This window comes from Mucilaginibacter kameinonensis, from assembly GCF_003675385.1.
Classification (GTDB): domain Bacteria; phylum Bacteroidota; class Bacteroidia; order Sphingobacteriales; family Sphingobacteriaceae; genus Mucilaginibacter; species Mucilaginibacter kameinonensis.
This window is the reverse complement of record NZ_RCWZ01000005.1, coordinates 1-230,686: the sequence shown is the minus strand read 5'-3', so window position 1 is coordinate 230,686 and position 230,686 is coordinate 1. Positions and strand designations below refer to the sequence as shown.

At 41.6% G+C, this 230,686-nt stretch carries 191 protein-coding genes, 1 tRNA gene, 1 other RNA gene and 1 riboswitch (1 of these 194 cut by a window edge); of the genes, 99 read left to right on the top strand and 94 right to left on the bottom strand.

Features of this window, described 5'->3' with window-relative positions; translation table 11 throughout:
- On the top strand, window positions 1–242 hold the 3' portion of the coding sequence (locus tag EAH55_RS24090) for a hypothetical protein (protein WP_112575528.1). The gene continues 235 nt to the left of window position 1, outside the view; only the last 242 of its 477 coding nucleotides appear in the window; its start codon lies off the left edge, out of view; it ends in the stop codon at window positions 240–242.
- Window positions 243–390: 148 nt separating this feature from the next.
- The gene (locus tag EAH55_RS24085) at window positions 391–2,598 is read left to right on the top strand and encodes a bifunctional alpha,alpha-trehalose-phosphate synthase (UDP-forming)/trehalose-phosphatase (protein WP_121811906.1); all 2,208 of its coding nucleotides are present in this window, start codon (window positions 391–393) and stop codon (window positions 2,596–2,598) included.
- Between the two features lie 314 nt (window positions 2,599–2,912).
- On the opposite strand, the gene EAH55_RS24080 is transcribed toward EAH55_RS24085, so the two are convergent.
- Complete coding sequence (locus EAH55_RS24080; protein WP_121811905.1) at window positions 2,913–4,697, bottom strand: glycoside hydrolase family 15 protein; 1,785 nt, start codon at window positions 4,695–4,697, stop codon at window positions 2,913–2,915.
- A gap of 148 nt (window positions 4,698–4,845) precedes the next feature.
- Between EAH55_RS24080 and EAH55_RS24075 the strand changes: the two genes are divergently transcribed.
- The 12 genes from EAH55_RS24075 (at window position 4,846) to EAH55_RS24020 (ending at window position 18,311) form a co-directional block, all read left to right on the top strand.
- On the top strand, window positions 4,846–5,481 hold the full coding sequence (locus tag EAH55_RS24075) for a peroxiredoxin (protein WP_114937865.1): 636 nt from the start codon (window positions 4,846–4,848) through the stop codon (window positions 5,479–5,481).
- A gap of 140 nt (window positions 5,482–5,621) precedes the next feature.
- The gene (locus EAH55_RS24070) at window positions 5,622–5,819 is read left to right on the top strand and encodes a cold-shock protein (protein ID WP_091207011.1); all 198 of its coding nucleotides are present in this window, start codon (window positions 5,622–5,624) and stop codon (window positions 5,817–5,819) included.
- A 126-nt stretch (window positions 5,820–5,945) separates the two neighbouring features.
- On the top strand, window positions 5,946–7,178 hold the full coding sequence (locus EAH55_RS24065; protein WP_121811904.1) for an MFS transporter: 1,233 nt from the start codon (window positions 5,946–5,948) through the stop codon (window positions 7,176–7,178).
- Between the two features lie 277 nt (window positions 7,179–7,455).
- Window positions 7,456–8,370 (top strand): oxygen-dependent coproporphyrinogen oxidase, encoded by a 915-nt coding sequence (gene hemF, locus EAH55_RS24060; RefSeq protein WP_121811903.1) that lies wholly within the window; start codon window positions 7,456–7,458, stop codon window positions 8,368–8,370.
- 30 nt (window positions 8,371–8,400) lie between these two features.
- Complete coding sequence (locus EAH55_RS24055) at window positions 8,401–8,799, top strand: hypothetical protein (RefSeq protein WP_114937869.1); 399 nt, start codon at window positions 8,401–8,403, stop codon at window positions 8,797–8,799.
- A gap of 162 nt (window positions 8,800–8,961) precedes the next feature.
- Window positions 8,962–11,553, top strand: coding sequence for a DNA gyrase subunit A (gene gyrA, locus EAH55_RS24050; protein WP_121811902.1), 2,592 nt, complete (start codon window positions 8,962–8,964; stop codon window positions 11,551–11,553).
- Between the two features lie 5 nt (window positions 11,554–11,558).
- Window positions 11,559–12,677, top strand: coding sequence for a tetratricopeptide repeat protein (locus EAH55_RS24045; RefSeq protein WP_112575520.1), 1,119 nt, complete (start codon window positions 11,559–11,561; stop codon window positions 12,675–12,677).
- A 5-nt stretch (window positions 12,678–12,682) separates the two neighbouring features.
- Window positions 12,683–13,945 (top strand): tetratricopeptide repeat protein, encoded by a 1,263-nt coding sequence (locus EAH55_RS24040; RefSeq protein ID WP_121811901.1) that lies wholly within the window; start codon window positions 12,683–12,685, stop codon window positions 13,943–13,945.
- Between the two features lie 501 nt (window positions 13,946–14,446).
- Window positions 14,447–15,307 (top strand): glycosyltransferase family 2 protein, encoded by an 861-nt coding sequence (locus EAH55_RS24035; protein ID WP_121811900.1) that lies wholly within the window; start codon window positions 14,447–14,449, stop codon window positions 15,305–15,307.
- A gap of 189 nt (window positions 15,308–15,496) precedes the next feature.
- Window positions 15,497–16,585 carry an Ntn hydrolase family protein gene (locus tag EAH55_RS24030; protein ID WP_208644924.1) on the top strand — a complete coding sequence of 363 codons (1,089 nt, stop codon included), beginning with the start codon at window positions 15,497–15,499 and terminating at the stop codon, window positions 16,583–16,585.
- Between the two features lie 7 nt (window positions 16,586–16,592).
- The gene (locus tag EAH55_RS24025) at window positions 16,593–17,396 is read left to right on the top strand and encodes a phytanoyl-CoA dioxygenase family protein (protein WP_121811899.1); all 804 of its coding nucleotides are present in this window, start codon (window positions 16,593–16,595) and stop codon (window positions 17,394–17,396) included.
- 120 nt (window positions 17,397–17,516) lie between these two features.
- Complete coding sequence (locus EAH55_RS24020; RefSeq protein ID WP_121811898.1) at window positions 17,517–18,311, top strand: SDR family NAD(P)-dependent oxidoreductase; 795 nt, start codon at window positions 17,517–17,519, stop codon at window positions 18,309–18,311.
- Window positions 18,312–18,387: 76 nt separating this feature from the next.
- Here the strand turns inward: EAH55_RS24020 and EAH55_RS31045 are convergent, their stop codons facing one another.
- Window positions 18,388–18,588, bottom strand: coding sequence for a hypothetical protein (locus EAH55_RS31045; RefSeq protein ID WP_146750144.1), 201 nt, complete (start codon window positions 18,586–18,588; stop codon window positions 18,388–18,390).
- Window positions 18,589–18,788: 200 nt separating this feature from the next.
- Here EAH55_RS31045 and EAH55_RS24015 point away from each other — a divergent pair, with 200 nt between their 5' ends.
- From EAH55_RS24015 to EAH55_RS24000, 4 genes are read left to right on the top strand one after another with little or no spacing between them, the layout of a single operon-like run.
- Window positions 18,789–19,232, top strand: coding sequence for a DUF4442 domain-containing protein (locus tag EAH55_RS24015; protein WP_244228340.1), 444 nt, complete (start codon window positions 18,789–18,791; stop codon window positions 19,230–19,232).
- An 8-nt stretch (window positions 19,233–19,240) separates the two neighbouring features.
- Entirely contained in the window at window positions 19,241–19,699 is a 459-nt protein-coding gene (locus EAH55_RS24010; RefSeq protein ID WP_208644923.1) for a GNAT family N-acetyltransferase, read from the top strand.
- 13 nt (window positions 19,700–19,712) lie between these two features.
- A complete protein-coding gene (locus EAH55_RS24005; RefSeq protein ID WP_114938518.1) occupies window positions 19,713–20,345 on the top strand; it encodes an AlbA family DNA-binding domain-containing protein in 633 nt (210 codons plus the stop codon).
- 52 nt (window positions 20,346–20,397) lie between these two features.
- Window positions 20,398–21,780 carry an MATE family efflux transporter gene (locus EAH55_RS24000; protein WP_121811896.1) on the top strand — a complete coding sequence of 461 codons (1,383 nt, stop codon included), beginning with the start codon at window positions 20,398–20,400 and terminating at the stop codon, window positions 21,778–21,780.
- Here the strand turns inward: EAH55_RS24000 and EAH55_RS23995 are convergent.
- The 6 genes from EAH55_RS23995 to EAH55_RS23970 are packed head-to-tail and all read right to left on the bottom strand — an operon-like array spanning window position 21,777 to window position 26,585.
- Window positions 21,777–22,679 (bottom strand): histone deacetylase family protein, encoded by a 903-nt coding sequence (locus EAH55_RS23995; RefSeq protein WP_121811895.1) that lies wholly within the window; start codon window positions 22,677–22,679, stop codon window positions 21,777–21,779. The genes EAH55_RS24000 and EAH55_RS23995 overlap by 4 nt on opposite strands.
- Window positions 22,680–22,684: 5 nt before the next feature.
- Complete coding sequence (locus tag EAH55_RS23990; protein WP_121811894.1) at window positions 22,685–23,539, bottom strand: bestrophin family protein; 855 nt, start codon at window positions 23,537–23,539, stop codon at window positions 22,685–22,687.
- Window positions 23,540–23,551: 12 nt separating this feature from the next.
- Window positions 23,552–24,835, bottom strand: coding sequence for a kynureninase (kynU, locus tag EAH55_RS23985; RefSeq protein ID WP_121811893.1), 1,284 nt, complete (start codon window positions 24,833–24,835; stop codon window positions 23,552–23,554).
- A gap of 24 nt (window positions 24,836–24,859) precedes the next feature.
- On the bottom strand, window positions 24,860–25,462 hold the full coding sequence (locus EAH55_RS23980; RefSeq protein WP_121811892.1) for a DNA-3-methyladenine glycosylase: 603 nt from the start codon (window positions 25,460–25,462) through the stop codon (window positions 24,860–24,862).
- Window positions 25,459–26,109 carry an alpha/beta hydrolase gene (locus EAH55_RS23975; RefSeq protein ID WP_121811891.1) on the bottom strand — a complete coding sequence of 217 codons (651 nt, stop codon included), beginning with the start codon at window positions 26,107–26,109 and terminating at the stop codon, window positions 25,459–25,461. Before EAH55_RS23975 ends, EAH55_RS23980 begins: the two co-directional genes overlap by 4 nt.
- Window positions 26,109–26,585 carry a GAF domain-containing protein gene (locus tag EAH55_RS23970; RefSeq protein ID WP_121811890.1) on the bottom strand — a complete coding sequence of 159 codons (477 nt, stop codon included), beginning with the start codon at window positions 26,583–26,585 and terminating at the stop codon, window positions 26,109–26,111. Before EAH55_RS23970 ends, EAH55_RS23975 begins: the two co-directional genes overlap by 1 nt.
- 17 nt (window positions 26,586–26,602) lie before the next feature.
- On the opposite strand from EAH55_RS23970, the gene EAH55_RS23965 reads away from it, so the two are divergent.
- Both EAH55_RS23965 and EAH55_RS23960 read left to right on the top strand, forming a co-directional pair.
- Window positions 26,603–27,361, top strand: a complete 759-nt coding sequence (locus EAH55_RS23965; RefSeq protein ID WP_244228338.1) for a DUF3291 domain-containing protein — start codon at window positions 26,603–26,605, stop codon at window positions 27,359–27,361.
- 7 nt (window positions 27,362–27,368) lie between these two features.
- Window positions 27,369–27,617 (top strand): hypothetical protein, encoded by a 249-nt coding sequence (locus EAH55_RS23960; RefSeq protein WP_121811888.1) that lies wholly within the window; start codon window positions 27,369–27,371, stop codon window positions 27,615–27,617.
- A gap of 225 nt (window positions 27,618–27,842) precedes the next feature.
- Here EAH55_RS23960 and EAH55_RS23955 read toward each other — a convergent pair whose 3' ends face one another.
- From EAH55_RS23955 to EAH55_RS23935, 5 genes are all read right to left on the bottom strand, one after another.
- A complete protein-coding gene (locus EAH55_RS23955; protein ID WP_244228336.1) occupies window positions 27,843–28,556 on the bottom strand; it encodes a Dph6-related ATP pyrophosphatase in 714 nt (237 codons plus the stop codon).
- A gap of 30 nt (window positions 28,557–28,586) precedes the next feature.
- The gene (locus tag EAH55_RS23950) at window positions 28,587–29,273 is read right to left on the bottom strand and encodes an SIR2 family NAD-dependent protein deacylase (protein ID WP_121811886.1); all 687 of its coding nucleotides are present in this window, start codon (window positions 29,271–29,273) and stop codon (window positions 28,587–28,589) included.
- A gap of 86 nt (window positions 29,274–29,359) precedes the next feature.
- Window positions 29,360–29,932, bottom strand: coding sequence for a DUF6580 family putative transport protein (locus EAH55_RS23945; protein WP_112575503.1), 573 nt, complete (start codon window positions 29,930–29,932; stop codon window positions 29,360–29,362).
- 55 nt (window positions 29,933–29,987) lie between these two features.
- Complete coding sequence (locus tag EAH55_RS23940; RefSeq protein WP_121811885.1) at window positions 29,988–31,055, bottom strand: YncE family protein; 1,068 nt, start codon at window positions 31,053–31,055, stop codon at window positions 29,988–29,990.
- 10 nt (window positions 31,056–31,065) lie between these two features.
- Window positions 31,066–33,099, bottom strand: coding sequence for a TonB-dependent receptor plug domain-containing protein (locus EAH55_RS23935; RefSeq protein WP_121811884.1), 2,034 nt, complete (start codon window positions 33,097–33,099; stop codon window positions 31,066–31,068).
- A 94-nt stretch (window positions 33,100–33,193) separates the two neighbouring features.
- Window positions 33,194–33,391, bottom strand: a riboswitch (cobalamin riboswitch).
- A 45-nt stretch (window positions 33,392–33,436) separates the two neighbouring features.
- Between EAH55_RS23935 and EAH55_RS23930 the strand changes: the two genes are divergently transcribed.
- From EAH55_RS23930 to EAH55_RS23920, 3 genes are all read left to right on the top strand, one after another.
- Window positions 33,437–34,693, top strand: a complete 1,257-nt coding sequence (locus EAH55_RS23930) for a serine hydrolase (protein WP_121811883.1) — start codon at window positions 33,437–33,439, stop codon at window positions 34,691–34,693.
- Between the two features lie 64 nt (window positions 34,694–34,757).
- Window positions 34,758–35,492, top strand: a complete 735-nt coding sequence (locus EAH55_RS23925; protein ID WP_112575499.1) for an SRPBCC family protein — start codon at window positions 34,758–34,760, stop codon at window positions 35,490–35,492.
- A 308-nt stretch (window positions 35,493–35,800) separates the two neighbouring features.
- Complete coding sequence (locus EAH55_RS23920; protein WP_121811882.1) at window positions 35,801–37,492, top strand: sensor histidine kinase; 1,692 nt, start codon at window positions 35,801–35,803, stop codon at window positions 37,490–37,492.
- Window positions 37,493–37,498: 6 nt separating this feature from the next.
- Here the strand turns inward: EAH55_RS23920 and EAH55_RS23915 are convergent, their stop codons facing one another.
- The 3 genes from EAH55_RS23915 to EAH55_RS23905 all read right to left on the bottom strand — a co-directional run bounded on the left by EAH55_RS23915 (window position 37,499) and on the right by EAH55_RS23905 (window position 41,789).
- Window positions 37,499–38,698: an MFS transporter gene (locus tag EAH55_RS23915; protein ID WP_121811881.1), complete on the bottom strand. Its 1,200-nt coding sequence runs from the start codon at window positions 38,696–38,698 to the stop codon at window positions 37,499–37,501.
- 84 nt (window positions 38,699–38,782) lie between these two features.
- Window positions 38,783–39,529, bottom strand: a complete 747-nt coding sequence (locus tag EAH55_RS23910; protein WP_121811880.1) for an HAD-IIB family hydrolase — start codon at window positions 39,527–39,529, stop codon at window positions 38,783–38,785.
- Between the two features lie 64 nt (window positions 39,530–39,593).
- Entirely contained in the window at window positions 39,594–41,789 is a 2,196-nt protein-coding gene (locus EAH55_RS23905) for a carbohydrate binding family 9 domain-containing protein (RefSeq protein ID WP_121811879.1), read from the bottom strand.
- Between the two features lie 513 nt (window positions 41,790–42,302).
- On the opposite strand from EAH55_RS23905, the gene EAH55_RS23900 reads away from it, so the two are divergent.
- From EAH55_RS23900 to EAH55_RS23875, 6 genes are all read left to right on the top strand, one after another.
- The gene (locus EAH55_RS23900) at window positions 42,303–45,443 is read left to right on the top strand and encodes a SusC/RagA family TonB-linked outer membrane protein (protein ID WP_121812434.1); all 3,141 of its coding nucleotides are present in this window, start codon (window positions 42,303–42,305) and stop codon (window positions 45,441–45,443) included.
- 12 nt (window positions 45,444–45,455) lie between these two features.
- On the top strand, window positions 45,456–47,270 hold the full coding sequence (locus tag EAH55_RS23895) for a RagB/SusD family nutrient uptake outer membrane protein (RefSeq protein WP_121811878.1): 1,815 nt from the start codon (window positions 45,456–45,458) through the stop codon (window positions 47,268–47,270).
- 19 nt (window positions 47,271–47,289) lie between these two features.
- Window positions 47,290–47,997 carry a DUF3823 domain-containing protein gene (locus EAH55_RS23890; RefSeq protein WP_162997014.1) on the top strand — a complete coding sequence of 236 codons (708 nt, stop codon included), beginning with the start codon at window positions 47,290–47,292 and terminating at the stop codon, window positions 47,995–47,997.
- Between the two features lie 18 nt (window positions 47,998–48,015).
- On the top strand, window positions 48,016–49,161 hold the full coding sequence (locus tag EAH55_RS23885) for a hypothetical protein (protein ID WP_121811876.1): 1,146 nt from the start codon (window positions 48,016–48,018) through the stop codon (window positions 49,159–49,161).
- Between the two features lie 76 nt (window positions 49,162–49,237).
- Window positions 49,238–50,245, top strand: a complete 1,008-nt coding sequence (locus EAH55_RS23880) for a family 43 glycosylhydrolase (RefSeq protein ID WP_121811875.1) — start codon at window positions 49,238–49,240, stop codon at window positions 50,243–50,245.
- A 31-nt stretch (window positions 50,246–50,276) separates the two neighbouring features.
- Window positions 50,277–51,563, top strand: a complete 1,287-nt coding sequence (locus EAH55_RS23875) for a glycoside hydrolase family 71/99-like protein (protein ID WP_208644922.1) — start codon at window positions 50,277–50,279, stop codon at window positions 51,561–51,563.
- Window positions 51,564–51,639: 76 nt separating this feature from the next.
- On the opposite strand, the gene EAH55_RS23870 is transcribed toward EAH55_RS23875, so the two are convergent.
- Both EAH55_RS23870 and EAH55_RS23865 read right to left on the bottom strand, forming a co-directional pair.
- A complete protein-coding gene (locus EAH55_RS23870; RefSeq protein WP_112575491.1) occupies window positions 51,640–52,704 on the bottom strand; it encodes a M20 family metallo-hydrolase in 1,065 nt (354 codons plus the stop codon).
- Between the two features lie 228 nt (window positions 52,705–52,932).
- Entirely contained in the window at window positions 52,933–54,237 is a 1,305-nt protein-coding gene (locus tag EAH55_RS23865; RefSeq protein ID WP_121811874.1) for an MFS transporter, read from the bottom strand.
- A 136-nt stretch (window positions 54,238–54,373) separates the two neighbouring features.
- On the opposite strand from EAH55_RS23865, the gene EAH55_RS23860 reads away from it, so the two are divergent.
- The gene (locus tag EAH55_RS23860; protein ID WP_121811873.1) at window positions 54,374–55,660 is read left to right on the top strand and encodes a DUF2851 family protein; all 1,287 of its coding nucleotides are present in this window, start codon (window positions 54,374–54,376) and stop codon (window positions 55,658–55,660) included.
- Between the two features lie 4 nt (window positions 55,661–55,664).
- Window positions 55,665–55,886, top strand: coding sequence for a PspC domain-containing protein (locus EAH55_RS23855; RefSeq protein ID WP_112575488.1), 222 nt, complete (start codon window positions 55,665–55,667; stop codon window positions 55,884–55,886).
- Window positions 55,887–55,900: 14 nt separating this feature from the next.
- On the opposite strand, the gene EAH55_RS23850 is transcribed toward EAH55_RS23855, so the two are convergent.
- A complete protein-coding gene (locus EAH55_RS23850; RefSeq protein WP_114937900.1) occupies window positions 55,901–56,260 on the bottom strand; it encodes a DUF1493 family protein in 360 nt (119 codons plus the stop codon).
- Between the two features lie 205 nt (window positions 56,261–56,465).
- Between EAH55_RS23850 and EAH55_RS23845 the strand changes: the two genes are divergently transcribed.
- A complete protein-coding gene (locus tag EAH55_RS23845; RefSeq protein WP_121811872.1) occupies window positions 56,466–57,188 on the top strand; it encodes an HAD family hydrolase in 723 nt (240 codons plus the stop codon).
- A gap of 71 nt (window positions 57,189–57,259) precedes the next feature.
- Here EAH55_RS23845 and EAH55_RS23840 read toward each other — a convergent pair whose 3' ends face one another.
- Together EAH55_RS23840 and EAH55_RS23835 are read right to left on the bottom strand one after the other, a co-directional pair.
- A complete protein-coding gene (locus tag EAH55_RS23840) occupies window positions 57,260–57,772 on the bottom strand; it encodes a GNAT family N-acetyltransferase (protein WP_121811871.1) in 513 nt (170 codons plus the stop codon).
- A 54-nt stretch (window positions 57,773–57,826) separates the two neighbouring features.
- Window positions 57,827–59,008: a GAF domain-containing sensor histidine kinase gene (locus tag EAH55_RS23835; protein WP_121811870.1), complete on the bottom strand. Its 1,182-nt coding sequence runs from the start codon at window positions 59,006–59,008 to the stop codon at window positions 57,827–57,829.
- Between the two features lie 291 nt (window positions 59,009–59,299).
- Between EAH55_RS23835 and EAH55_RS23830 the strand changes: the two genes are divergently transcribed.
- Together EAH55_RS23830 and EAH55_RS23825 are read left to right on the top strand one after the other, a co-directional pair.
- Window positions 59,300–60,229 (top strand): DnaJ C-terminal domain-containing protein, encoded by a 930-nt coding sequence (locus EAH55_RS23830; protein WP_121811869.1) that lies wholly within the window; start codon window positions 59,300–59,302, stop codon window positions 60,227–60,229.
- A gap of 12 nt (window positions 60,230–60,241) precedes the next feature.
- Window positions 60,242–60,529, top strand: coding sequence for a chaperone modulator CbpM (locus EAH55_RS23825; RefSeq protein ID WP_112575481.1), 288 nt, complete (start codon window positions 60,242–60,244; stop codon window positions 60,527–60,529).
- A 36-nt stretch (window positions 60,530–60,565) separates the two neighbouring features.
- On the opposite strand, the gene EAH55_RS23820 is transcribed toward EAH55_RS23825, so the two are convergent.
- Window positions 60,566–62,251 (bottom strand): MutS-related protein, encoded by a 1,686-nt coding sequence (locus EAH55_RS23820; protein ID WP_121811868.1) that lies wholly within the window; start codon window positions 62,249–62,251, stop codon window positions 60,566–60,568.
- Window positions 62,252–62,343: 92 nt separating this feature from the next.
- On the opposite strand from EAH55_RS23820, the gene EAH55_RS31040 reads away from it, so the two are divergent.
- Window positions 62,344–62,619 (top strand): hypothetical protein, encoded by a 276-nt coding sequence (locus EAH55_RS31040; protein WP_162997013.1) that lies wholly within the window; start codon window positions 62,344–62,346, stop codon window positions 62,617–62,619.
- Between the two features lie 46 nt (window positions 62,620–62,665).
- Here EAH55_RS31040 and EAH55_RS23815 read toward each other — a convergent pair whose 3' ends face one another.
- The 6 genes from EAH55_RS23815 to kaiC all read right to left on the bottom strand — a co-directional run bounded on the left by EAH55_RS23815 (window position 62,666) and on the right by kaiC (window position 69,694).
- The gene (locus EAH55_RS23815) at window positions 62,666–64,582 is read right to left on the bottom strand and encodes a PAS domain-containing protein (protein ID WP_162997012.1); all 1,917 of its coding nucleotides are present in this window, start codon (window positions 64,580–64,582) and stop codon (window positions 62,666–62,668) included.
- A gap of 204 nt (window positions 64,583–64,786) precedes the next feature.
- On the bottom strand, window positions 64,787–65,566 hold the full coding sequence (locus EAH55_RS23810; RefSeq protein WP_121811866.1) for an enoyl-CoA hydratase/isomerase family protein: 780 nt from the start codon (window positions 65,564–65,566) through the stop codon (window positions 64,787–64,789).
- Between the two features lie 75 nt (window positions 65,567–65,641).
- The gene (locus EAH55_RS23805) at window positions 65,642–67,309 is read right to left on the bottom strand and encodes a PAS domain-containing sensor histidine kinase (RefSeq protein ID WP_121811865.1); all 1,668 of its coding nucleotides are present in this window, start codon (window positions 67,307–67,309) and stop codon (window positions 65,642–65,644) included.
- 2 nt (window positions 67,310–67,311) lie between these two features.
- Entirely contained in the window at window positions 67,312–67,647 is a 336-nt protein-coding gene (locus EAH55_RS23800; protein ID WP_112575476.1) for a circadian clock KaiB family protein, read from the bottom strand.
- On the bottom strand, window positions 67,647–67,946 hold the full coding sequence (locus tag EAH55_RS23795; protein ID WP_121811864.1) for a circadian clock KaiB family protein: 300 nt from the start codon (window positions 67,944–67,946) through the stop codon (window positions 67,647–67,649). Before EAH55_RS23795 ends, EAH55_RS23800 begins: the two co-directional genes overlap by 1 nt.
- On the bottom strand, window positions 67,946–69,694 hold the full coding sequence (gene kaiC, locus EAH55_RS23790) for a circadian clock protein KaiC (RefSeq protein ID WP_121811863.1): 1,749 nt from the start codon (window positions 69,692–69,694) through the stop codon (window positions 67,946–67,948). The genes EAH55_RS23795 and kaiC overlap by 1 nt, the downstream gene beginning before the upstream one ends.
- Window positions 69,695–70,080: 386 nt before the next feature.
- Between kaiC and EAH55_RS23785 the strand changes: the two genes are divergently transcribed.
- The 4 genes from EAH55_RS23785 (at window position 70,081) to EAH55_RS23770 (ending at window position 74,632) form a co-directional block, all read left to right on the top strand.
- On the top strand, window positions 70,081–73,083 hold the full coding sequence (locus EAH55_RS23785) for a PAS domain-containing sensor histidine kinase (protein ID WP_121811862.1): 3,003 nt from the start codon (window positions 70,081–70,083) through the stop codon (window positions 73,081–73,083).
- Between the two features lie 80 nt (window positions 73,084–73,163).
- Entirely contained in the window at window positions 73,164–73,547 is a 384-nt protein-coding gene (locus EAH55_RS23780; RefSeq protein WP_121811861.1) for a response regulator, read from the top strand.
- Between the two features lie 309 nt (window positions 73,548–73,856).
- Window positions 73,857–74,327: a ferritin-like domain-containing protein gene (locus EAH55_RS23775; RefSeq protein ID WP_121811860.1), complete on the top strand. Its 471-nt coding sequence runs from the start codon at window positions 73,857–73,859 to the stop codon at window positions 74,325–74,327.
- A 26-nt stretch (window positions 74,328–74,353) separates the two neighbouring features.
- Window positions 74,354–74,632: a hypothetical protein gene (locus tag EAH55_RS23770; RefSeq protein WP_121811859.1), complete on the top strand. Its 279-nt coding sequence runs from the start codon at window positions 74,354–74,356 to the stop codon at window positions 74,630–74,632.
- Between the two features lie 19 nt (window positions 74,633–74,651).
- On the opposite strand, the gene EAH55_RS23765 is transcribed toward EAH55_RS23770, so the two are convergent.
- From EAH55_RS23765 to EAH55_RS23735, 7 genes are all read right to left on the bottom strand, one after another.
- Complete coding sequence (locus EAH55_RS23765) at window positions 74,652–75,041, bottom strand: hypothetical protein (RefSeq protein ID WP_121811858.1); 390 nt, start codon at window positions 75,039–75,041, stop codon at window positions 74,652–74,654.
- Between the two features lie 77 nt (window positions 75,042–75,118).
- On the bottom strand, window positions 75,119–75,913 hold the full coding sequence (locus tag EAH55_RS23760; protein WP_121811857.1) for a DUF6438 domain-containing protein: 795 nt from the start codon (window positions 75,911–75,913) through the stop codon (window positions 75,119–75,121).
- Between the two features lie 11 nt (window positions 75,914–75,924).
- Entirely contained in the window at window positions 75,925–76,557 is a 633-nt protein-coding gene (locus EAH55_RS23755; protein WP_112575468.1) for an HAD family hydrolase, read from the bottom strand.
- Window positions 76,558–76,823: 266 nt separating this feature from the next.
- Window positions 76,824–77,483: an MBL fold metallo-hydrolase gene (locus tag EAH55_RS23750; RefSeq protein WP_121811856.1), complete on the bottom strand. Its 660-nt coding sequence runs from the start codon at window positions 77,481–77,483 to the stop codon at window positions 76,824–76,826.
- Between the two features lie 193 nt (window positions 77,484–77,676).
- On the bottom strand, window positions 77,677–79,020 hold the full coding sequence (locus tag EAH55_RS23745; RefSeq protein ID WP_121811855.1) for a PhoH family protein: 1,344 nt from the start codon (window positions 79,018–79,020) through the stop codon (window positions 77,677–77,679).
- Window positions 79,021–79,674: 654 nt separating this feature from the next.
- A complete protein-coding gene (locus EAH55_RS23740) occupies window positions 79,675–80,433 on the bottom strand; it encodes a TIGR03915 family putative DNA repair protein (protein WP_121811854.1) in 759 nt (252 codons plus the stop codon).
- A 2-nt stretch (window positions 80,434–80,435) separates the two neighbouring features.
- Window positions 80,436–81,692 (bottom strand): putative DNA modification/repair radical SAM protein, encoded by a 1,257-nt coding sequence (locus tag EAH55_RS23735; protein WP_121811853.1) that lies wholly within the window; start codon window positions 81,690–81,692, stop codon window positions 80,436–80,438.
- Window positions 81,693–81,874: 182 nt separating this feature from the next.
- Here EAH55_RS23735 and EAH55_RS23730 point away from each other — a divergent pair, with 182 nt between their 5' ends.
- Window positions 81,875–82,288 (top strand): Ohr family peroxiredoxin, encoded by a 414-nt coding sequence (locus EAH55_RS23730; protein ID WP_121811852.1) that lies wholly within the window; start codon window positions 81,875–81,877, stop codon window positions 82,286–82,288.
- A gap of 77 nt (window positions 82,289–82,365) precedes the next feature.
- On the opposite strand, the gene EAH55_RS23725 is transcribed toward EAH55_RS23730, so the two are convergent.
- Window positions 82,366–82,806, bottom strand: coding sequence for an Hsp20/alpha crystallin family protein (locus tag EAH55_RS23725; protein ID WP_121811851.1), 441 nt, complete (start codon window positions 82,804–82,806; stop codon window positions 82,366–82,368).
- Between the two features lie 136 nt (window positions 82,807–82,942).
- Here EAH55_RS23725 and EAH55_RS23720 point away from each other — a divergent pair, with 136 nt between their 5' ends.
- Window positions 82,943–83,389 carry an acyl-CoA thioesterase gene (locus EAH55_RS23720; protein ID WP_112575461.1) on the top strand — a complete coding sequence of 149 codons (447 nt, stop codon included), beginning with the start codon at window positions 82,943–82,945 and terminating at the stop codon, window positions 83,387–83,389.
- 128 nt (window positions 83,390–83,517) lie between these two features.
- Here the strand turns inward: EAH55_RS23720 and EAH55_RS23715 are convergent, their stop codons facing one another.
- Both EAH55_RS23715 and folB read right to left on the bottom strand, forming a co-directional pair.
- Window positions 83,518–84,915, bottom strand: a complete 1,398-nt coding sequence (locus EAH55_RS23715; protein WP_121811850.1) for an FAD-binding oxidoreductase — start codon at window positions 84,913–84,915, stop codon at window positions 83,518–83,520.
- A 2-nt stretch (window positions 84,916–84,917) separates the two neighbouring features.
- Window positions 84,918–85,277, bottom strand: coding sequence for a dihydroneopterin aldolase (gene folB / locus EAH55_RS23710; protein WP_112575459.1), 360 nt, complete (start codon window positions 85,275–85,277; stop codon window positions 84,918–84,920).
- Between the two features lie 234 nt (window positions 85,278–85,511).
- Here folB and EAH55_RS23705 point away from each other — a divergent pair, with 234 nt between their 5' ends.
- The 3 genes from EAH55_RS23705 to EAH55_RS23695 all read left to right on the top strand — a co-directional run bounded on the left by EAH55_RS23705 (window position 85,512) and on the right by EAH55_RS23695 (window position 91,145).
- The gene (locus EAH55_RS23705) at window positions 85,512–86,693 is read left to right on the top strand and encodes an acyl-CoA dehydrogenase family protein (protein WP_112575458.1); all 1,182 of its coding nucleotides are present in this window, start codon (window positions 85,512–85,514) and stop codon (window positions 86,691–86,693) included.
- Between the two features lie 185 nt (window positions 86,694–86,878).
- Window positions 86,879–88,894: an ATP-binding protein gene (locus EAH55_RS23700; RefSeq protein WP_162997011.1), complete on the top strand. Its 2,016-nt coding sequence runs from the start codon at window positions 86,879–86,881 to the stop codon at window positions 88,892–88,894.
- Between the two features lie 169 nt (window positions 88,895–89,063).
- Window positions 89,064–91,145, top strand: coding sequence for a tetratricopeptide repeat-containing sensor histidine kinase (locus tag EAH55_RS23695; protein ID WP_121811848.1), 2,082 nt, complete (start codon window positions 89,064–89,066; stop codon window positions 91,143–91,145).
- 3 nt (window positions 91,146–91,148) lie between these two features.
- Here the strand turns inward: EAH55_RS23695 and EAH55_RS23690 are convergent, their stop codons facing one another.
- Window positions 91,149–92,507: a GH1 family beta-glucosidase gene (locus EAH55_RS23690; RefSeq protein WP_121811847.1), complete on the bottom strand. Its 1,359-nt coding sequence runs from the start codon at window positions 92,505–92,507 to the stop codon at window positions 91,149–91,151.
- A 296-nt stretch (window positions 92,508–92,803) separates the two neighbouring features.
- On the opposite strand from EAH55_RS23690, the gene EAH55_RS23685 reads away from it, so the two are divergent.
- The 8 genes from EAH55_RS23685 to EAH55_RS23650 all read left to right on the top strand — a co-directional run bounded on the left by EAH55_RS23685 (window position 92,804) and on the right by EAH55_RS23650 (window position 99,547).
- Entirely contained in the window at window positions 92,804–93,271 is a 468-nt protein-coding gene (locus EAH55_RS23685; RefSeq protein WP_162997010.1) for a DinB family protein, read from the top strand.
- A gap of 43 nt (window positions 93,272–93,314) precedes the next feature.
- Window positions 93,315–93,725, top strand: a complete 411-nt coding sequence (locus tag EAH55_RS23680; RefSeq protein WP_121811845.1) for a succinate dehydrogenase assembly factor 2 — start codon at window positions 93,315–93,317, stop codon at window positions 93,723–93,725.
- Window positions 93,725–94,372, top strand: a complete 648-nt coding sequence (locus EAH55_RS23675; protein WP_121811844.1) for an SCO family protein — start codon at window positions 93,725–93,727, stop codon at window positions 94,370–94,372. Before EAH55_RS23680 ends, EAH55_RS23675 begins: the two co-directional genes overlap by 1 nt.
- Complete coding sequence (locus EAH55_RS23670; RefSeq protein WP_121811843.1) at window positions 94,369–94,785, top strand: c-type cytochrome; 417 nt, start codon at window positions 94,369–94,371, stop codon at window positions 94,783–94,785. Before EAH55_RS23675 ends, EAH55_RS23670 begins: the two co-directional genes overlap by 4 nt.
- Window positions 94,786–94,952: 167 nt before the next feature.
- Window positions 94,953–95,340, top strand: an RNA gene (rnpB, locus tag EAH55_RS23665) — RNase P RNA component class A.
- Window positions 95,341–95,521: 181 nt separating this feature from the next.
- On the top strand, window positions 95,522–96,907 hold the full coding sequence (locus EAH55_RS23660; protein ID WP_121811842.1) for a sigma-54-dependent transcriptional regulator: 1,386 nt from the start codon (window positions 95,522–95,524) through the stop codon (window positions 96,905–96,907).
- Window positions 96,908–97,004: 97 nt separating this feature from the next.
- A complete protein-coding gene (locus EAH55_RS23655; protein ID WP_121812433.1) occupies window positions 97,005–97,472 on the top strand; it encodes a hypothetical protein in 468 nt (155 codons plus the stop codon).
- A 401-nt stretch (window positions 97,473–97,873) separates the two neighbouring features.
- Complete coding sequence (locus EAH55_RS23650; protein WP_121811841.1) at window positions 97,874–99,547, top strand: hypothetical protein; 1,674 nt, start codon at window positions 97,874–97,876, stop codon at window positions 99,545–99,547.
- Here the strand turns inward: EAH55_RS23650 and EAH55_RS23645 are convergent.
- The gene (locus EAH55_RS23645) at window positions 99,544–100,419 is read right to left on the bottom strand and encodes a fructosamine kinase family protein (protein ID WP_121811840.1); all 876 of its coding nucleotides are present in this window, start codon (window positions 100,417–100,419) and stop codon (window positions 99,544–99,546) included. The two genes, EAH55_RS23650 and EAH55_RS23645, sit on opposite strands and share 4 nt — an antisense overlap.
- Window positions 100,420–100,534: 115 nt before the next feature.
- Between EAH55_RS23645 and EAH55_RS23640 the strand changes: the two genes are divergently transcribed.
- From EAH55_RS23640 to EAH55_RS23620, 4 genes are all read left to right on the top strand, one after another.
- Entirely contained in the window at window positions 100,535–101,077 is a 543-nt protein-coding gene (locus EAH55_RS23640; RefSeq protein ID WP_121811839.1) for a zinc ribbon domain-containing protein, read from the top strand.
- 25 nt (window positions 101,078–101,102) lie between these two features.
- Entirely contained in the window at window positions 101,103–101,840 is a 738-nt protein-coding gene (locus EAH55_RS23635) for a CPBP family intramembrane glutamic endopeptidase (protein WP_121811838.1), read from the top strand.
- Window positions 101,841–101,914: 74 nt separating this feature from the next.
- A complete protein-coding gene (gene lepA / locus EAH55_RS23630; RefSeq protein WP_112575446.1) occupies window positions 101,915–103,702 on the top strand; it encodes a translation elongation factor 4 in 1,788 nt (595 codons plus the stop codon).
- Between the two features lie 387 nt (window positions 103,703–104,089).
- Window positions 104,090–104,971 carry a tetrahydrofolate dehydrogenase/cyclohydrolase catalytic domain-containing protein gene (locus EAH55_RS23620; protein ID WP_112575444.1) on the top strand — a complete coding sequence of 294 codons (882 nt, stop codon included), beginning with the start codon at window positions 104,090–104,092 and terminating at the stop codon, window positions 104,969–104,971.
- A gap of 61 nt (window positions 104,972–105,032) precedes the next feature.
- Here EAH55_RS23620 and EAH55_RS23615 read toward each other — a convergent pair whose 3' ends face one another.
- The 3 genes from EAH55_RS23615 to EAH55_RS23600 all read right to left on the bottom strand — a co-directional run bounded on the left by EAH55_RS23615 (window position 105,033) and on the right by EAH55_RS23600 (window position 106,929).
- The gene (locus EAH55_RS23615; RefSeq protein ID WP_121811836.1) at window positions 105,033–105,371 is read right to left on the bottom strand and encodes a Rieske (2Fe-2S) protein; all 339 of its coding nucleotides are present in this window, start codon (window positions 105,369–105,371) and stop codon (window positions 105,033–105,035) included.
- A 275-nt stretch (window positions 105,372–105,646) separates the two neighbouring features.
- Window positions 105,647–106,087, bottom strand: coding sequence for a hypothetical protein (locus EAH55_RS23605; RefSeq protein WP_121811834.1), 441 nt, complete (start codon window positions 106,085–106,087; stop codon window positions 105,647–105,649).
- 77 nt (window positions 106,088–106,164) lie between these two features.
- Entirely contained in the window at window positions 106,165–106,929 is a 765-nt protein-coding gene (locus EAH55_RS23600) for a hypothetical protein (RefSeq protein WP_121811833.1), read from the bottom strand.
- Window positions 106,930–107,198: 269 nt separating this feature from the next.
- Here EAH55_RS23600 and EAH55_RS23595 point away from each other — a divergent pair, with 269 nt between their 5' ends.
- Genes EAH55_RS23595 through EAH55_RS23585 form a run of 3 tightly spaced genes read left to right on the top strand, consistent with a single transcriptional unit; the run spans window position 107,199 to window position 110,458 of the window.
- Window positions 107,199–107,822, top strand: coding sequence for a 7-carboxy-7-deazaguanine synthase QueE (locus EAH55_RS23595; RefSeq protein ID WP_114937939.1), 624 nt, complete (start codon window positions 107,199–107,201; stop codon window positions 107,820–107,822).
- Between the two features lie 39 nt (window positions 107,823–107,861).
- The gene (locus tag EAH55_RS23590; RefSeq protein ID WP_121811832.1) at window positions 107,862–109,766 is read left to right on the top strand and encodes an OmpA family protein; all 1,905 of its coding nucleotides are present in this window, start codon (window positions 107,862–107,864) and stop codon (window positions 109,764–109,766) included.
- Between the two features lie 38 nt (window positions 109,767–109,804).
- Complete coding sequence (locus tag EAH55_RS23585) at window positions 109,805–110,458, top strand: carbohydrate-binding protein (protein ID WP_208644921.1); 654 nt, start codon at window positions 109,805–109,807, stop codon at window positions 110,456–110,458.
- A 54-nt stretch (window positions 110,459–110,512) separates the two neighbouring features.
- Here the strand turns inward: EAH55_RS23585 and recQ are convergent, their stop codons facing one another.
- Window positions 110,513–112,705, bottom strand: coding sequence for a DNA helicase RecQ (gene recQ, locus EAH55_RS23580; RefSeq protein WP_121812431.1), 2,193 nt, complete (start codon window positions 112,703–112,705; stop codon window positions 110,513–110,515).
- 261 nt (window positions 112,706–112,966) lie between these two features.
- Here recQ and EAH55_RS23575 point away from each other — a divergent pair, with 261 nt between their 5' ends.
- The gene (locus EAH55_RS23575; protein ID WP_121811831.1) at window positions 112,967–114,052 is read left to right on the top strand and encodes a mannose-1-phosphate guanylyltransferase; all 1,086 of its coding nucleotides are present in this window, start codon (window positions 112,967–112,969) and stop codon (window positions 114,050–114,052) included.
- 124 nt (window positions 114,053–114,176) lie between these two features.
- On the opposite strand, the gene rlmB is transcribed toward EAH55_RS23575, so the two are convergent.
- Window positions 114,177–114,938, bottom strand: a complete 762-nt coding sequence (gene rlmB / locus EAH55_RS23570) for a 23S rRNA (guanosine(2251)-2'-O)-methyltransferase RlmB (RefSeq protein ID WP_121811830.1) — start codon at window positions 114,936–114,938, stop codon at window positions 114,177–114,179.
- Window positions 114,939–115,243: 305 nt separating this feature from the next.
- Between rlmB and dnaB the strand changes: the two genes are divergently transcribed.
- On the top strand, window positions 115,244–116,809 hold the full coding sequence (gene dnaB / locus EAH55_RS23565) for a replicative DNA helicase (protein WP_121812430.1): 1,566 nt from the start codon (window positions 115,244–115,246) through the stop codon (window positions 116,807–116,809).
- A 71-nt stretch (window positions 116,810–116,880) separates the two neighbouring features.
- On the opposite strand, the gene chrA is transcribed toward dnaB, so the two are convergent.
- Window positions 116,881–118,080 (bottom strand): chromate efflux transporter, encoded by a 1,200-nt coding sequence (chrA, locus tag EAH55_RS23560; RefSeq protein ID WP_121811829.1) that lies wholly within the window; start codon window positions 118,078–118,080, stop codon window positions 116,881–116,883.
- Window positions 118,081–118,230: 150 nt separating this feature from the next.
- Window positions 118,231–118,572, bottom strand: a complete 342-nt coding sequence (locus EAH55_RS23555; RefSeq protein ID WP_112575436.1) for a tetratricopeptide repeat protein — start codon at window positions 118,570–118,572, stop codon at window positions 118,231–118,233.
- 45 nt (window positions 118,573–118,617) lie between these two features.
- On the opposite strand from EAH55_RS23555, the gene EAH55_RS23550 reads away from it, so the two are divergent.
- From EAH55_RS23550 to EAH55_RS23535, 4 genes are all read left to right on the top strand, one after another.
- Entirely contained in the window at window positions 118,618–119,355 is a 738-nt protein-coding gene (locus tag EAH55_RS23550; RefSeq protein WP_121811828.1) for an electron transfer flavoprotein subunit beta/FixA family protein, read from the top strand.
- A 29-nt stretch (window positions 119,356–119,384) separates the two neighbouring features.
- Complete coding sequence (locus EAH55_RS23545) at window positions 119,385–120,362, top strand: electron transfer flavoprotein subunit alpha/FixB family protein (protein ID WP_121811827.1); 978 nt, start codon at window positions 119,385–119,387, stop codon at window positions 120,360–120,362.
- A 22-nt stretch (window positions 120,363–120,384) separates the two neighbouring features.
- Complete coding sequence (locus EAH55_RS23540) at window positions 120,385–120,984, top strand: bifunctional nuclease family protein (protein WP_112575568.1); 600 nt, start codon at window positions 120,385–120,387, stop codon at window positions 120,982–120,984.
- 207 nt (window positions 120,985–121,191) lie between these two features.
- Complete coding sequence (locus EAH55_RS23535; RefSeq protein ID WP_121811826.1) at window positions 121,192–122,451, top strand: nucleoside permease; 1,260 nt, start codon at window positions 121,192–121,194, stop codon at window positions 122,449–122,451.
- A gap of 299 nt (window positions 122,452–122,750) precedes the next feature.
- Here the strand turns inward: EAH55_RS23535 and rplT are convergent, their stop codons facing one another.
- From rplT to EAH55_RS23510, 5 genes are all read right to left on the bottom strand, one after another.
- The gene (gene rplT / locus EAH55_RS23530) at window positions 122,751–123,095 is read right to left on the bottom strand and encodes a 50S ribosomal protein L20 (protein ID WP_022829871.1); all 345 of its coding nucleotides are present in this window, start codon (window positions 123,093–123,095) and stop codon (window positions 122,751–122,753) included.
- An 81-nt stretch (window positions 123,096–123,176) separates the two neighbouring features.
- Window positions 123,177–123,377, bottom strand: a complete 201-nt coding sequence (gene rpmI, locus EAH55_RS23525) for a 50S ribosomal protein L35 (protein ID WP_022829872.1) — start codon at window positions 123,375–123,377, stop codon at window positions 123,177–123,179.
- Window positions 123,378–123,462: 85 nt separating this feature from the next.
- Window positions 123,463–124,029 (bottom strand): translation initiation factor IF-3, encoded by a 567-nt coding sequence (gene infC / locus EAH55_RS23520; RefSeq protein ID WP_091207084.1) that lies wholly within the window; start codon window positions 124,027–124,029, stop codon window positions 123,463–123,465.
- A gap of 1 nt (window position 124,030) precedes the next feature.
- Window positions 124,031–125,956: a threonine--tRNA ligase gene (gene thrS / locus EAH55_RS23515; protein ID WP_121811825.1), complete on the bottom strand. Its 1,926-nt coding sequence runs from the start codon at window positions 125,954–125,956 to the stop codon at window positions 124,031–124,033.
- A gap of 208 nt (window positions 125,957–126,164) precedes the next feature.
- Window positions 126,165–128,768 carry a M1 family metallopeptidase gene (locus tag EAH55_RS23510; protein ID WP_162997009.1) on the bottom strand — a complete coding sequence of 868 codons (2,604 nt, stop codon included), beginning with the start codon at window positions 128,766–128,768 and terminating at the stop codon, window positions 126,165–126,167.
- Window positions 128,769–128,982: 214 nt separating this feature from the next.
- On the opposite strand from EAH55_RS23510, the gene EAH55_RS23505 reads away from it, so the two are divergent.
- From EAH55_RS23505 to rseP, 6 genes are all read left to right on the top strand, one after another.
- Complete coding sequence (locus tag EAH55_RS23505) at window positions 128,983–129,933, top strand: glycosyltransferase family 2 protein (RefSeq protein ID WP_112575431.1); 951 nt, start codon at window positions 128,983–128,985, stop codon at window positions 129,931–129,933.
- Between the two features lie 117 nt (window positions 129,934–130,050).
- On the top strand, window positions 130,051–131,019 hold the full coding sequence (locus EAH55_RS23500; protein WP_121811824.1) for a glycosyltransferase: 969 nt from the start codon (window positions 130,051–130,053) through the stop codon (window positions 131,017–131,019).
- Window positions 131,020–131,024: 5 nt separating this feature from the next.
- A complete protein-coding gene (locus EAH55_RS23495) occupies window positions 131,025–131,801 on the top strand; it encodes a glycerophosphoryl diester phosphodiesterase membrane domain-containing protein (RefSeq protein WP_112575429.1) in 777 nt (258 codons plus the stop codon).
- A 1-nt stretch (window position 131,802) separates the two neighbouring features.
- On the top strand, window positions 131,803–133,302 hold the full coding sequence (locus tag EAH55_RS23490; RefSeq protein ID WP_121812429.1) for a GH3 auxin-responsive promoter family protein: 1,500 nt from the start codon (window positions 131,803–131,805) through the stop codon (window positions 133,300–133,302).
- A gap of 6 nt (window positions 133,303–133,308) precedes the next feature.
- On the top strand, window positions 133,309–134,496 hold the full coding sequence (locus tag EAH55_RS23485; protein ID WP_244228333.1) for a 1-deoxy-D-xylulose-5-phosphate reductoisomerase: 1,188 nt from the start codon (window positions 133,309–133,311) through the stop codon (window positions 134,494–134,496).
- Between the two features lie 21 nt (window positions 134,497–134,517).
- A complete protein-coding gene (rseP, locus tag EAH55_RS23480) occupies window positions 134,518–135,852 on the top strand; it encodes an RIP metalloprotease RseP (protein WP_121811823.1) in 1,335 nt (444 codons plus the stop codon).
- Window positions 135,853–135,969: 117 nt separating this feature from the next.
- Here the strand turns inward: rseP and EAH55_RS23475 are convergent, their stop codons facing one another.
- The 5 genes from EAH55_RS23475 to EAH55_RS23455 all read right to left on the bottom strand — a co-directional run bounded on the left by EAH55_RS23475 (window position 135,970) and on the right by EAH55_RS23455 (window position 141,280).
- Window positions 135,970–136,536: a DUF4199 domain-containing protein gene (locus tag EAH55_RS23475; protein WP_121811822.1), complete on the bottom strand. Its 567-nt coding sequence runs from the start codon at window positions 136,534–136,536 to the stop codon at window positions 135,970–135,972.
- A 148-nt stretch (window positions 136,537–136,684) separates the two neighbouring features.
- On the bottom strand, window positions 136,685–137,263 hold the full coding sequence (locus tag EAH55_RS23470; protein ID WP_121811821.1) for a DUF4199 domain-containing protein: 579 nt from the start codon (window positions 137,261–137,263) through the stop codon (window positions 136,685–136,687).
- Window positions 137,264–137,272: 9 nt separating this feature from the next.
- Window positions 137,273–137,941 carry a hypothetical protein gene (locus EAH55_RS23465; protein WP_112569071.1) on the bottom strand — a complete coding sequence of 223 codons (669 nt, stop codon included), beginning with the start codon at window positions 137,939–137,941 and terminating at the stop codon, window positions 137,273–137,275.
- A gap of 7 nt (window positions 137,942–137,948) precedes the next feature.
- Window positions 137,949–139,199 carry a dihydroorotase gene (locus EAH55_RS23460; RefSeq protein ID WP_121811820.1) on the bottom strand — a complete coding sequence of 417 codons (1,251 nt, stop codon included), beginning with the start codon at window positions 139,197–139,199 and terminating at the stop codon, window positions 137,949–137,951.
- A 32-nt stretch (window positions 139,200–139,231) separates the two neighbouring features.
- Complete coding sequence (locus EAH55_RS23455; protein ID WP_121811819.1) at window positions 139,232–141,280, bottom strand: BatA domain-containing protein; 2,049 nt, start codon at window positions 141,278–141,280, stop codon at window positions 139,232–139,234.
- A gap of 205 nt (window positions 141,281–141,485) precedes the next feature.
- Here EAH55_RS23455 and EAH55_RS23450 point away from each other — a divergent pair, with 205 nt between their 5' ends.
- The 5 genes from EAH55_RS23450 (at window position 141,486) to EAH55_RS23425 (ending at window position 148,232) form a co-directional block, all read left to right on the top strand.
- Window positions 141,486–142,481 (top strand): aldo/keto reductase, encoded by a 996-nt coding sequence (locus tag EAH55_RS23450; RefSeq protein WP_121811818.1) that lies wholly within the window; start codon window positions 141,486–141,488, stop codon window positions 142,479–142,481.
- 27 nt (window positions 142,482–142,508) lie between these two features.
- Window positions 142,509–143,684: a dipeptidase gene (locus tag EAH55_RS23445; RefSeq protein WP_121811817.1), complete on the top strand. Its 1,176-nt coding sequence runs from the start codon at window positions 142,509–142,511 to the stop codon at window positions 143,682–143,684.
- Window positions 143,685–143,757: 73 nt separating this feature from the next.
- Window positions 143,758–144,714 (top strand): thioredoxin-disulfide reductase, encoded by a 957-nt coding sequence (gene trxB, locus EAH55_RS23440; RefSeq protein ID WP_090526227.1) that lies wholly within the window; start codon window positions 143,758–143,760, stop codon window positions 144,712–144,714.
- Between the two features lie 456 nt (window positions 144,715–145,170).
- Window positions 145,171–147,474: a family 20 glycosylhydrolase gene (locus EAH55_RS23430; RefSeq protein ID WP_121811815.1), complete on the top strand. Its 2,304-nt coding sequence runs from the start codon at window positions 145,171–145,173 to the stop codon at window positions 147,472–147,474.
- A 17-nt stretch (window positions 147,475–147,491) separates the two neighbouring features.
- A complete protein-coding gene (locus EAH55_RS23425; RefSeq protein ID WP_121811814.1) occupies window positions 147,492–148,232 on the top strand; it encodes a hypothetical protein in 741 nt (246 codons plus the stop codon).
- 89 nt (window positions 148,233–148,321) lie between these two features.
- Here the strand turns inward: EAH55_RS23425 and EAH55_RS23420 are convergent, their stop codons facing one another.
- The 6 genes from EAH55_RS23420 to EAH55_RS23395 all read right to left on the bottom strand — a co-directional run bounded on the left by EAH55_RS23420 (window position 148,322) and on the right by EAH55_RS23395 (window position 155,764).
- Window positions 148,322–149,950 (bottom strand): acyl-CoA carboxylase subunit beta, encoded by a 1,629-nt coding sequence (locus tag EAH55_RS23420; protein ID WP_121811813.1) that lies wholly within the window; start codon window positions 149,948–149,950, stop codon window positions 148,322–148,324.
- A gap of 93 nt (window positions 149,951–150,043) precedes the next feature.
- Window positions 150,044–150,628, bottom strand: coding sequence for an LOG family protein (locus EAH55_RS23415; protein ID WP_121811812.1), 585 nt, complete (start codon window positions 150,626–150,628; stop codon window positions 150,044–150,046).
- Between the two features lie 64 nt (window positions 150,629–150,692).
- The gene (locus EAH55_RS23410; RefSeq protein WP_121811811.1) at window positions 150,693–151,301 is read right to left on the bottom strand and encodes a hypothetical protein; all 609 of its coding nucleotides are present in this window, start codon (window positions 151,299–151,301) and stop codon (window positions 150,693–150,695) included.
- A 96-nt stretch (window positions 151,302–151,397) separates the two neighbouring features.
- Complete coding sequence (guaB, locus tag EAH55_RS23405; protein WP_121811810.1) at window positions 151,398–152,870, bottom strand: IMP dehydrogenase; 1,473 nt, start codon at window positions 152,868–152,870, stop codon at window positions 151,398–151,400.
- 269 nt (window positions 152,871–153,139) lie between these two features.
- On the bottom strand, window positions 153,140–154,417 hold the full coding sequence (locus EAH55_RS23400) for a M16 family metallopeptidase (protein WP_121811809.1): 1,278 nt from the start codon (window positions 154,415–154,417) through the stop codon (window positions 153,140–153,142).
- A 108-nt stretch (window positions 154,418–154,525) separates the two neighbouring features.
- Window positions 154,526–155,764: a M16 family metallopeptidase gene (locus tag EAH55_RS23395; protein ID WP_121811808.1), complete on the bottom strand. Its 1,239-nt coding sequence runs from the start codon at window positions 155,762–155,764 to the stop codon at window positions 154,526–154,528.
- Between the two features lie 123 nt (window positions 155,765–155,887).
- Here EAH55_RS23395 and EAH55_RS23390 point away from each other — a divergent pair, with 123 nt between their 5' ends.
- Entirely contained in the window at window positions 155,888–156,442 is a 555-nt protein-coding gene (locus EAH55_RS23390; protein WP_112569097.1) for a hypothetical protein, read from the top strand.
- An 88-nt stretch (window positions 156,443–156,530) separates the two neighbouring features.
- Here the strand turns inward: EAH55_RS23390 and EAH55_RS23385 are convergent, their stop codons facing one another.
- From EAH55_RS23385 to clpB, 3 genes are all read right to left on the bottom strand, one after another.
- Window positions 156,531–156,875, bottom strand: a complete 345-nt coding sequence (locus tag EAH55_RS23385; RefSeq protein WP_112569099.1) for a phosphoribosylpyrophosphate synthetase — start codon at window positions 156,873–156,875, stop codon at window positions 156,531–156,533.
- 174 nt (window positions 156,876–157,049) lie between these two features.
- Window positions 157,050–158,663 (bottom strand): hypothetical protein, encoded by a 1,614-nt coding sequence (locus EAH55_RS23380; RefSeq protein WP_208644920.1) that lies wholly within the window; start codon window positions 158,661–158,663, stop codon window positions 157,050–157,052.
- Between the two features lie 219 nt (window positions 158,664–158,882).
- A complete protein-coding gene (clpB, locus tag EAH55_RS23375; RefSeq protein ID WP_121811807.1) occupies window positions 158,883–161,498 on the bottom strand; it encodes an ATP-dependent chaperone ClpB in 2,616 nt (871 codons plus the stop codon).
- 150 nt (window positions 161,499–161,648) lie between these two features.
- On the opposite strand from clpB, the gene EAH55_RS23370 reads away from it, so the two are divergent.
- Window positions 161,649–162,989 (top strand): sensor histidine kinase, encoded by a 1,341-nt coding sequence (locus EAH55_RS23370; protein ID WP_121811806.1) that lies wholly within the window; start codon window positions 161,649–161,651, stop codon window positions 162,987–162,989.
- A gap of 12 nt (window positions 162,990–163,001) precedes the next feature.
- Here EAH55_RS23370 and EAH55_RS23365 read toward each other — a convergent pair whose 3' ends face one another.
- Window positions 163,002–164,423 (bottom strand): ATP-dependent DNA helicase, encoded by a 1,422-nt coding sequence (locus EAH55_RS23365; RefSeq protein WP_121811805.1) that lies wholly within the window; start codon window positions 164,421–164,423, stop codon window positions 163,002–163,004.
- 57 nt (window positions 164,424–164,480) lie between these two features.
- On the opposite strand from EAH55_RS23365, the gene EAH55_RS23360 reads away from it, so the two are divergent.
- Window positions 164,481–164,954 carry a hypothetical protein gene (locus EAH55_RS23360; protein ID WP_121811804.1) on the top strand — a complete coding sequence of 158 codons (474 nt, stop codon included), beginning with the start codon at window positions 164,481–164,483 and terminating at the stop codon, window positions 164,952–164,954.
- Window position 164,955: 1 nt separating this feature from the next.
- Here EAH55_RS23360 and EAH55_RS23355 read toward each other — a convergent pair whose 3' ends face one another.
- Both EAH55_RS23355 and EAH55_RS23350 read right to left on the bottom strand, forming a co-directional pair.
- Window positions 164,956–165,306: a hypothetical protein gene (locus tag EAH55_RS23355; protein WP_121811803.1), complete on the bottom strand. Its 351-nt coding sequence runs from the start codon at window positions 165,304–165,306 to the stop codon at window positions 164,956–164,958.
- The gene (locus tag EAH55_RS23350; RefSeq protein ID WP_121811802.1) at window positions 165,303–165,668 is read right to left on the bottom strand and encodes a hypothetical protein; all 366 of its coding nucleotides are present in this window, start codon (window positions 165,666–165,668) and stop codon (window positions 165,303–165,305) included. The genes EAH55_RS23355 and EAH55_RS23350 overlap by 4 nt, the downstream gene beginning before the upstream one ends.
- 207 nt (window positions 165,669–165,875) lie before the next feature.
- On the opposite strand from EAH55_RS23350, the gene EAH55_RS23345 reads away from it, so the two are divergent.
- From EAH55_RS23345 to EAH55_RS23335, 3 genes are read left to right on the top strand one after another with little or no spacing between them, the layout of a single operon-like run.
- The gene (locus tag EAH55_RS23345) at window positions 165,876–166,688 is read left to right on the top strand and encodes a DUF3822 family protein (protein WP_121811801.1); all 813 of its coding nucleotides are present in this window, start codon (window positions 165,876–165,878) and stop codon (window positions 166,686–166,688) included.
- Window positions 166,664–167,200, top strand: a complete 537-nt coding sequence (gene rsmD, locus EAH55_RS23340; protein WP_121811800.1) for a 16S rRNA (guanine(966)-N(2))-methyltransferase RsmD — start codon at window positions 166,664–166,666, stop codon at window positions 167,198–167,200. Before EAH55_RS23345 ends, rsmD begins: the two co-directional genes overlap by 25 nt.
- A gap of 14 nt (window positions 167,201–167,214) precedes the next feature.
- The gene (locus EAH55_RS23335; RefSeq protein WP_121811799.1) at window positions 167,215–168,222 is read left to right on the top strand and encodes a hypothetical protein; all 1,008 of its coding nucleotides are present in this window, start codon (window positions 167,215–167,217) and stop codon (window positions 168,220–168,222) included.
- Window positions 168,223–168,238: 16 nt separating this feature from the next.
- Here EAH55_RS23335 and EAH55_RS23330 read toward each other — a convergent pair whose 3' ends face one another.
- Window positions 168,239–168,991 carry a DeoR/GlpR family DNA-binding transcription regulator gene (locus EAH55_RS23330; protein WP_121812427.1) on the bottom strand — a complete coding sequence of 251 codons (753 nt, stop codon included), beginning with the start codon at window positions 168,989–168,991 and terminating at the stop codon, window positions 168,239–168,241.
- Between the two features lie 59 nt (window positions 168,992–169,050).
- Between EAH55_RS23330 and nudK the strand changes: the two genes are divergently transcribed.
- Window positions 169,051–169,626: a GDP-mannose pyrophosphatase NudK gene (nudK, locus tag EAH55_RS23325; protein ID WP_121811798.1), complete on the top strand. Its 576-nt coding sequence runs from the start codon at window positions 169,051–169,053 to the stop codon at window positions 169,624–169,626.
- A gap of 120 nt (window positions 169,627–169,746) precedes the next feature.
- Window positions 169,747–170,208: a pantetheine-phosphate adenylyltransferase gene (coaD, locus tag EAH55_RS23320; protein ID WP_121811797.1), complete on the top strand. Its 462-nt coding sequence runs from the start codon at window positions 169,747–169,749 to the stop codon at window positions 170,206–170,208.
- Here coaD and EAH55_RS23315 read toward each other — a convergent pair.
- Window positions 170,177–170,815 (bottom strand): NUDIX hydrolase, encoded by a 639-nt coding sequence (locus tag EAH55_RS23315; protein ID WP_121811796.1) that lies wholly within the window; start codon window positions 170,813–170,815, stop codon window positions 170,177–170,179. The genes coaD and EAH55_RS23315 overlap by 32 nt on opposite strands.
- Here EAH55_RS23315 and pyrE point away from each other — a divergent pair.
- The 3 genes from pyrE to EAH55_RS23300 all read left to right on the top strand — a co-directional run bounded on the left by pyrE (window position 170,814) and on the right by EAH55_RS23300 (window position 173,957).
- A complete protein-coding gene (pyrE, locus tag EAH55_RS23310) occupies window positions 170,814–171,473 on the top strand; it encodes an orotate phosphoribosyltransferase (RefSeq protein ID WP_121811795.1) in 660 nt (219 codons plus the stop codon). The genes EAH55_RS23315 and pyrE overlap by 2 nt on opposite strands.
- Window positions 171,474–171,556: 83 nt before the next feature.
- Window positions 171,557–171,952, top strand: coding sequence for an SRPBCC family protein (locus EAH55_RS23305; protein ID WP_112569129.1), 396 nt, complete (start codon window positions 171,557–171,559; stop codon window positions 171,950–171,952).
- Window positions 171,953–172,328: 376 nt separating this feature from the next.
- Window positions 172,329–173,957 carry an ABC-F family ATP-binding cassette domain-containing protein gene (locus EAH55_RS23300; RefSeq protein ID WP_121811794.1) on the top strand — a complete coding sequence of 543 codons (1,629 nt, stop codon included), beginning with the start codon at window positions 172,329–172,331 and terminating at the stop codon, window positions 173,955–173,957.
- A 67-nt stretch (window positions 173,958–174,024) separates the two neighbouring features.
- Here EAH55_RS23300 and EAH55_RS23295 read toward each other — a convergent pair whose 3' ends face one another.
- Window positions 174,025–174,201 carry a hypothetical protein gene (locus tag EAH55_RS23295; RefSeq protein WP_154402355.1) on the bottom strand — a complete coding sequence of 59 codons (177 nt, stop codon included), beginning with the start codon at window positions 174,199–174,201 and terminating at the stop codon, window positions 174,025–174,027.
- 254 nt (window positions 174,202–174,455) lie between these two features.
- Between EAH55_RS23295 and EAH55_RS23290 the strand changes: the two genes are divergently transcribed.
- Window positions 174,456–178,802: an IPT/TIG domain-containing protein gene (locus EAH55_RS23290; RefSeq protein ID WP_121811793.1), complete on the top strand. Its 4,347-nt coding sequence runs from the start codon at window positions 174,456–174,458 to the stop codon at window positions 178,800–178,802.
- Window positions 178,799–179,506, top strand: coding sequence for a hypothetical protein (locus tag EAH55_RS23285; protein WP_121811792.1), 708 nt, complete (start codon window positions 178,799–178,801; stop codon window positions 179,504–179,506). Before EAH55_RS23290 ends, EAH55_RS23285 begins: the two co-directional genes overlap by 4 nt.
- A gap of 212 nt (window positions 179,507–179,718) precedes the next feature.
- Here the strand turns inward: EAH55_RS23285 and EAH55_RS23280 are convergent, their stop codons facing one another.
- From EAH55_RS23280 to EAH55_RS23265, 4 genes are all read right to left on the bottom strand, one after another.
- Complete coding sequence (locus tag EAH55_RS23280) at window positions 179,719–180,810, bottom strand: acyltransferase family protein (protein WP_121811791.1); 1,092 nt, start codon at window positions 180,808–180,810, stop codon at window positions 179,719–179,721.
- Window positions 180,811–180,883: 73 nt separating this feature from the next.
- Window positions 180,884–181,636, bottom strand: a complete 753-nt coding sequence (locus EAH55_RS23275; protein WP_121811790.1) for an SGNH/GDSL hydrolase family protein — start codon at window positions 181,634–181,636, stop codon at window positions 180,884–180,886.
- Window positions 181,637–182,138: 502 nt separating this feature from the next.
- A tRNA-Lys gene (locus tag EAH55_RS23270) sits at window positions 182,139–182,211 on the bottom strand.
- A gap of 346 nt (window positions 182,212–182,557) precedes the next feature.
- Entirely contained in the window at window positions 182,558–184,117 is a 1,560-nt protein-coding gene (locus EAH55_RS23265) for a beta-N-acetylhexosaminidase (RefSeq protein WP_121811789.1), read from the bottom strand.
- A gap of 364 nt (window positions 184,118–184,481) precedes the next feature.
- On the opposite strand from EAH55_RS23265, the gene nagA reads away from it, so the two are divergent.
- The 5 genes from nagA (at window position 184,482) to EAH55_RS23240 (ending at window position 192,061) form a co-directional block, all read left to right on the top strand.
- Complete coding sequence (gene nagA / locus EAH55_RS23260; protein WP_244228331.1) at window positions 184,482–185,687, top strand: N-acetylglucosamine-6-phosphate deacetylase; 1,206 nt, start codon at window positions 184,482–184,484, stop codon at window positions 185,685–185,687.
- A 22-nt stretch (window positions 185,688–185,709) separates the two neighbouring features.
- Window positions 185,710–186,465 carry a 6-phosphogluconolactonase gene (locus EAH55_RS23255; protein ID WP_121811788.1) on the top strand — a complete coding sequence of 252 codons (756 nt, stop codon included), beginning with the start codon at window positions 185,710–185,712 and terminating at the stop codon, window positions 186,463–186,465.
- A gap of 35 nt (window positions 186,466–186,500) precedes the next feature.
- Window positions 186,501–187,112 (top strand): carbohydrate-binding family 9-like protein, encoded by a 612-nt coding sequence (locus EAH55_RS23250; RefSeq protein WP_121811787.1) that lies wholly within the window; start codon window positions 186,501–186,503, stop codon window positions 187,110–187,112.
- Window positions 187,113–187,400: 288 nt separating this feature from the next.
- Window positions 187,401–190,424, top strand: a complete 3,024-nt coding sequence (locus EAH55_RS23245; RefSeq protein WP_121811786.1) for a SusC/RagA family TonB-linked outer membrane protein — start codon at window positions 187,401–187,403, stop codon at window positions 190,422–190,424.
- 5 nt (window positions 190,425–190,429) lie between these two features.
- The gene (locus EAH55_RS23240) at window positions 190,430–192,061 is read left to right on the top strand and encodes a RagB/SusD family nutrient uptake outer membrane protein (RefSeq protein ID WP_121811785.1); all 1,632 of its coding nucleotides are present in this window, start codon (window positions 190,430–190,432) and stop codon (window positions 192,059–192,061) included.
- Between the two features lie 183 nt (window positions 192,062–192,244).
- Here the strand turns inward: EAH55_RS23240 and EAH55_RS23235 are convergent, their stop codons facing one another.
- Entirely contained in the window at window positions 192,245–193,306 is a 1,062-nt protein-coding gene (locus tag EAH55_RS23235) for a LacI family DNA-binding transcriptional regulator (protein ID WP_121811784.1), read from the bottom strand.
- Between the two features lie 187 nt (window positions 193,307–193,493).
- Between EAH55_RS23235 and EAH55_RS23230 the strand changes: the two genes are divergently transcribed.
- Window positions 193,494–194,606, top strand: coding sequence for an acyltransferase family protein (locus EAH55_RS23230; RefSeq protein WP_121811783.1), 1,113 nt, complete (start codon window positions 193,494–193,496; stop codon window positions 194,604–194,606).
- 19 nt (window positions 194,607–194,625) lie between these two features.
- On the opposite strand, the gene EAH55_RS23225 is transcribed toward EAH55_RS23230, so the two are convergent.
- Window positions 194,626–195,321: a hypothetical protein gene (locus EAH55_RS23225; RefSeq protein WP_121811782.1), complete on the bottom strand. Its 696-nt coding sequence runs from the start codon at window positions 195,319–195,321 to the stop codon at window positions 194,626–194,628.
- A 199-nt stretch (window positions 195,322–195,520) separates the two neighbouring features.
- Here EAH55_RS23225 and EAH55_RS23220 point away from each other — a divergent pair, with 199 nt between their 5' ends.
- The 3 genes from EAH55_RS23220 (at window position 195,521) to EAH55_RS23210 (ending at window position 199,253) form a co-directional block, all read left to right on the top strand.
- Entirely contained in the window at window positions 195,521–195,808 is a 288-nt protein-coding gene (locus tag EAH55_RS23220; protein WP_121811781.1) for a hypothetical protein, read from the top strand.
- A 173-nt stretch (window positions 195,809–195,981) separates the two neighbouring features.
- The gene (locus EAH55_RS23215; RefSeq protein ID WP_121811780.1) at window positions 195,982–197,640 is read left to right on the top strand and encodes a tetratricopeptide repeat protein; all 1,659 of its coding nucleotides are present in this window, start codon (window positions 195,982–195,984) and stop codon (window positions 197,638–197,640) included.
- Window positions 197,641–197,750: 110 nt separating this feature from the next.
- Window positions 197,751–199,253: a glycoside hydrolase family 43 protein gene (locus tag EAH55_RS23210; RefSeq protein ID WP_121811779.1), complete on the top strand. Its 1,503-nt coding sequence runs from the start codon at window positions 197,751–197,753 to the stop codon at window positions 199,251–199,253.
- A 100-nt stretch (window positions 199,254–199,353) separates the two neighbouring features.
- Here EAH55_RS23210 and EAH55_RS23205 read toward each other — a convergent pair whose 3' ends face one another.
- From EAH55_RS23205 to EAH55_RS23195, 3 genes are all read right to left on the bottom strand, one after another.
- Complete coding sequence (locus EAH55_RS23205; RefSeq protein WP_121811778.1) at window positions 199,354–200,256, bottom strand: helix-turn-helix domain-containing protein; 903 nt, start codon at window positions 200,254–200,256, stop codon at window positions 199,354–199,356.
- A 31-nt stretch (window positions 200,257–200,287) separates the two neighbouring features.
- Entirely contained in the window at window positions 200,288–201,103 is an 816-nt protein-coding gene (locus EAH55_RS23200) for an SDR family oxidoreductase (protein ID WP_121811777.1), read from the bottom strand.
- 91 nt (window positions 201,104–201,194) lie between these two features.
- A complete protein-coding gene (locus EAH55_RS23195) occupies window positions 201,195–203,696 on the bottom strand; it encodes a TonB-dependent receptor domain-containing protein (protein WP_121811776.1) in 2,502 nt (833 codons plus the stop codon).
- A 177-nt stretch (window positions 203,697–203,873) separates the two neighbouring features.
- On the opposite strand from EAH55_RS23195, the gene EAH55_RS23190 reads away from it, so the two are divergent.
- Window positions 203,874–204,851 (top strand): 3-keto-disaccharide hydrolase, encoded by a 978-nt coding sequence (locus tag EAH55_RS23190; RefSeq protein WP_121811775.1) that lies wholly within the window; start codon window positions 203,874–203,876, stop codon window positions 204,849–204,851.
- A gap of 88 nt (window positions 204,852–204,939) precedes the next feature.
- Here the strand turns inward: EAH55_RS23190 and EAH55_RS23185 are convergent, their stop codons facing one another.
- The 13 genes from EAH55_RS23185 to EAH55_RS23125 form a co-directional block, all read right to left on the bottom strand.
- Entirely contained in the window at window positions 204,940–205,779 is an 840-nt protein-coding gene (locus tag EAH55_RS23185; RefSeq protein ID WP_244228329.1) for an SMP-30/gluconolactonase/LRE family protein, read from the bottom strand.
- Window positions 205,780–205,929: 150 nt separating this feature from the next.
- On the bottom strand, window positions 205,930–206,178 hold the full coding sequence (locus EAH55_RS23180; protein ID WP_154402356.1) for a hypothetical protein: 249 nt from the start codon (window positions 206,176–206,178) through the stop codon (window positions 205,930–205,932).
- 4 nt (window positions 206,179–206,182) lie between these two features.
- Window positions 206,183–209,668 carry a hypothetical protein gene (locus EAH55_RS23175; RefSeq protein WP_121811773.1) on the bottom strand — a complete coding sequence of 1,162 codons (3,486 nt, stop codon included), beginning with the start codon at window positions 209,666–209,668 and terminating at the stop codon, window positions 206,183–206,185.
- 268 nt (window positions 209,669–209,936) lie between these two features.
- Window positions 209,937–210,524: a porin family protein gene (locus EAH55_RS23170; protein WP_114938532.1), complete on the bottom strand. Its 588-nt coding sequence runs from the start codon at window positions 210,522–210,524 to the stop codon at window positions 209,937–209,939.
- 180 nt (window positions 210,525–210,704) lie between these two features.
- The gene (locus EAH55_RS23165; protein WP_121811772.1) at window positions 210,705–212,030 is read right to left on the bottom strand and encodes a TolC family protein; all 1,326 of its coding nucleotides are present in this window, start codon (window positions 212,028–212,030) and stop codon (window positions 210,705–210,707) included.
- Between the two features lie 13 nt (window positions 212,031–212,043).
- A complete protein-coding gene (locus EAH55_RS23160; protein WP_112569202.1) occupies window positions 212,044–212,721 on the bottom strand; it encodes an ABC transporter ATP-binding protein in 678 nt (225 codons plus the stop codon).
- A 398-nt stretch (window positions 212,722–213,119) separates the two neighbouring features.
- Window positions 213,120–215,522, bottom strand: a complete 2,403-nt coding sequence (locus EAH55_RS23155; protein ID WP_121811771.1) for an ABC transporter permease — start codon at window positions 215,520–215,522, stop codon at window positions 213,120–213,122.
- Between the two features lie 126 nt (window positions 215,523–215,648).
- Window positions 215,649–218,045 carry an ABC transporter permease gene (locus EAH55_RS23150; protein ID WP_121811770.1) on the bottom strand — a complete coding sequence of 799 codons (2,397 nt, stop codon included), beginning with the start codon at window positions 218,043–218,045 and terminating at the stop codon, window positions 215,649–215,651.
- A gap of 92 nt (window positions 218,046–218,137) precedes the next feature.
- The gene (locus tag EAH55_RS23145; protein WP_121811769.1) at window positions 218,138–220,507 is read right to left on the bottom strand and encodes an ABC transporter permease; all 2,370 of its coding nucleotides are present in this window, start codon (window positions 220,505–220,507) and stop codon (window positions 218,138–218,140) included.
- 118 nt (window positions 220,508–220,625) lie between these two features.
- Window positions 220,626–223,004 carry an ABC transporter permease gene (locus EAH55_RS23140; RefSeq protein WP_121811768.1) on the bottom strand — a complete coding sequence of 793 codons (2,379 nt, stop codon included), beginning with the start codon at window positions 223,002–223,004 and terminating at the stop codon, window positions 220,626–220,628.
- A 79-nt stretch (window positions 223,005–223,083) separates the two neighbouring features.
- Complete coding sequence (locus tag EAH55_RS23135; protein ID WP_121811767.1) at window positions 223,084–225,471, bottom strand: ABC transporter permease; 2,388 nt, start codon at window positions 225,469–225,471, stop codon at window positions 223,084–223,086.
- An 87-nt stretch (window positions 225,472–225,558) separates the two neighbouring features.
- Window positions 225,559–227,919 (bottom strand): ABC transporter permease, encoded by a 2,361-nt coding sequence (locus EAH55_RS23130; RefSeq protein ID WP_121811766.1) that lies wholly within the window; start codon window positions 227,917–227,919, stop codon window positions 225,559–225,561.
- Between the two features lie 131 nt (window positions 227,920–228,050).
- A complete protein-coding gene (locus tag EAH55_RS23125; RefSeq protein ID WP_121811765.1) occupies window positions 228,051–230,468 on the bottom strand; it encodes an ABC transporter permease in 2,418 nt (805 codons plus the stop codon).
- Window positions 230,469–230,686: the final 218 nt, after the last annotated feature.

Sequence of the window (230,686 nt, the reverse complement as noted above, 5' to 3'; positions counted from 1 at the left end):
AATTTTTAGGTACAACTCAACGTGTTGACAACAAAGCTATCCCAGCTAAAGCCCTTAAACAAATCAACAACGAATACAAAGGTTACGAAGTAGGTGAAGTTATCGTTTACCAGGCTAACACTTCAATCAATGACGCTATCGAGCCAACTTCATACTTTGTTGACTTGAAAAACGACAAACACGAAGTTTTGGTAAGGATCACTCAACAAGCTAACATCGAGTTTTTCCAACAAGTGAAATAATTCCGAAAATTATAACAATTGAAAGCCGTCCTAAATATCAGGACGGCTTTTTTTATGTCAAAAAACCACATTTTTACATGCAAAAACGCCATTTTTTAAAACAAAAACGCTGTTTTCGACTTTTAAATATTAATTAATATTTATTAGTATGTCGAAAACAATAATTGTATCAAACCGCTTACCTGTTAAAATTTCCAAAACTGATGGTGCTTACCATTCATCACCAAGCGAGGGAGGCTTAGCAACCGGTTTAGGTTCAATATATAAACAAGGCGATAATGTGTGGATTGGCTGGCCCGGCGTAGAAATAGCCGACCAGGAAGATAAAGACCAGGTTACAAACGAATTAAAAGATTTAAGTTTAATTCCGGTTTTCTTAGACCAAGAAGAAATTAACCAATATTATGAAGGTTTTAGCAACGAGGTTTTGTGGCCCGTTTTTCACTATTACGCTTCAACTTATGCAGCTTACAAACAATCAAATTGGGAATATTACCAGGCTGTAAATAAAAAGTTCAGAGATGCGATCCTCAAGATTGCCGAGCCCGGCGATGTGATTTGGGTTCATGACTATCAGTTATTGCTGCTACCGCAGCTTGTACGACAGGAAATGCCGGACGTATCCATCGGTTTTTTCCTGCACATTCCTTTCCCGTCAAATGAAATGTTTAGGTTGATCCCATGGCGGGCGGAATTATTGGAAGGTATGCTTGGAGCCGATCTGATCGGGTTTCACACTTTTGATGATGTTCGCCACTTTTTAGGAGCAGCCACACGTTTGCTGCCGGTATCATCTAACTCTAACATTATAAGCAATGGAGAGCGCTCAATCGTTGTTGAATCATTCCCGATGGGCATCGACGAAAAAAAATATTCATCATTGCCTTTACAAGACGAGGTAAAGGAGCAAATTGATTTAATTAAAGAAAATTTTCAAAACAAGAAGCTGATTCTCTCCATAGACAGGCTTGACTACAGCAAGGGAATTTTGCAGCGCCTTGAAGCGTTTGAACTATTGCTTGAGCAATGCCCGGAATGTATTGAACACATTACACTTTACATGATCGTAGTTCCGTCGAGGGATACTGTGCCTCAGTACGCGCATCTTCGAGATGAGATTGATAAAAAAGTAGGCAAGATCAACGCCTTATACCGAACCATGGATTGGAGCCCGATCCATTATTACTATCGCTCGTTCCCGATTGAGACTCTATCGGCGCTCTATTATTCGGCCGATGTTTGCCTGGTTACCCCAATGCGCGATGGTATGAACCTGGTGAGTAAGGAGTATGTAGCCAGCAGAATAAACAATGATGGTGTATTGATTATGAGCGAGATGGCAGGATCATCTAAAGAGCTCATCGATGCCATAATTGTAAACCCTAATAATACCGGCGAGGTTTGTCGTGCCATTTTACAGGCCATCAATATGCCGCTTGAAGAGCAGCGCCGCCGCATGATCCCCATGAGGCAGCTTGTTGCTAAATTTAACACATCGCACTGGGTTAAGATTTTTATGGACAAGCTAAAAGAGGTAAAATTGATGCAGCGTTCCATGCAAGCCAGGCACGTAAGCAACACTACCGAACAAAGCATTATTAACCGCTATATCAAAACTAAAAAGCGCATCATCTTTTTAGATTATGATGGCACGCTGGTGAATTTCAAATCGAATATCGACCAGGCCAGTCCGGATAGGGAATTATATAACATCATTAATAAACTTTCGGAAGATCCTGCAAACCAATTAGTTTTGATTAGCGGCCGTAAGCACGAAAACCTCGACGATTGGTTTAAAAACAATGATATCTACCTCATTGCCGAGCATGGATCCTGGTTCAAACAACAAGGTACTTCATGGCATAAAATAGGGGGGCTTAGCGACCAGTGGAAGCATGATATTTATCCTATACTGGAAACCTATGTCGACCGTACACCAGGCTCATTTATTGAAGAGAAAACATATTCGTTGGTTTGGCATTACCGTAAGGCCCAGGCCGGATTGGGAGAGTTAAGAGCCAATGAGCTCATGAACAACTTAAAATACCTTGCAGCCGATAAAGGCTTACAGCTTTTAGCAGGGGATAAAGTACTGGAGGTTAAGAATATGGATATCAACAAAGGTAAGGCTGCTTTAACACTTACAGAAGGTAAGGATTACGATTTTGTGATCGCTTTTGGCGATGATTATACCGATGAAGATATCTTTAAAGCCCTGCCCGAAAGTGCAATTACCATTAAAGTAGGGAGCAATCTGTCGGCAGCAAAATTTTATCTGCGCAATCCAACTGAGGTAAGGAAACTGCTTACCAGCTTTGCAAAGTATACCCCAGTGGAAGAAGGAACACAGGTGTAAAACAGTGTCTTTTTAAAAGAAGCCCTATTGACTGTACAAGTCAATAGGGCTTCTTCATTTAGTAACCAGATAAGTTCTCGCTGTTATTGATGTTATCACCAAAAGTGTTCGGAAGAAGCAGATCAGTTGAAAATATTGATTTAATTTAAAAGCCATGTCATTGCGAGGAGGAACGACGAAGCAATCTCGTAGCAATACAAATCGGACATGTATTGGCTACGAGATTGCCACGCTGCGCTAGCATGACATGATTTGTTTTTTATATTCTGTCAGGTTTTCTCATATAGAATCCCAATCAGCCCCAAAACAACGCCTTACAAAAATATTGGCCTGTCCAGTTTCATTGCTATCCTGTAGGCAGCATTCATCAAACCTACATGGCTGTAAGCCTGCGGAAAATTACCCCATTGACTGCCATCTTCCTCGTCAACATCTTCGCTGAACAGTAGCAAATGATTGGAATATTGCAGCAAATTGCCAAACTCCCGCTGGGCATCATCTATCCGGCCAACTGTCGCCAAAGCTTCAACATACCAAAAAGCGCAGATCAGGAAAGTAGTTTTAGGCTTACCAAAATCATCGTCATATAAATACCTGTAAAACAAGCCATTAGGCGTCCTTAATTCTTTTTCTAATGCAGCTAAATGATCCTTAGCTTTTTGCGAAGCCGGGTCAAGATAATTCATCATGATCAGCTGCAATGTGCTGGCGTCAAGGTTACTACTCCCGACCGAGTTTGTATAAACCTTACGTACCGGATCGTAACAACTTTCGATATGGGCGGCCGCACGCTCCTTAAGGGAGATAGCCTTATCAATCAATTCCTGATTTTGGATGGTACGGGCCATCTTTTCTGCTGCAGACGCGCCTGCCCATTGAAACAGGTTGCTATAGCAGTGAATATTAGCCATGTTCCTGAACTCCCAGATGCCCGCATCTTTTTCATCAATAGTGTGTTCAATCTTGCTCAATAAAAACTCTATCCAATGCACCGAATCCTTCCGTTCTGAAAAAACAAAGCGATGATCGGTATACAAAGGGAGTAGGGAGATAAGTACCTGGCCATAAATGTCGTTTTGAATGTGTTCTGACGCCTGATTACCAACCCGCACCGGCTGATTGCCCATATACCCGTCTAATTCATCTAAAATAACCTCCACAAGGTCTTTCTTACCGGTTATGCCATAAAGTGGCTGGTAACGCTCCATTTCCGAAAAAGTGATATCGGTAACATAACTGAAATACTTTTCCATCTCTTCAAAATGGCCAATGTGGTTTAACGCGGTGATCACATAATAAGTATCGCGCAGCCAACAATAGCGATAATCCCAGTTACGGCCGCTTCCCGGCGATTCGGGCAAGCTGGTGGTACTTGCCGCAATGATAGCACCGGTATCTTCGTACTGGTGTATTTTAAGGGCCAAAGCCGAGCGAATAACAAATGGCTGAAAATAAGTAGCTATTGATGAGTGCTTGATCCAGGTTCGCCAATATTGCACTGTTTCAGCTAAGAAACGGTCAGATGTGCTGATGAGCGGGGCTTCAAGGGGTTCCCCGTAGGTCATGGCCAGATATTTGGTTTCGTTAAGCACAAACGCTTGTTCATCAAAAATGTAGCTTATCGGTATATTCGTAGTAAGACGAATATTTTCCTCGCCGCCCTGGTATTGAATATGATTGCTGCCGCGGTTTACACTGAGTTTAACCGCGCCATACTCGGATACAGGCTCGCATTTTACAATGATCCTTGGCGAACCTTCAAGGACTTCAATTTTCCTGATCAGCATTAAAGGTTTATAGTAACGTTGGTGCTGGTAAAAACGTGGGGCAAAATCGGTTATGCGGTATTTACCGCCGCTTGCGGGACTAATTTCAGTGATTAAAACGTTAGTATTCTCCAGGTAATGCTGTTCGGTAGTATATTCCCCTTCAGGGCGGATCGAAAACTCGCCGCCCTTTTTTTTGTCCAGAAGTCCCCCGAAAATAAAAGTGCTGTCAAAACGCGGCCAGCAAAGCCAATCAACATTGGTATTCTTATTAATATGGGCTAAAAAGGCGCAATTGCCGATTATGCCGGTATCATAGGTGTGTTTGCTCATGGATGTAGCTGTTATTTATTTCAAACTTCAACAACACAGCCTTTGTAATGTTGGCGTAAATAATGTGATTATTTAAAGTTTGTTTGCATTTGTTTAGGAATGTATAGTAACTTAGTAGTATTAATCTACAACAAAAATTCTATCAATTATGAGTTTAAGACTGGGCGATAAAGCGCCAAATTTCAAAGCAAAAACATCAGAAGGCGAAATTGATTTTTACGAATATTTAGGTGATAGCTGGGGCGTACTATTCTCGCATCCAGGCGACTATACACCTGTTTGTACTACGGAGCTTGGCAAAACCGCCGCTTTAAAAAATGAATTTGAAAAACGTAACGTTAAAGTTATCGCGCTAAGTGTTGACTCAGTTGAATCGCACCACGGCTGGATTAACGATATCAATGAAACTCAGGGCGTTGAAGTAAACTTCCCGATCATTGCCGATGAGGACCGTAAAATTTCTGAAGCTTATGATATGATCCACCCAAATGCTTCGGTAAATGCAACTGTACGTTCGTTATTTATCATTGGCCCGGATAAAGCAGTTAAACTAATCATTACTTATCCAGCGTCAACCGGCCGTAATTTCCAGGAAATTTTGAGGGTGATAGATTCGCTACAGTTAACCGCTAACTACAGCGTTGCAACACCGGCCGACTGGAAAGAAGGAGAGGACGTAGTTGTAGTACCTGCAATTAAAACGGAAGACATTCCCGCCAAATTTCCAAAGGGTTTTACCGCGGTTAAGCCTTATTTGCGCCTGACACCGCAACCAAATAAATAATTTTATTTGGTTTATTTAATAATTTTATATATTTGAGGGAAGCGGGATATCTATTCCTTCTGAACATATAAACCTATTTTATTTTTCAGTTTGGTTTTAGTTGATCTTAACACGAATTTTTTATTACGATTATTATAATTATGAAAACTGGAAAAGTAAAATGGTTTAACACACAGAAGGGTTATGGCTTTATTATTACCGAAGAAGGTAAAGATCTTTTTGTACACTTTAAAGACGTTCAGGGTGGCGTAAATGCCATTAAAGATAACGACAGCGTTACATACGATGTTGAAGAAGGCAGAAAAGGATTACAGGCAGTTAACGTGAAAAAGGTATAAAATATATAAAGCTATTGAACAACATTTACTCTCATAACCCCTGACCTCACAGGGGTTTTTTTATGCCGATTTTTTTGCTTTTGTTTATACAAATCTCCTACATTAGCCAACCAATTTTTACACTTTATGACCGATACTACCAATGCCAAAGCTACAAGGAATGCTGTTTTCTTGGTACTTGTTGCTTCACTTGGCTATTTTGTTGATATATATGATCTTTTGGTTTTTTCGATAGTCCGAATTCCCAGCCTTAAGGATATTGGCTTAAATGCCCAGGAAATAACCGATAAGGGGCAATTTATCATAAGTATCCAAATGTTTGGATTGTTGCTTGGCGGGATCATATGGGGCATTGTGGGTGATAAGTTGGGGCGTATTAAAGTACTATTTGGTTCTATATTGCTTTATTCCATCGCCAACTTTGCTAACGGACTTGTACATGACGTAAATACTTACGCCATTGTTAGGTTTATTGCTGGCCTGGGGCTTGCGGGCGAGCTTGGCGCAGGTATTACTTTAGTTAGTGAAACATTGAGTAAGGAAAACCGCGGCTACGGAACCATGATGGTTGCTGTTATAGGCTTGTTTGGAGCTACTGCCGCTTATGCGGTAGCCAAATTTGGCTGGCGCAATGCATACTTTGTAGGCGGTGGGTTAGGAATTTTATTGTTGCTGCTTCGTGTTGGTACTTTTGAATCGGGCATGTTCAAAAATGTTGAGAACAGCAACGTATCCAAAGGCAACATGCTCATGTTGTTTACCAATTGGGAACGGTTAAAAAAATACCTGTATTGTATCCTGATAGGCGCACCGCTTTGGTATGTGGTAGGTGTACTGATCAGTTTTTCGGATAAGTTTGGTGCTGCTTTAGGCGCCAAAACTATCATCAAACCAGGTGACGGTATATTTTACAGTTATATAGGTATTGCTATTGGTGATATTGTTGCAGGCCTGCTGGCCCAGGTTACCAAGTCGCGGAAATTAACCATGGCTGTGTTTCTAATACTTTCATTGGTAAGTGTGCATTTTTATCTCAGCGACAACGGTATTACACCCGAGCGCTTTGCCGTATTAAGTTTCTTTATGGGCTGTACAGTAGGCTACTGGGCAACTTTTGTAACCATCGCCTCAGAACAGTTTGGCACCAATATCAGATCGACGGTTACTACCACGGTACCCAATTTCGTGCGCGGTTCATTAATCCCAATAACTGTTGCCTTTAACGCGTTTAACGCTAAATATGGATATATTAAATCGGGATATATCATGATGGGCATACTTACAGTAGTGGCGCTGTTTTCATTAAGCCAGTTAAAGGAAACTTTTGGTAAGGACTTGAACTATGTGGAGATAAGCTAAATCAGCCAGGTGTTCAACTTTTGAAAAACGTGTGTTCCAAAATACTCCGTTTGTCATAAGGTAAAAATTAACGCATTGATCATCAACAAGTTGCATTTTGTGCGACAAAACCATGAACATATAAAACACTGATTATCAGATATCCATTTTTTACCAGGTGTTCATACATAAAAAAGTTGAACACTTTCTATTATCGTCTGTTGGATATAGAAGTGCGCATTCGCACTTAAAAAAGCCCATCCACGGCAATTCCCAAAATTCATTACTTTTACAGCCTATGATCAGCAAAGAACAAATAGCCGAAGATTATAAGCAAATACAGGACGAGATCTGTGCCGCGCTTGAAAAGTTAGATGGTGTAGCAAAATTTGAGGAGGAGATTTGGGAGCGTGAGGGTGGAGGTGGAGGCCGTACCCGGGTTATTCAGAATGGTAAGATCCTGGAAAAAGGAGGTGTTAATTTTTCGGCGGTTCACGGTCATTTACCCGATACCATGAAGCGTGCGCTTCAGGTTGAACAGGATGATTTTTTTGCTACCGGTGTTTCTATCGTGATCCATCCTAATCACCCGCTGGTGCCAATCATCCATATGAACATTCGTTATTTCGAAATGCCATCAACCATGGGCGATAGCCAAAAGCCTGTTCGCTGGTTTGGTGGTGGTATTGATTTAACCCCGCATTACGTATTTGAAGATGATGCCCGTTTTTTCCATAGCGGCTTAAAAACAGTTTGCGATCAGTACTACGAAGATTTTTATCCTCGTTTTAAAAAATGGGCCGATGATTACTTCTTTATCAAACACCGCAACGAAACCCGGGGCATAGGCGGCATATTTTATGACAGGCTCACCGCCAATGATGAGTTGAGCTGGGAAGATATCTTTGAGTTCTCTAAATCGGTTGGTCGCTCGTTTGCGCCGCTTTATGCCGAGCTCGTAAACCGCAATCGCGATAAATCATTTACTGAAGACCAGCAGCTGTTTCAATATCAACGCCGCAGCCGTTATGCAGAGTTCAACCTGGTTTATGATGCGGGTACCAAATTTGGCCTGGAAACCAATGGCAGGATCGAATCGATATTGATGAGTTTGCCGCCTACAGCTAAATGGCTTTATGACTACCATCCGGTTGGTGGCAGCGAAGAAGAAAAAACATTATCTTTACTAAAAAAAGGTATAAACTGGGCGTAGCAAAAACTTAGCCCGGTGCAAACATCATCTATGAAGAAGCTTTTTTTACCTGCAGGTATACTACTGCTATTATGCTCTTTTAATTTGGCCGATAGTCCGCTGAAAGGCAATTGGGAGTATCGGGGAGGAAAAATTAACGGCAAGCTTGACGCGGCACCTACAGCTTATAAATTACAACGGATTTATGACGATGAGCATTATAATGCTAAGGTGATAGAAGAGGGCGAAGAGACCGTGGTATATGAAAAAGGCGATTACCAACTCAAGGAAGATACCTGCTTTGAAACGCAAACCTATTGCATGCAGGAGTCAAAACTGCTTAACAAAACCATAAAATACAACTATACAATCAGTAACGACACCCTTAAACTGTTATCGGTTTTGCCCAACGGCAATAAGGTTGAAGATTATTGGGTAAAAGTTAAATAAACCCAGATTAAAGTAACAAAATTGTTTGATCTGCGACCATACATTAGCATGGTTTATTGCTACTAAGTTGGCGCAATCCCAAGTATTTTTTTAACTTCGCAGGTCGTTGAAAAATCAATTTTAACACGCAATTATAAGAGAAGGTTCTACAAATAATCAAAAATGGCTGAAGGAACAGAAAACGATAATTCACACGCAGAAGACAGGATAATTTCGATAAATATTGATGAGGAAATGCGATCGGCCTACATTGATTATTCAATGTCGGTGATTGTTTCCAGGGCGTTGCCCGATGTCCGCGATGGACTAAAACCGGTACACAGGCGTGTGCTTTACGGTATGCTTGACCTGGGTTTAACTAATAACAAGCCCTATAAAAAATCTGCCCGTATCGTGGGTGAGGTGATGGGTAAGTATCACCCGCACGGTGATAAATCGGTGTACGACACCATGGTACGTATGGCCCAGGAGTGGAGCTTACGCTACTTACTGGTTGAAGGCCAGGGTAACTACGGTTCTGTTGATGGTGACGAACCGGCGGCAATGCGTTATACAGAAGCGCGCTTACAAAAGCTTGCTGAAGAGATGCTTGCTGACATCAACAAAGACACTATTGATTTCCAGTTAAACTTTGACGACTCGCTGCAGGAACCAACCGTACTGCCATCTAAATTCCCAAACCTTTTGGTTAACGGAGCTTCGGGCATCGCGGTAGGTATGGCTACTAATATGGCTCCGCATAATCTTTCGGAAGTTATTGATGCTACTATGGCATTAATCGATAACCGTCAGATAGAGATTAGCGAGTTAATGAAATATGTAAAAGGTCCCGATTTCCCTACAGGTGGTATTATTTATGGTTACGATGGCCCGCGCGAAGCGCTGGAAACCGGTCGTGGCCGCGTAGTTATCCGTGCCCGTGCCGAGATAGAAACTTATAATGGCGAACGTGAGCGCATTATTGTAAGCGAAATACCTTACCAGGTAAATAAAGCTTTAATGATTGAGCGTACTGCCGAGTTGGTGAACGAAAAGAAACTGGAAGGCATATCAGCCATTCGCGATGAATCAAGTCGCGAAGGTATCCGTGTTGTTTATGAGATTAAACGTGACGCCAACGCAGCTATTGTATTAAACAACCTGTTTAAATATACTGCGCTTCAAACGTCATTCAGTGTAAACAACATCGCCCTGGTTAATGGCCGGCCAATGCTGCTTAACCTGAAGGACCTGATCCATCATTTTGTTGAGCACCGCCATGAGGTTGTTGTGCGCCGTACTAAATTTGAGCTTAACGAAGCCGAAAAACGTGCGCATATCCTTGAAGGTTTATTGATCGCATTAGACCACCTTGACGAGGTTATCCGCCTGATCCGTGCTTCGCAAACACCAGATGAAGCAAGGGAAGGCTTGATGAGCAGCTTTGGTTTAACTGATATCCAGGCACGTGCAATTCTTGATATGACCTTAAGGAGGTTAACAGGACTTGAACGTGATAAGATCAAAGACGAATACGCCGCTTTAATGAAACTTATTGAGCATTTAAAAAACATCCTGAGCGATGAAGGTTTAAGGATGCAGATCATTAAGGATGAGTTGCTTGAAGTCAAAGAAAAATATGGCGATGAGCGCCGCACCGAAATGGTTCACTCTTCTGCCGAAATGCAAACTGAAGACTTCATTGAGGACGAGGACGTAGTAATCACCATCTCACGTGAAGGTTATATCAAACGCACGCCACTTACAGAATACCGCAGACAAAGCAGGGGAGGAAAAGGCGCTATCGGCAGCAACAGCCGTGATGAGGATTTCATTGAGCATTTACTTATTGCCTCAAATCACAATTACATGTTGTTCTTTACCGAGTCGGGACAATGTTTCTGGCTCAGGGTATTTGAAATACCGGAAGGCACACGGACATCAAAAGGCCGTGCAATCCAGAATATCATTAATATCCCTAAAGAAGAGAACATCAAGGCATACATCAAACTGATCTCGCTTAAAGATCAAAATTACCTTGAAAACAACTTCATTATCATGTGTACCAAAAAAGGTACCATCAAGAAAACCTCACTTGAGGCTTATTCACGCCCGCGTTCAAATGGTATTAATGCAATCAACATCAATGAAGGCGATTCATTGCTTGAAGCAAGCTTAACCAGCGGAAGCAGCGAGATTGTGATGGCACTTAAATCAGGTCGCGCTATCCGTTTCAACGAATCAACCGTAAGGCCAATGGGACGTACAGCTACCGGTGTTCGTGGTATTACACTTGACGACGAAAACGACGAGGTAGTTGGCATGATAGCTATCGACGACGCGGAAACAACAGTATTGGTAGTATCAGAAAAAGGCTATGGTAAACGTACCGATATTGAAGACTATCGTGTTACCAACCGTGGCGGTAAAGGTGTAAAAACACTTAATATTACTGAAAAAACCGGAAACCTTGTTGCCATAAAAGGTGTTACAGATAAGGAAGACCTGATGATCATCAACAAATCGGGTATTATTATCCGTATAGCTGTAAGCGAATTAAGGGTGATGGGCCGTGCAACACAAGGTGTTAGGCTGATAACGCTTAAAAACAATGATGAGATAGCTTCAGTAGCCAAAATTGAGCACGACGAAGACGAGGAAGTAAAAGAAGGCGATGAAAATGCTGAAGGCTCTGATACCGAAGCCGAAAATACAGGCGACGGTGATACAGCTGAAAATGGTGCAGAATCATCAACTGACAATACAACAGAATAACAAATATGCACTACCGCAAGATCATTTTATCGGTTTTAATTACAAGTTTTACTACAACTTTTGCCTTCGCCCAAAAAGAAGCGCTTAAGGTTGTAGTAAATAACCTGGCTTTTTATAAACAGAAAAGCGACCTGAAGTATTTGGCAGCCGCCAAAAAATCTGCAGATAGTTTGATCATTACTAAGTCAGACACGGCTGATATTGAAAAGAACCTTTACAGGGCTATAGTTAATTCAAGTATCCTGTATATCGATTCGTTGAACAAACTTGGAATGCCGGCAGATATGCTTGATAAAACAACCAAACTGGTTGACAGGCTTTCGGGAATGAATAAAATTTTCAAATATCAATCAGAACTTGATTATACCAAGCGGTGCCTGGCAAATGTTTATATACGCAAAGGTTTTGAGGCGGTAAATAATTCGGATTTCCCAAATGCCAAAACTGCATTTGAAAATGCAAAGCGGTATGCTCCGGGGATGAACCAAATCAATACATACATAGCCTTTGCTAATAACAAAGCAGGTAATTTGCAGGATGCGGCTAAATATTATACGACAATGCTCCAGGTTGATAGTGCCCGCACCGAGTATATCGAAACAGCATCCAATATCTATAAGTCGTTAGGGGATACGACCAAAGCTTTGCAAATCCTTCAAAAGGGAAGAAAGATTTTACCCAATGACAGGTTCTTATTACTTGACGAAGCCAATATCTACAACAATAAGAAAAACTATAAAGCGTTAGAGCCCCTAATTGGCCCTTTACTTGATATTAATGCAAATAACGCCGATATTGCGTTCGTTGCAGCAAATTGCTACGATCATTTAGATAAATTTGATCAGGCAGAATCTCTTTACCTGCACGCGATTGAGTTAAGCGGAACATATTTTGATCCGGTATTTAATTTGGGCTTATTATATTTAAAACAAAGCGCAACCACAAAAGGGGAGAAGAGCATCCAGGACCTGGGCAGGGCGATACAATGGCTTGAAAAGGCTAATGAAATTTCGCCAAACAATGCAAACAGCTTGCAGGCTTTGCAATTGGCATACGCGAAAACTAATAACCAGGATCAGTTAGACAGAATAAACAATAAACTAAAACAGTTAACCAATCAATAATAATCATGAAAATCAAATTTTTGATGGCGGGCCTGTTAGGCTTGGTTTCAGCGACAGCCTTTGCACAAAAAGGTGAATTAAACACGGCAAAAGAAGAGTATGAAAAATATTCGGGCTTAAGGGGGCAAGCGGCAATGGCATCAATGGCAGGCAAAAGCCTTACTACTGCAAAAGAGTCAATTGACAAAGCATCAGCCAATGAAAAAACCGCCACATTGCCACTTACTTACGCTGTAAAAGGTTCAATTTATTCAGCGTTAGCTGTTCAGGACACTGTGCCAACTACCTCATTACCATTGTTTACCACTGCTGAAGAAGCTTTAAGAAAAGCTAAAGAAGTTGATACAAAAGGGGAGAATAAGAAAATGATTGATGAGGCGTATTTAAACCTGGCTCAATATCAATTAACTAAAGGAGTTAAAGAATACTCGGCGGGTAAATATGATCTTGCTTACAAATCATTTGACTTTTACCGCACTGTATTACCTGAAGATACCAATGCTATTTATTATACAGGCCTTGCTGCTGCAAACGGTAAAAATTATCCTGCTGCAATTTCAAACTACAGCAAACTGGTAACCACAAAATATTCAAAAAATGCAGGTGTTTACCTTGATCTTTCTTCATTATACCTTGCAAGCAAAGACACTGCAGGTGCGCTTAAAACCGTATCGGAAGGTGTAAGCAAATATCCTGCAAACAGCGAGCTTCGCAAACGCGAAATTGAAATCAGCCTTCAAACAGGAAAAGAGAAAGAAGTTACCGATAAGATCCAGGCAGCTTTAGCAAATGATCCTAAAAACAAAACTTTGTATTATTACGCTGGCTTAACTTACTCACAAACAGCTGACAACTACGCAAGAGAAGCTGCTGCTACCAAAGATGCTGCTGCAAAAGCAAAATTACAGGCGTCAAAAGCAGAAGCATATACTAAAGCTGGTGAAATGTATAAAAAAGCTTTAGAAATTGATCCAAACTATTTTGAAGCTAATTTAAATTACGGTTACGTGATACTTAACCCGGCTATTGATGCTTACAACGCTGCTAACAAATTACCAGCCAACAAACAAAAAGAATATGACGCTGCAATTGCTAAAGCTAAAGCTCAGTTTGAGCAAGCTAAACCATATTTAGCAAAAGCTGTAGAACTTCAGCCAAAATCACTTGATGCATTACAAAATTTGAGAACCTATTATTTAGGTGTTAAAGATGATGCTAACGCTTCAAAATTAAAGGCTCAAATTGATGCATTACCAGCCAATCAATAATAAAACAAATAAGAAATAAAAAGAGGGGCCTTGAAAAAGGCCTTTCTTTTAAAAACACTATTTAACATAATGTTAATTATATGAATTTTATTCAAGGTGAATTTATAAGACATTCCTGATCCGACGTTTCGCGAGGATTTCACGTGTTCACACGTAAAATTTACACGCATGCACACGTGTGTAAACTAAATGAAATGTAGTTTACAATTTCAGAATCAATCAGGCACGCGAGGCAATTAATGAATATCAATTAGATATATTTGATATAGCAAAATGCTGTATTAGCCGACTCGCAATTATTGATTTTGATCGAAGCTTAAGTGTAATTTGAAAGCTGTTTTGACATCGTAAGCTTTCCCGATTAAACAAATAATGTGAGTCTTATGGCGAAGCACTGTGCAGTTCTCAAAGCAATGCATAACTAATTATTGCATTTAACCGATAGCAACAACGGTAACAAGAAAACCAATTATATAAGCCTAAATTATTTTTATTCCCTTTATGATTACAAACCAGGATTTGATGGTTAGTGTTTGTTGTACTACATATAACCACAAAGATTTTATAGCCCAAACTATTGAAAGCTTCCTGATGCAGGAAACTAATTTTCGGTATGAAATTGTTATTGGCGATGATTGCTCAACAGATGGCACAACTGAAATAGTGAGATCGTACAAAGAAAAATATCCGGATAAAATCAAAATAATCTACCCAGAAAAAAACCGCGGCGCCCATCTGAATACCATTAATAGCTTAAACGCTTGCGAAGGCAAATACATTGCGCTTTGCGATGGTGACGACTATTGGACAAACCCTCAAAAACTGCAAAAACAAGTTGATTTTCTGGAAAACAATCCCGAATATGTCATTTGCTGTCATTATACAAGGGTGATTGATATCCATAACAACACGCTTAACGTGGAAGAAAATCCGGTTCCGCTTGAATACACTTATCATGATTTATTGGTTGGCAGACAGGCCGAAACTAAAACAGCAACACTTGTTTACCATAATATCCCTCAAGTGCACGAATTATTCCAGACAAATTGGTATTCGAGCTGTTACGCGGCAGATAAATTCTTCAAACTTTTCGCCACATTCAATACCGGTCGTAAAATATATGTGATGCCCGAGGTGATGAGTTGTTACCGGAATCATGTTGGAGGTGTTTGGAGCATGATCAAAAATGAAGCCCGAATGGAGATGGTTATCAGTGATTTCAATTTGATTATCAGGCGTTTTCATTACCGCGGGATGCAAAAGAAAATGCTTCTGCTGTTATATATTAAAAGATATATCCTGTTTGAATTGAGCCGATATCGCTTACGCAAAGCTTTTGATACCGTAAAATATCTGCTTTAAACTAATTTCTTAATTTCCATTTACTGTCACATTAAAACCTGCTTGCGCCCTATTCGGCGCCTGGCCTGGACAAACCTTTTCCTTTTTTTTAAGCACCCCCAGCAGTCATTCACCATGACTGATCAATATACCCCTGCCCTCCCCCGGGCTTGTAATTAATACCCATTACAGACAACTAAAAATCTACACATGAGCTACCAAAATCTCACTATACGCAATAGAAAAGACTGGGACGACTATATTAACCGTTCATATGCGCACGAGGGGTTTCATACCTGGTATTATCATTCACTAAATACCGAAGGCGAGCCGCTTTTATTTGTTTATGAAGAAAAAGAAATATTTATAGCGCTACCAGTGATTAAAAGAAAGATTGAGAATTCCGCATATTTCGATATGACTTGTGTGTATGGTTATGCCGGGCCGATATCCAATATTAAGCTTACAGATTTATCAAATATAACCACTACACAGTTTAAAGCTGCGTTTCAAAAATTCATGGACGATGAGTCGTCAGTTTGTATCTTTTCAAGACTGCATCCTTTTCTAAATCAACACTATCTCTTGGAAAATATTGGCGGCATCAAAGATAATGGGACAACATTATATGTAGACCTTGCCATGCCTGTAGAAGATCAGAGAAACGGATATGACAAAAGACTTGGCCGGCAAATAAGAAGCCTGCGAAAAATGGAATACATTATAAAAGAAGCAAATAGCCTTCAGGAAATTGAAGACTTTGCCGAAATGTATTATAAAAACATGGACCGCCTGAATGCTTCAGCCGTTTACTACTTTGATGTTCAACATTTCGTAAATCTTCTTAATGAGGAGTATATGAAAAATAAACTCGTATTAATATATGACGGCCCCAATCTTATGTGCGGCGCAATCATTTTAATATCCGATGAAATTGTCAGAAATCATCTTTCCGCAACGTCACCAAATTATCTGAATATCTCTCCAAGTAAATTATTAACAGATGAAATAAGCCTTATCGGTAGAAGATTAGGTAAAAAAATCTTTCACCTTGGCGGCGGGGTTGGCGGCAAAGAGGATTCTCTCTTCAATTTCAAAAAGCTTTTCTCTACGCTGCAGGTGAAAGACAGAATCTGGTGTTATGTTAATAACGAAGCTGTTTATAATGATCTGGTTGTAAAATCAGGTGTTGACCCTAATGATGAAATCAAATTCTTTCCACTATATCGTCATCCTAATAGAAAAACACAAGCAACTGTTACAGAGCCCGAAACCACCACAATTGAAAACCTTAATTAACTGAGAAATGAAAAATAAGTTTAATTATTCCGATGCTAACCTCGACGTATTTGATCAGGTAATGAATGAATACGGATGGATTATATATGAAGATGCCCTGGATGACGCCTTCGTTAATGAAATAACGGATTCGTTAGTGCCAGCGTACAACGTCAGGCGTAAAATTCAAATCGCAAATGGTATAGGCGACAATATGAACGGAACGCTGCACCACCTTGTTGAACGGGAAAGATTTTCGTTGAAGTTTCTTGAACGAAAATACTGTGCGGATCAGATACAACATTTTTTAAAGGGAAATTACATCATAAACTCTTTAGGAGCTGTCATTAACCTAAGAGACGAAAAACCCTATGTACAAAATATCCACAGGGATATCAGGAGTTTTACCGGAGATTTTAAAGTGATGATTCAGATGATGATAACTTTAGATGAGTTCACTCCCGAAAACGGATCAACCTATTTTTTAACAGGATCGCATAAAAGCGACGAAAAACCGGAGAGTGATTTCTTTTATGCCAATGCAGATCGCGCTAATACAAAAAGAGGCAGTATTATTTTATTCGACTCGAATTTGTGGCATGCTGCAGGTAAAAATTATACTGACTCAACACGGCGCACCTTAACCATGGCCTTTACTAAGCCCTTCTTCAAACAACAGCTTGATTACCCAAGATTTTTGGGTTATGATTTTGGTGAAGGACTTAGTGACGATCTCAGACAAATTCTGGGTTATAAATCGCGTGTACCGGAAAACTTAAATGAATATTATCAGCCTGTCGAAAAAAGAATGTACCAGCCGGGCCAGGGTTAAATTCAATCAAACTCTGCCAATAACTACGTCAATTGTCAATGTTGTTTAATCTTTTGATTTTAAAAACTGCTAAAGCTAACAACGGTATTACACTTGTGTTATCAAAGCAAAAATAAAATCATGAACCTTAAACTTAATGACAAAACAGCGCTGGTAAGCGGATCAACAGCCGGTATTGGTTATGCTATCGCAAAATCTTTAGCCAATGAAGGTGCTGCTGTATATGTAAATGGCCGTAATCAGGCTAAAGTAGATGAAGTTGTTAAAAAGCTAATTACTGAAACTGGCAACGATAAAATTAAAGGTATTGCTGCCGATTTTTCAGATGTCAAGCAAATCGATGCGCTGATAAGCAGCTTACTTGAAGTTGACATCCTTGTAAACAACGTTGGTATTTTTGAGCCTAAACCGTTCAATGAAATTCCAGATGCCGACTGGCTAAGATTTTTTGAAGTTAATGTTTTAAGCGGCATTCGTTTGTCACGCGCTTATTTTGATAAGATGCTTAGCAAAAACTGGGGCCGTATAATTTTTATCTCCAGCGAATCTGCATACCAGATCCCTGAAGAAATGATCCATTACGGAACAACCAAAACCGCCCAGATTGCAGTTGCCCGCGGTTTAGCCGAACTTACAAAGAATACAGGAGTTACTGTTAATACTGTTTTACCAGGGCCAACTTTATCTGAAGGTGTTGGCGACTTTGTAGAAGCTTTAGCAAAAGGCCAGGGATTGACTAATGCAGAAGTAGAAAAAGATTTCTTCATCAATGTACGCGGCACTTCCTTATTGAAACGCTTTATCACAACAGATGAAATAGCCAATTTGGTTGCTTATGTGGCAAGCCCGCTGTCTGCTGCAACCAATGGCGCTACTTTGCGGGCCGATGGCGGCGTAATAAAAACGGCTTTCTAAAATTTAAGGTCAGAAACAAGCATAAAAAATCCCGGTTGGTGAAATACCCAACCGGGATTTTTTATGCCTTACCAAATTACATTTTTTTGGTTGTGTCTTTCTTGGTTGTGTCGGTTTTTGTGGTGTCCGTAGCTGCCGGTGCCGGAGCGCTTTGACTTGTTGAATCCATTTTTGTGCTATCAGATCCATCGCCGGCTTTTTTTTCTGAGCTACAGCCGGTTGCAATTGCGCCGACCATTGCCGCGACAAGTGCGAAACTTAAAAATTGCTTTTTCATAGTTATTTGCTTTAGATTAATTTATTCTGAACCATACTATAAACCAAACTTTGGACGTATTGTTTACCACTTATTTTCTATTTTCTCATCTTTTTATTTATACACATAGGCCCATTTGATCCACAATTAAGGGGCTTTGATTAAATTTTTTCTGATATTTAAGCGCTATGGTAGTATCCGAAGGATTATTAAAATGGATAATGCGATTCTATCCCCCTCTCCTGTTCCAACGTATCTGGGTAGTTAAGTTTAGCGGTGGTTATCGTGGTGTCGAGGTAAGAATCAGGAAAAGCTTCCTTAACAATAACTACAATAATACAATTTTTGGAGGCACTCTTTTTTCAGCTGCCGATCCTTTTTATCCGCTGCTCTTTCATCAAATATTTAGTCGCAAAGGCTACAAACTCATGGTTTGGTCAAAATCGGCAACTATACGATACGCAAAACCAGCTGCAACAAATTTATCATTTAGTATTAACCTGACAGATAATGATATAGCACACGCAGAACATGTTTTAAATACCGAAGGCAAATTTATTCGCTCCTTCCCTATTGACATTTACAATAAAGATGGCGAAATATGCGTATCGCTCATGAACGAGATTTATGTGCGAAACTTAAACTTTATTGATACTACTATATAAATATACTGATGACTGTAATTATGAATGACGAAGCTTTTGAAAAAAAAGGCTTTATGATCTCAACCGATAAAAATCTGCTCAATGTTGATGTTATTTATGATTACCTGAATAATGAATCGTATTGGGCTAAAGGTATTCCGCGGCAAAAATTGGCCAGGGCCATTGAAAATTCCATGTGTTTTGGCATCTATCTTAACGGCGAACAGGCAGGCTTTGCGCGCGTAGTTAGTGATAATGCTACATTCGCCTATATCTGCGATGTGTTTGTGCTGCCTGCCCATCGTGGTAAAGGCCTTTCTAAATGGCTGGTGCAAACAATTGTTAAACACCCGGATTTAAAGGGCTTAAGAAGATGGTCGTTAGCTACCAAAGATGCCCACAACCTGTACAGTCAGTTTGGATTTTCACCAATATCCCGTCCGGAAACCTGGATGGAAATCTTCACACCATATATTAAGCCTCAATAACTAACAAATGGCTATGAACAAAACAAACGTTAAAAAGCTGATTTTTGATGGAGAAGGCGTAAGTGTCGACTTTAAAAAAACAATAACCAGCTGCGAAAAAATAGCCCGAACAATGGTATCCTTTGCTAATAACAAAGGTGGTAAACTGCTTATTGGCGTAACCGACGATGGCACAATAAAAGGTGTAAAATCTGACGACGAGGAACGGTACATGATTACAAAGGCGGCTCATTTTTTTTCCAGACCGGCACTTGAGCCAGTTTTTGAAGAGGTATATTTTGATGAAAAACTGGTACTTGTTGTGGAAATAGAAGCGAGCGACCTGAAACCTCACTACGCACTTGCCGAAGATGGAAAATGGTGGGCTTATGTCCGCGTAAAGGACAAGAGTGTACTGGCCAGTAAAATTGTGCTGGAGGTTTTAAAACGTTCGTCCAATGATCAGGGTGTTTTAATTGAATATTCTGACAGCGAGAGAACCTTGCTCGGCCATCTTGAAAAAGTTGGGCGCATTACGATAAAAGAGTGCAGTGAACTACTTAAGGTCGGTCGCCGTCGTGCTCAGAATGTACTTGTCGACCTGATATTATCCGGCCTGATCAAGATTAACACAACCGAGAAGGAAGAATTTTATACAGCCTGCTGACTTTTGTGTGTTTGTGAATAGTTACTTTTGGGCTCCTGTTGCCTGAGTAATTATGAGATCTGTTTACCAAAAATACAAGCCTTATTATCTTGAAAGCCTTAAACTGGCTATCCCCGTAATTATATCAAACGTTGGCCATACGGCCGTTCAAATGTCTGATACCATTATTGTGGGCCATTTTGCCGGCACTGTTTCACTCGCGGCGGTATCAATGGTAAACAGTCTGTTTATGGTTCCGCTGGTTATCGGCATGGGGGTCTCTTATGGTTTAACTCCACTTATAGCTCAAAACAACGGACGCAAAAATCATAAAGAATGTGGGTTGTTGCTTTCTAATAGCTTATTTCTGAATATGCTGAGCGGCGTCATTCTGTTCTGCGGTATTTACTTTGGCACCATGTTGCTTATTGGTCATCTCGACCAATCGCCTGAAGTTGTGAAGGAAGCTAAACCGTATTTATTTCTGCTTAGCTTGTCCCTCATACCCTTGCTTATCTTCAATACTTTTAAACAATTTGCCGAAGGTTTGGGCTTTACCAAGCAAGCCATGATGATATCCATCTGGGGGAACATCATTAATATTTTATTGGGGATAACCTTTGTCAAAGGCCTGTTCGGCATACAGCCGATGGGTATCAGAGGTGTTGGTTACAGCACACTTATCGACCGCTGTGTGATGGCCATTGTTATGGCTATTTATGTTTTCCGGTCAAAGAACTTCAAAACATATCTAACGGATTTTGCTGTAAAAAATATAGATAGGATCCGCGGCATTCAGATCATGAAAATTGGTGCGCCTGTTGCAATGCAGTATACCTTTGAGATCAGCGCATTTGGCGGGGCTGCTTTGTTAGTAGGCACCATTGGCGTTGTAGCCCAGGCGGCGCACCAGGTAACTATCACCATGGCCTCCATGACATATATGATGGCAAGCGGTATCGCGGCAGCAGCGGCCATTAAATCGGGGAACTATTTTGGCGTAAGCGATCATCGGAATTTAAGGCTGGCTGCTATTTCTAATTACCACATTGTATTGCTATTTATGAGCTTTACTGCTTTGATATTTGCATTAGCCAGAAACTTTTTACCATGGATAATTACATCCGATAAAGAGGTTATAGTCATTGCATCACAGTTACTTATCATAGCAGCTTTCTTTCAGTTATTTGACGGTGCACAGGTTGTTGGCCTGGGTGTATTAAGAGGCATGGGCGATGTAAATATTCCGACGGTAATTACCTTTCTGGCTTATTGGGTGCTTGGATTACCTATCGGCTACCTGCTCGGTATTAAATTTAATCTCGGGGTTTATGGTGTTTGGTACGGTCTTGTGCTTGGTTTAGCGGCAGCATCGATACTGTTGTTTATACGATTTAACCGGCTTAGCAAAAGCCAGAAAATAAAGCCTGCTGTGCCGATAATAGCAAAAGACTAAAAATAAAGATCGATGGCGGCTTTAAAGGTATTGCAGTGTGCGTTTACAATATCTCTTATTTGAGGCGAATAACCACCTCCCATGCTTACCTGTAGCGGGATGCTGTGTTTAATGCATTGTTCAAAAACAAACTGATCGCGGGCCTTGCATGCCTCTTTGCTCAAAGCCAGTTTTCCCAACTTATCGGTAGCCAAAACGTCCACTCCGGAAAGGTAAAAAATGAAGTCCGGCTTTTGTTGTTCAATTAACCGGGGCAAAGTATTTTTAAGAATCCCAAGAAATTCCTCATCGCTTACACCGTCCTGTAGCGGAATGTCCAGATCAGAGCGTTCCTTTCTGTAGGGGAAATTATTAGCCCCATGCATAGAGAATGTGAACACCCTTGGCTCCTTTTCAAAGATCTCGGCAGTGCCATTACCCTGATGAACATCTAAATCAATGATTAAGATAGATTTAGATAAACCACTATTTAATAAATAATTAGCAGCAATAGCCTGGTCGTTCAATAAACAAAACCCCTCGCCCCAGTTACTGCCTGCATGATGGGTACCACCGGCTACATTAAACGCGATACCGCTCTCAAAAGCATACCGACAGCCATCAATTGTACCCTTTGCAATCCTGATTTCACGCTCCACCAATCGTGCCGATAAAGGAAACCCGGTACGGCGCTGCTCTTTTGGCGGTAAGGTTAAATCACGCAATTGATGCCAGTAATCTTCGTCATGAGTACGAATGATAATATTCTCCTCAGGCATATCCGGTGAAAAGAGATTGTCTTTATTGATCACCCCTTCGTGCAGCAACTGTGCCGGGATCAGCTCGTATTTCAGCATCGGAAAACGATGCCCTTCTGGTAGTGGATGCGCGTAAATTTGGTCGTAGGCTATCTTGAGCATAACGCTTATCCTATCAACTCTCCTATATGCTTTTGAATATTGTCACAAATGCTATCCAAAGGTAAGTCATTAGCATCGCGACCAAAGGGATCTTCAATTTCTTCAGCCAATAACTCAATACTTGCGAAAACAAAAAGCACAAAAGCAATTACGGGGATAATAAAATACTTTAGGTCAAAGGCCCAGGTAAAGGGCAGGGTCATGATATAGGTGAAGATAAACTTCTTAATGAACACGTTATAAGAAAACGGAATAGGCGTTTTCTTGATACGCTCACAAGCACCACAAATATCTGTAAAAGAAGTAATTTCAGCAGTTATACTAAACAATTGCTCCGGATTTATAACACCTTCTTTGTTAAGCCTGTAAATGTTTTTGATCATCTCAGATGCTACCTGGTTAGGCACATGCTTTTTAGCGTCAATAGCAATGAATGACTGATCTTCGGGAACATATTCATCCCGTAAATGGTCGCGCAGCACCCTGGAATACAGAGGAATAGCGTAGTTAAAAAAGGCGAGATCATTTTCGCCTATCAGATGCTTTAACTTGATAGCAAGGTTACGGCTGTTATTAACCAGGCTTCCCCAGATCTTACGCCCTTCCCACCAGCGATCATAAGCCGAGTTGATCCGAAAAGCGAGCAGCAATGAAAACACAAAACCAATTGTCTGATGAATAAAGATCACTTTCCTGAGTATACTTGTTTCAGGCAGTTGCCAAAAATCAATAAGCAAATAAGTGACTACACCAGAATAAGCACCTACAGCAAGCATCAGCGGGAATAACTCGCGAAGCGTTTCGGCTTTGTTTATTTTAAAAATGAATGAAAACCATTCCTTGGGATTGTAATAGACCATATTTGCAGGATTTTAAACAGCTTTAAGTGCATCAGCCATCAATCTGGCTGCTTTGTAAACGTCTTCAAATGTATTATAAAGCGGTACAGGGCTCAGGCGGATCACGTCGGGTTCACGCCAATCGCCTATAACGCCATTTTGTGAAAGGTAATTAAAAACAGCCCTGGCGTTATGCTTGCAAACTACCGAAAGCTGACAACCACGGGCAGCTGGATCAGCAGGCGTAATGATACTGTAAACCTCCTCTTCCTGCTGTTTATTGATCTCATGAATCAAAAACTCCAAATAGGCTGTTAAACGAAGACTTTTTTCGCGCAGGATATCTAACCCACCGGCATCGTCAAAAACAGCCATAGAAGCCTTAAATAGCGCGAGAAGCAAAATCGGAGCAGTACTCACCTGCCAGCCAGCAGCGCCGGCTTCAGGATCGAAGCCCGGAGCCATTAAAAACTGCTTATCACGGCGATATCCCCACCAGCCGGCAAACCTGTTCAGCTCTTTACCGGTAAAATGTTTCTCGTGCACAAAAATACCGCTTATGCCACCAGGCCCCGAATTCATGTATTTGTACGAACACCAGCAAGCAAAATCAACTCCCCAGTCGTGGAGCTGAACAGGCACATTTCCCGCGGCATGCGCCAGATCAACACCTGCATAAGCTCCCGCTTCGTGAGCCGCGTCTGTTATGGCTTTCAGATCAAAGAACTGACCGGTGTAATAATTGATCCCACCAAACAGCACTAAAGCGAGCTCGTTTTTGTTTTGATCAATGACATTGACAATATCTTCAGTGCGTAAAGTAATCTCGCCCTCACGTGGAAAAATCTCGATTATAGCGTCTTTGGGATCATAGCCATGAAACCTCACCTGACTTTCCATAGCATACTGATCTGAAGGGAACGCCCCTCCTTCCATGACAATCTTAAAACGTTTATGATCTGGCTTATAAAAACTTACCATCAATAAATGAAGGTTTACTGTAAGTGAATTCATTACAGTAACTTCATTTTCCCGCGCCCCTACAATGCAGGCAATTGAACCTGTAAGAGATTTATGATAGTTGAGCCATGGATCGTCGCCCTGAAACCAACCTTCAACCGCGAGGTTTTTCCAGTTGGCTAACTGATCGGCCAGATACTGTTGCGCCGAGGCGGGTTGCAAACCAAGTGAATTACCACAAAGGTAAACCGCATCTTCGCCGTTGTGCTGAGGGATCAGGAAGCGGCTTCTGAAGTCCCTTAACGAATCCTGCTCATCCAGTTCCCGGGCAAATGCCAGATCATTTTGATAGTTCATTCGCCAATATTACAAAATTGAAGCTTATTTATTAGGCTTACTCACGTAAACATTGCCTTTTACAAAGAAGCGATACGGTAGCAATGCATCTTCTGCCGCATAAGCCACGCCAATACGCGGGCCAGCTTTTATTTGTTCGTCAAGAAAGTGCAAACCACGATCTTCAATCCATATTGTATCGCCTTGCAAACTAAAAGCATTAATGTTACGTGAAATTCCCAAGGCTTTAGCCACAGATCCGGGGCCAGCGGTAATATTTGGCTTCAACACCGGCATATTGCGCCGTACCTGCATAGCTTCTATTCCATCAGTTGGCTGAATGGCCCTGATAAGAATAGCCTGTGGGCGCCCTTCAACAGAAGTGACGATGTTGAACATTTCATGAATACCATAGCAGAGATAAACATAAGCTATCCCACCCTGCATAAACATGGTTTTTGTACGGGGAGTAAGGCGGTTGCCAAAAGCATGCGAAGCCTTATCTACAACACCATTATAAGCCTCTGTTTCAACAATATATCCGCCAGTAATTACACCATCGATACAGGTAAATAAATACTTGCCCAACAAATCTTTACTGATGCTCACAACATCATCCCCGAGGTAATAACTTTCAGGTAATTTCATTTTTTCAGGATTCCCTTCAATAAATTATTGATCTCTGTTGCTTTGTCGAAGATCATGATATGCGTGCCGCCTTTAACAATGGTAGCACCTTTTATTCTTTTATAATCAAACACAAGGTCTTTATCGCCGGTGATATGATACAGATTTGGCGGGATAACCTCGTTCTTCCAATGCAGAATGGCGTACATAGCCCACTTCATAAACACGGGTGATGATTTTCTGAGCATATCGCCAAATAGCCATGCATCCTCTTTACTCATGTGCCCAAACAATGGTTTTACCATACCTCCCATTGAATTGAATACCTTGCCGGGGATAAGTTTGTAAATGGGAAGCGTGCGGAAGAGCTTAAAATACCGTGGAGCTTCGTCATTTGTCTTGATACTGGAGATCAGAATAACCTTTTCAACCGGGATAAGCTTAGCAATTTCTACAGCAACAACTCCGCCCAGAGAGTTACCTGTCAGTACTGAATTTTCCTGTATATCATATTGATAAATAAGCTTTTGAGCATAGGTAATTAAAGTATCATTCAAATCAGGTTCTACCCAATCAACCACAATTACTTCGTGCTCATCACCAAGGCTTATATTATTGTAAACGCGCGTATCCGCACCAAGACCGGCAATAAGATAGATTAGGCTCATTAAAAATTGATAAGCTTTACAATTTGCTCAAGATACTGCGCGTCGGTTTCATTGAACTGATCGAGTAATTCGCTGTCTACATCAAGAACCGCAACAACAACGCCGTCTTTAAATACAGGCACCACAATCTCCGAACGTGAAAGCGAACTACAGGCGATATGCCCCGGGAATGCTTCAACATCGGGCACAACCAGCGTTTTTGCCTGTTGCCATGCCGATCCGCAAACACCTTTTCCTAAGCCAATGCGGGTACAGGCTACCGGACCCTGAAACGGCCCCAAAACCAGTTCATTTTCTTTAACCAGGTAAAACCCAACCCAGAACCATTTAAACTGCTCCTTTAAAGCTGCCGCAACGTTGGCCATGTTGGCCACCAGGTCAGGCTCGCCGTATAGTAAAGCCTCAATTTGAGGGATAAGCGTGGTATATTGTTCAACTTTATCAGTTGATGTGTTTATTGATAGATCCTCTGCCATGACGCAAACTTAACTATATGGGGTCGAAAGTAAATAAGGCAAATATCATATTTAATGTTTTATTTAGCAGGTGCATGGTTGTTAGTCTCACTATAATCCGCTACCGAAAGCTATTTATTCCCTTCGCCTTGCTGGCCATGGCCATTCACCGCTTGCCGTTGCTGATGCAAAAAGGATGTAGCTTTTACAAATTGCTGGGCTCGGGCAAAAACGGAACTTTTGACCTTGAACCCGACTGGCAGCAATGGGGCTTATTAGCATGCTGGGATGGCCGTGATGATTTTGACGCGTTTTACAAACAGTCATTTGTAGCATCCTGGTGGAAAATATTAGGCGCCGAAAGCTGGACACTTCTCTGCACTCCACTGCAAAGTCACGGAAGCTGGGATGACAAAGAGCCCTTCGGCAAGCCCGAAACGAACGACATTCATGGCCCGGTCGCGGTACTTACACGCGCTACTATCCGCTTTAGCAGATTAAAAAACTTTTGGGCTAACGTTGATACCGTTGCCAATATGATGACGTCAGCTCCTGGCTATGTAAATTCTTTCGGCATAGGTGAAGCTCCGGTATACAGACAGGCTACATTTTCCGTTTGGGAAAGCTTGGATCACGTAAAAAACTTTGCCTATAAAAGTCCCGAACATGCTGAAGTTATAAAAAAGACAAGAAGCGAAGGCTGGTATAGCGAAGAGCTTTTTGCCCGCTTTAAACCCATTGCCAGCTTTGGCACCATTAACGGAAAAGACCCGTTAAATGGCTTACTGAATAAATAAGAAAAACATGAGAATTATTGCAGAACTCCCCCATCCCGATTTTAAAATCTCTATCCTGAATATGAACAATAAGTTTATTGTAAAGGTAGAGCAGGGTTCGCTTGAGCAAAGTTACAAAATCCCCGAAATGGATTTGACTGACGGTGTAAACAGTGTTTTTGAATTGCTTGACGAAGAGTTTCTAAAAAAAATAGCAACCCGGTTTATTGATATGCGCAACGACTACAAGGATGCGTATTTCAGATATAATTACTAAGATAACCCGTACAAACACCTAACAATTAGATGTTTATAATTAAAATCAAACAAAAACAGAATTTAATTTGGCTAACAGAGAATCTAAGGTGCCTTTTTGCAGTTTATTTTTGGCTTATATAAATCAAAAGTAAAACTAAACCAATTCAATTGCCTGACAATTAACATAGTTATATAAGTAGACAAAATTTTATTCTGCGATATTTTTAGCAGAATAAATGAGAACTTAGTCCAACAAAAGGTCACAATACCAAAAACCGGAAGGTTTTGGATCAGTAACAGCAATACATGAATCACTGACATTTTTAGGAGCGGCGTACTCCTTGAAAACTTTCACACCCGTTTTATAATTTATCGGATTGGCAAATATTGGCCCCTTGTAAGTGAAGGTATGGAACTCGCCGTTCTCACCGCAAACATCAACATCATCGGGTAAAGCATCAATCAATTCGTGGCTTATTTCTTTCCCAACTATCCGCTCCAAACGTTGCTGTGTACAGGCTATGACGGTTCCAAAACCAAGGTCCAGAAATTCACTAATCAGTTCGGATGTATCCCTTTTCCACAAAGGGTAAATACCTTTAAGTCCGGCTTCATTCAACCGCGCGTCACGATAATCTTTCAGGTCCTGTAAAAATATATCTCCAAAAATGGAATGCGTTATACCCTCGTCTTTAAAACGAGTAAGGTGATATCTCATTACGTCATCATACTCTTTCATCCCCGGCATTTCGGGCAGGCGAATCTGGTATAATGGAATACCGATAGCTTCGGCTTGTTTTATCAGCAGCTCAGTTCTGACGCCGTGCATAGAAATCCTGTCGGCCGCATCATTGATGGTAGTAACAAGATAAGCGATTTCAAGATCCGGATTCTGCAGGCAATAGTATAACGCGAGGGCGCTGTCTTTACCGCCACTCCAATTGAAGATGCATTTCATGCTTATTATCTAATTAGTTAATCAGCGATTTTAATCTTTCAATAATTCATTCACCAATGCAGGTACACCAATGGTTGCCTTTTCCCGGATCTTAATCACTTCGCCCCTTACATTTACGGACGGGATATTCGGATCGATAAGATACTTCGGAACATCACGATCAACATAACCTATCAGTCCTGCTGCAGGGTAAACGGCCAGCGACGAACCAATAAGGATAAAAATATCAGCACTGGTACAAATCATGGCCGCATGTTCAATCATAGGCACAGGCTCACCAAACCAAACCACATGGGCCCGCAATTGCGAACCTAATTCGCACAGTTCACCCATTTTAATCTCCCAGCCATCAATAGGATAAGTCAGCTCAGGATTAATGCTTGATTGCGACCGGGTAATGATCCCATGCAAATGCACCACTGTAGATGATCCGGCCCTTTCATGCAGGTCATCGATATTTTGGGTAATGATAGTTACCTTATATTTTTCCTCAAGTGCGGCAAGCGCATAATGAGCAGCATTAGGTTTTGCCTCCAGTACAGTTTTGCGCCGCTCATTATAAAACTGCTGCACCATAACAGGGTTATGCTCCCAGGCTTCGGGCGTGGCTACATCTTGAATGTTATAACCCTCCCACAGGCCGTCGCTATCTCTGAATGTTTTTAAGCCGCTCTCCGCGCTGATACCCGCGCCGGTTAATATTACTATGTTTTTCATGTTGATTAAGTAGATGATAATTGCTTAGGTCACAAAAAAAGCGGACTGTTGTTCAACAATCCGCTTTAAATTTAAATGCTTTTATATTATAAAGCCAATTGCTTTTTATCCTGCAGAAAAGTGTACTTACTCTTGGCCAGCTCAAAACTACCGAAAAGTATACCGCTAAACACTAAAGTGCCTAATGCCATATTTTGCTCAAATGGAATGGCTTTTACCAGCGATTCGCCGTAACCAGCTAAGGTATGCGGGTAAAGCGTACCGTATAACCATGGCAAATCGGTAATTAACCAGTGAATTAAAACGGCTGCTATTGACGCTAAAAGCACATTGGCAACATTTACCTTCTCAAGCAAATTACCCACCAGTACCATTAACGCAAAGCATAAATACACCCATTCGGCGCCGCTATACCAAAACGTTAATTTTGAAGTATACAGGTAATTTATCACAATATCAGTCGAGAACAGGGCAAGCAGCACAGTTACATAGCCTTTCCATTTTGATTTAAAATAAGCACCACCAAATAATGCAATAGCACCTACCGGGTTAAAATTGCTCAATTCTTTATACTTAAATGCTAAAAGCCTGAATGCGGCAACAACCAGGATCATCAAAATCAGTATCAGGTTGCGGTTGGTGTTATCTTTTGCGCTCATCGTTTAATATATGGGGTAAAATTACTGATATTCTGTAAATAAAAACAGGGCTATATTACTTGTTTACGAAAACAACGCTTCCCGGGTTAATACCGGTAGTGAGGTTGTATTCTTTTTTACCATTTTTATCAAAGGCAAATACCAAACCGTTTGATTTATAATCTTTGGCATCGGTAACAAAAACTTCGCCTGTTTGCGTATCAGCTACTACGGCATAAGCGCTGGTAAAGGTTGTGCCATCGGTAACAAAATTTGACGACAGGGCTTTCAGATTTTTTACATCGTATGTTTTCACCGTTCCGTCTGAAGCTATATAATAAGCAACATCACCATTGATTGAAAACGGACCGCCTGCAAAGTCGGTTTTTGATTTAACAACATCTGTTTTGCTATCAATAATAGTCAGCTCAGGATTGGCCGGATATAAATTGTAAGAGTGAACAAAAACATCGCCATAGCTATCAACACTCACAGCATATGGGTTTACGCCAACCTCAAGGGTCTTGGTAACTGCTAAAGTTGTCAAATCGATAATAGATACAGTTTTATCTACGTCAGGATAGCTTAAGCCACCACCATTAACCACGTACAATTTACCGTTGCTAACAGCCAGCTGCTCCGGGTTGCGGCCAACCGGGATATATTTACTTACTGTAAGCGTCGCGGTATCTAAAACAGCAACATTGTTATCATACAGCGTAACGTACGCATTGCCTTTATAAAAAGCTATTGAGCGTGGCTCGCGCGATGATTTATCTGCGTTTTGAAAAAGTACCTGTTTAATTGATTTTGCTGTTTTAGGATTAACCACCTCAACAGTGCCTGATTTATCCACCACGATATACATTTTGGCACCGTATATTTTAAGGTCGTTAGCTGTATTGCCCAAACCTTTGCTATTAGCCGATTGGAAAATATCGGCAGTTAAACTTTTAGAGGTGTAATCATAATAAGTTAAAGCACTGTTTGGCGAACCAAGGTTACCCTGATCTAAAACGTACAAGCCGGCTCTTTCTGCGGTTGGTTTATCATCGGGTACAACCTTTTTATCCTTATGGCATGATGCCAGGGTAGTAGCAACAGCACAGGCTATAAATAAATGTTGGAGTTTAAGTGATTTCATGTGTTATGTATTAAATAGTAATTTGAAATGTGAGTCGATATGATCTGCCGGGCATTGGATAGCTGCTTATCACAGCATAGTTTTTATTAAACAGGTTGTTTACTTCAAAAGATGCTGTAACCGGCTTTAAGCCCGCCAGGAAACTATATACAAATGAGGCATCGCTTACCGAATACTTGGGCAGATAATATTCGGGGACATTATTGCTGTTCTGATATCTTGATGACGAAAAGATCTCGTTATAATATATCCCAAACTGCTTGTGCGTGAAGCCGGCATTTAACGCCAGTGTATGTTTTGGGGTATATGGGATCTGTTCCAGATAATACAGATCAGTCGGGTTGGTTACATCAAGCGCTTGCTGATAGGTGTAAGCTACACTCAACAAACCTTTCCAATTGTAAAATGGCTTAAATCCACTTTTTATTATAACGTCAAGTCCTTTAATATCTACTCTACCCAAGTTGACAACGGAAGGTGTTTCCGGCGATCTTGTCGGGATATAGGAAATCTTGTCTTTTACATGATTATAATATGCATCGGCGCTGATGTTGATATAATCAAAAATACCGACAAGGCTTTTGGTGTAAGCGGCGCCGACATTATACTGATCTGTGTATTCCGGCTTTAGAGATCGTGGTACAATGGCATAATAATATTGCTCGGCAAAAGTGGTGTTGCGGAAGGTGCTTTTGTAATAAGCCCTTAAAAGCAGGTTTTGACTTGTAAATGGCTTATAAGTAGCAATAACCGCAGGCGTAAATGCCGACCGTGACGCAGCCGCCGGCCCGCTTTTAACCTCGTCATGAATATATGTATTCAGCAAATTAGCCTGTAAACGCCATTTCCCTATATTCAAATCTGTGGCTATAACATTGAATAAACTTGTACGGGTTGGGAAAGCATATTTATAAATATCAGATTGCAGGTTGCTAATATCAGCATCTGAAGAATAAGAGATTTTCCAATCAGATGTTAGATTGTATGCTAATGCTCCCGACAAATAAAAATCGTTTTGGCGATAATGCTCGTCAATTAAGCCACTGTTATTGTAGACACCTGTATCAAGATACCGTACATAGCTATGCGCGTATTTTGCATTAATTAATAACTGCAAACCACTAACCGCCTTATGCAAATAACCCGACTGGATAAAAAAGTCTCGGTTTTGCAGCCTTTGGTTGGTAGGAGCTGCATAATAAACAACCGGCCCGGGTAATCCTCGCTTTGAATTATAAAAATTAAATTGAAGGTTGAATTTATCACTATCCGATTTTGCCCAATATAAGCCGCCGTCTGCCTGCTGAACGTGTACATCCCCATTTTTACGGGTTGCCAGGGTATCAGAACCATCGCCAGCCTCTCGATATTTATATCTTCCGTTGGCTTCCTGAACAGAACTGTTTATAACTAACGACCAATATTTGCTGAGCCTTTGCTGCCATTGCAAATAAGGGTTCACCAGTCCGAAAGAACCGCCTTTAATTCCGGCTATGATATTGTAAGGTTTCCGCTCATCTAATACCGGATGAATAGTTTTAATGGCAAGTACATTGGCCGAGGCATAAGCACGGGCCGTTTGCAAAATATCAGTTGGCTGAGCGTTGTATAAAACGATTTCTTCAACGTTGTTCAGGTTGAACTTGCTGAGATCAATTTGCCCGTTCTGCGCATCATTAAGCTGCACACCGTTGTACAAAACCGCCGTATTATCGGCGCCAAGACTGCGTACCGAAACAGTCTTCAAGCCGCCAATGCCACCGTAATCGGAAATATTAACGCCGGCAAAATTCCGGATGGCATCAGCCACGTTAAATGATGCGGTTCGTTTAAAATCAGCGGTAGATATCGATTGCGCGGGGGCCGAGCTTTGAATTTGAGGAATAGCCGACGATGATACTTTAACTTCATTAAGTTTCTTTGTGGTATCTGATTGGGCCAAAGCCTTGCTGCCTAACGCTACCTGTGTAAATACTAATAACAAACTACATCCTTTTATAGGTAAGCGTTGTTTGTAAAAAAATACAGGTAAGCGTTTTTTCATATCCGCGACAAAACTCAATTGTTGGAAGATTTTGAAATGAAAACACACCAAATGAAGAGCATTCACATTCAAGCTTCAATCCCCGAAAGCTGTGAATAAATATAACGCCTTGGCAGGTCTTCTGACTTACTCCCCATTTTGCCTGGTCTTCCCTCCTGTTTACAGAAAGTGACTTATAGATTGGCAACGGTTACGGAGCTTACAGCTGCGGGACAGTTACGGACTTACACCGTATTCCCTTTTAATTCATTAAAAAAATAGTTTAATGAAACCTAAAGCGCCGTAAAAGTACAATAAGTATCTGTTAACCTCAAACTACATAGTTATATTTAGCAGAATGAAACGTTTCTTCTTTTTATTACTGCTGATGCAGGCTTTCTGCAGCTTTGCCCAACAGCCTGATACCGTTTTTCTGAAGGGCCTGCTAAATAACCATCTTGATTTATTTTCCGGCGTATTAAATCATACTACGCAAAACGAAGTACAAATTATATATACCCGGATAGACAGGGACAAAAACAATACCCCACACTTTACAACGTATAGCTATCGCCTTAATCCTCATCACTATTTTTACCCCGCCAGCACCGTAAAACTACCTACTGCCATATTTGCGCTTGAAAAGTTAAACGGGTTAAAAGCAAAAGGTTTAAACCGCAGATCGGTAATGATTACCGATAGCTCATTTGCTGGTCAAACTAAAGTTAAGGTAGATACGTCGTCTTCAAGCGGTTTACCCAGTATCGAAAATTATATCAAAAAGATCTTGCTGGTAAGCGACAATGATGCTTATAACAGGCTTTATGAATTTATTGGCCGGGCAGAGATCAACCAAAAGCTCAAGAAATACGGGCTGAACAATACCCGCATTGTGGGCCGCCTGGCCATTGGCGACGCGGGTGAAAGTACAAGGCATAGCAACCCCATTGATTTTTACAATGGCGATAAACTGGTTTATCACAAGCCCGAGCTTTATGATGCTTTAAACTATCCTATGCATTTGGAAAATATGCTGCAGGGCAAAGCTTATTTAGATAGCAGTGACCGGCTGGTTAATAAACCACTTGACTTTTCCGAAAAGAACGTTTATTCCCTTGCCGATCAACAGATGGTTCTTAAACGACTGCTGTTTCCGGAAACTTTTCCAAAAGCACAACAATTTGATTTAACGGCGGATGATTATCGCTTCATTTATCGCTATATGAGCACCCTCCCCACCGAAAATATAAAACCTACTTATAACCGGCCCGAATACTTTCCGGCATTTTGTAAGTTTCTATTTTATGGAGGCGATAGTACGGCTGTAATAAATCCCGATATCAGGATCTTTAATAAAGTTGGTGACAGCTATGGTTATGATATTGACAACGCCTATATAGTCGACTTTAAAAATAAGGTGGAGTTTCTGCTTAGCGCGGTTGTTCAGTCAAACGAAGATGGTATATTGAATGATAATAAATATGAGTATACAACGGTTTGCCTGCCTTTCCTGAAAAACCTTGGACAAGTCATATATCAATATGAATTAAAACGTCCCAAAAAGCATTTACCCGATTTAACTAAATTTAAATTCAGCTATAGCAATAAGCAATAAAATTCACTTCAGGAAAACTTAGTAGCGTCAAAGGTGTTCTAAAAACGACAATTATTTAAAACCTATGGCAACTACGATAGTAAAATATACCGACAATTACCCCGTACTCTACGGCGACGACCGTATTAACCTGAACTGGCCGGAGCGTTTTACCTCCATAGCCGGCGGGATGAAACTTGGTTTTTCGGGCTTTAAAAACATTTTTAAAAATCCGCTTGCAAGCATCGTAAAGATTGGAGCCGGCGGGTACCTTTTAAACCGGGGCATTACCGGTCATTGCGAACTTTATAAACGTATTGGCAAACTATCAACCAATCCAATAAACGTCAATATCCGGTCGTCATTTACAGTTAATAAACCGAGGGAAAAAGTTTACCAATTTTGGCGTAAACTGGATAATTTACCGCTTTTCATGAAACACCTGGAAAGCGTAGAAGTAATCGATTCAAAGTATTCACATTGGACGCTGAAATTACCTAAAAATGTAGCTACTGTTAGCTGGCATGCCGAAATTGTGCATGATGAGCCTAACGAAATGATTGGATGGAGCTCGCTTTCCGATTCCACGATCAATAACGCAGGTAAAGTCCGCTTTCAGGATACCATAGATGGTCAGGGCACCATCGTCGATGTTGTCATCAGCTATCAGCCGCCAGCCGGTGGTGTGGGCGCGGGCATAGCTAAAATACTAAACCCTGTATTCAAAAATATGGTTGATAAGGATATTCAGAATTTTAAGCAGTATATGGATATCAACAATGATCCCGAAGAATTTGTAAATGTTATTATTGTTGAATAGCGCGTTTATTGCAGCTAATTTTCAGAAAAGCCCGATAATTAAAAAATTATCAGGCTTTTTATTTTATAACCTGTGGTTAAAGCAATCTTCTTTTTTTGATAATATCTGTGGTGTTTAACATTTACGAAAATCATTTCATAAATCGCCGGTTAAATATTAAGTAGGTACAAAAACTAACGGCATGCTATTGAGCTAACAACGGTTGATTGTATCATTTTTATCATTATCATTGTTCCTCAAAATATCAATGCCGGGCTTTATCAGGTTCTTCAATCAGTAATTTACGGCCTATTGATAACTATAACTATATGAACGTTTTATCAAGGAAGATACTGCTTGCTTTTTTAGCCTTCACCATAATCTTAGTTATTGCGGCTCTTTTTGTAAGGGACAAGATCGCCGAAAGACTGGCTCATACAGCCCAGGTATCGCACCTCATGGATCTTAATAATTCCAGACCGCAGCAGGCCCTTTTACTACTTCACCAGGCCGAGGATTTGTTTCAATCATCATTGGTAGATGGCGACCCGGCTAAAAGTAAAGCATATCAGGCCAAGCTTTCATTAGCTTTTGCCGAAATTGATACGCTGTTAAATATGCAGCATGATACTGCCAAACTAAATCCGGAGCAGCGTAAACAACTCCATGCATGGCATGATCAAAAAATAAAGCTTTCTGCTGATCTACTCTCCGCCCGGCATGACTTTGACTCACTGCTAACAACCTCTTCTGACCTTAATCTTGCAACTGCTCAAAATAAGCTTGCTGTAAAAAGCAGCCAAAAAGTTCAAAACAGCACGGATACTATCACCCAGCAAGGTAAACTAAAAAGAAAGGGTTTTTTTGCCAGGATAAAAGAAGCTATAAAAAACAAAAACGCCTATGCAAGCGGATCCGGGGGCGTTGTCATTAATCACCGTACGCGGATTTATGTTGACTCGGTTACCCAAAAGCTTCGTACTAAAGATAAATCAAACTACCTGAATAAGCTGAAGCAGTTACAACAAAGCAACTCTAAATTGCAGGAAACACAAAGGCAGCTTATTGCCCTTAACATGCGGATCACCCATAAAATGGAACAGTTGATCAGCACCATTAAGGATATCAACTATAGCTTAACCGACGCCTTTAAAGGCCTGGCTTTTAACAGCTACCTGGAAACAACAAGCTTACTGAACAAACTTTACCTGAGCGCGCTTTTGCTATTGCTGGCTTTTGCCGTATTGCTGATTGTATTTGTTGTTAAACTGGGCCAATCCGAAGATCTTTTATTGAAGGAAAACGAACGCGCTGTAATGATAGCGCGCCAAAAAATGGATCTCCTGCTGCACATGAGCCATGAAATCCGTAACCCGCTTACTTCCATAAATGGCTTCCTGTATATTTTCAGCAGAACTACGCTTACGCCAAAACAATCAGAAATGCTGGGTACTGTGCGGGCATCATCCGACTTGTTGCTGCAAACCCTTAATGATACGCTTGATGCCGCTAAAATGGAAAGTAGCGAACTGAAGATCCACAATGATCCTTTTTGCCCGGACAAAACGTTGAAGGAGGTAATTGAAAGTATGGCATTCAGCGCAGATAAGAAACAACTGCAATTAAGCTATGATTTCCAGGGCGACCCGGAAGCCGAAGTTTTAGGCGATAGTTTCAGACTTAAACAGATTATCGTGAACCTTGTAAGCAATGCCATTAAATATACCGAGACGGGTAACGTTAAAATTAATGCCACGCTAAAATTAGCTGGTGGTAGAGGTGGGTTAACTGTTAATATTGTTGATACAGGAGCAGGTATCAGCCAGGAACAGCAGGTTAACCTGTTTTCAAAATACTATCAAACTAACTCGGCAAAAGGTAATACCGGCACCGGCCTTGGTTTATATATCTGCAAGCAATTGATCGAACTGCAAAAAGGAAATATCAGCGTAAAAAGCGATGCAGGCAAAGGAAGTACATTCAGCTTTGAAATTCCTTATGAAAAGTATGAAATTGATTAACCGGTTTTAGGCCCGGAAGCTTTTTAACTTCCAGCCAATTACTAAACACAGCAAGAGGCCTAACAGCACCATCCCCATACTAAACGGAAAAATATAAAGCATCCCGAAGTGGCTTGCTACCCCGCCTACCAATGGCCCGGTTAGCCCAAGCGAAATATCCAGGAACAAACCATAGGCACCCAATGCAGCCCCTTTGTTTGAGCCTGGCACTAACTTTACTGCCTCCACTCCAAGCGCCGGAAAAACCAGCGAAAAGCCCAAGCCAGTTATGCCTGCGCCTATCAGCGCAACTTCAGGCATATTAGCCAGCCAAAGTACCATTAGCCCTACCGACTCCAGTGCTATACATGCTACGGATGTTTTTAAACCTCCGTAATTATCAATTGCTCCGGCAAATATTAAACGCCCCAGAATAAAGAAAACGCTGAATACCGAAAGACAAAGTACCGCGTTGGCCCAGTTGAGATAAGCGTAATAAAGGGTTATAAATGTAGAGATAGTCCCGAAACCCAAAGCAGCAAGGGTTAGACAGATGCCGTAGGGCGCAACCGTTTTAAGTACCGAAACGAATGATTTCCGTTGCTCGGAACTTTTGATCAATGCATCGGCCTTTCTTTTGGCCAATAAATAACCGCCAATTCCAAGTATAAAAACTACAATGCTGATACCGGCGATGCCGTAGTTATTATCAAGCAATATGCCTACGGGAGCACCTATTGCAAGCCCTCCGTAACTCGCAATACCATTATAAGATATCGCCTTTGCAGTATTTTGTTCACCAACTGTGTTGATACTCCAGTTTATCGGGCTTGAGCCTATTAACCCTTCTGCAAAGCCTGTCACAAGCCGTGTAAGTGCTATAAGCCCTAAACATAGTTCGCGATGATCTTTAAATAAAAAGGCGACAAACAAAAACAAGCCACTAATTGCAAAGCCCGCCGTCCCGGAAAGCACAGCCGTTTTTGGGCCCTTTTTATCAATGATATTCCCGGCGTAGCCCCTGAATAAAAAGGTGCTCAGGTATTGCAGACTGATAACCACACCAGCCATCATGGCATTATAGCCTAACTGATTGTGTATGAAAACGGGAAGAACTCCAAGACTTAGTCCAATCGTAAAATATCCGATAAACGTAAACTTAACAAACCCTGCAATTTCTAATGCGATTGATGACGTTCGGCTTTTTATACTCGATCCTGCTTCCATACCGCAAAGATAGGTAGTTTCGGCGCCCGATTAAGTGTAAATTATACGCTTTACTTTTAATTAACATTTCAGGCAGTAGTGCTACTACTTCAGGCACAGGATTATTCCCTCAATAACCCGCTTGGTTTCTTCCGGGTCGCGCACCTGAATACAATCCGCTCCGGTTGTACGGGCCGGGTGGTCATTACCTCCCTCAAACAAAGCATCGCCTATAAAAATCATTTGCTTGATGCTAATCTCCAATGTATGCTGCAACTTATGAATGCCATAAGCTTTATCAATTCCCGGCTTTGTTATATCAATAGAGGTAGCCCCTCCAATTTGCACCGAAAATCCAGAGAGCGTTTTATCCAATATGGCTTTAATCTTTTTACGTTTGGCGTATTTGGGGTCCCACTTTTTCTTTTCATCCAATGGCGCGTGCTGGCCCAATGCAGAAAATGTAATCTGACTGCCGCGATCTTCTATCTGATCGCCCCATGTTTTCCTGAATTTAATACCGGAGGCATCAATGGCTTCATTTAATTTACTGACAATCTCCTGCCTTTCTGTATCTGTAAAATCTTCTGAATAAAGTTTCTTCCAACTACCTTTTTTATACTGATAATATTTGGTGCCGCAGGTTGGTAAGATGGACAGGTTTTTAATTGATTTTTTGCCGAGCAGGTTTGATAGTACCTGTTTTTCAAACTGGGGCCAGTCGCCACCCGATATAATGGCCACTTTTGCAACTTTCATCAAATTGGTTAAAAGTGCGGCCATTTCCTGGTCAAGCGCGGCCTTACTTTCGGCAAGGGTGCCGTCCAAATCAAATATGATGAGTTTTTTCATTTCAGGTAGATATCAAACTAATATCCGAACAGCGATCGGCGGCACTTGTTTTATAACAATACTACTATAGATTACACCAGTAGGTCCACTTTAAAGTAAGCTGGCGGTTTTTTACCGTATAAGGAGATGGTGTGGTGTTGTCGCCATAAACAATAAATAAGTCCGATGCCGGTTTATAACGCCATTGCAGCCGGGTGTTGATATTGATATTATCTATCTGTTGGTTATATTGAACATAGGTGGTAAAATACAGCGTATTGGTGAAAGTAACATCAACCTTCGGCCCTACCAGCCAAAAGGTGTTATGTCCGAAAGGTTGCGGCAGCCTTAAGTCGTTGAATGAGGTATTGATAGCGATATTTACATAAGGCTGAAAGCGATAGCCTATTAAACTCGTAATGCTGTTACGGATTCCTTTATCATAATACCCCCCATGTGATGCCTCCAGCAAATAAGTAAATACATTTTGCGGCTTGGATACAAACTGAACATCGATAGTGTTCCAGTTATGTTCAGACCCTGTTGGCAACAGGCCTTTACCTATGTTAGTAGGATCATAAGGTTTTAACAACCTTACATAATCATTTATGCCCGATACGGATAACGTTGCCCGATTGCGGAAAGTGATAAGGTATGACAGAATACTTTCATTATCGGTACGATGAAACGACTCATCAAAAAAGTAGTTAGAAGTAAGCTGAACACCATGGCTCAGGATATTCCCCTGCTTAGGAAAAAAATTACGAAGCAGCAACGGGCTTAGTTTGATATAGCCAACGCGGGGCACATAACCAACTTCGGCGTTATAGTTTTTCCCAACGTATTCTTCCTGCATGTACACTGTCCAATATTTGCTCAGGTATTGAAAATGATCAGACACCACATAGTCATGACCACTTACCCCCGGCGTAAACGACTTTAAGGCCAATACCTTACCCGTCCAGATATTACTGCGCGATGCCAGGTTGAACTCCGCGCCGATATTCCGGTTATAAGCAGCCGACCCGGTATTGGTACCAGGGATATTTGCTGTAGCGTCTTTATTGATAAACAAAAAACCGATATTGGAACGATCAAGCACCCGCCTTTGCAGCGTGATAATACCATAATTTTCAGGAGCTTGAGGCACACTTCCCGAGCCGCCGGTTTGAATATCCATAGCGCCAATTCGCCAGTCTTTATCCAGTTTACCGGTAAGTCTTGCGCCAAAATCAATGGGTACATTCAATCCAATCCGCCGTGAAAAAAACGGGCGGATATCTGAATATCCAAAATTGGCGAACAGATCTCCATTCTCTAAAAAGAACTGCCGTTTTTCGGGGAAGAACAGTTCATACCTATTCAGGTTAATTACCTGCTGATCAACATCTACCTGCGAAAAATCAGGATTAACCGTTAAATCCAGGTTTAGCGATGGCGTAACCGAGATCTTAGCATCCCCACCTATTTCATGTTTGTATTCGGTTTTGGTATTATGCTGATAATCTTTAGACAGACCGGTAAGCGCATACGGGATTATAGATACGTTACTACTCGCCGTTGGCGGGGCCTCATCCCAAACCAAGGTACCGGTATACGCCAATGAAGCTGTGGGGAATTGCCTCGGGATTGGTGTCCAGCTCGATTTTTCGGCTGTCTTAAGGTCGTTACGACTAAAATTGATCCCCCACTCCTTGATCCCTTTTTTATAGCGGATGCTTTTAAAAGGAATAGACGCCTCCCAGATCCACTTATCAGGGTAATTTTTCACTGCCGAATACCAGCGGTTATCCCAGCTCAGGTCAACTTTGCCTCCCTCATACATGCTGCCATCCCATTGCCCTCCTGCCGCGTTTGCTCCAAAACTAAAACCATCGGTTCGGGCGTCAAAAGGATCCATGAAGATCAGGAAGTTATCATTCTTCACAAAGTTGAAATCACGCTTTAAGGACTCAACCATGTAAGGACCGGGTACGGAATTGTAATTGATGGCAATGATGTATAGGTTTTTATCATCATAAGTCATCCGCACTTCGGTTTTAACAGTAGCCTTGCTGGTGTCCATAGGCAATACCATAAAAAAGTCGCCGGCAGAATCAGCTTGCATCCAGGCCTGCTCATTCATCACCCCATCAACATTAATAGCTGAAGCAGCCCTGCGGATGTGATACTTATAGCCCGCGTTCTTTTTTTGTGCAGCTGCATAAAAACACGTAGTTAAGCAAAACACAACAATTAATAACGTTTTTGCGGCAAGCAGACAGGGGTATTTAAAGGGCATTAAGATAAGGGTGTATAAGTTTATTGGTTACGGATTTTAAAACTACATTTTTTCGCCAAGAATCAATGCCATGTATCACATTATTTACGGCCTGGTTTCGTTTCTTGGCGCCGATAATTATATACCTGCTAATCCGTATCACCTTTTGTTAAAAATGTATCAACCCATCTCCCCTATCATTAAAAATCAAATTATTCTTAAATAAAGCCATTTTTTTCGCAATCGATTGCAAAAAAGTTCATAAAACCGCGTTTTTGGGCGTTAATACGGCCTTTATTAATGTATTATTTATTTTTTATTAATGCCTGCCTGTTGTTTTGTACATGAAATTATAAACCAACAACAGTGCTTTTCATCGCATAACCGCAACAAGGCGCTGCTTTAACCAACTCTTTTAAACCATGTATTACTACGACCCCAACCCGCCGTAAGGCTTGCCGCTGCATGCGCTATTTATTACCCTACATGGGTAACGATCAATTTAACCTTAAACAATCATCAAAGAGAGACGATATGAAAAAATATAAATACTTACTTATACTTTTCTTCCTTTTCCCGCTTAGTTTGTTAGCCCAACAAACTACCATAAACGGAAAAGTAATAGACTTAACCGATGGGTCGACACTTCCGGGGGTAAGTGTAAAAATCAAAGGCACAAATACCGGTGCTATTACAGATGTAGCGGGAAAATTCCAGCTGCAGGTGCCCGGCCCGAACGCAATTCTGCAGGTATCATACATAGGTTATGTAACCCAGGAAATAGCTATTAAGGATATTAAAGATGGTACCATCGCCTTAAAAACAACCAATAAAAGCCTTGAGGAAGTTGTAGTTGTTGGTTATGGTACGCAAAAAAGGGCCACCATTACAGGTTCAATCGCTACGCTGCAAAGCAAGGAGATCACCACAACCAAAAACGAAAGCGTTATCAATATGCTTACCGGTAAAATACCCGGTGTGCGTATTGTTCAAACTACTGCTGAGCCGGGTTCATATGCAAACAACCTGAACATACGGGGGTATCAAAGCGCTCCACTGGTTGTTATCGACGGTATCATCGGCGGTGACCAGTCGACCATTGGCCGTATGGACCCGAATGAGATTGAAAGCATTTCGGTGTTAAAAGACGCGGCTGCCTCTATTTACGGTATGCGTGCGGCTGGCGGTGCCATCATTATTACCACCAAAAAAGGCGGCAAAAATGGTAAGATCAATATCAATTACTCGGTTAACGATGCGATACAAACATTTTTGGGTATGCCAGAAGGTGTTGGCGCTGTTGATTATATGTTGCTAACCAACGAAAAAGTAAAACGTGATTTCGCTAATAACTTTGTGCACAATGTTACTCCGCAATTCTCCTATGCCGACATTAAACCATGGCTTGACGGCACTTACAAATCAGCCGACTGGATTGGTATGGTTTTCAAGAAAACAGCCAACCAGATACAGCATAACCTGAATATTGATGGTGGTAATGATAAGATCAGCTACTTCTTCAACTTCGGTTATCAAAAGCAGGATGGCGTATTTAAAACCGGCAGTCTGAATTATAATAAATACAACTTCCGTTCAAACGTTACAGCAACCATCACTAAAGGTTTAAGGGCACAGGTATTAACATCGGCCTGGATGGACGAGAAAAACCTTCCTTATACCGATGAATGGACCATTTATAAATATACCTGGAACCAGATCCCAACCCACCAGATCTATGCTAATGACAATCCACTTTATCCGGCTGTAATTGATGATAACATGAACCCATCTATCATTACAGATGCCAATAAAGTAGGTTCAAAGCGTTTCCGGAACAAAAACATTACCAGTCAGTTAAATTTACAATATGATATTCCCGGCGTAACCGGATTAACTGCCAAAGCATTGTTCAACATTGATTATGGCACTGCAGATAACAATATCGTCAGAAGGTCATTCTCTCTGTATACTTACAAAGCCGATAATGATACATACATTCCAAGCTTAGTAAACTCGCCTGCCGGTATCACCCGCCAGTATTACACGCACTTAAATACCTTAAGCCAGTTAACATTAAATTACGCCCATACTTTTGCTAAAGATCATAACGTAACCGCCATGGCTACCTATGAGCAAAGTCATGAAACTGCCGATAACTTTAACGCTTACAGGGATATAGAAATCCCGGTTGATTACCTGTTTGGTGGTTTGCAAAACTCTAACATGGCAGGTGGTATGGATCCAAACGCACTGCAAGATCGCGCACACAGAAGTATCATAGGCCGTTTAAATTACGATTACAAAGGTAAATACCTGGCCGAATTCAGTTTCCGCCGTGATGGTAACAACCTTTATAAACCAGGATCCGACCAATGGGGCTTTTTCCCGGGTGGGTCTATCGGATGGGTTTTAACTAAAGAAAACTTCTTCCGCAGTCTGGTTTCCGAAAATATACTTACCAACTTAAAAATCAGAGCTTCTTATGGTCAAACCGGCGATGAAGCAAATGCCCCTGCATTTAACTATGTAAACGGTTATACCTATCCGGTAAACAGCTACATCTTCGGTTCAAGTGCCGTTAACGGCTCGGCCCCAAAATTGGGTAACGCCGGTTTAACCTGGTCTGTAAATACAATAAAAAACATCGCTGTTGACTTTGGCCTGTTTGGCGGTAAAGTAGACGGTACAATCGAGGTTTTCAGGAACGACAGAACCGGTTTGCCTGCCCAGCCTTCGGTAGCGTTACCAGGTACTGTAGGTGCGGCTGTACCACAAATCAACTATAATAGCGACAGAGTTCAGGGTCTGGACTTTAACCTTTCATACCGTAACACCTTTGGCCAGGTTGGCTTAAACGTATCTGGTAACATCGGTACAACACGCCTAAAAGCATTAAAAGTACTTCGTGGCCAATCGGGTAACGAATACCTGAACTGGAAAGAAAATCAAACCAACAGGTATCAAAACGTTTGGTGGGGTCCTGAATATGCAGGCCAGTTTACCTCATACAACCAGATTTACAACTATGGTGTAAATACAGGCGGTGGTAATAACAACACTATCCCCGGTGATTACTACTACAAGGACTGGAACAATGACGGTGTAATTGACGATAAAGACAGTCACCCTATTGCCACCACCGATATCCCGTTGTATAACTACGGCCTTACTATAGGTGTAAGCTACAAAGGCTTTGACCTCAACATGCTTTTGCAGGGAGCCGCAGGCGTTTATGTACAATACGGCGAGCAGTTTGCCGAGCCATTGATGTACAACAGAAGTGCCTTAACCCGCTTCCTGGATAGCTGGCACACGGTTGATCCTTCAGCAAACGTATTTGATCCGAACACGCAATGGGTACCCGGATATTATCCGGCTATGGGTTCTCCATCTGCACAGGGCACAAAGGCCATCCAAAATGCCAGTTACCTGCGTGTTAAAACACTTGAATTAGGTTATTCCCTGTCTCCTGCTGTATTGAAAGCCATTGGGGTTAAAAAATTCAGGGTTTATGTAAACAGCTACAACCTGCTAACATTCACCGGATTAAAGAATTACGATCCGGAACACCAGGGACCTAATCCGAGAGATAACAATGATTTCAGCAAAGCCCTTGGCGGTTACACCTACCCAATGAACAGGACCTTTAACCTGGGTGCTAACGTTTCATTTTAAATCATTTAACACATGAAAAAATTACATAAACTCATTATAGCAATTTCTGTCGGTGTAGGTACTTCGGTAACCTCCTGCCAAAAATTAGATATCCCGCCTACCAATATTTTTACGCCAAACATTATTTACGATAGCGAGGCTGGCGTTAAGTCATTTTTAGCAACCATTTATACCAATTTGCCCATCGAGGATTTCAAATATCGTCCGGATCAGGGCTTCAAAACAGGTGGTAACGACTGGGAAAACTTTTATAACTCGGCCTCTGTTACCGGCGAAGAGGTTGGTCCGTTTGGTGGCATGGATATAGGCGGAGGCTTTGGCTACTGGCCATACGGCGACATCAGGAATGTGAACACTCTCATTGCCGAGCTACCCAAACATACGGCAGCCTTAACTCAAAACACAGTAAACGCGCTACTTGGCGAAGCACACTTTTTAAGGGCTTACTATTACTTCGGATTGGCAAAACGTTATGGAGGTGTGCCAATCATTAAAGAACCTCAGGACCCGGCGGCCCCATTATCTGAATTACAGGTTCATCGCGATAAAGAGGAAGCCACCTGGGATTTCATCGGTGCAGAGCTTGACCTTGGTTACCAGATGATGCCTGAAACAAGCGATGCGGGCCGCGCAAACAAATATGCTGCCGCCGCTTTAAAATCAAGGGTAATGTTATATGCGGCATGTATCGCAAAATACGGTTCAACCAATTTTGTTGACGGTCCGGCACGCGCGCAAGGTCTTGTAGGTATTCCGGGAAGCAAGGCCAACACCTATTTTCAGGCCGCTTATGATGCTGCTAAACTGTTAGATGGCCATTATTCGCTTTACAATGCCAATTCGGATAAAGTACAAAACTATGTCGACCTGTTTTTAAAACCAAGTCCCGAAAACATCTTCATTAAGCAATATTCTATCGCTAACCATACAGCACACAGCTGGGACGATACCATGTCGCCGCGTTACTTTACGGCCAATGCGCTGTCTCGCTCATACCCTACGCTTGACCTGGTACAGCTTTGGGGCAACCTGAGTGTAACTAATGATGATGGCACTCCTAAACGTTTCAATAGCCGCGCCGAAATCATGCAGGGACTTGAGCCAAGATTACTGGCTACTATTTACTTCCCGGGCGCTATGTTAAGGGGACTGATGTTTGATATGCAACGCGGTATTTACCCTTCGTTCAGTGGTACTGCCGCTGCCGAAGTTGCCAAACAACCCAACTCACGCTCCTACATCCTTGCAGGCGATACTAAAACCCTTTACCAGGGCAAGCAGGTTATCGGCTTTACCGGTCCATGGACTGGCGGTGACGAGCTTACCCGTACAGGTTTCTATGTTCGCAAATATGTTGACTACAACAAGCCTCAGGCATCTGTTGACCTGAACCGCAGCGAACAACCATGGATTGACCTGCGTTATGGCGAGATTCTGCTGAACCGTGCCGAAGCCGCTGTAGAATTAGGCAATAACGGTGATGCGTTAACCTCTATTAACCTGCTCAGAAGCCGTGCCGGTGCAACGCCGTATGGTTCTATCGATTTGGATAAAGTACGCAAGGAACGCCGCATGGAGCTTGCTTTTGAGAACCAATACTATTGGGATTTAAAAAGATGGCGCATTGCCGATGTGGTACTTGACCGCGCACACTTTAAAGGTTTGATGCCATACTATGTATTAAACGAAAACAAATACATTTTCCTGGCCGAGCCCGAACTGTTTAACAGGGAATACACTTTCCAAAAGCAGTTTTATTATGAGCCTATCCCTGGTGGCGAAATTGGCAAAAACCCTAACCTGCTTCCTAACAACCCTAATTATTAAGAATTTAAAAGTTAAAGATATGAAAAATCTGATTGGTAGAATTTTGGTGGGCATAGCTATACTGGCAAGTTCTGCATGTACAAAAACAGATAACTATGATGGCCCTAATGCTTCGTTGCAAGGCAATATATTATCATCTGAGGGCGGCAATCTACTTACCTCGGGCGGCAGCACTACTATCAAACTACAACAAATAGGCTGGACAACGCCGCAAACCATTCCAAGCAAATTTGATGGTACTTATGAGGATAGTAAATTGTTTAAAGGCGGATATAAAATTGTGCCTACCGGTGGTGCATTCTGGCCCGTTACGGATACTGTGACAGTTAACATTGATAAAGGTACCAAGCATGACTTTACAGTTACGCCGTACATCGTGATCAAAAACTTCACCCATACATTAACCGGTACTACACTTACCCTCACATTTGATATTGATGCCCCTATTATTGCCGGTTTGCCAACCATCAAAGATGTGCAGCCATATGTAAATACCACTAAACTGGTAGGTACAGGCGCTTCTATCCGTGACTTTTCGGACCTGAACGCCAAAACCATCAACAAGGCATTTATTGATATGAGCGCTGCCGAAAAATCGATAACACTTACCGTACCCAATCTTATTCCGGGCCGCACGTTTTTTGTGCGGGTTGGCGTCCGTTTGAGCGATAGCTTCAACAGCTCAAATTTTTCGGAGATAGTACAGGTAGATATTCCTAAAAGTTAACCTAAAACCAAAAAGGAAATGAAATTCAATAAAACAATGATGGCTTGCTCCATCCTCATGATAGGCCTGATTGCTGCAGGCTGCAAAAAAGAAAAATATGTATCACGTGATACTTCATACCTGAAGCCGCCCCCACCGGATACTACTGCTCCGCCTACAGTAGATCCAACATTGATATCCTTTGACAACGCTGACAAAGCTGATGGTTGGCAAACTGTTGGTACGCCAAGTATAGCTACCAGTGGGCAAAAGGAAGGTGCCGGCTACTTAAAAAATACCATAGCCAACGGCAGCGATTTTATGCAGTTTATCAAGGACCTGTCTACCCCTCTTGATACTAAGCTAACCGGCAATAATGGCCAGTTTAAATTCTGGTGGTATGTATCGGATGTTTCATTGCTGAAAGCTGATGGTTCTATCGAGATCACCAGTTCAGGTAAATCTGATGTCAACGAATCTGCCTGGGATGTGGCCCCATTGATACCAACACTTAAAAATGGATGGAACGAAATTGCGCTAAATTTCAGCAAGGCCATTAAAACAAACGATGGCGGTGCCGATTATTCGGCCATCAATCACTTCAGGATCTTCTTTTTTACAACAAGTAAAGATCATGGTGATCTGGTAACTGGGGTCGACGACCTGGTGTTTAGGGCGGCTCCGGCCCCACCACCGGTGGTATTTGACAACGCTGACAAAGCTGATGGTTGGCAAACTGTTGGTACACCAACTATTGCAACCAGCGGGCAAAAAGAAGGTGCAGGCTATTTGAAAAACACCATTGCTAACGGAAGTGATTTTATGCAGTTCATTAAGGATGTTGATCCGCCAATTAATACATCTTTCGGATCCGCGGATGGCAGGTTCACTTTCTGGTGGTATGTTTCAGATGTTTCGTTACTTAAAGCCGATGGCTCTATCGAGATCACCAGTTCGGGCAAATCAGACGATCATGAATCGGCATGGGATGTAGCACCATTGATACCAACGCTCAAAAATGGATGGAACCAGATCACACTTGATTTTGATAAGTCCATTAAAACCGGCGATGGCGGAGCCGATTACACCAAGATCAACCATTTCAGGATCTTTTTCTTTACCCAAACCAAAGATCATACTGACCTAATAAGCGGTGTTGACGATCTGAAGTTCATCTCCAAATAATTATTCCCCAATCCTAACTAATAAAAGCCGGCTGTAGGTATAAACTTCGGCCGGCTTTAATAACAGTAATATCATAATGAATTTAACCACTTTATTCAAACCATTAACAATAAAAGCTTTGCCCGCCGCGCTTGCCATAGCACTTGTGCTTACCGGAGCCAGCTGCACCAAAGCACAGGAAAAAGCCGAACAAAAGGAAAAAGCTACGACCGATACCACCGGCAATCCATTTATCAGGAGTATGTATACCGCCGATCCATCTGCTCACGTTTGGGCTGATGGCCGTTTGTATGTTTATGCCTCACACGATATTTATCCTGCAAGAGGTTGTGATTTGATGGACCAATACCATGTTTTCTCTACCGATGATATGGTTCATTGGAAAGATCACGGTGAAATCCTTCGCGCAGCCCAGGTACCATGGGGGCGTAAAGAAGGTGGCTTTATGTGGGCTCCTGATTGTGCTTATAAAAACGGTACCTATTACTTTTATTTCCCGCATCCAAGCGATACCAAATGGAATGAGAGCTGGAAAATTGGCGTTGCAACCAGCAAAAGCCCGGCGAGCGGTTTTACTGTTCAGGGTTATATCAAAGGCCTTGAATCTATGATAGATCCATGCGTCTTTATTGACGATGATGGTCAGGCCTACTTTTATTATGGTGGCGGCGGTACCTGCAAAGGTGGCAAACTAAAAGATAATATGATGGAAATTGACGGCGAAATGAAAACCATGGAAGGCCTTAAAGATTTCCATGAAGCCAGCTGGGTACATAAACGCAATAGCATTTACTACCTTTCATACTCAGATAACCATGATGTAAACGGTAAACATAACCGGATGAATTACGCCACCAGTAAAAGCCCCCTTGGCCCCTGGACATATGGCGGCATTTACATGGATCCAACCGATAGTTATACCAATCATGGTTCTATTGTGCAGTACAAAGGTCAATGGTATTCATTCTATCATACCAGCGCGTTATCGCATGAGGATTGGTTAAGGTCTATCAGTGTAGATAAGCTTTACTACAATGCCGATGGTTCCATTAAAATGGTCGAACCTACATCTTTCAAAAAATAGCAAACTATATCATGTTATTAATCAATATGCTATGAAAAATATCATAAGTAAATATCCAACAAATCTTTGCCTTGTTGTAGTCGTGGCGCTGACGTTGAGCTGCTCAAAAAAAGGCGGCAGCGGAGGCGGCGATGTTACACCGGTAGATAAACCCAAAGATACGATAGACCTTACCCCATCGCCGGTTGGTGATGTGGTAGGAAAAGTAATTGTTGGATACCAGGGCTGGTTTGCGGCCATCGGCGACGGATCCCCTATTAACCGTTACTGGCATTGGGCCCAAACCTGGGAAGAGCAACCATCGCCAACCAACACGGCCATCAAATCATGGCCCGACGTACGTGACTACACAAACACCTTCCCTACCAAATATGCCAACCTGAATAACGGTCAACCAGCCAATGTATTTTCATCATTTTCTGATCAAACTATTGATGTACAGTTTAAGTGGATGAAACAATATGGAATTGACGGCGCGGCATTGCAACGTTTTAATCCAAGCGGCCTGGAAGGCCCCGTACGCGACGCGATGGCAGCGAAAACCAAAATAGCTGCAGAAGCAAATGGCGTTAAGTTTTACATTATGTACGATATAAGCGGATGGAAAAACATGCAGTCGGAGATAAAAACTGACTGGACCAGCAAAATGTCGGTTTACACTTCGTCTACAGCCTATGCCAAGCAAAATGGCAAACCTGTTGTATGTATCTGGGGTTTTGGCTTCAGCGATGAAAACCATCCCTTTACCGCCGCTCAATGCCTGGATGTGATTAACTGGTTTAAAAGCAAAGGTTGTTACGTTATCGGAGGCGTTCCTACACACTGGCGTACTGAAGACAGTGATTCGCGACCGGCCTTTTTAAGTGCTTATAGCGCACTTGATATGATCTCACCCTGGATGGTTGGGCGTATCGGTAATAAAAGCGAATCGGACAATTTTTACGGAACAGTTAACCGCCCGGATGTTGCTTATTGTAAGGCCCATGGCATGGATTATCAACCATGTATCCTGCCCGGCGACTTGCAGGAACATCAGCGTGTGCATGGTGATTTTATGTGGCGTCAGTTCTTTAACATGAAAAGCGTAGGTGCGCAAGGCCTTTATATTTCCATGTTTGACGAATATAACGAAGGAAACCAGATAGCCAAAACAGCCGAAAGCCAGGATTTTGTACCTGCAGGATCATCGTTTGTTACATTAGATGAAGACGGAACAGCCTGCTCATCTGATTATTACCTAAGGCTTACCGGCGACGGTGCCAAGATGTTCAAAGGGTTGATCCCCCTTACTCCGACGAGGCCGACGCCTGTTAAGTAGTTAATAGGAGCCATATAATATAAAAGGCGTCATTACTTGTTCCTTGTAATGACGCCTTTTTGATTTTTAAATCTTCTTAATTAATCTTCTCCAGCATTTTTATATAGAGCTCTATCCCTTCACGAATCTCATCTACATAAACAAACTCATCGGCAGTATGCGAGCGGGCAGAATCACCGGGGCCCACTTTTATTGATGGGATATCCAGCAATGATTGATCGGAGGTTGTTGGCGAACCGTAAGTGATACGGCCAAGTGATATGCCAGCCTGAACTATTGGATGCTCTTTAGGGATAGATGATGGCTTTAACCTGATAGAGCGTGGTTGTACATCACTTACAACGTGCTCGCGAATAATTTCCAATACTTCCTCATTACGGTAAGCGTCGGTAACACGCACGTCAACAGTGTAAACACAGCTTGCAGGCACAACGTTATGCTGAGAGCCGGCATTGATAATAGTAACCGACATTTTTATCGGCCCAAAAACTTCCGATTCCTTAGGGAACTTAAAGCTGCGGAACCATTCAATATCCGTTAAGGCTTTGTAAATAGCGTTCTCTCCTTCTTCACGCGCGGCATGCCCGGCACGACCGTGAGCAGTACAATCCAATACCATTAACCCACGCTCGGCGATGGCTAACTGCATCAGGGTTGGTTCGCCTACAATACCAAATGATAACTGGCCGAGTTCAGGAATGATCAACTCCAGGCCGTTTACGCCCGATATTTCCTCTTCAGCAGTTGTAGCTAAGCAGAAATTATATTTCAGGTTCTCCTTATCATGAAAATACAGGAAAACCGCTATAAGCGATACAAGGCACCCTCCGGCATCATTACTACCAAGGCCATAAAGTTTACCATCTTCAATTTTGGCATCGTATGGATCCCGGGTATAGCCCGAATTAGGCTTAACAGTATCATGATGCGAATTAAGCAGGATAGTTTCTTTAGCAGGGTCGAAATGTTTATTCCATGCCCAGATGTTATTAAGCTTGCGATGAGTTGTTACACCATGCGATTGCAAAAATTCGTTGATCAGGTCGGCAGTGCGGTCTTCCTCTTTGCTAAACGATGGAATAGATATCAGTTGTTGCAGTAATGTTACCGCCAGTTGAAATAAATTGCTTGTTTCAGTCATAAATTTAAGGGTTGTCCCTCGTGATGAACGGGCAAAATTAATACTTTTTATTAACAAGTGTCAGGATCAGAATTTACAGAACTCAAGAATTAGCAGAATTATTATCAGGAATTCTACCCTAAACAGTATATAAATATTTAATTAACAATGGGGTAATATTTAGTTTACTCACCCCCTGTCTCCTTTTTCATTTTGTCAATTCTAAAATTCTGTAAATTCTGATTCAGATTACTCATCCTCTATTTTCGAGTGCTTATGCGTATCATTCATGGTGATGTATAAAATCAACGACAACGCGATACAGATGGTTACATACCAGTAAAACCATTGCGCATGATGCTCATTTTTGAACCATAAGGCAATGTATTCGGCAGTGCCACCAAACAACGATACAGCTATAGCATACGGAAAACCTACGCCCAGCGCACGCACATTAGCCGGGAATAGTTCGGCTTTAACAACGGCATTGATGGACGTATATCCGCTTACAATGATCAGCGCGCAAAGAATTAGTATAAAAGCGCCCCATACGTCTTTGGTATGGCTTAACGTTGTCATAATAGGGATAGTGCAAAGTGTCCCCAAAATTCCAAAGCCAATAAGCAACGGCTTGCGACCAATTTTATCTGACAGTAAACCGAATAAGGGTTGTATCACCATAAATACCGCTAAGGTTAAGGTCGAGATCAAAGTAGCGTCGCTTTTGCTGAAGCCGGAGGTATTAACCAAAAACTTCTGCATGTAGGTAGTAAAAGTATAAAACGCCAGTGTACCGCCAATTGTTAATCCAATTACCGTAAATACAGCTTTAGGGTGTTGTGTTAAAGCTTTTATGGTGCCGTTCAGCGCATTCGGTTTAGTCCCCTCTTTTTCAAATGAGGATGATTCCTGTAAACTCCGCCTTAAATACATGGTGGTGACTGCCAGTATTGCACCGATACCAAAAGGAATGCGCCAACCCCAGTCGTGCAATTGTTTTTCAGATAAAAACGCCCGCTGCAATAAAACCAGCACACCTAAAGCGAGCAATTGTCCCATAATAAGCGTTACGTATTGAAAGCTTGAGTAAAAACCACGATGTTTTTTAGTGGCCATTTCGCTCAAATAAGTGGCGCTGGTTCCGTACTCTCCTCCTACGCTCAATCCCTGGATAATACGGGCTAATACCAATAATATGGGTGCAGCAACACCAATTGACTTGTAACCCGGCGTAATAGCTATTATTAATGAGCCAACACTCATGAGCAAAACAGAAAATGTAAGTGCTGTTTTACGCCCACGCTTGTCGGCAAATGTTCCCATCACCCAGCCACCAATTGGCCGCATCAAAAAGCCGATGGCAAAGATGCCCGCTGTGTTTAAAAGCTGTATCGTTTGATTGTCTGAAGGGAAAAAGGCATCCGAAAAATAAAGGGAAAAAGCGGTATAAGCATACCAATCATACCATTCAACCAAATTACCCAGCGAACCTCCAATGATAGATTTAATGCGCCCACCAGTTGTTTGAGGTAATGGTGATTTTATTTCATTCATAGGTTTGGCAGATATTGTTGGTTTCCGTAATATTAGGGATTTTAAAATAGAGCTGCAATACCGGTGTAATAACTATGATATTCAGCCTGGATTAAAAAGCAAATCATAATAATCTAACCCTGTCATTCACAACAGTATGCTGTTCACCGAGGATTTTTTGCATTACATCTGGAAGTTCAGGCTTTTTGAACGCGATGACCTAAAGACTACAGATGATGAGGAATTAGAGATTTTCTCTGCCGGATTGCATAATTCCGATTCGGGGCCCGATTTTCATAATGCAAGAATTCGTATTGGCGAAACAGTTTGGGCCGGTAACGTTGAAGTGCACCTCTCCGCATCGGACTGGCAAAAGCACGGTCATACTAATGATGGAGCTTATGAAAACGTCATATTGCATGTGGTGTATCGCAACGATGTGCCGCTGTTTTTACCAAACGGGCGCAAAGTGCCAACGCTTGAGTTGCAAAGTCGCATCAGTGAGGAGCTTTATAACAAATACCACAAACTTGTTTTCGGCAATCAAACCTTCATACCCTGCGAAGCCGGCATTGCTACAGTTGATGGCATCACCATGCAAAACTGGCTTACCCGTGTATTGGTTGAGCGAATGGAAAAACGATCTGCTAACGTTGCTAATGCCTTATTAATAAATAAGGGCGACTGGGAAGAAACTTTTTACCAGTTTATGGCTGCAAACTTCGGCTTTAAAGTTAACGCGCTACCGTTTGAATTGATGGCAAAATCACTCCCTCAGCTTACCCTCGCCAAAAACAAAAACAATGCTATGCAAATAGAGGCGCTGATATTTGGTCAGGCTGGTTTTTTGGAAGGGGAATTTAAAGATGAATATCCCTTGAAACTTCAAAAGGAATATGAATATCTCCGCAAAAAATATCATCTTAAACCGATAGAGAACCATCTGTGGAAATTTATGCGCTTGAGGCCTCAAAATTTTCCAACCATCAGGCTGGCGCAATTTGCGGCCTTAATTGTCAAATCGAACCATCTGCTCTCCAAAATATTGGAAATTAAAGAAGTTAAAGCTTTGCGCGGTTTATTTACCGAGATCAAAGTAAACGATTATTGGGAAGATCACTATCGGTTTGATGTGCAATCCAAGCCTTCATCAAAAAATATGGGCGATGGCTCTGTTGATATTTTATTGCTCAACACGGTGGCTTTGTTTCTGTTCAGTTACGGTAAACAGCACCAGCAGCAATATTATATTAGCCGTAGTCTTAAATTATTAGAAAATTTACCTGCCGAAAAAAACAATATTATCACTGATTTTGTTAACTTAGGAGTGAAAATAGATACTGCGTTTGAATCACAAGCATTACTTGAGTTAAAAAATAGTTACTGCAACTATAAGAAATGCCTGCAATGCAGCGTTGGTAATAAGATACTAAAACTGGCCTGACACCATGCTACAGCGAATACTTACTTTTTTTGAACGGTACTCTTTTGGTGTATGCACCTATCTTGGCGAACGCTTTAATATTTCGATATCCAAGATCAGGCTTTTCTTTATATACTCTTCATTTTTGGCTGTCGGTTTCCCGCTGGTATTTTACTTTTTTGCAGGCATAGTGCTTGACATCAGGAATTTTATCAAGCGAAAACATACCGGAGTGGCTGATTTATAACCTCATTTAGCCTATTAAACCAACTTGCCCGTTTTAACGGCATCCTGCAGGTTACGTACCTTAAACTTTGGCGTATAACAATATTGGGCCAATTGTTTAGCCCAGGTGGTTTTGTCGCCAAACATCAGCTTAATAACTTTTACCCGGGTTGAGCCTTTAGGATAGCCGTATTTATACCAGCTGAATTTAGATTGATCTACATTAAACTGTTCGGTAAAATCGGCAAGGAAAAGATCTATTTCAATATCAAAAATATCCAGATCAAGGTCGATACTGGTATCAAGACTAAGGCTGTGCGGGTCAACCTTGCGAATCTTATACCTGTTGCAATAATCAACTATAAATTCTTTTAAGGGTGGCAGTATCTCTTCCATTTAAACGAATATTAATTTGACCATTTAAGTTATGAGACGTAGCTTTTGGAATAAGGTTGCATACAAATTTACTTTATTTTCAAATCGCTTAAATTCAATTCGATAGTTAATAAATGTTAAATTTTTATTACTGCTAATGCAGGCTTTATGCCGTTAAAATGAACATGATGTGCTATAATTGCATCAGGTAAATAACATACTTCAAATGAACCTAAAAGTAATTGCCTTTGATGCCGATGATACCCTTTGGGTAAATGAACCTTACTTTCAAGCTACGGAGGAAAGATTTTGCAGCCTGCTCGAAAACTTTTCGCCCCAGCATACCATTTCCAAGGAGCTATTTAAGGTGGAGGTGGATAACCTGTCGCTTTACGGCTATGGGATAAAAGGCTACATCCTCAGCATGATAGAAGCAGCGCTGAGTATCTCTGAAAAAAAAATCAGTGTTGAAGTGGTTGAAACCATTTTGCAGTATGGTAAGGATATGCTTAATCAGCCGATAGAGATACTAAATGATGTTGAGCACGTGCTATCTTCTTTAAAAGACCATTATCGGCTGGTTGTTGCCACCAAAGGCGATCTGCTTGACCAGGAGCGCAAACTCAAAAAATCGGGCCTGGCGCACTACTTTCACCATATCGAGATCATGAGCGACAAGAAAGAGGATGACTACATTAAGCTGATCAAGCACCTTGATATTAATCCCGAAGAGTTTATGATGATTGGCAACTCCCTGAAATCTGACGTAATGCCCGTGATCAATATAGGCGGGCATGCGGTGCACGTGCCGTTTCATACCACATGGGCGCATGAACATGTAGAAACCGTTTTAACCCACGAAAACTTCAGGCAGGCTGATAAGATTAGCGAGGTGCTGGAATTTGTTTTAGAGTCAGGAAGTCCGAACGTCGGCAAGTCCGGAAGTTAATATTGCGTATGTAGCAATTTATGAGGCGTTGTCATCTTTCGGACATCCGACTTCCGGACTTCCCGACCTACTCAAATACGCTTCTCCATCACAATCAGCTCAATATGCTGTTTGGCGTCACCAAAGCGGCCATGTGCATGAAAAGGCTGAATTTCGCCGGTTGGTTTATAGCCGCGGCGCTCATACCAGCTTATCAGTTCAAAACGGGTGCTGATCACGGTCATGGTTAAAGTATCGCAATTATATTTCCGCGCGTAAATCTCGGCTTCTTCAATCAGGGCACGGCCTACACCTTTATTTTGCAATAGAGGCGACACACTAAACATACCAACGTACAATTTGGGATGCCTTACCTCAAGATATACGGTACCAGTTATGTATCCGTCTTCGTCGGTATGTTTCAGGATGATTATTTTTTCATCCTGCATATATTGGCTAAGCGTTTCCTCATCAATGCGGAGGCCACCAATCAAATCTGCTTCAGTTGTCCATCCCTGTTTCGAACTTTCGCCGCGGTAAGCACTGTTCACCAAAACATTTAGCTCGGGCACATCAACAAGGGTAGCCTGGGTAATAACGGGCATATTATAAAAATTAAGGACGCTAAAGGTAGTACTTGCTAGTTTAAATTAAAGAGTTTAAATCATAATTTTAAAGCTTGTACCTATCCCCAATTCGCTTTTTACCGTTACAGTGCCATTCAACCTGTCTATAAATTCCCTTACCAGTAATAAACCTAAGCCATTACCCTTCTCGTTGTTGGTACCAAGGGTTGAATTATGATCTTCCTTCGCGGCGCTCAAAAGCTTTCCGACTTTTTCGGCATTCATACCAATACCGGTATCTGTTACCTCAATTACCATGTGCTTGTCAACGTAGGTCATGTTCACCGTGATGGAACCATCTTGAGTATATTTATTAGCGTTGCTTACCAGGTTCCGCAAAACAAATTCAATAGCCTGCATATCTGAATTTACCAATGTATCTATAAAAACATTATTCACCAATGTATTATTCTTGGCATAAGCGTTTAATGATTCCAAGGCAAAAACGCTTTCTACAAGTTGATAAAGGTTAAAGTCAGTATAATTAAAGCGAGCAAACTTCATTTGCAGCTCCCCCCAGCGCACCACGTTATCAACCATACCAATGGTGTTATCCAGCTGGTCTGATACCATCTCGATCATTTCAGTCGCATCTTCGGTATCAATAATATCAGACTGCTTAAACCCGATTATAGATTTAATAGAAGCCAGGGGATTACGCACATCATGTGCTAAAATGGAAATAACAGTTTTTTGAGTTTCCGACAAATAATGTAACCGCTTATTCTTGATCCGAAGCTCTGCTATTTTGATAACATTATCCGCCAGCACTTTAAGGCCAAATTTCTGAACGTCAGTCAATACACGTGGCTCATTGTCAATTACACAAAGCGTCCCCAACCTGTTGCCGCTTACGGTTACCAGTGGCATTCCTGCGTAGTACCTTATAGCCGGAAAATCTGTAACCAAGGGGTTGTCAAAAAATCTGTTATCCTGTAAAGTATCTGGAATTTCAAAAAGCTGATCCTGTAATATGGCGTGACTGCAAAAGGAGATCTCCCGATCTGTTTGCGGCGCTTCCAAACCAATGCGGGCTTTAAACCACTGCCGGTCGGAGTCAACAAGACTTATAAGGGAAATTGGCATATCACACAGGACGGATGCGAATTTAACAATGTCATTAAACTCATCTTCCTGTGGCGAATCAAGTAATCCGGTACGGTACAGGTCCTGCAACCTGGCCTCCTCATTTTCGGGCAACCGCGCTTGTAACATCAGTTATATACGTTATATCAGCTAATAAATTAAAAGGCGGATGCTGAGTAAAGATGCAAAAAAAATTAAGCATATAAATAAAACCTACCCATTTTCAGGTAGATTTCTTATAATCCAATACTGTACTTTAAGTATTAATTAAGCGATGCACACTGGTGGAAATTAATTATCCTTAATTTATTCGTAAACACCGGCTACATAATCATCAAATGACATTAAAAAAGCCATGGTTTTAAAACCAAGCTGTATATTTAGTAGTTAATAACACATCTGTTTATATTATACTCCGCTATGGCTTTTATAGATTATTACAAAGTATTAGAGCTTGATAAAAACGCGTCTGAAAAAGATATAAAAAATGCTTACCGTAAACTGGCCCGCAAGTATCACCCCGATCTAAATCCGAATGATGAAGAGGCCAACAAAAAATTCCAGCAGTTAAACGAGGCCAACGAAGTATTAAGCGACCCGGAAAAGCGAAAGAAATACGATAAATATGGCGAGAACTGGCAGCATGGCGAAGCCTATGAACAACAGGCCCGTCAGCAAGCCGGTGCGCAGGGCGGTGGTTATAGTGGTTATAGTGGTTTCGGCGGAGCGGAAGGTTTTGGAAGTGCTGAAGGATTTGGAAGCGAGGATTTTTCGGACTTCTTTCAATCGATGTTTGGCGGTGCAGGCGGATCGCGTGGCGGCAGCAGACAGGCAAAATACCGCGGACAGGATTATAACGCTTCTTTAAACTTAGATCTTCGTGATGTTATTGAAACGCACAAACAAACGCTTACTGTTAATGGCAAAAATATCCGCATAACCATACCTGCCGGAGTAGAAAACGGGCAAACGATCAAAATAGCCGGCCATGGCTCCCCTGGCGTAAACGGCGGGCCTGCGGGCGATCTTTATATTCAGTTTAATGTTGCTCCCGATCCGGATTTTAAACGCGATGGCAATAATTTATACACTGTACAAAAGCTTGACCTGTACACCGCTGTATTAGGAGGAGAAGTAACCGCAGAAACTTTGACGGGTAAGGTAAAAATTAAAGTAAAGCCTGAAACGCAAAACGGCACCAGGGTAAAATTGAAGGGCAAAGGTATGCCCATATATAAAAAGGATAACGAGTTTGGCGATCTTTACCTTACTTATGATATCCAAACCCCAACCAATCTTACCGAAAAGCAAAAACAATTATTTGAAGAATTAGCTAAATCTTCAGCCTAAATTAAGAGCATTATGAAAACAGCAGAATTAATAGCAGCAAACGATTTTTGTGTATATCATAATGTTGAATACACTTTTATTACTTCATTACATGAAGCAGGATTGGTTGAGGTTACTATCATTAACGAAACAACCTTCATCCCTCAAACCGAATTGCAAAAGCTGGAAAAATTGATAACCCTGCATGAGCTGGATATCAATATAGCCGGCATCGAGGCTATCTCCCACCTGCTTGACCGGGTTGAAAAATTACAGCAGGATATGAGGTACCTAAAAAACAGGCTGAGTTTATACGAATAAGCAGTCTTCTATTTAGAAAACAAGCCTCGATGAAATTTACACCAGGTACTTATTCATCATTCGCTCGCTTATGATATTGGCTTCATCAATAACAGTTTCAGGGTATCCCATTGACTTAAGTATGGCGATACCATTGGTGCTTTTAAGCAGGCCACGCTTCAGAAGATAGTCAAACACAAGCACACGCCCATCTTTTGAGTCGGTGAACGAATATACTATAAAATCTTCGTCGAGCAGTTCGGCCAGTTCAAGATCATGGGTAGATACAAACACGAAATTCTGCTTAGCGGTGATATATGACAGTACCGATTTTGCGGCAGCTATACGCTCAATGGTATTGGTACCTCTGAAAATTTCATCGATAATAACCAGGCTTTTTATTTCTTCCTTTTGCGAACTGTTATCGATAATATTTAAAATTGCCGAAGCTTCCGCCTGGAAATAACTTTTTTGCTCGTCGATATTATCGCCGGTTTTAATACTGGTTTGTATTTTTAGTACAGGTGCTTTGTACACCTTTGCACAACTGGTAAATATCGTTTGTGACAGTAGTGTATTTAATGCCAGCGCTTTAATAAAAGTAGTTTTACCCGACATATTTGACCCGGTGATCAACGCTCCCCTATCTGCATCCGTTGTATAAAGGGAATTGGCCACACAGTTTTCTACCAGCGGATGAAAAAGTTCCGTAATTTCAATTTTACCATCAGCAACCGTAAACTCCGGTTTAGCGTATACCGGCAAGCCATCTCGTATTGATTGAATGGCTATCAGCGTATCAGCCCAACCAATAAACTTATATACTTCTTTAATATCGTCGTGGTATTTACTGATATGTTTTAATGATGAATTGTAAGTATTGGGCTCAATTATAAAAAGCAATTTAAATAGCTGAAAAGCTGCATACCCAATATCACTTGACTCACCAGCGAAGCTACTTTCTATATTCACAAATTTAAGCGCCCGTTTTAAACCGGTTAAGTTGGTAAGCGATTGTTTTACCCCCGGAACCTGGCCAAACTTTCCGCTTTTTACCAGCGTCACCGCAACTTTATACATGATCAGCGTTTGGGGCAATGATCTGGTATATGCAGAAATTGTTTTTTGACTGGTAAAGTGGATGGCGATATTGTAAGCAAACAACAACACTAAAAAGATAAAGCTGAAAATATTGGGGATTACTGCCAGTGATATTAAAGCAGCGATGATCAGGAAGGGAGACACCCTGATGTAAAAATTCATCACCGGGGCAAATACAGGCTTATGTTCTTTCAGAAAAAGATCGGCTATAAAGTAAGCATCCGGACTACTAAGTTTTGACAACTCAACTTCCAGCTTTTCTCTGCCCGGTATGTCTAAATTGAGATCCTCGACACTGTTATCAAGTTCATGCAAGGCATCAATATCGGTTGTTGGATGATGCAGCAAATTATAGAAGTATTGTTTACCTGGTTTACTGTTTGTGCGGTCGACATAATTAAAAACACTATTGAAGTCCAAATCGTTAGCTGTTTGGACTGAGAGCTTGTCCTTACTAACAGTGGCGTCTGAATAGATCCTGATCAGGTCAAAGTTACGGCGGGCATTCACAGGCTTTCCCCACTTACCCTGAACTTTCGCTAACCTCTTTTTTGCCAGTCGTAATTTATTATAATATGACTTGATAAAAAGCAAACCGATTATGATAAAAACAACTATTGCAGAAAAGATAAAGTAATACATGCCTTAAAAATATAAATTTTTATTAAACCTCCCTACCCGCTAACAGTCATATCTATGTATCGCGATTGAGGTATTAACTAAAATTTATAACCATGAAATTTATCCGATTTTCAATAATAGCTTTAGCAATGGTGTTTTCATTCCAATTTGCGAAAGCACAAAGTGTATATGTAAGTGCCCATTTTGGACGTCCGTACCACAGGGTAGTTTACACAGATGGATATTATGGACGACCTGTTTATTACAGCCGGGATGTATACTATAACCGCCCTTATTATCCGGCAAGATATTACCGCTCAGGCTATTACTGTGCACCCGAGTATTATCACAGGCATTATAGGGTTCATTCTTATTACAGGCATTGGTAATTTCAAATGCAACATAAAAAGCCTCCGCAAACCGGAGGCATTTTTTTTAATCGTGGCTGGCTGCATCACTGGCCATTTCAATAATTACATTGTCAAGGCGTTCGAGTTCGGCTATCATGTAATCAAGGGTTTCCGTATCGGTGGGATTATCTTTTAATAGATCTGCAAGCCCTTTTAAATTAGCTACCGGGCTCCGCATATAGTGCGATTGTTTCCAGGCCATATTTTTTATACGATTAATATGATTATGGATCCTTTCGTAGGCAAGCTGCAGGTTATTTTCAATGTTTTTTCTTTCTGTGATGTCATAAAGGGCCATCATCAAACCTAATATATTCTCCTGGCTGTCCTTTATCGGGAAAAGGCGCACATAAAACCAGCATTTTGAGCCGTCAGCCTGCGGGTAATCTACCTCATAGCTTACATTTTGTCCGTTTAAAACCTGCCCGGTAAATTCAAGTACTTGCGAAAAGCGTTCTCTGGGGAAAAAATCGGACAACTTATCGCCATTTTGAGGATCGTGATGAAACTGGCTTTTCACAAATCCAACTGCTTTATGATTAAAAGCCTGCACCTTAAAATCTTTATCAAACAGGGCGTATGCCGTATCGGTGGTGTTTAAAATGGTCTGCAGGTTTGCTTCTGATTTTTGAAGCAATTCTTCCGACCGGAGTTTTTCCGTGATATCATTAGCAATTGAAAGTCGCACTAAACGTCCTTCATAAACTATATCCTGCCCAAAGATCTGCACATTGATCATCGATCCGTCCTTTCTGCGATGCAACGTGGTTATAGTATTGCCCCAATTTGGCGCCGTTTCCGAATAGCCCTTGTACATTGCATCCCATTGTTCGGGAGGCCTCACATCCTTGATGGTCATGCTCAAAAACTCATCAGCCGTATAGCCGTAATGTTTTATTGCTGCATGGTTTACAGCTATGATCGACAGATCGTTTTTGGCAATCATCCACATCGGTAAAGGATTGCTGTCAAAAAGCAACTTATATTTCTGTTCAGATTGTCTTAACTCTTCTTCAATCTTTTTCCGCTCGGTAATATCTATCATCGAACCAATGATTGTTGGCTCTTCATCAATCCGCGCCCTTGTTCCGTAAAACTCAACCCAATTATTGGAGCCATCCTTACAACGGCCCATCACCTCGTAATTAACGCTTTCTACTTCACCCGACAGTCTTGCCCTTACATGTTCCAGCACCATATCTTTATGGTGTTCGCTAATGATAACATCAACTGATGAAACACCGATAAGCTCATCTGGTTGATAGCCAAAAACCTGGGCAAACCGCGGGTTAACATAGGTAAAGGTCCCTTTTTGTACAATGTAAACCCCTACCATTGATTTTTCGGCCAGGGTGCGGAATTTAAGTTCGGCTTCCTTAAGCCCGGCCTGCATAATTTTACGGTTAGTAATATCACGGGCCATAACCAGTACGCTATCCTTTGTAAATCTTTTTACATTGATCTCTACATCAAAAACCTGCCTGTTTTTCCTGATAAACCTGCGTTCCCGCATCACGGCCACGTGCAAATCGTCCGGGCCAAGCGTTACTGGTTCTGCCTTTAAATTCTCAGGATCGATAATTTGTTCAATCTTAAGCTGCAACAGCTCTTCACGACTGTACCCCGTCATCCGGCACATACTTGCATTTACTTCGGTGAAGTGTCCTTCAAAATCGATTACATAAATAGCATCAGATGCCTGCTCAATAAGGGAACGATATTTCTCTTCACTTACTTCAAGCTTAACAACGGTATTAACAAGCTCAGAGGCGTGCTGCTGCATGCTTTCGGTAAGGGCATTGTTTAGCTGGATGATCTTATTTTCACTTTCAACCCTCTTTTTTTCAATATAGCTTAGCAGCATCAGGGCGAAGCCGGCAACAACTATACTTACCACTAAGTTTAACAACCAACCTGTTAGCAGCCAATTGAAAACAAGCATGATAATCAGGCTTATAATAAAAACAACCTTGTTTTTAAGCGGATAGTTCATTCAAATTCAATAGTAAGCTAATGCCAGGGTAAAACGACTATCTAATTGGTTATAGGTGTATAATTGTAAATTACAACTAATCTATTAAAAATGAGAAGTATCAGTGAAATTATATGAAAATAACGGCAAATATTACGTATTAAGAACACTATTTTACTGCTTCGTCCTATCTTTAAAAAAGGCTTTTAAAGCCTGCTGTGTAAATGCGGATAGCACCAACTCTCCGCTAACAGCAGCCCGCTGTTTAAGTAAATCATCCCAATTTTCGGTGCCTTCCCAAAGCAACTGTTTTAAACTACTAAGAGCTTCCGGATTATAGGAAGCAAGTTTTTGCGTAAGTTCAGATACTGCTACATCGAGGGCTGGGAGATCTTCATGAACCTCGTGATATAAGCCATTTTGCCTGGCCCATTGTGCTGTTTGAAAATCAGTTGCTTTAATAGTAAGTTGAGAAAATGCCGATAAACCTATTTTACGAATTACCGCCGGTGCTATTACAAAAGGGCCAATGCCTATGGTAAGCTCACTTAACTTTATTGAAGCCGCTTCGGCAGCTAAACAATAATCTGCTGCTGCTGCCAGGCCAACACCGCCCCCAACAGCCTTGCCTTGCACCCTTGCAATGACTATTTTAGCGCATTTGCGGCAGGCATTTATCACGTTAGAAAAACCCTCAAAGAATAAAGTGCCGGTTTCCTTATCTTTGATCTGCAATAACTCGTCAAAGCTCGCGCCCGCGCAAAAAGTACGGTCGCCATCACTCTTTAATACAATTACCTTTGTTTGCGGATCATTACCTGCACTATGCACAGCATCAGCCAGTTGCTTCAACAGTGCCGATGGCAATGAATTTTGTGCTGGATGATAAAAGCTTATGGTAGTAACTCCATCAGGTTTCGTTACAATCGATATATTTCCGTTTTCGGCAGACATAAATTATTAGGTTTTACAGGCAATATACAGAAGTATTTATGTCAAATGCAATTTTGAGCGGGCACAAGCCGAAGCTTACTTTTCAAGTAAAGGCAGTTCAAAATAAAAAGTAGCACCTTCTCCAAGCTCACTTACAACACCTATGCTCCCTTTATGATTATTAATGATCTCGGCCGAAATATAAAGGCCCATGCCGAGGCCGCTCGCCATAAATTTCTTATCCTCAACACGATAAAAGCGTTCAAAAATATGATCTATTTGTTCAGCAGACATCCCTATGCCAAAGTCGGTTACTGAGATGCGTACCTTGTTGTTAGTTTGCTCTGTCTTAATGATGATCTTTTTATTATCGGTAGAGTATTTTACTGAATTATTGATCAGGTTTACCAACACCTGTTCCAGGCGCCCGGCATTGCCTTCAATAAAAAATTCATTTTTGGATAAATTAATGAACTCAAATTCGGGATAGAGGTGAACCGCGTTTTCCAGGGTTAGATTTATTAACTCGCAAAGATTTACTTCAGCCATGACGTATTCAAGTCGGCCTGCATGTATTTTACTTACATCAAGTAAATCATTCACAAGGCGCTGAAGCTTATTTAACGCGCCGCTCGCCTTTTCAACGTATTGTTTTATCATCGGAGGTACTTCCTCCCTTTTATAAACCGAAATAAGCTGTAAATAACCTTTTAAACTTGTTAAGGGTGTTTTAAGTTCGTGACTGGCGACGCCGATAAATTCATCTTTCAGATCCAGTTGTTTTTTCTGCTCCTCAATATCGGTAGCAGTACCAACCCAAAAAAGGATTTCTCCTGTATCATCTCTTAAAGGCACGGCCCGGTTAAGATGCCAGCGATAAGTTTTATCCCAACGCAGATACCTGTTTTCCAACTCAAATACCTTCCCGGTCCTTAATGAGTCGAGATAAACGTCCAGTGTTCTTTGCAGATCGTCTGGGTGCACAATCTGCTGCCAACCCCAACCCGCGGTTTCCCCATACCTCAGCCCGGTATAATCAAACCAGCGCTGATTATAAAAATTAACCTCCCCACCGGGCAGGTTTGTCCAGGTCATTTGAGGAATGTTGTTGGCAAGCAATTTAAAATGCTCCCTGCTGATCAATAAATCACTGGTGCGCTCTCTAACTGTATCCTCAAGCTCATTATTCAGCCTTTCGGCAATATTCTGGGCTTCTTCCAGTTGATCATTCTTGATTTTCAGTTCCCACTCAGTTTCTTTTTGAGTTGTCAGGTCGGTTAGGATCAAACTTAACGCTGTTCCCTCGTCAAGATCGAGTGTGGTACATGATAACAAACAAGGCGTTAACTTGCCTTCAAGACTTGATAATAATATTTCGCCCTTACAATCATTATTCCAACCATCTTTTATTACTTCCTTATATTTTCCGGCCGAAACCTCCGCGATAAAAACATCAAAATGGATACCGATCACTTTCTCAAGTGGCTCATTAACCATACTCGCAAAACGCGAATTACTATATAATATAATTCCTTCGCGATTCAGGGTGACGGCCCCTTCGTTCATTTTTTCAATAAACACACGATAGGTCTGATCAGCCGTTTTTAGCGTATAAAGTTGATGACCTTCATTGCCTTTAACCACAAGCGCATCAACCTGGCCGCTACGAATAGCCTCGATGGTGTCATTTGCTTCTTCTAACAGAAAACGAAGTTCATCATTTTCTGTCTGTAATTGCTCATATGTAGATTTAACTGACTCCATGATTAACTCTCCGAATATATACCAAGCCCCTTCAAAACCTTGGCGGTGTTTGACATATCTCCTATCAGTTTTCGTTCGGTACCAGGAGATTTTTTGATCAGCAGCGGCAGTGCTACAATCTGTTCTGCTTCGGCTATAAGTGGTTGCTGGTATACATCAATTATTTCCAGCTCGTAATTCGCTTTAATATGTTCTTCACAAATATTTTTAAGGTTGGTAATAGCACGAATAGAATTAGGCGACGCCCCAATCACAAATAAACGCAATCGAAATAGCTGGCTATCCCCCTCACTTAAATTATCATCGGCATTTAAAGGCAATTGGTTGTGCTCCGTCATTATATATTTTTTATAGGCCTAATGTTTAATCCCACTAAAACTTTTTCCTCGTTACTTAAATCGCCTATTATTTTGCGAATTGGTTCAGGTACTTTTCTTACCAGCGTAGGTACGGCAAAAATCTGATCACCCTCCGCCAGTTGTGGTTGTTGCAGCAAGTCAATCACTTCAATAACGTATTGACCTTTTAAATGTTCTTCACAATATTTTTTAAGATTTGTGAGGGCCGTAACAGATTTAGCCGTTTTACCTGCTACATATAATCGCAACTCGTATTTTACTACTTCTCCCAGTTCCATTACTTTTTAGTTTTTGCTTTACTTTTGGGCGCATCTACATTTCCGCGACGGATATTAGTTATCTCCTGGCGATTTTTTTCGATGATCTCCTGTTTTAACTCATCTTCAAGGTACATCTTATTGAGCTCTTCCTCTGCCGATTCGAACTCAGCCTGCAGGCTTGCAATTTTTGATTCAAGCATCATACGTTTGCGCAAGATCTCCTTATCTTTCCGGGATACGGCAAAGTCCCTGAGGGCCACTCCTGTTTTCTCTTTTAGTTTTTGTGCTTCACGAGCCGAGCCGGTAAGTACACCTTCCGGACCAAGATAAACATCAACCAGATTTAAGCCATTATCAGTTATTGTAAATTCCCGCACCTGGTTTGAGTGGCTCATACCCCGCGATTTCATAATGTAAAGGCCCCTGTTACGTTCTCCGTTTGATTCAATGTCACGCACAAGCAACCAGGCATCAACTAATGACGAAACACCTTCGTCAGTTTGCTCATTAACCACAGTATTTAAACTAAGCGCAGTAAACATAACTGTGATCTGTTCATCCTGTAAAAAATCTATCAGCCTGATGAGCATTGATTTTACCTCACTTACAGAACCTACCGTAATAAGGTTTGTGATAGGATCAAGTATTACCGTTGAAGGCTTAAATCTTTTAATGATCTTATAAATTGCCACCAGATGCATTTCGAGCCCATAAAGTGTAGGGCGCGACGCGTGAAATTCAAGTAAGCCACTATCAACATGTTTTTGCAAGTCTATATTGATGGATTGCATATTACGAAGAATCTGTTTGGGTGACTCTTCGAATGCGAAATAAAGACACTTCTTTTTATTTCGGCAAACTTCGTTAGCAAAGCTGGCCGCGATACTTGTTTTACCTGTACCGGCTGTCCCCGAAACCAGGATACTGCTACCCTGGAAAAAACCTTTGCCACCAAACATGCTGTCAAGCGAAGGAATACCTGATGAGATCCGTTTTGACGATACTTCCTTTTCAAGTTTTAAAGATGTGACGGGCAATACTGAAATTCCTTCCTCATCTATTAAAAAAGGATACTCATTGGTGCCATGTTGTGAGCCGCGGTATTTAACCACACGCAAACGACGGGTTGAAATCTGGTTGATCACCCTATGGTCAAGCAGTATCACACAATCGGAAACATACTCCTCAAGTCCCTGTCGCGTTAACGAAGCTCCTTCTCCCTTTTCACCGGTTATGACTGCAGTTACACCTTTATCTTTTAAGAAATTAAAGAGCCTTCTCAATTCGGCACGCAGTATAACCTGGTTCGATAATCCGGAAAAAAGATTCTCCAGTGTATCTAAAACCACTCGCTTTGCACCTATGCTATCAATAGCATAGCCTAAACGGATAAATAAACCCTCCAGATCATACTCTCCTGTTTCTTCTATCTCGCTCCGGTCTATATGCACATGGTCCAGTCTCAGTTTTTTATTTTCCTGAAGTTTGAATAAATCAAAGCCGAGCGATGCAACATTAGCGGCGAGTTCATCGGCTTTTTCTTCAAAGGCCATAAATACGCCTGGCTCATTAAATTCGGTAGCTCCCCTTATTACAAATTCAAGGGACATAAGTGTTTTACCACAGCCAGCTTCCCCGCATATTAATGTAGGTCTGCCTTTTGGTAAGCCCCCGCCTGTTATCTCATCTAAACCGGTAATGCCTGTAGGGGTTTTAGGCAATTGATCAAATGTTGTTAACTGTTGTTTTTTATGCAATTTGGTCATAAATGCTATTTGTTTTTAAGCTACCTGTCTGCTATAACCATCATGCATACAGGATTTTGTTTTCATAGGTAAGTTAATAGTAATAGCGGTAAAATTGTTTTGCCTTTTTGACTTTCTGCCGGTAAAAATCATGAAACAGTATTGAATTGGTAATGCTAATAATACGGATAAATAAATCTTTATTAAGCGCATCCCAATTAAAACATCCACAACCTACAGCTCTAAAAAAACACAACTAAACATTTACGCAGGTTTTCTGTTTCAATAAATAAAATTCATATCACGGCGGTCTGTATAGCGATTAATCAGAAGCTGTCTTTGAAGCGGCATCTGGGCTTTAGTATTTTTAACCATTATGGATTATATTTATATGTTTTATCAGTGTAATGAATAACCAGGCCGACCTGCATCAACAATTAAACGAAGATATATTCCGTATCCTGATCAGGGAGTCACCTACGCCGGTGGCTTTGTACATGGGCGAAGGCATGGAGATCAGGATAGCCAACAAAGCTATTATTGATATTTGGGGCAAGGGTGACAATGTTGTAGGGCGCACCTACTTCAACCTGTTGCCAGAGCTTGAAGAACAGGGTTTTCACGCGATATTATTAAACGTTTATAAAAGCGGCATCACTTACGAAGGAAAAGAAGAAAAGGTAGACCTTTTGGTTAACAATAAACTTGAAGAGTTTTACTTCAATTTTACTTTTAAACCTTTACGTGATGATAAGGGCGAAGTTTGGGGCGTGCTAAATACCGCGGCAGATGTAACAGAACTTGTAACTACACGGCAAAAACTGGCCGAAAGTGAGCAGCGTGTTCAATATGCACTTCAAGCGGCAGAACTGGGCACCTGGGATTTAAACCCCAAACTACAAACCGTAATATGGGATGATCGCTGTAAGGAACTGTGCGGCTTTCGGAAAACCGATGATATAAAATACGCCGACTTATTAAAATTTGTACACCCGGAAGACGCTCAACGATTGCGCGCCGCGGTGTTGCAGGCATATGATCCTGCGAGTGGTGGTAATTATGACCTTATTGTGCGAACCATTAATGATTTTGGTAATTTAAAATACTGGATACATTTAAAAGGTAAGGCTTATTTTAATGATAACCATGAGCCTATCCGTTTTGCGGGTACGGTACAGGACATCACCCGCGAGATATCAGATAAACAGGAACAACAAAAATTACTCGCGCTGATTGACAATACCGCTGATATAGTGGCTGTAGGCAATATGGACGGTTTTGTTACTTATATCAATAAAACCGGCTACGCAATACTCGGTGTTGAAAACACAAAATCTGTCTTAAAACCAGGCGTTGATTTTTTTATACACGACGAGGCAAACAAAGTAAACAATGATATAATTCCAACAGTGCAGCAATATGGTAAATGGGAAGGCGAAATGCATTACCGGCATTTTAAAACTGGAGAAAGTATCCCGGTTTACGTGAGTTGTTTTAGAATAGATGATCCTTTAAATAACCTGCCTATTGGTATGGCTTCTGTAGCCCGTGACCTGCGCCCCGAAAAGGCCGCGAGGAACGAACAATACAAATTACTATCGCTTATTAACCACAGTTCGGATTTTGTAAGCCTGTCGGATCTGGATGGTAATGTTACCTATGTAAATACTGCCGGTCGGAAAATGCTGGGGATTGCCGGCGTTAAAGAACATCGCAGGCATAACAGCGAATTTATAATGCCCGATGAGATAGCCAAGCTAAGAGATATGGTAAATATCGCCTTAATGAAGCATGGCAAATGGAGCGGGGAAATACGTTACCGCCATTTCCAAACCGGCGAGGCTATACCGGTATACGGAACCACTATGCTGGTTTATGACTCTGTAACCGGGGCACCGCAGGGCCGGGCTTCAATAGCCCGGGACTTGAGAAGAGAAATTGCTGATAAAAAGGCGCTGACTGATAGTGAGCAATTGCTTAAAAACATCACTAACGCTTCGCCAACGGTATTATGGATGGCGGATGCCCAGGGAAATATCACCTATGTAAATCAAACGTGGATTGACTGGACCGGCATTGAATATGAAAAGCACATGGGAAGCGGATGGGCCAACGCTATTGTGGAAGAGGACAGACCGCGTGCTGCCGAGAAGTTTTTATCTGATTTAAGCGCTCGCCGATTTTACGAAGTTGATTTTAGAATAATCAATAAAGATGGTGAAACAAGATGGTGCATTGCAACCGGCAACCCGCAATACAATGAACAGGGAGAATTTACAGGGTACATAGGAGCCTGTACCGATGTTACCGATAAGACGGTTGCCGAACGTGAAATAAAATTACGTAACAGAGAGCTAAGTGACCAGATCAGTCAGTTTGAGTTTGTTACCGATTTTATGCCGGTACAACTTTGGACAGCCCGTACCGACGGGGAACTTGACTACCTAAACAAACGGGCCGTTGATTACTTTGGCATTGCGACAAACAAGATCGCCGGCCCGGATTGGCTTGATGGTATTCATCCCGATGACAGGGCCGGATGTATTGAAGCCTGGAATAACGCGGTAAATACCGGCAATATTTTTCAATACGAGTTTAGGCTGAAAGATAAAGATGAAAATTATAAATGGCACCTGGTTAGGGCATTGCCTTTTACCATCGAAGATAAGATCATTAAATGGTTTGGCACCAATACCGATATTGATGAGCAGAAACAATTACAGCGTCAGAAAGATGATTTCTTGGGCATAGCCAGTCATGAGTTAAAAACACCGGTTACCAGTATAAAAGCTTATGCCCAGGTGCTTGGCGCCATGCTTACCCGGGAAGGCGAACATAAAAAGGCCGAAATGGTGCTCCGGATGGATGCACAGGTAAACCGGCTGACTAACCTCATCGGCGATTTGCTTGATGTTACCAAGATAAACTCGGGCAGGTTGCAGTTCAATAAATCATGGTTTGATTTTAATGAAACGGTACAGGAAACTATTCAGGACCTGCAGCATACTACTCAAAAACATCAGCTCATCCAAAACTTCTCCCAAACAGGCAATATCTACTCCGATAAAGACCGCATAAGCCAGGTTATTACCAACCTTATCACAAACGCAATCAAGTATTCGCCGCATACCGATAAGATCATCGTTAGCACCCGCCGTGAAAACAATGAGGCTATTGTTTGTGTACAGGATTTTGGTATCGGCATCCCCGAAGACAAGAAAGATCTTGTGTTTGAACAGTTCTACCGCGTGAGCGGGAATAAGCAGCATACTTTCCCCGGTTTGGGGTTAGGATTGTACATCTCTTCAGAAATAATTAAGCGCGAAGGCGGCAGAATGTGGGTAAACAGCGTTGAAGGCAAAGGGTCTACTTTTTGCTTTGCATTACCTGTAGATGAAACCAACAGTTAATTTTTTGCTGGACCATTTACATTTAGGTTAGGTTTATCACTTATAATTTCAGAGGGTTTAACCAAGCCCTTACGCCTAAGATGAATGCAAAGATTAAAAAAATCATGATTGCAGATGACGATCCCGGCATTGTTGATGCCGTGGCAATGCTGCTTGAGTTTGAAGGTTATGAGGTAAGTTCAACTGTCGACGGATCTGCAGTACTTAAAATTAAGCAGAATGATCTTCCCGATCTTCTGCTCCTGGATATCTGGATGAGCGGCGAGGATGGTAGAGACATCTGCAAGAAATTCAAAGCCGCCGAGCTAACTAAAGATATTCCTGTTATCATGATATCGGCAAGTCATGACATACGCCAATCGGCCATAATAGCCGGCGCCGATGACTTTTTAGCCAAACCATTCGACATGAACGATCTGCTGAAAAAGTTAGCCTATTTTACGCAAAAGCAAAACGTTGTATAATAACAAGCTTAACTGATCAACTAAATAAATTTTACCCCTCTTCGGGATGAACCCTGACGGTGGCTGTCTCACCCGGCCACCGTTTCTTCCCGTTGTTTGACAAACATGAAGTTGACGATAATTTAATGAATTTTACCCCTCCTCGGGATGAGCCCTGACGGTGGCTGTATTACTCGGTCGCCGATTCATCCCGTTGTATAGTTAAAACATCTTAGATTAGCTTATTATCCGACCAACCAATATCTAACTAACAAATAAAAACATTAACCCATATGCTATGTTATTTACTATAACAAAACAATAGCAACCATGGGACTCTTACAACACGTACAGCACCAGATCTCGGCATTGAATGATCTGATCAAAATAAATAACGACAGGATAGCCGGTTATCAAAAGGCCAATGAGGTAACCGACGAAACAGGTCTGAATTTACTTTTTAACGAGTATATTGATCAAAGCAAAAGTTACGTTAATGAATTGCGCGATTATATTCACGTATTAGGCGGGAATCCGGCAGACGGCACTACCCTTTCGGGTAAATTTTATCATGCCTGGATGGATGTGAAAGCGGTGTTTATAAATAAAGATCGCCATGGCATCCTATCCGATTGTGAATATGGCGAAGACATAGCCCAAAAGGCGTATCGCGCCGCACTTGATGATAAAGAATTAATATGGGAAGATGAGCAGGTTGTGGCCTTGCTCAATAACCATTTGGATGGTTTAAAGAAAGCGCATGATACCGTAAAATCGCTACGCGACACGGTTAATGCCTGATGGTAATTTTGTAATAGCAAACACAGATGAACAATTCTAAACAATCATTTTTTTCAGCATGTCACGTTCCTGATCGTTATGCAAAGGTTTCGTGCACACAGGATAAAGTAATTTACACGCTTTCGCAATTAAAGCAGGCTACTGTGACTGATATCGCATTAAAACTAAGGGAATACGAACCATCGGTAAACACATTCACCCACGAAAAAAATGCCGCTGAAGTACTTGATTACTTGTTTGCCCGTGGTATGGTAAAAATCACGAGACTAAATGGCGAATTAAACTACAACCTGGTTAGCGCTTAAGCAGGTTGTAGTTTACATATTACATTCCCGGCGCAAGTGGTTTAGCCGAAACTATACTATCAACCACGAAAACGCTTACTCCGCGCCATGGCAAGGTGTGCAGGTATTCTTTATAATGAAGTTCAAGAAATGAACCCGCATTGCTACTCAGTTGCTTAGCTACCTTTTCGTCGGTTACAGAAAACATAAACTCATTTGAACCAATTGTACCTCCGGCTACCTGACTACGGATTCCGCTTTGAATTAACCGGCCTTCATAGGTTTTAAAAATATAGCCTTTCTTCACAAAATAATTCATTGTGCCGGCCTTTGTTCCTTCGCCGAAAACAAAACAATAGCGATAGTAAAAGAAGCCAACTAAAATCAGGAGAAGTATAAGGGTAATAATGACTTTGGTTTTTGTTTTCATGGGAAGATTTTATTTGCTAACTAAGCTACAAAAACTTAACAGCTAAGCAAATATTTATGTGCTCCTCCAGCCGTAGATCAGTTTGCCTGCTTCTCACCGTCTTTAATTTTTGTAAGGTTTACTTTTCTGAATGATTCTACTAAGAAATTTACCAAACCTGTTAGGTTAAAAGGAGGGTCGTTAGTGGTTAGCGTAAGCTTGTCCTTACTATTTTCAAAGTCGATATCCAGATGATAATTTGGCGCATCGGTAACCTGACTGCCTTGTTTCCAATCATACATCTTTTTCAACTCGCTATGTTTAAGCCAAAAGTTAAGACTATCCAACTGCGGGCCGGTAAGTCTACCTGCATAATCCCCTTTAAATGGTTCTGTAAATTCGCCCCCTTTTAAACGATAAGTACCATCGCCCCATATGTTAATCAGTAATTGCGGACAATTGCCATAGCATGTTGAGGACAAAAAACGAAGCTTTGAAAATTTAATCCCGTTATCAAAGCTGGCTTTATAATTTTTAAACTGTAGCGGAGGCCGACCTGCCAACTTCACTGCATTTTCATTAACCGCTTTAATGGTCAGTTTTTTTCCATCAAAATAGTTGATGATGAATTTAGAAATGTCGGTGTGTTGTTGTCTGAAATTATCTGCACTGGTGGTATAGCTATCAATTATTTTAATAGTGTCGTGCTCTATTTTATATTTGTTTTCATGCTTCTTATATCCGTCGAAATTAAAATAAGCTTTTCCACCGTTAAAATAAAGGTAGCCGAGATCTTCGGTAAGCCATTCTTCAGATTCGACGGTAGCATGCTGGCCCAATGCCGAACCGCACAGGGTAATAAGAAATAAAAGAAGCAGTGATACGCTTTTCATGTAAACTAAACTTACAAACTCAAATAATATTGGGTCAGCGATTCAAAATCATCAAACTTATTATCGTAATCATCTGTATTGCCAAACCCATAGCTAACAAATGTAAAGGGAATGCCTGCCAGCCGTGTTTGCTCGGCATCGCCATTGGTATCTCCTATATAAACCGGGCTTTGTAAATTGTGCTTATCCATCAGCAAATGCATGTTATGGTTTTTAGGCATTTGATTGGTTCCGTAAGCCATGCTATCGGTAATAAACTCATTAATATCTGCCCAGGCTAAAAACAACGGAATAATGCCAACCGCGCAATTGCTCAATACAAACAATTTATACTTGGATGACAATTGCTGCAAACCGTCTTTCACGCCTTTATACATAATGCCGCCGCTGGTGGGTAATATCTCGCGTCTTACCTGGTTTACCGCGTAATATACTTCCATTCCTTTTTCATCATCAAGTTCGGGCAGTAAAACACGGGTTAGTTTTTGTCCCTCCATTCCTATTACGTGCAATAGGTCGTCGCGTTTTATTGTTCGCGGGATATCAAGCTTTTGAAATATAAGGTTCCATGATTGTGCGTAAGTGTCAACGGCGTCCCAAAGGGTTCCGTCCATATCAAAAATGAGGCTGTCTGGTTTCTGCATCAGCTAAAATTATGTATTTCGCTAAGATGAAGAATTAGCAGCAATTAATGTTCATGTTTTCTTCATTATTAATCCTCACCTTAGCATTGTGATAAGGTTAACGCGGGTCGGCTTAGCAGGAGGCTGAGCTCGCAAAGAACCCCCGCCTCTCGGCGGGGGTTTCTTTTTATAGCGGTATTTTAAACGTTCATAATTGATCCGTTCTATGTCGTTAGTATCATCTTCCAAATACTAAGTTATGCTTATATACGATTTAATACGCTGAACTAAAGACTTATCCCGTCCCCTACCTTATAAACTTCATGAAACTTAATGCCCAGTTTATCAAAATGCTTTTTATAGGCGGCATAGCGCTGAAGTATGAAAAAATCCTTGGCGTACCCGTCATGCACAGGCAGAATTTGTTTGGGATGTAATTCATCTGCAAAGGCCGAAATTGTAGGCTCGTTGGCGAAGGGTGCCATCGATACCATAATCAGCAATTCGATCCCTTTAAAATTAAATAGCTTTTCTTCCATCGAGTCAACTGGATGTAAGATTTTATTATTGATCAGGAAACCGGTCATCTGAGGCAAGGGATTATCCATGATCAACTCATGCTTAACCGGAAAGGCCTGTAATTTAAATGGTCCCGCTTTATGAGTGCCTTCTTCCAGTAACGTGTACTTTAGATTTGCTTTTTCCAATTCTTTACCTACCTGCGAATTTGTAATGACCTCTGCTTTGTTTAATTCGACAATGCTTTTTAAAATGTCGATATCAAAATGATCGGGATGGATATGGGTGATCACAATACTGTTTACATCGGCAAACATTTGCGGGGTAACCAAACCTTCGGCAAAAGAAAACTTACCCGGATCAAATAACAGCTGATAATTATCCAATTCAAAAAGCAGGCACGAGTGCAGGTATTTTGATATTTTCATAAGCAGAGGTTTATTTCCTAAAGATACATAGGAAAGCGTTATGAAGTTTTAGAAAATATGTTTATTCGGTGCTTTAAAAAGCGATGAAAATAAAAAAGCGTCATTGCGAGGCACGAAGCAATCCCCGATTTACAAGTCCACCCTGCATAGTTTGGGATTGCTTCGTACCTCGCAATGACGTAGCGAAGATACCCTACAACAACTCCGTAGCTAAATTGGCCAATTCGCTTCTTTCCCCTTTTTGCAGAGTGATATGCGCATAAAGCGGGTGACCTTTAGCTTTATCTATTAAATATGATAATCCGTTACTTTCTGCGTCAAGGTATGGAGTGTCTATCTGGTAAATATCCCCGGTAAATACAAACTTGCTGTTTTCACCAGCGCGGGATATGATGGTTTTCACTTCATGTGGAGTGAGGTTTTGCGCTTCATCAACAATAAAGAAAATCTTGCTGAGCGTTCGCCCGCGGATAAAAGCCAGTGGCGCTATCGAAATCTTATCGTTGTTGACCAGTTCATCAATTTTGGCCTGCATCTTTTCGTCATCAGCAAACTGGTCTTTGATGAATTTCAGATTATCCCATATCGGCGCCATATACGGGTCTATTTTTGATTTAATATCACCGGGCAAAAAGCCAATATCTTTATTACTTAAAGGAACTATCGGGCGGGTTACAAAAATCTGGCGGTAATATTTACGCTGCTCAAGGGCGCTGGCCAATGCCAGCAACGTTTTACCCGTCCCCGCGTTACCTTGTATGGTTACTAATTTAATATCCGGATGTAAGAGCGCATGAATTGCAAATGATTGCTCCATGTTGCGGGGATAGATATTTAAAACAGGCTGCTCTGTAACTTTTTCAAGCTGTTTGCTCTGCGAATTATAAAAGCCTACGGTATCTCCTTTTTTACCTTTTAAAACATAAAAATGATTATTGGTGTATGATTCTATCTTCAAATTTTCGGCCGGAACATTCTCATTTTTATTCAGCGTGGTGATGAGCTTCTCCGTCACCTTCTCTACATCCGTTTTGCCGGTGTAAAGCTCCTCCAGGTTTTTTATCTTACCTGTTTCGTAATCTTCGGCGTGTAGGTTAAGGGCTTTGGCCTTAAGGCGAAGACAGATATCTTTTGAAACCAGCACTACCTTTTTACCCGGATTTTCTTCCTGTAAACCTAAGGCCGCGTTCAGGATCCTATGATCTGTTTTATCGGAACCAAAAACCTGCTCGGCATCCAGGCCTGTGGTTTTGGTGTCCATAGCCACTTTAAAACTGCCTTTGGTTTTACCGTTAAGCGGAACCCATTCATTAATTAGTCCGTTGTGAGAAAAATCGTCCATGAGCCTGATAAAGCTCCTGGCCTCGAAGTTGCGGGTATCATTACCGTTTTTTTTGTTGTCGAGCTCTTCCAATACCTGGATGGGTATGGCTACATCATGCTCCTGGAAGTTTTGAAATGCATTGTGATCGTACAGGATCACGGAGGTATCTAAAACAAATATTTTTTTCTTCTGGTTACGCTGGCCGTCCTTCATATCCGTCTAAAATAACGATTTTAACATTTGAAGAAAAATTTCTCCTCAAACAAAAAACCTTCAAAAACGAAAACGGGAGTCATTTCTTTCGATTTGAACTCCCGTTTCCAAACTGCCTCTTAACCGTAGTTGCCTGACAGCATCAAGTTTTGTGTATCTTTAACCGACATGATCGTTGTCCGTTGCTCTCACGAGCGGTCGACCCGTTTTCGTTGTCACCGGTTTCTGTTGGTTCCCTCCGTAGAGTTTCTCTTCTTAATTCCGGCACCTCCTTTAACCACTTTCTTTTTTCAAAAGACTTTCGCCTTCTTCATTTTTTCTTGTGACTCAGGGACTTCCTTCGATCTTTAGTTCCCCCGGAGGTTCACCCGATTCAATTTCTGTTTTCCTGAAAGGCTATCAAAGTACGTCGTTCTTGATGATTTCAATATCGGGACATTGGCTGAATTTGGCAAATATTTTTTTTTGTTTTTATTAACAGGTTATCAACCTATAAACGCCGGTTATTAACAATTTACAAGCTACCAAATTCAAGTATAAATACTGACATTCAAGCAAATAAGCACCAACGTTATTAACATCGTCCTTTTTCAACAAACACAGCCAAAAGCAACAAGTAAGCAAAAGAAGAAAATGCGCAAAACCGTCAAAACGCTAAATTTTCTCTGTTAAATGCCGCCAATATCGCTTAGGAATATGGCGTACATGAAGCTTCGTATTTTTGCGCGAAACGATGTTTACACTATTAAAATAATTCTTCCAAAGGTTTTGATAAATGCCTTCATCTTCGCTGTATGCGGCAATAACATCAGCCGGTCTATTTAATTCGTCGAAATTCATTTCGATGAACTGCGTATCATGTAGGTCATAATATAACCCGTAATTTCTTTTAATATCATAGATCATCCATTTCTGATCGGCATACCTGCTTTTAAAATGCTTGATGAGCAATGGCAACACATTAAAATCCGGCTCAATAGCGGCATAAAAAGTACCGTCATTTAATTTTTGAAACCTAACAAAGGCTTCCATTCTGTGTTTTTCGCGCCGGACCATTTTTAAAATTTCCGAAAGGCGCATTACATACCTGTTCGCGTAATCTTCTTCTATATTTTGCTCACTGTCAAAAGCATGCCGTATAAACCCAAGAACATTACAATCCTCACCTGCAATTTCGGCCATATGACTTATGTAAAGGCGTTGCACCCCCGCTGCCGAAAGTTTTTTGCGCAATCCTTTTAACACCCTGCCCGCCCGTGTCTCATCTGTAACAACAGGAATTACCTCTTCAAACAACGCGCTGTTGCGCCACTCCCCTTTTAACAATTTAACAGGATACAGCTTGCGCTCATAAATTTCAAATACAGCGGTAAGCAGCCCTTCAAATGTTCCGTCGTAAACCAGTGTATGCATTTTCAAAACAGGTTAAGTTGGGTTTGCGTATTTTTAATGTATTTACTTTGCGATTGGGCCATAATAAATTGCTTGATATTTTGCCCTGTTAAATCACGCCGTTCAAACTCATTGCTTTTGCAGGTAATAAAATACTTAGCCCGATTAATAGCCACTCCTATCTTTTTAAGTTGCTCCCAGCCCAATCCGGCAAACTTTCGCGCAGCAACTATTTTTTGTGCCGATAGTAAACCAATACCCGGTACACGAAGAATCAACTGCAAGTCAGCTCTATTAATATCAATGGGAAAAACCTGCATATTCCGGATTGCCCAGCTCAGTTTAGGATCGATATCCAGATCGAGCAGCGGATTTTGATTATTGACGATCTCGTTTACATGGAAACCATAAAAACGCATAAGCCAATCGGCCTGGTAAAGGCGATTTTCGCGCACCAAAGGGACAGCGGTATTCAATGCCGGCAAACGCTGATCTGCCAGCACAGGTACATAGCCCGAATAATACACCCGCTTTAAATTGAAATTTTTATAAAAATAATTGGCCGACTGCAATACCTGCTGATCACTCTCGCGTGTAGCGCCGACTATCATCTGTGTACTTTGACCCGCGGGCGCAAACATTGGTGTATTTTTAAAAAGCTTCTTCTCTTCTGTATTCTGAATAATCTCCTTTTTCAAAAACTGCATCGGATCGATCATGTCCTGCCGGTTTTTATCGGGAGCCAGCAGTTTTAATCCGGCCTCGGTAGGCATTTCTAAATTCACACTGAGCCTATCAGCATATAAACCAGCTTCCCGCATTAACTCCTCACTTGCACCGGGGATAGATTTTAGATGAATGTATCCGTTAAAGTTATGCTCGGTCCTTAGTTTTTTCGCTACACGAACCAGGCGCTCCATTGTATAATCGGCATCTTTAAAAATACCTGAGCTTAAAAACAAACCCTCGATATAATTGCGCCGGTAAAAATTAATGGTGAGGTCAACCACTTCCTGAACCGTGAACGCGGCCCGTTTGATATCATTGTTTTTACGGGATACACAATAAGCGCAATCGAATATGCAATGATTAGTAAGCAGGATTTTCAGCAACGATACGCATCGCCCATCCTCAGTATAACTATGACAAATACCATTACTGGCATTTCCCAGTCCTTTGTCTTTGTTTTTCCTGTTGCTCCCGCTCGACGCGCATGATACATCATATTTTGCCGCATCGGCCAAAATATTGAGCTTTTCCGTTATCCTGTCCACATTCATATCAATTCAAAAATACTAATATTTTTAGCAACACGTAATTCAAATCAAAAATTTTTATTTTATAAATCAATAAATGATCGCGACACAATAATTTATACAGAGTCACCCCATGTCCATAAATCAAATAACAGGCAAACACTATCCTCTTTCAAGAGTTAACTATTAAAACAAAGATTAAACTCATGGAAAAATTATATACCGCTGTAGTAACAGCAAAAGGCGGCCGGGAAGGCCATATTAAATCAGAAGATGGTGTGATAGATATGGAGCTTAAACTACCTGCGGCACTTGGCGGCGAGGATGGCTATGCCAACCCCGAATTGCTATTTGCCGGTGCCTGGGGAGCCTGCTACCTGGGTGCGCTGGGTTCTGTTGGTAAACGTGATAATGTAGATGTAACGCAGGCCACAGTTGATGTACATATTTCGTTCAACAAAGAGAGCGAGGCCGCATTCGCTTTGTCGGCCGAATTGCATGTACATATCCCGGGCGTGGATTGGGATATTGCTCAAAAAATGGCTGATGCAGCACATAGGGCCTGTCCTTATTCAAAAGCCACAAGAAACAACATTGAGGTAAAAGTGCTGGCTGATTAATTAGCTACCAAAAAAGGCCGCCCCATTACAGGGCGGCCTTCAAACCAAACTAACTACTTTATGAAAACAGTCTTTAATTATTTTACAGCTATTTCTCTTGTTTGAAATTTAGCTTCTTCTTTTTTTGCTATAGTAAGTTTCAAAATACCATCAGCATAATCGGCATCAATTTTTGATTGGTCGGCGCTTTCAGGTAAAGTGAATGATCTTACAAATGAATTGTAGCTGTATTCACGTTTGCTGAATTTTTTGCCTTCTTCAACGTTTTCGGCTTTCTTTTCAGCAGCTACACTTAATACGTTTTTATCAAGATTGATCTTAAAATCTTCTTTCTTTAAACCAGGAACAGCCAGTTCAACATGAAATTCGTTTTCGGTTTCTGCAATGTTTACAGCAGGTACACGAGCGATTAATTTATCGCTTAAAAACGAATCATTGATCAGTGAATCAAATACATCGCTAAAAAATGGGTTAGCTGAAGTGTTTTTATGGCCGTTGTTAAATTTTACTAATGTCATTTTTATATCCTCCTAAAGTTTTGTTTTTTATTAACTTCGTAACCTATTGATCAACTGCTGTACCAACGGCAAAAAAGCCTAAAGCGTGCGACAAAAAGTCGCAAATAATATTTTTAGGCAGACAAAATGACCGAAAATGACTGAAAAACTTACCGATTACAAATATAAAACCCCTATCCCTATCCGTTTTTCGGATATCGATTCATTCGGACACGTAAACAACGCAGTATACCTTACCTACTTTGAAATAGCCCGTATTGGCTACTGGAAAGAAATTATTAACTGGGATTGGAGCAATACCGGGATCATTCTCGGCCGTTCAGAAATAAACTACCTAAAACCGCTAACCGTTCAGGATAATATCGCATGCTATGTACGTACTATACGTATAGGCAACAGTAGTTTTGACATGATGCACGTATTAGTGCGGATAACTCCCCAGGGTGAAGAAATAGTAACTACAGGCAAAACAGTTTGTATCAGTTATGATTACTCGGCTAACAAATCGGTGCCTATCCCATCGCCCGAAAGGCATAGGATGATCAATTATGACGAACCAAGATTGATCCTGAATACGAATTGATTGTTAGATGGCAGATATTTATCTCTCAAATCCTCATTGCGAGGCACGAAGCAATCCCTAACTTTTCAGAGTGGCTCTGCTAATTGGGGATTGCTTCATGCCTCGCAATGACGCGCGGTTTTTCTTAACTAAAAAATCTTCCCTGGATTCAGGATCCCTTTAGGGTCAAATACTTGTTTTATACCTTTCCAAAGCGCAAAGTGTACGTCCGAAAATTTTATCGGCATAAAATCCTTTTGCACAAGACCAATACCGTGCTCGCCCGATAGTGTACCACCAAGGGATACCGTAAGCTCAAATATTTCCCGGATTCCGAATTTCAGCTTGTTGTTCCAATCCTCGTCGCTCATATTGGCTTTGATAATATTTACATGCAGGTTTCCATCACCTGCATGACCATAACACACTGATTCAAAGCCATATTTAACCCCTGCTTCTTTAATACCTTTAATCAGCTGCGGTAATGCCGCACGCGGAACAACCGTATCTTCTTCCTTGTAAACCGAGTTTGATTTTACCGATACCGCCATGGTACGCCTTAAGCGCCAAAGCTCTTCCTTCTGAGCCGACGAATCTGCAAACAGAACATCGCGACAATCAAACTCTTCAAGTGCTGAATTTACCTTTTCGCAATCACTAAAAATCACATCCTGATTGGTACCGTCAACTTCAATCAAAAGAAAAGCTTCAATGCCGTCCTGAAGATCAAAGGCAATATCATCATGCTCCTTTACCCACTCTACACCTTTTCGCTCCATAAACTCAAGCGCTGATGGTACGATTCCTGCCCTGAATATAGCCGAAACAGCGGCACAGGCCATTTCATTTGTAGGGAACGACGCCAGCATTAAGGCATCAAGCGTTGGGGCCGGAATAAGCTTTACCACTATTTTGGTAACAATACCCAAAGTGCCCTCCGAACCGATCATCAGTTGGGTTAGGTTATAGCCCGACGCGTACTTTAAAGTATTAGCCCCAGTCCAAATGATCTCGCCCGATGTTAAAACCACCTGAAGGTTAAGCACATACTCCCGAATGGTGCCGTATTTAACAACCCGCGGGCCACCAGAACCATGCGACACATTGCCACCAATAAAGCAACTACCTTTGCTGGCCGGGTCAACCGGGTAAAGCAAGCCTTTGGCAGCTACCGCATTCATAAATTCTTCGGTTACCACACCCGGCTCAACGGTCGCCTGTAAGTTTTGCTCATCAATATCAAGTACTTTGTTGAAGCGCTCCATAGCAATCAGCAAACCACCTTTTATGGGCAAAGCACCACCACTAAGACCAGTACCTGCACCACGCGGCGTTACCGGGATCAGGTTTTCATTACAGATTTTTAATAACGCAGCAACTTCCTCAGGAGTTTGCGGGCGTGCTACTACTTCGGGATAATAAACCAAATCCTCAGTTTCGTCGTGGCTGTATTTCTCAAGACTTTCGTGACTGGTTAATACATTGCCCTCTCCTACAACTGCAGTAATGGCATCTAATATTTGAGCCGATATTTTATTGAATTCCATGATTAGGATTTCTTATAGTTTATAATCACAGCCGAATGGGCCACTTTACCGCTCAATGGCGGAGTAAGCTTTTTGATGGTAACCTCAATGCTTTCCGCAAACGGATATTTCTTTTTGATACGATCAATTATCGACTGCCCAACAGTTTCAATCAGTTTGCGCGGATGCTTCATCTCTTCACATACTATGATATACACGCGCTCATAATCAACTGTTTTACTCAGATTGTCTTCCAGCAGATCGCCGGGAGGCACAAAACCTACGTTTACATCAACTAAAAAACGGCAACCTATTTTTTGTTCTTCAGGATAAAATCCGTGATACGCGAAAAACTCCGCGCCTTGCAAGGCTATATTGATCATGTTCAAAAGTAACAAAAGCCATATCTAAATCTCATCCTGAGGGAAAAGACTTTTCAAAATATTTTTAATCATACAGATTTTCAGCCCGTAAAAATATTTTTTTGTCAAAAACATGCTTTAAACCGTTTAAACCTACTTTTTGTAATAAAGTGGCCTCACATATCAAAAAACGGCCTTTTTGACTTGCTTTTACCGGTGATAAATGCTTTATATTTGTCCACCAACTATAACGTTATGGCCAAAACAGATCTGTACGAAGCCCCGGACTATTACTTGTTAGATGAGTTGTTAACCGACGAACATAAACTTATCCGTTCATCGGTACGGGATTGGGTAAAAAAAGAGTTAAGTCCAATTATTGAAGACTATGCTCAAAAAGCTGAGTTCCCTTCGCAATTACTGAAAGGCCTTGCCGAAATCGGTGCATTTGGCCCTACTATCCCGGTTGAATATGGCGGTGCGGGTCTGGACTATATGTCATATGGTATCATCATGCAAGAGTTAGAGCGCGGTGATTCAGGCATCCGTTCCACAGCCTCGGTTCAGGGATCATTAGTAATGTACCCGATTTATGCTTATGGTAGTGAAGAACAACGCAAAAAGTATCTGCCCAAGCTTGCTACAGGTGAGTTGATGGGCTGTTTTGGTTTAACCGAGCCAGATCATGGATCAAACCCCGGTGGTATGACCACCAATATAAAAGACGCGGGCGACCACTATATCCTTAACGGTGCCAAAATGTGGATCTCCAATTCGCCTTTTGCCGATATTGCCGTTGTTTGGGCTAAAGATGAAGAGGGCAAAATTCGCGGCTTGATAGTTGAACGCGGCATGGAAGGTTTTACTACACCAACCACCCATAACAAATGGTCGCTGAGGGCATCGGCTACCGGCGAACTTGTTTTTGACCATGTTAAAGTACCTAAAGAAAACCTGTTACCAAATGTTGCAGGAATTAAAGGGCCATTGGGTTGTTTAAACCAGGCCCGTTATGGTATTGCCTGGGGCGCCTTGGGTGCCGCGATGGATTGCTACGATACCGCTCTTCGTTACACTAAGGAAAGGGAACAATTTGGCCGCCCTATTGCAGGTTTCCAGCTTCAGCAAAAAAAACTGGCTGAAATGATAACAGAAATTACCAAAGGGCAACTTTTGGTTTGGCGTTTAGGTACACTTAAAAATGAAAACCGGGCTACCCCGGCCCAGATATCAATGGCCAAGCGAAACAGTGTTGAAACAGCTATTACCATTGCGCGTGAAGCAAGACAAATGCTTGGAGGCATGGGCATTACAGGCGAATATCCTATTATGAGGCATATGATGAACCTGGAATCGGTAATTACTTATGAAGGTACACATGACATCCATTTGCTTATTACAGGGATGGACATTACCGGCCTGGATGCTTTTAAGTAACAGATAATCAACGCGCTTTAACTTTTAGTAACATACGTGTTATTCTGACGCAAAAATATTGTTCGTTATAATTATGAACATTATATTTGTTGCGTAAACACTCAAAGTTGGCGCCCCCTGATAGCCCTGTTAGTTTAAACAAAGTGCTGCTCAATCATACTATATGGTTGGCTTTAGCATATTTATTGACTTTTAATTCCTGCGCAAATAACACCCGTGATACCGGCGACTATTCCAAACAGTTTAAGCCGATATTTGATACGGTAACGTCATATAACGGCGAAAAATCCCAACCTCACAGGGCCATTGAATACCTCGATTCGGCATATAAAACGGTAAGCCGTCCCTATGTAAGTGACAGGTTCCGTTTTTACGCTTTTCATTTTCTTTATAATTTAAAAGCATTGCATGACCCTAAAAAGGCCATGCCCTATGCTGATACCATGCAGGCAGTAGCAGCAGAAAGCGTTACCCCCGATCAGCACATAGCCTTAGCATCTGAAGCGGATTTCGCGACTGGCGATGCCTATTCGGATATGGTGAAATACGATCAGGCTTACCGGTACTTTTACAAGGGCTATTCTATTGGCAAAAACGCCATTGACGATGCCATATTAGCCGAATACACCTACCGCATGGGTATGATCATGTTTAAACAGGGGCATTTTAAGGAAGCCGCTAATTATTTCAAGATCAGCCACAGGCAAAGCTACGCCTATACCGATGATTTTCGCGCCTTTTACCAACGTCAGGAACTTTTGGATAATATCGGCGAGAGCTATAAAAACAGCGGTGATATTGATAGCTCAAGGCTTTACTTAAACAAAGCACTAACTTACATCAACGAAAACAGTACAAGATTTGCCGAACGCGCAAACCTGCTTGAAGTTGCCAGAGGTGTAGTATACGGTAATCAGGGCGATTTAGCTATGCTTGTTCATGATTACCCCCAGGCAAGTGAGTTATTGAAGAAAAGTATTGCCATTAATTTAAAGCCTGGCAATGATAACCGCGATGCCGAATTAACCGAGATAAAACTTGCCCGGCTATACCTAAGCATCAACAAGCCAGCCGAACTATTTGAGTTACTGAAAAGCCTGCGTCTTCAGCTTGATATTATAAATAATGACGATGCTGAAACCAGTTGGAACGGTTTAATGAGCACTTATTACCTGCAAAAAAAGGATTACCAGAACAGCCTGTTTTATTTAAAAAATTATTCCGCTTTAAAGGATTCGGCACTAAAAAGGACATCCTCTTTGAAACGGACGGACGTAAACCAGCAACAGGCTAATTTCGACAAGGAAAATCAGATAGAAAACCTTAAAGGGCACAACAAACTGCAATTGGTATATATCTGCCTTGCCGTACTTTTTTCGGTGATGGCGGTAATTATTATCTTCCTTGTTTTCCGCAACCTGAAAAGATCTAAGCGGGATATCGTTGCGATAAAAAAGCTGAATGACCAGATCAAACTGCAGAAAAACGAATTAGAAAACACGCTTGAAGAAGTAAATCGCGGCAGCCGCGAAAAAGACCGGATCCTGCGTGCCGTTGCTCACGACCTCCGCAACCCTCTTGGTGGCATAGCATCATTGTCAGCAGCAATGGTTGATGACGCACAAGATGAAGAACAAACAGACCTGATCAATCTTATTAAAGAAACTTCATACAATTCGCTCGAGCTTATTAATGAGATTTTGGAGGCTGCAAATACGGCTAACGTCTCCTTTAATAAGGAATGGGTTGAGATTAACAGCCTTATCAGTAATAGCGTCGACTTGTTGAGATTCAAGGCGGCTGAAAAAGATCAGGATATCATGCTTAGCCTGCTGGATACTCCTACAGAGCTATTGATAAACCGGGAAAAAATATGGCGCGTTATCAGTAACCTCATCAGCAACGCCATTAAATTTAGCCCAAGAGGAGCGGTTATTTATGTAATTGTAAACCAAAAGCACCAGGGGGTTGAAATATGTGTTAAAGATTATGGCATTGGTATTCCTGATAAATTACAGCAACAGGTGTTTAATATGTTCACCGAAGCCAAACGTCCCGGTACCGACGGCGAAAGATCATTTGGCCTTGGGCTTTCAATTTGCCGGCAAATAGTTGAAAAACATAGCGGCAGGATCTGGTTAAAGAGCGACCTAAACAACGGCTCCAGTTTTTACGTATATCTTCCTGCCGAAGTAGCATAATTTATTAATCAATCAAACGGCAGCCATTCGTCCTTGACTCGATTAATTAAATTTCATTTTAGGTAATTAATTAACAATAATCATAAAAGCAGTATAGTTATTTTGAAGAAATTTCATAGTTTAACCCTGTTTTAAAACCAACACTAAACCTGACGTAACTTAATCTTTGATGTTTATATACAAAAGCTTTAAACAAACAATACAATCTGTTATTACACAGGTATGCTTGTTTTTTGCTTCCTTGTTGCTCATCATCAGTTCCTGCCAGCAACAACCTAAGGGTTTTCTTTCGTCATCTGCATACAATAAGGCGGTTGATACAGCAACCTCCATGTATGACAATGGTCATTACAAAGCGGCTGCCGATTATCTTGACTCGGCCTTTCACCATTCCAATCATCTCGGCTTTAAACAGGTATACAATTATTACTTTTTCATTTATAATTACGCAGCTCACGTAAAGAATGATCGTAAAATGGCTTTGCTATATGCAGATAGCATGCTCAACATTTTTGACACGCCTGAAAAAAAGTTAAAATTCACCAGCGAATACGGCCAGGCTCATCTTTCTAAAGGAGATGTATTGTTTGATGAACGCCGCTACAACGAAGCTTACAGCTATTTTTATGAGGGAAAAGTAATTGCCAATAATAACCTTGACGATTGTACCATGGGCGATTACAGCTACCGTATGGGCATGATCCTTTACAAACAGGAACACTATGGCCGTGCAGCTTCGTTTTTTAAGAAAAGTTTTGAGGAAACAAGTTCATGTGAAGGAAACTTTAACTATTTCTATCGCCGTCAGGAGTTGCTGAATAACATTGGTTTAAGCTACAGCAAGCTGCAAAGAAACGACAGCGCCATGTACTTTTATAATAAAACGCTCGACTATCTTAAGGCTAACGCGGCCAGGTTTAAAGACCGTCCGGAAATGGGTGAAGTATCCAAAGGTGTTGTGTATGGTAACATCGCCGATGTTTATATGAGGCAGCGGAAATACGATGAAGCTAAAGACCTGTTAAAAAAGAGCATCGCTATTAACTTGCGTAAAGGCAATGATAATAACGATGCCCAGTTTTCTGAACTTAAACTTGCTGCAATATATGATAAGCAAAATGCCAATGACTCTTTATTAAACATTCTCAACGTTATAAAGCTACAGTTTGACAGCGTAAAAAGTCCTGACGCTATACAGGATTGGCATTTGTTAATGTCGAATTATTTTGAGAAACAGAATGATCATCAGCAGGCAATGGCGCATTATAAGCAATATGATGAGCTTAAGGATACCATCACAAGTGAAAACAGGAAACTAAAGGAAGCTGATGTAGCGGAACAGGTTAAAAGTCTTGAAAAAGACAATGAGTTTAATAACCTCAAGAAAAACAACGAATTACAACACGTCTACCTTAGGGTAACCGTTGTTTTTGCGTTGATGCTCATTATTATCATTTCTCTGATATTTTTAAACTGGCAAAAATCAAAAAAGAACATTAAAACGCTTGGAAGTCTTAATCACCAGATAAACCACCAAAACAATCACCTGGAAAATGCCCTGAATGATCTAAAGCTCAACAACCAGGAAAAAGACCGCATTTTGCGTACCGTTGCACATGACCTGCGCAACCCTATAGGTGGCATAGCATCGCTTACGAGTATAATGAGCGAGGAGAATTACAGCGACGAACAGAAAGAGCTCCTCGGCATCATCAGGGAAACCTCGTTTAACTCCATTGAGCTGATCAATGAAATACTGGAAGCCACCGAATCTACTTCAACAACATTCAACAAAGAAGCAGTTGAAATTAATTCATTATTAAGCAATAGCGTTGAGCTTATGCGGTTTAAAGCAGCGGAGAAACAACAGGTGATCAATCTTGCTCAATTAAACACTCCAGTTGAGATTTGTATCAGTCGTGAAAAGATATGGCGGGTAATTAGCAACCTCATTAGCAATGCCATTAAATTCAGCCCGGAAGGATCAGCTATTTTAGTGATGACGATTGAACTGGAAAATGAAATACAAATTTCAGTAAAAGACTATGGCATCGGCATTCCTGATAAGCTAAAAAACCAGGTATTCAATATGTTTACCGACGCCAAACGCCCCGGAACCTCCGGCGAAAAATCATTTGGCCTCGGGCTTTCCATCTGCAGGCAAATTATTGAAGATCACAACGGGCGCATCTGGTTTGAAAGTGATACCGAAAATGGCACTTCATTTAACTTCACACTGCCTAAAAATTAACTGTTATTTTAAAAATTTAGCATACCACTTGCCCGAAGCCTTAACCGTGCGTTGCTGGGTAGCATGATCAACATGGATCAATCCAAAACGCGGATGATAACCTTCGGCCCATTCAAAATTATCGGTAAGGGTCCATACAAAATAGCCTTCAATTTTATGCCCTTCATTTTTCGCTTTTAGCACTTGTGCTAAATTATCCTTTAGATATTTAAGTCTCTTAGGATCATTTATTTCACCATCAGTAACAGTATCGGGAAAAGCCGACCCGTTTTCTGTAATGATTATCTTTTTAACGTTAGGATAAGCATCATATTTTTTGATCATATGATAAATTGAAGGAGGATAAATTTCCCAGCGCATAGCAGTAAGTTCAACGCCCCTGTTCTCGGCCTTAACCATACTTGCGTTGATATAGGGCGTGAAGAATGAATATTTTACAATTTCACGGGTGTAGTTCTGGATACCTATAAAATCAAAATCAAAACTTAGTTTATCCTCGTCGCCGGGATAAAAATATTTTCTGAGATCTTTAAGGGCGGGGAGATCATTTATAGGGTACCCCATCCCCAGCAAAGGTTCAATGTATAAACGATTGATCAAGGCATCGGCACGAACAGCCGCAGCTATATCCCTCGGTTTGTTTGAGTAAGGTTCTATTTGTGAACACGAAAATGTTGTGCCTATTTGCGCTGTTGACGGTAAAAGTCTTCGCAGGATACGCCCACCTTCAGCAATACTCATGGTAACATGATGTATGGCAGGCACAAAGTTTTTCATACCACTACGACCAGGAGCGTGAATACCAAAAAAATACCCCGCGCCTGTAAATACCACAGGTTCGTTCATCACCATCCAGTGCTTTACCCTGTCGCCAAAATTTTGAGCGCAAATGGTAATAAATTCACTGAACCAGCTAATAGCTTCGCGATTTGTCCATCCGCCCTGAACTTCAAGTACGTGAGGCAAATCCCAATGGTATACGGTTAGCCAAGGCTCAATCCCCTTTTTAATACAATAATTGATTACCCGGTTATAATAATCGATACCTGCCTGGTTAACTTTCCCGGTACCATCGGGCAGGATACGTGTCCATGAAATAGAAAAGCGAAAATTGGGGATGTTGAGCTCTTTGATCAGATCGATATCGCGCTCGTATAAGTTATAAAAATCGCAAGCGGTTTGGGCATGGTCGCCATTCAGTATTTTTCCTTTTTTTGTGGTGAAGGTATCCCATACAGATAATCCTTTTCCATCGGCATCATGAGCGCCCTCTATCTGAAAAGCAGCAGTTGAAACGCCCCATTCAAAGTCGTTACCAAAAAGATCTTTTCTTAAATGTATTTCCCGGTCAGTAAGTTCCATTAATTTGAGCTACAAAAGCCCAAAAGTGCGATTATATTTATAAATGAAGAATTATAAGTGATAACTTAATGTATGAACGATGAACGCACACTTTTAAGCATCATCCACTGACGGAAGTTGATCAGCAGCTTTGAAATATTGATGATGAATTTCATGACCTTATGTTTTAGCTATAAAATAAAGGTAACAAGCAGATGTTTGCTGAATATGACAACTATGTTATTTAATTGTTAACCAGCATTGTTATAAATATACAAAATTGCTTTGATACATTAGCCGCTAATTTTACTAACACCATGAAAACATACTTTTTGAAAATGTTTGGCTATAATCTTTTTGCCAGTAATCTCATAATACAAGCCATGGAAACAGCCGGTTCGCCGGATATAACACTCAAGCTCATGGGACATTTACTTGCTGCCGAACAAGCCTGGCTTGAAAGATGTAAACTCGTGCCTCCGTCAATGCCGAACTCATGGCCCGAAAATGTTACAATTGAGCAATGTAAAAAACAGGTATCTGAGCATTATGAAGCATGGATAACGTTTTTAAACGAAATAAATGAGGATGATCTAAATAAGATAATCCGGTATCATAGTTTTACCGGCGACTATTTTGAAAACCAAGTGGGCGATATTGTAACCCAGGTACTTAATCATGGCACGCATACCAGGGCGCAGATTGGCCAGCAGCTTAAGCTTGCAGGCGTAAAAACTTTACCTGTAACAGACTATAGTTATTATTTAAGAGTATTAAACAGCTAAACATTTAGCATATTTGCCAAGTTTTATCACGCTATCAAAAACCATGAAAAAATATCTATTCATTGCAGCAGGAGCTGCCCTATTATTCGGCTGTACCGACACTCAAAAACAGGAAAAAGATCTTTTGAACCAGGTAATTGCAGTGCATGATAAGGTAATGCCAAGCGATGTTAAGTTAACCGAAAATAAAATGCTGTTGGATAGCCTTTTAAAACACGGCGCTCCTACCATCAACAAAGATTCGGCCCAGGCGTATATAAAACTGGTTGACGACGCGGACAATGCGATGAATGACTGGATGCATAAATTTGATCCGGAGAAAAAGGATAAATCGCACCAGGAGTTTATGGAATATCTCGAGGCCCAGAAAAAACAGATCAATAAAATAGACACCATGGTAACCGTAGCAGTTACCAGCTCAACAAAATACATCACCCAAATACCGGTAAAATAATGAGGAACCTGTGGATAGGCATTATCATACTAACGCTTTTTAATGCCTGTAAATCAAATACTAAAACCGCACTGCCCATATTGGGATATAAAACGCCGGTAACTAAAACTGTTAATGGCAAAACAGTAACTGATACCGAATACGCCACTATCCCACCCTTTAAATTTGTAAATCAGTACGCTGATACCATTACAGAGAAAAGCCTGGATGGCAAAATTTATGTTGCAGATTTCTTCTTCACCACTTGCCCTTCTATATGCCCGGTAATGCACCGCAATATGCTCAACGTATATAAGGAATTTAAGGATGATAATAACTTCAGGATCATTTCGCATACCATCGATCCTAAATATGACACTGTACCTGTATTAAAGCGCTATGCAGATAAATTAGGGATTGCGGGCAATACCTGGTGGTTATTGCATGGCGAAAAAGGCGACACCTATAAAATTGCTAAAAGCTACCTGCAAAGCGTATCCGAAAAAAATCCTAAAGGTGAATATATTCATGATGGATTTTTTATCCTGATAGATAAGCAAAAACGTCTTCGCGGTACTTACGAAGGCACAGATCCGGCAGAAGTAACCAAATTGATTGCCGATATCAAAACTTTAAAGGCCGAACCGGACCAAATTGCTGCTAAATGAAATTAAAAGTAATTGGCGCAATAGCTGTTTTATTGATTGTAATCGGTGCATCATGCCAAAGCGACGATCAAATTGAGTTTAAACGCTATTACTCGGCTGGCAGCCTTGTTTATCAGCAACACTGTCAAAATTGCCATGGCGACAAAGGACAAGGGCTATCATCACTTATCCCGCCTTTAACAGATTCAACATATTTGAAAAACAATAAAACTGTGCTTGCCTGCTTCATCAAGAACGGTCTAAAAGGAAAAATAACTGTTGCCGGCAAAACATTTGACGACCAGATGCAGGCTGATGATATAGCTCCGCTCGAAATTGCTAAGGTGCTTACCTATGTTACCAATTCTTTCGGTAATAAAATGGGAACTATTACGCTGCAACAGGTTCAGAATGATTTGAAAAACTGTAAGTAGGTTTTAGTTCATAGATCATGGTTGATGGTTCATAGTTTATGGGAGGACATTATTCATAAATCATGAATAACGGCAATCAAAACAATTTAATTACAACGCTGCTATGATCCATGAACTATCAGCTGTGATCTATTAACAATGAACCGCAAAAATTTCCGTACCTTTATGCCGCAAAACGTTCTATCGCTGCCAGCTTGTTTGGCGGAGGAAAGTCCGGGCAACATAGAGCATCCTGCTTCCTAACGGGAAGGCGCCGGCAGCCGGCGACAGCAAAGTGCCACAGAGAAAATACCGCCCGCTTAGGTGGGTAAGGGTGAAAACGTGAGGTAAGAGCTCACGGCATAACCGGGCGACCGGCTATGACGGTAAACCTCAGGAGTTGAAAAACCAAATAGGTCCTGAAAGCGGAGTTGCTCGCTCCCGTATCTGCCGCAAGGCAGGTCGTTAGGATGGGTAGGTTGTTTAAACCTGTTAGTGATAACAGGGCCAGATAAATGATAGAAGTTGCCCTTTAACAAGGCAAAACAGAACCCGGCTTACAGATTTGCTGCTGTACAACCCCTTGCTGTAAAGTGAGGGGTTTTTACTTGAAGGCATTTTATTTTCAAATAAATTTAAAAACATTGCAAACATTTATCTGCCTTAAACCTTTATAGCACATTAAAAGTGTTTGTTTTTCTATACAAACTCATATATTAGCGATATAACAATTACTACCTGTACATAACTATACAACATGGCTAAAATTTTAATAATTGATGATGAGCGGTCGATACGTAATACGCTTCGCGAAATTTTGGAGTATGAAGATTACGAGGTTGAAGATGTAGACAACGGCGTTGACGGTCTTCAGTTAATTGAAAAAAAAGACTATGACCTGGTGCTATGCGATATTAAAATGAACCGTATGGATGGCATGGAGGTACTTACCGAAGGCCTCGCCATTAAACCCGATCTTCCGTTTATCATGATATCAGGCCACGGTACGGTTGAAACCGCTGTGGAAGCCAGTAAAAAAGGTGCGTTTGACTTTATCTCCAAACCACCTGATTTGAACCGCCTGCTCATCACTGTTCGTAACGCGCTTGACAGGGGGAGTTTAGTTGTTGAAGCCAAAGTACTTAAACGTAAAGTATCAAAGGTACGCCCTATTTTAGGTGAGTCGCAGGCTATTATTAAGATCAAAGAAACCATTGACCGTGTTGCTCCTACCGATGCCCGTGTGTTGGTTACAGGTGCCAATGGTAGCGGTAAAGAGTTGGTAGCACGCTGGCTGCATGAAAAATCAAACCGCTCAAGCGCGCCTATTATTGAGGTAAACTGCGCGGCTATCCCATCTGAATTAATTGAAAGTGAGTTATTTGGCCATGAGAAAGGTTCATTTACTTCGGCCATTAAACAACGTATAGGCAAATTTGAATCGGCAAACGGCGGAACGCTATTCCTTGACGAGATTGGCGATATGAGCCAATCGGCTCAGGCTAAAGTATTACGTGCCTTACAGGAAAATAAAATTACCCGTGTAGGTGGTGAAAAGGAAATTGATGTTGATGTACGTGTAGTAGCCGCGACAAACAAAGACCTGCTTAAAGAAATTGACGCCGGTAATTTCCGTATGGACTTATACCACCGCCTAAGTGTAATATTAATTCACGTACCGCCACTTATTGAGCGTAAGGATGACATTTCGCTGTTAACTCAAAGCTTTTTGGATGAGATCTGTAATGAATACGGCATGCCGGTTAAAAAGATCTCAGATGCAGCGTTGGAAGCACTTAAATCTCTTCCGTGGACAGGTAACATCCGCGAGCTTCGCAACATGGTTGAGCGTTTGATTATCCTGAGTGATAAAGTCATTACCGATAATGATGTACGCTCATTTGCCAATCCATCGGCTCCTGTTGCCGTTACGTCTGCTGGTGCAGCGGCTCCTGCGCCACAAACAGACTTTGATCAGTTTAATAACTTCCAGGAATATAAAGATTTTGCCGAGCGCGAATACATTAAATTCAAACTGGAAAAAAACAACTGGAACGTTTCAAAAACGGCCGACGATATTGATATTCAACGCAGCCATTTATACAGTAAAATTGAAAAATTTGGCCTGAAACGCGGCGAATAACATAAACTTTTGAAATTATTTTAAAAAGCATTGGCAATTATGATTGCCGATGCTTTTTTTATGCTATTATTGTATATCAATAACCTTTATTAACACCATGAAAACCTATTACTTAGCTTCTTTTTTGTTGCTTGTGCTGTGCTCATGCGGCAATCCGCCAAAGGCAACAACAGAAACAACCGAACCTGCAGGCAAACTTGACGGAACCTGGCACCTGATATCAAGCAAAAGTATCGTGAAGAATGATACCACGGTAACTACGCCACCAAAAGATCAGGAAATGTTCAAGATGTTTAACGCCACTAACTTTGCTTTTTTTACGCATGACCTGGTACATGGCAAAACAGCCAAACCTGTTTATTCATCAGGCGCAGGCACCTATACCCTATCTGGCGACGATTATACCGAACATCTGGCTTATTGTGATGCCCGCGATTGGGAAAACAGGGATTTTAAATTTAAGCTCACCGTAAAAAATGACACCCTGGTTCAAAAAGGGATTGAGAAAATAGATAGCCTCAAGGTTGATCATGAAATTATTGAAACTTATGTTAAAGTGAAATAATTCATCATATTAAAATAACATTATAATATGTAAAGCCCGGACCGGATGGTTCGGGCTTTTTTTTGAACTTATCGATATCATCCGGAAAAAGGCCCTGTTGATATATTAAATAAAGGTTATATAATTTTTAACCTATTTCAGCGATAATGATAGATCGCTATCAAACCAAAACGCAACATATTAATAAACAGGTACTTAAAAATTTACTCTAAAACTTTAAAGAGTAACGAAACCCGAAGCCTAAACTATACGTTAAAACACCCATAACTACACTACTACTCATATTCCTGAAACTTTAATTAAAAAAATAACTCCGAAAGGTTCATGGGATAGTTATGCGGTTTCCGCTGCCTCTGAAAACATTAAATATGTTTTTTATTAAACTTTATTAATTGTAGCTTATGAGCACAAAATTACAACGGGGCATGCAAATCGTATTTCACAGTAAAATACTGGCAGTCATTCTGTTTTCTACCTTTTTATTCAGCAGGTGCCGTCCGGAAAGGCTTACTCCGCCTGCGCAAAACTCTGAAAAAATGTCTGCGGGCGTTATTGACGCTTCCGGTAAATTAAGATTAAACTCGTACAGCGGCGTCGGTGTTCAGTTAAAAGATATGTTTGGCATTAACGCATATGAATGGAACTTTTTGCAGGATCCGGCTAACCCTAATCTGAAAAGTACCATTTATGAAACCAATATGGCGCTCATCAAATCATTCAGCGGCGTCAGGCATTACCTGGGTTGGGCCCGGATGGAAAGTACCAAAGGCAATTACACCTTCAGTCCAACACATGAAGGCAGCTGGGATTACGACCTTATTTATAACCGCTGCAAGCAGGAGGGTATATTGGTTTTAGCGGATATAAAAAATTGCCCACCGTGGTTGGTTAGCACCTACCCCAATGATATGCAAGACCTTGAAAACGCGCCGCTTCTTTATGGTTTAAGCAAGGCCGATCCGGCAAGTTATATTGAACAGGCACGTATGGCATTTCAATTTGCAGCCCGCTACGGCTACAATGCCAATGTGGACAGGTCGTTGGTAAAGGTTGACTCAAGCGTGCGCTGGACCAACGATCCACCCAACCAGGTAAAAATAGGAATGAGCGTGGTATCGTATGTTGAATGCGATAACGAACGCGATAAATGGTGGAAAGGGCCGGCAACGCAACAAACCGCCGAAGAATACGCAGCCAACATGTCTGCATTTTATGATGGTGATAAAGGCAAACTTGGTAAAAATGCAGGTGTAAAAAATGCCGATCCTAACATGAAAGTTGTGATGGGCGGTTTAGCTACCTGCAACGTAGATTTCGTGAAGAAAATGGTAGAATGGTGCCGTACTAATCGCGGTTACCGTGCCGATGGAAGTGTGGACCTTTGTTTCGATATCATCAATTACCATTATTACAATAACAATGGCAATATATTAACGCATCAATCTGCAACTATCGGCCTGCCCCCTGAGCTGTCCATGGCCGGCCAGATCGCCGACTCATTTGTTCAATACGCTAACTCATTAACTAAACCCCTCCCTGTTTGGGTAACCGAATCAGGCTATGATATAAACCAGGGAAGCTACCAGAAAGCGTTATATGTTGGCGATAAGTTACCGAAAGATACCCAGGCCGACTGGATCTTAAGAACTTCGTTACTTTATATTCGCCATGGTATCCAGCGCGTATTTTACTACCAGCTTTTTGATGATACCCCAAATGTTGATGTTCAGTATGCCACGTCAGGCTTGGCTGAAAACGGCAAACGCAGACCGGCAGCAGATTTTATATTGCAAACATCAAAATTAATGGGTAGCTATACCTACTCGGGCACCTTGAATGCAGACCCGCTGGTGGACAAGTATGTATCAGACTCACAAACCATGTACGCCCTTACCATTCCTGATTTCAGGGCACGTACAGGCACTTACACACTTGATTTGGGTACTCCGAAAGCAAATATCTACACGCTAAAAACAGGTGCAGACGAGGCAGTGAAAACCCAGGTTAATACAGTTGATGGTAAGCTAACCGTAACTGTATCTGAAACACCAATCTTTGTACAAGGCACCAACTAAACAAATACCGAAAGATTATCCCTTACCTGTTTGGCGTACATACCGCCAAACAGGTTTACATGAACCAATAGTGGATATAAGTTCCAAAGTTGAAGCCTTTGCTGCCAACCGTTCTGAAACGGAAATTCCGCATTATAGGCTTCATAAAAAGTACGGTCAAAACCACCGAAAAGTGTAGTCATTGCAATATCAAACTCGCGGTTGCCATAATAAACGGCCAGATCAATCAAATAAGGCTTTCCTTCTACATCAATTAAATAATTACCTCCCCAAAGATCGCCATGTAATAATGCGGGAGGTTCTTCTGTAAACAAACCCGGAAGTTTCTTATACAGCTCATCAAACTTGCGCACATCGCTTTGGTTGAGTTCTTTTTTATCTACAGCCATTTTAACCATGGGTTGCAATCTTTCCTCAATAAAAAACTGAGTCCAACTGCCATGTCTTTTATTGCTTTGATGGAGCGATCCCATATAGTTATCAGTATAAAAGCCAAATTGAGCATCGCTGTTCTTATGTATTCGGGCAATCTCCGTACCTAATTTAGAAGATGACAAAGCGTTTCCAGAACCTGCATTAATCCACTCCAATACAAGATAACTCTCATTGTCCACCTCTCCTTGAAGAATAACATCAGGAACCGATATTGTATTAGTCTTACCGATAGCGCATAAGCCCTCCTGCTCTCTTGCAAACATATTGGGATAATTGTACCTGTCGTTTACTTTTAGCAAATAACAACTACCGTCCCCCTGCAAACGATAAACTTTGTTTATGTCGCCACCAATCACTGCACTAACATCCGTAATGCATAAATTAAGTTTGCTTTGTATGTGATTAAGCACGCTATTAAAGATTTCGTTTTTAAACATATGGGCCAGAAAAAAGTCATCGGTCCTGGGAAACTAAAATTATATGTTTTGTAACACAATTAAATTTTCAATAATTATATTCGTGTAACATTTAAGTCCTTATCACAAAAATTCAATGGAAAATCAAATTCCTGTAGCCGTTCAATTAACGGAGAAATGCGCACACTGCAACGCCGATTCAAAAGCCGAAGATACATTTTGCACCCAATGCGGATACCCACTTAAAGGTACTGAAGCCGAACAAAACAAATTTATTTCAGAGCGCCAGGTTGAGGAAATAGATATGTTTACTTATAACAAAACGCTCAGGCAGGCAAGCAATACATTATATTACCTGGCAGGCGTTTTCATTTTCGCAGGTCTGATATATTTTTTCATACACAAAGATGAGGTCGACGTAGTATCTGTAGTGATAACCAATATCATAATGGCGGCTATATTCTTAGTTTTAGGTGCTTACAGCAAGCGCAAGCCTTTAGCCTGCCTAATATCAGGTTTATCGTTGTACGTGATTGTACAGGTATTAAATGCCATAATTGAACCTATATCTATTGCTCAGGGTATCATTATAAAAATTGTGATCATCGGCTACATGATTAAGGGTATCAAATCGGCAATGGAAATAGAAAAAATCAGGAAAGAAAACAATATCGCTTAGTTTTTTGGTGTTCAACGAACAAGAAATGGCGGAAACGAGGCTCTGTGCACAATGCGGGGCCTCAAATGGTGTTAATGTAAAGTTTTGCAGTAGCTGCGGCCACAAACAAATCGAAACATTTAACAGTCAAACTGCACATAACTGGAAATTACTGAAACAGACCGCCCTGTTTTACTGCATTTATATCCTGATATGTGCATTATCATCGTTTGTTGATTATTTTAAGACGATAGGTTGGTTCCTGATTATCGAAATTATTATAGCCGGTACCGCGGTCATATTTTTCGCATATAACTGGGCCAATTGTAAGAAACTACTCCGCTGGCCTTCATTTTCATTCCCCAAATTAGCGGCCTACGGTGCATTTGCCATGACAAGCGCTTTGTTGATCCATTACATCGCAAACTGGGTCAACGTTATTGTTTTCTCCCGCGATTATTATTACTACTCTATTTTTGCCGATTCGCCCGGCTCAGCCTATTTAATCATATTTTTCACAGCCATAACGCCCGCTTTATTTGAAGAACTTGGCTTTAGGGGCTATCTGCTACAGTCATTACTAAATATTGCAGATACCGGACAGGCTGTTTTTATTTCGGCTTTCTTATTTGCCATTATCCATCTTAGCTTCATTTCCTTGTTTTGGTTAATTCCATTCGCCTTATTTCTGGGTTATACCCGGGTTAAAGAAAATACCATCTGGTATGGCGTATTCTTTCATTTTTGCTTTAATTTAACCGCTTGTTTATTTGAGTTGCTATAGTGTTAACGAAATAAAAAGCCAATTAAAAAACTCAATACCAATTTATCATCCTAAAAAGCTATTTTTGCGGTTCAATGGAGCACATTCGTAATTTTTGTATCATAGCACACATCGACCACGGCAAAAGCACACTTGCCGATAGGTTATTAGAGTATACTAACACTATAACCCAGCGCGAATCGCAGGCACAGCTGCTTGACGATATGGATTTGGAACGCGAGCGCGGTATTACCATAAAAAGCCATGCCATACAAATGGACTACGAGCTTGATGGTCAAAAATACGTACTCAACCTGATCGACACGCCCGGACACGTGGATTTCTCATACGAGGTATCGCGCTCTATAGCTGCCTGTGAAGGCGCTTTGCTGATTGTTGATGCAGCACAGGGTATTCAGGCACAAACCATTTCAAACCTGTACCTGGCTTTAGAGAACGACCTGGAGATCATCCCTATTCTGAATAAAATGGACCTTCCGGGCGCTATGCCAGAGGAAGTAAAAGATCAGATAGTTGACCTCATTGGCTGTAAACGCGAAGAAATCCTTGCCGCATCAGGTAAAACTGGTATGGGCGTACACGACATACTTCGTGCTATTGTTGAGCGTGTACCAGCGCCTGTAGGTGACCCGAAAGCTCCGCTGCAGGCCTTGATCTTTGACTCTGTTTTCAATTCATTTAGGGGTATTATTGCTTACTTTAAAGTTGTTAATGGTGAGATCCGCAAAGGCGACAAAGTAAAGTTCGTGGCTACCGAAAAGCAATATCTTGCTGATGAAGTTGGTACATTAAAACTGCGCCCGCTGGCTAAGGATGTGATCAAAACCGGCGATGTAGGCTATATTATTTCGGGTATCAAAGAGGCGAAAGAAGTTAAAGTAGGTGATACTATCACCCAGGTTGACCGTCCTTGCGAACAAGGTATTCAGGGATTTGAAGAGGTAAAACCAATGGTATTTGCCGGCATTTACCCTGTTGATACTGAAGATTACGAAGAACTGCGTGAATCAATGGCCAAACTGCAGCTTAATGATGCCTCATTGGTTTTTGAACCGGAATCATCAGCAGCTTTAGGCTTTGGTTTCCGTTGCGGTTTCTTGGGGATGCTGCACATGGAGATCATCCAGGAACGTCTGGAACGCGAGTTCAACATGACGGTGATCACCACTGTACCCAACGTGTCATATTTGGCCCACACCACCAAAGGCGATTCATTTACGGTAAATAACCCCTCAGACCTTCCTGATCCAAGTAAAATTGATTTCGTAGAAGAGCCTTACATCAAGGCCACCATCATTACCAAATCTGAATTTGTTGGCCCGGTAATGTCGCTTTGTATCCAAAAGCGTGGTACCATCACTAATCAATCATACCTTACATCCGAGCGTGTTGAGTTGATTTTTGAGATGCCGATGGGCGAGATCGTATTTGATTTTTATGATAAGCTGAAAACCATTTCAAAAGGTTATGCATCTTTTGATTATCACCAGATAGGTTACCGTCAGTCTGACCTGGTAAAATTGGACATCCGCCTGAACAGCGAGCCCGTTGATGCTTTATCGTCACTGATCTTCCGTGGTAACTCTTACGATTTTGGTAAAAAGATCTGCGAGAAATTAAAAGAGCTTTTACCACGTCAACAGTTCGAGATCATCATCCAGGCCTCTATCGGCGCCAAAATCATCGCCCGTGAAACAGTGAAAGCACTACGTAAAGATGTAACGGCCAAATGTTATGGTGGTGATATCTCCCGTAAACGTAAGCTGTTGGAGAAACAGAAACAAGGTAAAAAACGCATGCGTCAGGTAGGTAACGTTGAGATACCACAGTCGGCATTCATGGCAGTTTTGAAGTTGGATTAATCCCTTAATTCCTTTTGAAGGGAGGTGAGGGTGAGTAAATTGATATATTCTGTACAGGTTAGTTACATATTTTACAGCGACCGGGTTTGTTAAGCATATTCATTTAGGAGACTTTGTTTATGGTAAATGGATTGTGTACGATGGCGGCGAACCGAAATATTACATTGATGCTTTCAATAAAGATGCGCACTCAAATAAAATTATATTTGAAATGCTCCTGAATAATAAAACAGAAACTATTGAAAGTATCGTTAGCAAGATCAATCAAAATCAAGGATTAAAATTATCCCTGGATAACAGGCCTTTTATAAAAGTACGAGTGAAATCAGAAGCGGTAAACTTGAGTTTACCCCCATTGCCTGATCACTTCGTTAAACACATTTAACAATGCAGCTTTTAGACGGAAAATACGTTTCAGAAAAACTTAAGGTTGAAATAGCTGAAGAAGCAGCTAAAATATTAGAGAAAACCGGTCGCAAGCCACATTTGGTTGCAGTACTGGTTGGTCATGACGGCGGTAGCGAAACCTACGTAGCCAGTAAAATGAAAAACTGCGAAAAGGTTGGCTTCAAATCATCATTGGTACGTTATGAAGATGATGTTACCGAAGAAGAATTACTAAAAAAAGTTGAAGAGCTGAATGCCGATGCCGATATCGATGGCATAATTGTACAACTTCCATTACCAAAACATATCGACCCTGAAAAGGTAACTGAGCGAATTGATCACCGCAAAGATGTTGACGGCTTCCACCCTGTTAATCTGGGCCGTATGCAACGCAACCTGCCATCATTTATTCCAGCAACGCCTTATGGTATTACTTTAATGCTTAAGGAATACGGTATTGAAACTGCAGGTAAACATTGCGTTGTTGTTGGTCGCAGCAATATTGTTGGTTCGCCTATGAGCATCCTGATGGCGCGCAACACAACTCCGGGTAATTGCACCGTAACCATTTGCCACAGTCGTACTCCTGATATCAAAAAATTCACGCTTGACGCCGATATTTTGATCGTAGCCATTGGCAAAAAGAATTTCATTACTGCTGATATGGTGAAAGATGGTGTTGTAGTAGTTGACGTAGGTATGAACCGCGAAACATCAGCCACAACAAAATCGGGCTTTAAGCTTTACGGCGATGTTGATTTTGAAAACGTGGCGCCAAAATCATCATGGATCACCCCGGTACCGGGTGGCGTTGGCTTGATGACCATTGTTGGTTTGCTTAAAAACACTTTGGCTTCAGCTAATAAAGAGGTTTATAAATAGTGAGTAGTTTATGATGTTGGTTAGGTGAGTGGTTTCTTTTTCCATTCACTTAATCAACCACTCACTTAAACCCCAATCTTAACTTATCCCAAATTGAGTTTACTCCTATGTAAACACCATCTTCCCTTATTTCAACCGGATAAGTTTCAATAAAATCATTTTGTCCTTCGCCTCCTTTGCCTGTTTCCAAATCGTAAGTGTATCGATGATAAGGGCAAACAATTAGTTTTCTGACACATAAGCCCTCACTTAAATCTGCGCCTGCATGAGGGCATTTTGCTGACACCGCATAAAGTTTACCTTCAAAACCTACCAGGCAAATACTTTTACTACCGGCCTTAACCTTTTTTATGAATGTGCTATCTATATCGATTATTCCCAAAGCTTTATACCATTTCATTTATCGAATATAATAACAGATGCGTTCAAATCAGAATAGACAGGATCGAATCTGAATTTTTCATAAGCTATACGGGATAACAAGATCTTTACAGGCAGGGCCTCTTTGAACCCGTTCATATCATAATGGTATACAAACTTCTTTTCGTTAGTATCCCACTCAAAGCCAAGAGTTATTAAAGGATGTCGAGATGCTATATCATCGTCATCAATATCTGTTGAATAAACCAAATTGCGGTGATGGGAGCTCAACTGATGAGTAATTTTTAAAAACTCTCAGGAAATTTCAAAATCAAGATTAAATTTTTCTTCTGCACTTAGACATAATCGGAATTTTCTTATTCGCTTTTCATACAGATCGAATAATGCGTCGTCAATTACCTGGCTATCATTAAAATAATAACCGGTTTGCTGCCTGTTTAGTTTTTCGAGTTCGTTTCTCTTTTCAGCGATTGTATCTTTATAGAAAGAAAAACGTTCACTATCCTCAAAAGAGCTCATCCATCTAAGCCATCTTTCAATTTCATCCTTTTTATAATAAAACGGATCTTTAAAACCCTTTAATACGCCAAGATGAATCTCTAAACGCCAAAGGCCTTCCTGCTGATAATGAGCATATAAATAATCGTACTCAGCAAGGCATCTCTTGATTGACATTTCAAGTGATTTCTTTTCGGTTTCAAAATATTTAATAATTTGGTCAAGGTCAGATTTCATGAGCACAAGTTATGTACTGCAAATTTCCGAATCTAATATTACGCCAACATTTCTTAATATTATTGAACTAACTGATTTTAAAAATCAATTTTTAAATTCATCACATTAGGATTCTTAATAACCTCATCCATACTGGTAACAAGGGTTACTTCCCTCCTGTCGGCCGAGAGCATGGCCTTTGAATTATTGATTTTTTTAACCGGGTGGGCAAACCTCAGGATTACTTTGTAAGGCATATCTATGAGCATAGCCTTAGCCATCATGAATGTAGCCTGGGTTTTCTTTAAAAAAGCATTGAATTTCGCCTTATCAATGATGCGATAAAATTTATGGGGAGTTATATCGTACGAGTAATAGTCCTGTCCGCCCACCATTTGTCGGGCATCGAAAGGCTTATTTGCTTTATCTGTAGTTGTTATAGCGCTAATCTGGGTATTGAGCGCTATTTTCGATACATTTTGTAAATAGTACTGTAAATCAGCGGCATTTTTTGCGGTATGGTTAAGCGTTACTTTCATAACGCTTTTCTTAAGGTTCATATTCACAGTAAGTTCGCTACTCCTGGCCAGGTCGATTTCTTCGGCTTTTAGCTTTTGCTGCGCACTATCGGGTATGGCGCTATAAAAATTAAGTGTAGTGTCCTTAACTAAACTGAATTGCGGTGTTTGCTTAACCGAATCGGACATCAAATTAACCAACACCGACACGGCCCTGCTCATATCAAAAGCATAGGCAACCTTACAGGTTCCATCACTTTTAAAATCGTAATGCTCTTCAATATCCACGCATGAACTAAAACAAAGCATTACCAGTATTAATAAAGGAAGGTAAAGTTTTTTCATACCCGGATAAAAATTAAGCGTTACCGAAACAGTTAAAGCATTGTTACGAATTTCTGGTTAATTGGTTATCTTAAAATTAAAGTAATAATACCAATTATTAATGAAAGGTGAAAGGATAAAGGTAAAAGGAAATTTAGTGTGTCTACTAAGTCAGAAATATTACCACGCGATTTCAAGCCGGAAAATCTACTTCCATATTAGTGTAACCTTTTACGTTTCACCTTTCTGCTTTTACCTATCTTTCAGTACCTTTGCACCCTTAAATAACTATGGCACACCAAATACCAGACGACGGCACGTTGCTTCCTTTAATGGAAGAGTTTTACACGATACAGGGCGAAGGATACAATACAGGTAAAGCAGCGTATTTTATTCGCTTAGGCGGTTGCGATGTAGGTTGCCATTGGTGTGATGTTAAAGAAAGCTGGGATGCTGAGCTGCACGCGCTTACTGCTGCCGATACTATTGTAAACAATGCCGCCCTGCACCCGGCAAAGGCTGTTGTAGTTACCGGTGGCGAGCCGCTAATATACAATCTCGACTATTTAACCCACCAATTACACGAAAAGGGAATAAAAACCTTTATTGAAACTTCCGGCGCTTACCCGCTTTCCGGTGATTGGGATTGGATTTGCCTTTCGCCTAAAAAATTCAAGGCCCCCACACCACATGTAGCTGAATGTGCCCATGAATTAAAAGTGATCGTATTCAATAAGTCCGACTTTGAATGGGCCGAGTATCATGCCAAAATGGTATCGCCTGATTGCAAACTATACCTGCAGCCGGAATGGTCAAAAGCAAAAGAAATGACGCCGCTTATTGTTGATTATGTGAAAGAAAACCCGCAATGGGAAATTTCTTTGCAAACACATAAGTATCTGAATATCCCATAATCTTTGTAACTTACGGATATAAATTATCCTAAGTTATAAATGAGAATAGCAATTTTATTGGTGCTTGCATTGTGTTTGCCTGCTTTGCTTTGTGCCCAGCAGCCTGCCCGGTATTCGTCGTCCAATAAAGAAGCTATTAAATATTTTGCTTTAGCCTATCAAAACCTGGATCAGCATCTGTATGATGAAGCCATCCAAAACTCACTAAAGGCTGTAGGCGAAGATCCTAAATTTATAGAAGCTCACTTATTGCTTGGCGACTTATACCGGATGAAACGCCTGTATAAGCCGGCTGTGGAACATTACGCAAAAGTTATTTCCTTAAGCCCGGAATTTAACCGGGGCGCATATCTTAAAGCTGCCGAAATGGAAATTCATGATGCCAATTATGCGCCGGCACAGCAGCATCTCGAAAAATACCTTACTTATCCTGACCTTAGTCCCGAAAACATCACTTATGCAAAAAAAATGCTTGCTGATGCTAACTTCGGAATCGTGGCTATGGCTCATCCTGTACCTTTTAAGCCGATAAATATCGGGGCTGAAATAAACACCGCCAACGATGAATACCTCCCCGTTGCCACAGCCGATGAAAGTACTTTAATATTTACCCGCAAAATAAATAACAACGAAGACTTTTATAAAAGTGAGAAAGTTAATGGCCAATGGGGAACTGCTACCTATTTAAGTAACCAGATCAACACCGAAAAATACAATGAAGGAGCGCAATCCATATCACAGGATGGCAAGTACCTATTTTTCACAGGATGTAACCGTCCGGATGGCCTGGGCCGTTGCGATATTTACATAGCACAGAAAAAAGGTAACGACTGGGGGAAACCTATTGATTTGAACCCGCCGGTAAATACCGCGGGTTGGGAATCTCAACCATCAATAAACGCAGATGGGCGCACGCTTTACTTTGTAAGTAACCGTAAAGGCGGCTATGGCGGGTATGACATCTGGAAAAGCACATTGGGCGAAAAAGGTTGGGGCGAGCCTGAAAACCTCGGCCCAAACATTAACACTCCGTATAACGAGCAATCCCCATTTATACACCCCGATGATAGTACGCTTTATTTTAGTAGTGATGGCTGGCCCGGTTTAGGGGCAAAAGACCTGTTCGTAAGTCGCTTGGGCAAAGATGGCAAATGGCAGAAACCCGAAAACCTGGGATATCCAATTAATACCAATGGAGATGAGGGCGGCTTATCATTAACGGCAAATGGCGATTACGCTTTCTTTTCGTCAAATAACCTGAACGGATATGGAGGATACGATATTTACAAATTTGAGCTTCCTGTAAACCTGAGGCCCCGAATGGTTACTTATGTCAAAGGATTTGTGAAAGACATTAAGACCAAACAGCCGCTTGAAGCCGCTATTGAAATTATCGATCTGGAAAGCAACCAGGTAGTTTACCAGGATTACAGCGATGAAGAAAAAGGCGATTTTTTAGCCACGCTTACCTCGGGTAAAAACTATGGCTTAAATATTTCAAAAAGCGGCTACTTGTTCTATTCTGAAAATTTTTCGCTTAAAAGCTATAAAACCAAGAACCCGTTCAACATTGTAGCATTACTATCGCCGATTGAAGTTGGAAATAAGGTGATCCTTAAAAATATCTTTTTCGACACCAATAAATACGATCTTGAAAAGGAATCCAAAGCCGAACTGGCCAAACTTATCGAGTTTTTGGGGGTAAATCAAGCTATACGGATAGAAATCTCTGGTCACACTGATAACGTTGGCAACCATCAGAGTAACCAGGTATTATCCGAAAACCGCGCCAAGTCTGTTTATCAATACCTGGTATCAAAAGGTATTGCCCCTGCCCGCCTTGTATATAAAGGCTACGGAGAAACGCAACCTATCGCACCTAATACAACCGATGAAGACAAGGCCAAAAACAGGCGTACGGAATTCATGATTATAGCTAAATAGCGCTTTAATATTGTTATAGACCAACCTATCATTTGTAAATGAAAAAGAACCTAATAGCCTTAACTGGAGTAGCAATAATTTTATGTGCTTTTATTTTAAACAACGCCGGCAAGCCATGGCAGGGTAAAATGCAACAGCTCCCAGGCAGACTTGAATGTGAGTATTATGACGAAGGTGGCGAAGGGATAGCTTATCATGATACCGATAGCATAAACAATGGCAGCGGAAAATTAAACCCGGCAAACGGCTCGTTTTTGAATGAATTCCGGATGAAAGAAGGTGTTGATATTTCCTATACTAAAACAGGTAACATCGATAACAATCCTTACAATAAAGTTCCGCGCGATCTTAATAAACTATACGTTGGCTGGACACAGCCCGGCGAATGGATCAATTACACAGTTAAAGTAAATAAAGCCGGCACCTACCCTATTGGAGTTTTATATACTTCTAACGGTAATGGAACCATCTCGGTTGATATAGATGGTAAAGATGCAACAGGCCCTTTAAACATCGCATCAACACATGACGATCGGGATACCGTTGCCTGGCGACAATGGCATCATTGGAATGCATCTGACTCTATAGGCACTATAACTTTGAAAAAGGGAGTTCATGTACTTACCCTGCACATTCTCACTAATGGCAATATGAACCTTGATTATCTTAACTTCGGGAAAGTGGCTAAATAAAACAGCCTTCAGAATTTACTCAGAAGGCTGTTTATAGCATAATATCTTATATCGTTAGTTTCCTAACTCCGACATAAACTTGATACGCATTAATTGTACTTCTTCGCGTGTGTAATCATCGCTGCCCAGTTCAGCTAACGCTTCATCAATTGAATCGGCTTCGGCAGTGCGGAAGTAATCAAATACTTCTTCCTGCTTATCCTCGTCAATTACCTCATCAATATAATAGTTCAGGTTAAGCTTGGTGCCGGAGTTAACAATAGTTTCAACTTCTTTCAGGATCTCCTCATAAGTAAGACCTTTTGAAGCAGCAATATCATCCAGGTTTAAATGCCTGTCAATATTTTGAATGATAAACACTTTAAGCGCCGATTTATTGGCCGCGCTTTTGATCACCATATCAATAGGGCGATCAATATCGTTATCCTCTACATATTTCTGAATCAGATCGGTAAAAGGTTTACCGAATTTCAACGCTTTACCTGCACCAACACCCGAAATCTGTTTCAACTCTTCAGTATTGATTGGATAGTGCGTACACATCTCTTCCAAAGACGGATCCTGAAATATTACAAACGGCGGTAATCCTTTTTGCTTGGCCAGCTTTCTACGCAGCTCTTTAAGCATTTGCAGCAACTGCGTATCAAGCGCACCTCCACTTTGTTTCGGCCCATCATCGTCGCTATCGTCATCGGTAGCTTCCATAAGCTTGTTCAAAACAAAACGGATACTATGTGGATTGTCGATAAAGGCGTTCCCGCTTTTGGTAAGTCTCAACAGCCCATATTGGTCAATATCTTTTGAAATATAGTTATTGAGCAAAGCCTGCCTTAAAAGCGAGTTCCAAAGGTTTTTACCCTGCTCTTTACCGGCGCCATAATAATCCAGCTGATCGTGCTCGTAATTTTTGATCTGCGCATTTTCTTCGCCCATCAAAATGCTGATGATGTGGTGATCATCAAACTTCTCGCCTATGTGCTTGATCAAACTTAATGCCCTGTGCAGGTGCTCTTCGGCATCAAAATGATCTTTGTGTGTGCAGCAGTTATCGCACATGTTATTACAGCCAGCCTCATTAAAGTTTTCGCCAAAATAATGCAGCAATTGCTTGCGGCGACAAACCGAAGATTCACAGTAATCAATAACTTCTTTAAGTATCTGGGTGCCTATTTCGCGCTCTGAAACAGGTTTATCCTTCATGAATTTCTGAAGCTTATCAATATCCTTTTCCGAATAGAAAGCAACGCAAACGCCTTCGCCTCCGTCACGCCCGGCCCTTCCGGTTTCCTGGTAGTACCCTTCCATGCTTTTAGGCACATCGTGGTGTATTACGTAACGAACATCGGGCTTATCGATACCCATACCGAAGGCGATGGTAGCAACAATAACGTCAACATCTTCCATCAGGAACTTATCTTGAGTATCGGCACGTACTTTAGGGTCAAGTCCGGCATGATATGGCAGCGCCTTTACCCCGTTAAGGTTAAGCACTTCTGCTACTTCCTCAACCTTTTTACGGCTCAGGCAATATACAATCCCCGATTTTCCCGGGTTTTGTTTTACAAACTTTACAATCTCCTTTATTACATTCCGCTTGGCCCTTACCTCGTAAAATAAATTGGCCCGGTTAAATGACGACTTAAATACAGTAGCATTGTTCATTTGCAGGTTTTTCTGAATATCCTGCTGAACTTTTGGGGTAGCCGTTGCTGTTAAAGCAATGATAGGTATATTTTCGCCTATGTTACTGATCACCTGGCGTATTTTACGGTACTCAGGCCTGAAATCATGCCCCCATTCCGAAATACAGTGAGCCTCGTCAACAGCAACAAATGATACATGATTCAGGCGTAAGAAATCGATATTCTCTTGCTTGGTTAATGATTCAGGAGCAACATACAGCAATTTGGTTTTACCGGCGAGTACGTCTTCCTTAACCCTGGCTATTTCTGATTTTGTAAGTGATGAGTTTAAAAAGTGGGCTATACTATCTGATCCTCCAAACGCCCTGAGCTGATCTACCTGATTTTTCATCAAAGCTATCAGTGGTGAAATTACGATGGCGGTACCATCGCTCATCAAGGCTGGTAACTGATAACACATCGATTTGCCGCCACCGGTAGGCATGATAACAAATGTGTCATTGCCAGCCAGGATGTTGGTTATTATCGCTTCCTGTTCTCCCTTAAAATTATCAAACCCGAAAAAATTCTGGAGATTGTCAAATAGCGATTTCTTTGTTTCTATCATTATTTTAACAAATTCTTAAATTGTATTTAAAAGTTTAAAGTAACAAAATTTTCTAAATAAACGTTGGATTTTCTTTTAAATTTTGTGTAAAAATGATGATTAAATGAAAAACAATTTCTTTAATTGCTGATTTAAAATACCAGTCAAATTGGCGTTTAACTATGCTGTTAAATTATTTAGCTACACTTAATGGATAATTAACAAATTAATACACATTTTTACGGTCGATATACCAAATTTTAAATTCTTTACTTTCTCATGAATAAAAACTATTATGCGATAATTATGGCTGGAGGGATTGGAAGCCGCTTTTGGCCGATAAGTCGTACATCGCACCCTAAACAGTTTATCGATATACTTGGTACCGGTAAAACTTTAATACAGAACACCTACGAACGATTCCTGAAAGTATGTCCCAAAGAAAATATTTACATCGTTACTAACGAAAACTATACTAAGCTTGTAAAACACCAGCTCCCCGATTTGGAGGATCAGCAGATCCTTACCGAGCCGGTAATGCGTAACACTGCACCCTGCGTTGCCTACGGTTGTTTTAAAATTGAAAGCCTTAATCCTGATGCTGCTATTGTTGTAGCCCCCTCTGATCAGCAGATCCTCGACGAAGACGCCTTTGTATCAGCTATTGAAAAATCATTGCAAACAGCAGCTTCTAATGACTACCTGATAACCCTCGGCATTAAACCATCAAGGCCCGATACCGGTTACGGGTACATCCAATATACAGATAATGTTATCAACGATGAGTTTCATAAAGTAAAAACCTTTACCGAGAAGCCAACTCTGGAGATAGCTAAAACCTTTATTCAAAGCGGCGATTTTTTGTGGAACGCAGGCATTTTTGTTTGGTCGGCAAAAGCTATTGTGAAAGCCTTTGGCCAGCACCTGCCCGAAATGCACGAGATTTTTGCGGATGCCAGACCGGTTTATAACTCAGACGATGAAAAACCTTATGTGCACAAAGCATATCAGCAATGCGTTAACATCTCGATAGATTACGGCATCATGGAAAAAGCCGATAATGTGTACGTGTTACCTTCGGACTTTGGATGGAGCGATTTAGGCACCTGGGCGTCCATTTATGACCTTGCTGACAAGGATTATGTAGGTAATGCCGTTATCCCTGCCGAAAAGGTGATTATGTATGATTCGTCAAACTGTATGGTAAATGTACCGGGCGAAAAACTGGTAATACTACAAGGTCTGCACGATTTTATCGTAGTTGAATCAAACAATTCCCTGCTCATTTGCCCGCGCAACCAGGAGCAAAACATCAAGCAGGTTGTCGCAGATGTAAAAAGTAAATTTGGTGCTAAGTATATTTAGTATTTAGTGAGTTGTTGATTAGGTGAATGGAGAGTAGTTACTTCTTGTTCATCTAATCAACAACAATATTCAATGGTATTGGTGTATGATAACTACTCACCCAATTCAACCAACCACTACTCACCTATGCAGTGCGTTGCCTTATCGCCTCATACAAAATGATCCCTGTTGATACGGAAACATTCAACGATTCTATTTCGCCAAACATTGGGATCTTGGCCAGATGGTCAGAAATACGGATGATCTCGTTACGGATACCGTCTTCTTCCGATCCCATAACGATAGCTGTCGGCACAGTATAATCCGGATTGTAAATATTATCCTGTGTTTTTTCGGTACAGCAAACCAACTGCAAGCCCGATTCCTGCAAAAAGCGTACAGTTTGCATAAAATTATCATGCCTGCAAACAGGAATTTTGTACAACGCACCTGCCGATGTTTTAATGGCATCGGGATTAATCTGGGCCGAACCTTTAGCCGGGATCACAATGGCATGTACGCCTGCACATTCGGCTGTACGGGCAATAGCGCCCATGTTACGTACATCGGTAATGCTATCTAAAACTAAAATTAAAGGCGTTTCGCCCTTTTCAAACACCTCTGGTATAATGTTCTCTATCTTCTGATAAACAATGGGCGAAATCACCGCTATAACCCCCTGGTGGTTCTTTTGAGTAATACGGTTCAGTTTTTCAACCGGCACCTGCTGCGCGGTTATCTGGTACTCGTTCATGAGCTCTTTAAGCTCCTGGATCAAGCCTCCGCTAATCCCCCTTTGTATAAATAATGCCTCGATCTCTTTACCCGAACGGATAGCTTCCACTACCGCCCTGATACCGAAAACCATTTGATTGCTTTCGCGCGGAGGCCTTGAATTAAATGCCATTTTATGATTTGAATTTTGGCAAAAGTAGCTATATTAATTGATTAAGCCGTTATTGAACTGATAACCCTTTTCGGTTTATCGCCGTTTACCCACTTATGCTATCAACATCGCAAAACTTTATTAACATCGGTTCAAATATCTGAAAATCAAACTATCCAAGTTTTCTTAAAAAGTTATCCACACCCAGGTGTGTATTAAAAAGCTTTAAATTATCACCCTGTGTATGATTATTTTAAAATGTCGATACACTATGTTAGGTGTTTACTTTGCCCGGCGAAACATTTTTTGTATATTTTTGTACCCTTATGAGTTTTGAGAATAACAACCAGTATAACAAGCCGAACACATTTGAACGCCGTAGCCGGATCACCAATCCAACTCCATTTATCGGGGGTGGCAAATTGCAGCCCCAGGCTACGGATTTGGAGGAGGCTGTTTTAGGTGCGCTCATGCTGGAGAAAGATGCCCTTTCATCAGTTATAGATGTTTTAAAGCCAGAAGTTTTTTACCAGACCAATCACCAGAAGATCTTTTCTGCCATAAAAATCCTGTTTGAAAAAACACAACCGGTAGATATCCTGACCGTTACCGCCGAATTGCGCAGGTTAGGCGAACTTGAAATGGTTGGTGGCGCCTACTATATTACAGAACTTACCAGCCGCGTAGCATCGGCAGCAAATATTGAGTTTCACTCACGTATCATCATTCAAAAATTCATTCAGCGGGAGTTGATCCGTATCTCTACAGAAGTGATCAACAATGCTTACGAGGATACTGCCGACGTATTCGACCTGTTGGATATGGCGGAAAAAAACCTGTTTGAAATTGCACAGAGTAACTTACGTCGTGATGCCCGTAACATGGACGATCTGGTTCATGAGGCTTTGCGCGATATTGAGGCCCTGAAAGATAAAAAAGATGGTTTAACAGGTGTCGCATCCGGCTTTACGGGCCTTGATCGTATGACCTCGGGTTGGCAGAAATCAGACTTGGTGATCATCGCTGCCCGTCCTGCAATGGGTAAAACAGCCTTCGTATTAAGTTGCGCCCGTAACGCGGCAGTTGACTTTGATAAACCTGTAGTTGTGTTCTCGCTCGAGATGTCGTCGGTACAGTTGGTTAATCGTTTGATTGCCGGTGAAGCCGAAATTGAACAGGAGAAGATTCGTAAAGGCACACTTGAAGAATGGGAATGGCAACAGGTGCACTCTAAAATTGGCCGACTTGAAAAAGCTACTTTCATTATTGATGACACCCCTGCCCTAAATATCTTCGAGTTCAGGGCAAAATGCCGTCGCTTAAAATCACAATATGATATCCAGTTAATCATCATCGACTACCTTCAACTAATGCATGGTAAAGCCGAGGGTAAAGGTGGTGGTGGTAACCGTGAGCAGGAGATCAGTAGCATTTCACGTGCTTTAAAATCGGTTGCCAAGGAGCTTAGCGTACCGGTTATAGCACTGTCGCAGTTAAGCCGTGCGGTAGAGAGCAGGCCGGGCAACTCAAAAAGGCCAATGCTTTCAGACTTACGTGAATCGGGCGCTATTGAGCAGGATGCCGATATGGTACTGTTCCTTTACCGTCCGGAGTATTACGGTTTAACGGAGGATGAAGACGGTAACCCAACCCAGGGCGTTGGTGAGGTTATCATCGCCAAACACCGTAACGGTGAAACAGGTACTGTGCGGTTGAAATTCGTAGGTAAATACGTTAAATTTGCTAACCTTGAAGAAGGTATGGACGGCTTCCCTCCTCCTGCAGGTAACGCTTTCGCAGGCCTTGCTCCTTCACAGGATTTTGAAAAACAAAGCAACTTTATCATCCGTCCATCAAGAATGGATGACATGGATGATGAGCCACCGTTTTAATCTAATTTCGGAATTTGGATTTTCGATTTCAGATTTATTAAACGCTAAAATCGAAAATTCGAAATACCCAATCAAAATATCATTCCCAAAATCACACCGATAATAATCACTATCGGTGTTTTTATTTTGGTGAAATGCAATACGAGGAACGTGCCTGTCATTAGTACGTAGGCTATCCAATTTAAACCAAAAGGCCTAACCAGCAAGATCAGGGCAGTCGCCATAAAACCTACAGCTACCGCATTAATACCACTTAATGAATTTTTGATCCGGGTTATCTTTTTTAGGTCTTCCCAAAAAGGCACTATAAATAATATCAATATCAACCCGGGAGTATTGATGCCGATAACAGCAACCAGGCTACCAATCACCTGCCCCCAAATGTTGTAACCTTTATTGCCAAGGGTTATTCCGCCCAAAAACGAGGTAAAGGAGAAAGTGGGGCCCGGTAAAGCTTGCTGAAGTGCGTAACCGGATAAAAATTCCGACCGGCCTAAATAATGCTTCACTTCAACAAATTCGGTGTACATTAATGGAACAAGCACCTGGCCGCCACCGAAAATTAAGATTCCGTTACGATAAAAGTTCTCGAACAAGCGGATTGGTAAACTAAAAGGAGATGTTTGATTAACCAAAGCCCCCAATGCAGCAAAAAACAATAATATACCCACAAAGTACCCGACTTTATTGGGGTTTACATTTGAATAAAGTTTAACCCGCAGCTCGTTTTCATGCTGCTGAGTCTCCATGGCTGATGAGATGATTCCACCAAGCAATATCAATATCGGGAAAGCATAAGCATTTTGCAGGATCAATGTAACAATTAACGAACCGACCGCGAGCATTCTGCTCACCTTTGTTTTTAAAAACTTATTGGCAAATGTATAGGTAGCATATGCGACGACTCCTACTGCAATTGGCTGTACATAACTGATTACGTGGGCAAACTTGGCCTTATTAGCAAACATATTATAGCTGATCGCGGCCATGCACATAATGGCCGCCGAAGGCAAGATCCAAATCAGGAATGTAATAATTGCCAGTCGCAACCCTCCTACCTTCCAGGCAATGCCAACCAATGTTTGGGTTGACGAAGGGCCTGGCAAAACTTGCGACAAGGCATTAAGCTCCATTAACTCATCCTCACTAATATATCTCCGCTTTTCAACAAACTCGCGCAACAAAACCGCTATGTGGGCTTGAGGTCCCCCAAAGGCAGTAAAAGTATAGATCAGCACATCCCGTAGGAATACAAGTTCCCGTTGTTTCATTTGCTAAAGCTGTTCATAGTTCATAGACGATGGTTCATTAGGGACAATATTATAGCGGAAACATTATAGTTATTTCAAATAATTCACAAAAGAATGAAATGGTTAAGAAATACCCAAAACTGCTATCAAATATCAACCCTGAACTAAAAATCAATAATCGTCATCGTCTTCTTCAAAGCCCATTGCCTGCCTGTATACTGCCTGCAATTCAGAAAAAGCATGATTATCGCGCTTTTCTTTGGTCACTTTCATGCCGGTTTCATAGGTTTTAATGGCATCATCCTTACGGTTTAACGCTTCATAAAGCTTACCTAAATGATAATAAGTGCCCACATAACCGGGGTGGTTATTTACCAGATCTTCATAGTAGGCAAGCGCCTTATCTGTCTCATTCAGACGCAGATATTCTGTTGCAAGGGCATATTTCAGAAACTCGTCATCCGGTTCATTTTTTATAAATTCCAACAGCTTATTCAATCTGCTCAACTCCATTTTAAACTCTATCTTTTTTAATTAAATTTGCAAAAACCTATTGATATGAAGATTCTGGTATGTGTAAGTAATGTTCCTGATACCACCACAAAAATAACTTTTACTGATAACAACACGCAATTTAATACAAACGGGGTTCAGTTCATACTCAACCCTTATGATGAAATAGCTCTTGCACGCGCCATTGAATTAACAGATGGCGGTAAAGGTACGGTAACAGTGATTAACGTTGGTGACGCGAGTACAGAGGCCACTATTCGTAAAGCTTTGGCAATTGGCGCTACTGATGCGATACGTGTAAACGCTAAGCCTCACGATGCCTGGTATGTAGCGTATCAGATTGCTCAATATGTAAAAGCAAATCCATTTGATCTGATCCTGACTGGCCGTGAATCTATCGATTATAATGGATCGAAAGTTGCCGGGATGCTTGGCGAATTGCTTGATATTCCATCTGTGTCTATCATCAAAAAATTAGATGCCGGTGACAGTGAAGCTACAGTTGAACGCGAGATTGAAGGCGGTAAAGAAGTGTTGACTATCCCTTATCCTTTTGTAGCTGGTGCTGCCGAGGGTGTAGCTGAACCCAAAATACCTAATATGCGCGGCATCATGTCGGCGCGCACCAAGCCGCTTACTGTTGTTGAGCCGACTGAAGTTAAAACCTTTTCGGAAATTGTTAGTTATGAAACACCAGCCCCTCGCGGCCAGGTTAAACTTGTAGCTGCCGATGACACCGCCAAACTGGTTGAACTGCTGCATGCCGAAGCACGTGTAATATAAATTATGATCTAAATCACTAACAGATAACTATGTCAGTTTTAATATATGCGGAAAATGCCGGGGGCAAATTCAAAAAATCAATTTTTGAAGCCATTTCTTATGCCCGCGCCATTGCCGATCAAAATAATACTTCTCTTACCGCTGTTTCTATAGGTAACGTTGATGCCGCTGAATTAGCTTTATTGGGCAAATACGGCGCTGATAAAGTGCTTAACGTATCTGGCGATAAATTGAAAGATTTTGTAAACCAGGCCTACGCCTCGATAATTACCGAAGCCGCGAAAAAAGAAGGTTCGGCTGTTGTAGTATTATCCAATACGTTTTCTGGTCGTGGTTTGGCGCCAAGGGTTGGCGTAAAACTTGAAGCCGGTGTAGCAGATGGCGTTGTAGCATTGCCGGTACAGGAAGGCGGCTCTTTTAAAGTTAAAAAAACTGCCTTTTCGGGTAAAGCTTTCGCTATCGTTGAGCTTATTTCGGCAATAAAAGTTATCGCGCTTGTACCTAATTCATACAAAGTTGTTGAAACAGGCGGCACAGCCCAGGTTGAAGACTTCAGCGTTGAAAGCAAAGCGTCTGACTTTAAGGCCATGATCAAAGAAATCGTTCGATCAAGCGATAAAGTTTCCCTGCCTGATGCGGAGATCGTGGTTTCCGGTGGCCGTGGTTTAAAAGGCCCCGAAAATTGGGGAATGATAGAAGAATTGGCAAGCCTTTTAGGTGCTGCTACAGCATGCTCAAAACCTGTATCAGATGCTGGTTGGAGACCACATAGCGAACACGTTGGACAAACAGGTATAGCTGTCAGTCCAAATTTGTATATTGCAGTAGGAATTTCAGGTGCAATTCAGCATCTGGCCGGGGTAAGTTCATCAAAAGTTATTGTAGTCATAAACAAAGATCCGGAAGCACCGTTTTTTAAGGTAGCAGATTACGGAATTGTGGGCGACGCTTTTGAAGTACTCCCTAAATTAATAGCAGCCGTTAAAGAATATAAAGCTTCAGCATAAATACAGGGTGATGGGGAATAACATGAAAAAAATAAAGCTTGATATTGTCGGCTTATCCTATAGTCAAACCCAATCGGGTGCTTACGCCCTTGTTTTGGGTGAAGTAAGCGGCCGTCGTCGCCTGCCTATTATTATCGGCAGCTTTGAAGCCCAGGCCATTGCTATCGAAATAGAAAAAATGACGCCAAGCCGTCCGCTTACACACGATTTGTTTAAGAGCTTTGCCCAGGCTTACCAGATTGAGGTGCAGGAAGTGATTATCTACAATTTGGTTGATGGTATATTTTATGCAAAACTGATTTGCAGCGACGGAAAGCGTTCGGTGGAAATAGATGCCCGTACTTCTGATGCCATTGCTGTAGCAGTACGTTTTGACTGCCCGATCTTCACCTATGAGTTCATCTTGTCAACCGCAGGCATTGTAATAGAAGGTAATGACTTTGTTTACCTGGAGAATATTAACGAGGCCCCTGAAGAAAAATCAGTTAGCGCCTCGGTAAGCGGTTATGCTTCTATCAGCACTGAAGAACTTAAAACTAAGTTACAGGAAGCTTTGGCAGAAGAATCATATGAAAAAGCTGCCAAAATTCGTGACGAACTTAATAAGCGTAAAGCCTCCTAAATTCGGAATCCGGATTTTGGATTTTCTTGACTGTTCTATTTTAAAATACAACTTTAATAACCTCTATATTATATAAACAGAAACCTGATCCAGGGTTTCTGTTTACCAATAGTAATTTCTGCAACGGTAGTTTTCTCATTTACATTTATTTCACTACTTTCCGTTTTTAATTTAACACTGACTAAATTTATTTAAACCCGTTACCGTATGAATATTAAGTTCCGCTTAATACTGATGAATTTTATGCAATTCTTTATCTGGGGGGCGTGGTTGCTAACCATCGGTGCGTATTGGTTTCAGGATAAACATTGGTCGGGGGCACAATTTGGTGCTATATTTAGTACGATGGGTATTTCGGCTATATTTATGCCGGCCCTTACAGGTATTATTGCTGATAGGTTTATCAATGCCGAAAAATTATACGGTATCATGCATATCCTCGGTGCCTGCTCTCTTTTTACCTTGCCACAAATAACCAATCCCTCTGCCTTTTTTTGGGTGATGCTGGTTAATATGGTGTTTTATATGCCAACTCTTTCACTTTCAATTACAGTAGCATATTCAGCATTAAAAAGCAGCAATAAGGATGTAGTGAAGGACTATCCTCCTATCAGGATCTGGGGAACTATCGGTTTCATCGCGGCCTTATGGACGGTGAGCTTAACGCATAATGAAACTTCGCCAAACCAGTTTTATATTGCTTCGGCTGTAGCACTTGCATTGGGGCTTTACTCATTTAGCCTTCCAAAATGTCCGCCACTTTCTTCAAAAACAACCAATAAATCATTTGTTGATTCCCTGGGGCTCAATGCTTTTAAATTATTCAAAGATCCCAAGTTTGCCATCTTCTTCGCTTTTTCTATGCTATTGGGGGCAGCATTGCAGCTTACCAATGCTTATGGCGATACATTCATTCAGGATTTCAAAAATATAGCCATTTATAAAGATTCTGTTGGTGTTAAGTACCCGGCCATTATCATGTCTATATCGCAGTTCTCTGAGACGTTCTTCATCCTGGCCATACCATTTTTCTTAAGAAAGTTCGGCATCAAATACGTGATGCTATTCAGTATGCTGGCCTGGGTGTTAAGGTTCGGTCTTTTTGCGTTTGGCGATCCTGCGGGCGGTTTATGGATGATCATTTTATCATGTATTGTTTACGGTATGGCTTTCGATTTCTTCAATATATCAGGCTCTTTGTTTGTGGAAACACAAGCTACTCCTGATATCAGGGCGAGTGCGCAGGGCTTGTTTATGATGATGGTAAACGGCTTTGGTGCCTTTTTTGGAAGTATTGCAAGCGGTCTTATCATAGATCACTTTTTCTTGTTGCCAGGCGGCGCCAAAGACTGGCACGGTATCTGGCTTACATTTTCAGGTTATACTTTAGTAATTGCCATTGTTTTCCCGTTTGTATTCAGGTACAAGCATAACAAAGCGTTGGTTGAGGCAATACAACATGTATAATCTGAAATCTATGCTTTCATAATAATTCCCTTTATCAATCTCCTACAAAAAAGAATATTCATTCATATGAAACCCGCTTTAGATACATGCTAAAGCGGGTTTATTTTTTAAAACAGTCTAATTATATATCCCCTTTTCAAAACTCTATTCGGGGAATTAAAATAAAACTGACTGGGACTATGTCGTTGAACTTACTATCCTGATAGCTAAAGCTGTTCCCGCTTCACAGAAATAAAAAATAAGAGTAAAACAAAAAAGGCCGCAATTTGCGGCCTTTTTCATGCATTTATAATGCGATATTATTTTACTGCATCAACAACTGCTTTGAAAGCGTCTGGGTTGTTCATCGCTAAATCAGCTAATACCTTACGGTTTAAGCCAATTTCTTTAGCAGCTAATTTACCCATTAACTGAGAGTAAGAAATTCCATGCTGACGGGCACCAGCGTTAATACGTTGGATCCATAAAGCCCTGAACTCTCTCTTTTTGGTTTTACGGTCGCGGTAAGCGTATTGTAAACCTTTTTCAACTGTGTTTTTTGCAATGGTGTATACCTTGCTACGTGAACCCCAATAACCTTTGGCGAGGTTCATGATCCTTTTCCTGCGTCTTCTCGACGCTACTGCGTTAACTGAACGTGGCATCTTGTGTGTTTTTTGGTAGTGAGTGCCTGCATCTCGTGTGCCGGACTTAAAACTCTAATACCTGGTTTTTAAATTTGTGAATTACTTTCCGATACAAAGCATACGTTTTACGTTACCCATATCAGCATCAGATACTAAGCTGGTGTGACCAAGGGCACGCTTACGTTTTGTCGACATCTTGGTTAAGATGTGGCTTTTGTATGCGTTTTTTCTTGCGATTTTACCGGTTCCAGTAAGCTTAAAGCGCTTTTTAGCACTGGAATTGGTTTTCATTTTTGGCATAACTCTATTTATTTGTGTTAGATATTAACGTTTCTCAACGTTTTATTTTCAAGCAGATGCGCATTTGCACACCTGCCTATTTTAATTACTTTTTAGCTGCCTTAGGTGCAAGGGTTAAAAACATCCTTTTTCCTTCAAGCTTAGGTAACTGTTCCACTTTACCAACTTCTTCCAATGCCTGGGCAAAACGAAGAAGTAAAATCTCACCTTGCTCTTTGTAAACAATGGCACGGCCCTTAAAGTGTACATAAGCCCTTACCTTTTCGCCAGATTCCAAAAACTTAATGGCATGCTTTAACTTAAATTCAAAGTCATGATCATCAGTATTCGGTCCGAAACGAATTTCCTTGATAACCGTTTGCTTGGCATTGCTCTTTATCTCTTTAAGCTTTTTCTTCTGCTCGTAAATAAACTTATTGTAGTCAGTTACTTTACAAACCGGCGGTACGGCGTTTGGAGATATTTCAACCAAATCCAATTCCTGCTCCTGCGCTATTGCAAGGGCATCTCTTAATGAGTAAACTCCCTGCTCAACGTTATCACCTACAAGGCGAACTTCCTGAGCCCTAATGAATTGGTTTATGTTATGTTCGGCTTCTTTTTTCTTAAAAGGAAGCCTTGGTCCTCTATTGAAAGGTTTGTTTAATGCCAAGTTATACTGTTATTTCTTTAGTTATCTGTTCTTTAAAATCTTCAATGCTCATACTTCCCAAATCACCGGTACCATGTTTACGTACAGAAACCTGCCCTTCAGCAGCCTCTTTTTCGCCTACAACCAGCATATAAGGGATTTTTTTAACTTCAGCATCACGTATCTTTCTGCCTATTTTCTCGTCCCTGAAGTCGATTAGCCCGCAAATATCGGAATCTTTTAATATATCAGAAACTTTTTTTGCATATTCTTCATATTTTTCTGATATAGGAAGTATAATGAACTGTTCGGGGGATAACCACAGCGGGAAATTACCTGCACAATGCTCAATTAATACTGCTATAAAGCGTTCCATCGAACCAAACGGGGCCCTGTGGATCATTACCGGGCGATGCTTTTGATTATCGCTACCAGTATATTCCAGTTCAAAACGTTCCGGAAGGTTATAATCAACTTGAATGGTACCCAGCTGCCATTTACGGCCAAGAGCATCCTTCACCATAAAGTCGAGCTTAGGACCATAAAACGCCGCTTCACCATATTCAACAACGGTTGGCAAGCCTTTTTCTGCTGCCGCTTCAATGATAGCGCTTTCGGCTAATGCCCAATTTTCATCGCTGCCGATGTATTTGGCCCTGTTTTCAGGATCGCGCAATGATACCTGCGCAATATAATTATCAAAGCCTAAAGCCTTAAATACATACAATACCAGGTCAATTACCTTTTTAAACTCATCTTTTACCTGGTCAGGGCGGCAAAATAAGTGGGCATCATCCTGAGTAAAGCCACGTACACGTGTTAAACCGTGTAGCTCGCCACTTTGCTCGTAACGGTACACAGTACCAAACTCAGCAAAACGAACCGGCAGGTCTTTGTATGAACGCGGTTTTGTTTTATAGATCTCGCAGTGGTGCGGGCAGTTCATTGGTTTTAAGAAGAACTCCTCTCCTTCCTGCGGTGTTTTTATCGGCTGAAACGAATCGGCGCCATATTTCTCGTAGTGACCTGATGTTACATACAGGTTTTTATGACCGATATGCGGCGTAATTACCTGCTCGTAACCGGCTTTTACCTGTGCTTTTTGTAAAAAGTTTACCAGGCGTTCGCGCAAAGCGGTTCCTTTAGGTAACCACAATGGTAAACCCATGCCCACTTTCTCCGAAAAAGCAAACAGTTCCAATTCCTTACCTAATTTACGGTGATCGCGCTTTTTAGCTTCTTCGATCATGTGCAGGTATTCAGTAAGTTCGCTGGCTTTAGGAAAAGTAACACCGTATATGCGGGTTAATTGCTTACGGGTTTCGTCACCACGCCAGTAGGCACCGGCAAGGCTCATCAGCTTAACCGCTTTTATAAAACCTGTGTTGGGGATGTGCGGTCCACGGCACAAGTCGGTAAAATTACCCTGGGTATAAAAAGTAATAGCGCCATCAGGCAGGTCCTTGATCAGGTCAAGCTTGTACTCATCACCTTTTTCAGTGAAATACTCAATAGCATCGGCCTTGCTAACAGGCTTGCGGATGTACTCTTCTTTGGTTTTGGCAAGTTCAATCATTTTATCCTCGATCTGCTTAAACTCGTCAGAAGATAAAACCTTGTCGCCAAAATCAACATCGTAATAAAAGCCGGTTTCAATTGCCGGACCGATACCAAATTTTGTACCCGGATAAAGTGCTTCTAAAGCCTCGGCCATTAAGTGGGCTGATGAATGCCAGAAAGTTGATTTACCATCGGCATCGTTCCAGGTTAATAATTTAACATGGGCGTCCTGCTCAATTGGGCGACTTGCATCCCAAACCTGGCCATCAACTTCGGCTGCTAATACGTTACGTGCTAAACCTTCAGAAATCGACTGGGCGATTTGCATAGAAGAGATCCCTTTGTCATACTGACGAACGGAACCATCGGGAAGTGTAATGTTAATCATCTACAACTATGATTTTAAATTTATAAAATTACGTTTAAACGGTCACCTACAAAGTGACCCTCATTTTGTGGGTACAAAAATAGAATTTTAAATAGCAATTAGCATCAAAGCAATTTCAATTTTTATCGAAGGGCATAAAAAATGGGATATCCCTACTTCATACCAATTGAAATAAAGATATCCCACCTGATTTAACGAGGCATTTAAACTATCTGAAAGCCTCGTTTACCGGATTGGAGTTAACCGATGTTTCTTTAACCTTAAACTCGACAGGCTGACCAACCAAAATAGTTTTTATCGAGAAAGGGATTTTAATACCTCCATTTATACCTTCATAATTACCATATTCAACAGCTAATTCATTTGCGCCTTCAATGGTTTGTTTGAGCTTTAATCCTGTTTTCTGGCTGTAATAATTATGAATATGTATATCGGTACCAATGTTAACATCAACCTCGTAAGCGAGTTCATTGTTCACTACCCTTAAAATAGGCTGCAAGGTCATATTTTGATTTATACGCTCGTAGTCAAGCTCCGGGAACGGGCGACTTTTAAGTTTAACTAATTTTTTGCCGGCATCATCAAGCTGCACGTCCCTGTTAACCTGTTTTGCTTTTATACTATCACCGTTTAGCGTAACATGCGACACAACAAGGTTACTGTATGAAGGCACCATTGCTTCCTGAAAATACTTATCGGGCATTTTATAGCGTGTAACCAACTGAACTTCTGCGCCCTGTATGCTACCTGTTGCAGATGTTTGCAGATCTCGAACATTCTTCAATTTATCGGCACCGCCAATAGCGTCTAAATAGGCTTTAATAACAGAACCTGCAGTTGTACCCTGGGGAACTGGCAAACCGCTGTATGAGTTATTTTCAGGATTAATATCCGGCAAGGTATGGTCAGGATCGATGGTTGCAAAGGCAATTTTTGAAGTTGACTTATACGGGAATGTCCAGGTATCACCACGCTGCCAGATCTCGGCCGGGAGTTTTACAATACCGGTTTTTCCGTTCTCTTCTTTGATCGATATCGTAATAGGGAGCGCCATTTCCTCCAGGTTCTCGATGGTGATCATTGCGCCTTTTGAAGCATCATTGTCCGGATATGAAATATCCTTTATACCCTGGTCAAGTTTCCAGGTAGTAAAAAACCACTCGTTCCAAAACCAGCTCAGGTCTTCGCCAGCAGCATTGTCCATGGTATGGAAAAAGTCCCATGGTGTTGGGTGTTTAAAAGCCCAGCGTTTGATGTAGGTTTTGAAAGCGTAATCAAAACGCTCTTCTCCTAATATCTGTTCACGTAAAATAGCCAAACCTAAGGCCGGCTTCTCATACGCCGCTACGGCTAAAAAATCCTCCTGAATTACATCAGGCGTATTCATGATAGCCTCTGCACCTGGAGCGAATAAATAGCTGGCACTTTTTTGCTGATCGGGTTTCTCGTAGTACTCACCTTTATTGAATACTTTGGTATCTACATTATTTATAAAGGTGTTAAAACCTTCGTCCATCCAGGCGTATTTGCGCTCGTTTGAACCAACAATCATCGGGAACCAATTATGGCCAAACTCGTGATTGGTAACCTCCCACAAACCTCCGTTCTGATTGTTTGATCCGCAAAACACAATGCCAGGATATTCCATCCCTCCTACAATACCCGCCACATTGGTTGCAACAGGATAAGTATATTCAAACCATTTGTCGCTGTATAGTTCAATAGCACCTTTAACGTATTCGGTTGAACGGCCATATGAATCATTTCCTTTTGCTTCAACAGGATAAATCGACTGCGCAAGCGCTTTTTTTCCACTTGGCAAATTGATCCGTGCAGCATCCCAGATAAACGCCTTTGAAGCGGCCCAGGCTACATCACGCGCGTTTTTGCAAAGGAAGTGCCAGGTAAGCATTGGCTTTTTAGGATAGTCATTGTTGCGTATTATATCTGTCGAATCTTTAATAACAACCGTCTTGTCGCTCTTTCTCGCTTCGGCCAAACGGTTCATTGTGTTTGGCGATAGTACTTCTGCCGGGTTGACGAGCTCGCCCGATCCAGCTACAACCAAACTCGCGGGTGCGGTAATGCTATAGTCGAAGTTGCCATACTCCAGGTAAAACTCACTTGCACCAAGGTAAGGAATAGTATTCCAACCTGTTACGTCGTCATAAACCTCCATGCGGGGATACCATTGCGCAATTTCATAGATCCAGCCGTTTTTGGTATGCTGACGCCCCATCCTGTCTGTTCCATATTCCGGCACATCAAAAGCGTAATCAATCTTAATTTGCAATTTGCTGCCGGCGGCCCGCAGGGAGTCTTTCAATTTGATCTGCATCCGGGTATCGGTGATCAGGTAATCAGCTTTCAGGGTTTTACCTTTATTGATGACATAGACTGATTTTATTTCGGCACCTTTTGTATATGATTTGTTTACAAATCTGCCGCCCGAAACATTACTTGTAGCTTCGGCACGTGAATCCTCTTTGTATATATTCTGATCTACCTGGAGCCATAAAAAGCCAAGCGCGTCGGGACTGTTATTGGTATAAGTAATTAATGTTGTTCCCTCAATGCGATGTTTAGCAGTATCAAGCGTAACGTCAAGCTTATAATCGGCACGGTTTTGCCAGTATTTAGGACCTGGAGCTCCACTGGCCGATCTGAACTCGTTCCCTCTTTCGGGATAAAACATTGGGTTAAATACTTTATGCTGATCGTACTTAGGGGTAGCTTGGTCTGCATTTTGCGCTTTTAATTTACCGGCATAAAAGCCTAAAAACAATAACAACGCGGCTTTGTAGAATTTCATTAACTGTGTTTTAATTGTGAGGGAAAGATATTAAAATATATTTGAGTTGAAACGTAATTGCTTGGTTACGTAGTATCCAACATACTTTTTTATAGTGATAATGAATAAACTATTTATGCAAACAACACCATTAATACATTGTTGCAAACCATTCCCTATTTTTTATATTTTTGCGGATGATTTTCGGCATATACCGTTAATCGCAGCCCAATAAATGGATATATCAGTTGTAGTACCTCTTTACGATGAAGTAGAGTCGTTACCGGAGTTAACCTCGTGGATTAGCCGGGTGATGGATGAAAACCGTTTTACTTACGAGATAATTTTGGTTGACGATGGCAGCAAGGACGGATCATGGGAAATGATCAGGAAATTGCAAACGGATAACCCGTTTATCAAAGGCATTAAATTCAGGCGTAATTATGGTAAGTCGGCTGCCTTAAATACAGGCTTTATAGCTTCCAAAGGCAACGTTGTGATTACTATGGATGCCGATCTGCAAGACAGCCCTGATGAAATTCCGGAACTATACCGCCGCATAGTTGAAGAAAACTTCGATCTTATTTCGGGCTGGAAAGCTAAAAGACATGATCCGCTAAGCAAAACTATACCGACAAAATTATTCAATGCGGCCACCCGCAGCATGAGCGGCATCCATAACCTTCATGATTTTAATTGTGGCTTAAAAGCCTATCGCGGTACAGTTGTCAAAAACATTGAGGTGTACGGTGAAATGCACCGTTATATTCCGGTGATTGCCAAATGGGCCGGGTTTACTAAAATCGGGGAACAAGTTGTTGAACACCGTCCACGTAAATATGGCAAAACCAAATTTGGCCTGAGCCGATTCATCAACGGCTTTCTGGATCTGCTTTCCATATTTTTTGTAGGTAAATTTGGTAAGCGCCCGATGCACTTTTTTGGTACCATGGGTACTTTAAGTTTTTTTACGGGTTTGGTAATGGCCATCTGGATCATTGCCGAAAAGCTCTACAACATAGCACACAACTTAAAATACAGGGATGTAACCACCAGCCCGTTGTTTTATATAGCACTGGTAGCCATCATCTTAGGTTCTCAATTGTTTTTAACCGGCTTTGTGGCCGAACTGGTATCACGCAGCGCAAGCGAACGCAACCACTATCAAATTGAAGAAACAATTTAATTGAATGTGCGGATATGCAGATTTCAGATGTGTAGATGAAAATAAATAAAATCATCTTGCTCAATTAAAACAATCTGCACATTTGCACATTTGAAATTTGCACATCTATCTAAAAGCATGTTTTTTTCCATCATCATTCCATTATATAACCGTCCGCAGGAGATCAAAGAACTGCTGGAAACCCTCACCCTGCAAACCTATCGCAATTTTGAGGTTTTGGTTATTGAGGATGGTTCTGTAAATGATGCTGAAGCCATAGTAAACACTTTTGCCGATAAGCTTAACCTCCGATATTTCAAAAAGCAAAATGAAGGCCAGGGCTTTACCCGCAACTTTGGTTTTGAACGCGCTAAAGGTGATTATTTTGTAATTTTCGATTCGGATTGTTTGATCCCTCCCAACTATTTGCAAATAGTAAATGATTCGCTGGCGAAAAGCTATCTTGACGCTTACGGTGGGCCGGATGGTGCTCATGAATCTTTTACACCTACCCAAAAAGCAATAAGCTATTCCATGACCTCGCCTTTTACCACAGGCGGCATTCGCGGCAATAAAAAAGGGATTGGTCAGTTTCATCCGCGTAGCTTTAACATGGGGGTGTCAAGGCAGGCCTGGGAAAAAGCCGGTGGCTTTATTATCACCAGACTGGGCGAGGATATTGAATACAGCATCCGGATCCATTCATTGGGCTTCAAAATAGGCCTGATCCCCGATGCTATTGTTTATCATAAACGGCGTACTAACTTTTACCAGTTTTACAAACAACTGCACTTTTTTGGCAGGGCGCGCATTAACATATCCAAGTTTTTTCCGCAGGAGCTAAAATTGGTTCATTTTTTCCCGGCGGCTTTTACCATAGGGGTTATCCTTACTATTATATTAAACCTGCTTGGCTCACCATTAGCAGCCATAGGTAATTTTATATTATTGATTTTCACTTTGTTAATATTTTTCCATGCCTGGTGGAAAAATAAATCGTTAAAAATCGCATTTTTGAGCATTGTAGCTGCCTTCACACAACTTATTGCCTACGGGTTAGGATTTATACAGGATTTTTGGAAGCGGAAAGTTTTAAGTAGATCATAAGCAATATGTACCACACCTTTTCTGTAGCGGAAACCATTAAAACCGCATGGAATATTTTAAAAAGAAATTTTGTACCGCTGGTGGTTTACTCAATCATATCGTTATTTATTAACGAGTTCGTTGAGTTTTTAAAGGCGTTCATCATCGACAACGACGACCGTTTTATTGAGATGGGCTTTGTAATTGTACAAATGATTGTGCAATGTTTTATCGGCTTAAGCTTTTACAAACTGATACTTACCCTCATCGACAAAGAATATTACGAATTTGACTTTAAAGACATTTTGCCAACGTTCAAAATGACATTCAATTTCGTAATCATCGGGATAATGACTGCTTTCTTTGTAGCAGCGCTGGTTTTTCTATACGTATTGGCTAAACGTAACATTGGATACGACAGCGTTTTTGAGGTTATTGAGCTATTGTTTATTCTCTACATAAGTCTTAGATGCATATTTTGCATTTGCTTCATCGTTGATGATGATTCATCACCTATCGAATCATTGCGTCAAAGTTTCGAAATTACCAAAGACAATTTCTTTAAAACTTTAGGCGTTTTCGCCATTATCATACTGATACTGGTTGCTGTATTGCTGCCGGTTGTGATTACCATGGGGCTGTTTGGTTTCGATCAGGAAAAGGATGGTTTTGCATTCAGACTTGCATTTTATTGCTGGTTTATCCTTTGCTTCCCGTTTACCCAAGTGATAATAATGGTTACCTATCGCAAACTGGTTTATAGCCACCAGGATGTGGATGATGACCTATCTGAAACCAATTAAAATGGGACTTAAAGCTGTATTAAGTAAGGTATTTGCATCCTTTGTTGACAGGGAATTAAATAAGGTTCGTAAAAACGCGGTTGCACTACAACAAAAAGCGTTTACAGACTTGATACATGCGGCAAAAAGCACAAGTTTTGGAAAAGATCATCAATTTGAAAAGATCAACAATTACGAAGACTTTAAGCGCCTTGTACCTGTACATGATTACGAGGACCTTCGCTCCTATATCGATCGTGTAGTTAACGGTGAGGAAAATGTGTTATGGCCGGGCAAACCAGCTTACCTGGCTAAAACATCGGGCACAACATCGGGTGTAAAATATATCCCCATCTCTAAAGAAAGCATGCCCGAGCATATCAAAGCGGCGCGCAATGCTTTATTAAGCTATATCCACGAAACAGGCAATGCCGATTTTGTGGATGGTAAGCTGATATTCCTACAGGGTAGTCCAATTCTGGCTCAAAAACATGGTATTTCAACAGGTCGGCTTTCGGGTATTGTCGCTCATCATGTGCCGGCGTATCTGCAAAAAAACAGATTGCCGAGCTATGAAACCAATTGTATAGAAGATTGGGAACAAAAGGTCGATGCCATTGTAGAGGAAACTTTTAACGAAGATATGCGCCTCATCAGCGGAATTCCGCCGTGGTGCCAGATGTATTTCGACAGGCTTTCGGCTAAGGCAGGCGGCAAAAAAGTAAAAGACATTTTTCCTAACTTTAAGCTTTACGTTTATGGTGGGGTTAATTACGAACCCTACCGTGCCCGCATTGAAGAAAGTATTGGCTTTAAAATCGACTCAATAGAAACCTACCCTGCTTCTGAGGGCTTCATCGCTTTTCAGGATTCGCAAAAAGAGAAAGGGTTACTTCTTTTAGTAGATTCGGGGATCTTTTACGAGTTCATACCATCCGAAGAATACTTCAACGAAAACCCAACCCGTATCAATATTAAAGATGTTGAGCTGGATAAAAACTACGCGCTTATCATGAATACCAGTGCGGGTTTATGGGGATATAGCATAGGTGACACCATTAAATTTGTTTCTAAAGATCCATACCGAATCGTAGTTACAGGCCGCATTAAACATTATATCTCAGCTTTTGGAGAGCACGTAATAGGCGAAGAAGTGGAATACGCATTAATGAGCGTAGCCAAAGAAGCAGGAGTTGACGTAGTTGAATTTACAGTCGCCCCGCAGGTTAATCCGCCGGCCGGGCAATTACCTTACCATGAATGGTTTATTGAGTTTGGCACGCCACCTGCCGATCTTCATGCTTTCGCCATAAAAGTGGACAAAGCACTACAGAATAAAAATATTTACTATTTTGACCTGATTGAAGGTAACATTTTACAACCTTTGGTAATCCAAAGCCTGCAAAAAGATGCCTTTATCAATTACATGAGGTCGGAAGGTAAACTTGGCGGACAAAACAAAGTACCGAGGCTTTCAAATGACAGAAAGATAGCCGAAGGATTAAAGAGTTTTATAAAATAAAGATACTTGAGTAATCAAATTAAAAACATTGCCATCCTTGGCTCAACAGGCAGCATCGGTACACAAACACTTGATGTAATAAGGTGGAACAGCAATTTATTCAGGGCATTTTTGCTCACAGCACATTCAAATGCCGGGCTGCTCATAAGCCAGGCTATTGAGTTTGTGCCCGAATATGCTATTATATGCGATCAAAGCAAATACAAGGAAGTTAAAGACGCTTTAGCGCACTTGCCTATACAAGTACTTGCCGGCCACCAGGCTATCATTGATACGGTAACCCACCCTGAAATTGCGGTTGTATTAACTGCAATGGTTGGCTTTGCCGGTTTGGAACCTACCATAGCTGCTATTAAAGCCGGTAAAGATATCGCCCTTGCCAATAAAGAAACGCTGGTTGTAGCCGGAGATATCATAACAGCGCTGGCTAAACAACATCAGGTTCAGATCTTACCTGTTGATTCCGAACATTCGGCTATATTCCAGAGCCTGGTTGGCGAGGATTATAAATCGATAGAAAAGTTGATCATCACCGCTTCTGGTGGCCCATTCCGGGGGCGCAGCCTTGACTTTTTAGCTAATGTGACCCGCGAAGACGCCCTTAAACATCCGAATTGGGTTATGGGCGCCAAAATTACCATCGACTCCGCTTCATTAATGAATAAAGGGTTGGAGGTTATTGAAGCCAAGTGGCTATTTGACGTTGAAGCCGATCAAATTGAAGTAATAGTTCATCCGCAATCCATTATTCATTCACTGGTACAGTTCAGGGACGGATCTATCAAAGCGCAATTAGGCGTACCCGATATGAAGTTGCCTATTCAATATGCACTAACTTATCCTGAGCGGGTGCAAACCAATTTTAAACGCTTTAGCTTTGCAGATTATCCAAACCTTACTTTTGAAAAACCGGATATGGAAACTTTCCGTAATCTAAGTTTAGCCTATGCTGCTTTAAGACAGGGAGGTAATATGCCTTGCATCATAAACGCGGCAAATGAAATAGCGGTTGCAGGTTTTCTGGATCGTAAAATCGGCTTTTTAACTATGAGTAGCATCATTGAGGAGTGTATGCAGAAAATTAATTTTATTGCAGCCCCTACCTTAACCGACTATTTGAATACTGATAAAGAAACACGCATCTTTGCGCAAAATTACATACAGCAATTGCCCTCAAAGGCATTACAATTTTAATATTACACATAGAAATAGATAATGAGTATAGTGATCATGGTGGGCCAGCTTATACTGGGCCTTTCAATTTTAATCATCCTGCACGAACTGGGACATTTCCTGGCGGCACGAGCCTTTGGCATTAAGGTAGAAAAATTCTACCTGTTTTTTGATGCCTGGAACGTGAGCCTTTTTAAATTTACATATAAAGGTGTTGAATATGGTATTGGTTGGCTTCCGTTAGGCGGCTACGTTAAAATAGCCGGTATGATTGATGAGTCGATGGATACCGAGCAAATGGCTGGCCCGCCGCAGCTCTGGGAGTTTCGTTCAAAACCAGCCTGGCAGCGCCTTATTGTTATGCTTGGCGGCGTTACCGTAAATGTTGTACTGGGTATTTTAATATTCTGGGTATTAACCATGCGTTTTGGCGATAGCTATATCCCAAATTCGGCTGCTAAATATGGTATTGTACCTGGCGAGGTTGGTAAAAAGATCGGCCTTCAGATTGGTGATAAAGTTGTAGCCATAAATGGCAAGCCATTCGAGCGCTTTGATGACCTTACAAGTCCGCAGGTACTGTTGGATAACACGGTATTTACGATACAGCGTGGTGCTCAAACTTTGCAGATCAGCATCCCCCGCACTATTTTAAACGATCTAAATGATCATGATATCGAAGGATTTATCAGTCGCCTGCCACGTTCTAAATTCGTGGTCGACTCGTTAGAGCCGGGCAGCAACGCTGTTAAAGCGGGTCTGAAAAAAGGCGATAGTATTGTAATGGCCAATAATCATCCTGTTGTGTTTTGGGACGAGTTACAGACTCAGCTAACCGCTAACAAAGGCAAGCAAATTGATCTGGGCGTAAGGCGCAATCACGAGCTGGTTACCCTAAAAGCACAGGTTACCCCGGAAGGTAAATTGGGTTTCTACCGTGCAAAAAGCGATTTCCCGGACATCAAAACAATCAAGTATGGCTTTTTTGAAGCCTTCCCTATTGGAGTAGAAAGAGCCTGGGGTACTTTCAGGGATAATGCCAAAGGTATTGGTAAAATATTTAAAGGAGACGTTAATCCTGGTAAAGCGGTAAGCGGACCGGTAGCGATAGCGAGCCTGTTTGGCGGTACTGTTGACTGGGGTCACTTTTGGACACTGGTAGGCTTCCTTTCAATGGTATTAGCGCTGATGAACCTCTTGCCTATCCCGGCGCTTGATGGCGGTCATGCGGTGTTCCTGATCATTGAAATGATAAAAGGCAAGCCACTAAGCGATAAGTTCCTGGAACGTGCACAAATTGTAGGTTTTGTAATATTGGTTAGCCTTATGGTATTTGTTTTTGGCAACGATATTGTAAAGCTGGTCATGAAGAAATAGAAACGAGAGATTAGTGATTAGAAGTTAGAGATTAGTTATCTCTTCAAGACCAGTAATTAAAACAAGAAGGCCTTTCATTTTGAAAGGCCTTCTTGTTTTAATTACTTTATTATTGATTTATGCCGTTGGATCTGATGGTTTTGGCGCGTCAAAATTATCAACCGCGGTATCAAAAGGAGAACGTTCATTTTTAAATACAACAGCCGAAATTAAACTTACAATTGCACCAAAGATGGCATACGCAAAAACCACGCTAACTGTAGCAATAACTGCGAAATACTTGGTTGCTATACCCATCGCGGTATCAATCTGATCTTGTGACATAGTTCCCTTCGCTTCCATTTGCTTCCGCGAAACATCCATTATCTTATCAATCATTTCCGGGCTTAGAATGGTAAAATACACATAAGTGAAAATAGCTATAAACACACCGGTGAAAATAGAATATAAAAAGCCCGATAAAAATCCCTGCCCATAAGTGAGATAACCACCAAGCTGGTCTTTAAACTCTTTTTGAGTTAACAGTAAAAAGGCGATAAACGGCAGGTAATTTAAATACTTAAGTGATGAAGTTTGATCAACATTTAAAAATTGAAAGGCGTAAGTAATTACGATAGAAACAATCAGGTTAATTAATGCCCACTTAAGGGCCGGTTGCGATGGACTCGCTTTTTTTACTTCCATAGTACAAGTGTTTAGTGTTTAGTTAAAATTAACCAAATATTTAATATTTATATCACCGATGCCTTTATTTTCAAATCTCGTGAGATCATAAACAAAATAGGCCTTTCAGAATCTGAAAGGCCTATTTTGTTTTACAATAATATCATGCTTAGGACGTGTGTCCGACAGGCTCCCGCTTAAAGAACGCCGCAAAAATTATGGATAGAACAAACAAAAATATAATGCTTATACCCAGCGACTGAATTTGCTGTCCTATAGTAATACCTTTTCCGGCTTCAAAGCTTTTCTCCATTTCCTTTATTTTTGCGTCGGCTTCCTTTTTTTCTTCAGGTTTTGTAGTACTATCTTTCAATTTATTCAAAGCGGTAACCATGGCTGTTTTGGTTTTTTGAGCCATCTGAGGTTCAATAGCTTTTGCAAATACCTGATCACGTAGTATAAATATGGTCAGGTTTGAAATGAAAAACATAATGAAAATTCCGGTAGCGGCTTGCCTCATTGTCCAGTATCCGCCTACCTTGTTCCTCAGATTGATGCAAAACAAAGCAGCAATAGCTATCGGAATTATGTATGTAAAAAGTATGGCGCCAACTGTTATCGCAACAGCCGATGCTACACTTACCATAAAATAAAAATAAATAATACTTACCAAAGCCAATACTGCACCTAAAATCAATCCCTTGATAAGTCCTTGTATTTTTATGGTCTTTTCTAATTGTGCGCTCATTTAAGAGGGTTATTGAAAACTAACTAAAATTTCTAAAACTGCCATATCAAACTCTTTATTGATGGCGTTATCGGCAATCTCCTTTTTCTCTTCATCCGATGGATCGATATTTTGGAAAAAGCACATCATTGGGTAAAACAATTCTGCAAGTTCCGAATCTTCCGGAAGTGTCGCAGCTACTTTGCTGATCTCAGATACCGGGCTTTCAATCAGGATTTGATTTGCGATAACCGGTTCGTAAATACGATACTCGTCCTGAAATTCATCCTCATCAACCAATAAAAACTCTTTTAAGTAGTCTTCCAGTTCAGGTTCAATTTCTTCGTCTTCGCATTCGTTAAGGTACAGTAACAGGTTAAGCAATTCGGTACCACGGTCTAAGGTTTCCTCTTCAATACTCTCCCATTCCGGCGTATCAAGATAATCTTCTTCCAGTTTCTTAACGTCGGCACTAAAGAAGTTGATCATCAACAAATCGAAGAAGATCTCGCGCAATCCCTCTACTTCAGGGTTCTCGTCAAAAACCGCGTCAAGTTCATCTACTTTTGATAAAAAATCTTCGTCAGATGCAAATACATCGGCAAACTCATCGGTTAGCTGTGTTGCATCAAAGCTGTTGTATTTTGAAAAGGCCTCAAGCGCTGCTACAAAGGCGATTTCTATTTTTGGATCGATCATAGGTATGTTATTTAAAGATTTGTTGATTGTTGTAAGTTAACAATACTTTGCCTTTTAATTGCTGCCCGATGTAAGGCGAATTTGCAGATTTAGATTTGTTATTAGCTGCGGTATATTCCCATTCGGCGTCAGTGTCGAAAACTATAATATTTGCCTTTTCGCCTTCAGCAATAACCGCTGTTTCTACACCGAGTATTTCACGGGGATTGATCGACAGTTTTTCAACTATCAACTCGGCAGATAAACCCGCTTTCAAAGCTAAAGAAAAAGCTGTCTGTAGCCCAACTATGCCATACTCAGCTACTTCAAACTCCACATCTTTAAATTCAATTTCGTGTGGCGTATGTTGCGATACTATAGCATCTATAGTACCGTCTTCCAGGCCTTTTATCAATGCGGCAACATCATCGGCAGTACGTAACGGAGGTTTAACTTTGTATAAGCTATCAAAGCCTAATAGGGCCTCGTCAGTTAAAACCAGGTGGTGTGCGGCAACATCGCAGGTAACTTCAATACCTTTACGCTTAGCCTCGCGAATCAACTCGACCGAACGGGCGGTTGATATCGTAGTAAAGTGGATCCGTGATACTGTATATTCAGCGAGGTAAAGATCGCGCGCTACCATCAGTTCTTCGGCCAGCGAAGGGATCCCCTTCATGCCCAGCAAAGTACTGATCTCGCCCTCATTAACTTTAGCTTTACCAGCTATAGCGGTATCTTCCGGATAAGAAAAAACCAGCGCGTCAAAGCCTTGCGCATATAACAAAGCCCTTTCCATTAAACCAGCATCCTGTACGGGGCGGCTACCGTCAGTAAAGGCCTTAGCTCCGCTTTGATACATATCGTACATTTCGGCGAGGTCTTTTCCTTCTCGTTTTTGAGATATGGTTCCCAGTGGATAAACATCCACCAAATTACCTTTTGAACGGTTAAGCAGATATTCCACTTCCGATTTGGAATGCACCGGGGGCTGGGTGTTCGGCATCAGTGCTATGCCTGTAAAGCCACCGGCAGCGGCAGCAACCGTACCTGAGCGGAGGTCTTCTTTAGTTTCAAGCCCCAGCTCGCCTATATTACAATTAAGGTCGAAAAAGCCGGGCGAAACATATTTGCCTTCGGCGTCAAAAAGTTCAGCGTCGGCTTCAATATCTTCGGCTATTTTGGTGATAACACCATTTTTAATTAAAATATCGGCAACTTGTTGATGAAAGGATGATCCGGGATCAAGAATAGTGGCTGATTTGATAAGCAAATTCATTAGCACTGCTTTATGTGTGGATTTGAATCGAACTACACCGCTTGAATAACACCTTGTTTATCAGGATTATAAAACCTAATTAACAATGTTTCTGCAAGCAGGAAGATCAACGCCAAAATTATACAAAGTTTCCATAATTGTGTGCCAAAATTTGATTCGGTAACAACGCTTTTTAACGAACCGTTACCTGCTGTTAATAAGGGCTTTGCATTTGGCAGTAATTTTTCCAAATCGGCTGCCGTAAAATAACTCATGTCTGATTCTGCCCGGTTATCATTAAAAGCCAGCGTGGCCAGCGTGCTATCCTGTTTCCGGAGCGAATAAATTCCGGGAGAGTTTAATTGATCCGAAACATATAATAACGTACTTCCCTCCTGCTGTTTTACATCTGGTATGATGCTTTGATCGCCTTTGGTAAGTTTAAGCAGTTGTTTCTCGGTAGTTTGAACTGGCGGCACTTCAAAATTTTCATCTGTCCCGAGGGTATAAAACAGCGGCTGGTCGTGTCCGCTTAACAAAGCTATCCTGAAAAGCACCGGTACAAACAAAGCATGCCTTGGTAAACTGCTAAAATCCTCATTAAGCGGCGCCGCACATACATAAACATTTCCTCTTCCATTGCTGTAACCGGTCCAAAATGATTCACCGGTAGCCAGGTTCATCAAGCTTTCCTGTTTAGTGCCGCTTTTACTCAGCTGATAATATTTTTTAACCAGTGGCAGGTCCGGGTTTTGAGGAAAATTCTCAAATACGTTTTTAAACACTTGGCTTTGCCTGTTGATAGAGGCCACTTTTACATCCTGGGTTACCAGCTTTTCAGGATACCCCGCGTTTAATGCCAACAAAAAAGACTTATAATTAGCAAGATCGGCATCGGCCGATGGAAATACAACCAGCGTTCCTCCTTTGGACACATAGGTTCTTAACTGTTGTGCCAGACCGGTAGCTATCGTTTTAACATCGCTTACAATAACTATGGGATAGGTATTAAATGCCGCGTAATCAACATTACCATCGGCTACCCTGTTTGCAGCAAAAAAAGTATCGGAAGCAAAAACCGCTTTCAGATAGGGATTTGGAGTACCGCCGTCTATCAATAAAACAGGCATTTGCTGTTTTACATTGAAGCTAAAGTAAAACTGGTTATCAAAGGTAACCGGATTATCCTGCAATTGGATTTCGCCACGTTGCCAGCCGGCTTTTAAACCCGAAAATGATAAAGTATCGTTTTGAACTTCGTGCGTGTTTATGCTGAAGCTACCAAGCGCTTTCTGTTCGCCATTGACCAGGATTTTCAGTGGGATCTTTTCCGCTTTTTCAGTAGCATAGTTATGCAGGCGCACAACCAGTTTCTCATTTTCGCCCGGACGATGCACCGCACTTAGCAGCCATGCCGAATCTACTGCAACATTAGGCAAATTTCCCGCTTTAAGTTGAACCAGATTAACTGAGATGTTACTATCAATTTTTACATGTTTATCATTTTTATTTTTCTGGAAATCAGAAATGATAAAGATTGATTTTAACCCGTCCGCTTGATTTTCCAATAAGTTTTCCTGCCTGCTGATCACCTGCTGCAGATTCCGGCTTTGCGGACTAACCTTTACCGCGTCTACAGCATCATTAAATTCATCACGGCTCAGCAAACGTTGATGTTTACCTTCAAAATCCTGTGTAAGCAGCTGGAACCGATCATTAATATTATAAGCGGAAGCTATCTCCTTAGCTCTCCGTTTAGCTTCATCAAGCAATGAACCCTCGCGGTTAAGCGTTTGCATGGAGTATGAATTATCTACAAATACGCTGATCGCCTGTTGTTTACCTGCATTAACGCTCTGAGCGCCAGGAATATAAGGTCGGGCAAATGCCAGGATCAGGAACAGCAAAGCAAGTAAACGCGAAGCCAGGATCAACCGCTCTTTTAAGTTGCGACGCGAAGCCTGCTGCTCCTGTACCTCCTTTAAAAACTGCACATTGCTGAAATATACCTTTTTGTACTTACGAAAGTTGAACAGGTGGATCACAACCGGTATAGCGAGGCTCAATAACGCGAATAAAAAAGCAGGATATAAAAAATACATATTTTATATAGGTGGTTGTGCTATTTACAAATGTGGTAATTAATTTTTTAAATATGCAGCTATGGTGATTTCATTTAAAATGCGGGATATTTCTATTAATAGTAATCGTTTAAAGCGATAACATTATTATCGATAAACGATAGCACTTTCAAATAATGTTTAAATAAATATATTTGGTGCATACAACAACAATCTACTCTTAAAAATGGAATACAGAAAATTAGGTGAAAGTAAACTAAGCGTATCGGCAATAACCTTTGGTGCATGGGCAGCAGGAGGCTGGATGTGGGGCGGCAATGACGACCAGGAAGCTATTGATGCTATGCGCACTGCTTATGATCACGGAATAACTTCAATTGATACAGCCCCCGTTTACGGACAGGGCAAAAGCGAAGAACTTGTTGGCAAAGCCATCAAAGATTTCCCTCGCGATAAAGTGCAGATACTTACTAAATACGGCTTGCGCTGGGACCTTGCCAAAGGCGAATTCTTTTTTAAAAGCAAGGATAATAACGGTAAGGACATCGATGTTTATCGATACGCTGGTAAAGACAGCATTATTGCCGAGTGCGAAAGCAGCCTAAAACGTCTTGGCACCGATTATATCGACTTGTACCAGATCCATTGGTCGGACAAAACCACTCCTATCGAGGAAACCATGGAAGCAATTTTACGTTTGAAAGAACAGGGTAAGATTCGCGAAGCCGGTGTTTGCAATTATGATGTAAGCCAAATGCAAACTGCAGCAAAGAGTATTAAACTGGCTGCAAACCAGGTTCCGTTCAGCATGGTTAACCGCGATATTGAGGATGAGTTGATCCCTTATTGTATCGAGAGCAGGAAAGCTATTTTGGCTTACAGCCCGCTTGAGCGCGGTTTGCTGACCGGTAAAATGAAGGCGGGCCAAAATTTCGGCGAAGGTGATCATCGTGCAGGCGTTAAATATTTCAAGGATCAGAACATCGAAAGTACCAATGCTTTCCTCGCCAAAATAAAACCCTTAGCCGATGAAAAAGGCGCTACGCTTGGGCAATTGGTAATTCGCTGGACAATCAACCATCCGGGTATAACCGTGGCCCTGGTTGGAGCGCGCAATGCCGAGCAATCTGTTCAAAATGCAAAGGCCATCAACATTCATATTAATGGCGAAGAAATGGAATTCATCAATAATCAGTTGAGTGACCTGGTAATTATCGGATAAAACAAGATTATTTTTCTATCTTCCTAAATGAGAAAGTCGCTCTTAATTTTCCCTTTACTACTGGCGTTGAGATTATCAGCCCAAAATGCTCAGCAAATACATCAAAAGGCTATTTTAATTGACACGCATAATGATGTTATTTCAAACGAACTGATAACTGGGGCTGATTTGGGTAAACGACAAAGCGAAGGAAATTTTGATTTGGTTCGCGCTAAAGAAGGAGGCCTCGATGCGCAGATTTTTTCCATCTGGTGCGGCGAAAGTTATGGCAAGGGAACGGCGTTTGCTTTTGCCAACCGGGAAATTGACTCATTATACGCGCTCATCAAACGCAACCCCGATAAAATAGCCCTTGTTCGTAACACAACTGAACTGAAGAAAGCAGTCGCTGCGAAAAAGTTGGCTGCGTTGATAGGCGTTGAGGGTGGTCATATGATTGAGGACAGGATAGATTACATTGACAGCCTGGCAAAGCGTGGCATGCGCTACCTTACACTAACATGGAACAACAGTACTTCATGGGCAACTTCGGCACGCGACGAGGTCACTAAAAAAGACAGCCTGACACATTTAGGTCTAACAGATTATGGCAAGCAAATAGTAAAGCACCTGAATGATCTTGGCGTTATGGTTGATGTATCACATGTTGGTGAACGCACTTTTTATGATGTGCTGGCAACTACATCAAAACCTGTTATAGCCTCACATAGTTGTGCCTATAGCATTGACCCTAACCGCCGTAATTTAAAAGATGATCAACTGAAATCGCTGGCAAAAAATGGCGGCGTGGTATGCATTAATTTTTATAGTGGTTTTGTTGATAGCACCTATACACCAAAAGTGCTTAAGTTTTTGGGCCAACACAAGGCAGAACTCGACTCATTGACAAAAGTTTACCATGATGTCGATCTGGCCAATATCAGGATAAATGCCTTGTACAAAACCGAATCGGACAAACTAAGGCCGCCACTTGACCTGCTGATTAAACACATTGATTATATAGTGAAACTTATTGGGGTTGACTACGTAGGCATAGGATCAGATTTTGATGGTGCCGAATCTTACCCACTGGGATTGGATAGTGTTACCGATTATCCTAAAATAACCGAGGAGTTGCTAAAACTGGGCAATACCCAAAAGGATATTGATAAAATATTGGGAGGTAACGTAATGCGGGTACTCGCGGCAAACACGGGCAAATGATGTCACTTTGTTGACGATATGCGCTTTGCCTTATGCGCTTAAAATCGTAAATTCGCAACTCATTTATAATAAAATGTCTCAAGAAACTGAACACGTAAAATGCCTGATCATTGGATCAGGTCCTGCAGGTTACACTGCAGCTATATATGCTTCCCGTGCTGATCTTAAACCTGTTATGTATACTGGTTTACTGGCAGGTGGTCAGCTTACACAAACTACCGAAGTTGAAAACTTCCCCGGATACCCGCAAGGAATTATGGGCCCTGAGTTGATGGAAGATTTCCGCAAACAGGCTGAACGCCTGGGTACCGAAATCCGTTTTGGTTATGTAAGTTCTGTAGATTTTTCGAGCCTGCCTCATAAAGTTGTAGTAGATGATGTAAAAACCATCACTGCCGATACTGTAATTATTTCAACCGGCGCTTCGGCTAAATGGCTTGGTTTGGAGTCAGAGCAAAAATACAGCGGTTTTGGTGTTTCTGCCTGCGCTGTTTGCGATGGCTTTTTCTTTAAAGGCCAGGATGTAGCTATTGTTGGCGCCGGTGATACCGCTGCCGAAGAAGCTACCTACTTAGCTAAATTGGCCCGTAAGGTATATATGATTGTTCGCAGGGATGAGTTCCGTGCTTCAAAAGCGATGGTTCACCGTGTATTGAATACGCCGAACATCGAAATTTTATATAATACCGAAACCAAAGAAATTTTAGGTGATGGCCAAAGTGTTACCGGAGTTAAAGTGATCAATAACCAAACCAATGCCGAAACGGATCTTGATGTTACCGGCTTCTTCGTGGCAATTGGACATCACCCTAATACCGATATCTTTAAAGGCTGGTTACACATGGACGAAACCGGTTATATCATTACCCGTCCGGGTTCAACTGAAACCAATGTTGAAGGCGTATTTTGTGCCGGCGATGCCCAGGATCACATTTACCGTCAGGCTGTAACAGCAGCAGGTACCGGTTGTATGGCCGCCATTGACGCAGAGCGTTACCTGGCAGCCAAAGAGCATGTGGTAACAGCGTAATTAGTGGTTAGAGATTGGAGGTAAGAGATTAGTTTCTTAGCCTCAAAAAGCGATAGTTAACACTATCGCTTTTTTTATTAGGGGCAATATCATTTATCAAACTTTCGGCACTTGCGTTAGGGATGGCAGCGGATACCGGCCAAGTGGCTAAGGCCCTGTGCAGTATGAGCGTACAGCCCGGGCCGCAGGCAACGTCCAAACTCAGAACCAGAATCTGGGACGATTTCTCGGATGTACGGGACTTCACTTTGAATACTGTTATCAATACCCGCATCAAACGCGTACAAGGTTCTTTCGAATTTATTTAGAGCATTCTGTTTGTTCGCGTAATTATGCAAATTCGAGTTCAAACAAATACCTAATGAATTATTGAACAAACTTTTTACCGACTAAAACTTTTTATATTTTTTTAAAAAGTTTTATCTTACGGGCTCACACTAACCTGATTGATAAATTATGTATAAGAAGGCCTCTTTGATACTGCTTGCCGCGCTTGCAGTTAGTACAGCCACTGTAAACGCGCAAAACAGCGACCCAAATCTGGGTATCATCCCCGCCCCTGTTTCATTAAAAAAAGCTCCCGGACAATTTGTTTTGAGCCAGGAAACCACCATCCAGGCGGACACGCCTTCAAACAAAGCCGTAGTATTTTTCAAAGACTACCTGGCTAATAACCAGGCTTATAACAAGCCTGTTATTGTTAAAGGCGGGACAAGCGCAAATGTTATAACCCTTACCACTGCCGGTACCGACGGCTTACCCGCCGAAGGATATCGTTTAACCATTACACCACAGCAGGTCATTGTTGCAGGCAAAGGTGCCGGATTATTTTACGGCGTACAAACCCTGCTTCAGTTGATGCCGGCCGAACACGCCGCAACTATTAAACTGCCATGTGTGCAGGTTGAAGATTACCCGCGTTTTGGCTACAGGGGTGCTATGCTTGATGTTGGGCGTCACTTTTTTGGCGTGGAGATGGTTAAGAAATATATTGACCTATTAGCTGCTTACAAATTGAACACTTTTCACTGGCACCTGACCGAAGATCAAGGCTGGCGCATTGAGATCAAAAAATATCCTAAGCTTACGCAAATCAGCAGCATGCGTGCACAAACGCTTATTGGCGGTTACCACGACCGTACACCGCAGCAGTTTGACGGAACTCCGTATGGAGGCTTTTATACACAGGATCAAATCAGGGAAGTGGTAAAATACGCATCCGACAGGTTCATTACCATTGTTCCGGAAATTGAAATGCCTGGCCACTCACAAGCCGCTCTGGCTGCTTATCCTGAGTTAAGCTGCGACCCGTCAAAAACATACAAGCCAGCTGAAACCTGGGGCGTATTCAATGATATTTATTGCCCTAACGAGAAAACATTCGCTTTTTTACAGGATGTGTTGACCGAAGTGATGGCACTTTTCCCCAGTAAGTATATCCATATTGGTGGTGACGAAGCGCCAAAAGATGCCTGGAAGAACTCTGCTTTTTGCCAGCAATTAATTAAAAAGTTGAAACTTAAAGACGAGCACGCGCTGCAAAGCTATTTTATACAACGTATTGAGAAATTTTTAAACTCAAAAGGCCGGAGCATTATCGGTTGGGATGAGATCTTAGAGGGGGGCCTTGCTCCTAATGCCACAGTGATGAGCTGGCGAGGTGAAGACGGCGGTATAGCAGCAGCGCAACAAAAACATGATGTGATCATGACGCCGGGAAGCAATGGTTTATATATAGACCACGGTCAGGGCAAACCAAGCCAGGAACCATTGAGCATTGGTGGAAACGAACCGCTTTCAAAAATTTACAGCTATAACCCTACCCCTGCTGTATTATCGCCAGATGAGCAGAAATACATTAAAGGCGTGCAAGCAAATTTATGGACGGAATATATAGCGACAGATGCTAAGGTAGAATTTATGCTATTACCAAGGTTACTCGCCTTATCTGAGGTGGCATGGTCGCCGTTGGCAAATAAAAACTATACTGATTTTGCCGATACCCGTTTACCGGGGCACTTAGCATGGCTGGATAAAAATGGCTTTGATTATCACGTACCAACTGCCATTGGCGCAAAAGATACAGTAATGATAGGCAGCAAATTAACTGCGCTATTAAAACCATCTGTTGAGGGTGCTAAAGTTCATTACACTATTGATGGCTACACGCCTCGCGAAACAGACCTGATATATACAACCCAGCTGAATTTTGATGTACCTGTTGATCAATACCGTGAATTACAAACTATTGTAATTACCCCATCGGGCAAGCGCAGTAACGTTACCCGTACATTGGTTTATAATAAAGCGCCGATGGCTGCCGTTACTTATACAGGTTCTGCAAACGGAGTTAAGTACCAGGTTTATCCTGGTTTATATACCAGCACCAATCAATTAAGTGGTATGCCTATCGATAGCGGCGTGACCAAAACCTTTAATACCGCCGATCTGAGAAAAAATAAAAGCAAATACGGTGTAATTTATACAGGATTTGTTAATATTGATGCCGATGGAGTTTATGGCTTCTCTACGTTGTCTACAGGTGGTTCGGTTTTATTAATTGACGATCAGCCAGTAGTTAACAACGATGGAAAACATGGGATGAATGAGGAAATGGGTGCCGCTCCGTTATTAAAAGGCTACCATAAAGTAACCGTAAAATATTTTGACCAGGGAACCGGTCCTGTTTCGCTGAAGCTGTTTATAACCGCTCCGGGCAAAACAAAGGCCGAGTTAACGCCGGATACATTGTACAACTAAGTTGAACTATATAAAATATGACTAACAGGCTTTACCTTTTTGCGTTTGCGATGAGCGCATTAATGGCAGGATGCGGCAGGCAAGAAACAAAAACGCCTGCCGCTCCCACGGCACCTAAAAAGCCGGAATTTATGGCGCCTTTCAGGTTTCACAAACTGATAGAGGTATCGCCTGGGCAAAGCTATGATGTTTTAAGCTGGGGGCGTGGTGCTGAAGAAGCCGGGTCGTTCATGATATTACATTCGGATTCAGCTGCTATTAAATACACCACAACCACCGGTGACCTGGATGGTGCTATTGTTGATGTTTACAATTCGGACATGGATGTGGATGGTAACCCTGAGATACTGATCCAGGCTAAATCAAAAGACACAACAAATTACGCGTCAATCTATGCTTTTGAATTTAACAACAACAAAGCAAACAAGCTCGACTTTCCAAAGCTGACAAGCTCACAGCGTAAAGGCTATCGTGGTAACGATAACTTTTATATCAGGGATGGAAAACTGATGCGTGAGTTCCCGATATTCAATGGCACCGGTAAGGAGGCAAAGCCTTCGGGCGCTAAACGCCAGCTGGAATATGGCTTACGCGGCAATGAATTCACCGTAAAACAACTAAGCAAAGATTCTACGGATGTAAACAATAAAGCATCCGATAATCAACCTGCTAAAACTGAGCAGAAAAAGTCGTCCGAAAAACAAAGCTCATCGTCTTCAGGCTCTTCAAAGAAAAAGCATAAAAGACATAGAGGGTAAAACAAGATTTCAAAAAAGCGCCATTCCGGGATCCGGAATGGCGCTTTTTCTTTTACTAATCTCTTATCTCCAACTCTAATCACCAAAGACTACGTCTGTATCACACCTACATTGAAAGCCTTTTCAATAGGCGCGTGATTGGCCGCTTCAATTCCCATTGATATTACCTTGCGTGTTTCAAGCGGATCAATGATCCCATCAACCCAAAGGCGGGCAGCGGCATAATATGGGGTAGTTTGGGAATTATATTTATCTGTTATTTGTTTCAATAGTTCAGCCTCTTTTACTGCATCAACTTCTTCGCCTTTGGCTTTAAGACCAGCGGCCTGGATCTGTAACAGGGTTTTAGCAGCTTGTCCGCCACCCATCACCGCGATTTTTGCTGATGGCCAGGCAAAGATCAATCTCGGGTCATAAGCTTTGCCACACATAGCATAATTGCCGGCTCCATAACTATTACCTACCACAATAGTAAACTTAGGGACTACGGAGTTTGCTACGGCATTCACCATTTTAGCCCCATCTTTTATAATACCTCCCTGCTCCGACCGGCTGCCTACCATAAAACCTGTAACATCCTGTAAAAACACCAACGGAATCTTTTTCTGATTACAGTTCATGATAAACCGGGTAGCCTTATCTGCCGAATCAGAATAAATCACGCCGCCAAACTGCATCTCCCCTTTTTTTGATTTGATTACCTTACGTTGATTAGCGACAATCCCCACAGCCCAACCATCAATCCGGCCCAACCCGCAGATAATAGATTGGCCGTAACCATCTTTATAAGGCTCAAATTCTGAGTTATCCAACAAGCGAAGGATAATCTCCATCATATCGTACGCTTTCTCCCTGTTATCCGGCAGTATGCCGTAAATCTCTTTTTCGTCAAGTTTCGGAATCGATGAATGGATCCTGTCGAAACCGGCTTTGGTATAATCGCCGGTCATGCTCATAATATTGCGGATAGAATCAAGCGCCGCTTTATCGTTAGGTTGCTTATAATCGGTAACACCCGAGATCTCGCAATGCGTGGTTGCACCGCCGAGTGTTTCGTTATCTACATCCTCACCAATAGCCGATTTTACAAGATATGACCCCGCCAGGAAAACTGAACCAGTCCCCTCTACAATCATCGCTTCATCGCTCATGATGGGCAGGTAAGCACCGCCGGCAACGCATGAGCCCATAATAGCGGCAATTTGAATAATTCCCATGCTGCTCATTACGGCATTGTTACGGAAGATCCTGCCGAAATGCTCCTTATCGGGAAAAATCTCATCCTGCAAAGGCAAATAAACGCCAGCCGAATCGACAAGATAAATGATAGGTAATTTATTCTCGATAGCTATTTCCTGGGCGCGAAGGTTCTTTTTAGCTGTTATAGGAAACCAGGCACCGGCTTTTACAGTGGCATCGTTAGCCACAACAACACATTGCCTGCCTGCTATATACCCGATACCGCAAACAACTCCGCCAGATGGGCAACCACCATGCTCTGCATACATCCCATCGGCAACAAAGGCGCCAACCTCCAGCCATGGTTTATCTTTATCAATCAGGTAATTTACCCGCTCACGGGCAAGCATTTTTCCTTTTTCCTTTTGTTTGGCAGCCGCCTTTTCGCCGCCACCCTGGTATACTTTGTTAAGCCGGGTGTTTAGTTCATAAACAAGCTGCTTATTAATATCTTCATTTTTATTGAATTCGATATTCATAATTGGTTTTAGATAGGAAATGTAATTTAGAAAATTTCCAGTCACAAAACCGCAAGTATGAACTGATTTGTTTTGAAGATGTATTCAGGCAAACTAAGTAAGGTCCTTATTCTTAAACCAAACCTCTTCAGGTGTGGCTTTGAAATTATCCATCAGGTTTACCAATTCAATAGCATCTCCTGAGGTTATGATCAAATCGCGGTTAACCGGCTTTAGAAAACGTTGCTCAACCATAAAATCCAACTGCTTCAATAACAGATCGTAAAAACCGTTCACATTAAGCAAACCTACCGGAGACGAATGCAAGCCTAATTGCAGCCAGGTAAGTACCTCAAAAAATTCTTCGAGCGTACCAACACCACCAGGAAGTGTGATGATACCATCGCTCATGTCACTCATCATTTTTTTACGCTGATGCATGTTCTCTACTATATGCAACTCGGTTAAACCGGTGTGCCCAACTTCTTTATCCATCAAAAACTGGGGGATAATTCCGATGGCTTTTCCTCCCCGGCTTAAAACAGCATCGGCTATTAAACCCATAACTCCAACTTTGCCTCCGCCATATACCAGCGATATGTCCCGGCCTACCATTACCTCTGCCAGTTGTTCAATAGCTTGTTTTAATGCAGCATCGCCATTAAAATTAGCGCCACAGAATACACAAATAGATTTCATGCCCAATGATAACGAAATTTGTTTAAAGCCCAATTAAGCTTTTGTTACCTGTTAATTGCGTGATTTATTGCTGAGTTAAAAACTCCACCAGCGGCTTACGGTATTCTTCGTCTTTTTCGGCAAATTCAATAACCTTTTCATCGTTACGGATGTTTAGATAAAGCTCTGCCTGATCTCCTTTATCCGACTGGAAAAGCAATTTCAATTCAGTTGAATATGGGCTATTCTCGATACTTTTTTTAGTATAGCTTTTGGCAAACTGGTGAAGATCTACATAGGAAACGTTTACTTTTTCAGGAAACTTTTTAACCGATGTATCTAATCCATAAATATCACTCAGGGCATTTCTAAAATCATCACTTTGTTTGCCAAGGGTTTTTATGGTTATTCCGTTTCCAAATCCCCTTTCGTTTTGCTTGTCCTTGTCGGGAATTTCTATTTTAAAGCCGACAAGCTTGTTTTTATATGTTGCCTTTAAATCATAAACGGTAGATGAATCGAGTTTTGTTTTGTGATCGATACTTAGATTAATATCTACAGCGCCATTGTCATTTTCTGCTGGATTAACGAGCAACCCAACAGAACCGGAACTTTTTGCCCGGGCAGATTTGCGTACAATAATGATAACAACTAACAACAACAGGAATAAAAAAGCAGGGACAAGAAATTTCATTTAATTACAAGCAGATAAGGTTCGGTAAACAAATACGCCCTAAAGTTCGCAAATAAATTGAACTTTAGGGCGTATGAGATTTTACTTTTTATAGAATTACCTGCTGGTATAGTTAGGTGCTTCTTTAGTAATTGTAATATCGTGCGGATGGCTTTCGCGCATACCGGCAGCAGTGATACGAACAAACTTGGCTTTTTGCAAATCCTCGATATTAGCAGCACCGCAGTAGTGCATACCTGCACGTAAACCGCCAATGTACTGGAATATAACTTCGGCCATACTGCCTTTAAATGGCACGCGACCAACAATACCTTCAGGAACCAGTTTGGTTACTACATCGGTCTCGTCCTGGAAATAGCGGTCTTTTGAACCTTTTGCCATAGCTTCTACCGAACCCATACCGCGGTATGATTTAAATTTACGGCCTTCATAAATGATAGTTTCGCCTGGTGATTCTTCAACACCTGCAAATAATGAACCTGCCATGATTGAACTCGCACCTGCAGCAATAGCTTTTACAATATCGCCTGTTTGTTTGATACCACCATCGGCAATTACCGGGATGCCACGGCCTTCAAGTGCTTTGGCGCACTCATATACCGCATATAATTGAGGTACACCAACACCTGCAATGATACGGGTAGTACAAATTGAACCCGGACCAATACCAACCTTAACAGCATCAGCACCGGCATCGGCAAGGGCAATGGCAGCATCACCGGTGGCGATGTTACCTGCAATTACCTGCAGGTTTGGGTAAAGCTTTTTAACCGCTTTAACCATATCAATAACTCCTTTTGAATGGCCGTGAGCTGTATCAACCGTAACAACATCAACACCAGCGTTAACCAGTGCGGTTACACGGTCAATATTATCAGCAGCTACACCAACAGCGGCACCTACGCGTAAACGACCAAATTCGTCTTTACATGCGTTAGGAAAGTTTTTAACTTTTTGAATATCTTTATAAGTGATCAGGCCTACCAGTTTCCCATCTTTATTAATTACAGGTAGTTTCTCAATCTTATTACTTTGCAATATGTTGGCAGCATCAACCAAAGTAGTGCCTTCCGGTGCAGTAATCAGGTTAGTTTTGGTCATTACCTCCGTTACCGGAACGCTCATATCCTTTTGGAAACGAAGATCGCGGTTGGTGATGATACCTTTCAGGTTCTGATCTGCATCAATAACAGGGATACCGCCAATGCTGAATTCTTTCATCAGTTGAAAGGCATCTGCTAACAAAGCATCTTCGCGTAAGGTAACAGGATCCTGGATCATTCCGCTTTCTGAACGTTTCACCTTGCGCACCTCGTCTGCCTGAGCCTGGATGGTCATGTTTTTGTGTAACATACCAATACCACCCGCCTGAGCAATGGCAATAGCCAGCTCAGCCTCGGTAACGGTATCCATAGCGGCCGAGATAATAGGAATGTTTAAACGGATGCTCTTAGTTAAGTAAGTTCCGGTATTCACTTCGCGCGGTAAAACTTCTGAATAAGCCGGGAGTAGTAAAACGTCGTCGTAAGTTAATCCTTCGGCAACAAATTTTGATGGGTCTAACTGCATAGCAAATAATTATTTTGGAGTTATTATTTGCCGGGCAAAGGTAATAAAATATTTCGGATTTCGGAATTTCGATTTCGGATTTATTTAAAATTGCCTTCAGATGATAATTCAGAATTATCGGAATTGGGATGTTCGATTTCGGATTTCGGTATGAGTATTTACAATTTTAGATGTTCCATTTAAGTTAACAGAAATAGAACATCTAAAATCAAAATAAATCCGAAATCCGAAATCGGAATTCCGAAATCCCCAATCAAACAATCAAACAATCAATATTTCCCTACTATTACCTTATAAAACTGGTCGAAGTTAAAATAAGTATTAGCCAACTGGATCAGCTTATCTGATGTTATATTTTTTACCGTTGTAGTATACCTGTCGTAGTAATCATAATCCAAACCGGCAAAATAGATACTCTTGAACTTGTCGGCATGTGAAAATACATTTTCGAGGCTGCCCAATAACGATCCCAACATATAGTTGCGCACCAGGGATAACTCTTCTTCAGGTACCAGTTCAGTTTTCAGCATATTGATTTCCTTTTCAATTTCTGCAACTGCCAATTTACAAACGTCCGCACCTACTTCGGTAGCTATAAAAAACGAGCCTACTTGTTTAAATGAAGCTAATCCCGAACCTATGCCATAGGTATAGCCCTTATCTTCACGTATATTGGCCATTAACCGCGATCCGAAATAACCACCCAATACAGTATTCAAAACCTGCAACGGCTGAAAGTCTGCGTGCGAACGGTTGATGATAGGCGTACCTATTCTGATTGCGGATTGCAATGCTTCCGGTTTCTCTGTAAAATAAAACAGATCGGCAGCAGCTTTAATATCAGGCTGAATTGTTACACCAATCTCTGATGTATTTGGCCAGCTTTTGTCAAATGTGTCTGTCAGCAACGTTAGCGTTTCAGATTCTATTTTACCCGCTATAACAATGGTACAATTTGCCGGCTGATACATTTTTTTGTAATGGGCCAGCATATCATCCTGCTGTAGTGTTTGGTAGTCGCCCATTTCTGCCGCATAGCCAAAAATAGTACTACCGTAAACAGCCCTGTTAAACGCACGGCGAGCCACCACGTCATTTTTCTGAAGACTAACCTGTAGTTTTTGCTGCTGATTACGTTTAAATGTTTCCAACTCCTTTTCGGGGAAGATAGAGTTATTCAAGATATCGGCAATAACGGGCAGTGTATGATGCAGGTGCTTATTCAAGCTGTATAAAGTTACCTGCGAATTTTCATACCCATAGTCTACCTGCAAAAAGGCGCCGTAAAAATCAATTTTATCGGCAATTTGCGCGGCGGTTAAAGTTTTGGTACCATCCGTAAGCATGGAGTTTACAGCCATGTTTAACAATGGTTTTGCCGGATCAAAAGTCAGGTTACTGAAGATCCATTCGATGCGCACCAACTCCTGATCGCCGGAGTTGAAGCAAAAAATGTTAACGCCATTATCAAGCGGCAGATGTTGCGGCCTGATCAGGCTAATATTATCGATAGCCCTGAACTCAGGAGCTAATTGTCTGTTGATCATATGAATGTTATATCTTTAACCGTGATTTGCATGATTTTGGAATTTCCTGATATCATCATAATAGATCCATCAAGACAATCCTAAAATCTCATAAATAAAGGTTCTGTTTTACTTTTCGGCTAAATAAATAAGCGTTGACGAATTATCTTGCCTGAACAGTTTATTAGCCTGTTCTTTCACCTGCGCGGCACTTACAGCAAGGTATTTGGCTGTTTCATGGTTAATCAGATCGGCATCACCCAGTAACTCAAATGAGGCCAGGTTCATGGCTTTATCCAGCAAAGACATTTCTGAAAATATCATTGTTGATTCGGTTTTGTTCTGCACTTTGGTAAGCTCATCAGCCGGGATCTCTTCAGCTTTTATTTTCTCCAGCTCTTCCCATAATGCAGCTTCGCCCTGTTCAATGCTGATACCATCAAGCGGCTTGCCTTCTAACACAAACATACCTTTATCCAGGCTGCCGGTGATGTAAGCATGTACTTCACTAAAGATCTGTTTTTCTTTGATCAGCGATTTATACAGTCTTGATGAATTACCTCGTGAAAGGACATCAGAAAGCAATTCAACAGCATAGTAATCTGCATCGGTACGCGCGCCCATCTGGAAAGCTATATAAACATCATTAAGCGGCACTTTGGCGGTTACCGTTTCACGCCGGGCTTCCGTTTGCTCCGGCTCCTGCGGTAAGTCGCGGAGATATTTTTCGCCCGCAGGGATAGCGCCAAACCATTTTTCGGAAAGCTCTTTTACCTGTTCGGTTGTAACGTTACCCCCTACTACCATAATAGCATTTTGAGGGTTATAATGCTTTTTGAAAAAGGCTTTTACATCTTCGATCTTAGCATCTTCAATATGCTTGATGGTTTTCCCAATTGTGGCCCAGCGATAAGGGTGCGTTTTATATACCAACGGACGAAGCTTCAGCCAAACATCGCCATAAGGTTGGTTCAGGTAACGCTGCTTAAACTCCTCAATAACTACGTTGCGCTGTACCTCAAGGCTTTTTTCGCTGAACGCAAGGCTCAGCATACGGTCGCTTTCCAACCAAAAGGCTGTTTCCAGGTTGGCAGATGGTAGGGTGATATAATAGTTGGTGATATCGTTACTGGTAAAGGCATTATTTTCGCCGCCTACCCTTTGCAGCGGCTCATCATAAACAGGAATGTTTACAGAGCCACCAAACATCAGGTGCTCAAATAAATGGGCGAAACCGGTTTGTTCAGGATCTTCATCGCGTGCGCCAACATCATATAAAATATTGAGCACGGCCATAGGTGTGGTATTATCTTCATGCACAATAACCCTGAGGCCATTGTCAAGTGTAAATCGGTTGAATTTAACCATGTATCTATTAAATTGTTAGTACGGATAGCAAATGTATAACTTTTGATGACATTGAAAGTGAGCATCAAAAATGAATAAGTGTTTTAGGTTAGGTACCGGTATTTTTTTACTTTTAAGCTACCAATGACCCGCGACGAACTTACCCAAAAAATTGCGAATACCATAGGCAAACTTAAGGTACTTGAGTTGAGCCGGATTTTAAGGGAAAAGCAATTTGATTTACATGATTTGATTGACATTACCTTTCATCCTGATAAACCGCTCGCCTTCCGCGCTGCATGGTTGCTGGAAAATATGTTCCTGCAAGATCCCGGTGTTTTTACTCAAAACCTTGAGTATTTAATCGAACGCATTCCGCAGGTAACCAACCCAGGCTGTCAAAGGCACTATGCCAAAATACTGATGCACGCTACCGAAGAGAAGGAACAATCGCCTGTAAAACAAAAACTGAACACGCTTAACCTTGAGCCAGCCGTTGAGCAGCTTTTTGACTGGATGATAAATTCCAAGGTAAAAATAGCGGTGAAAGTATTTGCAGGCTGGGCTTTACTTAATTTAAGACACCGCTATCCCTGGGTGGCTGATGAGTTACCGGCCCAATTGGAATTTTTAATGCGCGATGGTACTGCCGCTATACAATCGGCAGGAAGAAAAATGCTACAGGAGCTAAACTCCTAAAAAAGCCAAAAGCCGACAACAAATATTAAGGCTGTCCCTACCACAATATCTGTTACCGACTTTTAACTTAAGACTTTAAACTAATGACTTAAGCGGTTGGCCTGTCTTCGCCATGCAGGTTATGGCTTACCATGTAATGATGCAATTTGGCATCAATGGCCGATGTGCTGTCATTAGCATAGGTGCCGTAGGCGTTTACAAGCACCCCTTTTAAGTTATATTTTGATGATGACACCGCGTACACTATCGACATATCTGACGGATTACTCGCGCCTTCAAAGCGGTAAAACTCGTCTATCTCAAAATCATCAGCTGTCATTTGTATATCTTTCTCCTTATCGTCAATGGTATCGCCATCGAGGCTAAGGTTGGCAGTATATCCTCTCTTCAGGAGGTCGTTAGTGGCATCCACTAAAGTTTCGTAATTTTTCATGGTGACGTTTTTGTATAGGTAAATAAAAAACGATCTGATTGATCACCTTTTAATATATAACCTAAAAGGCAACTGACTTGTTTGAACCAGAGAAATAAAAAAGTCCCGCTGCCATTGGCAACAGGACTTAAACTAACAATTGAAACTTACCCTTTCGGGAAAACGTTTATTAATTTATTGAGCTTTAGCCAGCCACAATGATGCATTTAAGTGGAATGATGAGTGTGAGGTGTAACCCGACGGAGCATCACCAGACCAGCCATTAAACAAACTATCACCTGTATCGCCAGTGCCGTCATCAGCATCAGAGCTATCACCAATCCAAACTACACGACCGCTTCCGTAGGTAGCCAATAAAGCCATTGCATTAGCATTGCCACCATTGGTAGCACTATTACGCCAGAATAAGCCCTGTACGCTTGAGTTATTGCCTGGGAACAACGTTGCTGTTGAACCATCATAGAAAGCCATTTTTGAGGCTGTACCAGCTGCGCCGTTCAATACTTTTTGAGCGTCGGCATTTGAACCGGTATACACGTTAGTCGATGGGCTTTCATTGATATCAACGTAGTTAATGTTAAAACCAAAAGGGTTATTGTTGTTGATACCATTGTTGGTCATCAAATCGTTCCAAACCCTTGGCGAGTCATAACCATCACCATCACGGTCTGATGGATTATAGCCATTAGCATCTGTACCGGCTGTAGTAGCCGCGGTATGATCTGCAATCATGAATAAACCGCCGCCGTTAGCAACAAAGTTCATGAGGGCAGTTTTTTCGGCCGCAGTAAATAAACGATTAGGTTCGCAAACCACAAATACATCATAGTTGCTCAAATCCTGAGCACCACCGCCACCGTAAGTAATAGCTGTACCCACAGGTAACGATTCAACCAACTCACCACGTTTTACCAGCTCTACTGCCCAGGCAGAAAGTGCGCCTTTCCAATAGGTTTCTGCAGTAGTAGAGGTAATGCCTGTGTATGATGGTGTAGGGATACGCTGAGCTTTGGTTTCGGTAGTAGTGCCGCCAGTGTAGATAGCAACCTGTTCGGTGCCGTCGGCGTCAATCTGCCAGTCGGCGCTACCTGCGTTTTCAAGGTGACTTGCATCAAACAGGAATTTCTTACCAGTAAGTACGGTACCGCCACCACCGCCTGTACCACCGCCAGCGTTATCATTGATAGTGATATCATCTATGTTGATACGATTGCTACCGCCTGTAAGCTTACGGATCTCTAAACGTACGTTACCGGTTTGAGTAATGGTAAATGTTGATGTGGCAAGTGTTGCAGTAGTTGTAATTGCCGAACCTGATTGAGTCCAGCTTGAACCGCCATTAGTTGAGTAGAACAAGCCCCAGGTGCTTGGAGTGTCACCATTGTAAGTGGCACTTTTAATGGTTACAGTGCTGATACCCGTAGTAACATCAAACAACATGTTAATTTTACCGGTGTTACGCACGCGGGCGCTCCATGAACCAGCTTTTTGATCGGCAGCAAGATTACCGATCAGGGCGTCGTACATGTTCCATGAACTGCCCGATAAAGTAACATTGTCGCCGCTTGATGAACCGGTTGGAGATACGTCATAAGCAGTTTTAGGACTGGTTGAGCCAACTTCAAACCCCTGTGTTAAGGACACAGCTAAGGTTTTGATTGTTTTAGTGCTGGTAGTTTGGTCAGCATCTGTTAGTGCAGGCATCTGACCATTTTTTTGGCAACTTGCCAGCATGCCGGTTGCGGCAGCGGCCAATACCCACACACGCAGGTTAGTAAGCTTTAGCATAATGATTTTTTAGGTTTTAATGTATAAGTTAACAATATTAAATTATACGGTAACCCATTAGAAATGTTAGGCATAGTTTGTTTTCATTTCATTAACTTATCGTTAATCAAAAAAGTTACAACAGCTATCCCTCACCATTTTTATTAGTAATACCAAATAAAAAAAGAGCGACCCGTAGGACGCTCTTTTCATTATATATAGAGTTATTGATAGTTGTTTTTATTTAGCTGCTTCGGCAACCTTTGGCGTGTTCAGGAACACAAACTGGTTATCAAACGTATCTATTTTGATGGTGCTGTCTTTATCAACTGTACCAGCCAAAATCTGTTTACTCAACTCGTTCAGGATCTTTTTCTGAATAACGCGTTTCAACGGACGTGCGCCAAATTGCGGATCATAACCTAACTGAGCTAACCAATCCAAAGCTTCGTCAGACGCTTCAATAGTTACACCCATTTCAGCAAGGGTATCCTGAACCTGTTTAAACTGCAGCTTAACAATGTCATGAATCTCGTCTCGATTAAGCGGAGTAAACATGATGATCTCGTCTATCCTGTTTAAAAATTCCGGACGGATAGTTACCCTTAACAGGTTAAACAACTCGTTCTTGGTTTTTGCTACCAGTTCATCACGGTTGGTATCTTCCAGGTTCTGGAAGTTTTCCTGGATGATGTTTGAGCCAATGTTTGAGGTCATGATAATAATGGTGTTTTTGAAATTCACCACACGACCTTTGTTATCAGTTAAGCGGCCATCATCCAATACCTGCAACAGGATATTGAATACATCCGGGTGAGCTTTTTCAATTTCATCCAGTAGAACCACGCTGTAAGGCTTACGACGCACGGCCTCCGTTAACTGCCCACCTTCATCATACCCAACATAGCCCGGAGGCGCTCCTATCAGCCTTGACACAGCATGGCGTTCCTGGTATTCACTCATATCTATCCTCACAAGCGCGCCTTCGTCATTAAACAAGTACTCGGCCAAAGCCTTAGCCAGCTCGGTTTTACCTACGCCGGTTGTGCCTAAAAAGATGAACGAACCTATTGGCCTGCGCTTATCCTGCAAACCTGCGCGGCTGCGGCGGATAGCATCACTTATTGCTTCTATCGCTTCTTCCTGTCCGGCCACACGTTTATGTAGTTCGGCTTCAAGGTTAAGCAGTTTCTCACGTTCGCTTTGAATCATTTTGCTAACCGGTATGCCTGTCCAGCGGCTTACCACACCAGCAATATCGTCGGCGGTAACTTCCTCTTTCAGCATGCGGCTGTCGCTCTGATTTTCAAGCAGGGCAACTTTCAGCTTTTCAACTTCGGCCTGAGCTTGTACTATGGTGCCATAGCGTAATTCAGCTACTTTACCATAATCCCCTGCGCGTTCGGCCTGTTCAGCTTCCAGCTTATAATTTTCTATCAGCTCAACCTTGGTGTTGATGCCATCAACAAGGTCTTTTTCACCTTTCCATTTGGCACGTAACGAATCACGTTGCTGAGAAAGATTAGCTATTTCTTCACTTAATTCGGCAACCTTGCGGTCGTCTTTTTCACGCTTGATGGCTTCGCGCTCAATTTCAAGCTGCATGATGCGGCGCTCCAATTCATCAACCACTTCCGGTACCGAATCCATTTCCAAACGAAGTTTTGAAGCTGCTTCGTCCATCAGGTCGATAGCTTTATCCGGTAAAAACCTGTCGGAAATATAGCGTTGTGACATTTCGACAGAAGCGATGATAGCTTCGTCTTTGATCCTAACTTTGTGGTGGGTTTCATAACGCTCTTTCAAACCACGTAAAATTGAAATGGCATCAGCGGCATCAGGTTCTTCAACCATCACCTTTTGGAAACGACGTTCCAATGCTTTATCTTTTTCAAGATATTTCTGGTATTCGTTAAGCGTAGTGGCACCAATGGAGCGGAGCTCGCCACGTGCCAGGGCTGGTTTCAGGATATTAGCAGCATCCATAGCGCCTTCTCCCCCACCGGCTCCAACTAATGTGTGGATCTCATCGATAAACAGGATGATCTCGCCATCACTTTGGGTTACTTCTTTTACAACGGCCTTTAATCGTTCTTCAAACTCACCTTTGTATTTGGCGCCTGCTATCAGCGCGCCCATATCAAGCGAGTATACCACTTTGGTTTTCAGGCTCTCAGGCACATCGCCTTTAATGATCCTGAAAGCAATACCTTCGGCAATGGCTGTTTTACCAACGCCAGGTTCGCCAACCAGAATAGGGTTGTTTTTAGTACGGCGTGAAAGGATCTGGATTACACGGCGAATTTCATCGTCGCGGCCAATAACCGGATCCAACTTGCCAGAGCCTGCATATTCATTCAGGTTACGGGCGTATTTGTTAAGGGCATTGTAAGTAGCTTCGGCGTTTTGATCGGTCACTTTGCTATCGCCACGTAATTCGATGATGGCTTTTTTCAGGTCTTTTTCATTCACACCCGAATCTTTAAGCATGGTGCTCACTGCACCACCGGCTGCCAAAATTCCCAGCAGCACGTGCTCAACCGATACAAATTCATCCTTAAATTCCTTTAAATATCCTGTGGCTTTTTGCAAAGCCGAATTTGCTTCAGACGAAAGATATACATTGCTCCCGCTCACTTTAGGGAACGATGCAATCTGCGCATCAAGCGTATCGTTTAACCTGTTCAGGTTAACGTTTAATTTCTTTAATAAGTAGGTAATTACGTTTTCATCAACCAGCAGCAAGCCTTTAAGCAGATGTGCGGTCTCAATTGCCTGCTGTTGGTTACCAACAGCAATTTCAGAAGCCTTCTGCACGGCCTCCTGAGCTTTTATGGTAAAGTTGTTAAAATTCATAGTGATTAGTTGTGATCAAATTATCGGCCATTTAACCTATAGTGAAAAAATGTCATTCAATTACAAAACCGAATGGCGTTTTGTCATATTCCTGTTACATAAACCAGAAATAAATTCATAGTTTTGTTATAATCTATGCTATAATATCAGGTGAATACCCATTTCTTTTTTAACAGCCTTCCGATAAAATACCGTTCGCAATACCGCGACTACTATACCTACCAAAACCTGGTGGCTATAAGAGGCGCCAGTATGATATTTTTGGTGCTCAACGTAATTATCCGCGCCCTTTACCTCGTGTTCCCGGTTAGTTTAACAAAGGCTCAAAATTTCCCCGAATTTAGCTTCAGTAATTGGGTTTTTATTATTGTTACGCCTATTTTTCTGATAGCAAGCAATCTTTTTATAGCAAGTTTCAAAAGCCATAAAAAAGCAACAACAGGTATGTCGCTGCTTGTGTTTTTGTTTTCGCTTTATATTATTGTTTGCGGCATGTACTCAAGCTTTATAGCCACATCTGATCCAAGCAACGCACTCACGTTATATCTTGTTGCTTTGAGCCTGATCAGCGTAATATTTGTTTTTGAATACTATGAAACTATATTGCTGCTTGTAGCCGTTGAAGTTTTTTTTACCTCGCTGTTATTTTACAGCCAAACCCCGGCTACTGATATGCTGTACAACCAGTTGATATCGGCTATTTTGCTTTCGGGTTTTTATTTTACATCGAGGTATTTTTTCACTTACAAAGCTAATTACTATTTGCAGGTGATTGAGATCCGTGAGAAAAACGCTGAAATAGAAAAAGCCAGTGAATTTAAAAACCAGGTATTAGGCATGGTTGCCCATGACCTGCGTAACCCTATAGGGGCGGTCGAGTCTATAGCCATGATGATGGAGCTTGATGAGGTAGATGAAGACACGCAAGACAACATCAATATGATGAAGGCATCATGCGTAAAGGCCAGGAGCATCATTGATGATTTACTGGAGGCTGCCAAAAACGAAAATATAGCTATTTTTCAAACACAAAATACTGAACTAAACCAGTGGCTAAACAATATTGTAAGCCAATGGAACTTACAACAAGGAAATAAGGTTAATGTGCTGTTCATTAGTCATACAGCTGCTGTAAACGCGCATATCAACCACGAAAAATTCCATCGTGTAATTGATAATCTGATCAGTAATGCTGTAAAATTTTCGAAAGACCTTGACCGTGTGGATATACGCCTGGCTAAACAAACAGATGTAGTGACTATCGAGGTACAAGATTACGGTATGGGCATTCCGGCTGATATACTTCCGGAGATCTTCAACCGGTTTTCAAAAGCGGGCCGTACTGGTTTACGCGGCGAAAAGTCAACGGGGCTTGGTTTGAGCATAGTGCGCCAGATTATCGAAAAACACAATGGCATTATTACCGTTACCAGCACCGAGGGACAGGGATCAACCTTCAGAATCACGCTGCCGGCAACTAATCCATTTTAAGGGCCGGCGTAATTATTCTTCCTTTGACTTATAAAACCTGTTATCAAAGTTTACCAAAAACAATTCGGTAGTGGCACGGGTGAGCGCAGTATAAAACCAACGCAAAAAATCCATATTGATCATCTCGTCGGTTACATAACCCTGATCAACAAAAACAGCATCCCACTGTCCGCCCTGAGCTTTATGGCAGGTAATGGCATAAGCAAATTTTATTTGTAAGGCATTGTAATAAGGGTTAAGCTTCAACTCGTTGTGCATGGCCCGTTTATTGGGCAAATGTTCATAGTCCTTCATTACTTCCTGGTAAAACAATTTTTGATTTTCCTGGCTCAACGTCGGCGAATCGGCATAAAGGGTATCAAGCAGCACCTTACAATCAAGCGTAGGGTCTTCGGCATAATCAATAAATTCCAGTTGCACGTCGGCAAAGCGTAAGCCATACATTTCTTCGGTGCGCCGTACTTTTATTATCCGGGCAATATCACCATTGGCTATAAAGGCAGTGCTGTTTTCGTCCTTATCCTGCAGCCAAAAGTAATTGTTCTTCACAATCATGATCTGATCGCCTCCGGTCAGTTCCTCCTCGCGATATAAAATGCGGTTACGTATTTGCCCGTTATACAGATTGGCATTTTTATTTGACCGGCAAATAATGAGTGTACGATCATGCCCATATTTACGATATGCATATTCCAATCCTTCGGGCAAACGCTCACCCGTCATCCTGAACACATCCTTAAACCCTTTGGTAATAATTTGCGGAATTTCGATGATCTCTTCACGTATCAGATCGCGAATATTGGTGGCATTAAATAAAATGCCCGAGTTTTTTTGCTGGCGCAATACTTCAGTAAGTTCATAGCTGAATATCGACAATCCAAATTTATCACCCATAAGCTGCCCATCAAGCGCGGGGCTGTTGTCAGCCCCTACCGGAGGCAATTGCGCTGTATCTCCTACCAATATTAGCTTACAATTTTTATCATTGTAAACATACCTCAGCAAATCAAATAGTAACGAAACATGGTTGCTTCCCATTGCTTCGTCGGAGATCATAGATGCTTCATCAACAATAAAAAGGGTATCACTGGCCAGGTTATCGGCAAGGGCAAAACCATCATCGATAGTTAATGCTGATTTTTTACGGTAAATACGTTTATGGATAGTAAAAGCTTTGCGCCCCGAATAATTGGTAATAACCTTAGCTGCCCGCCCGGTTGGGGCTAACAACACTGCTTTATAGTTATAATGCCTCAGTGCTTTTACCAATGCCCCCACAATAGTTGTTTTACCTGTACCGGCATAACCTTTCAAAATAAAGCATTCATCGCCATCGGTACTTTTTAAAAAAGCATGCAGCTTACCAAAAAGTTCGGTTTGCTGGCCTGTTGGCTCGTGCGGGAATGACTGACGGATATGATCGGGAGTTGACACCCTGCAAAAATGAGGATTAGTAATTTAATTCAGTAAGATTAGTTTTACATTTGAGCCATGGAATTTGACGAAAACAAAGAGGAAAGCTACCAGGAAGACGATTTTGTAGATATATATTCAAAGCGGGCCATATTTTGGTTTTCGTTTTTCAATTTTATATTTGGGGGAGTACTGCTCATTATCAATTTGTATAATGCAGGCTACAAAAGGGCTATTCCACCGGTTATAGCTTTCATGGCCGTGTTTTTTTACGGATCAAACCTGGTTGTAGCTTACTCCGGCATTAATTTAAAGCTTGTTGTTGATGCCTTAAATGTAGCTTCAAAAGGCGGCCAACCTACCCCTGACCAACTTAAAGCAACATTTTTGTTAGCGGGTTTAAACATTGCAATAGGAATTATAGGAGCATTGATACTTACCCAATATTTCTTCAAAAAATCATTCCCCGATAATGATTATTATCCAAAGCCCGTTTTAAAACCGATATTGGTTATGATAACACTCTATTTTTTGCTTAGGGTGGTTATGTAAGTTATTTATCTGTTTCGGATTCCATACGCCCGGAAACACTGATATTGCTTTGTGTTGAATTGTACATATTTCGGCTTTCCAGTTTATAATTGGCGGGAGTTTGACTATCATTCATTACTATTTGAGCATATTTCTTACAACTGTCAACATTACGCGTTCTACTATAACATAAAGCTATATAATAGGCTGTTTTATAGTTGCGGTTAATCTTATATGAATATTTAAACTTTGCAATTGCACCGGGGAAATTCTTAGCTTGTAAAAAAGCAAATCCTTCCTGATAACTTTGCTCAAAAGTTTCAGTTTGCGAAACAGAATAAATGATCAATAAAACTAAAATTAACGTTTTCATTTTTTATCAGGTTTTGGTAAAGGGTCGAAATCAGTTGGTATAGCTGGCGTATACAAATTGGATGGGGCAGAATTTTTATTAATCTCATAAGGCTTTTCTACTTTAATAGCAAAAGCAATAAGTATTATTCCTAATAAAACAAATAGTAATCCGGGAGATGAACTAACCAATCCGCCTTTAACTCCATGATAACCTGCTGAAAATTTAAACTCACCTTTTACTCCGCTGTTTATTAATTTGTATCCTAACCTGATTGTTAAATAGCCGAAAAGAAAACAAGCCATTTTCATTGTAAAAACCAGTATAACCGGCAGATAAGGCAGTATATCCATAACTATAGCGTGTTTTATAAATATAAGCATAATTTACTGATAGTCAACACCAAAACAGAACAAGAAAATATACTGATGTAGTAAATTCATTATTGCAGAATAACGCTGTGAGATAATATTATTGCTTTTTAAAAAGTAATAGTTATGCTTGAAGAATTAATATTTTACCGATTTATACTGCTACGTTTTCTGAAAACCGCACAGAAATTAAAAAAATGCTACTTTTGTTAAACAGGCATGAACGAACACAATTATACCTACCACGACGATAACTTTAGTTTAGATAGAACTGAAGACTATGTTTTATTAATTCAGGTTGAAAACAATTCGTTTTCATATGCAATCACCGAAAATGGCAAACTAATAGCCTGGGCCGAAAATTATCCCTTTGATGAACTGAGCGATCCACAGGAATTGCTTGATCTTTTATCTGCCAAATACAGGCAAATGATCATTGGCTTACCCGCCCATAGCTTTACCCTTGTACCAACAGCGCTATTTTCGGGCGAACGGCTGCCAAATCTGGCCCGTTTCCTGGATACAAAGCCCAACAGCAAGGTTTTGGCTCAAGTATTAGACAGCGAAAATATTATTGTATACAACACCAGCGAAACCATTGTAAATGCCGCCGATGATTTTGGCATACGCAATACTGTTTACACATCAAAAGGCTGGTTAACTGCTATCGCGCAGAACAATCCTGGCAATAACAACCTCTACCTCAATATTGAAAAAGACAAAGTTGAGATAGCGCACTTTTCGCAAGATAAACTGCGCTTTTACAACTCGTTTGATTTTAATGGGGATGACGAGCTCGTTTACTTTGCCGTACTGGTAGTTAATGAACTTAACCTCGATGCTAAATACACCAGTCTGTATGTTAGCGGCAACATTGAAGCCGACAGCAAAAGTCTGACTCGCCTGGCAGAGTTTTTTGGAAAGGCCGAAGTAAACAGCTTACAGGTATTACAATTACCATCAGAGGTTATTGCACACAGGGTATTATCTATATCGGCTCTTTCATTATGCGCATTATCGGAGGTAGTTTAAAAGGTTTGAGGCTTAATCCGCCTAAAAATCTTCCTGTTCGCCCCACAACCGACCTTGCAAAGGAGGCTTTATTCAATATCCTGCTTAATCAAATTGAGTTTGAAGATATTAAAGTACTTGACTTGTTTAGTGGCACCGGTAATATCTCCCTTGAGTTCGCTTCGCGCGGGGCATCTGAAGTTATCTCTGTTGACAGGAGCATTCACTGTGTTAATTACCTCAAAGACACATCGCGCCAGCATAAGCTTACACAGATAAAAACTTACCGGGAAGATGTATTTAAATACCTGAATGTAGAAACCGAGCAATACGACCTGATATTTGCCGATCCGCCGTATGACCTGAACAGGATCCCTGACTTACCGAAAGTTATTTTTGAAAAGAATTTGCTTAAGCCTGATGGACTGTTAATAGTTGAACACCAATCGTTGCAAAATCTGAGCAATCATCCGGCATTTGTTGAACAAAGGAAATATGGCCATTCATCTTTTTCTTTTTTTCGATACCCATAACCTAAGCTTCATTCATGAAAAAAACCTTGACCTTCATTTTAGTTTTATCCGTAGCAAGTTGTTTATTTAGTTGCCGTTTCGGTGCCTGGGGGAGCTGGAAAAATGATAAAATTGACCCAGATTTGAGGGAAGAAATGGCTACGTTAAATAAAAAGCTTATTAAGGCTATGGCCGAAAATAACACTGCGGGAGTAAAGCAACTTGCATCACCCGCATTGATCCAAAAGTCGGAAGCCGGCTTAGATTCTGTTGTTGCACAATACCATACAGCGGTTAAGAATGATAACTATGAGATCATTGATGAATATTACACCAAAAACGTTGCTGCCAACAATAAAAACACCTTGGTTACAAGTGACAAGGCCGAAAACAACTACACTGTAGACTATCTGGCTTTGAACGCGGAGATGTACGTATCCGTATTAAAGGTAAAGCTACCCACTTTTAGTGCCTTAGTACTCGCCGTTTATGGGCGATACGATAACGGCTGGAAACTTAATATATTAAACCTGGGCAATTACGAAGTACTTGGAAAAACTGCCCCCGAATATTACAGTGAAGCCTTTACGCATTATCAACAAAAGGATATTATCGATGCCATAGATATGATATCAATTGCATCTGAAATTGCGCAGCCAGGTGGTAAGTTCTTTAAATACAAAGAAGAAGATGTGATGAAGAACTTTTATAACAAAATTTTAAAGGAAGCTAACAATCAATATAAATTACCATTAGCGGTAAAACAATTAAAAACTGCCCCGCAGTTATTTTCAGTAAGCCCTCAATTCATTAACGATCCTGCAAAAGCTGGTGTATTTCCGTTAATAAAATATAAAAGCAACATCAAACTTACGGATACCGTTGCCTTAAACGCCGAGAATCAGGAGTTGCAAAAAGTGATCGGTTCAGTATTTAAAGGAATTGATAAAAACAATAAACATATTTTTTACTTCGCTTTTAACGAGATACCAACCGGCAGTGCACTTGCCAAACGCTATGGCTTTGTGCAAGACATTAAGTAAAAAACTAATTGCACATTTACCTTTTTGTACTTAGCACAGTTACACCATTTCTTTTAAGAAAAAGCAGGCTATCCTCGTCCCCATTAGTAATAATGGCGCTAATCAAATTTAATCCTGCAAAATTAAGGTAGGTTTCTTTTCCGATTTTGGTGGCGTCGCACAAAATATAGGTATAAGCGCTATTAGCGGCGAAAGAGGAAGTAATGGATGCTTCGTGTTCGCTATTGGCAAACAGCCCGGCTTCTGAAATACCATCAATACCTAAAAAAGCCTTGATTGCCCGGTATTTATTAATATGCTCGATGGCTGTTGTGCCGTGTACAGCTTGCCGCTCTTTGTCCAGTTCCCCTCCTATTATATTGACACTTACGGCGCAATCCTGAAGTTCATATATCACAGGTAATGAATTTGTTATCACCTTTATCTTCTTGTTTTTAATGAACTGGCAAAGTCTGAAAACCGTGCTGCCACAATCCATAAAAATAATATCGCCATCGTTAATTTGCGCTGCAGCCAGGCGACAAATAGCATCTTTAACGCCTGCATTTTGTGCGCTTTTATTCACAAAACTATGCGGCCTTTCAAGAGGGTTAACTTTTGTAGCTCCGCCGTGGGTACGATAAAGCAAACCATCTACAGCCAATTGATTCAGATCACGCCTGATGGTGATTTCCGAAATATCCAACTCAGTTGCCAATTGTTTAATATCAACCTCTCCCCTCTGATTGAGTTGCTCAATTATTTTTTGTTTTCTTTTAGGAAAGTTCATTTTATTTATTTTAATTCGTTCAAAAATAATCATTATCAATCACAAACGATCAAATAAAAATGAATCAAATAGAAATTCTTAGTACTGATATTTTATCAGATAACTGGTATACACTGAAAAAAGTAACTTATCAGGTTTATGAAAACAATGGAAATACTTCGGTTCAAAGTCGCGAGGCTTATGACCGTGGCAACGGCGCAACCATTTTGCTTTATAACAAGACACAGCAATCTGTCATATTAACCAGGCAATTCAGGCTGCCGACCTATATTAATGGCAACCCTGATGGAATGCTGATTGAATGTTGCGCGGGCCTGCTTGATAAGGACAATCCGGAAGACTGCATCCGTAAGGAAACTGAAGAAGAAACTGGTTATAAAATAACTGATGTGAAAAAGGTTTTTGAGGCATACATGTCGCCGGGCTCTGTTACCGAAATCCTTTACTTTTTTATAGCCGAGTACAATAAAGCAATGAAAGTTAGTGACGGCGGTGGCCTTGCACATGAAAATGAAAATATCGAAGTTTTGGAATTACCCTTTAGCGAAGCCCTGCAAATGATACAAACCGGTGAAATAAAAGATGGTAAAACAATTATGCTCCTGCAATATGCGCAAATAGCGTCATTGGTTTAGTGGAGATATTGAATGGTCGCTTTTAAGACAAGTCGGCCGGTAATTAAATAATAGCTGGGCAACGCGAAAAAAATACTTTTTCACTTAAGCAACCAATCAACAATTCACTAATTTTACTGCATGAAGACAGCCCTTTTTCCAGGTTCCTTTGATCCCATCACAAAGGCACATGTTGATATTGTTAAGCGATCTGTTGAGTTGTTTGATAAATTCTATATAGGCATAGGCGTAAACAGCAGCAAGAAAGGGCTCTTAACTATCGAACAGCGCGAGCAAATGATCAGGGCTGTTTTTGAGCATGACGAACGGATCCATGTAATAGCCTACGAAGGGCTTACAGTAAATTTCTGTAAAAGCATAGGTGCTGCATACATGATCAGGGGCATCCGTACCGTATCCGACTTTGAATACGAAAAGGCTATAGCGCAAATGAACCACTCCTTGGCTCCCGATATTGAAAGCATATTTATAGTAAGTAAACCAGGCTATTCGTCCATAAGCTCAACCATTGTACGTGAAATCATCAGGTATAACGGAGATGTAAGCCAGTTTATTCCGAAAGAGGCATTACCTTATTTGTAACCAACTTTTCTTCATGGAGTACATCCATTATAGATGGAAATGTATTTTCAATTATCGGCTCAATGTGCTCATGCTCAAACCAGCGCACATCGGTAATACCCTCTTCTTTTTGAGGTTTTAGCTTTTCTTTGCCTTTGCTTTTCATGGCAAACCAATGTGTTTTCTTTAGTACAACTTCACCGCGGTTCACATAAACGTGGTAAGTTTTACAAATTTTTTCTCCCAGTTCACTAACTTTTATGCCACACTCCTCTTCTACTTCGCGTACCGCTGCTTCTTTTACCTTTTCGTCTTTTTCTATTTTGCCTTTTGGTAAATCCCATTTATCGTTGCGATAAATGAATAAATACTGCCCCTTAGTGTTCATAACCAGGCCACCGGCCGCTTCAATAAGTGTAATATTCTTCTTAATCACTTTTAAATATACCTTGGCGTTAGGCGTTTTTATGTAAAACAGTTTATTAGGATTAGCGAGGATCCAGGTGTATATAATTTTCAAGTCAAAGGTCTCTGCATCAAGCCTTTCAAAATTATCTGCATGCTTTGGTTCAGATTCTGTGAGCAGGATAACCTTTTCGTTAATATAAATTCTGTATTTTTGAGCCATGTTTACTAATAATGAGATCGAACAACAAGTAGCCGAATTCCTGCTGCAAATTAAAGCAATTAAATTACAACCCAATAATCCTTTTACATGGGCATCGGGCTGGAAATCTCCAATTTACTGCGATAACCGCGTTACGCTTTCTCATCCAACCATCCGCACCTATATCAGGCAGCAGCTGGTTGCAGCCATCCAGGACAAATTTGGTTCGGTGGGCTGTATAGCGGGTGTGGCTACTGCTGGTATTCCGCAGGGAGCTTTGGTAGCACAAGAATTAGGACTTCCTTTCATCTACGTACGCTCAAAACCTAAAGAACATGGTACAGGCAGCATGATTGAAGGTGATGCTCCTACTACATCAGGCAAACGTGTTGTGGTAATTGAAGATTTGCTTTCAACCGGCAAAAGCAGCTTACAAGCTGTTGAAGCTTTGCGTGCTGCTGGTTATGATGTTGCCGGTCTTGCCGCCATCTTCACTTATGGCTTTGATATTGCCGACGAAAACTTCAAACAGGCTAATTGCCCATATGTAACGCTGTCAAACTACAATGCGCTAATTAAATATGCAGAAGAGCACCAATTCATCAACGAAAAAGATGTAAACCTGCTTAAACAGTGGCGCGAAAGCCCATCAACCTGGGGCGAAATAGCAGCAAGTTAAGACCGCAGATTTTTTTGATTTCGATGATTTTGGTTCATTGTTAATAGTCAGCCGAATTTGTCTCAAATCTCACATCTACCAAAATGAATACATTCACAAGTACAATAAGCATTAACAAACCTTTAGCTGAGGTTTATGATTTTTTGGCCGATTTTAATAACCATCAGCAGCTAATGCCCGATAATATCCAGGAATGGATGTCTACCCGTGACGAGGCGCGGTTTAGTATCCAGAATATGGCCAAACTTGCTTTGAAAATTGAGGAACGTATTCACAATCAATTGGTAAGAATTATCCCGGCAGAAAAGCCCCCATTTGATCTTGAACTAAAATGGTCGTTATCTTTCAATAACGACCATACAGATATTTTATTCACCATTAATGCTGAGCTTAGCATGATGATGAAAATGCTGGCGTCAGGTCCGCTACAAAAACTGGCCGACCATGAAACACAAAGTTTACTTAACATTTTAAGCTAACACCAGCTTTATTGCAAAGCTTGTATTTAGTATACTTTGCGTTTTTGAGTATTGTTGATGGCTATTACCACATTGATGATAATTAAACCTATAATTAAAGCTCCCATGACCATTGTTAAATAATTTAAATAAATTGTTATATCAGTTGTTAGTCAAAGGCTGTACCACTATAGTATAATTGGTAAAATGTACCTTTAAAACGCTCCAAACGCGCTTTTAGTTTACATTCAATTATCATTTCTGTGTAATTGTATGCCCATCAGTTAATTTTGTGGGGAAAATTGCTGCTCAAAAAAATCCCCATCCATAATATCGGCGCCGTATGTCGTAAAAATGAAGTTTTTAGCTTACTTTTGCGCCAAATTAGAGGTGCAGCATGATCACGGTATCCAATCTTTCTTTACGTTACGGTAAGCGGACTTTATTTGAAGACGTTAACCTGAAATTTACACAAGGCAACTGTTATGGTATTATCGGCGCTAATGGCGCAGGTAAATCTACATTCCTGAAAATTCTTTCGGGCGATATTGATCCAACCAGCGGTTCGGTTAGTTTTACTCCGGGCGAGCGCATGGCGGTATTAAGCCAGAACCATTACGCTTTTGACGAATTTACAGTTCTTGAAACTGTGATGATGGGTCATAAGGAAATGTATGCCATAATGAAGGAGAAAGACGCCATTTACCTTAAAGAGGATTTCAGCGATGCCGACGGAGAACGTGCCGGCGAACTGGAAAACCTTTTTGCAGAAATGGACGGCTGGAATGCCGAAAGCAATGCTGCTACCCTATTGAGCAACCTTGGCATTAAAGAAGATTTTCATTATCAATTGGTTAAAGACCTTGATAATACTCAAAAAGTACGCGTTTTATTAGCGCAGGCACTTTTTGGAAAACCCGATATCCTGTTACTGGATGAGCCTACCAACGACCTGGACATCCACACCATCAGCTGGCTGGAAGATTTCCTTGCCTCATATGAAGCTATTGTATTGGTTGTATCGCACGACAGGCACTTCCTTGATACTGTATGTACCCACGTGGTAGATATCGACTTTGGTAAGATGACCATTTATACCGGTAACTATACTTTCTGGTATGAATCAAGCCAATTGGCATTGAAGCAACGTGCCGAGCAGAACAAAAAGGCTGAAGATAAAGTTAAAGAGCTTCAGGAATTCATTCGCAGGTTTAGCGCTAACGCGTCAAAATCAAAGCAAGCTACCAGCCGTAAAAAGGCTTTGGATAAGATCAACCTGGATGAGATCCAGCCATCAAACCGTAAATATCCGGGTATTATATTCAACAACCTTGGTCGTGAGGCGGGTGACCAGATCTTAACGGTTGAAAACCTGGGCAAAACGCTAAACGGCGAGGTGCTGTTTAATAATATCACCTTTACGGTAAACAAAGGCGATAAGATTTCTATCCTGTCGCAAAACAGTTTGGCGACTACCGCCTTCTATAATATTTTAACCGGCCGGGATAAAGACTTTACAGGTACTTTTAAATGGGGCGTAACCATCAACGTTGCCGACATCCCTAACGACAGCAGCGAATACTTCGACGGTAAGACCGATAACCTGATAGACTGGCTGCGCGAATACTCACCAGGCGAAAAGGACGATCAGTTTATCCGCGGCTTTTTAGGCCGGATGCTGTTCTCGGGCGAAGAGGTTATGAAAAGGTGCAGCGTACTTTCGGGTGGCGAGAAAATGCGTTGCATGTTTAGCCGCATGATGCTGCAACAAGCTAACCTTTTAATGTTCGATGAGCCAACCAACCACCTCGATCTGGAATCAATCACAGCCCTCAATAATGGTATGAAAGACTTCCGTGGCACTATACTATTCACCTCGCGAGATCACGAGTTGGTTGAAACCGTTGCAAACCGCATCGTTGAGCTAACCCCGGGTGGCTATATTGATAAGCTCATGACCTACGACGAATATATTAACAGCGCTGTAGTTCAAAAGCAACAGGAAGAGCTTTACGCCGCAGTGTAAAATAATTAATAGATAATTGAAGAGGGCCGTTGGTAAATACTATCGGCCCTTTATATTTTACACTTTATTAGCTAATCCTTGTAGCCTGTGTTTCAAGTTGATTAATGGTAGACTCGTCGCTAAACAAGTAGAAATGATCTTTAGTATACGAATACTGAACGTTTAGGCCGTTTTGGGCGATAAAGTCCTTAACTAAGCTTTCATACTGAAGCTTGTTAATTTTGAGCAATTTTCTTTTTTCCATGGGAGTAGATGTTAAGTTCCACAATTTAAGCAGCATTTATTAAAATTACAACAACAAAATCAATACATTGTTGCGAAATTTTAATTTACCACCAGGACTTATCTGTTAACATACAAATAACAATAAAACAATTTTCTTTTAAGTAAAAAACGACTGGCTTTTCCAAAGCGCTTTGCTATATTTGCCTCAAACTTAAACCGTTCTCGTTAAAAAACAACCAAACGTTTTGATAACAGAGAACCTATCACAACTGCATGAATAAATCTTTACCTAAACTCCTCGAAATATCAATAACCCATTACATTAAACATTGTATTGCTTTCTTTATCCTGACGCTTTTCGGAATACAGTTACATGCGCAAGCGCCTATAATTGCCAGTATTTCACCGGCCTCTGGACCGGCGGGCACTATAGTTACCATTAGTGGTAAAAACTTCAATGCCAACGCGGCGCTGAATGCCGTATTTTTTGGCGCAGCCAAAGCAACATTGAAATCAGCTACTAATAGCGCTATAACTGCTATTGTACCTGCCGGGGCAACGTTTCAGCCGGTTGCCGTTACTACTAATAACCTAACAGGATACTCGGCCAGGCCATTTATTGTTACTTATGATAACGGCGGTAACGTATTTACAACCCACAATGCATTTGCCCCCAAATTAAACCTCCCGGTAGACGATAATAATTATACAGGATCGGTTACTACTGCCGATATCAATGCCGATGGCAAGCCCGACCTTGTAGTAACTACAACAGGCCTGGGCGGTGGCGTACGTATCTATAAAAATAACGGCAGCAGCACAAAGCCCTTTGGCCCTAATGCTGATTGTTTCATCAGTAATGACATAGATCCTATAAAGGTAATAGCTGCAGATTTGGATGGTGACGGATTGCCCGATCTGTCCGTTGCCAATTATCGGTCACCAACATTCACTACATACCTTAACACAAGCAGTGGCGGACAGATTTCCTTTGCCAAAGGCATTACTTTTGGCAAAGAACCGATAAGCGCCTTCGGTCTCCAGGCGGGCGACTTTGACCTTGATGGTAAACTCGATATCGCAGTGATTGACCAGGTAGGCGATGTAGTTTCTGTATATAAAAACACAAGTAAACCCGGCGCGCTTTCGTTTGACCCTAAGATTGATTTTGTAACCGGTGCTGCTCCATTTGATGTTGAAATTGTTGATATGGATGGCGATGGGCGTGCCGATATTGTTACCGGCAATCATGAAGGTGCTACAATTTCCGTTTTAAGAAACACCACATCCGGTTCATCTATTTCGTTTGATACAAAAAAAGATTTTCTTGCCGGCAATTCGCCCTATAATATAGCCGTTGGCGATATGAACAACGATGGCAAGCCCGACGTTGGAGTAGTCAATCATCCTTTTTTTGGTGAAATGAAAACGGGTTGTGGCCTACGCAATACAAGCACTCCCGGCAATATATCATTTGACACCAAGGTTGATTTTTATACGGAATTATACTCCGACGACTTGGTAATGAACGATATGGATGGCGACGGCCGGCCGGACCTTGCTTTTCTTGATCACGATAGCGGTACAGCGAAATTGTTATCCAATAAAAGCACGGGCACCGCCTTAGTATTTAGCGGCCCAATAAGTTTTGATGCCGGCCAATACCCGCTGGGCATTGCTGTAGGCGATGTTAATGGCGACGGCAAACCCGATATCGTCGAATCCAATACTTATTATGTTTCGTTATTAATCAATCAGTCAGGATTACTTACTCCCGGCATTACGTCATTTACGCCACAAATTACAGGCGAAGGCAAAACCGTTACCATTACTGGTGTAAACCTTACAGGTACATCAGCAGTTTACTTTGGGGGCGTGCCTGCCACAAGTTTTAATGTTGAATCGGCCACAAAGGTCACGGCAGTGGTTGGTACCGGGCGCTCGGGCGACATTACGCTTACCACACCTTACGGTACAGTAGCACTCAATGCCTTTAACTTTTTACCTAAACCCGTTATTCAGTCACTGTCAACAAGCTCTTCGGGCGGTACATATACCGTAGTCATCAACGGCTCCGATTTTACCGGTACTACTGATGTGAGTATAGGTGGAACGCCTGTAACATCCTTCAAAATAAATTCGCGGAGCATGGTTACTGCTGTTACCAGCAAAGCACCTACTGGTAACGTTGTACTAACCACGCCAGGAGGCACGGCCACTTTTGCCTATATTGTACCGCCAACCGTTACTGCCTTTACGCCCAATACAGCGCCTACAGGTGGTGTAGTAAATATAACCGGGACTAATTTTACAGGTGCAACCGCAGTTACTTTTGGAACCTATAAGGCGCAATCATTTACCGTAAACAGTGCAACAAGCATTACTGCCACCGTAAATGCAGCAGGCAGCGGCAACGTAGCTGTTACCACATCGGGGGGCACCGGAAGCCTGGCTGGCTTTACCTTTATAAGCGCGCCTGTTGTATCTTATTTTACTCCCAACAGTGCAGGTGCAGGCGCTACAATCACCATTACAGGCAATAATTTTTCAGGAGCCACAGCTGTAAGCTTTGGTGGCGTACCTGCAAAATCATTTTTAGTTAACTCTGCAACAACCATTACGGCAGTAATCGGCCCATCGGCCAGTGGTGACGTAGTGGTAACAACCCCCGGCGGCACAGCCAAACAGACGGGTTTTACTTTCATAGCACCACCTGTTATCACTTCGGCTGATGCTACAGGTTATGCAGGTTCAACCGTTGTAATTAACGGCAGCAATCTGAAAAGTGTCACCAGCGTAAGCTTTGGTGGTATACGGGCAAAATCATTCAGTATACTTAGTGATACCAAAATAACCGCCGTACCGGGCAGTACAGGCGCAAGCGGTGATATCACCCTTACTAACGACGGCAACACAGTAAGTTTTCCGGGCTTTACCTATTTGTATCCGCCAACCTTAACTTCAATAAGCCCCACATCAGGCACTGTAGGCACTCCGATAACCATCACCGGAACTAACCTAACCGGGACTACCGACGTTCGCTTCATGAGTAGCCCGGCAACTTCTTTTACAGTAAACAGTCCTACCAGCATTACGGCTGTAGTTGGCGCGGGTAGCAGCGGTACGGTGTATATAACCACCCCGGCAGGCACCGCTAATATCAACGGCTTTACATTCATTCAGTCGCAGCCGGCACCAACACTGGCCTCTTTTGTTCCCGCTCAGGGCTTTATAGGCTCAAGGGTGTACTTAACAGGCACAAACCTTACCAACGTTACTTCGGTAACAATTGGCGGCGTGCCCGCAGCATCATTTTCAAGCGAATCCGCAACGGCACTATTTGCATATGTGGGCCGGGGTGCTGTCGGTGGCGATATAGTAGTAACCACACCAATCGGTTCGGCCACTATAAAGGGGTTTGTGGTAGTACCACCAACCGCCATAACAGGGTTTTCACCAAAAGTGGCTGTAGCGGGAACAATTGTTACCATAACAGGTCATGGCTTCCTCAATACTACCCGCTTAGGGTTTGGCTCGGTACCGGCCAAAGCATTTGTTGTGCAGGGAGATGACCGGATCACTGCAACAGTTGGTGATGGTGCTGAAGGTGACATCTATCTTGAATCGCCTGCAGGCGCCGGTTCCATCACCGGCTTCTTATTTACACCTAAACCTAAAGTTACAGCCGGTGGCCAAACAACTTTTGTAAGCGGTGGTAGCGTTACACTTTATGCCACTATCGGCACCGATTATGCTTATCAGTGGATGAAGAACGGTAAAAATATCAGTGGCGCAACACAGCAAACCTTTAAGGCTACCGAATCCGGAAATTATAGCGTTACCTTAACCCATGCCGGTATTAGCTTAACATCTGATGAAATTACGGTTACTGTCATTTATACCTTACCGGCAAGTAATTTCAAAGTATCGGCAACAAGCGCTACCTGCAAAGGCGAAAACAACGGCATTATCGGTATTACAGCAATACAGTCACTCTTCTACCAGGCTGTGCTAACCGGCAACGGGTTAAATAAGCAATATACGTTTACCAATAATTTAACTATCGATAATTTAACTGCAGGAACTTATAACGTTTGCATCACCGTTGATGGCCAGGCAGACTATAAACAATGTTATGATCTTGTGATCACCCAACCTCAGGACCTGTCGGTATTTTCATCTGTTAATAAAGCAACACAAACCGTTAACCTGAGCTTAAACGGCAGTGATAATTACGCGGTTGAGCTAAATGGTACCGTTTACCACACCACCGATAATTCTATTTCATTACCATTACGCAAAGGCAACAATAAGCTCGTGGTAGCAACAGATAAGCTTTGCCAGGGAATCATTGAAAAAACCATTGCGTTGAGTGATAACGCGCTGCCTTATCCAAATCCATTCCAAGATATTTTGAATGTTAACCTTGGTGATACCGTTGTCAGCAACTGCACCATCAGGGTATTTAACATTGCCGATGGCCGGTTATTATATCAGCAAAAATTTCATAACCAGACAGGAGTTGTTCAGCTTAGCCTGGCTGGATTAAAAAACGGAACCTATTCTTTAAACATGCAGGCCGACAACGTTGAGTCGGTTTTCAAGATCATTAAAAAATGAGAAAATTACTTACCTATATAACCATATTATTGATAGCAACAGGCTGCGGTAAAAGCGGCGGCGGCGATACTCCACCGCAACCTCCTCCAGTACCCGGTGTTTCGGCATTGCTGTTTCCGGCAAAAGACGAATTGTGTAACCAAGGCACCGTCGTATCCGCTACTCAAAGCAAAGTGGTATTTAAATGGAGCAGCGCCAGCAATGCCGATAGTTACTCGATCAGTATAAAAAACCTCCTTACCGGCGCAAGCGTCTCACAACCGGCCACGCAAACGCAGTTAGAAGTAACACTTGATCGCAACACCCCTTATTCATGGAACGTTGTTTCCTTATCATCAAAAAACACTGATGCCAAAACGTTAAGCGATACCTGGAAATTTTACAATTCGGGTCCGGGAGTAGTATCATATGCACCCTTCCCTGCCGAAGCCGTAAGCCCCGCTGTAGGCGCAAGCGTTGCCACCTCAACCGAACACACGTATAACGTAGTTTGGAAAGCCAGCGATGTAGATAATGATATCTTGAATTACGATTTATATTTTGGTGATAGTACTACACCGCCATTAGTTGCAGCCAAAATAAAAGACAGCTTTTACAACAAACTGCCGGTAAGACAAGCAACCACATTTTACTGGAAAGTGGTTACCCGTGATTCAAACGGTAATACATCTGAATCGGGATTATTTCAATTTAAGGTACTTTAGTGGATATAAATCTGGGGATTTAAATTAGTAAAGAGCATAGGTCTATGGTACCAATACGTTTTGACGTATGTGCCTTGATTTCCGCGACTTATCAAAAACAACTCACGAGGTACTTACCTTTCAGAGCATTGTGCCCAATGTCTTTTTATTTGTCAAATGCCGGACGGCAAAGGACTCAAATTTCCGATCAATATACTGCAATTGGGTATTAATTAGACCGTAACCGGAGCATTTTGCTTCTTTGAATACCTTCTGATAGTCTTTAACAAAGGCATCTCAATCCAGGAATAACATATACATCCCGCTGCCGCCAAAACCACTGTTATTATAACAAAAATCCCGTAATGGTTGTGCATGATACGTTTAAGAATAACGTCCAAAATAACAATTGAAATAAAATGTACTAAATATATTGAGTATGATGCATCCCCCAGATACACTAATGAATTCTTTATTTTGCTATTTGATTTATACGTTTCCAATGAGATGAGTCCGTAGATAATCAGGCTGTAAGGAATTCCAAAATTCAAGCTATCCATTTTGGGAAAGTATCTGAATTGGTCCATCTCATTAATCCATGATGTGACTAACAGTACCAATCCTACAAGGAGAACCGATATACCAATAGATCGTTTTCGGATAATTCTATTTTTTAACGACAAGTCAGCTATAACGCATCCATAGATAAATTCAATATTTTTTGCACTACATAAAGTCGACAACAAAGGAGAGGGAGTTACATCTATAACTTTGAAAAAGTTTAAAGCGACGAAGAGCATCCATATCCCAACTATAAGTTGAAATATCTTCTTACTTGTCAATATGTACACCCCAAAAATGATATAAAATATTATTTCAAAACTTAGCGTCCAGGCCACAGGAATAATTGGCATTTCGCTTTTTACAATATTGGTTGGATATAACAAATATGAGCGCAGAATCCCCATAAAATCCAAGTTGATCCAATTGACAATCCCTTTACCCGCAAATTTTAGCAGTAAATAATTGAGTATAAGAAAACCTGTAGTATAAAGCCAGTATATCGGATAAACTCTTATCAATCTTTTATTTAAATATTGTTTTAACTCATTTCTCTTGCCCGCATATTTAAAATTAATGTAATAGATAATAAAGCCACTTAAAATAAAGAAAAAGTCTACGCCACTCCATCCAACAATAAAAGCACCAGAAAACATCTGCTTATCTACCATAAGATTCGCATGTGCCATAAGGACCATAACCGCAGCAATGCCTCTGCAACATTGTAAATTGTAAAATATCTTGGAATTCGAATAGGTTTGCATTCGTAAATTTTGTCTGCAATGATAATATTTTTTTAACTATCGGTAGCGTTTTAGTTTGTTAATTATGTTATTGTTACCATTGTGATTTATGATCCTTAAGCCATGAATTAATAGCTGTAGCTATAACCTCATGCCCTTTTACATCAGGATGTGTTTCATCCGATACTAAAATTTTCGTTCCCCCAGCTTGTATCATTGATTGAGTAAGGTCGATACAATTCTGTATCCCAAACTCTTTACAAACTTCCTGTACCCCAATGCTAAAATTATTTGCTCTATTTTGGTCCACAGGTAACTTTACGAGTTTTTGATTAGGATATTCTTTAAAATAGTACCTGGAAATTACCAATATATCTTCGGGCTTCCAACCTTGTTTCAGGCAAAAAGAAAACACCCGACGATATGCAGATTTAAAATGATCTACAGACGTAGCCTTTGCGGGGCCATAGTAATTGTAAGAACCGATATCATTTGTACCATATGCGAAAACGAGCCTGTCGGTCGCCTTCTCCTTTTTAGGAATTAAATCGCTATAGTTTGCCATAAATCCGCTATTTATACCATACCCGGCATCAACACTTGTTAATGGTTGCCCACTCACACCAAAATTATACTGATTAACATGCCTTTGATTGCAAATTAAAGTGGCCCATCTTTGTTTCTCCGGATACTTCGTTTTCACGCCCATCGTTATGCTATCTCCAAAAAAATAATAAGATGGCTCTAATCGACGAGTGTACAGGATACCAAGTACAATTAAAACTATTAAAATAATTATTACAGATATTATGTATTTGAGCTTAGAAAAGCGTCTTAAAAAATTCATTTGTGTAAGATTTATGTTTAAGTTTTCAAAACTAATAGTTTCAATTCAAATTTGGGGCGTAAGGATTCTTATATAGGCCTTGTATCAATACTTATCTAAAACCGGGCGAGCGGAAATTTACCAGGCCTGCGAAATGACGGACTCTTCGACATCTATCCTAAAGTCGGCATTCCGTGCAAAGTAGCATACCTATCCATGACCGTGAACGGCACCCTGAAAAGCACAAAACTAAATCTTACGTTATTGAGGAGTTTGTTTTACTTTCCTCATCGTTCCCAGCATTGAACACATCCTATTACGCAGGATATAGGCTGATCGCCGAAGCCATTTTGCAGGGCAGTTAGTGGCAACTGCTGTATTTGAAGAGATTCTTTGGCTTTCAGAAAAAAATCCTTTTGTTTTAATAAAATCCCGAACCGTTTATAGGTTATCGCGCAACTGCTGCCAACTAACAGATAGTAAAATACAAAGAAGACGATCAAAATTGATCGTCTTCTTTCAGTGACCCCGGAGAGATTCGAACTCTCGACCCAATGATTAAGAGTCATTTGCTCTACCAGCTGAGCTACGGAGTCATATATCCGATTTTCATCGGGTGGTAAATATGCGAATTATTTTCTTTTTTGCGCTAAAAAATACCCGGCGCCGGCAATTATTTTGATCTGTTGATTGTAAAATTGTTTTGATCAGTATAATGCATTCAACTTAGGCTGCCCCGTATTTGTTCTACTTATCAAGGTCGGTCTTTAATTAATCAACGGTATGGGCATCGATAGCATTGTTGTTAAAAAACGACAACGTTAAAACTCTTATGATGTCGAAATTATAACGATGATTAAATAAAATAACCTTCGTAAGACCCCGGATGATCAAATAAAACACCTCTGAAAAAATTTTCAGAGGTGTTTCTTCATTCCAGATCTATCTCACCAGTTTATCGAAAAGCTCATTAAGCTTGGCGTTGCGAAGCGCCTTTTCATCAGCAAGTTCGCCTGCCTTTAAAAACCCGCCGTTAAGCCGATTAAATTTTTCATCAAGTTTAACGGATTGATCCTTTAATACAACTGCAGTGGCACGGTATTTCCCTTTTACGCTTTCGTTAAATTCGTCGCTGTTCATAGCGGCTTCCAACTGTAGCGTGTTTAGGTAAAACAACCTAATTTCGGCCATTAAACGGTAATGCTCAAACTCCTGCTGGTTTTTCTGTGGCTTCAATTTATTCAAGGTATTTAACGCGTTCCGCGTACTGTCAGCTAAATTATTAAGCGACAAATCTGTTTTGCTTTTTACCTTACCAAACGCAACAGGATAAGGAGCCGTAAACAGGGCTTTCCTGAATAGGTCTGCATCCGCCAGACTAAACCCATAATTGGTTTTGCAGTAATCACGGATAAAAGCGGATATATCCAATGGCTGGTTACTTTTAACCGCCTCAGTGTAGGCTGTAATGAGCATGTTAAATGCCGATAAGGGATAAACACGACGGATGGGATATAAAGCCACCGGATCATCGTTAGAGTCAAATACCGTTGAGTAAGCTCCCGAGGTTGACCAGGAAGTCATCACCACGCCCTGATAATGTAAAGCTTTGATCTGCGGTATAAAATTGTGGATATTCTCGAAATGATTCCACCACTTTTCAATATAAAAATTATCGGGCTCGCTACGGATAGACGGCGCTCCCCATACTTCATAGCCACTTGCCAGCAGCTTATCACGGTTGCCAAAAAGATTTGGGTTCCAGCCATAATTCCAGTCAACAAAAACTGTTTCTTTAGGCAACAAGTGAATATAGTCCGGGTATTTCAGGGCGATATCTGCCCATACTACCGGTTTCTTATCCAACCCGCTAACAATATCGCAGATGAGTTTGATATGATCAAAGTACAGTCGTGACAGTCCTACTTCGGCAGCTTTCTTCTTGCATTTTTCACAATGCCCCAATAAAAAGGTTTCGTCGCCACCGATGTGTACGTACGGCGAATCATGTAGGCTGATCATATCTTTAATCAGCTTGGTAAACAACTCCCGGTTCAGTTCGGGTTCGCTTGGGCATACCTGCGAAAAATCCTTATCGTCTTCCCTTAACGCGGCATATTTATAATGCCGTAAGATGTATTCAACATGCCCGAACGTTTGCTGTAAAGGGATAACATCTATATGCAGGCTACCACAGTATTTTATAAAATCTTTTATCTCTGCGCGTGTGTAAGCATACTTATTGGAGATAACCGATTCCCCGCTATAAGGATATGAACCCTCCCACTCCATAATCAATGTATTGATGCCCTGGTTATGCAGCTTCAGCGCCAGTTGTTTTAGCGCAGGCATGGTCATTACTTGGATGCGCAGATCGACGTGAAAAGCTTTCACCTTCAACCTATCCTGCGCGCGGCTTTGAATAGCAATTGAACAAAGTAATAACACTACAAATAAACTGTGCTTCGTAAATCTCTTGAAATTGGGCCGGAGGTTTTTCATAACTTAATTTCGTTTTTCGTGTACGTACACGAAAAACGAAATTATCTTGTTGATTTTAATTTTCCAAATATTATTGTCGCTATTTGCAAGAAAAATTGAAGCGGCTAAGTTGGTCTCACAACGCAAAGGCTTCTCCAACTGTATCAACACAATCCATTGGGACCCGATTTACGCAGATAATTAAAAAATATTTTTTTGATATTGAAAATTCACTATTATTGCACCGTGTACGTACACGAAAAACAAACCAAAGCAAAACTGAAAACATTTTTACCGATGACATATAGCTACCTTGCCGACTTATATCACTGCCCTGCTATGCATATCTGGTATTTTTCGCGCTACGGGGTTACAAACTAAACACATGGAAACTAAGGACCAACTAATGTCACCTTTTTTAAAAATAAGCAACACACGCATTATAACGCCCAACGGCATTTACCCTAACGGCACCTTGATAGCCGAAAACGGGCGGATCAAAGTAATTGAAAACGGCCCGGTTGATTTTACCTGCGACAATGAAATTGACGCCGGGGGAAATCTTTTATGTCCCGGTTTTATTGATATCCATGTGCATGGTGGAGGCGGTTTTGATTTTATGGATAACAACGTTGAAGCTTATTTAAAGATAGCCGAAATGCACGCACGGTTTGGTACTACCGCCATGACGCCAACCAGCCTGAGTTCCAGCTTTGCTGATTTGGAGAAGACTTTGGAATGCTATGAATCGGCCTCAAAACTGAATCATAACGGAGCCGAATTTATTGGTTTTCATATTGAAGGGCCCTACGTTTCGATGGAGCAAAAAGGAGCGCAAAACCCACTTTATATCAAAGATCCTGATCCTGCGGAATACACCCGGATCATTGAAAGGTTTCCTTTTGTAAAACGCTGGAGCGCTGCCCCGGAACTGCCGGATGCGATGGAATTTGGCAGGTACCTGAAAAGCAAAAATGTATTAGCCGCCATAGCACACACTGACGCTGTTTTTGAGGATGTAATTGAAGCATTTCATAACGGCTTCACGCATGTAACGCATTTCTATAGCTGCATGTCTACTGTGTTCCGCAAAGATGCTTATCGCTATGCCGGCTCTGTTGAGGCTACGTATTTTCTGGATAATATGACTGTAGAGATCATTGCAGATGGTGTGCACCTTCCCCCTGCCCTGCTTAAATTGGTCTGCAAGCTGAAAGGATATGATAATATTTCATTGATCACAGATGCTATGCGCGCAGCAGGTCTTCCTCCCGGTGAAAGCTATCTTGGCACACTCGAAGACAATTTTAAAGTCATTGTGGAAGATGAGGTAGCCAAACTACCTGATCGCTCGGCATTTGCCGGCAGCGTGGTAACCTGCAACAAGCTGGTTAAAAACATGGTTCAACTGGCGGATGTGCCATTAGTTGAGGCGATAAAAATGATGACGATAAATCCGGCCAGAGTAATGGGCGTTGATCAGCAGAAAGGCTCATTAACAGCAGGTAAAGATGCAGACCTGGTACTGATGACCGACGATTTTGACGTTTTGCAAACCATTGTTAAAGGACAAACTATTTACAAAGCCTGAGCAAAGCTTAATTGATACTAAAATGACAACGACATACCAAAACCTAAACGTTATCACACTGGCCGACAGACAAGCGCTGGGTGCAAAAGCCGCTGCCAACGCTGCCGCAACCATAAAAAAACTGCTAAACGAAAAAGAACAAATCAACATCATTTTCGCCGCGGCTCCTTCACAATCCACTTTTTTAGAAAGCCTGAAAAATGATAATTCGATTGTATGGGAAAGGATTAACGCTTTCCACATGGATGAGTACCTTGGTTTGCCTGCAGGAGCGTCTCAAAGCTTCGGAAACTTTTTAAAAGAAGCCATATTTGCTCACGCTAATTTCCGGAGTGTAAATTATATAGATGGCAACGCATTGGATATAAATAAAGAACGCGAGCGCTACGCCAACCTGCTCAGTGACAATAAACCTGATATTGTTTTTATGGGGATAGGCGAAAACACGCATCTTGCCTTTAATGAGCCCTTCCAAGCCGATTTTAATGACCCCGAGATTATCAAGATCGTAACACTCGACCCGGTTTGCCGCCAGCAGCAGGTTAACGATGACTGTTTTAAACGACTTGAAGATGTACCGGTAAAAGCATTAACCCTTACCATACCGGTCTTAGTAGCAGCTAAGTATATATTTTGTATGGTACCGGGGATCAATAAAGCCGATGCGGTACGGAAAACACTGAATGAGCCGGTATCAGTTGAATTTCCGTCAACCATTCTGCGTGAACACCATAACGCTACCTTGTACCTTGATACTCAAAGTGCCTCGCTATTATAAGCTATCATTTCAAAGCCCTGATTGTACCATAAATCATGATCTCCACAGAAACAGTTATTCCGTTTTCTGCCACAGGCAGCGATATGGCTGCGCTGACTCTGCAACATGCTTTATGGAACACCGCTTTACAACAGGAATCCCAAATTGGCATCGCTCATGATGGCAACGGTATATGGTTAACCTTTGATGTCTGGGATAAATTCCTGCAATCCAGGAAAAGAAGTTTTAACGATGACGTCCACTTTGATAACTGTGTGGAGTTTTTTTTTCGCTTTCCAAGCGATATCGGTTATTACAATTTTGAGTTTAACTGTCTTGGTTCAATAAAGGCTGCTTACGGCCCGGATAGGTTTCAACGGAAGTTTTTACCGGTTGCGATACTGCACAAAATAGAACAAAACCTCCAGGTTTCTATCAGCAACCAAAATAAAACCGGGTTAATCAATTGGAAAATCGGCGTTTATATTTCCCTTAGCACATTTCTATTCAGCGATATCTCCTTTCTTCAAAACATAACCTGCGAAGCCAATTTTACCAAATGCGGCGATATGCTGCCTCAACCTCATTATTTTTCGTGGGTTTACATTGATACCCCCTCTCCCGATTTCCATCGCCCTGAGTTTTTCAGGCCAATACATTTCGCCTAAAGTTCTTTAAGCCCCTCCTCTATTTTCATCCTCCTAATTATCCTGATTTTATGGTCTTTATAGACCTAAAAACCTGCTTTTCCCGCTTTTTCAAACCTTTTTAGCCCTAATCGATAAATAAAATCTCAAAACGTTTGGAAAATTATTAAAAACAAATAAATTTGTTTACGTGTACGTACACGTTTATTTTGTTACCGTTAACGTAAAAACAATTCTTCTACCGGTTTCTACCATTTTTAATCACAGATCAATGAATTAACATTTATTAAAACCCAAACAATTAGAGCTATGATGAAACTACGACCACCTATCAACATGCATGCTTCTACCTTAGCCGGATACACCCTATCCCGGTGTTGGGGTAAGACGACATTTAAGTTTGCCATGATTCTCCTGTTTATTATAGGAAGCTATAGGGCAAGCGCGCAAAACCACTTGGTTAGCGGCCGGGTAATTGACAGCCTAACGCTTCAGGGCGTAAGTGGCGCTACCATCAAAATTAAAAACACAACCAAAGGAACAGTTGCCAATCCCGACGGCTCCTTTAAAATTGAAGTAGCCGCCGGCGCTATTTTGGAAATCTCGGCAGTAAACTATCATCCTGTAGAGGTTAAGGCCAATCAATCGGCACCAATACAGATCATGATGGCATCCATCAACAAAACACTGGCCGATGTTGTTGTTATAGGCTATGGAACCGCCAAACGATCGGATGTTACTGGTTCCGTGTCATCAGTTCCCAAAGCCCGCTTATCCGAGATACCAGCACCAAACGTGTTACAGGCCATGGAAGGTACCGTTGCCGGAGTTAATATCACCACAGGTACCAATGCCCCTGGCGAAAGTCCCAGCATTGTGGTACGTGGCGTAAACACTATCACAGGAAGCACCGATCCGCTGATTGTTATTGACGGAACACCCTTCCAAAGCCTTTCATTAAATGATATCAACACCAATGATATCGCTTCAATAGATATATTAAAGGATGTATCGGCCACTGCCATTTATGGTACACGTGGTGCCAACGGTGTTTTACTGATCACTACCAAACATGGTAAAGCGGGTAAGGCGTCAATCTCTTTCAGCAACTACGCGGGTCCGGAATATTTTGCACATAAGGTGAAACCTATGGGTCCGGCGGAGTATGTGCAGAAATATGCCGACTACAAACTGGAAGCCGGTGTAGACAATAATTTCCCCGTTCCGAACCAATATGAGCAGGAAAATTATGCTGCCGGGAAAACTACCGACTGGCTAAAGGAAATTTCACAACAGGGTTTTATCCAGGACCATAACCTGAGTATTACCGGGGGCGGTAAGGATGTAAGATACTTTGTATCGGGCGATTACTTCCGCGAGAAAGGTTTACTTAAAGGCTTCCAGAATAAACGCGGGAGCATCCGCTCAAACATTGACGCGACATTAGCCAGCTTTTTAACTGTTGGCGCTAACCTGTACATGACGCTCAATAACTTTGACGGCGGTCGCGTAAACCTGCAGCAGGCTATGCAAATGAGTCCTTATGGTAGGTTTAAAGACCCGGATGGCAATTATACAATTTTCCCCATGTCGGGCGATCTGGCTTTTCAAAGCCCTATGCTTGGCCTTACTACAACAAGGAACGACAGGCGCGAGAACTTCATAACCAACGTTTATGCTGAAGTAAAACCATTGGCTGGGCTAAAATACCGTGTTAATGCCAGTTACAACTACCTCCCTACCCTGTATCAATACTACCAGGGAAGATTGGCCGGCGATATTACCAATGGTTCGGCAACGGTAAGCAATGGCGAGCGCAACAACTGGGTAGTTGAAAACATCCTGACCTACGAGAAGAACTGGAATAAGCACCACATCGATTTCACCGGCTTATACAGCGCCCAGCAGAACAGGGAATATTCATCAACCCTCAATGCCTCGGGCTTTATTAACGATGCGCTGCAGTTTAATGCATTACAAGGCGCTTCTACGTTCTCGGCTTCTTCATCGTACATCAAAACTACCATTGTATCGCAAATGGCGAGGATCAATTACAGCTATGATAGCCGTTACCTGATAACAGCCACAGCCCGTCGTGACGGTTACTCGGCATTTGGCAGTAATACTAATAAATATGGTACATTCCCATCTGTTGCAATAGCCTGGAACGTGAGTAACGAATCGTTCATGAAAAAGGCCGAATTTATTGACAACCTTAAACTACGTGGTTCATATGGTTTATCGGGCAACCAATCGGCAGTTGTACCTAACTCCACAGTTACCACATTTTCTACTACCAGCATCCCATCCGGCGGCAAACCAACAACAGGCATCGTTGCCGACATATTGGGCAACAGCGATCTGAAATGGGAAAGCACGTATGGCGCTAATATAGGTATCGATTTCAGCTTGTTTAAAGGTCGCATTAGTGGTACTATTGAAGGGTACAAAACCACCACTAAAAATCTGGTGCTTTACCGCCAGCTACCTGCCGCTACCGGCTACCTCAACATTGTATCCAACGTAGGTAAGGTTGGCAATAAAGGTATTGAGGTTACTTTACGTACCCAAAACATCGTTAGCGGCGATTTTAGGTGGGAAACCAATTTCAACTTCGCGGCCAACAACAACAAGATTCTCGACCTGTATGGCGATAAAAAAGATGATATCGGTAACCGCCTTTTCATTGGCAAACCCATTTATGTTATTTATGATTACAAGCAGGTTGGCGTATGGAAAGTTGGCGAAGATCCGTCCAAACAAGATCCAGGTGCCATCCCCGGCGATTTGAAATTTGCCGATCTGGATCATAACGGCGTTATTACATCTGATGGTAAAGACCAGACTATCCTCGGCCAATCAACACCTAAATGGACAGGCGGTGTTACCAGTGCGTGGCATTACAAAAACTTTCACCTGAGTGTGTTCATCCAAACCGTACAGGGCGTTACCAAATATAACCAGCTAACTAATTTTGTTGACTATGGTGGCAGGCAAAACGTTGTGAGTGGCCTGGGCTACTGGACGCCGACCAACCAAAGCGATGTCCGTCCGTCCATCAACTATGTAAATTACCTTAACTACGGCTATCCGCAAAAAGCAAACTTTACGCGCATTAAAGATGCCACCTTCAGTTATACCATGCCTAATTCACTGGCCGACAAGCTAAAACTAAACGCCCTTACTTTGTATGTAACCGGTCGTAACCTTGCAACTTTTACCAATTGGTTTGGTTGGGACCCAGAAGCTAACTACGCTGCAACCGGCGATACCGGAGGCAATTATCCTTTGGTACGGACATTTATTATTGGCGCAAACATCACATTGAAATAAGCATTATGAAAACATATATCAAACTGCTAACGGTGCTGCTCGCCATAGGTGCGATGCTCAACTCCTGTAAAAAGGACTTTTTGAAAGAGACCGTTTACTCCAAATTTACCCCTGCGGCGCTCAAAGATTCACTTGCCTTTGAAGCGGGTATAGTAGGTTTACAATACACTTACAATCTTTGGAACAATCAAAACGAAAACCAGAATGGTAACCAGGGCTTTCTGTGCGTATGGCAAATGGGCACCGATGTGGCCTATAACAAAGCCATCGACGATCTGGACCCTATGGCCATACCCTACACAAACTATGAAAAACTCACCTCAAGGGATGTATCGATAGATTTTGTTTGGAGATGGTGTTACCTGCTCATTAACAACGCCAATAATGTGGTAACCAATATCGATCAGCCTGGGTTAACCCTATCAACCGGCTTTAAAAATCGTATTAAAGGGCAAGCATTATTTTACAGGGGATTAGCCTATAATTACCTGGCTACCTTATTTGGCGGTGTGCCCATTATTACCACGCCGCTTACCGCGCCTAAAACTGATTTTGTACGCGCATCGCTTGATGATGTAAACAAGCTCATTGTACAGGACCTTACTTTTGCTAAACAAAACGCGCCAACGGTTGATCAATTAGCAGTAGCCTCAACACCACACACCGCTATGGCTTCTCAATTATTGGCAGAGGTTTACCTGAGGATGGGCAAAAACCCTGACGCTGAAACTGAGTGTAACGCCGTTATCAACAGCGGCTTTTTCAGCCTGATCAGGAACCGTTACGGTGTACATGCCAACCAACCGGGCGACGCTTTTGCCGATATGTTCATTTTTGGTAACCAGCGTCGTAATCAGGGCAATACCGAAGCCATCTGGGTGCAGGAAACGGAAAACCCGGCGTCGGTACCTAACGGTGCGGGACCGGATATTGATAGCAAGTTTCCGGGGTATCACTTTACCGGTTCGCAACACCGCAGGGCCTGGGGTAGCCGCTATTATAACACACCGGGTATGATCATAGGCGATAGTTTGGGCGGTCGTGGTATCAGTCGGATGGCATTAACTTATTTTGTACTTAACCTGTACGACAAGAATGACATGCGCAATTCCCAATACAACCTGCGTCGCAAATATTATTATAATGATCCGTCAAGCTCCCTTTACGGCAAACTGGTTACGGGGCCAGGTATTGACACCAACCGTAACATTGTACCCAAAACAAACAAGTGGGACCAGTTTGACCCTAACGATGAGTTTGGCAGCAGCATGATCAAGGATATGATCATTATGCGTCTGGGTGAAACCTATTTACTTAAAGCCGAAGCTCAATTTAAACAAGGGAATACCGCCGGGGCTGCTACGAGTATCAATGTACTGCGCGACAGAGCACATGCGCCTTTAGTTAATTCAGGGCAAATTACAATGGATTTTATATTGGATGAGCGCGTACGCGAATTGATTGCCGAAGAGAATCGCCGCATGACCCTGATGCGTACCAAGACACTGGTTGACAGGGTTAAAAACCGCGGGCAAAAGATCACCAGTATATCTGATAAGTATTTGTTGTTACCGATACCTCAATCAGAGATTGATCTGAATAAGGACGCTCAGTTAACACAAAACCCTGGCTATTAACAGCGTGCACCGTTAGGTGCTACCTATTTGTAGAATCATGATTAAATTATTTTTTGCGCCGTAGGTGCTACCCTAATGAAGGAGTTTATAGTCGATATGATAAGGGTAGCCTCTACGAGGCACCAATTTTATAATTAATTTATCTACAAATAGGTATCCCCTACGGGGAATCAAAACATTATTTTAATTTTTATAATAATGGAAGTTTTCTTTGGTGATGATATCTATCGGCATGTAGTTAGTACGTTCTGCATCACCTAAGCCAAAAAGATGTTTGTAGAGTGCCATGATACCCTGGTAACCTTGCTCTTTAGGGCGCTGACTGATAATAAATGAGATAGATTCATTTTCGAGGCAACGGATATTTTCTTCAATAAAATCATAGCCAATCAGTATTAGTTTTTGCGAGTGATCTGCCAGCACACGGGCTACTACGTTTACCCGCGAGTTGGTAACAAACAGTACGCGCGCGTTAGGTGCTGAAGCCAGCGCTTTACTGAGCTGTTTTTTAACCGATTGAATATCGGTGTTGTTGATATTAAGCGTAAGTATCGTATTGGCAATATTATGTTCCTCAAAATACTTCCGGAAGCCTTGTTCCTTCCTTAGTAAATGGTGATCGAGTTCCAATTCGGTAGAGATATTGACTATAAATATATCGTCGGTTTCGCGGGCCATCATGCTGATAATCTGCGCCGCAAGCCTACCACTTTGAAACAGGTCAGGCCCTATATAACTTAAGCTCTCCTGCCTGGGCAGATCAGAGTTGATAAAAACAAATGGGATATTGGCCTCCGTTAGCTTCTTGGTAAGCATAAGTGACTCTTCAATAAACGACGGTGCAAGTAACACCCCTTGTAAATCAGCATCCAGTATCTGCTCACTCGCAGTGGTAAAGCTATTTTTTGAATCTAAATCGTAAAAGAAGTGTGTGACACTTATCCCAAACTGTTTTAACTCTTCCACTGCTTGTGTGATACCAACCAGCGGGTACGACCAGTAATTGGTTTCGCTGGATGTTTTCGGGATAAGTACACCAATATTCACCTGGTCGCGACGAGCCAAAAGGCTGGCCATTTTATTGGGTCTGAAATTCAGCTCTTCAATAATGGCATTAACCTTTTTACGGGTTTCGTCTGATACCCCCTTGCGATTATGGATCACCCTGTCAACCGTACCGATAGAAACGTTAGCGAGTCGGGCAATTTCCTTAACACCCGTTGAGTTTGAGTTACTTTCTTTCATGTTCAGATTCCAAATATACAGACGAATCGACTTATTCTATCTTCTTTTAAAAACACAGGTATTGTTGTTACACAAATCTTCACAAAACTAAATAAATCTAAACGTGTACGTACACGTTTAGATTTATTTAGTTAAATTGCAGAGTATTTCTTGTAGAACATTAATTATTTATAAGCCAACCGCATCAATGAACCCATTAAAAGAGCGCCTCCAATCGTTAGACGTTTTCCGTGGCCTTACTATTGCTTCCATGATCATTGTTAACACGCCCGGCGATCACGACCATGCTTTCGCCCCATTAAAGCATTCGGAATGGAACGGCTGTACCCCTACCGACCTTGTATTTCCCTGTTTTATTTTTATGATGGGCATTTCTATCGTTTTTGCTTTGCAGTCAAAAAAAGATGATCTGGAGAAACGCCGTGACATTATTCTTAAAGCGTTAAAAAGGATGGTTTTGTTAATTCTTATCGGCTGGGGAATTCAGTTGGTATACAACTTCAACTTTAGCACATTGCGCTTTCCGGGAGTATTACCACGGTTAGGTGTTGTATATTTTCTGTCGACAGTGATCTACCTGTACATCCCGCAAAAAGGATGGAAATACATTTTTGGAGGCATTTTAATCGGATACTATATTGTTATTTGCCTTATCCCCTTGCAGGGTTCTTTTGCCGTAACACCCACGCATAACATCGCTGCAGTTATAGACAGGTTTTTCCTTTCCGAAAAGCACCTCGCTAAATTTGCCTATACAGATCCTTGTGGAATAATCGGTACCCTGCCGGCGGTTTGCTCGGCTATGGTAGGTTTATATGCCGGCGCGATACTCAAAGAGCTAAAACTATCTGCGAAAAATAAATTCGGAAGCCTTGCCGTCATGGGCTGCTTATTCACCATAGCCGGGTTGCTTTTCAATCTGCTCTTTCCGTTAAACAAACCGCTTTGGTCAAGCTCATATGTGTTATTTGCCGGCGGGATCTGTATGGTTGCGTTCGCGCTTTGCTACCTGCTTATCGATATTAAAAAAATCAAAATGCCTTATTGGATATTCACGGTGTTTGGCATTAATGCTATTGCCTCCTATGTACTATCCGAAGTTTTGCCCGAACCTTTGGGTTTAATCCATGTTACAACTACCCAGGGTAAAGTTTCGGGAATGCATATATTTAACGATATTGTTTTTAAGAGCATCATCGGCCCGCAATGGGCGTCGTTAATTACTGCGATTGTATTTACGCTGATAGTTTGGCTGCCTATGTATGTATTTGATAAGAAGAAGATAATTGTAAAAATTTAACGGCGGTGCAAAACGCTGATCATTGCTTCGTACTATATTCATACAGATGGTACTCGGTACCTGTATCCGGGACTTTAACCACATCCTTTACCAAAATGTTGTTTTGATAAGTGTAATAATACTTCACTACTCCTACTCCGCCATCAACCTCGGCATCTTCGTAAATCAGATTTTTATTGCTATCATATTTGTAGTTGTTGGTACAATTCCAGCTGCCACCAACCGTTTGAATTTCTTTTTTAAGCAGATTATCATGATAATATTCAAAGTCCGATTTCATATATGCATCTTTTTCCTTGCCGTTAAAGTATGCCGTACTGCTGATGTTATTACTACTGCCCTGATAGGTATTAACTCTTTTTTCGACTAACTGATTTTTTGATTCATAGTCCACTTCCTGTACTAAACGATTCTGTTTATCATAAGTATAAACGGTAAGTTGGTAGCCTTTTCCGTCACAAAATGTTTTCACCTTCTTTGATTTATGACCATTAGCATATTCAAAGCTAAATATTTCACAATGTGGTTTCTGATGATCGACGTATTGAACCGACTTCATAATATCACCTTTGTCGTTATACAAATTTTCTTCTTCCTTCCTTAGCTTTTTCCCTTTTGCATCCGTTACCCATTTTATTTGCGTTTTATCGGTATTTAATGATCCAAACGAACATAGAAGAAATAGCAATGACAAGCTTAGAACCGAATATTTCATTGTGACAGGTATTTTATTACGGCCCGAATATAATAAAATGTAAACCACGTAAAGCAGCCACTATTTACCCGATGTGATTGGATTCTAAGCTATCTGTTTGTTTCTTTTGGTAATACATGATCCCGATTAATTTAGGATATTTACAAATAAGCTGGCATTTACTTTCGTAACGCCAACTGTCGAAAAAAACAAATACCCAATGAAAACTTTAGCAGAATTTAAAGCATCATTAACTGCAGAACAGCCAGACGGCAGACTTTCTGTACTATTAAAAAGCCTTTGGTATGATGGTAAAGGCGATTGGCATCAGGCGCATGCGCAGGTTGATCACCTGGGTGATCAGGCATCGGCCTGGGTACACGCATATTTGCATCGTAAGGAAGGTGATATCGGAAATGCGGATTATTGGTACAGCAGGGCACGGCAGATCCGGCCCAATATATCTTTAGGCGAGGAATGGGAGCAGTTAGTATTACATTTTCTTTAATCGGATAAACCTGGTAGTTTCCACTGACAGGAATAGTAAGGCAGTTATATAAAAATTTATGGCTGCCTTTAATTTTATAGTTACTCCCGGCAAAAGCAAACAAATATTGTAATTTAAGTATTTGCTTATAAACCCATACACAATTCAACCTCAGATAGTTAATCATTTCAACTATGAAAGAAAAATTGTTTGCCATTGTCCCGCTTCTGCTTATTTCAACGGCTTTACTTTTCTCCTGCAAGGAAAAAAGATCAGAACCATCAAAAGATCAGATCACTGAAATAGGATTGAAAAGAGGGGAACTTGTTTTATGCGGATCGCCCGATAAACATTTTGGATCAGTTGAATTTGAAATATCTAATAAAGGAAAAATCAAAGACGATTTTAACCTTGCCGTGGCCCTGCTGCACTCCTTTGAATACGACGAAGCAGAAAAGGCCTTCGCGAAAATAATTGATAAATCGCCGGATTGCGCAATGGCTTATTGGGGCGTGGCTATGTGCAATTATCATCCACTTTGGACACCGCCTACCGAAGCAGAGCTTAAAAAGGGCGCTAAAGCTGCCGAAATAGCCCGTTCCATTAAACCCAAATCGACCAGGGAAGCCGAATATATAGATGCGATCTCGTCCTTTTATCAAAACTGGGATAAATCAGATCATCATACCCGGAGCATCAATTTTGAAAACGGCATGGCCAAAGTATACAAGGATTTCCCTCAGGATAAAGAAGCAGCCATATTTTACGCTCTTGCGCTCGATGCCGCCGCCGATCCTGCCGATAAGACGTTCAAAAAGCAAAAAAAAGCAGGCGCCATTTTATATTCCCTTTACCCTAATGAGCCCAATCATCCCGGAATAGCACATTACATAATCCATACCTATGATTACCCTGGGTTAGCGCAACAGGCCTTGCCAATGGCCAGAAGATACGCCAATATAGCACCATCCTCGGCTCATGCACTTCATATGCCATCGCATATTTTTACACGTTTAGGTCTGTGGGATGAGGCTATAACTTCAAACCTCGCTTCTGTTTCGTCGGCGCAATGTTATGCACCTGCAGCCGGTATCAAGGGGCATTGGGACGAAGAGCTTCATGGGCTTGATTATCTGGTTTATGCATACCTGCAAAAAGGAGATAATAAGGATGCAAAAAAGCAATGCGACTATCTGCAAACCATTACAGAAGTGCATCCTGTAAATTTTAAAGTTGCTTATGCTTTTGCTGCCATTCCTTCACGCTACCTGTTCGAAAATAAATTATGGGATAAAGCCGCAAAACTGACTGTATCACCTTTAAATTTTCCATGGAAAAACTTCCCGTGGCAAGCCGCTATTGTTCATTTCACACGGCTAATGGGCGCTGTACATATCGGCAGTATGGACACCGCAAAAGCGGAATTGGCAAAACTAAACACTATCCATGACACGCTGACCACGCAAAAGGATTCATATAAGGCCAACCAGGTACAAATACAGATTAAAGCAGCCGAAGCCTGGATACAATTTAAAGCCGGAAAAAATGAAGATGCACTCAATTTGATGAACCAAGCAGCCGATATGGAAGATAAAACCGAAAAGCATCCGGTTACGCCCTGTGAAGTAATCCCAGCGCGGGAGTTATTGGGCGATATGTTGTTAGAGATGAATAAACCGGATAAAGCTTTGGGAGCTTACCGCTCCGATCTGAAAACACACCCCAATCGTTTTAATGGAATTTACGGGGCAATTATGGCAGCAAAAAAATCAGGAGAAAACATAACGGCCGAATCTTATAAGCGGCAACTGTTAACGTTTGCTAACCCGAACAAGCCGGCATCAACTCATTAATATGGTTATATCCAATTCAGGACAACTTATATTGAGCCAAACAAAAATCGGTTTAGCAACACTTCAATAGCGGAAAATAACGATATTGCCGTTCCAAAAACCAATACCTGATGAAATTATTAATCTTACGTTTCTTTGCTTTCCTGCTTTTATGGACAACCATAAATCAAGGTACCGCCCAAACAACCACAGCTGTTATACCCGGCGATTTTCCGGACCCCACTGTTATTGCTGTCCCCAACGGTTATTATGCCGCGGGAACATCGTCAGAGTGGGCTCCGCATTATCCTGTTTATCATTCAACCGACCTCAAGACCTGGAAACAAGTTGGATACGTGTTTGATAAAGCACCCGAATGGACTGTTGGATCATTCTGGGCGCCTGAATATTATCACATTAACAAAACCTATTATATTTATTACACTGCGCGGCGTAAATCTGATAACGTTTCATGCATTGGCGTAGCAACTTCAAAGTACCCTGATCATGGCTTTACAGATCGCGGAATTATCGTTGACCATGGGAAAGAAGCCATAGATCCTTTTATATACAATGACAATGGACAATTGTATATCTCATTCAAAGCATACGGCCTCGATAACCGCCCTATCGAACTCCTGGCTTGTAAACTTTCGGCAGATGGTTTGAAAACCGAAGGAGAAATGTTTTCCCTCCTGAAAGATGATAAACGTGTAGGCATGGAGGGGCAAAGCATATTAAAAACCGGGAAGTATTACTACCTGTTTTATTCTGCCGGAGGTTGCTGTGGTGTACGTTGCAGCTACCATGTTAAGGTAACAAGGGCTACCAGCTTTTCCGGTCCGTATGACAAGTATGACGGTGAAGAGTTGCTAAAACCTGCAGCTGGTTGGAAATGCAGCGGGCACGGCACCTTCGTCAAAACTGCTGCGGGGCAATATTTTTACCTATGCCATGCCTACAATGAACGCAGTGAGGTTTTTACCGGGCGCGAGGGCATGTTGGCTACGCTTTCATGGCCAAAAAACAATGGATGGCCTATCATGAAAGCGGTTGCTACACCACGCCAGCTTCCTGGAATACATGATACCTTTACCACTAACAAGCCCGCACTATATTGGCAGTATGATTTCCACAACGCCAGTCCCGTTGTAAAACAAGGTAATGGCAAGTTTAATTTATCGGGCCAGGTGTCCGAAAAAAATAAGGCCGGGATTGTATATGGTGTTCGCCCGGTATCCGATCATTTCGATATGACTACGACTGTATCTAACAGCAATAACGCGCTTAAAGGCCTGGCCTTTTATGGCACTGTCAATTCGGCTTTAGGAATTGGCACCTCGGGTAAGCAAGTGAAATTATGGATGATTAAGGATGGTAGTTTTACTATTATTGATTCTGTTACCATAGCGTCTGATGTGCCTGTACGCCTCAAATTCAGCATGGCACCCGACAGAACCTGCAAAGCTTATTACGCCGCACCAAACCAGGATTGGAAAGAAATATCTGCCGGAAAAAGTATCCCTGTAGATTTTTTACCGCAATGGGACCGGCCTCAACGTATCGGCCTATTTTTTAAAGGCAAGCCAACTGAAAGTGCCCAATTCAGCACATTTGATATTGTCAATAAATAAAGCTTAGGGGCAAACTGTCCAACCCCAATTATAATAAAAAAGACGGCTTATAAATGACCGTCTTTTTTATTATATCAATTTCAGACCTCCAAAAAACCAATCAGTTGTTACTTCTGTATGCTTTTGGCGTAAAGCCGGTTTTGCTTTTGAAGATCTTTGTAAAATGTGAAGGATGATCAAACCCGAGCTGATAGGCAACTTCACTAACCGACTTATCCCTTTCCCAAAGTAACAGTTTCGCCTTTTCAATAAGCTGTAAATGAATATGCTCAAGCGTTGTTTTGCCGGTATATTTATGCAACAGATCGGACAGGTAATTAGGCGAGATATTAAGTTTCGAAGCAAAATATTTCACTTCCGGTAAGCCATCGTTAACCAATGTTTCACGCGTAAAATATTCGTTCAGTAACAATTCAAAGCGCTGCACAAGGTCATGGTTCGTTTTCGCCCGTGTCAAAAACTGACGATCATAAAAGCGGTTGCAGTAGCTTAACAGCAGTTCGATATTGCTTACTATTAAGCCCTGAGTGTGCTTATCTATATTTTGTGAATATTCCCGTTCAATCTTTTTAACACAATCCAGCAGTACTTGCTTCTCCTCGTCCGAAACATGCAGGGCTTCATTCAGATCATACAAAAAAAAAGAATACTGATGAATATTTCGGCCAAGCGCAGTACCGTTAATCAAATCCGGGTGAAAGAATAAGGCCCAACCATCCTCTAACTCAACTTCAGGGCCTGAACTAATCACCTGTTCGGGAGCGGTGAACAACAACGATCCTTCTTCAAAATCATAAAGCTGTCTGCCATAATGCAGGTTACCCTTGAAACTCTTGCAAGAGATGATATAAAGGGACATTTGGTAAGCCTCGCCTTGCTCCAACAAATTATGCCGGATTGTTTTAAGGTCGATAACCGAAACCAGCGGATGACGTGGCGTACCACATTGATAATGTCGGTGCAACTCATTGATGGAACGGATACGGATCAGTTCTTTTTTCATTTTTAAAGATATGAAATCTCCTTAAAGCGGATTAACCAAAGAAAACCTGGTCAAAATGCTTGCGAAACACCTCCCCGCCCATCTCAGTCCGGGTTTTATATAAGGCCTTTCCGTCTTCGCCTGCAATATACCTTAACTGATCCTTGCCATCAGTCACAGCTTCAAATACTACTTCAGCAATATCCTCGGCAGGTGTAAGGTTTTCAGGAAGTAAAAGATGGCTCATGATACTGTTAACCTTATCAATTGACGGCTGATAAGCTTCAACCTCATGAACACCATGTGCCATTGAACGACCTACATAATCGGTTCTGATGCCACCGGGTAAAATATTTTTAATACCGATGTTAAATTTTGACAGCTCAAAGTACATGCTTTCGCTAAAGCCTTCTATCCCCCATTTGGTTGCATGATACATGGAGCTGAACGGAAAGGCCGTCATGCCGCCCATAGATGATGTTGTTATAAATAATCCGCCACCCTGTTGCCTGAAATGCGGTATAAAAGCTTTGGTTACCCTGATAACGCCTAATAAATTGGTGTTTATCAATCCAGCTATCTGTTCATCGTCATAACTTTCTAAGGGGCCAAATAATCCATGCCCTGCGTTGTTAAATACTGCGTCGATCTTTCCTAAGCCGGTAGCCTTTGTTACACACTCGGTAATTTGTTTCGGGTCATTAACATCAAGGGGCAGCAAGGTAACATTTGCCAATGCTGATAGTTCCTGCTCATGTTGAGGCGAGCGCATGGTTGCTATAACGTTCCAGTCTTTGCTTTGAAATAATTTGGCAGTAGCTTTACCCAGGCCAGATGAGGCACCGGTAATAAATATTGTCTTTGTCATTGTTTTAATTTTTAATACAACACAAAGGTGGCTTTATACCGGGCCTTAAAATTATATGTTTCTCTGAATTACTTATACATTTCCCGGATGCTTATTTACTGTCATTATTACTTCCGCTGTCTTTAAGGTCATCATTGTTGATAGTCTTTTTAGGCTTTTTGGGTTTAGCCTGACTAAGGCCGCCAATGCGGTAACTAAACCTGATCTCGAAACTGCGTACCTGTGTTATGTTAACCGCCTGCTGGCTGATATTACCTGAGTTAACCACCGTAGGCACGTGGAAACCATTGGTCAGGAAGTTATCAAGCCCTATGCCTATACTGCCTTTCTTCTTGGCAAAATATCTGTTAAAACTAACGTTATAAACCCCAAAACCTCCCTGGTAGCCTTGTAACTGGATCTGGCGTGAACGACGGAATGTGAAAGCCTGAATAGAATATTTATCCGACAGATCATAGCTACCGAATAAACGGTAGTTAGCTACCCAGCCCTGGTTATTAGCGCGAAACAATGGATCAGGGTCCAGGTTATCGAGGCTAAGGTGATACATATCTACACCACCATTAATACTTAATTTATTGATTGGGGATAAATTGAATGAAAGGCTTAACCCGTAAGCATCCTGTTTACCCAGGTTTTGGTATGATGTCTTCACCGTATCGCCACTGCTTGTCCTAATGGTTTGGATAGCATCATTGGTAGAACGCATAAAGGCAGATACGTTAATGCTATTGTTTTTGATATGAGTGCTGTAGCCCAACTCAAAGTTATTGGTATACTCAGGCGAGAGCGCCGGGTTTCCTACAGTAACGTTAAGCGGGTTTGATGCCTGGATATTAGGGTTTAAAAACTCAAGCGATGGGCGCTGAATCCTGCGTGTAAAACCAAACTTGATCATATCGCCATTACCAAACTTACGGGCCAGGTTTACACTTGGTACCAGTACACCGTAATTTGGAATATTAACTGATGAGCCGCTGTTAAAATCAGCCGTAATGTTGGTATACTCATACCTTGCACCGGCCTTAAGCGTGTAATTTTTAATAGGCGAAAGCGTATATGACAGGTAACCGGCCGCTACGTTCTGCTTGTAGCTGAAAGCGTTTGATAAACTGGATGATGATATAGGCTGGTAGTTAAGCGAGCCATCGGCAGCAGAAAAATAGGTATAATCACTGCTTACCGTCCTGATAATATCCTTCGCACCAAACTCCAGCAATTGGTTCTTAAATGTGGGCGTTTGGTAATCGGCCTCAAAAGTGAGTTCTTTATTAACGCTGTTATTATTGTTTTTTAATCCGCCGGTTACCGCGCCACTGCTTTGATCCAGATAGATATTCTCAAAATTGTTATTCCGGTTATTCTGGCTGTACTCGGTCAATATACTGAACTCGCGCTCTGGCTTTTTGCCTGTAAGTGTATAAGTAAGGGTTGCGTCTACCTGGTTGGAGTTATTGGTGATCTTGTTCTGCTGCAGCATAGAGCTTGTCAGTTCATCATTAAGATAACTTTGTGTCAGGAAATTATTTTGCGTTGTGGGGCGGTTATTGGCGCCTATTACTACGCCCAAGCTAAGCGAGTTATGTTCGCTGATATCATAGTCCATACCAAAATTATACCTACCAAACAGCGATTTATTTTTAGTTGTGGCACTTTGCGTAGTAAGGTAAGTATCATTTGAAGTAAGGCTGCTTACTGTTTGGCTGTTACTGAAAGAGCCCGGAGAGTTGTAGCTGCCGCGACCAAAACCGCCTAACGAAAAGTTAAACTTACCAACTTTATAACCGCCGTTAAGGCCAAGTCCGGATCCGCGGGTACCGGCGGTACTGTTAATGTTAAGCGTAAGCCCCTGTAGGGTATTTTGTTTTAATACGATATTGATGATGCCGCCCGAACCTTCGGCATCATACTTGGCCGATGGAGAAGTGATCACCTCTACACTCTTAATCAGGTCGGCAGGGATCTGTTTCAAAGCATCCGCAACACTGGCCGACATCATGGCCGATGGCTTGCCGTTAATAAGCACCTTGATATTCTGGCTCCCCCTCAAGCTTACGTTGCCGTCCATATCTACCGAAACCATAGGTACACGTTTCATCACGTCAGATGCGTCACCGCCACGTGCGGTAAGGTCATTTTCGGCATTATAAACCGTGCGGTCGATCTTTTCTTCAACCAAAGCCTTTTTCGCCGTTACCTGTACTTCATTCAAAAGTTTAGCATTGGGACTCAGCAAAACACGGCCCAGTTTTTTCGATTCTCCATCAACAAGGTTAATTCCCGATATGGTTTTATCGGCATAGCTTAAAAAACTGATCTTGACGTTATATATGCCCCTGTTTAATTTTCCGATAGAAAACTTACCATCTGTAGCTGTAAGCGAGCCGGATACTATTTTACCGCTGCTTTGGTCAATAATGGTTACCGTAGCATAATCAACGGGTTTACCACTTACCGAATCAAGCACCGTACCCGAAATACCGGATGAAAACTCATCGAGGTTAGAGGTTATGTTGCTTTTTACCCGGCTACTTGCAGAGGAAGCTAAAACCGCCAGGATGAACAATATGAAGAGAGAGATTTTTTTCATCATTACTATTTATTACCGGCAAAAGAACCCAAAATCACAAACTTCCTAAACCGTAATAGACCGTGGGCAAAAACTAATCGACGTACAGGTAATAGTTATCGAAGTGTGTGTCAGCTTGACACATCAAAAAATCAATCGTTTAGTTAAAATATTGAATGTTAGTTTGTAGATTTAAATATTATGAGAAACCAAACTACCACTAACCAAACCAAAACTTACCGTTTTTTCCGCACGCAGATTATTGCTGCATTACTGCTTCTGATAATTTCGGAGGCAAAAGCCCAGCAGATAAAAGATCCTGCCGTTATCGGTCGCTGGGATATCACTATGGACAAAGGCGGCAAAAGTATTCCATCATGGCTGGAAGTTCAGAAATCTGGTACACATACCCTCATCGGCCGGTTCACTTATGCCTTCGGAAGCGCACGACCGATATCGGAGGTAAAACCAAATAACGGAAAGTACAGCTTCTCTATCCCTCCACAATGGGAAGAAGGAAACCGCAATATGGATTTTGAGTTTGAGGTTAAGGGCGAAGAGTTAAGCGGCACGATGGTTTATACCGATGGCGTGACTTACCATTTTACAGGCGTGCGTGCACCGTCAATGACCCGGACAAAAGCACCGGTATGGGGTAAACCTGTTAAACTGTTTAATGGTACAGATACCAAAGGCTGGCATACCGATGGCAAAAATCAATGGGTAGTTGAATCCGGCATTTTAAGAAGCAAACACTCCGGCGCCAATCTTATCACCGATCAAAAATTTAGCGACTTTAAATTACATATCGAGTTTCGTTACCAGAAAGGCAGCAACAGCGGCGTTTATCTGAGAGGGCGTTATGAGGTACAGGTAATTGATACCAAAACCGGCGAACCGGAACCAATTAATAACCAGTTTAGCGCCATTTATGGTTTCCTGCCTCCTAATAAAATGATGGCAAAAAACGCCGGCGAATGGCAATCATACGATATTACCCTCGTAGGCAGGTTGGTTACAATTGTAGCTAACGGCACTATGGTAATATGCCAGCAGGAAATTCCGGGTATTACAGGCGGGGCTATCGACAGTAAAGAAGGCGAACCAGGTCCGCTATTGATTCAAGGCGATCACGGCCCTATCGATTACAGGAATATCGTTATTACTCCTGCCAAATAAAATACTTGAACTAAAAAAAGAAGCCCTGCTGACTCGGTTAGCAGGGCTTCTTTTGTGTTAATACCAGCCTAAATTATCGACGGGTATATTAATTGTTTACAAGCTTGTACGCCACTACTTTCTTCGAAAAAAAGGTCGGCACGTATAAAATATGATTAACGGTATCATAACCCAGGTCGGCAGTACTCATCTTTTGCGCTTCTGAATCAAGCAGTACTTCTACTTTCCCATCCGCAGATACATAAAATATATGCCCAGCCCAGCAAGTAATCAGGAAATCGCCATTACCAACCGGTTCAAGGCCATCGCCATTGCAAGTAATCGTTGCCACCTGTGTTAAATTACCTTTGCTGTCGGCTTTCATAAACTTCGGCCCGCTCATGATATACAGGTCGTTATCTATTGCTTTAAGCCCGTTAACACCGGTTACTTGAGTTAAGAAGGTGGTTACCTTTCCTTTTTCAACGCGGTGGATCTTGAAGGTTTTGCTATCTGATACATAAACCACACCCTTTGAATCAACAGTAACATCATTTAAAACTTTAGCGCTGTCGATAACTATTTTATTGATCACTTTGCCTGTTTTGATATCAATAACAACAAGTTCCGACAGATCGGCTACATATAATTTGTCGCCAAACCGTCCCATGCCTTTAGCAGAGTTTAAGTCTGTTGTAAAATCAAGGTCGATGATTTTGCCATCCAAACCTATTTTGGCAACCCCTCCTTTACCAGCAGCGGTGTTGGAGTTTCCACCAATTTCGGATACGTATAAAATCTGTTTTTTAAAATCAGGTAAAACCGATTCAGGGACCCGTACAACGGAATCAGTTTCCCAAAGCTTTTCTAACCGGTGGGTTTGGGCAGAAACGCCCTGTACCATAAATGCCAGTAAAGCAGGTAGTGCACATTTAAAAAAGTGTTTCATAGCAGGTTGTTTTATTGGTCAAGATACAGATAATAGCACAACCAATTGTATATCAATATGATTTATTTCTGTAATAAAACAACACCGCTTTGCTTAGGAAGACAGCAAGTAATTTTTGAGGAATATTTTAATGGAACTTAAATACAACCATTAAGCCCGTTGCTCAAGGCTTGTATTTGATTTATTTTGCCGGATCAGGTGCCGCGCGGTAAACACTACGGCTACTATCATGAGCACCCATACCCAGGTATCTAAGGGACAACCATCAGGTCCGCCATCGTTACCATCACAAAGCCCATCGCCCGGATCCGCAAAGGTTAGGGATACCGTAAGCAAATTTATTATTGTAAAAGCTATTATGGATTTCCATTTTGATACGATCATAGATAATACACACATACTGTTATTGTTTAAAAAACATTCCACTTCCAATTCTATCACCCGTGCTTTCATTAACCGCAACTACTATGTAAAGGCCCCGGCTTAAACCGGTAACATTTTCCTGTATAGTGTTTGTGCCTGTTGCTGATAGTTTTTTTACAATTGCGCCCGAAGGACTAACTATATTTATCTTAACCTGATTGGCAGATGTTTGTTCTAATTTTATATTAACCGTACTGGCCGAAACTACTGTTGGATAAACCAGGAACTTATTTACGCCAGAGCCCGGTTGTATTTGAAAAGTGAGTTTATCAGAAAGTTTATTTTCGCCTGTTACAAGGTTTTGGCTAAGTCTGTAAATGATTTGGCCTGTACCGGGTGTTGGATCAGTGTAAGCATATTTGCCAGCGCCTGTTGACCGCAGGCTATCTATAGTTAAAAACGTCTTGCCCCCGTCGGCACTTTTCTGAACGCCGAAACCTGTAAAATTACTCTCGTTATTGGTTTCCCAGTTTAAGGTTATTCCCTGTGTAACCTTTTTTCCGGTAAAGCTTATCAGGCGGTAATCATGCCCCGGAACTATACCAATAGAAAGATAGAACCTGTCATGCGCATAGCTGGCCGCATTCGATTCTACCTTGAACGCGTACTCATCATTATGAACAACATCAAGCGAATCATTGGTGTATTTATCTTTCAGATAGATGGAATACCTTGGATCGATATTCTTTTTTATTGGTGCTGTAAGCTTATATGTTCCATAATTAGAGAAAGTAACAATCAGGTTTATCCGCTTTAATTTTTCGAGGTTACTGGTGTAGTTGGCAAAACAGCCTATTGAATCGCTGCTTAAAGAATAAAACAAATCTCCCTGTCCTGAAGGCTGATAATATGGAGCGTCTTCGCCCGGAACAAATTTGGCAGAGGCGTTTCCATCGAAATTGATATCGGTAGAGTTATGTATTATCGTATCCTGTGCCAATTCCATAGTAATACGAGGCAAAATATCTCCATCATTGATTGGTACGCTCGAAGCAAATGAAGCTGCGATGTTTTTACCGGGGTTGCCCACCACGTTAAATACAGGATTAGTTGGAGGAGTATAACTTGAGTACGCTACTTTCATGGATTCATCAAACTTAATAGCCGAGGCAGAAGTTGCTACAGTAAAAAAGCCCTGACCGGATAAGGCATACCTGCTTGCACCAGTGCCAGCGGAACCTGTAGTACCCACACTTGCGTCATATAATGCAAATTTGGTTGACGAACTATTGGTTCCCGTATTTGTATCCTTAATCAACATGTAGTAAAATTTATTGGTAGTGTTAGCAGCGTAAAGTGCATGAAGGTCAATTACAGAAGCATATGGATTACCAATAAGATTAAGGCCTTTCTTTATTGCTGGAGTACTTGCGCTATATGACAAAGTAGCGGGTGCACTTACCGCGGTAGCGGTATAATAGGTTGGCGGCGTAGCAGGGAAATTAATTATATTTGCGGTTAACTGCGCATTAGTGGCTCCCGAACCTTTAATAACCGCGCCAAAAAAGTTTAATGTGGCATTATCCGTTGCCGGGAATGGCCTCACAAATGGGTTCACCACACTCCTGCTTCCCCTGAAATAGTATAAAAAACCATTAGCTGCCGGCAAACCCTGACTTGTCGAACTGAAAGGCTTGTATTCATTATTCACCACCTGATTTATATCAGCTGTAACAGGGGCGTTTTCATCGTAAACAAATACCGAAGGACTATTACCCGTAGCCGTGGCATTGTCGAAACCATTGGTTGAACCTCCCGGGCCTGTTATATAAGTGGTTGCAATAAGCGGGATGAGATTATAGGTAGGAAGCGAGCCGGTTGTTGTAAATGTTGTTGTCGTATTCGTTACAGGCGATGACATCAGCATATATCGGCGCAGTGTGCCCTTCACATAGCGCTGAACATTGATGCTGCCCGTAATAGAACCAGCAGCCAAGGTGCCGATACTTGCGTCGCCGGCAGAGGTAGAAAGTAATGTAAGCGCTGTTGTAGTCGCAGTTGCGTTACCCACCGCAAGTATGGATGAAGTATTGACGTTTAAGGTGTAGGTAGGCGCGATAGTAAATTTACTGCCCGAGGCCATTGTTTTGGTTCCGCCCGTTGTAAAGGTTACATTGTAAAAAGCTGTGCCATTAGTGGTAGCATCAGTGAGCGTCTGGGTTGTGCCATCAAATGTAATAGTAGGAGTAGAATTTGCCGTAAAGGTACCGGTGTTGGTATAGTCTTTAGCTATATTCAATGCGCCTGTTCCCATAGTCATGGTGCCCGAGTTGGTCAGTGTACCGTTGATATCAATACTTCCACTTCCTCCCGCTACTGTTACAGAAGCCGCGTTTGTCCAACTTGCTCCTGTTCCTCCGGATGCACCTATCGTGGTGATAGTATTTGTTGCGTTTGAAAAAGACGTATTTGAATTGGTTGTTAACGTAGAGTCAATAACGAGGTAGCTGGTGTAACCCGTAGCGGTTGAGCCACCTATAACGGCCGTTCCCGTACCCTGGATTACCAGGTTATCGTAAGTGGGATTAGTCGCGCCGTTAGCGTCCACAGCACCACCACCAGAACCAAATGTAAGCGTAGCAGTGGTATATATTAAAGGGCTTGCCGCGGTATACCTAACCGTAGCTTTCCCGCCCGGGTTATGGTCACCATAAAAATTCACTGACGAATAGGTGGCGACCAATGTACCAAGAGCATTAGCATTGGTTAAAACTAAAGTAGGGTTTGTGTTGGTATTGGTTGTTTTATATGAGGTACGGGCATTCACGGTGAAATAACCGGAGTTTTTTGAAGTAACGCCCCTGTTAACAAAATTAATCTGACCATTTATGGTCATCGTGCCGCCTTCAAGCCTGATTCCACTACCGTTTTGCTGCTTAACATTCAAATTAATGTTTACATTATTAGTAACCGTAAACCCGGTAGATTCCAAAATTAAAAACGAAAAGGCGGTGGTTGTTACAGAAGAAGCGCTGCCAAACTGTATATTGGCACATGTAACAGTTCCTGTCCCCCTGATGTCATTAAAAATACTCGTTGCAGTGCTGCTTGAGTTATAGTTCTGATTAATATCTCCTGTTACGGTAAGTGTAGCGCCGTTAACTGTCAAAACCGTGCCTGTTAATGTGGTACCGGTAAGTACATAGGTTGAAAGATACTGAATACTGCCAAATGTAATAGAACCTACAGTGACGCCGGTAGCCAAAACCGGTTGAAGGGTAAATACAGACCCGGTTACGCCAAAATTCACGATATCGTCTGTTCTTCCGCTTGCACCGGGATAAAGTGTACCTGTTCCCGTTCCAGAAACCGACCAATTGCCTGGAGTTGCCCAATCGGTTGTTAGCGCACCTGCTGTCCAGTTAAATGTATAAACAGCAAGGGCTTTACCCGTAAAAAAACAAAGATTTAGAAGAATTAATAGAACTGGTTTATATGATATTTTTAAGACGGCCCTCAAGCGCATAAGTAACCTTCATTTATTATTAGTTACTTTTTACGAAGAAATTTCAAAAAAGGTTTCCCATCAAAATATAAATTAACCATTAATTAACAACATATAGCTCTAAAATGATCACTCATCTATTCATTAGTTGGTTTGCATTCAATAAATGGACAAAAAACAAAGGCCTTTGATCCGGGTTAATCAACAGTAAAATTCAAAATATCGCCTAAAGCAAAAAAAGACCCGCCGTTCCCGGCAGGTCTTCCTATATTTTTTAATAAGCTGAGAATTATAAAGAGAATAATTTATAGGCTAAAGAAAGGCTAAACAAGCTTACGCGCGTATGTGAGTTATCATTGCCATAAGGAATTTTGTTTAAACCACCTTCGTAACGCAGGTCAACAGAAAAACTGCTGATATCAACGCCCGCTCCTACCTGGATAGCATAGTTGGCATCTTTATACCTTAAAGCGGTTGCATCATTGAAAGCATTGTCCTTACTTGTAGTAAATGAAAGCACAGGCCCACCATAAAACCTGCCGCCCAAGCCTAAGGCGCCAACTTTAGCACCAATTAACAATGGAACATCAAAACTTTTAAAGCTTTGTTTGTTTGAAACACCGCCATTGTTTACAGTAACGCTTTTATCAGCAAAATAAAGTTCCGGCTGAAAAATGAAGCCTAAGCCGCCAATACGTGCCCAGGCACCAGCCTGGTAGCCTGCTTTATTATCATTGTTAAAAACGCCGTTAGAGGGAAAAGTTGAATAGTTTAAACCGCCTTTTAAACCAAACGAAAAGCTCGGTATAACCTGCGCTTTTGATACGCCAATTGACAGTAAAAAAATAGAGAAGATAAGTAAAATTGATTTTTTCATTTTTATTAGGTGTTTGGAGTGATGTATTAATGTTTTGCAAGCAATATTGTTTGCAAAACTGGCGCTAAAATAGAAATATCCGGCCAAACCCAACCGATAAGTTCGGTAAAAGTTTAACCAGATATTTAACTGTTAATCGGTAATAAAAGTATAGGTTTTTATTAATCTTAAACAATTACATCAAAGCGCTAAGTTGCCCTGGTAGTAATCAAGTATTTTGGTACGGATAAAATAATCATACCGTGCGTTGATCAGGTTGGTATTAGCCTGGTCATAGTTTGACTTAGCTATCACAAAATCAACAGAAGTAATAGCACCCGAGTTAAATTTAACTTCGGCAATCCGGTACGATTCGGCGTAGGCATCAACCTGGTCGCGCAATAAATGATAGCGCTCAAGTGCCGATGTCATGTTAATATAAGCCTGATCGATATTCTGCTTTAACTGGATCTTTGTAAAATCATTATTGTATTTAGCAGTTTGCAGATCGATACGGGCCAGGGCTACCTTATTACGGTTTTGGAAATAGTTAAGGATAGGAATGCTCAACCCAACGCCAAAGCCTGAACTATAGTTATTTTTTAATTGCGAATAATAACCTGTATTACCGGTACTTGAGTAGTTGGTTGCCAACGATCCGAATGCCGAGATAGTTGGCCACAAAGCACCTTTGGCAGATTTCACTTCTTTTTCGGCACTTTTTAAGCGCAGGTCATAAGCTTTAACCAATGCCAGGTCATTTAACGCCTTAGTATAAATCTCTTCGGCATTTTTATCATAACTTCCGGGCAACTGATCGGCAGATAGGCGAGCAAGTTTAACGCTCTTATCCAATGGCACATTCATGATCTGCAACAAGTTGATCTTTGAAATTCCCATCGCGGCCCTGGTATTAACCGCGCCAATCTTACTGGTAGCAAGTGTGCCTTTCAAATCATACAAAGTAGCAGGTGGCGTAGCACCGTCTTTATTCAATATTACCAACCTGTCTACCTGTTTCTGGGCTTGTTCAACTTGTATATCGGTTGCCTTTAGCAGATCTTCATTATCAAGCACCTGCAAATAGGCAGTAATAACATTTAAAGTAACCAGATCCTTCGCCTGTTGAAAATCCATTTTACCAGCCTGGTATGCCAATGAGTAACGTTTGATATTGTTAATAAGGCTCATGCCGTTAAACAATGTCAGGTTACTGTTCAGGTTATACTGGGCATAGGTAATTTGCTGTGTTACGTAGTTATAATTTGTAGGGTCCTGGCTACGACCATTGCTTATATTATGACTTACGTTGCCGTTAATTGAAGGCAGCAGGTTTTCACGTGCCTGGTTATAGGCAATCTCCTGTGTTTGCATTTGCAATTCGCTCTTTTTAACATCGAGGTTGTTTTTAATTGCAAGATCAATACATTGCTGTAAAGTAAGCACAGAATCTGCCGGGGCCTGGCCGTAAGCCTTTAAGTTTCCAAATACAACAAGACCGAGAAATAGTAATTTATAGTATCGCATTTTATTATTGAGTTCAGAGTTTTCTTGATGAATCGATCCTGCCGTCCAGCAAGTCGATAATGCGCGAACCGTATTCGGCATTTTTTTCGGAGTGGGTAACCTGTATAATAGTTACGCCATCTTCTTTATTAAGCTTGCGGAATAGCTCCATAATCTCCTCGCCTTGTTTGGAGTTGAGGTTACCTGTAGGTTCGTCGGCCAATAACAATTTTGGCTTGGCGATAAGCGCGCGGGCTATACCCACCAACTGTTGTTGCCCGCCTGACAACTGCGCAGGGAAAAGGTCTTTTTTGCCAACAATGCTAAAGCGGTCGAGCATATCGGCTACCATCGCTTTACGTTCGGCACTTTTAAAGTCCTGGTAAATAAGCGGCGTTTCAATGTTTTCGTAAACGGTAAGCTCGTCAATTAAGTGATATGCCTGGAAAACAAAACCAATGTATTGTTTATACAAAGCCGAACGCTGTTTTTCTTTAAGCTGATGCACTGCATGCCCCTCAAAGTAATGGTAACCATCTGACGGCTCGTCCAGCATACCAATGATATTTAATAATGTTGATTTGCCAGAACCTGAAGGGCCCATGATAGAAATGAATTCGCCTTCGTCAACCTCAAGGCTCAAATCGTTCAGGATGATGTTTCTGTTGCCCCCTACCTGGAAATACTTTGAAATATGCTGCAGTGATAACATTTTTAATTATTGAATTAGTTTGTTTATAAATAAATGAGTTAAACAATAATACTCATCATTTTGCGATTAACATATCAATAACATACCAAAGTTATATCTAACTAACTATCAATGCATTAAATGATATTACCAAATTATTACTGTACGCTTATGTAACAGAATGCGTTCGATTATGATACAGTGTTTTTGGGGAGCTGAGGTTAAAGATTAGAGGTTAGGCGGATTCGGGTTGTCAGATTTAGTTGCTGACCAAATTATCGAAAAGTCATGTACCATAAAAAAGCGTCATTGCGAGGAACGAAGCAATCCCAAACTATACAGGGCGAACCTGCTAATCGGAGATTGCTTCGTTCCTCGCAATGACGCACTTTTTAATTTTAGGAGTTAACGCTCCCAAACTAATCTCCCGAACGCAAACTCTTTACCGGGTTGGCAAGAGCCGCCCTGAGTGATTGCACGCTTACAGTGATAAAGGCGATGAATATCGCCACGGCACCGGCTGCAATAAATACCCAGATCTGGATGTTGATTTTATAGGCAAAATCCTGCAGCCAGCGGTGCATAGCATACCAGGCTATCGGCGAGGCGATGATAACAGATATGATCACCAATTTTAGGAAATCGCCGGAAACAAGCTTTACAATACTGAAAACGCTTGCTCCCAAAACTTTGCGCACGCCAACTTCCTTTACCCTTTGCCTGGTTGAAAATACCGCCAGTCCGAATAAACCCAAACAGGAGATAAAAATAGTAACCAGGGTAAACGCGGTTAATATTGACCCTGTGCGCTGCTCGGCTTTATACATATCATCAAACTCCTGATCGAGGAAATGATATTCAAACGGCGTAGCCGGGTTAAAGGCAGTCCATTTTTCTTTTACTGCCGATATAGTTTGTGTAAGATTATTTCCGGATGTTTTGATAAGTACCTTGCCAAAATAATCCTCTGTAAACATTACTATAGGTGTAATTTCCTGGTGTACCGATGCAAAGTTGAAATTTTGTACCACTCCCCTTATTTCACCGGTTCGCCCGTTAAGGCCAATGTGTTTACCTACTGCTTCGTTAGCCTTCCAGCCCAGCGCGTTGGCTGCTTTTTCATTGATGATAAACCCATAGCTGCGTTTGTTTTCATCGGCCTCGGTCGAACGTTTTTCATCGGCGTCTGTAAAATCAATGCCTTGCACCAGTTTAATACCAAGCGTTTTTAAAAAGTTGCGTTCAACCGGCAACGCCGTTACCGAAAGATTATAATCGCTGTTTTTACCATCGGCGTGGTTAATGCTATATCCTCCATGAACATCTACCGGCGAATCATACGAGGCAGTCGCATTAAGTACGCCTGGTAATTGCGTTACCTCGTTATTAAATGACTTAATATCTTTTAGCGATTTACCACCAATATCAATCACCATTACCTGCGACCTGTCGATACCGATATTTAAATGCTGGATATATTGTAATTGGCTACCCGCTATAACCGTACAGATCATGAAGAATACAGATACTACGAATTGAAAAATAACCAACGACCGGCGTAATGTTCTGCCACCCGAAGTATTGGTAAGTTTCCCTTTTAAAGTAATTATAGGATTAAATGACGACAGGTATAACGACGGATAAGTTCCCGCTAAAAAAGTAACCACTATAAACAAACCGGCAAGCGCCATGATCAACCATGAAGTGTTCCAGGTTTGAAGGCTTAACTGCTGTCCTGAAAAATCGCTGAACCATTTAAAACTAATATCAGCCAAAAATAACCCGCCCAGCAATGATACGAGGGTGATCATGGCCGATTCGATGATAAACTGCGTAAAAAGCTGGGGCCGGGCCGCGCCCATTACCTTGCGTACACCTATTTCGTGCCCCCGCTCAATGGCTTTCGCTGTAACCAGGTTCAGGAAGTTAACACAGGCCAAAAGCAGTAGTATAACTGCCACGGCACCCAAAATATAAATGTATTTAATATTGCCCGATGGTGTGAGCGAATATGTAGCTTCGGATTTTAGGTGAACATCGGTCAACGGTTCAAGCGTGAACCACATTTTATGGCCCTGCCTGAAATCATCCTTGAACATATCGGCCACGTAGGTATTCATTTTTTGCTGAACCGAAGCCGCATTAACACCTGGCTTTAACAACAGGTAAGAATAATCGTTTGCCGAATCCCATCTGCGTGTTTTGGAGTGTTCGGTAATAGCGTACGAGCCTATCATATCAAACTTGATCTGAGAGTATTCCGGCACATCCTCAACCACGCCGGTAACCATCATATTTTGTTTGTTGTTTACCTTCAAAACTTTACCTAAGGCATCTTCATTACCAAAGTATTTTTTTGCTATAGATGCCGTAATCACCACAGCCGATGGATCTTTAAGCGCAGTCGCGGCGTTCCCTCTCAAAAACTTAAAGCTAAAGATTTTGAAAAATGGCGCATCGGCCAATAAAAACCGTTTTTCGTTGAATAGCTTATCCTGGTATTGTACCGGGTTATTGTACCAGTAAATCCGCACGCCATCCTCAATTTCCTGCAATTGCTGTTTAAATACAGGTACTGGTGCAGTAGGCGTTACCGCTACCGATTTTGCCTCGGCATCATCCGACGATTTATAATTGTAAACCACCCTGACAATACGATTGGCATTAGCATGAAACCTATCGTATCTCAACTCATTTAACAAATAGGTAGCCAATAATATAAAGCAGCCTATCCCAACTGCCAATCCCGCGATACTTATTAATGAAGTAACCCTATTGATAACCAGGTTACGCCATGCTGTTTTGATATAGTTTTTAATCATTTTCTTATTTCATTGGGTCATTTACTACGTGGTCATTAAGTCATTTTTATCAGCGTTCAATTATCAAAGTATGCAGAGCAAATGACTCAATGACGTGCAACAAAATGACGCAAAGCAAATGACTGATCATTCGCTCCGCAAGCTTTTTACCGGGTTAGCAACAGCCGCTTTAACGGCCTGGAAGCTTACCGTTGCAAAGGCTATCAGCAGCGATGTAAACCCGGCTGTGCCGAATACCCACCAGCTGATATCAATGCGATATGCAAAATCTTGCAGCCACCTGCTCATGGCATAAAACGCGATAGGCCAGGCGATGACGTTGGCAATCAGCACCAGTTTTACAAAATGCCCCGAAAGCAGCATTACAATGTTTTGTACGGATGCACCGAGCACCTTGCGTACCCCTATTTCTTTAACCCGTTTCTCTGCCGAATATGATGCCAGGCCGAATAGCCCCAAACAAGATATTATGATGATCAGCCCGGCTAAAATACTCACTACGGTGCTTACCTGGTTATCAACGCTGTAAACTTCTTTAAAATGATCATCCAGAAACTGGTATTCAAAAGGTACGCCCGGAAACTCCTTTTGCCACGTTGATTGTATAAACGCCACAGCATCCTTGGCCCTGCCACCATTTATCTTAACCGACATTTGGTTGAATCCTTTGCCATTTACCAAAAACAAAGTTTCTATTTTGTAATGGAGCGAATTGAAATTAAAATCTTTAGCAATGCCGGTGATCACACCAAGAGAATCAAAACCAAACCTTTGCCCTAACAACGATTCCATGTTTTTCCCTTTGTGATCTTTCAGCAACTCTTTAGCCAGCGCTTCATTGATAATGTATTGCTTCCATACGGCCGAAGTATCGGTAGAGAAGTTTTTGCCCATCAGCAGCTTGATCTTGTACAGATCGAGGTAGTTATTATCAACCACCAGTAAGGTTGATGTAAGCTGGCGCAAAGGTGAATCGCCAAGTTTAAATGAGATACCGGTTTGATCAAGGTGACTCCCCAAAATATCCTGCGAGGCGGTAACTCCCTGGACTATTGAGTTTGATAGCAACTCCTGCTTAAACAGATCATACTTGTTTTGCGGGATCAAACCCAAGGGAACATTAACAATCTGATCGCGGTTAAAACCCGGATCTTTTTGCTGCATAAATTTAAGCTGTTTAATAACCAGCACGGTGGCTATCATCAAAATTACAGCACTGGTAAACTGACCAACAACCAGGATATTACGCAGCGGTACTTTATTACCTCCAACTGAAGCAAAAGCTCCTTTCAATACTTTAACCGGTTGAAACGAGGACAGGAAAAGCGCAGGATATATGCCGGATATCACACCTACCAGTATTGTACTAATAAACACTACGCCTATCAGCATCTTGTTATCATGCAGTGGCAAACTGATATCGCGCTGGCTTAAACTGTTTACAAAAGGAATGGCCAAGCTTACCAGTATACAGGCAAAAATCAAGGCGATGAGGGATAACAACACTGTTTCGCCAAGGAACTGCATAGCCAGTTGAACGCGACCAGCACCTATGGATTTGCGGACACCGACCTCCTTAGCCCGCTCAGACGAGCGCGCGGTTGAAAGGTTAATGAAGTTGATACAGGCTATCACCAGCACAATGATGCCAATAACCGTAAACAGGTTAGTGATATGCTTATCAAATTTCTGATAATTAATATAATCCAAACCAATATCTGCCGAGTTAGCATGAACATCTTTCAACGATAGCAGGAAAAGTTCATAGCTTTTGGAGCCGCCCTTGCCCCTGTATTTTTCAAGATAGGCCGGAAATTTCTTTTCAAGCGCTGCTATATTGGTGCCGGGGGCCAATTCAAGATAGGTATTTAACCAGTTGCCGCCCCAATTGGTGAACATCCAGGGTTTGTAGATACTACTAAACGAAAACAAGCAATCAAATTGTAACTGTGAGTTTTTGGGCACGTTGGCCAATATACCGGTAACCGAATATGTTATGGTATCCTGCCCGTAATTGGTAATGGTTTTGCCCATTGGGTCCTGATCACCAAACATGCGTTTGGCGGCATCCTCGGTTAATAAAACGCTGCGTGGTTTTAATAAAGCGGTTTCCCTATCGCCCCGCAGCAATTTGAAATCAAACATTTTCAAAAAAACCGAATCAACAAAAAACACCTGCGGCATATAAACGCGCTTTAGGCCGTAGTTGAGTGGAAACTTTTGTTGCCAGCGGATCCTGGTAAAATTCTTCACTTCCGGAAAATCGGCCTTGAGGGTCTGCCCCATTGGGAACATGGATAATGCTACTTTTTGCGAGGCACCCATACCCTCAAACTTTTGCACCTCGTTAAGGCGATAAATATTTTTCGTATGCAGATTGTCAAAGCTTTTCTCGTAATAAACAAAAAGCGTGATCACGATGCAGGCTGCCATACCAACGGCTAACCCAAAAATGTTGATAGCCGAAAAAACCTTGCTTTTCCAGATATTCCGCCAGGCGGTTTTGAAATAATTTTTTATCATCTGTTTATTTCATTATGTCATCAGGTCATTAAGTCATTTTTGCTTTGAATTTTGGTCAATGACCTAATGACGCAAATGACTCAATGACCAACTTATTCACTCCTTAAACTCTTAACCGGGTTAGCGATAGCGGCTTTAATTGCCTGGAAACTAATCGTTACCAGGGTGATCACAATAGCTGCTACAACTGATATAATAAATACGCCGGGGCCTACAGTTATCCTGTAATCATATTTTTGCAGCCAGCCTTGTAAAAAGTAAAATGCCAATGGCGATGCTATTACACAGCTTACCAGTACCAACAGCACAAAATCCTTCGACAGTAAAAACCACAACTGGGTTACTGTAGCACCTAATACTTTGCGTACCCCTATTTCTTTGGTACGCTGTTCGGCAATGTATGCGGCTAAACCAAACAGGCCAAGGCACGAGATAAAAATGGCCAAACCTGCAAATATGCCCGATAGTTTACCTACCAATACTTCCTGACCAAACTTGCGATTGTAATCTTCATCAACAAAGCGGTAGGTATAAGGATAAGCAGGACTATATTTTGAAAATACCTGCCCTATTTTATCAATGGCGTCATGTGGGTTTGCTTTTGCCGAAAGGCGATAGATCATATTTTGATGCGGATTGTTATTATAAACAAACATGGTTGGATCTGCCTGAGCAAATGGCGATAACATCAGCGCATTTTTAACTACGCCAATTATCTTACATTTCTGTCCGCCATAGGTAATTGTCTGGCTTATCGGGTTGCCTTTCAATCGTAAACGTTTAATGGCCGCTTCGTTAAAAACAATATTCAGCGAATCTGAAGCGACACTATTAAAATCCCTGCCAGCGAGCATTTTCATGCCTACAGTTTTAAAATAATCATTAGCTACAGCTATTACCCCCATTTCAACTGTTTCCCCTGCAAATTTCCCCGGCCATTGGTCAATATCGTTATGCATGTCGATATCGGTAACCGCGCTTGAGGCCGACGAAACGCTTTGCACTAAGCCGCTTTGAATTAATTCGTTTTTAAACGCATCAAAATGTTTACCGAGATCTTCATTGGCATTGGTGGCCATTAACCGGTTTATATCGTACCCATTAGGACGGTTTTTGGCATACTGGATCTGCCTGTAAATTACTACTGTACTTATGATCAAGGCTATAGAACAGCTAAACTGCATCACCACCAAAATTTTGCGCGAGTAAGATGCAGAGCGTCCCACTTGTATGGTGCCTTTTAAAACTTTTACAGGATTGAATGATGAAAGGTAGAATGCAGGTCGGCTTCCTGCTATTAAAGCAGTAAGTAATACACAGCCTATGGTTATCAGCCAAAAAGTAATGTTATTAAACGGAATGGCGATAGCAGTACCGGTAAGTGCGTTAAACGGACCAAGAGCTACCTGCACAAAAATTATAGAGCATATAAACGATATGAAGGTGATTAACACTGATTCGGTCAGGAATTGGAAGATCAGGTGCTGGCGTTGAGAACCAATGGCCTTGCGGATCCCGACTTCCCTTGCACGCTTTTCGGAGCGGGCAGTTGTGAGGTTAATGAAATTAACGCATGCTATCAGTAGCACCAATACGCCGATAACACTAAAGATATGCACATAATCAATAAAGCCCGCACTCGCTACACCGTTCTTATAGTCGGAATACAGATGCCAATCAAGCATTGGCTGCATGATCACTTCAGAATTTCTGGCATTGATATTATCTTCTCCCTTTTCGACATTTTTGATCTTGGCAGCAAGCTTCGTATAACTTACACCCGGTTTCAGTTTAGCAAAAAGCTGGTAGCCATTATTACCGAAGCTTGCATGAGCGCCTTTCATGTACGACTGTGTTTGCTCCAAAAGACTGAAAGGGATCACGAACCTGAATTGCATCGACGAATTTGAGGGTATATCCTGCATTACCCCGGTAACCTTCAAATTATACGTGTTATCTATCCGCACAACTTTATTGATCACATTTTCGGTACCGAACAAAGCAATCGCGGTAGCTTTTGTTAGCACGATGGAATAGGCATCGCTCAAAGCAGATGAACGATTGCCTTGCAACATGGTATATGAAAAGATCTTAAGAAAATCACTGCCTGCCTGTATACCACTAATTGATAGTTTTTTATCACCAACTATCAAGCCGTGAGTGCCAGTCCAATCTGTGGTTGCCACATATTCAACTTCGGGAATGGTGTGCAACACGTCAGACAATTTCAACGAGGTTGAGCTAAACGTTAGCGTTTCGCCATTGCTGTTAAAATTGCGGCGTATCTGGTACACTCTATCCACATCAGGCAAAAACCTATCGTACGAATACTCATTAGCAACCCAAAGCGCTATCATTAAGGCAACCGCCATCCCAGCGGCCAATCCTAAAACATTAATAGCCGTATAAGCCTTGTTATTTAAAACATTTCGCCAGGCTATTTTCAGATAATTTCTAAACATTTCTTTCGGTTCATTAGTTCACTTGTTCATTAGTTCACTGGTATTTATCTGCACGTAGAAAGTCCTTGTTCATCTTGCTCGCGTTCACTAATGAACTAATGAACAAGTGAACCAATGACTATTCAGAACGCAAACTTTTAACCGGATTTGCCAATGCTGCCATGGCAGCCCGGTAGCCTACCGTGATCCAGGCTATAATAAAGCTTGACAGTATCGATATCACAAATATTTGCGGGCCGATGCTGATCCGGTATTGAAAATCTTTTAGATAATTATGCATTGCCCACCATGCCAGCGGAGCAGCAATCACAAATGCGATAAGCAGTAATATGCTAAACTCCTTGCCGAACAACCATAAAATGCTGCTGATATTAGCGCCCAATACCTTGCGTACGCCAATCTCCTTGGTTTTACGTACCGCCATAAATGATACCAACCCATACAGGCCAAGACAACCTATAATGATCGCTATGCCGGCAAACGCTTCAACAAGGGTTAAAAGAATCCTATCCATTTCGTAAAAGTGGGCAATAGTATCGTCCAGGAACTGATATGAATATAATTCTTCCGGGAAGGTCTGGTTCCAAATCTTGTCAATCTGTGCCAGGGTCTCTTTAGCATTACGCATATCAATTTTTATAGCTACGGTACCCAAGTCCTGGTAATTAGGCATCACACATAAAGGCGAAATCTCTGAATGGAAAGAGTAATTGTAAAAATCTTTCATCACGCCAACAATGGTGCCCTTATAATCGCGGCCGTTAATGGCCATTTGTTTTCCAATTACGTCCTGCGGTTTAAGGTGCAGTTTGTTCACAAAGGTTTCGTTCACCAAGAGTTCTTTTACCGAATCTCCTTTAAAGAAATTTCTGCCGGCAATTAGTTTAATACCAAAGGTCGAAATGTAATTTTCATCGGCCTGTTTCGTGTTTACGCTCCAATGCTCATCTTCTGCACGGTTATCATACTGAATACCGGTATTACTGTTTGAACGTGATGCCGGTGCATTAGCACAATAAGACAAATTTTCGACTCCTTTAATTTCGGTTATCCGATTGCGCATTGTGCTCATTTTTACCTTATCGTTTTGAGGAAGCGGCACCAGCACTATGGCATTTTTATTAAAACCCAGATCGGCAGTTTGTGAATAATGCAATTGAGATACCACGATGATGGTACCAATAATCAGCACCTGCGAGATGGTAAATTGGGTAACCACCAATACCCTGCGCAATGAAAACCCGCCAACATCTTTTTGCGACAGCTTGCTTTTAAGTGCCTTGATGGGCTGAAACCTTGCCAGTACCAAACCCGGGTACGAGCCAGAAAGGAATACTACAACAATGGTAATCAGCACAATAAAAGCACTCAGTTGCGGCCAGTTAAATACCATTCGCGCGTGGAACAGGTTATTCAACGCAGGTAGCGCAATTTCAGACAAGCCAATGGCTACCCCAACCGCTATAATACTGATAATTGCAGTTTCGGCAATAAACTGCCAGAATAGTTGAAAAGGCTGACTGCCGAGTACTTTACGAATCCCAACCTCTTTTGAGCGGTTAAGGGCCTGCGCTGTAGCCAGGTTTACGAAGTTTACAGATGCGGTAATGATCAGGAATACACCAATAAAAAACAGCGCCCACAAATAGCTTTTATCTGCATAGCCACCAAGCTCACGATCAAAGTGCATTTCGGCAATGGGCTGTAGCTTAAAGCGCCAAACCTGCAAATCGCGGCCGGTATAATTTTTCTTAACCAACTGAAGCATGGCTGTTTCAACCTGTGCCTTGGTTACTCCTGGTTTTAGCCGGGTAAAACCCTGGCAGCCGCTGTAAACACCGCCCCAGTTATTTTCACGACCTTTACCAGCATATGCTTCCATACTTGAGTATGAAATGAGGATCTGTTGCTTTTGATCGGTATTGTTTGGTAAATCCTTTAATACGCCCGTTATGGTAACGTTGATATTGTTATCAAGCTTAAAAACTTTACCAATTGGGTTATCATTACCGAAATACTTGTGGGCCATCTTTTCGGTAACCACAGCCTCATTTGGATTGGTAAGAATAGTTTTCCTATCTCCTTTTAACAGCGGGTAATTCAGGATGTCGAAATACTCAGGTTCAACAAAGGCAACACCGTCGTCTTCGCCAAATTTTTTAACCTCGCTGCCGCGTGTCAGGGTGATCAACGTTTTGTTGAAGCTGATATACCTTGCGGTTTTTTCGCTAAAGGCAAAATCATTGCGATAGCCTTTGGCCATGGGTTGCGGGATAGCGCCTACGCGGTCTACACCCTGATCATGAAATTCAGTATAGAAACGATAGATCCTGTCTTTGTCCTTATGAAAAGTATCAAAGCTCAAGTGATAGGTGATCAGTGTAAATATCAATACACCGCATGCTACACCCAAAGCCAAACCAATAACACTAATGGTTGCGTAAGCCTTGTTACAAACCAAATTTCGCCATGCAATTTTTATATAGTTTTTGATCATAGTTAAATTATTTAGTCATTAGGTCATTGACTCCGGCGTTCAAATGACCTAATGACGCGGAGCAAATGACTAAATGAAATTATTCACTCCTCAAACTCTTCACCGGATTGGTAACAGCCGCCTTTATAGCCTGGAAACTTATAGTAACCAGCGTGATAATTATAGCAGCAACAGCCGAAAGCACAAATACCCACGGCCCTATGGTTATCCGGTAATCGTATTTTTGCAGCCAATCTTTCAAAAAATAAAAAGCTACCGGTGTTGCAATGACGCAGCTTAACATTACCAGTAAAATAAATTCTTTTGATAGCAGCAGCCATACCTGTGCTATTGAGGCACCCAACACCTTACGGATACCGATTTCTTTGGTGCGTTGCTCGGCCACGTAAGCCGCTAAGCCAAATAAACCAAGACATGATATAAAAATAGCTAACCCCGCAAAAACCCCGGCCAGCTTGCCAACCAACGCTTCAAGGCTAAACTTGCGGTTGTATTCCTCATCAACAAACTGGTAGATGTAAGGATATGCCGGGTTATAGGTATCAAAAATCTTCCCTATCTTTTTAATAGCATCCTGCATGTTCGCGTTGGGGGCAAGACGATACATGATGTTATTCCCTCCCCTGCCATGATTAAATACAGCAGGCTGCACAGGAGTAAAAGGCGATTCCATCAAGGCATCTTTAACTACGCCAATGATGTGCACCCGCCCCATAAAACTATAGTTTATAACTTTATTGATAGGATCTTTCAGCCCCATGCGTTTAACAGCGGCTTCATTAATGATAACATTTGTTGTGTCAGCTGCCCACTCGGCCGAAAAGTCACGACCTTCTTTCATAGCCATACCCATTGTTTTGAAGTAGTTGGGCGATATAGAAACGGCACCGACATTAATACCTGTTTCTCCCGAATTTTTACCGGGCCAATTTTCTACACCGGCATGGCTGTAAATATTGGTAACAGGACTTGAAGCCGAGGCTACACTCTCAACCATTCCGCTTGCTATCAGATCATTTTTTAAAGCGCTGTAGTTATGTTCCAGATCACCGCTCATGTCAGTCATCATCAAGCGGGTTGAGCTGTAACCGGTAGGCCTGTTTTTAGCGTATTGAATTTGCTGGTAAACAATAATAGTACTAATGATGAGGGCAACCGAACAGCTGAACTGCATCACGACCAATATTTTGCGCGGTAGCGAAGCCGATCTGCCAACTTTGATAGTACCTTTTAATACCTGAACCGGGTTGAATGACGACAGGTAAAAAGCAGGGCGACTACCTGCTAATAAACCTGTAAGCAGTACATAAGCTATCATTGCTCCCCAAAACAATGCATTAGTATAAGGAATATTAATAGCGCTACCTACAATTGCATTAAACGACGGAATAGCCAACTGCACCATCACTATCGATAACAAAAATGAGATGAAAGTGATCATGACCGATTCGGCCAGGAATTGGGCTATAAGGTCACTGCGTTGAGAACCGATAGCTTTACGCACCCCAACCTCGCGGGCCCGTTTTTCTGAACGTGCGGTTGAAAGGTTCATGAAATTGATGCAAGCAATAAGCAGTACCAAAATGCCTATCACACTAAACATACGCACATAATCTATAAAACCACCAACAGCCTTGCCGTTTTTAAAGTCATTATACAGGTGCCATTTTTTTAGCGGATGAATAATTACCTCTGGTTTGGCCGGGCGCATCTGTTCGCTATGGTCGTATACAATGTTTTTAATTTTTGGCGCGATCTGCTCTATGGTTACCCCAGGCTGCAACTCCAGGTACATGTTGAACGAGTTGTTTGTCCACATGGTGCGGGCTCCCTTCATCCAGCCTTCGGTTGCCTCCTTAAAACTGAAAGGCGTCAGAAAGCTAAATTGAAGTGTGGCGTTTTTAGGGATATCTTTTACAATACCGGTTACTTTTAAGTTCTGGCTGTTATCGTAACGTACTACCTTATTGATAGGATCAGTATTACCAAACAAAGCCGTAGCGGTCGACTCGTTCAGGATAATAGAATTTGGCTGGGTAAACACGTCCTTCGCGTTCCCCTTCACAAACGTGTATTTAAAGATTTGCAAAAAATCCGGATTTGCTGCGCCTCCGGCAACATAAAGCTTTTTATCACCAACCAGCAGGTCGTGCCATTGCATTCCTATCCAATCGGTTTCGGCAACACGCTTGATACCCGGAATTTCCTTACGCAACACATCTGCCAATGGCAATGAAACAGCTGTTTGCGTATGCTCACCATCGTGCTGGGTGGTAAAATGTTGTTCAACCTGATAAAGCTGCTCATAATTAGGTAAAAATCTGTCGTACGAATATTCATTGGCCACCCAAAGACCAATCATCAGCGCAACCGCCATCCCGGCAGCCAGCCCCAGTATGTTAATTGCGCTATAAACCTTGTTGTTGAGTATATTGCGCCACGCGATTTTTAAATAATTCTTTATCATAACTTAGTCATTATGTCATTGAACCATTAAGTCATTTTGCCCGCGTTAAAAATGACTTGATGACGCGAAGCAAATGACCTAATGATCTTATTCCGAACGAAGACTCCTCACCGGGTTACTCAGCGCTGCTTTAACGGCCTGGAAACTTACGGTTGCCAGTGCTATTAAGATGGCTGCTATTCCGGCGGCGGCAAATACCCACCACTGTACAGTTACCCGGTATTGATAGCTTTGCAACCAATTATTGATGGCGTACCATGCAACCGGAAAAGCGATCAGGCATGAAATGGCCACGAGTTTCAGAAAATCGCGGGATAACAAACCAGTTAAACCAGTCACCGACGCGCCAAGCACTTTGCGGATGCCTATTTCTTTAATCCTTCTTTCGGCGGTATAGGCTGCTAAACCGAACAACCCAAGACAAGATATCACAACCGCCAGCGAAGCAAACACACCGGCCAGCTTCCCGGTAAGGGCTTCCGTTTTAAACAGCTCATCAAAATCAGCGTCAACAAATTTGTACTCGAAGGGATAGCCCGGATTAGCGCGCTTGTAAACTTCGCCGGCTTTAGCCAGAGCTTCAGCTAAATTAACTCCCTGTTTAAATCGGATGGTTAAAATATTATTGTTTTGCGGGCGGCTAAACAACATTAGCGGCGCGCCCGAAACGTACATGTCATTGTATAGGAAATCTTTAATGATCCCTGCTATTTGATAAGGCTTGCTGCCTCCATCCCTGATAATACCGCCCACATGCCCCGCTTTGCCCATTTGTTTGGCAAAAGCTTCGTTAATGATCACGTTGCTGCTATCAAGCTTGGCATTGGCATAAAAATCCCGGCCTGCAATCAATTTCATATTCATGGTTGATACAAACTGCGGGCTCACACTTTCGATAGTGATCAATGGATTTTTTGAGGCGTCTTTACCATCCCATGAAAAGTTATCGGTATTGCTCCAGATCTGCAAAACAGGATATTCGCTTAATGAAGCATCGGCCACAACACCGGTTTGTTTTAATTCATTATTTACCGCCGCGAAGTGATCTGTCAGCTTGCCTTTGGTATCGATATAAACAAGATTATCTTTTTGATAACCCAGTTCACGGTTTTTTACATGCTGAATTTGCTGATAGATAATTACCGTACCAATAATGAGTATGATCGATACCGAAAACTGAATTACCACCAAACTTTGCCTGATAAAACCGGCGCCTGCCGCTGATGGCAATTTAATATTCTTTAATACCGCAATAGGATTAAATGATGACAGGTAAAACGCAGGATAGCTCCCGGCCAGCAAGCCAGTAACCAAACCTATCGACAATAAATAAAACAGGTGCGATGGTTGTAAAAGATCAATAGTAAGCTCCTTTTGAACCATATTATTGAACGATGGCAGGGCAGCATAAATTAAAAATACAGCTACTATTACTGCAATAAATGCCATGATCACCGCCTCACCTATAAACTGGGCTATAAGCTTGCCTTTACCTGCCCCCATAACTTTACGAACACCAACTTCCTTAGCCCGTTTTTCGGACCGGGCAGTTGAAAGGTTCATGAAATTGATACAGGCAATAATAAGAATGATAAACGCGATTGCCGAAAACAGGCGAACGTATTCGATGCGGCCGCCATCCATTTTACCGTCGGTAAATTTATCACGCAGGTTCCAGTCATTCATTCCGAAAAGAAAAGAGACCGTTTTATTACCGTTCTTTTTGGTACCGATATAATTAGCCAGCTTTTTGTTAACGGCATTAACATCCGCAGACGGTTCCAGCTCTACATAAGTTCGGGCCCAGTTGGCGCCCCAATCCTGCATCCAGGGCTGCATATGATCGATGTTTTTTAAAGGCGCAAACCATTGCATCTGGAATGTTGAGTTTTTGGGCAGATCTGCAAATACACCGGTAACCACAAAATCCTGCTCATTATTCATTTTTAAGGTTTTCCCAATTGGATTGGCATCACCAAAAAACTTTTTGGCCATGGTTGCATTAATCACTACCGAATGCAGATCATGAAAAACATTGGCTTCGTCGCCATGAACAAAAGACAATTTAAGCATCGGAAAAATCTCCGCGTCGGCATATGAGCCTTGCTCATTAATCACTTTTTCACCCAGGGCGAATACTATATCGTCTTCTCCGGCCATCCGGGCGGCATTTTTCACACCGGGAATATCACCCTTCAAGGCTGCAGCCATCGGCCCGGGAGTAGCACGAAATGTTGAGGTTTTACCATCATAGGTTTGATTTTCACGAACCGTGTACAGGTTGTCCCGCTTTACAAAATTGTGATTAAAGGTAAGTTCATCCTGCACCCACAAGAATATCATAGACGCGCAAGCTACACCTATAGCCAGACCGGCAATATTCAAAAAGCTAAAAGCCCTGTTTTTCATCAGGCCCCGTACAGTGGTTTTAATGTAATTTCCTATCATGGTTGTATCATCAGGTCATTTACGTTGTGTCATTTGCTTCGCATCATTTATTGCCTTGTCCTCGAGTCATTATGCATTTTGCTTTACGTTTTTGTCAATGACTTAATGACGCGAAGCAAATGATACCATGACTATTCAGATCGCAGACTTTTAACCGGGTTAACAAGTGCCGCTTTAACTGCTTTATAGCCTACTGTTACCCATGCTATTATTAGCGATGATACTATCGCCAGTAAAAAGATCCATACACTCATGGAAATACGGTACACAAAGTTTTGCAGCCAGCCATTCATAATATACCATGCTGCAGGCATCGCTATCAGGAACGAGATTCCGATAAGTATCATAAACTCCTTCGAAAACAGGAATACGATGCTGCTTACCGAAGCACCCAGTACTTTACGGATGCCGACCTCTTTTGTACGCTGAACGGCCATGAACGATACAAGACCATATAAGCCAAGGCATGATATAAATATGGCTATACCGGCAAATACCTTATACACCAGGGCCATTTTATTTTCCTGCTCGTAAAATTTGGCTATATTTTCATCCAGGAAGTAACCGTTATAAGCATATTCGGGATAAGTATTTTCCCAAAGTTTTTGCAGTTGAGCTACCGTTTTGTTTAGGTCGGATGTTTGGATTTTGATGCCGATCTGACCTTCAAATTTCTTAGCCGGAGAGATCACAATCGGTTTAATTGCCTCACGGAGCGAATTAGTTTTAAAGTCTTTAACCACTCCCACTATCGGCAGCCATCTGCCTCCTCCTAAACGCAATGTTTTGCCGATAGCCTCGTTGGCATTTTGGATGCCAAGTTTATGTATAAATGTTTCGTTAACTACGTACTGCCTGGCGGTATCGCTTACATCATAGCCTTTGCCGGCAACAAATGTTAACCCATAAGTTTTAAAGTAGTCTACATCACCAAACTTAAGATAGGTGTTAAAACCTACATCTTTGGTGGAGTTATTAAAGTCGAAATTGGTGCCCCAGTTATTTTCTGAAGATGGCACATCCGATGAGAAAGTGATCGCTTTTACATTGGGGTTTTGCAGTACCTGTTGCTTAAATGATTCCATTTTATGCAGGCTCAGGCTATCAGTATAACCAGGAATAATAAGTAGTGCGTTTTTATTGAAACCCAGATCGGCCTTGTTAACATAGTCCATTTGGTTTACAGCCACAATAGTACCTATAATAAGCAATTGAGATATGGCAAACTGGGCAATTACAAGCGCACGACGAAGCGGGATGCCTCCTATTGACGCGGCTGTAATTTTATTTTTAAGGGCAAGCACTGGTTTAAACCCAGATACCACCAATGCAGGATAAATGCCCGATAACAGCACTATGGTTATGGTACTTGCAACGAGGAACAATATGCTTCCGGCGGTAAACAGACTGATAGTATCAGGTACATTGGCTATATTTTTGAGTTGTGGCATGGCCAGCCTCGCCACGGCCAACGCAATCAACGCAGAAGCAATAACAATAAGCGTGGTTTCGCCAATTACCTGGGCAATTAATTGCGGACGGGTGCTACCCAATACCTTACGGATACCAACTTCCTTTGACCGGCCAACAGATTGCGCTGTAGACAGGTTGATGAAATTGATAGAAGCCATAATAATGATCAGCAAGGCGATGAACGACAGGGTGCGCAAAGTAGCCTTGCTGGTGCTATGATCACCAAGCGGGTTACCTATACGGGTATCAAAGTGCATATCGGCAAGTGGCTGCGGCAGTAACGTGGTTTGTGCCGATCCTTTTTTGAAATGTTTGGCCGAAAACGCTTTTAACTGGTTATCAATACTGTTTTTTGACATACTTGCCGGGAACAACATAAACACTTCGTGGCTGCTGCTTGTTGATCCCCATTCGGCACTGTAGTTATAGTCTTTAGGATGTTGTTTCCAGGTAACAAATGATACCATTATCTTAAACGGGAAATCGCTGTTTACCGGAGCATCTTCAACAACGCCAGACACTTTCAGTGTTAAAACATTATCCATTTTAAGAGTTTTGCCTACAGCGGTAGTCCAGTCGCCAAAGTACTTAACGGCCGAGCTTTTATCTAAAACCACCATATCGGGGTTAGCCAATACTGATGGGCTGCCTGCCAGCCATTTATAGCTAAAAATATCGAAGAACTGTGGCTGAATAAATAACACACCTATATTTTCGGTGAATTTTTTATCGCCGCTGTTGCTGCCAGCTGCTTCAGGTACGGTGATCTGGCTACCATAGCTACCGTTCAAAGCCGCCACTTTAGCCTGTGGGATATCCAGTCGCAAGGCATCGGTAGCCGGAACCGCGACACCGGGATTGGTAGTAGTTTCCGACTCGTGTTTTTCCTGTGTTACTATACGGTAGATATTTTTATAGTTAGGATTGAATGTATCAAAACTAAGCTCAAACTGGATGATGACGAAAATGAGCAAACAGGCCGCTAAGCCAACTGTTAAGCCCGCAACATTTATGGCAGAATAACCTTTGTGGCGAACAATGTTGCGCCAGGCTATTTTGAAGTAATTTTTAAGCATACCGTACAGCGATTTTTTATTTCAATGTAAAAGACATACCAAAACAACAAATACCTTATTGTCAGATACTTAAATCAAAATAAAATCATTAACTGTTCGTAAGTGTAACACTTTGTGTACGGTAATGATACAGTGGTTTTGGAGGTTAGAGGTTAGAGGTTAGAGGTTAGAGGTTAGAGGTTAGAGGTTAGAGGTTAGAGGTTAGAGGTTAGAGGTTA

Excerpts from the sequence above, each read along its gene's own strand:
- EAH55_RS24085 (WP_121811906.1), top strand. The coding sequence starts at position 391 with ATGTCGAAAACAATAATTGTATCAAACCGCTTACCTGTTAAAATTTCC.
- EAH55_RS24080 (WP_121811905.1), bottom strand. The coding sequence starts at position 4,697 with ATGAGCAAACACACCTATGATACCGGCATAATCGGCAATTGCGCCTTT.
- EAH55_RS24075 (WP_114937865.1), top strand. The coding sequence starts at position 4,846 with ATGAGTTTAAGACTGGGCGATAAAGCGCCAAATTTCAAAGCAAAAACA.
- EAH55_RS24070 (WP_091207011.1), top strand. The coding sequence starts at position 5,622 with ATGAAAACTGGAAAAGTAAAATGGTTTAACACACAGAAGGGTTATGGC.
- EAH55_RS24065 (WP_121811904.1), top strand. The coding sequence starts at position 5,946 with ATGACCGATACTACCAATGCCAAAGCTACAAGGAATGCTGTTTTCTTG.
- hemF (WP_121811903.1), top strand. The coding sequence starts at position 7,456 with ATGATCAGCAAAGAACAAATAGCCGAAGATTATAAGCAAATACAGGAC.
- EAH55_RS24055 (WP_114937869.1), top strand. The coding sequence starts at position 8,401 with ATGAAGAAGCTTTTTTTACCTGCAGGTATACTACTGCTATTATGCTCT.
- gyrA (WP_121811902.1), top strand. The coding sequence starts at position 8,962 with ATGGCTGAAGGAACAGAAAACGATAATTCACACGCAGAAGACAGGATA.
- EAH55_RS24045 (WP_112575520.1), top strand. The coding sequence starts at position 11,559 with ATGCACTACCGCAAGATCATTTTATCGGTTTTAATTACAAGTTTTACT.
- EAH55_RS24040 (WP_121811901.1), top strand. The coding sequence starts at position 12,683 with ATGAAAATCAAATTTTTGATGGCGGGCCTGTTAGGCTTGGTTTCAGCG.
- EAH55_RS24035 (WP_121811900.1), top strand. The coding sequence starts at position 14,447 with ATGATTACAAACCAGGATTTGATGGTTAGTGTTTGTTGTACTACATAT.
- EAH55_RS24030 (WP_208644924.1), top strand. The coding sequence starts at position 15,497 with ATGAGCTACCAAAATCTCACTATACGCAATAGAAAAGACTGGGACGAC.
- EAH55_RS24025 (WP_121811899.1), top strand. The coding sequence starts at position 16,593 with ATGAAAAATAAGTTTAATTATTCCGATGCTAACCTCGACGTATTTGAT.
- EAH55_RS24020 (WP_121811898.1), top strand. The coding sequence starts at position 17,517 with ATGAACCTTAAACTTAATGACAAAACAGCGCTGGTAAGCGGATCAACA.
- EAH55_RS31045 (WP_146750144.1), bottom strand. The coding sequence starts at position 18,588 with ATGAAAAAGCAATTTTTAAGTTTCGCACTTGTCGCGGCAATGGTCGGC.
- EAH55_RS24015 (WP_244228340.1), top strand. The coding sequence starts at position 18,789 with ATGCGATTCTATCCCCCTCTCCTGTTCCAACGTATCTGGGTAGTTAAG.
- EAH55_RS24010 (WP_208644923.1), top strand. The coding sequence starts at position 19,241 with ATGACTGTAATTATGAATGACGAAGCTTTTGAAAAAAAAGGCTTTATG.
- EAH55_RS24005 (WP_114938518.1), top strand. The coding sequence starts at position 19,713 with ATGAACAAAACAAACGTTAAAAAGCTGATTTTTGATGGAGAAGGCGTA.
- EAH55_RS24000 (WP_121811896.1), top strand. The coding sequence starts at position 20,398 with ATGAGATCTGTTTACCAAAAATACAAGCCTTATTATCTTGAAAGCCTT.
- EAH55_RS23995 (WP_121811895.1), bottom strand. The coding sequence starts at position 22,679 with ATGCTCAAGATAGCCTACGACCAAATTTACGCGCATCCACTACCAGAA.
- EAH55_RS23990 (WP_121811894.1), bottom strand. The coding sequence starts at position 23,539 with ATGGTCTATTACAATCCCAAGGAATGGTTTTCATTCATTTTTAAAATA.
- kynU (WP_121811893.1), bottom strand. The coding sequence starts at position 24,835 with ATGAACTATCAAAATGATCTGGCATTTGCCCGGGAACTGGATGAGCAG.
- EAH55_RS23980 (WP_121811892.1), bottom strand. The coding sequence starts at position 25,462 with ATGAAATTACCTGAAAGTTATTACCTCGGGGATGATGTTGTGAGCATC.
- EAH55_RS23975 (WP_121811891.1), bottom strand. The coding sequence starts at position 26,109 with ATGAGCCTAATCTATCTTATTGCCGGTCTTGGTGCGGATACGCGCGTT.
- EAH55_RS23970 (WP_121811890.1), bottom strand. The coding sequence starts at position 26,585 with ATGGCAGAGGATCTATCAATAAACACATCAACTGATAAAGTTGAACAA.
- EAH55_RS23965 (WP_244228338.1), top strand. The coding sequence starts at position 26,603 with ATGGGGTCGAAAGTAAATAAGGCAAATATCATATTTAATGTTTTATTT.
- EAH55_RS23960 (WP_121811888.1), top strand. The coding sequence starts at position 27,369 with ATGAGAATTATTGCAGAACTCCCCCATCCCGATTTTAAAATCTCTATC.
- EAH55_RS23955 (WP_244228336.1), bottom strand. The coding sequence starts at position 28,556 with ATGAAATGCATCTTCAATTGGAGTGGCGGTAAAGACAGCGCCCTCGCG.
- EAH55_RS23950 (WP_121811886.1), bottom strand. The coding sequence starts at position 29,273 with ATGAAAAACATAGTAATATTAACCGGCGCGGGTATCAGCGCGGAGAGC.
- EAH55_RS23945 (WP_112575503.1), bottom strand. The coding sequence starts at position 29,932 with ATGAGCGCAAAAGATAACACCAACCGCAACCTGATACTGATTTTGATG.
- EAH55_RS23940 (WP_121811885.1), bottom strand. The coding sequence starts at position 31,055 with ATGAAATCACTTAAACTCCAACATTTATTTATAGCCTGTGCTGTTGCT.
- EAH55_RS23935 (WP_121811884.1), bottom strand. The coding sequence starts at position 33,099 with ATGAAAAAACGCTTACCTGTATTTTTTTACAAACAACGCTTACCTATA.
- EAH55_RS23930 (WP_121811883.1), top strand. The coding sequence starts at position 33,437 with ATGAAACGTTTCTTCTTTTTATTACTGCTGATGCAGGCTTTCTGCAGC.
- EAH55_RS23925 (WP_112575499.1), top strand. The coding sequence starts at position 34,758 with ATGGCAACTACGATAGTAAAATATACCGACAATTACCCCGTACTCTAC.
- EAH55_RS23920 (WP_121811882.1), top strand. The coding sequence starts at position 35,801 with ATGAACGTTTTATCAAGGAAGATACTGCTTGCTTTTTTAGCCTTCACC.
- EAH55_RS23915 (WP_121811881.1), bottom strand. The coding sequence starts at position 38,698 with ATGGAAGCAGGATCGAGTATAAAAAGCCGAACGTCATCAATCGCATTA.
- EAH55_RS23910 (WP_121811880.1), bottom strand. The coding sequence starts at position 39,529 with ATGAAAAAACTCATCATATTTGATTTGGACGGCACCCTTGCCGAAAGT.
- EAH55_RS23905 (WP_121811879.1), bottom strand. The coding sequence starts at position 41,789 with ATGCCCTTTAAATACCCCTGTCTGCTTGCCGCAAAAACGTTATTAATT.
- EAH55_RS23900 (WP_121812434.1), top strand. The coding sequence starts at position 42,303 with ATGAAAAAATATAAATACTTACTTATACTTTTCTTCCTTTTCCCGCTT.
- EAH55_RS23895 (WP_121811878.1), top strand. The coding sequence starts at position 45,456 with ATGAAAAAATTACATAAACTCATTATAGCAATTTCTGTCGGTGTAGGT.
- EAH55_RS23890 (WP_162997014.1), top strand. The coding sequence starts at position 47,290 with ATGAAAAATCTGATTGGTAGAATTTTGGTGGGCATAGCTATACTGGCA.
- EAH55_RS23885 (WP_121811876.1), top strand. The coding sequence starts at position 48,016 with ATGAAATTCAATAAAACAATGATGGCTTGCTCCATCCTCATGATAGGC.
- EAH55_RS23880 (WP_121811875.1), top strand. The coding sequence starts at position 49,238 with ATGAATTTAACCACTTTATTCAAACCATTAACAATAAAAGCTTTGCCC.
- EAH55_RS23875 (WP_208644922.1), top strand. The coding sequence starts at position 50,277 with ATGAAAAATATCATAAGTAAATATCCAACAAATCTTTGCCTTGTTGTA.
- EAH55_RS23870 (WP_112575491.1), bottom strand. The coding sequence starts at position 52,704 with ATGACTGAAACAAGCAATTTATTTCAACTGGCGGTAACATTACTGCAA.
- EAH55_RS23865 (WP_121811874.1), bottom strand. The coding sequence starts at position 54,237 with ATGAATGAAATAAAATCACCATTACCTCAAACAACTGGTGGGCGCATT.
- EAH55_RS23860 (WP_121811873.1), top strand. The coding sequence starts at position 54,374 with ATGCTGTTCACCGAGGATTTTTTGCATTACATCTGGAAGTTCAGGCTT.
- EAH55_RS23855 (WP_112575488.1), top strand. The coding sequence starts at position 55,665 with ATGCTACAGCGAATACTTACTTTTTTTGAACGGTACTCTTTTGGTGTA.
- EAH55_RS23850 (WP_114937900.1), bottom strand. The coding sequence starts at position 56,260 with ATGGAAGAGATACTGCCACCCTTAAAAGAATTTATAGTTGATTATTGC.
- EAH55_RS23845 (WP_121811872.1), top strand. The coding sequence starts at position 56,466 with ATGAACCTAAAAGTAATTGCCTTTGATGCCGATGATACCCTTTGGGTA.
- EAH55_RS23840 (WP_121811871.1), bottom strand. The coding sequence starts at position 57,772 with ATGCCCGTTATTACCCAGGCTACCCTTGTTGATGTGCCCGAGCTAAAT.
- EAH55_RS23835 (WP_121811870.1), bottom strand. The coding sequence starts at position 59,008 with ATGTTACAAGCGCGGTTGCCCGAAAATGAGGAGGCCAGGTTGCAGGAC.
- EAH55_RS23830 (WP_121811869.1), top strand. The coding sequence starts at position 59,300 with ATGGCTTTTATAGATTATTACAAAGTATTAGAGCTTGATAAAAACGCG.
- EAH55_RS23825 (WP_112575481.1), top strand. The coding sequence starts at position 60,242 with ATGAAAACAGCAGAATTAATAGCAGCAAACGATTTTTGTGTATATCAT.
- EAH55_RS23820 (WP_121811868.1), bottom strand. The coding sequence starts at position 62,251 with ATGTATTACTTTATCTTTTCTGCAATAGTTGTTTTTATCATAATCGGT.
- EAH55_RS31040 (WP_162997013.1), top strand. The coding sequence starts at position 62,344 with ATGAAATTTATCCGATTTTCAATAATAGCTTTAGCAATGGTGTTTTCA.
- EAH55_RS23815 (WP_162997012.1), bottom strand. The coding sequence starts at position 64,582 with ATGCTTGTTTTCAATTGGCTGCTAACAGGTTGGTTGTTAAACTTAGTG.
- EAH55_RS23810 (WP_121811866.1), bottom strand. The coding sequence starts at position 65,566 with ATGTCTGCCGAAAACGGAAATATATCGATTGTAACGAAACCTGATGGA.
- EAH55_RS23805 (WP_121811865.1), bottom strand. The coding sequence starts at position 67,309 with ATGGAGTCAGTTAAATCTACATATGAGCAATTACAGACAGAAAATGAT.
- EAH55_RS23800 (WP_112575476.1), bottom strand. The coding sequence starts at position 67,647 with ATGACGGAGCACAACCAATTGCCTTTAAATGCCGATGATAATTTAAGT.
- EAH55_RS23795 (WP_121811864.1), bottom strand. The coding sequence starts at position 67,946 with ATGGAACTGGGAGAAGTAGTAAAATACGAGTTGCGATTATATGTAGCA.
- kaiC (WP_121811863.1), bottom strand. The coding sequence starts at position 69,694 with ATGACCAAATTGCATAAAAAACAACAGTTAACAACATTTGATCAATTG.
- EAH55_RS23785 (WP_121811862.1), top strand. The coding sequence starts at position 70,081 with ATGAATAACCAGGCCGACCTGCATCAACAATTAAACGAAGATATATTC.
- EAH55_RS23780 (WP_121811861.1), top strand. The coding sequence starts at position 73,164 with ATGAATGCAAAGATTAAAAAAATCATGATTGCAGATGACGATCCCGGC.
- EAH55_RS23775 (WP_121811860.1), top strand. The coding sequence starts at position 73,857 with ATGGGACTCTTACAACACGTACAGCACCAGATCTCGGCATTGAATGAT.
- EAH55_RS23770 (WP_121811859.1), top strand. The coding sequence starts at position 74,354 with ATGAACAATTCTAAACAATCATTTTTTTCAGCATGTCACGTTCCTGAT.
- EAH55_RS23765 (WP_121811858.1), bottom strand. The coding sequence starts at position 75,041 with ATGAAAACAAAAACCAAAGTCATTATTACCCTTATACTTCTCCTGATT.
- EAH55_RS23760 (WP_121811857.1), bottom strand. The coding sequence starts at position 75,913 with ATGAAAAGCGTATCACTGCTTCTTTTATTTCTTATTACCCTGTGCGGT.
- EAH55_RS23755 (WP_112575468.1), bottom strand. The coding sequence starts at position 76,557 with ATGCAGAAACCAGACAGCCTCATTTTTGATATGGACGGAACCCTTTGG.
- EAH55_RS23750 (WP_121811856.1), bottom strand. The coding sequence starts at position 77,483 with ATGAAAATATCAAAATACCTGCACTCGTGCCTGCTTTTTGAATTGGAT.
- EAH55_RS23745 (WP_121811855.1), bottom strand. The coding sequence starts at position 79,020 with ATGAAGGACGGCCAGCGTAACCAGAAGAAAAAAATATTTGTTTTAGAT.
- EAH55_RS23740 (WP_121811854.1), bottom strand. The coding sequence starts at position 80,433 with ATGCATACACTGGTTTACGACGGAACATTTGAAGGGCTGCTTACCGCT.
- EAH55_RS23735 (WP_121811853.1), bottom strand. The coding sequence starts at position 81,692 with ATGAATGTGGACAGGATAACGGAAAAGCTCAATATTTTGGCCGATGCG.
- EAH55_RS23730 (WP_121811852.1), top strand. The coding sequence starts at position 81,875 with ATGGAAAAATTATATACCGCTGTAGTAACAGCAAAAGGCGGCCGGGAA.
- EAH55_RS23725 (WP_121811851.1), bottom strand. The coding sequence starts at position 82,806 with ATGACATTAGTAAAATTTAACAACGGCCATAAAAACACTTCAGCTAAC.
- EAH55_RS23720 (WP_112575461.1), top strand. The coding sequence starts at position 82,943 with ATGACTGAAAAACTTACCGATTACAAATATAAAACCCCTATCCCTATC.
- EAH55_RS23715 (WP_121811850.1), bottom strand. The coding sequence starts at position 84,915 with ATGGAATTCAATAAAATATCGGCTCAAATATTAGATGCCATTACTGCA.
- folB (WP_112575459.1), bottom strand. The coding sequence starts at position 85,277 with ATGATCAATATAGCCTTGCAAGGCGCGGAGTTTTTCGCGTATCACGGA.
- EAH55_RS23705 (WP_112575458.1), top strand. The coding sequence starts at position 85,512 with ATGGCCAAAACAGATCTGTACGAAGCCCCGGACTATTACTTGTTAGAT.
- EAH55_RS23695 (WP_121811848.1), top strand. The coding sequence starts at position 89,064 with ATGTTTATATACAAAAGCTTTAAACAAACAATACAATCTGTTATTACA.
- EAH55_RS23690 (WP_121811847.1), bottom strand. The coding sequence starts at position 92,507 with ATGGAACTTACTGACCGGGAAATACATTTAAGAAAAGATCTTTTTGGT.
- EAH55_RS23685 (WP_162997010.1), top strand. The coding sequence starts at position 92,804 with ATGAAAACATACTTTTTGAAAATGTTTGGCTATAATCTTTTTGCCAGT.
- EAH55_RS23680 (WP_121811845.1), top strand. The coding sequence starts at position 93,315 with ATGAAAAAATATCTATTCATTGCAGCAGGAGCTGCCCTATTATTCGGC.
- EAH55_RS23675 (WP_121811844.1), top strand. The coding sequence starts at position 93,725 with ATGAGGAACCTGTGGATAGGCATTATCATACTAACGCTTTTTAATGCC.
- EAH55_RS23670 (WP_121811843.1), top strand. The coding sequence starts at position 94,369 with ATGAAATTAAAAGTAATTGGCGCAATAGCTGTTTTATTGATTGTAATC.
- EAH55_RS23660 (WP_121811842.1), top strand. The coding sequence starts at position 95,522 with ATGGCTAAAATTTTAATAATTGATGATGAGCGGTCGATACGTAATACG.
- EAH55_RS23655 (WP_121812433.1), top strand. The coding sequence starts at position 97,005 with ATGAAAACCTATTACTTAGCTTCTTTTTTGTTGCTTGTGCTGTGCTCA.
- EAH55_RS23650 (WP_121811841.1), top strand. The coding sequence starts at position 97,874 with ATGAGCACAAAATTACAACGGGGCATGCAAATCGTATTTCACAGTAAA.
- EAH55_RS23645 (WP_121811840.1), bottom strand. The coding sequence starts at position 100,419 with ATGTTTAAAAACGAAATCTTTAATAGCGTGCTTAATCACATACAAAGC.
- EAH55_RS23640 (WP_121811839.1), top strand. The coding sequence starts at position 100,535 with ATGGAAAATCAAATTCCTGTAGCCGTTCAATTAACGGAGAAATGCGCA.
- EAH55_RS23635 (WP_121811838.1), top strand. The coding sequence starts at position 101,103 with ATGGCGGAAACGAGGCTCTGTGCACAATGCGGGGCCTCAAATGGTGTT.
- lepA (WP_112575446.1), top strand. The coding sequence starts at position 101,915 with ATGGAGCACATTCGTAATTTTTGTATCATAGCACACATCGACCACGGC.
- EAH55_RS23620 (WP_112575444.1), top strand. The coding sequence starts at position 104,090 with ATGCAGCTTTTAGACGGAAAATACGTTTCAGAAAAACTTAAGGTTGAA.
- EAH55_RS23615 (WP_121811836.1), bottom strand. The coding sequence starts at position 105,371 with ATGAAATGGTATAAAGCTTTGGGAATAATCGATATAGATAGCACATTC.
- EAH55_RS23605 (WP_121811834.1), bottom strand. The coding sequence starts at position 106,087 with ATGAAATCTGACCTTGACCAAATTATTAAATATTTTGAAACCGAAAAG.
- EAH55_RS23600 (WP_121811833.1), bottom strand. The coding sequence starts at position 106,929 with ATGAAAAAACTTTACCTTCCTTTATTAATACTGGTAATGCTTTGTTTT.
- EAH55_RS23595 (WP_114937939.1), top strand. The coding sequence starts at position 107,199 with ATGGCACACCAAATACCAGACGACGGCACGTTGCTTCCTTTAATGGAA.
- EAH55_RS23590 (WP_121811832.1), top strand. The coding sequence starts at position 107,862 with ATGAGAATAGCAATTTTATTGGTGCTTGCATTGTGTTTGCCTGCTTTG.
- EAH55_RS23585 (WP_208644921.1), top strand. The coding sequence starts at position 109,805 with ATGAAAAAGAACCTAATAGCCTTAACTGGAGTAGCAATAATTTTATGT.
- EAH55_RS23575 (WP_121811831.1), top strand. The coding sequence starts at position 112,967 with ATGAATAAAAACTATTATGCGATAATTATGGCTGGAGGGATTGGAAGC.
- rlmB (WP_121811830.1), bottom strand. The coding sequence starts at position 114,938 with ATGGCATTTAATTCAAGGCCTCCGCGCGAAAGCAATCAAATGGTTTTC.
- dnaB (WP_121812430.1), top strand. The coding sequence starts at position 115,244 with ATGAGTTTTGAGAATAACAACCAGTATAACAAGCCGAACACATTTGAA.
- chrA (WP_121811829.1), bottom strand. The coding sequence starts at position 118,080 with ATGAAACAACGGGAACTTGTATTCCTACGGGATGTGCTGATCTATACT.
- EAH55_RS23555 (WP_112575436.1), bottom strand. The coding sequence starts at position 118,572 with ATGGAGTTGAGCAGATTGAATAAGCTGTTGGAATTTATAAAAAATGAA.
- EAH55_RS23550 (WP_121811828.1), top strand. The coding sequence starts at position 118,618 with ATGAAGATTCTGGTATGTGTAAGTAATGTTCCTGATACCACCACAAAA.
- EAH55_RS23545 (WP_121811827.1), top strand. The coding sequence starts at position 119,385 with ATGTCAGTTTTAATATATGCGGAAAATGCCGGGGGCAAATTCAAAAAA.
- EAH55_RS23540 (WP_112575568.1), top strand. The coding sequence starts at position 120,385 with ATGAAAAAAATAAAGCTTGATATTGTCGGCTTATCCTATAGTCAAACC.
- EAH55_RS23535 (WP_121811826.1), top strand. The coding sequence starts at position 121,192 with ATGAATATTAAGTTCCGCTTAATACTGATGAATTTTATGCAATTCTTT.
- rplT (WP_022829871.1), bottom strand. The coding sequence starts at position 123,095 with ATGCCACGTTCAGTTAACGCAGTAGCGTCGAGAAGACGCAGGAAAAGG.
- rpmI (WP_022829872.1), bottom strand. The coding sequence starts at position 123,377 with ATGCCAAAAATGAAAACCAATTCCAGTGCTAAAAAGCGCTTTAAGCTT.
- thrS (WP_121811825.1), bottom strand. The coding sequence starts at position 125,956 with ATGATTAACATTACACTTCCCGATGGTTCCGTTCGTCAGTATGACAAA.
- EAH55_RS23510 (WP_162997009.1), bottom strand. The coding sequence starts at position 128,768 with ATGAAATTCTACAAAGCCGCGTTGTTATTGTTTTTAGGCTTTTATGCC.
- EAH55_RS23505 (WP_112575431.1), top strand. The coding sequence starts at position 128,983 with ATGGATATATCAGTTGTAGTACCTCTTTACGATGAAGTAGAGTCGTTA.
- EAH55_RS23500 (WP_121811824.1), top strand. The coding sequence starts at position 130,051 with ATGTTTTTTTCCATCATCATTCCATTATATAACCGTCCGCAGGAGATC.
- EAH55_RS23495 (WP_112575429.1), top strand. The coding sequence starts at position 131,025 with ATGTACCACACCTTTTCTGTAGCGGAAACCATTAAAACCGCATGGAAT.
- EAH55_RS23490 (WP_121812429.1), top strand. The coding sequence starts at position 131,803 with ATGGGACTTAAAGCTGTATTAAGTAAGGTATTTGCATCCTTTGTTGAC.
- rseP (WP_121811823.1), top strand. The coding sequence starts at position 134,518 with ATGAGTATAGTGATCATGGTGGGCCAGCTTATACTGGGCCTTTCAATT.
- EAH55_RS23475 (WP_121811822.1), bottom strand. The coding sequence starts at position 136,536 with ATGGAAGTAAAAAAAGCGAGTCCATCGCAACCGGCCCTTAAGTGGGCA.
- EAH55_RS23470 (WP_121811821.1), bottom strand. The coding sequence starts at position 137,263 with ATGAGCGCACAATTAGAAAAGACCATAAAAATACAAGGACTTATCAAG.
- EAH55_RS23465 (WP_112569071.1), bottom strand. The coding sequence starts at position 137,941 with ATGATCGATCCAAAAATAGAAATCGCCTTTGTAGCAGCGCTTGAGGCC.
- EAH55_RS23460 (WP_121811820.1), bottom strand. The coding sequence starts at position 139,199 with ATGAATTTGCTTATCAAATCAGCCACTATTCTTGATCCCGGATCATCC.
- EAH55_RS23455 (WP_121811819.1), bottom strand. The coding sequence starts at position 141,280 with ATGTATTTTTTATATCCTGCTTTTTTATTCGCGTTATTGAGCCTCGCT.
- EAH55_RS23450 (WP_121811818.1), top strand. The coding sequence starts at position 141,486 with ATGGAATACAGAAAATTAGGTGAAAGTAAACTAAGCGTATCGGCAATA.
- EAH55_RS23445 (WP_121811817.1), top strand. The coding sequence starts at position 142,509 with ATGAGAAAGTCGCTCTTAATTTTCCCTTTACTACTGGCGTTGAGATTA.
- trxB (WP_090526227.1), top strand. The coding sequence starts at position 143,758 with ATGTCTCAAGAAACTGAACACGTAAAATGCCTGATCATTGGATCAGGT.
- EAH55_RS23430 (WP_121811815.1), top strand. The coding sequence starts at position 145,171 with ATGTATAAGAAGGCCTCTTTGATACTGCTTGCCGCGCTTGCAGTTAGT.
- EAH55_RS23425 (WP_121811814.1), top strand. The coding sequence starts at position 147,492 with ATGACTAACAGGCTTTACCTTTTTGCGTTTGCGATGAGCGCATTAATG.
- EAH55_RS23420 (WP_121811813.1), bottom strand. The coding sequence starts at position 149,950 with ATGAATATCGAATTCAATAAAAATGAAGATATTAATAAGCAGCTTGTT.
- EAH55_RS23415 (WP_121811812.1), bottom strand. The coding sequence starts at position 150,628 with ATGAAATCTATTTGTGTATTCTGTGGCGCTAATTTTAATGGCGATGCT.
- EAH55_RS23410 (WP_121811811.1), bottom strand. The coding sequence starts at position 151,301 with ATGAAATTTCTTGTCCCTGCTTTTTTATTCCTGTTGTTGTTAGTTGTT.
- guaB (WP_121811810.1), bottom strand. The coding sequence starts at position 152,870 with ATGCAGTTAGACCCATCAAAATTTGTTGCCGAAGGATTAACTTACGAC.
- EAH55_RS23400 (WP_121811809.1), bottom strand. The coding sequence starts at position 154,417 with ATGATCAACAGACAATTAGCTCCTGAGTTCAGGGCTATCGATAATATT.
- EAH55_RS23395 (WP_121811808.1), bottom strand. The coding sequence starts at position 155,764 with ATGGTTAAATTCAACCGATTTACACTTGACAATGGCCTCAGGGTTATT.
- EAH55_RS23390 (WP_112569097.1), top strand. The coding sequence starts at position 155,888 with ATGACCCGCGACGAACTTACCCAAAAAATTGCGAATACCATAGGCAAA.
- EAH55_RS23385 (WP_112569099.1), bottom strand. The coding sequence starts at position 156,875 with ATGAAAAATTACGAAACTTTAGTGGATGCCACTAACGACCTCCTGAAG.
- EAH55_RS23380 (WP_208644920.1), bottom strand. The coding sequence starts at position 158,663 with ATGCTAAAGCTTACTAACCTGCGTGTGTGGGTATTGGCCGCTGCCGCA.
- clpB (WP_121811807.1), bottom strand. The coding sequence starts at position 161,498 with ATGAATTTTAACAACTTTACCATAAAAGCTCAGGAGGCCGTGCAGAAG.
- EAH55_RS23360 (WP_121811804.1), top strand. The coding sequence starts at position 164,481 with ATGGAATTTGACGAAAACAAAGAGGAAAGCTACCAGGAAGACGATTTT.
- EAH55_RS23355 (WP_121811803.1), bottom strand. The coding sequence starts at position 165,306 with ATGAAAACGTTAATTTTAGTTTTATTGATCATTTATTCTGTTTCGCAA.
- EAH55_RS23350 (WP_121811802.1), bottom strand. The coding sequence starts at position 165,668 with ATGCTTATATTTATAAAACACGCTATAGTTATGGATATACTGCCTTAT.
- EAH55_RS23345 (WP_121811801.1), top strand. The coding sequence starts at position 165,876 with ATGAACGAACACAATTATACCTACCACGACGATAACTTTAGTTTAGAT.
- rsmD (WP_121811800.1), top strand. The coding sequence starts at position 166,664 with ATGCGCATTATCGGAGGTAGTTTAAAAGGTTTGAGGCTTAATCCGCCT.
- EAH55_RS23335 (WP_121811799.1), top strand. The coding sequence starts at position 167,215 with ATGAAAAAAACCTTGACCTTCATTTTAGTTTTATCCGTAGCAAGTTGT.
- EAH55_RS23330 (WP_121812427.1), bottom strand. The coding sequence starts at position 168,991 with ATGAACTTTCCTAAAAGAAAACAAAAAATAATTGAGCAACTCAATCAG.
- nudK (WP_121811798.1), top strand. The coding sequence starts at position 169,051 with ATGAATCAAATAGAAATTCTTAGTACTGATATTTTATCAGATAACTGG.
- coaD (WP_121811797.1), top strand. The coding sequence starts at position 169,747 with ATGAAGACAGCCCTTTTTCCAGGTTCCTTTGATCCCATCACAAAGGCA.
- pyrE (WP_121811795.1), top strand. The coding sequence starts at position 170,814 with ATGTTTACTAATAATGAGATCGAACAACAAGTAGCCGAATTCCTGCTG.
- EAH55_RS23315 (WP_121811796.1), bottom strand. The coding sequence starts at position 170,815 with ATGGCTCAAAAATACAGAATTTATATTAACGAAAAGGTTATCCTGCTC.
- EAH55_RS23305 (WP_112569129.1), top strand. The coding sequence starts at position 171,557 with ATGAATACATTCACAAGTACAATAAGCATTAACAAACCTTTAGCTGAG.
- EAH55_RS23300 (WP_121811794.1), top strand. The coding sequence starts at position 172,329 with ATGATCACGGTATCCAATCTTTCTTTACGTTACGGTAAGCGGACTTTA.
- EAH55_RS23295 (WP_154402355.1), bottom strand. The coding sequence starts at position 174,201 with ATGGAAAAAAGAAAATTGCTCAAAATTAACAAGCTTCAGTATGAAAGC.
- EAH55_RS23290 (WP_121811793.1), top strand. The coding sequence starts at position 174,456 with ATGAATAAATCTTTACCTAAACTCCTCGAAATATCAATAACCCATTAC.
- EAH55_RS23285 (WP_121811792.1), top strand. The coding sequence starts at position 178,799 with ATGAGAAAATTACTTACCTATATAACCATATTATTGATAGCAACAGGC.
- EAH55_RS23280 (WP_121811791.1), bottom strand. The coding sequence starts at position 180,810 with ATGCAAACCTATTCGAATTCCAAGATATTTTACAATTTACAATGTTGC.
- EAH55_RS23275 (WP_121811790.1), bottom strand. The coding sequence starts at position 181,636 with ATGAATTTTTTAAGACGCTTTTCTAAGCTCAAATACATAATATCTGTA.
- EAH55_RS23265 (WP_121811789.1), bottom strand. The coding sequence starts at position 184,117 with ATGAAAAACCTCCGGCCCAATTTCAAGAGATTTACGAAGCACAGTTTA.
- nagA (WP_244228331.1), top strand. The coding sequence starts at position 184,482 with ATGGAAACTAAGGACCAACTAATGTCACCTTTTTTAAAAATAAGCAAC.
- EAH55_RS23255 (WP_121811788.1), top strand. The coding sequence starts at position 185,710 with ATGACAACGACATACCAAAACCTAAACGTTATCACACTGGCCGACAGA.
- EAH55_RS23250 (WP_121811787.1), top strand. The coding sequence starts at position 186,501 with ATGATCTCCACAGAAACAGTTATTCCGTTTTCTGCCACAGGCAGCGAT.
- EAH55_RS23245 (WP_121811786.1), top strand. The coding sequence starts at position 187,401 with ATGATGAAACTACGACCACCTATCAACATGCATGCTTCTACCTTAGCC.
- EAH55_RS23240 (WP_121811785.1), top strand. The coding sequence starts at position 190,430 with ATGAAAACATATATCAAACTGCTAACGGTGCTGCTCGCCATAGGTGCG.
- EAH55_RS23235 (WP_121811784.1), bottom strand. The coding sequence starts at position 193,306 with ATGAAAGAAAGTAACTCAAACTCAACGGGTGTTAAGGAAATTGCCCGA.
- EAH55_RS23230 (WP_121811783.1), top strand. The coding sequence starts at position 193,494 with ATGAACCCATTAAAAGAGCGCCTCCAATCGTTAGACGTTTTCCGTGGC.
- EAH55_RS23225 (WP_121811782.1), bottom strand. The coding sequence starts at position 195,321 with ATGAAATATTCGGTTCTAAGCTTGTCATTGCTATTTCTTCTATGTTCG.
- EAH55_RS23220 (WP_121811781.1), top strand. The coding sequence starts at position 195,521 with ATGAAAACTTTAGCAGAATTTAAAGCATCATTAACTGCAGAACAGCCA.
- EAH55_RS23215 (WP_121811780.1), top strand. The coding sequence starts at position 195,982 with ATGAAAGAAAAATTGTTTGCCATTGTCCCGCTTCTGCTTATTTCAACG.
- EAH55_RS23210 (WP_121811779.1), top strand. The coding sequence starts at position 197,751 with ATGAAATTATTAATCTTACGTTTCTTTGCTTTCCTGCTTTTATGGACA.
- EAH55_RS23205 (WP_121811778.1), bottom strand. The coding sequence starts at position 200,256 with ATGAAAAAAGAACTGATCCGTATCCGTTCCATCAATGAGTTGCACCGA.
- EAH55_RS23200 (WP_121811777.1), bottom strand. The coding sequence starts at position 201,103 with ATGACAAAGACAATATTTATTACCGGTGCCTCATCTGGCCTGGGTAAA.
- EAH55_RS23195 (WP_121811776.1), bottom strand. The coding sequence starts at position 203,696 with ATGATGAAAAAAATCTCTCTCTTCATATTGTTCATCCTGGCGGTTTTA.
- EAH55_RS23190 (WP_121811775.1), top strand. The coding sequence starts at position 203,874 with ATGAGAAACCAAACTACCACTAACCAAACCAAAACTTACCGTTTTTTC.
- EAH55_RS23185 (WP_244228329.1), bottom strand. The coding sequence starts at position 205,779 with ATGAAACACTTTTTTAAATGTGCACTACCTGCTTTACTGGCATTTATG.
- EAH55_RS23180 (WP_154402356.1), bottom strand. The coding sequence starts at position 206,178 with ATGTGTGTATTATCTATGATCGTATCAAAATGGAAATCCATAATAGCT.
- EAH55_RS23175 (WP_121811773.1), bottom strand. The coding sequence starts at position 209,668 with ATGCGCTTGAGGGCCGTCTTAAAAATATCATATAAACCAGTTCTATTA.
- EAH55_RS23170 (WP_114938532.1), bottom strand. The coding sequence starts at position 210,524 with ATGAAAAAATCAATTTTACTTATCTTCTCTATTTTTTTACTGTCAATT.
- EAH55_RS23165 (WP_121811772.1), bottom strand. The coding sequence starts at position 212,030 with ATGCGATACTATAAATTACTATTTCTCGGTCTTGTTGTATTTGGAAAC.
- EAH55_RS23160 (WP_112569202.1), bottom strand. The coding sequence starts at position 212,721 with ATGTTATCACTGCAGCATATTTCAAAGTATTTCCAGGTAGGGGGCAAC.
- EAH55_RS23155 (WP_121811771.1), bottom strand. The coding sequence starts at position 215,522 with ATGATTAAAAACTATATCAAAACAGCATGGCGTAACCTGGTTATCAAT.
- EAH55_RS23150 (WP_121811770.1), bottom strand. The coding sequence starts at position 218,045 with ATGATAAAAAATTATTTCAAAACCGCCTGGCGGAATATCTGGAAAAGC.
- EAH55_RS23145 (WP_121811769.1), bottom strand. The coding sequence starts at position 220,507 with ATGTTTAGAAATTATCTGAAAATAGCCTGGCGAAATGTTTTAAATAAC.
- EAH55_RS23140 (WP_121811768.1), bottom strand. The coding sequence starts at position 223,004 with ATGATCAAAAACTATATAAAAATTGCATGGCGAAATTTGGTTTGTAAC.
- EAH55_RS23135 (WP_121811767.1), bottom strand. The coding sequence starts at position 225,471 with ATGATAAAGAATTATTTAAAAATCGCGTGGCGCAATATACTCAACAAC.
- EAH55_RS23130 (WP_121811766.1), bottom strand. The coding sequence starts at position 227,919 with ATGATAGGAAATTACATTAAAACCACTGTACGGGGCCTGATGAAAAAC.
- EAH55_RS23125 (WP_121811765.1), bottom strand. The coding sequence starts at position 230,468 with ATGCTTAAAAATTACTTCAAAATAGCCTGGCGCAACATTGTTCGCCAC.